Here is a 228,258-nt window from a genome sequence, read left to right on the forward strand (position 1 = left end):
GGCTGGTACCAGGCGGAGAACTTGTCGCCCTGCTTGGCCTGGATCTTGTCCAGGGCCGCGGTCAGGTCGGCGTAGGTGGTCGGCACGGCGGTGACGCCGGCGTCCGCGGCGATGTCCTTGCGCCAGGTGGCCACGCGGGCACCGGCGTAGTAGGGGACACCGTAGGTCTTGCCGTTGTAGGTGGCGGAGGCCTTGAGGCCGTCCAGCCACGCACCGCTGTTCTCGAACTTCGAGGCGTCCAGCGGGGCCAGCGCGCCCTTGATCATGTAGGGCAGCATCTCCGTGTTGCCCATCTCGACCACGTCCGGCACGGCGTCGGTGGCAAGAACGGAGTCGAGCTTGGTGTTCTTGTCCTTCCAGCCGTAGTACTCGTGGTTGATCTTGATGCCCGGGTACTTGGCGGTGATGGCGTCGTCCGCCGACTTCACCAGGTCCGGCCAGTTCTGCTGGGCGTCGACGGTCAGCCACACGGTGAGGGCGGTGGGGGCGGCCTCCTTCGCGTCACCGCCGCTCTTCGCGTCCGAACCACAAGCGGCAAGACCGACGACCATTGCTGCGACGCCGACCGCCGCGATGAGCTGACGCTTCACGCCATCCTCCTGAGGGATGCCCGGGTTGCCCCCACCTGGGCAGCGACGTACCGATACATATCGGTGGAAAGCCTGTCGCGAACCCTTGGAACGGGGTTGGGGAATTCATGTTTGGTCTGCAGTGGTGTAGACCAGATGCCTGGAGCTTGGCCTAGACCAATGGACGTGTCAACGGCTCCAGAACCAATCAGGACCACCCGTTATCAAGCCGACACCGCTCATCGTTCATCGCGTGATGAGGGCCCCGTTCACAGCCCATACGTGCAACGATGTGTGCCGTTGACGAGGAGCGTGGCCTGGGAAGGCTTCGCGAGCACCGGGAGATACGGCGGATGAGCAGCGACGGGGGCACCACTGCCCAGGTGAACCAACCCCAGGGCAAGAGCCTGCCGACGCAGAGCGCGGCCGACCCGACCGCTCGCGTCCCGAAGTACTACGGACTGAAGCGCCATCTGCTCCAGCTCACCGAGACCCAGCCGGCCGGCACCCCGGTGCCGCCGGAGCGCGCGCTGGCCGCGCAGTTCGACACCTCCAGGACCACCGTCCGGCAGGCCCTGCAGGAGCTGGTGGTCGAGGGCCGGCTGGAGCGGATCCAGGGCAAGGGCACCTTCGTGGCCAAGCCGAAGGTCGCCCAGGCGCTCCAACTCACCTCCTACACCGAGGACATGAGGGCGCAGGGCCTGGAGCCCACCTCCCGGCTGATCGAGGTCGGCTACATCACCGCCGACGACCGGCTGGCCCCGCTGCTGGACATCAAGCCCGGCGGCCGGGTACTCCGGATCGAGCGGCTGCGGCTCGCCAACGGTGACCCGATGGCGATCGAGGTCGCGCACCTCTCCGCCAAGCGCTTCCCGGCCCTGCGCCGCAACCTGGTCAAGCACAACTCCCTCTACACCGCGCTGCGCGAGGTGTACGGGGTGACCGTGGCGGAGGCCGAGGAGACCATCGAGACCACCCTGGCCAACCCGCGCGAGGCCGGCCTGCTCGGCTCCGACCTCGGCCTGCCGATGCTCCAGCTCTCCCGGCACTCCTTCGACGCCGACGGCGCACCGGTCGAGTGGGTCCGCTCCATCTACCGGGGCGACCGCTACAAGTTCATCACCCGCCTGCAGCGGCCGGCCTCCTGACCGACCGTCTCCTGACGTGGCGCGTTCCGCTATCCGGGAAGTTCTGCACGGAGTAGTGACACGCGTCACCCGGTGACCTAGATTTCGCTGCCGTAGTGACAAGTCGATCACCACGGGTGCTGCTCGGCGGACGCACGATCCTGTGCGTTGCGGCGCGTTGAGGTGAGCCCTCACCAGCGGAGCCGTTCACATGTCGTCAGAAACCCCGGCCGGAGCGCAGCTCCCGGTGGTCACCCCCGCGCGGGTGCTCGCCGGGCTGAGCCTGTTGCTCCCGGTCGTCGCGATGCTCTGGGTGTCCTCGTACACCAAGGCCACCCCCGAGCTCGGCGGACTGCCCTTCTTCTACTGGTACCAGCTGGCCTGGGTGCCGGCCTCGGCGATCTTCACGGTGGCCGCGTACCTGCTGCTGCGCCGGGACGAGCAGGCCCGCAAGGCCGCGGCGGGCGGTGCGTCCGCATGACCCACTCCGGCGTCAACTGGACCGCGCTGACGGTCTTTCTGATCTTCTTCGTCCTGGTCACCGTGATGGGCTTCCTGGCCTCGCGCTGGCGCAAGGCGGACAACGCGCAGCACCTGGACGAGTGGGGCCTGGGCGGCCGGAGCTTCGGCACCTGGGTCACCTGGTTCCTGCTCGGCGGCGACCTCTACACCGCGTACACCTTCGTCGCCGTCCCGGCGCTGGTCTACGGGGCGGGCGCGGCGGGCTTCTTCGCGGTGCCGTACACGATCATCGCGTACCCGCTGGTCTTCCTCTTCCTGCCCCGCCTGTGGTCGGTCTCCCGGGTGCACGGCTACGTCACCCCGGCCGACTTCGTCCGCGGGCGGTACGGCTCCAAGCCGCTCTCGCTGGTGGTCGCGCTCACCGGCATCCTGGCCACCATGCCGTACATCGCGCTCCAACTGGTCGGCATCCAGGCCGTGCTGGACGTGCTCGGGGTCGGCGGCAGCGCGGACAGCAACTGGTTCGTCAAGGACCTGCCGCTGTTCCTGGCCTTCGCGGTGCTGGCCGCCTACACCTACTCCTCGGGCCTGCGCGCCCCGGCGCTGATCGCCTTCGTCAAGGACACCCTGGTGTACCTGGTGATCATCGTCGCGGTGATCTACATCCCGATGCGGCTCGGCGGCTACGGCGCGATCTTCGACTCGGCCGCGCAGAAGTTCAGCGCGCCCGGCTCCAAGGGCGCGCTGATCACCGGCCCCAAGGCGCAGTGGGGGTACGCCACCCTGGCGTTCGGCTCGGCGCTCGCGCTCTTCATGTACCCGCACTCGGTGACCGGTGTGCTGGCCTCCCGGTCCCGCAACACGGTGCGCCGGAACATGGCCATCATGCCCGCGTACTCGCTGATGCTGGGTCTGCTGGCGCTGCTCGGCTTCATGGCCATCGCGGCCGGCGTCGGCAAGGGCGTGAAGGGCTTCAACCCGCAGCTCTCGGTGCCCCAGCTGTTCGAGAACATGTTCCCGGACTGGTTCACCGGGGTGGCCTTCGCCGCGATCGGGATCGGCGCGCTGGTGCCCGCCGCGATCATGTCGATCGCCGCGGCCAACCTGTTCACCCGGAACATCTACAAGGAGTTCCTGAAGCCGACCGCCACCCCGGCGGACGAGACCAAGGTCGCCAAGCTCGCCTCGCTGCTGGTCAAGGTCGGCGCGCTGGCCTTCGTCCTGCTGATGGACAAGCAGTTCGCGATCAACCTCCAGCTGCTCGGCGGGATCTGGATCCTGCAGACCTTCGTGTCGATCGTCGGCGGCCTGTTCACCCGGTGGTTCCACCGCTGGGCGCTGCTGGCCGGCTGGGCGGTCGGCATGACCTACGGCACCTGGAAGGCGTACGGGGTCTCCTCCCCCGCCACCAAGCACTTCGGCGGCAGCTCGGCCGAGATCCCCGGCATCGGCGAGATCGGCTACATCGGCCTGACCGCCTTCGTGCTCAACGTGCTGGTCACCGTGGTGCTCACGGTCGTCCTGCGGGCCGCCAAGGTGGCCGACAGCGTCGACGAGACCAGCCCGGCCGACTACACCGCCGAGGCCCCGGCCCGGACCGAGGTGGCCGACGCCCCGGAGGCTCCGGAGCCTGTCGCGGCGCACTGATTCACCCGGGCGCACCGGCCCGTACCGCGCGCGCCCTGTGATCGCGCCGTCCTCCCGGTCAACACTGGAAGGACGGCGCGATCATTCGTATGACCGGACCACGGGGAGAAGAACATGGCGGAACCCAGCGGCAACGTCCTGAACGGCCACCGCACCACCGTCGGCACCCGGGCCGCCCAGCCCTCGGTGCTGATCGCCACCAGACACGGCGAGAGCACCGCCAACGTCGAGTTCCGGCTCGCCGACGAGACCGGCGCGCTGACCGTCCCGATCACCAGCCGGGACGCCGACATCCCGCTCTCGCTGCACGGCCAGGCCCAGGCCCAGGCCCTCGGCCGCTGGTGGGCCGCCCTCCCCCCGGCCGACCGGCCGCGCTCGGTCTGGTGCTCGCCCTACCTGCGGACCACCGAGACGGCCCGGATCGCGCTGGCCCAGGCGAGCGGACTCGGGGCGGTGCCGGTCGGTCTGACCATCCGTCACGACGACCGGCTGCGGGACCGCGAGCTGGGCGTGCTGGAAATGCTCACCAAGGCCGCGATCGAGAAGGAGCACCCGGGCGAGGCGGCCCGGCGGCGCAAGATGGGCGAGCTGTACTACCGGCCGCCGGGCGGTGAATCGTTTCTGGACGTCGCCCTGCGGGTGCGGAGCCTGCTCCGCGACCTGCGGGAGGAGGAGGAAGGCCGGCCGGTGCTGGTGGTCGCGCACGACTGCCCGGTGCTGATGCTCCGTTACGTCCTCGACCGGCTGACCGAGCAGCAGTTGCTCACCCTCGACCCGGTCGCCAACTGCTCCACCAGCCTGTGGCGCGACCGGGCCGGCCGGCTGGAACCGGACGGCTGGAACCGGACAGATCACCTGTAAGCGCTCACCCGGCGGAGCCCTCGGCCCGTCCTCGAACACCTCGTCTAAACTGTCGGCCATGATGGGCTATTCGGGTGGGCGACAGCGGCTGGTGGTGGGGCTGGTCACGTTCGTCGTCGCCTTGGGCGCCACGGTTCTGACGGGTGGTGGGGGACCGGCTCCGGCCGCCGCCCCGACCGCCGCGGGCAGCCCGGCCGCGTCCGCCGCCGCCTCCCCGACGGCGACCCAGGCGAAGGGGCTGAACATCGGCATCGCCTACGGCGACACCCTCACCTGGGAGTCCGAGCCGAACCTCAAGCTCGGACTGGACGACGCGGTCAACACCGGCGCCAAGTGGGTCCGGGTGGACCTCTCCTGGTCCAACATCCAGCCGGAGAGCTCGAAGCGCTACGAGTGGCAGCGCTTCGACCGGGTGGTCAAGGCCGCCAGGGACCGCAAGCTCGAGGTGATCGCCACCATCGGCTACACCCCGGCCTGGGCCCGGAAGCCGGGGTGCGGAGACGACGTGTCCTGCGCTCCGGCCAGTCCCGACGCCTTCGCGGCCTTCGCGAAGAAGGCCGTCGAGCGGTACGCCCCGATGGGCGTGCACACCTGGGAGATCTGGAACGAGCCGAACATCCCGTTCTGGTTCCCCAAGCCGGACGCCCCCGCCTACACCAACCTGCTGCGCGCCACCACCAAGGCGATGCGCGCCGCCGACGCCAACGCCTACCTGGTGATGGGCGGGCTGGCGGCGGTCGGCACCTACCCGGCGAAGAACTACATCTCGCACAGCGAGTTCCTCACCGAGGTCTGCAAGCTGGGCGGCAACAAGCTGGTGGACGCGATCGCCTACCACCCCTACACCTATCCCCATCTGCCCAGCGCCAAGACCGACTTCGGCACCGCCTTCGAGGACATCAGCACCACCAAGAGCAACCTGATGGCCGTGCTGGAGACCTACGGCACGCCCAACCTGCCGATCTGGCTGACCGAGACCGGCGCGCCGACCAACGGCCCCGGCAGCGCCGCCGACGGCAAGACCATCCCGCCGGACGCCACCCACGTGACCGAGGCCTTCCAGGCCGACTTCGCCCTGGACACCATCCCGGCTGCGGCCGCCAACAAGCACATCGCGGCGGTGTTCTGGTTCGCCGACAAGGACGACGGCACCGAGAAGGACAAGGGCCAGCGCTCGAAGTTCTACGGCCTGCGCTACCACGATGGCTCGCCGAAGGCGGCGCTGAACGCCTGGAAGGCCGCGATCACCACCTACGAGCTGCACCGGCCGCAGTAGCGAGGTCTGCCGGTCAGAGCGAGCGGAACAGCTCCAGGTATCGCCGCATCAGACCGTCCCAGGCGTAGTGCTCCTCGACGTGCCGGCGGCCCGCCGCGCCCAGCCGGTCGGCGAGCTCGCCGTCGGTGAGCAGCCGGCGGCAGGCGGCGGCCAGCGCGGCGGTGTCCCCGGGCGGCACCAGCAGCCCGGTCTCACCGTCCGTCACCACGTACGGGATGCCACCGACGGCCGAGCCGACCACGGGGGTGCCGCAGGCCATCGCCTCGACCAGGGCCATCCCGAAGGACTCCGCCTCGGTCCGCGAGGGCAGCGCCAGCACGGCGGCGCCGCGTACCGCCTCGACCAGCTGATCGCCCGTCAGCTCGCCCATCGCCTCGACCCGTTCGGCCACTCCGAGCCGCCCGGCCAGGGCCAGCAGCTCCGGCACCGCGTCCCCGCCGCCGACCAGCCGCAGCCGGGCCTCCGGCAGGTCGGCCAGCTCGGCGAGCGCGCCGATCAGGACGTCCACGCCCTTCCAGGCCGAGGAGCGGTCCATCCGGCCGACGTAGACCACGGTGCGCGGCCGCTGCGAGGCCGGTACGCCGGGGGTGAAGCGGGCGGTGTCCACGCCCGGGGTGATCTGCACCGCGTGCGGGTGGCCCGCCGCCAGTGAGACCGGGGAGACCGCGACCAGCGCCCTGGCCCGCCGGAACACCCGCGGCAGCACGGCCCGTTCGTAGCCGCCGATCAGCCGGTCGGCCGCGCCGCTGCCCGGCTCGCCCTTGTGCATCGAACCGGCGTGGTAGGTCAGCACGGCGGGGCGGCGGCCGGAGACCGCGACGGCCAGGTCGGCCAGTCCCGGCACCGGTGCGTGCGCGTTCACCACCTCGGCGCCCGTCCGGCGCAGCCAGCGGCGCAGCTGGAACGGCCAGAGCGGGCTGAGCGGGGTGTTGGAGAGCCGCAGCCAGGCGCCCAGCCGGATCACCCGGACGCCCTGCTCGACGCTCTCGGTGGTCCGCAGCCCGGACAGCCGGGTGGTGATCACCACCGGCTCCAGGTCGGGCGCCTCGGCCAGCGCGGCGGCGATCCGGGCCGCGTAGTTCTCCACGCCGCCGATCTTGGGCGGGTAGTAGGGGGCGACCACCGCCACCGTACGGGGCGTCATCGGCGCACCGGCCCGGGGACGTCGGCGAGCAGCTGGCCGACGAACTCCTCAGCCCGGGCGGCGTAGGCCGGGATGACCTCGCACAGGTGCTCCCGGTACGCGGCGCCCTCGGTCAGCAGACGGTCCATCAGCGGGACCAGGGTGTCCGGCCGGGCCTCGGCCATCCGGACCACCCAGTGCCCCAGTCCGAGGTCGGCCATGATGCCCCGGGTCTTGTGGTCGTACTCGACGGCGGCGCACGGCACACCGGCGATCAGCCCGAATATCACCGAGTGGAAGCGGGTGCCGAGGATGAAGTCCGCGGCGCCGTACAGCGCGAAGATCTCGTGGTGGTCGATGGTCTCGTCGTCGACCACGTGCAGCCCGGGGGTGTCCAGCAGCGCGGCTATCCGGCGGTTGACGATCCGGTCGTCGTCCTCCTGGAAGGTGCAGGTCACCTGCGGGACGAGCACCACCTGGCAGCCCCGGTCGACCAGGTGCCGGACGGCCGCGGCCATCGCCGCCTCGTAGGCGGCCTGGGCCGCCCGGTCCAGGAACTGACGGGCCGTCACCAGGACCAGCTCGGCCTCCGGGGCGATCCCGAGCTCCTGCCGCCAGGGGCGTACGGAGTTGCCCTGGAAGGCGAAGGCGCTGTCCACACCGCGGATCAGGTTGGCACCCGGCACCCCGGCCTCGGTCAGTCGGGCGATGCTGATCTCCTCCCGGGCCACCACCCGGCGGCTGAAGGCCAGCACCCGGCGCATCAGCAGCCGCTGGGTCCTGGTCGGGAACGGTCCGCAGGACTGCGGGGCGAGCACCACCGGCACCCCGAAACGGCGGGCCAGCCAGAGCGGCAGCAGCAGGAAACCGATGCTCAGGTCCGAGGCGAAGTCGGCCTTCCCGTTGAGATAGCCACCACCCAGCGAGAGCACCAGGTCGGCCCCGGCGAGGGCCCGCAGCTCGGCCCGCATCTCCCGGGGCAGCAGGGGGGCGACCGCCTTCAGCAGCGGTCCGCCACCGGGCAGGGCGGCCAGCAGACCCAGCAGCGCGGCAACCGCCTTGCGGCTGATCCGGGTGATCCGGCGGGCCTGCTCGTCGCCCACGTAGCGGCGGATCGAACCGATGTTGGGGACGCCGTCGAAGCTCGGCCACTCCCCCGGTTCCTCGAAGCCGGCGATGCTGATCCTGGCCCCCGGGTACGCCCGCTCCAACTGCTGGAGCGCCACGCTCAGCAGGGCCGCGTCACCGCGGTTGCCCCGCGCGAACGCGTTGACGACGACTATCTTCACGGTCTGACAATCTCTGTGTAGTGGTGTTCCAGGTTGTCGAGGAACTCCTCGACGCCGTACCGGTCGGCCCGGGCCGCCGACCCCTTGCCGAGCAGGGCCAGCCGCTCCAGGTCACCGATCAGGCCGCCGAGCGCCCCGGCCAGCGCGGCGACGTCCCCGGCCTCGACCAGCGCCCCGTTGTCCGGACCGACCAGCTCGGGCAGGCCGCCGACCCGGGAGGCCACCATCGGGCGGCCGATCTGCAGCGCCTCCAGGGCCACGGTGGGGAAGTTCTCCGGCCAGAGCGAGGGCAGCACCACCACCGAGGCGGCGCGCAGCCGCTCGGCGACCTGATCCCCGGTCAGCCAGCCGTGGAAGACCACCCGGCCGTCGGCCACCAGGTCGGCGGCCGCCGCCTCCAGCCGGGCCCGCTCGGGACCGTCGCCGACGACGGCGAGCCGGGCCTCGGGGTGACGGGCGATCAGCTCCCGGAACGCCGCCAGCAGGACGTGCACGCCCTTGACCGGCTCCAGGCGGCCGACGAAGAGCAGTTGCTGTGCGTCCGTCACCGGCTCGGCACCGGCGGTGCGCGGGATGCCGTTCGGCAGCACGTGCACCGGCACCCGGCCGACATCGGGCCGGACCGCCTCGGCGAAGTACCGGCTGGGCGCCAGCACCCGCCGCACCCGTCGCAGCCTGAGCAGGTAGGCGGGCCGCTGGAGCAGCCGCAGATAGAGGTAGCGGCAGCTGTCGGCGGCGGAGAGCCGCCCGCCCGCACTCGCGCTGGCCAGGTTCCACCGCAGCAGCGCCTTGGTCCAGTCCTCGGGGCCGTGCACGGTCAGCAGCCGGGGCACCCCGCTGGTCGCGGCCAGCACCGCCGGGCTGAACTCACCGATGGTGTGCAGGTGGACGCAGTCGGGCCGGAACTCCAGCAGCTGCCGCCGCACCGCGCGGTACGCGGGCCGGTGCCAGAAGTACCCCAGCAGCCGGCGGGCCGGGCCGCCGCTGACCGCGGGCACCAGCTCGTCCGCGAACACCTGCTGACCCTCCGCCAGCAGGTCGGTGGCCACCACCCGGACCTGGTGACCCCGGGCGGTCAGCCCCTCCGCGATCAAGCGGACGCTCTTCTCCGCGCCGCCCGCCTCGAAGCCGAGGTTGACGATCTGCAGCACCCTCATGTCCAACTCTCCGTTGTCCGCTTCCGCCTGGCCTCCCAGGCGGGGCCGGGTCTCTCCCATCCCTGCAGGCCGTCGGGCTGCGGCCAGTCCTGGCCGACCGGCGGCCAGCCCACCGGCTGCTGCTGGTACGGCTCCTGGTCCGACGACCGCTGGTCCGGCAGCGCCGACGGCGCGGCCGGCTGCGGACGGCCGCGCCCGAGGGCCAACGCCGCCAGGGCCGCCACCCCGGCCGCGAGGTTGCCGCCGGCCCAGGCCCAGCCGAACCAGACCAGGCCGCGCGGCGCCCAGTACAGCGCAAGCCCGATGGACACCGTCGCGTAGATCAGGTTGCAGACCACCAGCGCCCGCAGCTGGCCGGTCAGCTTCAGGGCGAAGGTGGCCCAGGTGTTGAGCGCCACCGCGCCCGCCGCCACCGCCAGGGCGAACAGCAGCGGCTGGGCGTGCTCCGCGTACCCGTGGCCGAACAGCTTCAGCACCAGACCGCTGCCCAGCGCCACCGCCGCCGCAGCCGGGATCTGCACCGCCGCCATGATCGTGGCGGAGCGACGGAGCAGCACCCCGAACCGTGACGGTTCGTAGGACGCCTCGGCGAACACCGCCTCGCCGACCGAGAAGGAGATCGCGTACAGCAGGGTGGCTATCTGGTAGGCCACGTAGTAGTAGCCCGCCGACTCGGCCCCGAGGTGGTGCAGCACGATCAGCGGGGTGACCATCTGCGGCAGCAGGTTCAGCAGGCTGGCGGAGTAGCTGGCGACCGAGAACCGCAGCTGCTCCCGGAGCCGGGTGCCCCGGGTCCGGAAGTCGAACCGGAAGCCGAGCTTGCGGTGCAGCAGGAACTGCGCGGCCAGCGCGGCCACCACGTACCCCCCACCGGTCGAGCCGACGATCCCGGCCGTGCCGAAGCCGACCAGCGCGGCGGGCAGCGCCAGCTTGGCCAGGCCCTGCAGCAGGCCGTCCACCAGGACGTTGTACTGCGGCACCCGGGCCCCGACGAAGACCGACTTGGTCAGCAGGTTGACCGCGGCGCAGGAGCAGAGCAGCACGAAGGCGGCGGCCAGCAACGGCTGGTCCCGGATGAACAGCAGCTTCTCCCCGTAGACCGGCAGCCCGAGCAGGTAGCCGGAGGCGAGCAGGCAGGCGACCGCCGCGACCAGGGTCAGCGACATGGTCAGCTGACCGTTCCGGGAGGCCCGGGCCGCGGGGTAGCGGATCAGCGTGCTGTTCAGGCCGAACAGGCTCAGGTACGCGATCAGCGTGGTGGCCGAGATCAGCGAGGTGGCCAGGCCGACCTGCCGCGCGGGGTAGAAGTTGGCGACCACCACCCAGAACACGAAGCCGAGCCCGGCGGTGACGGCGGTGGAGGCCAGCAGGAAGAGCGAGCTGCGGTACATCTGGTCCGGGGGGCGGGCATGCCGGGCCGAGCCGCTGCCCGGCCGGCCCTGCCGCTCCCGGGTGCCGGGAGTGCCGCGATGTCTAGCCACGCCGCTCCTGGTGCCGCTCCTGGCAGTGCTCCTGGTACCGGCGGAGCAGCGAGGCGGCGTGCTCGTCCCAGTCGAAGGCCGCGGTGGCGTACTCGTGCGAGTAGCGGGCCATCCGGTCGCGCAGGTCCTGATCGGCCGTCAGTTCCGCGAGCGCGGTGCGCAGCGCCGCGGGCTCCCGCTCGATCAGCCGGACCAGGGTGCGGTCCAGCCGGTAGGGCGCGTAGCCGGGGTCGTCGGTGGTCAGCACCGGCAGCCCGGAGGCCATCGCCTCCTGCACCGTCAGCGGGAAGCCCTCGGCGGTCGAGGGCAGCGCGAACAGGTCGCAGGCCCGGTACAGCTCGGCCAACTGCTCCGGCGGCAGCGCGCCGAGGTGGTGCACACCGGAGCGGCCGGCCAGCGCCGCCGAGTCGCCGTCGCCCGCGAACACCAGGTCGTACCCGGCCGCCTCGTCGTGCGCGGCGAGCAGCAGGTCGTACCCCTTCTTCGGCACCAGGCGGCCGGCGAACAGCACCAGCGTCCGGTCCGCGGGCAGGCCGAAGCGCTTCCTGGCCAGGACGCGCTCCTCGGCGGAGCCGGCGGGCCGGAACAGCTCGGTGTCCACCCCGTTGGCCAGGTGTCCGGTCCGCTCCGGCCTGGCGCCGTGCCGGAGCACGAAGTCGGCGACCGAGGCGTTCAGGGTGAACACCTGGCGGGCCCGGCGGAGCAGCGCCCGGCCTGCCACCGCGTAGACCGCCCGCTGGACGCCGCGGACCACAGCGGACGGGTGCTGGACCATCGCCACGTGCTGGGTCAGCAGGTGCGGGGTCCGGGTCAGGGCGGCGGCCAGACCGGCGGCCCATGAGGTCAGGTAGAGGCAGTCGTGCAGGTGCACCACATCGGCCCGGCGGGCCAGCCGCAGCGCGGTGCCGAGCACGGTGGGCGCGAGCACCGGGAACGGCACCCCGGCCCGCTCGGCCCCGTTCCAGGCCGCGACCCGGACCACCCGGACACCGTCCTCGTACCGGACCGCGCTCCGCTCGCCGCTGGTGAGCACGGTGACCTCGGCGCCGCCCGCCGCGAGCCGGACGGCCTCGTGTCGGACCACGTTCTCCACCCCGCCGAGGTGCGGCGGGTAGTAGTGACTGACGAGCAGCACCCGGAACGGCCTGGTCGGTGTGCTCATCGGTAGATCTCCGCCCCTTCGCTGCTGTAGATCTGGTTCTTCGTCGAGTCCAGCAGGCCGACCGGGTAGCGGTAGGTGATCAGGTCGCCCTGGTAGGCGAAGGTCACCTGGCCGCTCCGCACCGTGGCCGTACCGAGGATGACATAGGTGTGCGCGCCGACGACCGTCGGGAACAGGTCGCCGACGGCCGGCCCCTCGATCAGGGTCTGCAGCCGCCGATAGGTGTAGCCCTCGGCCTGCACCAGCGGCTGCGGCTTCTGGCTCGCGGTGCTCTGCTCCAGCCAGTAGGCCGCCAGCCGCTCCTCGGTGCTCGGGTAGTAGATGTCGTACGACCGGCCCGCGTTGTTGAGCTGCAGCTGCGCCGGGTAGCCGCCGAGAGTCTGCGGCACCACGCCGGTGAGGTCGAGGAACAGTCCCGCGACGAGCACGCAGACCACCGGCACCGCACGGCGGCCGGCCCAGCGGGCCAGCCAGAGCGTCCCGGCGGCGACGAACGGCGCGAAGATGAACAGCCCCTGCTGGAAGGCGCGGAGCACGCCGTAGTCCACCGAGAGCTGGGGCACCACCGTGAGCAGCGCGATCATGGTGACGGCGCCCACAGTCAGCGTGAGCTGGTCCCGGACCGGCTGGAAGATCCGGCGCCGGGCCCGGAACGCCACCACCACCCCGACCAGCAGCAGCACCTGCAGCAGCTGCGCGGCGGCCTGCCGGAGCAGGCCGTTCAGTCCGGAGACGCTCAGCCCGGTCGCCTCCAGACCACGGCCGACCGCGGTGAGCGGCATGTCCTCGGCCGGGGCCAGCGGGACCTGGTAGGGGTCCACCGTGGTCAACGGCAGCAGCTCCCCGGCGGCCCGCTTGGCCGCGTTCTGCTCGATGCTGGCGGCCCGGTAGTCCTTGATCCGCTGTTCCGGGCTGGTCCGCGCGCCGCCGAACAGGCTGTACCCGGTGTCGGAGGACCCGGCCTTCGCCGTCCCCGGGTTGACCATGCCCTGCACCACGCCGGCCAGCGTGCTGCCCAGCTGCCCGTTGGTGTGCGTCACCGGGCCCGCCCAGACCAGCGCCAGCGCGGCGGCCACCACGACCATCCACCAGCTCACGAAGGACGGCGCGTGGTCCTGCCTGGGGCGGCGGCGGACCTTGCCGTTCTTCCGCCGGGCCAGCAGCCGCCAGCCCAGGTCCACCGCCACCGCGAGGCCGAGGATGGCCACCATCAGGTAGATGGTCGAGTAGTGCGACAGCACCACCCCGGCCAGCAGCCCCAGGAAGAGCAGCCGCCTGGCAAGCAGCGGCCGCCCGGTGTCGGTCAGCACCACCATCGCGCAGCCGATCAGCAGGAAGGCCACCTCCTGCCGGCCCAGGAAGGTCATGTCGGTGAAGAAGGTCGGGAAGACCATGAAGTACACGGCCGACAGCAGCGCCACGAACTGCGGGGCCACGTTGCGCACCGAGCGGTACACCAGCACCGGGGTGAGCGCGAACAGCAGCGGCAGCACCAGCTTGAAGACGTACACGTCGGGGAGCGCGGTGAGCCGGACCAGACTGACGGGCAGCAAGGTGATGCTCAGACAGGCGTTGTACGCGTCGGGGTAGGCGGAGACGTCCCAGTGGGAGCCGCCGAGGGCCAGCCGGAAGTACTCGTACTCCCGCTGGACGTCGTGCCCGACGATGTACCAGCCGCGCAGCGAGTTCAGCAGCAGCAGCGCGGCCGAGCCGGCGAACAGCCCGATCTCCACGACCGGGGCGGAGTACCGGCGCCGATGGACCATCAGCAGCACCAGCAGGGCCGCGATCACCACCAGCGCGACCATGCTGACCTTGCCGCTGAAGCCGTTGTTCAGGCGGATCGGACCGGCCACCGACAGCACCAGCGCCAGCGCCCCGAGTCCGGCCACCTGGGCCAGCCCGCGCGGCAGCCCGGCCCGGCGGGGCCGGTCGGGGCGCGGTTCCTCGGGCAGGAACAGTCCGAGCACCACCAGCGTCATGGCCGTCGCCCCGGACAGCAGCCGCTGGGTCAGCGGACGCTCCTCACCGAGCAGCGGGAGCACCGTGTTCACGGCGAGCGCGACCACCAGGTCGGTGATCACCGCCAGGCCGACCGACAGCATCAGTGCCGCGTCCCGGGTGGACACCGCCTTGGCCACGACACCGCGCCAGAGCAGGATCGGCGCCCCGAACAGCAGCCACAGGCCGGCCAGGGTGAGCAGCACCGCCGGCGCCGCCGACCACACCTCCACCACGGAGGCCAGCGCCACGCCCAGCAGGATCCCGCTGCGGGCCTGGATCTTCCCGATCAGCTTCATCGTCCTCATCCCCGGCCCGACAGGCTCGGGTAGACCTCTGCGTAGACCTGCTCGACCTGGGCGGCGACCGCCTCCCAGGAGTACGCGTGCGCGGCCTCGGAAGCACGCCGGGCCAGCCGCAGCCGCAGCTGCGGGTCGGTGGCCAGGGTCTCGACGGCGGCCGCCAGCGCGGCGGGCTCGGGTTCGGCCAGCAGGCCGACCCCGTCGAGCAGTTCGGTGTTGCCGGGCACGGCGGTGGCCAGTACCGGCAGCCCGGCGGCCATCGCCTCCAGCGCCACCAGCGGCATCCCCTCGCGGTCCGAGGGGAGCACCAGGGCGTCCGCGTCGGTGTACGCCCGGACCAGCTCCTCGCCGAGCAGCCCGCCGGAGAACTCGACCCCGGTCAGCCCCAGCCTGGCCGCCTTCTCCTCCAGGTGGGAGCGCAGTTCGCCGTCGCCGACCACCCGCAGCCGGACCGGCTCACGGACCAGCGCGAGCGCGTCCAGCAGCCGGTCCACGTTCTTCTGCGCGCTGAGCCGGCCCACGAAGAGCAGCTGCAGCGGGCGCCCTGGCCGTGCCTCGCCGGTCTCCCGGACCGGCAGGAAGTACTCGGGGCCGACCCCGTTCGGCACCACGAAGATCCGTTCGGCGGGCACCCGGTAGCTCTCCCGGACGAAGTCCGCCTGAGCCCGGGTCAGCACGATGACACCGGCGGCGGCCCGCAGCACCCGCCCGAACGAGTGCTTCTTGTACAGCGGCAGCAGCTTGCCGAGCGGCCCGGAGGCGTCCACGTCCAGGTGGAAGTGGAGCAGGAAGCGCTGGCGGCGCAGCAGCGCGGTGAGCGCGACCAGTTCGGGCAGCAGGGCGTGCGCGCAGTGCAGGTGCAGCACCGCCCGGCGCGGTGCGCGGAGCAGGGAGAGCGGCAGGCCCGGGGCGATCGCGGTGTGCGCGACCTCCACCGCGCGGTGCCGACGGACCGTCAGCCCGCTCCGACCTGGCTGCTCGTCACCGGACCGGGCCGGGGCCCCGTCGGCGCCGAGCGCGGTGGTGACCACCCGGACCCGGTGCCGCCCGGCCAGTTGCTTCGAGAGGTGCTCGACGACCCGTTCCAGCCCGCCCAGGTGGGGCGGGTAGTACGGGGTGACCTGCAGGATTGTGCGCATCTGGCTTCCAGGACGAGGGCTTTCGGGCGTTACGGCTTGCCGACGGGCTTGGGGTCCTCCGCCTTCCCGAACCGGAAGTGCAGGGTCTGCGGGTGCCCGACCAGGGCCACCCGGACCATCGCCACGTCCTTGGCGGCCGGCAGCCGCGCGACCAGCGGGACCGGGGTGCCGTCCTTGGGGGCGATGGGCAGCACGTTCTCGCTGACCGTCTTCCCGTCGGCCGCCAGCAGCGTCACCTTCAACTCGTACGCGTTGACGCCCGTGCCATGGGCGTTCAGCGCGAGCGGGACCACGGCCGTGGCGCCCTCGAAGCTCGGGTTGGTGGTGAAGTAGAGCTCGGTGAACGACGCGTTCTGCTGGGTGAAGGACTGGAGCAGCACGGTCCGTACCGGCTGCACCGACCAGGCCACCGTGGCCAGCACGACCGCCGCGACACCGATCAGCAGCCCGGTCACGGCCGGGCGCCGAGGAGCCGCCGCCGCCCGGCGGCGCCGACGGCCGCGCCGCGCCGCGGGCTGCTCGGGCTCCGGCTCGGTACGGTCCTCGGCCTCGGCCTCGACGTCGTCCTCGGCGCCGCCCTCGGCCAGGTCGTGCTGGGGGCTCATACCGCCTCGTACTGCTCGGATCGCCGGTCCGGCTTCGGCTGCGCGGGCTCGCCGCCCTGTGCGGGGACGGACAGCGGCGGGGCCGGCACGGCGGCCGCCTGCCGGGTCTCGGCCGCGGTCGGGACGACGGCCGGCTCGGCGGTACCGCGGCGGAAGCGGTGCTCGAAGAGCTGGCGCAGGTTGGCCATGCCGTCCGGCAGCGCGTTCAGCTTCACCTCACCGCCGCGCTTGCGGTACTCGATCGGCACCTCGAGGAAGCGGTAACCGGCCCTGGCCGCCTCGTTCTTGATCTCCTGTGAGAACGCCATGCCCGGCGAGCGGACGTCCAGACCGCTCCAGACATAGCGCTTGAAAATCCACATACCGGACTGCGAGTCCCGGAGACCGTTGCGGAACAGCCGGCGGCTCAGGGCGCTCAGCGCGTGGTTGGCCACCGTGTGCGAGCGCTTCATCGCGTCGCGGTTCTCCCGGCCGAGCCGGTTGGTGGTCATGAACTCCACGTCCCGCTCGGTCAGCGTCTCGAGCAGCTCGGGCAGCGCGTCGAACGGGTAGGTGCAGTCGGCGTCGCCGGTGGCTATCACGTCACCGGTCGCGGCGTCGAAACCCTGCTGGTACGCGTTCCCGTAGCCCCGCTGGGGCTGGAGCACCACCCTGGCGCCGAGCGACTTGGCGACCTCGGCGGTGTCGTCGGTCGAGGCGTTGTCGACGACGATCACCTCGGTCTCCCAGCCGGCCGCGGCCAGTTCGGCGACCGGGATGTTCGCCATGACGGTGGGCAGGTTCGGCGCTTCGTTCAGCGCGGGAATGACGACGGACAGACGTCGCACGCTTGAGTCCCCCTGGAAATTTTGTGGACAGCTCGCAAGCCCCCGGAGCCGCCGACCAGGCAGCCCTCCGAGCCGGCCTACCAACCGCCGCCCGAGGAGGTGCGGTATGGCAGAGCTCCGTCGCTCATCAGGACCTGTTCACCCATCAGAAGGCCGGTCCATGCCGCACTTTGCGGTGCGCGCTCGAACCGGCCCTATTCACTCCAGACCTTAGCGGATGCCTACGCACCACAGGCACCCCCGTGACTATCTTGTGATGATCACAAGGGTGCCGTTCTGGGTATGCTGCGAGGTTACGGATCGTCAGATCCGACCGGGCGTCAGCCGACCAGCCAGGAGGCCACCGGCTTCTCCTTGACGCCGTTCGTCTTGAGCGTCGCGACCTGCTCCGACGTCAGTGCCTGGTTCCAGACCTTGATGCTCCCCAGCACGCCGGCCCAGTGACCGGTCCACAGCTTGTGCTGCCTGGTCCGGCCGAGCTGCAGCGGGCCGGGACCGGCCCAGATGCCCGACACCTGCGCGGTGGAGTTCTTCCCGGCCGGCTGGCCGTTCACGTACAGCGCGATGGACTTGGCACTCGGGTCGTAGACCCCCGTGAGCAGGGCCCACTCCCCCACCGTGTTCAGGTTCTCGGAGGCGACCTGGACCACCGTGGCGTCCGCGCCGCCGTCCGCGGTCTGCACCCGGAACACCCAGGACTTCTTGCCGTCCGCGGCCACGTCCCGGCCGAGGTCGAAGGAGTACGAGGCCCCGTCGCCCTGGCTGACCGCCGTCCGCGGGCCCTCCGGCGCCTCGTTGTAGACCCAGGCGGAGATGGTGAAGCTGCCCGTCACGTCCACGACCTTGGTCGCCGACTGGGCGTTGGAGTTGTTGTTGCTGCGCAGCCGGAGCACGTGACCGTCCGGCACCTTGCTCACCTCGGCGTCCGGGGCGATGGCCAGGTTGGCCTGCCCGGAGGAGTCCGCCAGGCTGTTCGGGTCACCCGGCACGGTGGCTTCGACGTTCGGCGCGGCCGCACCCGAGCCGGACGGCTTGACGCTGGGCTTGCCGGTGGCCGACGGCGAACCGCTCGCCACCGGATCCGCCTTGCCCCCGGTCTTGTGGATGACGGCGAAGCCCGCCCCGACCCCGAGCACCACGGCCGCCACCGCCACCCCGGCGGTGATCATCCGCCGACGGCGGCGCCCGCGCTCCTCCTCCTGCTCCGCCAGCGACTCCCAGCTCGGCATGGCGTTCGCCGGCGGCTGCTGGTACTGGCTCTGCGGGTTCGGGTAGCCGTAGCCGTCCTGGGTCGGGTAACCACCCTGCTGCGGGTAGCCGCCCTGCTGCGGGTACCCGCTCTGCGGGTGCGGGTAGCCGTAGGCGGCCTGCCCCGGGAACTGGCCCGGCAGCGGCGGCGGATAGCCACCGGCGGGTGCCGCCTCGTTCGGATTCTGAGAGGGAACCTGGCCAGGAGTCGCAGCCACGTCCGGGCGTTCCGTACCGTCAGTCATAGTGCGGATGCTAGAACATGAGCCCGGTCCACCAGATCGCCTCCCCACCCAACCGATACCGAAGCGGAACATCGGCCTTACCCGACGACCACCCGACCGACACACCGCACGCACTCAGCCGAAGGTCCTCCGGTACGCCTGCGGGGTGGTGCCGAGCCAGCGGGTGAAGTGGTGCCTGAGGGTGGCGGCGTTGCCGAACCCGCAGGTGGCGGCCACGGATTCGACCGGTTCGTTGGTGCCCTCCAGCAGGCGCTGGGCCTGCAGCAGGCGCTGGTTGGTGAGCCAGCGGTGCGGAGTGGTGCCGGTCTCCTGCTGGAACCGGCGGGCGAAGGTGCGCGGCGACATGTGGGCCTTGGTGGCGAGCTGGTCCACCGTCAGCTCCTGGTGCAGGTGCCGGCGCAGCCAGTCCAGCAGCCCGCCCAGCGAGTCCTCGTCGGCCTCCGGCAGCGGCCGGGCGACGAACTGGGCCTGCCCGCCGTCCCGGTGCGGTGCCACCACCATCCGGCGGGCGATCCCACGGGCCACCTCGGCGCCCTGGAACTTGCGGACCAGGTACAGGCAGGCGTCGATCCCGGCGGCGGTGCCGGCCGAGGTGATCACCGGGTCCTCGTCCACGTAGAGCACGTCCGGTTCGACCCGGGTGAGCGGGAAACGGGCGGCCAGCCGGTCGGTGTGCCGCCAGTGGGTGGTGGAACGGCGGCCGTCCAACAGCCCGGCGGCGCCTAGCAGGAAGGCCCCGCTGCAGATCGAGAGCACCCTGGCGCCGCGCTCGGTCGCCGCCCGCAGCGCCTCGATCAGCGGCGCCGGGTACTCGTCCCGGATCGTGGTGGCGGCGGCGATCACCAGGTCGGCCTCGGCCAGCCGCTCGGCGCCGTGCTCGACGTCGATGCTGTAGCCGGCGTGGGTGCGCAGCTTCCCCGGCCGGTCGGAGGCCACCGCGAAGTCGTAGACCGGCAGGCCGTTGTCGCTCCGGTCGAGGCCGAACACCTCGCAGGCCAGACCGAGTTCGAAGGGGTGGACTTCTTCCATGACCACGGTGACGACGTTCTGCAGCATGCCGTCAGAATGCCCGATGGCAGGATATCGAGGCAAGAGGGCATTTCTGCCACTCGTGGCGCCGCCCGGCCCTCGCCAGACTCGAGACATGAACTCCGACACCCTCTCCAGCGCCCTCACCCTGCTCGGCTTCGTCTCCGCCTTCGGCCTGCTCGGCACCCTGGTCGGCCGGGACGTCGACCACAACTCCCGGCACGGACGGGACAACTGGCACCGCCCCGGCGGCTACCCGCTCCAGCCCTCCCCCGGCGACCGTTTGCTCGGCACCCTGCCCGCCGCCTCCGACCCCGCCCCGGGCAAACTGTCCGAATGGACATCGTCATCCGCCCGGCCGTCGAGTCGGACCTCGCAGCAGTCGGCGCCGTCACTCACGAGGCTTTCGTCGGTGACGGCCACAGCCCGGCCGACGGTCCGTACGCCGCTCAGCTCCTAGACGCCCGGCCGCGCTTCGACCAGGCCGAGCTCCTGGTCGCGGTCGATCCGGCCGACGGACAGCTGCTCGGCTGTGTGACCTTCGCGGTCGGCGGCACCCCGTTCGCCGACATCGCGGCGCCGCACGAGGGCGAGATCCGGATGCTCGCGGTCTCCGGCGCGGCCCGCGGCCGGGGCGTCGGCGAGGGCCTGGTCCGCGCCTCGATGGCCCGCAGCCGCGAACTGGGCCTGACCGGGATGGCCTTCTCCACCCGCCCGTCGATGACCAGCGCCCACCGGCTGTACGAGCGCCTCGGCTTCCTGCGCACCCCCGAGCGGGACTGGGACGTCCGCCCCGGAGTGCGCCTGCTGGTCTACACCCTGACCTTCTGACCGACCTTCTCAAACCGGCCCGCGCCGCTGCGCCAAGGGCCCTTCCGACCACGCACCGCTACCGGGCCCGTACGACACGCGGCACTACATCTGGTGTCGCATCGTCAGACCGCCACTACATGTATGCTCGCTCTCGCTGTCGAAGCAGGGGAACCCGGTGGAAGTCCGGGACTGCCCCGCAGCGGTGAGCGAGCGGCCCAGCAGGCGCCCGTGAGTCCGATGACCTGCCGACGGCGTGCGACACGGCTTCCCCGCAGACGCCATGCAGCACAGAAGTGACGTCCGGGCCTCGCGGGTGGGCCAGGGGGTGGTTCGCGCGCGCCGTGAGGTGTTCCGCGCTGCCTTCCCCTGCGCCCCGACGGTCCGGTGCCCCTCGCCGACCGCCGCCGCCAGGAGAGAAGCGCCTTGACCATCGCTGCCTCAGTTGCCCTGCCCTCCCAGGGTTCTGCCGACTCCGCCCACACCGACCCCGGTGCTGCGCTGCTTCGGCTGCTCACCGACCGCAGCATCGACCTGCCCCAGGTGGATCCTGGCCACGTCGCGGCCGCTGCGCTGCGCGGCCGGAACGCCAACTCGGACTTCGCCGAGCTGCGCGGACTGGCCGTGGAAGCTGCCGCCTCGATGATCGCCGAGGACCCGCAGTACTCGAAGCTCGCCGCCCGCCTGCTCGCCCTGGAGATCCAGGACGAGGCGATCGGCCAGGGCGCGCTCTCCTTCTCCGCCTCGATCGTGGTCGGCCACACCGAGGGCCTGATCGGCGACGTCACCGCGGCGTTCGTGGCCAAGCACGCCGACGCCTTCGACGCCCTGATCGACCAGCAGGGCGACGACCGCTTCGAGTACTTCGGCCTGCGCACCGTGCAGTCCCGGTACCTGCTGCGCCACCCGATCACCCGCAAGGTGATCGAGACCCCGCAGCACTTCCTGCTCCGGGTCGCGGCCGGTCTCGCCGTCGGCGACACCGAGCAGTCGGTGGCCGAGGTGGCCGAGCTCTACACCCTGATGAGCCGGCTGGAGTACCTGACCTCCTCGCCGACCCTCTTCAACTCCGGCACCAAGCACCCGCAGATGTCCTCCTGCTACCTGCTGGACTCGCCGCTGGACAACCTGGACTCGATCTACAGCCGCTACGCGCAGATCGCCCGGCTCTCCAAGCACGCCGGCGGCATCGGCCTCTCCTACAGCCGGATCCGTTCGCGCGGCAGCCTGATCCGCGGCACCAACGGCAAGTCCAACGGCATCGTCCCGTTCCTGCGCACCCTGGACTCCTCGGTCGCCGCGGTGAACCAGGGCGGCCGCCGCAAGGGCGCCGCCTGCGTGTACCTGGAGACCTGGCACGCCGACATCGAGGAGTTCCTGGAGCTCCGCGACAACACCGGCGAGGAGGCGCGGCGTACCCACAACCTCAACCTCGCGCACTGGATCCCGGACGAGTTCATGCGCCGGGTGAACGCCAACGCCGACTGGTCGCTGTTCTCCCCGGCCGACGTGCCCGAGCTGGTCGACCTGTGGGGCGCCGACTTCGACGCCGCGTACCTGAAGGCCGAGGCCGAGGGCAAGGCCGTCCGCACCATCCCGGCGCAGACCCTGTACGCCCGGATGATGCGCACCCTGGCCACCACCGGCAACGGCTGGATGACCTTCAAGGACGCCTCCAACCGGGCCGCCAACCAGACCGCGCTGCCCGGCCGGGTGGTGCACTCCTCGAACCTCTGCACCGAGATCATCGAGGTCACCGACGACTCCGAGACCGCGGTCTGCAACCTCGGCTCGGTCAACCTCGGCGCCCACGTGGCGGTCGGCGCCACCGCCGCCGACCTGCTCAACGCGATGGACTGGGACCGGCTGGACGCCACCGTGCGCACCGCCGTGACCTTCCTGGACCGGGTCATCGACATCAACTTCTACCCGACCACCGAGGCCGGCACCTCCAACTCCCGCTGGCGCCCGGTGGGTCTCGGTGTGATGGGCCTTCAGGACGTCTTCTTCCAGCTCCGGCTGGACTTCGACTCCGCCGAGGCCAAGCAGCTCTCCACCCTGATCGCCGAGCGGATCATGCTGGTCGCCTACGAGCGCTCCAGCGAGCTGGCCGTGCAGCTCGGCCGGCACGAAGCGTACGCGGAGACCCGCGCCGCCCGTGGCCAGCTGCACATCGACCACTTCGAGACCGCCCCGCAGTGGGCCGAGCGCTGGGACGCGCTGCGCGCCACCATCGCCGAGACCGGCCTGCGCAACTCGCTGCTGCTGGCGATCGCGCCGACCGCGACCATCGCCTCGATCGCCGGTGTGTACGAGTGCATCGAGCCGCAGGTGTCCAACCTGTTCAAGCGCGAGACCCTCTCCGGCGAGTTCCTCCAGGTCAACCCGTACCTGGTCCGCGAGCTCAAGGAGCTGGGCGTCTGGGACACGCAGACCCGGGACTCGCTGCGCGAGTCGAACGGCTCGGTGCAGGACCTCAAGTGGCTGCCCGCCGAGGTCCGTTCGCTCTACCGCACCGCCTGGGAGCTGCCGCAGCGCGCCCTGATCGACCTGGCCGCCGCCCGGCAGCCGTACATCGACCAGAGCCAGTCGCTGAACCTCTTCATGGCCGCGCCGACCATCGGCAAGCTGAGCTCGATGTACGCGTACGCCTGGAAGGTCGGTCTGAAGACCACCTACTACCTGCGTTCGCGCCCGGCCACCCGGATCGCCCAGGCCGCCTCCTCCTCCGGGACGAAGGCCGCCGTGCCGGCGCCGTCCGCCCCGGTCGCGGTGGCCGCCCCGACCACCCTCACTCCGGAGGAGGAGGCAGCGCTCGCCTGCTCCCTGGAGAACCCCGAGTCCTGCGAGGCCTGCCAGTGAGCACCACCCCCGAAACGCCCGCTCGCGAAAAGATGCTGCTCGACCCGGGCTTCGAGCTGACGCTGCGTCCGATGCGCTACCCGTCGTTCTACGACAAGTACCGCGACGCGATCAAGAACACCTGGACCGTGGAGGAGGTGGACCTGCACTCCGACGTCGCCGACCTCGCCAAGCTCAGCGAGGGCGAGCGGCACATGATCGGCCGGCTGGTCGCCTTCTTCGCCACCGGTGACTCGATCGTCTCCAACAACGTGGTGCTGAGCCTCTACAAGCACATCAACTCGCCCGAGGCGCGGCTCTACCTGTCCCGGCAGCTGTTCGAGGAGGCCGTGCACGTCCAGTTCTACCTGACGCTGCTCGACACCTACCTGCCCGATCCCGAGGACCGGTCGGCGGCCTTCGACGCGGTGGAGAACATCCCCTCCATCCACCAGAAGGCGCAGTTCTGCTTCAAGTACATGAACGCGGTCGACCACCTCGACTCGCTGCAGAGCAAGGACGACCGCCGGGCCTTCCTGCTCAACCTGATCTGCTTCGCGGCCTGCGTCGAGGGCCTGTTCTTCTACGGCGCCTTCGCGTACGTGTACTGGTTCCGGTCCCGGGGCCTGCTGCACGGTCTGGCCACCGGCACCAACTGGGTGTTCCGGGACGAGTCCATGCACATGGACTTCGCCTTCTCGGTGGTGGACACCGTCCGCGAGGAGGAGCCCGACCTCTTCGACGACGAGATGGCCAAGCAGGTCACCGCGATGCTGGAGGAGGCCGTCGAGGCCGAGCTCCAGTTCGCCGAGGACCTCTGCGGTGAGGGCCTGCCGGGGATGAACACCGCCTCGATGCGGGAGTACCTGCAGGCGGTCGCCGACCAGCGGCTGGCCCGTCTCGGCCTGCCGATCCGGTACGGCTCCAGCAACCCGTTCGGCTTCATGGAGCTGCAGAACGTGCAGGAGCTGACCAACTTCTTCGAGCGCCGGGTCAGCGCCTACCAGACCGCCGTCGAGGGCTCGGTCGCCTTCGACGACGACTTCTAGGCCGCAGCGGCAGTCACCGGAAGGGCGCGGGGTTCTCCCCGCGCCCTTCCGCGCTGTCAGGCCAGGTGCAGCGCGGCGTCCCCTGCCAGGATCCGCCGGTGCAGCTCGGTCACCGCCCGGCCCGGGTCGAGCCCCTGATCCTCGATCAGCCGTTCCCGCAGGTCCCCGTACGCCGCCAGCGCCTCGGCCTGCCGCCCGCCGCGCAGCAGCGCCAGCATCAGCTGGGCCCGCAGCCGCTCCCGGAGCGGGTGTTCCGCCACCAGCTCGCGCAGCGCGGGCACCACCTCCGCGTGCCGGCCGAGCGCCAGCTCCGCGTCGATCAGCCCCTCGACGGCCATCAGCCTGGCCTCCTCCAGCCGGCTCACGTACGCGAACACGCCGGGACCGAGCGGCACATCGGCCAGCGCCGGTCCCCGCCAGAGCTCCAGCGCACCCCGCAGCAGCCGGACCGCCTCCCCGGCGTCGCCGGTACGCAGCGCCGCCCGGCCGGCCTCGGCCAGCGTCTCGAACCGCGTCGCGTCGACCGAACCGGCCTCGGCCAGCAGCTCGTACCCGCTGCCGGTGGTCCGCACCGCCCGCTTGCCGAGCAGGCCGCGCAGCCGCCAGACGTACCCCTGCAGGGTCTTGCGGGCCGACTCGGGCTCGTCGGCCTGCCACAGCTCGGCGATGATCCGGTCCACCTGGACCGGCCGGTTGGCGTTGATCGCCAGCAGCGCGAGCAGCGCCCGGTGCTTGGCGGCCGGCAGGGCGATCTCGGTGCCGCCGCAGTGCAGTTGGAGCGGCCCGAGCAGGCCGAGCCGGGCACCGGCCGGCTCGGCGCCGACCGAGCCGAGCAGGGCGCCCCGAGGCGACGGCGGGGATATGACGGTCATTCAGCGAACCTCCACCGGAAGGTAGCGATGCCGGGCCGGGAGGGTGGGTCTCCCGGGCATGCTCGGCTCAGCACTACCCGCCTGCGGCAGGCTCGAACTCGGTATGTCACCTCCCGACGCCGGCTCAGCCGCCGACCGGCACCACCAGCCCGGCCGCGGCCAGCCCGGCGACCCCGAGCGCGAAGCGGTCGTCGGCCGCCCCGCCGCCCTGCCGGGCGTAGGCCGCCGCGATCTCCGCCGAGGTGCTGCCGTCGCACAGCGCGTAGATCAGCCAGGCGTGCTCGTTGAGCCAGTGGAACCGCGCCGACTCCGGTGCGTGGGCCAGCAGTTGGTGCTGCTCGGGCAGCGGGCAGACCGCCACCGGCTCGGCCTTGCGGTAGCCGCGCGGGTCGAGCTCGGGCACCGCGGCGGCAGCAACAGCAACAGGTTCGGTAGCCGGCCGGATACCGGGCGCGAGCGGCGCCACCGTCTCCAGCAGCCACCGGACGAATCGCCGCCCGGCCGGGGTGAGCGCCTCGCCGTGCACCTCCAGCGCCTGCCGCCCGAGGTAGCCGGCCCGCTCGGCGCTGGTGCCGAACCCGCCCTCGACGGCGGCCCGGCTGCCCGGGGTCGGCACCCCGACGCCCTCGGTGACCGGCGGTGCGCCGAAGCGCTCGCGCAGCTCGGCGGGGGCCGCAGCGGCGGCGGCGAAGAACAGCACCAGGTGGCTGTAGACGTGCAGCGCGGCCAGCACCCGGGTCAGCGTCCAGGGCGTCAACCGCCAGGGAATCTCCACCTGGTGGCCGGGGTCGGCGACCAGCGCGCCGGTCCGCAGCATGTCGAACTGCTTGAGGTGCAGCCCCTCGTGCAGCAGGATCTCGGCGGTCATCCACGGGTCGCCCAGGTGCTCGGGCGCGACGAACAGCGCCGAGGGCAGCGGGTCACCGCCGGAGAACGAGTGCAACTCGCCGTCGTCGGCCGCCCCTTGGGCCAGCCCGACCAGCGAGATGTGCGGGAAGACCCCGGCACCCGCCGACGGCAGCAGGGCGGCCAGCAGCTCGGCACCCCGGGCGAGCCCGGCCAGCTGGGCTTCGTCCGGGGTGACCCGGCGGGCGCCGCGCAGGTCGGTGAAGCTGCCCTGCTTGAGCTCCTCCAGCCGTGCGGCAAGCGGGAGTTCGGCGACCTCGGGACGGAGCTCGGTCCATACCCAGCCGACCCCGCGGCCGGGCCACGGACGGCAGCGCCGGTCCATCAGCCGCTCGGTCGGGCCGAGCCCGTCGGCGGCCTCCGGATCGACCCCGGCCAGCTGCCGGGCGAACTCGCTCGGGGCCTGCCGGTGGTTCTCCAGCGCGACCAGGTCGTTCTCGAAGGCGTTCCGCAGCACCGGGTCGTAGAGGAACGGCCGGAGTTCCGCGTCCGTCACCCCACCCAGCCGCTCGAACCGCCCGGCCGCCTCGGGAAAGTGCCGGGCGAGCACGGTCAGGCCCAGCCGGTAGCGGGCGACGTTCCGGGCCTCGATGGCCTCGGCGGACCCGAACTGCGGGTCGCTGCCGAGGAGTCGGTCGATCTGCTGGTGGGTCGACAACGTTCACCCCAGGGTGGTTCGGCGGGTCGGGAACTACGGCGGGCCGGTCACCGGGGTCTCCCCGGTGACCGGCCCGCGATCCGGCACTACTTCATCGGCGCGATGTCGGACGGCAGCCACTCACGCTCGTACTGCGCGTCGGTGGTGATGCTCGGCGCCGACTCGGCGGTCACCCGGATGTTCGGCAGTTCCACGGTCTGGGACGGCATTTCGTCTCCTTCCACTCAGCTGACGGGACGTCTCCGATTCTGCTCAACCCGGGTGTGGCGGCGGTGTGGTGGCGCTCTCCCAGGTCAGTCCTCCTCCGGCTCCGCCACCGTGACGCTGTACAGATCCAGCTCACGGAACGGGTTGGGCTGGACCGTCCGCAGCCGGGTCGACCAGGCCGACAGCGTGCTCTGGTACCAGATCGGGATGGTCGGCATGTCCTGCAGGATCGCCCGCTCCGCCTGCTGGTAGAGGTCCCAGGCCTGCTCGCTGGTCGGCGCGGTGTCGGCGGCGGAGAGCAGGGCGTCGACGGCCGGGTTGCTGTACTTGCCGACGTTGTCGGAGGCGCCGGTCCGGAACATCGGGCTGAGGAAGTTCTCGATCGACGGGTAGTCGGCGATCCAGCCGGAGCGGAACACCGCGGTGATCTCCTGGGCGTTCAGCTTGCGCCGGAACTCCCCGAGGGTCGGGATCGACACGAAGCGGCAGGGCACGCCCAGCGTCGCGGTGACCGAGGCGCAGACCTCCTCCATCCATGGCTGGTTCGGCGAGTCGATGTTGGAGGTCAGCTCGATGTCGCCCTGGAACCCGGACGCCTCGAACAACTCCCGGGCCCGCACCGGGGAGTAGCTGCACAGCTCGCCGCCCTGGTTCTCGGCCCGGCCCGAGACGGCCGGCGGGACCAGGCCGTCGGACGGCGCCTGGTGGCCCTGGAAGATCTTGTCGATCAGCTTGACCCGGTCGATCGCCATCGAGATCGCCTGCCGCACCCGCCGGTCGCTGTAGCGCGGGTCGTAGAGCGGGAAGGTGATGGTCTGGATCCCGAGGTAGGTCCGGTCGTAGGTGCGGTTCGGCAGGTCCTTCAGGTACCGGCTGCCCTCCAGCGCCCAGAACGGGGTGACGTCCAGGTAGTCGAGCCGGTCGTCCATCACGTCGTGGTAGGCGTCGCCCAGGTCCGCGTAGATCCGGAAGTCGACGCCGCCGATCTGCGGCTTGTCGTCCCCGGCGTAGTCGTCGTAGCGCTCGAGCAGGATGTTCTTCTCCAACTCCCGGGAGACGAACCGGAACGCGCCGTTGCCGATCGGGTGGGCCTCGAACGCGGCCCGGTCCTCGAAGAAGGCCTTCGGCAGCGGGAAGAACGCGCTGCACCCGAGCGTGACCAGGAACTCGGAGAACGGCGCCGACAGGGTCACCACGAAGGTGTGGTCGTCCAGCACCTTCAGGCCGGACAGCTCGGTGACCGTCGAGTCGGCGGCGTTCACCTCGTCGAAGCCCTCGATGTGCGCCAGGAAGCTGGCCGCCTGCATCTTGTTCGGGCCGTGCGCGGTGTAGTTCCAGGCGTCGACGAAGCTGCTCGCGGTGACCGGCGTGCCGTCGTGGAAGGTCCAGCCGCGTTTCAGCTCGATCATGAACACCGTGGAGTCGGTGGTGCTGATGGACTTCGCGACCGCGTACTTCGGGTGGGCGTCGACGGCGTCGTAGGAGATCAGTCCGCGGAACAGGGCCGCGATCACCTTGACCCCGCCGGACTCCGTCGTGTGACCGGGTATCAGCGCGTTCTCCGGCTCCGTGCCGTGGTAACTGATGACCGTGCGCTCGCCGGACAGTACCGCGGTCGGGGCAGCAAGGGTGGACAGCATGATTCCTCCGGGGGCTGAGCTGGCGGATTCGCACACAACTTGATGTGTACCAACCAGAGTTCAACAGCCCGCCGAATTGATCGCCAGCTTCGAGGGCCAAACCGATCAACCCCGGACAGCGGAAAGGGCCGGCCCCGGGCGACTGCCCGGAACCGGCCCCTGGCCATCCGTCAGTCGTTGGCGACGGTGGCGTAGCGCGGGGTGCCCTCGGCCATCTGCTTGAGCGCGTCCTTGCGCTCCCGCTTGGAGAGCCGGTCGATGTACAGGTACCCGTACAGGTGGTCGGTCTCGTGCTGGAGGCAGCGGGCGTAGAAGCCGGTGCCCTCGACCCGGATCGGGTTGCCGTGCTTGTCCTGGCCGGTGACGGCGGCGAAGTCCGGGCGGGCCAGCTCCATGTAGGCGGTGGGCACCGAGAGGCAGCCCTCCGCGGAGTCGTCCAGCTGGCGGCGGCCGGCCGGGAGCTCCTCCAGCACCGGGTTGATCACGTGGCCGACGTGCCGGACCCCGTCGTCGTCCGGGCAGTCGTAGACGAAGACCTTGGCGTCCACGCCGATCTGGTTGGCCGCCAGGCCGACGCCCTCGGCCGCGTACATCGAGACGAACATGTCGTCGATCAGCGTGGCCAGCTCCGCGTCGAACTCGGTGACCGTCTTGACCTCGCGGTGCAGCACGGGGTTGCCGAACACGGTGATCGGACGGGCGGTGCCCTTGGTGAGGTCGGGCAGCTCGCCGACCACCTTCGGCTCCGAGGTCTCCTCGTGCGCGTGATCGTGGTCGTGCGAGTGGTCGTGGTCGTGGTCGTGCTGGTCCGCCATCGTTGCTTCCGCTTTCTGGGTCTGCCGAAGATCTACCGGGTAAAGAGTACGGCGCCCGGGACCCAACAGGCCCTTACTCAGCAGACCTCAGCAGACCTCTTCGAGGTCCCGGTACGCCCGGGTGGCGGGTGAGGCGGCCACCCAGCCGTCCAGCAGGGCGCCGACCAGCTTGGCCGGGGCGGCGATCCCGCACTCGCGTTCGGTGAGCCAGGACAGGCCGGAGCCCGCCTGGCTCAGGTGGCTGAGGTGACCCGGGTGGGCCGCGTCGCCGTCGTCGTGCGGGTCGTGGTGCACGGTGCGGCCGTCGTCGGCCGCCATCCGGCTCTCCGAGCAGGCCCGGCAGAGCAGCCGGACCGAGGAGGTCCAGTCCTCGGCCGCGTACCCCGCGTCGGCGACCAGCCGCTCCAGCGCGTCCCGGTCAGCCGCGGTGGCCGCCTGCAGCAGCACCACGTAGGTCGGCACCGGGGAGGGCGCCCAGAGCTCGATCTCGTCGAAGACCGGGTACGCCACCCCGTCCGCGACCCGCTCGCCGTGCGGGGCGCCGTCGTGCAGCACCACCTCGCCCCAGCGGCGGCCCGAGGAGGGCAGCGGGATCGAGAGCACCTCGATCCGGGCCGGGTCGAGCCGCCGGCCCCAGACCACCTCGGCCTCGCCCTCCGGGGAGAGCCGGACCGGCGTGGTGCCCAGGTCGAGCTGGACGGTGCCGTCCTGGGCGCCGCCGGGCAGCCGCAGGCCGTACGCCTGCCAGGCCCGCCTGGCCAGCGGCCAGTCCTGCAGGGCGGTCGCGGTGATGCCGAGGTTCCACCAGTCGGGGGCGCCGTGCTCGCGGTCCAGCAGCGCCACCGCGCGCAGACCGGCCGCTCTGGCCTGGTCCCAGTCCCGGCGGAACTTGTGCAGCAGAGCGAGGTTGAACCAGGAGTCGGAGAGCCACGGCTCCAGGTCGGCGGCCATCACCAGCAGCGGCCCGGCGTCCTCGTAGCGGCCGTCACCGATCAGGGTGAAGGCGCGGTCGGTGGTCTGCCGCCAGGTCGCCGACGGGCGGTGTCGTGCGCGGTGGAAGATCCTCACGTTCCGTCCCTGCCCTAGTCGTCCGCCGGTGTGCCGTACCCGGTGTGCCGGGGGCCTCTTCCCCGGCTTTTCCACGCTATGACGGCATCCAACCACGCCGCCCGTCGGCCGCGCTCCTCGCACAGCGGTTCAGTCAGGTCGGACGACGACTGTGGCGGATCGGGCCAGCGCGTCGAGCACCCCGGGGTCGTAGAGCCGACCGCGCTCCGCGCGGAGCAGTTCGAACACCTCCTGCCGCCCGGCCTGCTCGGTCAGGCCCCGGCGGCGGGCGGCGGCCGACAGGTCGTCAAAAGCGTTCGCCACCCGGATGATCCGGGCCGCCAGTGGCAGGGTCCGGTCAGCGCAGCCGTCCGGACCGTGGCAGGGATCGGCCAGCCTGGCCACCTGTCCTGCCACCTGTCCCGGCACCCCGGTCCGGCTGATCACCTCGCTGCCGAGCCGGGCGATCCGCTGCTGCTCCGGCTGGGGCAACAGGGCGGTGGCCCCGTCCGGCACCGGCTCCACCAGCGAGAGCTGGCCGATGTCGTGCATCAGCGCGGCGTACTCCAGCAGGGCGAGGTCCCGGCTGCCCAGACCCAGCTCGCGGCCGAGCGCGCAGGCGGTGTCGGCCACCCGGCGGGCATGGCCCGGCGGGGTGTACCCGGCCACCTCGGTGGCCCTGGCCAGCGTCTCGATGGTCTGCCCGGTGGTGGCCCGGACGGCGGCCGCCCGCCGGAACGCGGCCTGGGCCAGCAGCAGCGGGGCGCAGAACAGCGGCAGCGCCCAGAGCCCCACCTCCCCCGCCAGCAGGCTGATCAGCATCCCGGTGGCGACGATCGCCGAGCCGATCCCGAGCAGCGAGCGCAGCTCGTCCTCCAGCGCGGCGGCGAACCGCAGCCCGTTCCTGGCCCGCCGCTGGACCGCCGCCAGGGTCGCGTCGCAGAGCGCGGCCAGCGCCGCCACCCCGGTCAGGAACACCCCGTACGCGGGCCCGGCCAGCGGCAGCTGGTCCAGCGCGCCGCTGTTGTACAGCGGCTGGAACAGCAGCGCCGCGAAACCCACCGTCAGCAGCCGCCGGACCGCCCCGTCCACCCGTCCCGGCTCCGGCCGGCACCGCCGGTGCCGACGGCGGCTGCGCAGCGGCGCGAGACCGGCCAGCGTGCCGATCCCGGCCACCGCCACCACCTGCGAGACACCGTGCGTGGTGGGCAGCCCGTGCAGCGGCCCGAGCAGCGCGTACGCCAGCGCGACGGCGGTGCCGATCGGGGCCTGCTCGCGGTCGCCCGGAAGGGTGACCCGGACCCGCTCGCCGACCGCGATCACCGCCGCGAAGGCCGCCGCCACCAGCGGGGCGGAGATGCCGTGGTGGAGCGCGTCGGCGCAGGTGAGCAGCAGGAGCAGGGCCGCGGTGCCCCGGAGCGCCTTAGGGCTCGTCTGACCAGCCCTGGTCACGGCGCACCGGGCAGCAGATCGCCGGCCGGGCGCCGGGCCGGTTCGGGCACGCCGAGCGGGATGTCCGGAACTTCCCCGGCCCAGCCACCGGGCGGCGGCAGCGCGGGCTCCCAGCCGTGCAGCCGGACCGCCTCGACCAGCGCCCGCACCATCGCCGGGTCGAACTGGCTGCCCGCGCAGCGCTGCAGCTCGGTCACCGCCTCGGCCACCGGCCGGCCGCGCCGGTAGGAGCGGGTGGTGGTCATCGAGTCGAAGGCGTCCGCGACCGAGATGATCCGGGCGAACTCCGGGATCCGCTCCCCCGCCAGCCCGCTCGGGTAGCCGCGGCCGTCCAGCCGCTCGTGGTGGTGCAGGATGCCGTCCCTGGCCTCGCCGAGGAAGTCGATCCCGCGGACCAGCTCGAAGCCGAACACCGGGTGCACCTCGACCGCCCGCCGCTCGGCCTCGGTCAGCGGCCCGTTCCGCCGCAGCAGCTCGGTGGCCACCCCGAGCTTGCCCACGTCGTGCAGGGTGCCCGCGAAGTGCAGGGTGCGCAGCCGGTCCTCGGCCATCCCGAGCTGACGGGCGATCAGCACGGCGGCCCGGCCGACCCGCTCGCTGTGGCCCCGGGTGTACGCGTCCTTGATCTCCACCGCCTGCACCAGCGCCTGGACGGTGGCCTGGTGGGCCGTCCGCTCCCGGTGCCCCTGGGCGGAGACCCAGACCGAGATGGAGAACGGCAGCAGCGCGAGCACCGCCGCGAAGGCGCCGTACGGGCCCTGCCAGAGCACCGCGACCATCAGCCCGCCGGCCCCGTGCAGCAGTGCGGGCAGCAGCACCGCACCGGTCGGCGGGGTGCTCGGCCGGCCGGGGTCGGCCAGCCGCCGCATCCCGCCCACCAGCGCGGAGTTGACCAGGCAGAACAGCAGCACGGCCGCCAGCGCGGGCAGCACCGCGACCGGGAACCGGGAGCCGAGCAGCAGCTCGGGCCCGGGCAGCAGCCGGAACAGCACGGCGGCGGCGAACGCGGACAGCGCCAGCTGGGCGGCGTTCCAGACCCGGCGGGCGGCCCGCGGCGCGGCGACCGGGGCGGTCAGAGCGGCGGGCAGCGCGACCAGCGCGGCGGCGGCCGGCGGGAGCATCAGCACCCCGGCGAACAGCACCGGCAGAAAGACCGGGCCGGCCCGTTCCGGGGCCGACGGCGGCGCGGCCGGCCGACGGCGGCCGAGCAGCGCGGCCCGGAGCAGCCGCAGGCAGGGGGTGGGCCCGCCCTGGGCGAGCGCACCCCAGCAGACGTTGAGCACCGCCAGCAGCCCGACCCGGGGCCAGTCCACCGGACCGGTCAGCCAGTCGGGGCCCGGCAGCACCAGCGGGAGCAGGGCGCCGACGGCGCCGAGCAGCACCACGGCGCCGTACCGCGACGCCGCTCCCGGCAGGGCCGGGCCCGGGTCCTCGTCAGCGATCTCCGCCTCCCCGCCACGGCCGCAGTTCCCTTGGGGCACCCAAGGGCTGAGTGCTCGTCAGGAGAATAGGGCCCGGCCCGGCGGAGTGGACGCCCGATCACGGAATGCCCCGGTCGGCGCAGTGTCAACTCACTCGAACGAGTGATGACCGACCTGCGCGCGAACCAGTACGGCGTACTACTCGGCGGCCTCGGCCACCGTCAGCGACTCGCCGGCCCGCTGCCCGGCCCGGATCGAGTCGATCCGGGCCAGTACCTTGCCGCGCAGGTCGGCCGGGGAGTGCTCGCTGCTGCAGGAGCGCTTCACCAGCGCCTTGATGGCCTGCTCCAGGCCGTACTCCGCCAGGCACGGGGAGCACTCCTCGAAGTGCACCTTCAGCTTGGCGCAGTCGCCCTCGGCCATCTCGTTGTCGAGCAGCTCGTAGAGGTGGTCGAGCACCTCTCCACAGTCGGTGTCGTGCGGATCGCCGCAGCTCATGAGCCCGAGCCCTTCGCTTCCTGCCCTGCCCCGCTGCCGGCCGGGACGAGCCCGCGCTCACGGGCGTAGTCCTCCAGCATGCCGCGCAGCTGACGGCGGCCACGGTGCAGACGGGACATCACCGTGCCGATGGGAGTACCCATGATGTCCGCGATCTCCTTGTAGGCAAAGCCCTCGACATCCGCGAGGTAGACCGCGATGCGGAACTCCTCCGGGATCGCCTGCAGGGCGTCCTTCACGTCGCTGTCCGGCAGGTGGTCGAGCGCCTGGGTCTCGGCCGACCGCAGACCGGTCGACATGTGCGACTCGGCGCGGGCCAGCTGCCAGTCCTCGATCTCCTCGGCGGCGGTGCGCTGGGGCTCCCGCTGCTTCTTCCGGTACGAGTTGATGAAGGTGTTGGTGAGAATCCGGTACAGCCAGGCCTTGAGGTTGGTGCCCTCGCGGAACTGGTGGAACGAGGCGTAGGCCTTGGCGAAGGCCTCCTGGAGCAGGTCCTCGGCATCGGCCGGGTTGCGGGTCATCCGCAGCGCGGCCGAGTACATCTGGTCCAGGTAGCCCAGGGCGTCCCGCTCGAAGCGCTCGCGTCTGGCGTCCTCGGTCTCGTCGACCGACACCCGGAAGGTGTCCTCACCGATCGCCTCGGCCAGCTCGTCACCGGTCAGCATCTCGCTGCCCGGCTCCGCCTCGACCGGCTCGGCCTCGTGCTCCGCTCCGACGACCGGACCCACCTCCTCGGCTTCACGGGGCGGCACCGGAATGGGCCGACCCGACAGCGAGGATATCGGGCTGACGGGCTTCTCGCCCGCGACCAGCCACTCGGACCAGTCGGGCACTGCGGCACTGGCCGCCGCCCGCTCGTCCGGCCGTTCGGGGCACGCGATCGAACCCATCTGCCCTGCCTTCCTACCGGGACACCTTGCTGACGTCAGGTGTAAACCCGGCCGGGTGTCAGGGAATTCCCGGTCCGCGCCCGAAGCTCCGGGACCCGGCGGTTCAGAGCTCCAGGATCCAGTCCCCGACCGCCTCGGTGATCAGCGCCAGCGCCTCGTCCTGCCCGAGCGGGGCCCGCTTGGGCACCGCGAAGCCGTGGCTGCCGTACGGGATCGCCACCAGCCGGTGGCCGGCCGGGAGTTCGGGGAACTCCTCGGGCGTGCCGAAGGTGTCCTGCCCGGCCTGCACCACCAGGGTCGGGCGGCCGCTGCCGAGCAGCTCCTCGACCCGGCTCCGCTCCGGCTTGCCCGGCGGGTGCAGCGGGAAGGCCAGCGCCAGTACGCCGACGGCGCCCGCCTGGGCGGCCGTCCGGCAGGCCACCCGGGCGCCCGCGCTGCGGCCGCCGACCACCAACGGGAGGCGCTGCGCCGCCAGTTCGGCCATCGCGGGCAGCCAGGCCGCGTCCAGGGTCTGCGGGGCCGGGCCGATCTTCTTCCCGGCCACCCGCCAGGGCTGCTCGACCAGCGCCACGGTGATCCCGCGCGCGGGCAGCGCGGCGGCCAGCGCCTGCAGGTCGCGGGCCTCCACCCCGCCGCCCGCCCCGTGGCCGAGCGCCAACAGCACCCGGGCCTTGCCGTCGGCGGGGTACAGGGTGATCCGGGCGTCGCCGACCGGGGTGGTGACAAGCATGGCGCTCCGTCAGAAGAGGGTGCTGTCGTCCGGCTCGATCTCGCTGAGCGGGCGCAGCAGTTCGGGGCTGTTGTTGCGGATGTTGCCGACCGCCGGGCCGATCGCCCGGGCCAGCAGCGCGCCGGGCGGCGGCGGGACCAGCAGGCCGCGCAGCTCGTCCGGGTCGTTCAGCGCCGGGTCGAGCCAGGCGTCGAAGGCCCCGGGGTCGAGGAAGAGCGGCATCCGGTGGTGGATCGGGGCCAGCGCGGGCTCGGCGTCGGTGGTGACCACCGAGCAGGTGACCAGCCACGCCTCCGGGTGGTCGTTGGGGAAGCGGCGGTCCCGCCAGAACTCGTACAGACCGGCCAGCGCCAGGATGGTGCCGTCGGCCCGGTGCACGAAGAACGGCTGCTTGCGCGGCTTGCCCTTCTCGCTGGGTATGGTCTCCCACTCGTAGTAGCCGTCCACCGGCAGCAGGCAGCGCCGGGACGCGAACGCCTGCCGGTAGGCGGGCTTCTCGTGCACGGTGTCCGCCCGGGCGTTGATCATCTTCACCGCCGTCTCCGGCGACTTCGACCAGGCCGGCACCAGACCCCAGCGCATCACCCGCAGCTGCCGGACCGGCGCCCCGCCGCCCTTCGGCACCCGGTCCAGCACCACGAAGGCCGGATCGGTCGGCGCCACGTTCCAGCTCGGCGCGATGGTCTCGGTCGGGTCCCACTGCTCGACCCCGAAGACCTCGACCAGGTCCTGGGGCGCGGTGGTGGAGGCGAAACGTCCACACATGGTGATCAGCTTGCCACGGCCTTCCCGCCCGGTCCGCAGAACCGGGCGGTTCCCTCCCGCCGTCCTGGCATGGGAGGGTGCTGGTCCGAACGCGCCAAGGAGGTACGGAATGGACTTCGCGGGACTGTGGAACACGCTCACCGCCACCCAGCCGGCCCCACCGCACTGGCTGGTGCTCGGCAGCGCGGCGGTCGCCCTGCTCACGATCCTCCCGCACCCGGTCTGGCGGCTCAGCCGCAACGTGGTGACCATCGCCCACGAGGGCGGCCACGGCCTGGCCGCCCTGCTGACCGACCGGGAGCTGGCCGGCATCCGGCTGCACTCCGACACCTCCGGCCTCACCATCTCCTCCGGCCCGCCCACCGGCCCCGGCGTGATCCTCACCGCGGCGGCCGGGTACACCGCTCCCCCGCTCCTCGGCCTCGGCGGCGCCGCCCTGCTGGCCGGTCAGCACGTCACCCAGCTGCTCTGGATCGCCATCGTCCTGCTGGCCGGCCTGCTCGTCATGATCCGGAACGCCTTCGGAGTGCTCTCCGTGGTGCTCACCGGAGCCGCCTTCTTCCTCATCTCCTGGTACGGCAGCAGCCAGCTCCAGGCCGCCTTCGCCTACGTCGGCGTCTGGTTCCTGCTCCTCGCGGGCGTCCGCCCGGTCCTGGAACTCCAGGGCAAGCGCCGCCACGAGGGCGCCCGCAACACCGACGCCGACCAACTGGCCCACCTCACCCACATCGGCCCCCTCTTCTGGGTGGCCCTCTTCCTCCTCACCGCCCTGGCCGCCCTCGCCCTCGGCGGCAGCTGGCTACTCGCTCTCTAGGCAGACGCCAAGCCAGGGGCTCGGGGAACGGCGACGCCAGCCTCGGGAAACGTGATCCGTACGTAAGTGGTCAGGCACTTTCGCAGTGATACCCACCCGCCACGAACCGTCGCCGTTCCCCGAGCCCCTGTCTTCCGAGCCGGGTGCGCATCGGCACCTAGACTGACCCCATGACCGAAGCCCTGTGGCCCGCCCCCGTTGCGACCGGCGCCGTCGATGCCGTCGTCACCATCCCCGGATCGAAGTCGGCGACCAACCGTGCGTTGGTGCTGGCCGCGCTGGCGGACGGACCGGGCTGGATCCGCCGGCCGCTCCGCAGCCGGGACTCCCAGCTGATGGCCGACGGCCTGCGCGCGCTGGGCGTCGGCATCGAGGAGACCGTCAACAACGCCAGCGGCGGCACCGGCGGCGGCGAGGCGTGGCGGGTCATCCCGGCCGGCCAGCTCCGCGGCCCGGCCCAGGTGGACGTCGGCAACGCGGGCACCGTGATGCGCTTCCTCCCCCCGCTGGCGGCCCTCGCCGACGGCCCGGTGCACTTCGACGGCGACCCGCGCAGCTACGAGCGGCCCCAGCACGGCGTGATCGACGCGCTGCGCGCGCTCGGCGCCCGGATCGACGACGGCGGTCGCGGCGGCTTCCCGCTCACGGTGCACGGCACCGGCGCGCTGGACGGCGGCCCGGTCGAGCTGGACGCGTCCTCCTCCTCACAGTTCGTCAGCGCCCTGCTGCTCTCCGGTGCCCGCTACAACAACGGCGTGGAGATCCGGAACACCGGCGGCACCGTCCCCTCCCTGCCGCACATCCGGATGACGGTCGACATGCTCCGCAAGGCCGGGGCCCAGGTGGACGCACCGGAGGACGGCGGTGAGAAGGACGTCTGGCGGGTCACCCCGGGGGCGCTGATCGGCCGTGACCTGGTGGTCGAGCCGGACCTCTCGAACGCCGCGCCGTTCTTCGCCGCCGCGCTGGTCACCGGCGGCCGGGTGACCGTCCGGGACTGGCCCAAGCACACCTACCAGCCGGGCGACCAGCTCCGCGACCTGTACACCCGGATGGGCGGCAGCTGCCAACTGACCGACGAGGGGCTGGAGTTCACCGGCACCGGCAAGATCCACGGGATCGACGCCGACCTGCACGACGTGGGCGAGCTGACCCCGGTGATCGCGGCGGTCGCCGCGCTCGCCGACTCCGAGTCGCACCTGTACGGCATCGCGCACCTGCGGCTGCACGAGACCGACCGGCTGGCCGCGCTGGTCAAGGAGATCAACGACCTGGGCGGCGACGCCGTCGAGACCGAGGACGGTCTGCGGATCAGGCCCCGCCCGCTGCACGGCGGTGTCTTCCACACCTACGAGGACCACCGGCTGGCCACCGCCGCCGCGGTGATCGGCCTGGCCGTCCCGGGCGTCCGGGTGGAGAACGTGGCGACCACCGCGAAGACCCTGCCGGACTTCCCGCAGATGTGGGCCGACCTGCTCGGCCAGGGCTGACGGGGAGTCGGAACAGATGCGCCGTTACGGCAAGGACGCCGACGAGGACGACATCCGCAACCGCCCGGGCCGCAAGGGCTCGAAGCCGCGGACCAGGATCAGGCCCAAGCACGAGGACGCCGCCGAGGCAATGATCCTGACCGTCGACCGCGGCCGGCTGACCTGCCTGGTCGAGGCGGGCACCAAGCAGGAGCGGCAGGTGATCGCGATGAAGTCGCGTGAGCTGGGCCGCAAGGGCGTGGTGGTCGGCGACATCGTCCACGTGATCGGCGACCTCTCCGGCGACGTGGACACGCTGGCCCGGATCGTCCGGGTCGAGGAGCGCAGCTCGGTGCTGCGCCGTACCGCCGACGACGACGACCCGTACGAGCGGATCGTGGTGGCCAACGCCCAGCAGCTGGCGATCGTCACCGCGCTGGCCGACCCGGAGCCCCGGCCCCGGCTGATCGACCGCTGCCTGGTGGCGGCGTACGACGCCGGGATGCGGCCGCTGCTGGTGCTGACCAAGGCGGACCTGGCCTCGGCCGCGCCGCTGCTGGAGGCGTACGCGCCGCTCGGCATCGACTACGTGGTGACCCGGCGGGACGAGCTGGAGACCGCCGGGGCGGAGGCGGTCCGCGACCACCTGCGCGGGCGGTCGACCGTCTTCATCGGGCACTCGGGGGTCGGCAAGACCACCCTGGTGAACGCGCTGGTGCCGCTGCACCAGCGGACCACCGGCGTGGTCAACTCGGTCACCGGCCGGGGGCGGCACACCACCGTCTCGGCGCTGGCGCTGCGGCTGCCGCCGCCGCCCGGGGTGAAGCCGGGCTCCAAGAAGGCGCTCGATCCCGGCTGGGTGATCGACACCCCCGGCTTCCGCTCGTTCGGGCTCTCCCACATCGACCCGTCCCGGGTCATCCTGGCCTTCCCGGACCTGGAGCCGGGCACCGAGGGCTGCCCGCGCGCCTGCAGCCACGACGAGCCGGACTGCGCGCTGGACGCCTGGGTCGCCGACGGCCACGCCGAGCAGGCCCGGCTGTACTCGCTCCGCCGTCTGCTCTCCTCCAAGGAGACCCGCGAAGGTGACTGACCCCCACCTTTCGGCCCGTCAGAGGTGTCGGATCAGCTCCGCCTGGCGATCATAGGAAGGTCGGACCAATCGGTCCGGCCTTTCGAGGGGAGTCGGCTCCGATGGCTTGGGCCCTGGTGATCATCGCCGGACTGCTGGAGACCGGCTTCGCGATCAACCTGAAACTCAGCGACGGCTTCACCAAGCTCTGGCCCACCGTCAGCTTCTGTGTGTTCGCCCTCAGCAGCTTCGGCCTGCTCACCCTCTCGCTCAAGACCCTGCCGGTCGGCCCGGCCTACGCGGTGTGGACCGGGCTCGGCGCCGCCGGGACGGCCGTCTACGGGATGATCTTCATGGACGAGACCACCTCCACCCTCAAGCTGGTCTCGATCTCGCTGGTGATCGCCGGGGTGATCGGCCTCCAGCTGAGCGGCTCGGGGCACTGAGAGCGTCCAGTTTTCGAGCCGAAGTGTCCAGATCCGTGGACGCTCGCCTAATGTTCTGGCATGGCCGACTACCACGACGATCTCCGACTCGCCCACGTCCTCGCCGACTCGGCCGACTCGATCACCATGGAGCGCTTCAAGGCGCTGGACCTCAAGGTCGAGACCAAGCCCGACCTGACCCCGGTGAGCGACGCGGACAAGGCCGCCGAGGAGCTGGTGCGCAGCGTGCTGCAGCGGGCCAGGCCGCGCGACGCGGTGCTCGGCGAGGAGTTCGGCCTCAAGGGCTCGGGCCCGCGCCGCTGGGTGATCGACCCGATCGACGGCACCAAGAACTACGTCCGGGGCGTCCCGGTCTGGGCCACCCTGATCTCGCTGCTCGAGGTCGGCCCGGACGGTGAGCAGCACCCGGTGGTCGGCATCGTCTCTGCCCCGGCCCTGCAGCGCCGCTGGTGGGCGGCCAAGGGCCTGGGCGCGTACGCCGGCCGCAGCCTGGCCAAGGCGAGCCGGATCCACGTCTCCTCGGTCTCCCGGCTCGAGGACGCCTCGCTCTCCTACTCCTCGCTCACCGGCTGGGAGGAGCGGGCCCGCCTGGACGCCTTCCTGGACCTCTCCCGGTCCTGCTGGCGCACCCGCGCGTACGGCGACTTCTGGTCGTACATGATGGTCGCCGAGGGCGCGGTGGACATCGCCGCCGAGCCTGAGCTGAGCCTGTGGGACATGGCCGCGCCGTGCATCGTGGTGCAGGAGGCCGGCGGCCGGTTCACCGGTCTGGACGGGATCGAAGGCCCGAACGGCGCCGACGCGGTGGCCTCGAACGGCCTGCTGCACGACGAGACGCTGCGGAAGCTGACGATCTGACACCTCGTGTGACCGATCGCGTTACCGACAGTGGTCCGCCCGGTTGCCGAGAACTCCCCGGCAGCCGGGCGGCGCCGCTGAGGGCGGCGCAACTCCCTTGCAACGGCGGCCCCTTACGCTCCCAGGGGTCAAGCCGACGGCCCGTCAGGGCCCGGCTCCGCTCCCCCGTGCGCCACCCCGCCGGGACGCCTGCCGAGGGGACACCCCGACGTGCGTACGCTCCGCAGCATCCGGCACCGACTGGCCCTGCTGCTCGCCCTCCCGACCGGTGCGCTGGTGCTGCTCGCCGCGTTCGGCACCGCCGCCGAGGCCGCCCGCTACCGGGCGGCGGACCGCACCGACCAGCAGGTGGCGCTGGCGGTCACCACCCAGGAACTGGTCCGGCAGCTCCAGCGCGAACGCGGCCTGACGGCCGGTCTGCTCGGCGGCGACGAGAGCTTCCGGGCCCGCCTCGGCGAGCAGCGGGCCGCCGCCGACCAGGCCAGGCAGCGACTGGACCAGGCACTCGCCGCCGAACCGCCCGGCACCCCCGGCGTCCGGACCGCCCTCGGCGGGCTAGGCACGCTGGCCGCGCTGCGCGGCCGGGCCGACACCGGCACCGCCTCCCGGGCCGAGGCACTGGACTTCTTCAGCCAGGCGATCGGCGGGCTCTCCACCGCCGCCTTCGCCGACGTCGCCGCCGAGGACCGCGAGCTGCAGGCCGCGCTGACCACCCTGCGGGTGCTCGGCGAGGCGGCCGAGGCGGCGGCGCTGGAACGCGGCACGCTGAACGGGGTGTTCGCGGCCGGGGCGTTCGGCGAAGGCGACTACCCCGCCTTCGCCCGGGTGCTGTCCGTGAAGAACACCGCGCTGGCCCAGGCCCCGCGCACCGCCACCGCCGCCCGGGGCGCCGCGCTGGCCGCGGCACTGCGCAGCCCGGCGGCGGTCGCGGTGGCCGGGATGGAGCAGCGGGCCCTGGCGGCGTACGGCGGTGGACGGCTGCCGGTGCGGGCGGCGGACTGGTGGCAGGCGGCCAGCACGCTGGTCGACGATCTGCACCGGGTGCAGGCCGAGGCGGCTGCGGAGAGCCGGGCCGGGGCGGCGGAGCTGCGGTCGGCCGCGCTCTGGTCGCTGGGGCGCGAACTGGCCCTGGCGCTGGGCGCGTTGGCCGGTGCGGCGGCGCTCGGGGTGCTGGCCGGCCGGTCGGTGACCAGGCCGCTGGCGGCCCTGGTCGAGCAGGCCAACCAGCTGGCCGACCGGGTGCTGCCGGAGGCGGTGGCCCGGATCAGGGACGGGGTCGGCACCCCCGAGTCGGCGGCCGCGCTGCCCGGTACGGCGCGCGACGCGCAGGCCGACGAACTGGCCGAGGTGGCGGCCGCGTTGGACCGGGTGGCGGCCACCACGCTGCGGCTGGCGGTCGAACAGGCGGTGCTGCGGCGCAACTCCACCGAGTCGCTGGCCAATCTGGGCCGCCGCAACCAGGCGCTGGTCACCCGTCAGCTCGGCTTCCTGTCCGGCCTGGAGCAGGTGGAGCACGACCCGGGCGTGCTGGCCAACCTGTTCGAACTGGACCACCTGGCCACCCGGATGCGGCGGAACGCCGAGAGCATCCTGGTGCTGGTCGGCGAGCCCAGCCCGCGCCGCTGGGAGCGGCCGGTGGCGATGGGCGACGTGGTGCGGGCCGCGCTCGGCGAGGTGGAGGACTACCGGCGGGTGGTGCTGCGGCAGCTGGACGAAGCCCGTCTTGACGGCGGCGCGGTGGCCGAAGTGGCGCACCTGCTGGCCGAGTTGATCGAGAACGCGCTGGCCGCCTCGGCGCCTGACACCGATGTGGAGGTGTTCGCCAGGATCAGCGCGGGCGGCTACCTGATCGCGGTGATGGACCAGGGACGGGGCCTGACCGAGGCCGAACTGACCCGCGCCAACGCCCGGTTGACCGGCCAGGAGAGCTTCCTGGTCGGCCGGGACGGACTGCTCGGCCACTACGTGGTCGGCCGGCTGGCCGAACGGCTCGGCGCCCGGGTCCGGCTCGCGCCCGCCCCGGTGCACGGGGTGACCGCCAGCGTGCTGCTGCCCGCCGGGCTGCTGACCGTCGACCGGATGGCGGTGGCACGGTGACCGGCGGCTTCGAACTCGGCGCGGTGGTCCGGCCGTTCGTCCTCACCGCGGGCCGGACCAGGCCGCTCCGCGACGAACTGCGACTGGAGACCCTGGTCTCCGCCCCGCCCGCCGCACTGGCCGCTCCGCTGAGCTTCGAGCGGCACCGGATCGTCGAGCTCTGCCAGTCCCCGCGCTCGGTGGCCGAGTTGGCCGCCCTGCTGCCCGTCCCGCTCGGGGTGGCCCGGGTGCTGGTGGCCGACTTGGCGGCGGAGCGGTACGTCCGGGTGCACGAAGTGGCCGCCGGGGACGCCTCGGTGGCACTGCTGGAGCGGATCAGGGACGGGCTGCTGCGACTCTGACCCCGGGCATGGTTGCGGGCCCCGGTGACGACCGAACGTCTCCGGGGCCCGCGGTCTGAGGTGCCGTTACTTCTGCTTGCGCAGCTCGCGGACGGCGTCCTCCAGGCGCTGACCGTAGTCGGCGTCGGCCTGGCGGAAGTTGTTGATCGCGCGCTCGACGATGTCCTCGCGGTCGGCCGAGACCTTGGCGATGAAGCCGGAGAGGTTGGCGATCAGGCGGGCCTTCTCGTCCTCGGAGAACAGCCGGTAGAGGTTGCCGGCCTGCACGAAGTCGTTGTCCTCGCTGTGCGAGGGCGCCTCGTGGTTGCCCGTCAGACCGTTCACCGGCACCGCGGCCCAGAGCGGGCGGCCGGTCTCGACGGCACCGCCGAAGCTGTTCGGCTCGTAGTTCTTCGAGCGGCCGTGGCGGCCGTCGTAGAGGTGGCCGTCGCGGCTGTTGGTGCGCGCCTCGGTGGCGTGCGGGCGGTTCACCGGCAGGTGGTCGGCGTTGATGCCGACCCGGTAGCGGTGCGCGTCCGCGTAGGCGAACAGGCGGCCCTGGAGCATCTTGTCCGGCGACGGGCCGATGCCCGGCACGAAGTGGCCCGGGGAGAAGATCGACTGCTCGACCTCGGCGAAGACGTTGTCGGGGTTGCGGTTGAGCTCCAGCTTGCCGATCTCGATCGGCGGGTAGTCCGCGTGCGGCCAGACCTTGGTCAGGTCGAACGGGTTGAAGCGGTAGTTCGCGGCGTCGGCGGCGGGCATGATCTGCACCTGCACCGTCCAGGTCGGGAAGTCGCCGTTCTCGATCGAGGTGCGCAGGTCCCGCTGGTGGCTGTCCGGGTCCTCGCCGGCGAGCTTGTTGGCCTCGTCCACCGGCAGGTTCTTGATGCCCTGGTCGGTCTTGAAGTGGTACTTCACCCAGAAGTACTCGCCGGCCTCGTTCTGCCACTGGTACGTGTGGCTGCCGTAGCCGTTCATGTGACGGTAGGACGCCGGGATGCCGCGGTCACCGAACAGCCAGGTCACCTGGTGGGTCGACTCGGGCGAGAGGCCCCAGAAGTCCCAGACGTTGTCCGCCTCCTGCGAGCCGGTGTACGGGTCGCGCTTCTGGGTGTGGATGAAGTCCGGGAACTTGATGGCGTCCTTGATGAAGAACACCGGGGTGTTGTTGCCGACGAGGTCGTAGTTCCCCTCCTCGGTGTAGAACTTCAGCGCCCAGCCGCGCGGGTCGCGCACCGCGTCGGCCGAACCCAGGTTGCCCGCCACGGTGGAGAACCGCAGGAAGGTCTCGGTCTGCTTGCCGACCTCGGAGAGGAACGCGGCCCGGGTGTACGCCGAGACGTCCGCCGTCAGCGTGAAGGTCCCGTACGCGGCGGCGCCACGGGCGTGCACCACGCGCTCCGGGATGCGCTCCCGGTTGAAGTGGGCGAGCTTCTCGAACAGCGTCTGGTCCTGGATCAGGGCCGGACCGCCGATGCCCGCGGTCTCGGTGTTCTGGTTGTCGGCGACCGGGGCGCCGGCCTCCGTCGTCAGCGTGGGCCGCAGCTCGTCCTGGGTGGTCATGTCGGGATGCCTCCGCGTATCCGGTCGTACCGTGCCTAAGTATTGGCATGATCCTAGCTTGGACTTTGTCTAAGTCAACACTGGAACCAAGTCGAGAACGTGGCTTACCCTGTCCCCATGAGTGACCTGCTGGAACGACTTCGCGGACGCGGCTGGCGTCTCACCTCGCAGCGTCGTGTCGTGGCCGAGGTCCTCGACGGCGACCACGTCCACCTCACCGCGGACGAGGTGCACGCCCGCGCGGTGTCGGTGCTGCCCGAGATCAGCCGCGCCACGGTCTACAACACGCTCGGCGAGATGGTCTCCCTCGGCGAGGTCATGGAGGTCGCCACCGACGGCCGCGCCAAGCGGTACGACCCCAACGCCCGCCACGCCCACCAGCACCTCATCTGCTCCGGCTGCGGCTCCATCCGCGACGTCCACCCCCAGGGTGACCTGATCGCGGCCCTCCCGGCAGGCGAACGCTTCGGCTTTGTCATCTCGGGCGCCGAAGTCACCTACCGGGGGCTCTGCCCGGACTGCTCCTAGGCAGACGCTTCGGCAGACAGGGGCCCGGGGAACGGCGGCGCCGACCTCGTACAAGGTGATCCGTGCGTAGCTGGTCAGGCACTTTCGCAGTGACCCGAACGCCAGATCTCCTCGCAGTTCCCCGAGCCCCTGGCGTGTGCCACCAACGCGTGTGCCTAAGCGCTGAGCTCCGAGTGCAGCGCCCCGAGCAGCCGCGAAGCCCGCTCGGTGACCTCGGCCGGCCCGTAGTCGGCGGCGCGGCGGCACCAGTTCTCCGCCTGCACCGGCTCCCCCCGCCGCAGGGCGAGCAGGGCGAGCCGCAGGGCGGCGCGCCCATGGCCGGCGTCGGCGGCGCGGGTGTACCAGACCATCGCCTCCGCCTCCTCGTCCTGACGGGCCAACAGCAGCCCGAGGTTGAACGCGGCGCTGCGGCTGCCCGCCTCCGCCGCCCGGCGGTACCAGCTCTCGGCGATCTCCAGCGCGCCCCGCTCCGCGGCCCGGACGCCCATCCGGACCTGGGCGCGGCGGTGCCCGGCGTCGGCCGCGACCGCGTACCAGTGCTCGGCCTCGTCGTCCGCGTCCCCGCGCCGGTCCAGCAGCGAGGCCAGCCGGAACGCGCCCTCGGCCGAGGAACCCGCCGCCGCCTGCCGGTAGCGCTCCAGCGCGCCGGTCAGCTGCCCACGCTGCTCCAGGGCCACGGCCAGCTGCAGTGCAGCCTCGCCGTGCCCCTCGGCCGCGGCGCGCGCGTACCACTCGTGCGCCTGCTGCTGCTCCCCGCGCCCGGCGTGCAGCACCCCGAGGTTGAAGGCGCCGTCGACGCTCCCCGCCTCGGCGGCCTTGGAGAACCACGGCTCGGCACCCGACTCGTCGCCGCGCTGGAGCAGCACGACGGCCAGCGCGTTGCAGGCCTCCCGGTGCCCGGCGTACGCCGCACGCCGGTACCACTGCTCGGCCTGCGCCTCGCGCCCGGCGCTCGCGCACAGCAGGCCCAGGTTGAAGGCGCCGTTCTGGTCCCCCGCCTCCAGGGCGGCCCGGTACCAGCGCTCGGCGTCGACCGCCTCGCCGCGCCCGGCGTGCAGCGCGCCGAGCGCGTTGGCGGCGTTGCCGTCGCCCGCCTCGGCGGCCTCCTGCCACCACTCGGCGGCGGCCGTCAGGTCGCCCGCGTCCCGGTGCAGGAAGCCCAGTGCGCACGCCGCCCGCGGCTCGCCGTTCTGCGCCGCCTGCCGGTACCAGCGCGCCGCCTCCTCGAGACAGGCCGGGTCCTCGGCGGCGCGCTCCTCCAGCAGCACGCCGAGCCGCAGCCCCGCGCGGGCGTGGCTGCGCGCGGCGGCGGTCCGGTACCAGGTCTCGGCGGTGTCCTTGTCGCCCGCCGCCTCGCGCATCCGGGCCAGCCGGTACGCGGCCTCCCGGTGCCCCGCGTCGGCGGACACCTTGAACCAGCGCTCGGCGCGCACGTCGCGCCGATGCTCCATCAGATCGCCCAGCGCGTACGCCCCGAGCGGGTGGCCGTGCTCGGCGGCGAAGTGCAGCCAGTACTCGGCGGCCTCCTCCTCGCCCTGGTCGCGCAGCTGCAGCCCGAGCGCGTGCGCGGCCGGGGCCGAGCCCGCGACCGCGGCATGCCGCCACCACTGGGCCGCCTCGGCCCGGTGGCCGCGCTGGTGCAGCAGGACGCCCAGGTTGTTGGCGGCGGCCCGCAGTCCGGCGGCCGCGGCGGTGCGCAGGTACGCTTCGGCGTCCGCCAGGTCACCCCGGCGGAGCAGCAGCGCGCCGAGCTGGCTGGCGGCGTTCGGGTCGCCCTGGTCGGCGGCCTGACGGTGCCTCGACTCCAGGGCGGCCTGCTCGCGGGCGGCCAGCGCGGTCTCGAAGCTGTCCCGGTCGGGCGTCGGCTCGACGGCGGACTGCGGGCCGTAGCTGCCGGCGGCGGGCGCGAACTGGCTTGCGGAGACCCGGACCAGGCTGTCGGGGCCGTACCCGGCGTCGGCGCGGCTGACGGTCAGTCCGCTGGTCCGCTGGGCGGGCAGTGCCGCCGCGGTCTCCTCGCTCTGCGCCCATGCCTCGGTGTCGGCCGCCCCCGCGGCCGCCTTGCCCCCACTGCCCGGATCGTTCCTGCCGATCAGCTTCATGCCGACTCCCGCTTCCCCCGAGTGCTGCGGCACCCGCCGGGGACGTGTCGGATTCGGCGCTGACGACGACTCCCCTTGGCCAAGGGAGTCAACTGCCGTACGGCGTCCCCCATGTGGTCCATCGTCGCATCACCCGCAACCCGCGTACACCTGCCCCGGCCAGGTTTTGGCGGGGCGGGCCGAAGCCCGGCGAGATTGCTTCAGCGCTTTGTCGATTTCCCGACACTTGACCCCCACAAACCCCGGGCACGCATCGTACCGGAGTGCACCACGGGTGAGCGCCCTCAATAAGGAAGCACCGAAGGCCCGGAGAAGAATCTCCGGGCCTTCGGTTCAGAGTAGCGGGGACAGGATTTGAACCTGCGACCTCTGGGTTATGAGCCCAGCGAGCTACCGAGCTGCTCCACCCCGCGTCGTTGTGTCCCAACCATAACACGGGGGTGGAGCGGTCCGTTAACCGCCGTACATCAGCCGGTCTTCTGCTGGCCCGCCGCGGCGGCGGCGTCCAGCGCGGCCTTGAGCGCCTTCTGGGCCTCGCCGTACTTGGCCCAGTCGCCGGCCTTCTGCGCGGCCTCGCCGTCGTTGAACGCCTTCTGGGCGTCCGCGATCGCCTTGGCCTGCTCGGCGTTGACCGTCCCCGGCGTGGTCGGGGTGGTGGGCGTGGTCGGCGTGGTGCCCGGGGTGGTGGGTGCCGTCGGGGTGGTCGGCGCGGTGGCGTTGCCGAGCACCTTCTTCAGCGCCTCCTCCAGGGTGTTCTCGAAGGCCACGTTGTCGTTGCCGTACACCGCGAGCACCTTCTGCAGCACCGGGTAGTCGGCGCCGCGCCCGCGCACGTAGACCGGCTCGACGTTGAGCAGGCCGCCGCCGACCGGGAGGGTCAGCAGGTTGCCGTACTCGATGTCCGAGTCGCCGCCGATCTTCAGCGTGTTGAGCTTGTTGGCCACGTCGGTGTTCGAGTTGAACTGCGACTGCACCAGCTTGGGCCCGAGGGTGTTGCTGTCCCCCGGCACCTTGAGGATCCGGATCTTCCCGTACTCGGGCCCCGGGTCCGCGCTGACCGCCATGAAGGCCGCCAGGTTGTCCCGCTTGCTGGGCACGAAGGTGGTGGTCAGCGAGAAGCTCGCCTGAGTCACCGCCGGGTCGGGCATCCGGACCGTCATGTAGTAAGGCGGCTGCACCGCACCGGTGTTGGTGGTCGGGTCGACCGGGACCTGCCAGATGTCGGTGCCGTTGAAGAAGGAGTTGGCGTCCGTCATGTGGTACTGGCCGAGCAGATCGCGCTGCACCTTGAACATGTCCTGCGGGTAGCGCAGGTGCGGCATCAGGGTGCTCGGGATGTCGCCCTTGGCCTTGACCGTGCCGGGGAAGGCCTTCATCCAGGTCTTCAGCACCGGGTCGGCGTCGTCCCACTGATAGAGCGTCACCTCACCGGTGTAGGCGTCCACGGTCGCCTTCACCGAGTTCCGGATGTAGTTGACCTTGTTGACCGTGGTGAGCGTGCGCCCGCGCTGGTCGGTCAGCGAGTCCTTGGTGACGTCGCCCAGGGTGGTCTTGGAGGCGAACGGGTAGCCGTCCGAGGTGGTGTAGCCGTCCAGCACCCAGACCAGCTTGCCGTCCTGCACCACCGGGTACGGGTCGGCGTCGATCGAGAGCCAGGGGGCGACCTTCTCCACCCGCTCCTTGGGCGTGCGGTCGTAGATCACCCTGGCGCCGTCGGTGATGGCACCCGCGTAGAGGATCTGCGGCTCGGCGAAGCGCACCGCGTAGGCGGCCCGGGTGAACGGGTTGTTGAGCGAGACGCCGCTGTCGCCGGTGTACTTGTACTGCTTGTCACCGGCGTCGGTGGAGTAGTCGATCTCCTCGTTGGTGCCGCCGACGATGGAGTAGGTCTTGGTCTCCTCGCCGTAGTAGATCCGCTGCTGGTAGTCGCCCAGCGAACCGGTGGACGGCAGACCCGACTCGGTGAAGACCGGCTGGCCCTTGTCGTTGACCTGGTTGCCCTTGGCCGAGACGACGCCGTAGCCGTGGGTGTACTTGAAGTGGTCGTTGATCCAGTTCCGCTGCTGCACCCCGGCGAGGTTCAGCTCGCGCAGACCGATCACGGTGTCCTGCCCGCCGACCTGGCCGTTGCCGTACCGGTCCACGTCCAGCGTCTTCGGGAACTTGTAGTACGACCGCTGCTGCTCGATCTGCTGGAAGGTCGGCGAGACCACGTTCGGGTCCAGCAGGCGGATGTCGGCGATGGTCTGCGCGTCCGCCTTCAGCGCGTCGCTGTTGGTCGACGCCTTGGGCGCGTACGCCTGCGTCTGACTGTCCGCGATGCCGTACGCCTGCCTGGTCGCGTCGATGTTCTTCTGGATGTACGGCGTCTCCTTGGCCTGCTCGTTCGGCTTGACCTGGAACTGCTGCACGATCGCCGGGTAGAGCCCGCCGATCAGCACCGCCGAGAGCACCATCAGCCCGAAGCCGATCAGGGCCGGGGCCCAGGTCTTGCGGATCGGGGTGAGGAAGAACAGCGCCGCGCAGATGATCGCGACGAAGAACAGGATGGTCTTGGCCGGCAGGAACGCGTTGGCGTCCACGTAACGCAGGCCGGTCCAGCCGTCCACCTGCTTGTAGGAGCCGGTCTTGACCGCCAGCGCGTACCGGTCCAGCCAGTACGCGGCCGCCTTCAGCAGCACGAACACGCCCAGCAGCACGGCCAGATGGCCCTGCGCGCCGGAGCTCGCCTTCCGCCCCGGGCCCTGCAGCCGCAGGCCGCCGTACAGGTAGTGCACGACCACCGAGGCCAGCAGCGAGACGATCACCGCGCTGAACGCGAAGCCGAGCAGGAACTCGTACCAGGGCAGCTCGAAGGCGTAGAACGAGACGTCCAGGTGGAACTGACTGTCCTTCACCCCGAAGGAGGTCTGGTTGGTCCAGAGCATCCAGGTCCGCCACTGCCCGGCCGCCGCCGCCCCGGCCACCAGGCCGACCAGCAGCGAGACCGCGATCAGCAGCCACTTCTTGTACGGGGCGACGCCCATCCGGTAGCGGTCCAGGCTCTGCTGCTCGACCGACATCGCGGCCAGCGGCGGCCGCAACCGGTACGCCAGCCAGAGGTTGAGGCCGACCACCAGCGCCATCACCAGGCCGAAGACGGCGAACAGGCCGACCTTGGTCCAGAGCTGGGCGGAGAACACGGAGGAGTAGTGGACCGATTTGAACCAGAGCCAGTCGGTCCACAGCCCCGCGAACATCACGAACAGCAGGAAGAGCACCGCCAGGACCCCTGCGGTCAGCAGGAGCACTCGGGTGCGCCGGGAGGGCGGGCCGACTCTGGCACGGAAGCCCGGGCCTCCCGGGCGGTCCGGCATCTGGAATACCAAGGTGGCACCTCTGCTGTGTCGTGTGGGTCGGTCTGGTCCGGTCTCCTGTGCAACTTAATCGGTCTTTACCTGAGTTCCCACGGTTCACCACGAGTTAGGCCCCCCGGTGGGCTGAACCGGCCGGGGCACCGCGCATGTGAGGATTGGGACATGTCCGATGCACTTGATGCCCTGGCCGGCGGCAAGCCGCCCGCCGCCACCCCGATCACCCGCGCCGCGCTGGAGATCGACGAGTACGCCAGCACCCTCGGCTGGGACCTGCCGACCCGGCTGTTCGCCCTGGTGGACAGCGCCGCGCTGCGCAAGCAGGACCCGAAGCTGGCCAAGCAGCTGGGCCTGACCGACGAGAAGCCCGGCGACCTCACCGTGATCGAGCAGGACGAGCTGCCCGCCGGGATGGAGCTGGACAAGTTCCTCGGCACCATCGCCTGGCCCGACCAGGTGGTCGGCTGCGCGCTGGTGGTGGAGCGTCAGATGCTGCCGCCGGGCGCCGAGCACAGCCGCCCGAAGAACGCCACCGAGGCGCAGCTCGCCGACTGGGCGGCCAACCACCCGGCCCGCGAGGAGGTCCGGATCACCGCGGCCGTGCTGCGCGACGGCAAGAAGGAGATCGCGCTCCGGCTGCGGTCCAAGGACGTCGCCCGCGAGGTGCTGACCGGCCCGGACCTGGTGCCGGGCCTGACCGAGGCGCTGCTCGCCACCTTCTCCTGAGCGACCGTCAGCTGACGGTGCAGGCCGGCAGCTGGGCGCTCTGCCCGGCCCGGATCAGGTCCAGCGACTTGAGCGCGCCGTCCAGGGTCTCCGCCTTCACCAGGCGGAGGCCCTTCGGCGTGGCCTTGGCCGCCTCGGCGCAGTTGTCCGCCGGGGTGAAGAAGTACTCGGCGCCCTTGTCCCTGGCGGCGATCAGCTTCATCGAGATGCCACCGATCGGGCCGACCTTGCCCTCGTCGGTGATGGTCCCGGTGCCCGCGACGAACTTGCCGGCGGTCAGGTCGGTCGGGGTCAGCTTGTCCACGATGCCGAGCGAGAACATCAGCCCGGCGCTCGGACCGCCGACGTCCTGCAGCCCGATGTCGATCTTGAACGGGTAGGTGTGCTCGACGTCCGGCCTGATCCCGACCACGGCCCGGGTCCCGTCCGCCGACTTGCCGGTCACCACCGGCACCTGCACCTCGTCGGCCGCCGTCGCGGCGGCGCCCACGCGGTCCTTCGGGACGACGGTGAAGACCGCCGTCTCGCCCGGCTGGTGCTTGGTCACCAGCTCGGCCACCTGCTCGGCGGTGGTCACCTTGGTGCCGTCCACCGCGACGATCCGGTCCCCCGCGTGCAGCTTGCCCTCGGACGGGCCGCCGGCCACCACGGACTTGACCACCACCTGGGTGCCGACCGGGATGCCGAGCTGGTTCAGCGCGGCGGTCTTGGCACTGTCCTCGGAGGAGGCGAACTCCTCCGCGTTCTGCTGCTGGGCCTCCTGGTCGGTCTGGCCCTGCGGGTAGACGTTGTCGTGCGGCACCACCAGCACGTCGCCACGCAGCCAGCCGATCACCGCCGACACCAGGCTCGGCTCGTACTTGGCGCCGGTCACCTGAACGGTCGTCATGTTGAGGTGACCGCTGGTCGGGTACGTCTCGTGCCCGGTGATCTGGATCACCGGCTTCCCGTCGTCCTCCTGCGTCCCGAGCGTGTTGTACGTCGGGCCCGGGCTCATCTCCGTGTACGGCACCTTCATCAGGACCGACGCACAGAGCAGTGCTATGAGCAGCAGGGTGGCGGCGAGCATCGTCGCGGAGCGGCGTGGCATGGGTCCGACAGTACGGGACGGAGCCGTCACCGCGCCGCCCGGGCTACCGCTTCCCGGGCTCCGCCGGGGAGCCGGTGCTGCGCTCCATCGCGGCCCTGAACCGCTGGTGCTCGGCCAGCGAGGCCGGGTCGCCGGTGGCCCTCGGGGTCCGGGCGGCCCAGCCGGCCCAGAGCATGGCGAGCAGTGCCGCCACGACAGGAATGATCAACCAGGCGAGCGCAGCCATGTCCGTACTCCCAGCTCGTCGTTCGTATGAGCAGATTAACCACCCGGCAGCCCAACGGCTGCACCGCCGTTCGGGTTACGGCACGACGATTTCGCTCACCACTGAGAAGTATTCGTATGACCGGATGCGACCGAACGGGTCTGACGGCGGGTCAGCAGGACCCCGCGCCGACCCACTCCTCCTCGCCGTCGGCGAAGATCTGGTGCTTCCAGATCGGCACCTCGTGCTTGAGGTCGTCGATCAGCCGCCGGGCCGCCGCGAAGGCCTCGCCCCGGTGCGGGCAGGAGACCGCGACGATCACCGCCTTGTCGGTGATCTCCAGCCGGCCGATCCGGTGCACCGCCGCGAGCGCCCGGACGGGGAACTCGGCGACGATCTTGTCGGCGATCCGCCGCATCTCCTGCTCGGCGGTCGGGTGGGCGCTGTACTCCAGCGCGGTCACCGTCTTGCCGCCGTCGTGGTCGCGCACCGTGCCGACGAAGACCGTGGTGCCGCCGGCCGCGTCGTCGCCGACCGCCTCGTACACCTCGTCCAGCGAGAGCGGGGTCTCGCGGATGGCCAGCAGGCGGATGGGGTCGTGGTTCTCGGACATGGTCACCATGATTCCTCATCCCCCGGGGTCCGCGACAAGAGGTTTCCGCATCACGATTGGGCCATTCCGCCAGGCGGAACGGACCGGCCTCCACTCCGGGCGCGGCAAGGCGCGAAGCAACAGGCGCACTGCCCCGGCCGCACGCCCCCGTACGGGTCAGATCCGGCGGCTCTTCCGGGCCCGCCGGACCAGCGCCGCCGTACCGATCAGCGCCACCGTGGCACCCGCCGCCCCCAGGCTGGTCGCGGCCTCCTTGCCGCCCAGCCGCCGCCCGGCCACCGCGTGCTTGCCCGCGACCTGCGCCAGCAGCTCACCCAGCACCTGCTCGTTGGTGTACGCGGGCCGCCAGCCCGCCTCGTACAACCGGCTCCCGGAGACCACCCACGGGTACATCGTGTAGGCGAGGTCACCCGCCGGGGCCGGGGTCAGGCCCAGCCGGTGCAGCCGGGCCGCCGTGCCCAGCGCCAGCGAGGCGGGCAGCTCCATCCGGCGGATGCCGGACAGCTGCTCCACGTCCTCCTGCTCCAGCCAGCCGTCGCAGCCGACCGTCACCTCACCCTCGACCAGGCCGAGCGTCGCGTACTCCAGCGCCGCCGCCAGGTCGTCCACGTGACAGAACTGCCAGCACGGCCTGGACCCGGCCACCACCAGCAGCCGGGGTGCCTCGAAGTGCCTGGTCAGCACGGTGTCGACACCCGGGCCCACCACCACGGCCGGACGCAGCACGGTGACCTGCAGCCCGGGGTGCGCCCGGGGCGCGCGGCGGGCCAGCCGCTCGATCTCCAGCAGGTCACCGACCAGCGAGGCCTCCTCGGTGGCCCGCAGCTCGGCCGACTCGGCCAGCGGCACCTCGTTGTCCGGCAGCGCGCCGTAGACCATCGCCGAGGTGCACAGCACCACCCGGCTCACCCCGGCCGCCGCGGCGGCCGTCAGCACGGTCTGCGCCCCCCGCACGTTGTACGCGCTGCGCGCCCGGGGGTCGGTCTCCATGCCGAGGTCCATCGCCAGGTGCACCACCACGTCGACCCCGGTCAGCCGTTCGGCCACCGCCGGGTCGCGGACGTCCAGCACCCGCCACTGCACGCCGGGCACCTCACCGCGCCGGTCGTCCAGCGCGAGCACCTTGCGTACTCCCGGGGAGCCGACCAGGCGGGCCGCGACCCGCTCGCCGAGCACTCCCGCGGCGCCGGTGACGGCCACGGTCAGCGGCCTGCCGCCGTAGGCTGGAGACGGCGAACCCGCGGCAGCTGGGGCGTCCTCACCTCCGGTCAGCCCAGAGCGAACGTCCGAAGGCGGGGAACTCACCGGCCATCCTCCACGGTTAGCTTATGTGCGTACGTACGAGTGTCACGTACCGACCATCCTGCCCGAGGCGCGGCCCCGGCGGTGCACCCGGCGCGATCGGGCCGCGCGGCCGACGCCCGCTCCGGGCGCGCAGACCCCCGCCACACCACGCGCGTGACGGCCGACCAGATCGAGGACCCCGTGAGCGACCTCCCCTTCGGATTCGGCGTTCCTCCCGAGGAGCCCGAGGACGGCAAGGCCAAGCGCGACAAGGACGACAAGGGCGAGAGCGCCGAGCCCACGCCGCCGCAGCCGTTCGGTTTCGGCGGGGCCAACCCCTTCGGCGCGCTGTTCGGGATGGGCGGTCCGGGCGCTCCTGGCGGGGCCTCCGGCGACAATCCGTTCGGGGCGATGCTGGGCGGTCTGAATCCCAACGACCTCGGCGCGGCGTTCCAGCAGCTCGGCCAGATGCTGTCCTTCGACGGCGGCCCGGTCAACTGGGACCTGGCCCGGGACATCGCCCGGCAGACCGTGGTCGCCGAGCAGCCCGAGGGGAAGACCAAGGACCGCTCGGTGAGCGCCAGCGAGCGTTCGGCCGTCGCCGAGGCGGTCCGGCTGGCCGACCTCTGGCTGGACTCCGCCACCGAGTTCCCGTCCGGTGCGGGCACCGCCGTGGCGTGGAGCCGGGCCGAGTGGATCGAGGCCACCCTGCCGGTCTGGAAGGACCTGGTCGACCCGGTCGCCGAGCGGGTCGGCAACGCCATGGGCGGCGTGCTGCCCGAGGAGATGCAGGCGATGGCCGGGCCGCTGATGGGCATGATGCGCTCGATGGGCGGCGCGATGTTCGGCACCCAGATCGGCCAGGCACTGGGCGCACTGGCCGCCGAGGTGGTCGGCTCCACCGACGTCGGCCTGCCGCTCGCCCCGGCCGGCAAGGCCGCCCTGCTGCCGCAGAACGTCGCCGAGTTCGGCGAGGGCCTGAGCGTGCCCGCCGAGGAGGTCCGGCTCTACCTGGCCCTGCGCGAGGCCGCCCACCAGCGGCTGTTCGCCCATGTGCCGTGGCTCCGGGCACACCTGTTCGGCGCGGTCGAGGCGTACGCGCGCGGCATCAAGGTGGACACCACGCGGATGGAGGAGCTGGTCGGCCAGCTCGACCCGTCCAACCCCGAAGCGCTCCAGGAGGCCCTGGCCAACGGCCTGCTGCAGCCCGAGGACACCCCCGAGCAGAAGGCCGCGCTGGCCCGCCTGGAGACCGCGCTCGCGCTGGTCGAGGGCTGGGTCGACGCCGTCGTGCACGCCGCCGCCGAACCGCACCTGCCGCAGGCCGGCGCCCTCCGCGAGACCGTCCGCCGCCGCCGCGCGGCCGGCGGCCCGGCCGAGCAGACCTTCGCCACCCTGGTCGGCCTGGAGCTCCGCCCGCGCCGACTGCGGGACGCCTCCCGGCTCTGGGCCTCGCTGGCCGACGCCCGCGGCGTCGAGGGCCGGGACGCGCTCTGGGAGCACCCCGACATGCTGCCCACCGCCGCCGACCTGGACGACCCGGACGGCTTCGTGCACCGCGGCTCCGGTGACGGCGCGGAGGGCGGCATCGACTTCACCGAGCTGGACAAGCTGCTCGGCGAGGCCGCGGCCGGCTCCGACACCCCGAAGGGCAAGGACGAGGACGAGGAGCCCGGCAAGTGACCGAGCTGCACGCCGACGCCGTCCGGACCCTGCGCTCCTGGTCGGTGGCCGACCCGGACCAGGACCGGCTCCGACTCGACTACCTCGACCACCTGGCCGACCGCCCCGACGGGATGTGGCGGTCCAGCCTGCCCGCCCACATCACCGCCAGCGCGGTGGTGGTCGACCCGGCGGCCGGGCGGGTGCTGCTGACGCTCCACCCGAAGGTCGGCATCTGGCTGCAGATGGGCGGACACTGCGAGCCCGGCGACGGGACGCTGGCCGCCGCCGCGCTGCGCGAGGCCACCGAGGAGTCCGGCATCCCGGACCTGGAGCTGCTCACCGTCGACGGCGCACCGGTGCCGGTCAAGCTGGACCGGCACCAGGTCCGCTGCACCGGCAAGGACCGGCCGGAGAACACCCACCTGGACGTCCAGTACGTCGCGCTGGCACCGGCCGGGGCACAGGCGCTGATCAGCGAGGAGTCACTGGACCTGCGCTGGTTCGGCTACGACCAGCTGCCGGAGCTGACGGACGAGTCGGTGCGCGAACTCGTCGCGCTGGCCCGGAAACTGACCGAGGATTAGCCAGCCGGGTGCGGGCCGCCGCAGCGGTCAGTCGCCGCTCCGGGCGTGCGGCAGACTCGCTGCGGCGGCCACGCCCTCCAGGTAGCCGCGGGCCCGCTCGGTCTGCGGGTAGGCCGCCAGCAGCGCCCAGAATCGCGGGCCGTGGCTCGCCTCCAGCAGGTGCGCCAGCTCGTGCAGCAGCACGTAGTCGACCACGTACTCGGGCATGCCCTGCAGCCGGTGGGAGAGCCGGATGCTGCGCTCGCTCGGGGTGCAGGAGCCCCAGCGGGAGTTCTGGTTGGTCACCCAGCGGACCACGTCCGGCCGGGCCCGGCCGCCGAGATACTCGGCCGAGAGCTCGGCGGCGCGGCGGGCCAGCGCGTCGTCACCCAGCACCTTGCGGCTCTCCTGGGCGGCCAGCTTGTCGAGCATCCGGGACACCCAGCGCTGCTCCTCGGCCTGCGACATCCGGGCCGGGATCAGCACCACCGTCCGGTCGCCCTCGCGGTACGCGGACACGGTGCGCTTGCGGCGGGCGCTGCGGCGGACCTCGACTGCGGGGTCCAGTTCGGCTGCCATGCCAGGGAGGTTACCCGGCGCCGCCGACATCCCGGCGGGAGCAAACGTTATCCACAGGCTGTGCAGAACGATGGTCGGACAAGTGCCCGGGGGCTGTGGACAACGCGGAGCACGAGGGTGGCGGAATGGGGCATGCTTCCCTCAGCTCGCCGTTACCCACTGTGATCGGAGGCCCACCGTGCGTCTGATGGTGAAGCCCGCACTGTCCCGCCTCTGGCGCGACAACGACACCCTGCAGTTCGGCACCGTCCGACAGCACGCCCGGGTGGTGGAGCAGGTCAGCCAACCCGTCGCCGCCTTCCTGGAGCTGCTCGACGGCAGCCGGGAGCGGCCCGCCCTGCTGGAGGCGGGCGAGCGGCTCGGGCTCGGCCGGGAGGTCACCGAGCAGCTGCTCGGCTCGCTGGAGCAGGGCGGTCTGCTGGACGACGCCGAGGCCGGCCGGGCCCTGCTCGACGGCTACCCGAAGGCCCGTCAGGAGCTGCTCGGGCCTGACCTGGCGTCACTCTCCCTGGTGCATCCGGATCCCGGCGAGGCCCCGGCCGTGCTCCGCGGCCGGGCCACCGCGCGGGTGGAGATCCACGGCGCCGGGCGGGTCGGCGCCGCCGTCGGCGCGGTGCTGGCCGCCGGGGGCGTCGGCGGCGTCACGCTGACCGACCAGGGCCGGGTCTCCGCGCGGGACTGCTCCCCCGCCGGCTACCCGCCGACCGACATCGGGCGGCTGCGGGCCACCGCCGCCCGGGAGGTGGTGCAGCGGGCCGCCGGCGCCGCCACCGGGGAGCGGCAGCGCCCCCGGCGGCCCGAGGACGCACCGCCGCCCGCCCTGGTGGTGCTGGCCCCCCGGGACGGCGCCGGGGCCTTCACCGGGGTCGCCGCCGAGGCCCACCGGCTGATGCGGGCCGGGGTGCCGCACCTGTACGTCGGGGTGCTGGAGCACCTGGGCATCGTCGGGCCGCTGGTGCTCCCCGGAGCTTCGGCCTGCGGCTCCTGCGCCACCCTCACCCGCCGCGACGAGGACGAGGCCTGGCCCCGGCTGCTCGCCCAGCTCGGCACCGACGGCCCCGGCCGTCCCCGCACCCCCGCCTGCGACAGTGCCCTGGCCACCACCGTCGCCGGCCTGGCCGCCCTGCACGTCGAGCTCTACCTCGACGGCGTCCGGCCACCCAGCGTGGACGGCTGGTGCGAGGTCTCCGCCGCCGACGGAATGACCCGCCGCCTCCGCCTGCCCACCCACCCGGCCTGCGGCTGCACCTGGCCCTCGGGGCCGCCCGAGCAGCGGCAGGGGGTCTAGGACTTACCAAGGTCCGGGCAACCCCGGCCGAGCCGGATCGGGGAGCGGGCACAATGGCCAGTGACACGTCCTGCGGGTGGGACTCGGAGCTGGGAGGCCCTGGGGTGAGCGATCTTCCGCACAAGGCAGTGACCTGGACGGCACGGCCTGCGGTGTGGCGCCGACAGGCCACCGCTACGCGAACCACGACACGAGCTCTGGGCTGCGGCAACGCCGGCCGCACCGCTCGGGGGGCAGCTCATGTCTGAGATTCCGCGCAAGGCAGTCTCCCGCACCGCCCGGCTCGCCGCGCTCCCGCTGAGCTTCGCCGGCCGGGCAACCCTCGGCCTGGGCAAGCGCCTCGGCGGCCGCCCTGCGGACGAGGTCACCGCGGAGCTGCAGCAGCAGACCGCGGACCAGCTCTTCGCCACCCTGGGGAAGCTGAAGGGCGGGGCGATGAAGTTCGGGCAGGTGCTGTCCGTCTTCGAGGCCGCGCTGCCCGAGGAGGTGGCCGGCCCCTACCGGGCCGCCCTGACGAAGCTTCAGGACGCGGCGCCACCGATGCCCGCCGCCAAGGTGCATGCCGTACTCGCCGAGCGGCTCGGCCCGAACTGGCGGAAGAAGTTCCGCAGCTTCGACGACCGCCCAGCGGCCGCCGCCTCGATCGGGCAGGTGCACCGCGCGGTCTGGCAGGACGGCCGGGCGGTCGCCGTCAAGATCCAGTACCCGGGCGCGGGTGACGCGCTGCTCTCCGACCTGGCCCAGCTCAGCCGGGTGGCCTGGCTGCTCGGCCCGCTGATCCCCGGGCTCGACATCAAGCCGCTGATCACCGAGCTGCGCTCGCGGGTCGCCGAGGAGCTGGACTACGAGCTGGAGGCGGCGGCCCAGCGGCGGCACGCCGAGGAGTTCGCCGACGACCCGGACATCACCGTCCCCGACGTGGTCGCCCAGGCCGACCAGATCCTGGTCAGCGAGTGGCTGGACGGCACCCCGCTGTCCGAGGTGATCACCGGCGGCACCCAGCAGGAGCGCGACCGGGCCGGCCAGCTGCTCGCCCGCTTCCTGTTCGCGGGCCCGTCCCGGACGGGCCTGCTGCACGCCGACCCGCACCCCGGCAACTTCCGGCTGATCAAGGACGAGGGCCCGGTCGAGGGCTGGCGGCTCGGCGTGCTGGACTTCGGCACCGTCGACCGGCTGCCCGAGGGCCTGCCCGCCCCGATCGGCGACTCGCTCCGGATGGCGCTGGCCGGGGACGCCGACGGCGTGCTCGACATGCTCCGCGAGGAGGGCTTCGTCAAGCCCTCGATCGAGCTGGACCCGGCGGCCGTGCTCGACTACCTGCTCCCGATCATCGAGCCGACCACGGTGGAGACCTTCCACTTCACCCGGGCCTGGATGCGGGCCCAGGCGGCCCGGATCGCCGACCCGCGCTCGCCCGCGTACAACCTCGGCAAGCAGCTCAACCTGCCGCCGGCCTACCTGCTGATCCACCGGGTCACGCTGAGCACCATCGGCGTGCTCTGCCAGCTCGGCGCCAACGCGCCGTTCCGGGCCGAGATGCTGGAGTGGCTGCCGGGCTTCGCCCACCCGGTGGACGAGCCGGCCGGCAGCTGACAGCTCGTCAGCATCACAGCACGCGACGATGGCCGCCCCACAGCAGTGGGGCGGCCATCGTCGTCACGGGGGTGGTGCTGTTACTCCGTCAGGTCTCACATCAGGGCGACGGCGAGCGCCTTGCGGGCTCGCAGCGAAGCACGTTCGGCCCGCCGCACCAGCTTGGCGGCCCGAGCGACTCGCTCGCCCACCCGTTGGTGCTCAGCCTCCTGGAGGCGTTCTTGCATATGGGCGCGGGCCAGGGTTTCTTGCATGAGTTGCATCTCGCGGGTCCTGTTCTGGATCAAAAGTTCTTTGGTCTGCTCGAGGCGGACGGTCTGCTTGGCGGCGGTGGCGGTCATGTGGTGGTCCTGCTCGTGGTGCGTGCTCGGAAACGGACGGGAGTGGGCTGCATCGGCCTTGGCGGCCGCGATGCGGACCGAGTTGCGCAGTGCACTGTCCAGCGGGGGCTGCTCACCCCGACGGACGGTCACCGCACCGGACGCGGGGTTCACGCCGCGACCTCGGTCTTGCGCGGACGGCCACGCGGCCGCTTCCGGGCCACCACAACGCCCTGGACGAAGAGCTCGCCACCCCAGACGCCCCACGGCTCGCGCCGCTCCAGCGCACCCGTCAGGCACGCGTCCTTGACCGGGCAGGTGCCGCACAGCGACTTCGCGTACTCGACGTCCGCCGGGGTCTCGGCGAAGAAGACCTCCGGGTCGAAGGCACGGCACGGGATGGGCTGGCCGTTGACCTCGGCCTGGTCGATCGCGGTGAGCTGCATAAGAGAAACCTCCGGGGGGTCGGCCTGGTCGGCCTTGGTGATGTCTGTCGGTACGGACGGGAGTGGCGGTGTGATGACCGTGGACACTGTGGCGTCTTCCTCGTCTTCTGCTGTGGATCCGGCCAGCTGACTGGTGGGGCTGGCCGGAGGTCCCGGAGGACCTGGGTGGATCTGACGTACCGGACAAAACAAGAGGGCCGCGAATCCCGGTGTAGACGGGTTCCGCGGCCCTGGAGGCTCGACCTGAGGCTGACTCAGGTTTGATCTCTCCAGGGTTCAGGGCCGCGGAAGGCCCACATCCGGACGGCCTTGGCTGCCATCAGGGCGGCCATGGCCTTCATCTGCTTCTCGTCCTGCTGCTCGGCGGCTCCGGCATCGCCGGCCTGCTGCGCATAGTCGCCATGCTTGGCGGCCGCTACTGCTGCCTTCGATGCCTGGAGCGGTCGGTCGCTGCGAATCTCGCGGCCGCCGCCGAACGTCGTCCCGGTGAGGGACAGACCCGTCTCGACGGAGGTGGCGAAGCTGCCGTTGCCCAGCCCATTAACGAGCAGGCCACTGACAACGCCGGAGACACCGGTGCCGTTGAGACCCAGACCGTTCAGGCTGCCGACCTGCGAGGGAGCGCACGAGGGCATGGCGATGACGGTCTGGCCAGTCAGGTTGGTGATCATCTTGGTTTCCACTGTCTTCGCCTCCTCTCGGCGCTCGCGGTGCCTGGTCTCCCGGGCCCCGATGTACGGATGTTCGGTTGGTGGTGCAGGTGGTGCAGGTCACGCGGGTACTGCTGGGCAGGCGCGCGAAAGTGAGACCCTCACGGCCTTGCGATCTCGTCCCCTTGACCGCTCCGGCAGGCTATTGCGCGGTGTGTACGGCGCGCAAACTATTTTTCCGGCGAGTTTCGAAGAGCGCCCCGGGCGGCTCGCGGGAGCGGCTCAGGCCAGCTCCTCCGACTCCCCCTGAGTCTCGTCGAGGGGTTCGTCCGTGGACTCGTCCACGGGCTCCTCCCCGGCACACATAGCCAACACGGCGGCCCCGTATTTGTCCAGCTTCATCGCGCCGACGCCCGAGATCACGGCCAGCTCGCGCTCGCTGCCCGGGACGTCCTCGGCGATCGCCATCAGGGTCGCGTCGGTGAACACCACGTAGGCCGGGGCCCCCTGCTTCTTGGCCTGCACCGAACGCCACTCGCGCAGCCGCTCGTACAGCGCCTCGTCCATGTTGGACGGGCAGCTCTCGCAGCGACGGAGCTTGCGCTCGACCGCGTCGGTCAGCGTCTTGTCGCAGACCCGGCACTTGACCGGGCCGCGCACCTTGCGGGCGGCGGACCGCTCGGCGCCGAACTCGACCCCACCCCTGCCTCCCTTGGTACGCGGCCCGGAGGCGCTGGAGCCCGGCCGCAGGCCGTCCAGGAAGCGGGTGGGCTTCCGGCTGGCCCGGCCGCCCGGGGAGCGGGACAGCGCCCAGGAGAGCGACAGGTGCAGCCGGGCCCGGGTGACGCCGACGTACAGCAGCCGGCGCTCCTCCTCGATCTGCTCGTCGGTCTTGGCGTAGATGATCGGCAGGGTGCCCTCGGTCAGACCGACCAGGAAGACCGCGTCCCACTCCAGGCCCTTGGCGGCGTGCAGCGAGGCGAGCGTGACGCCCTCGACGGCGGGGGCGTGCTGGGCCGCCGCGCGCGCGTCCAGTTCACCCACGTACGCCGCCAGGTCGGCACTCTGACCGGCCGTCAGGCGGGCCGCCTCGAACTCCTCGGCGAGCCGGACCAGCGCGGCCAGCGACTCCCAGCGCTCGCGCACGGTGCCCGAACCGGCGGGCGGCGCGGGCGTGAAGCCCCGGCTGGCCAGCACCGCGCGGACCTGGCCCGCCAGGTCGGGCGCGTCGGCGGTGAGCGGGTCGGACCCGGCCCGGGCGGCGCCGCGCAGCAGCATCACCGCGTCCCGCACCTCGGGGCGCTCGAAGAACCGCTCCGCGCCCTTGAGCTGGTACGAGATGCCCAGGTCGGCGAGCGCCTGCTCGTAGACCTCGGACTGGCTGTTGATCCGGAACAGCACCGCGATCTCGCTGGCCCGGACGCCCTTGGCGAGCAGCGCCTTGATCTCCCGGGCGGTGGTCTCGGCCTCGGTCGGCTCGTCGACGTACTCGGCGTAGACCGGCTCGGGGCCGGCCTCGCGCTGCGAGATCAGCTCCAGCCGGTGCTGGGCGGCCTGGCCGCGAGCCTTGGCCAGCAGGCCGTTGGCCAGGTGCACCACCTGGGGGGTGGAGCGGTAGTCGCGGACCAGCTTGACCACGGTGGCCTCGGGGTGCCGGGCCCGGAAGTTGAGCAGGTAGTCGGGGGTGGCGCCGGTGAACGAGTAGATCGTCTGGCTGGCGTCGCCGACCACGCAGAGGCTGGCGCCGCCGCCCGTCCACTGGTCCAGCAGGCGCTGCTGGAGCGGGGAGACGTCCTGGTACTCGTCCACCGTGAAGTGCCGGTACTGAGCCCTGACCTGGCCGGCGATCTCCGGCCGGTCCTCCAGGATCGCGGCGGTGAGCAACAGCACGTCCTCGAAGTCGATCACGCCGCGGTCGCGCTTGGTCTGCTCGTAGGTGGCGTAGACCCGGGCGATCTCGGCCGGGTCGCGCGGGGCCTCGCGGCCGGTCTTGAGCACGGCGGCGGGGTAGTCGTCGGGCACGATCTGGGTGACCTTGGCCCACTCGATCTCGCTGGTCAGGTCGCGCAGCTCGGTGCGCTGGACCCGCAGGCCGGTGCGCCCGGCGGCCTCGGCGACCAGCTGGACCTTGCGCTCCAGCAGCCGGGGCACCTCGCCGCCGATCGCGCGCGGCCAGAAGTACTGGAGCTGGCGGAGCGCGGCGGAGTGGAACGTCCGCGCCTGCACGCCCTCGGCGCCGAGCTGGCGCAGCCGGCCGCGCATCTCGCCGGCGGCGCGGGCGGTGAAGGTCACCGCGAGCACCTGCTGCGGCTGGTAGACGCCGCTGCGCACGCCGTAGGCGATCCGGTGGGTGATCGCCCTGGTCTTGCCGGTGCCGGCGCCCGCGAGGACGCAGACCGGGCCGTGCAGGGCCGTGGCGACGGCGCGCTGCTCCGGGTCGAGCCCGGCGAGCACCGCGTCGGCGCCACTGGGCGCCGGATCGCCGTAGGCGGTGCCGTGGGGGGTGTCGTACCGGTCGGGGAGACCCGAGAGCTCTTCCTGCATGCCGTCCATCCTCGCAGGGCGGACGGACGTTCCCGCCCGGGTTGTCCACAGGCTCCGCCCGGTCAACGGATAATCACTTCGCCGACCGGCGCGCGCGGAATGTTCCACTGCTCGCGCGACGTTGTCGGCACAGACCGTACGCCCCCTCCCGAAGGAGTCCACCGCCATGTCCGGCAGCGTCACGATGTACAGCACGACCTGGTGCGGGTACTGCAACCGGCTGAAGAGCCAGCTGGACCGCGAGGGCATTGGCTACGACGTGATCAACATCGAGGAGGACCCGGCCTCGGCCTCCTTCGTCGAGTCGGTCAACAACGGCAACCAGGTGGTGCCGACCGTGATCGTCAAGCCGGTCAACGGCGGCGAGCAGGTCGTGATGACCAACCCGAGCCTCCGTCAGGTGCAGGCCGCGCTGGCCGGCTGACCCGAGCACGCAGGCGCCCTGACCGGGCGTCAGAATCCGTGGCTCCGCTCCTCCTGGGGCGGGGCCACCGGTGCCTCCGGCACCGGCCTGGCGCCCAGCTCGCCCAGCCCGTAGACCAGCCGGCAGCGGTCCGCCGAGTACCTGGTCTCGATCACCCGGACCGGGCCGCGCGCGTCGTAGCCGACCCGGGTCTGCACCAGCAGCGGGGCGCCGGGGCCGCCCTGGAACCAGGCCGCCTCCTCCGGGCCCGGCATCCGGGAGACCAGGTGGTCCACCGCGCCGATCTCGGTCCGGCCGAGCGCGGCGAGCACCGCCTCGTCCCCGCCGGGCACCGGGTCCGGCTCCATCAGCGGGGTACCGGCCGCCAGACCGGCCCGGTAGTGGCTCTCCTCGATCGAGTAGGGCTCGCGGTCCAGCAGCCGGAGCTGACGGCGCACCACCACCGCCTCGCCGGGCCGCAGTCCGAGCCGCTCGGCGATGTCCACCCGGGCCCGGACGATCAGCATCTCGAAGTCGACGGTGAGCCGGCGCCCGGCCGCCCTGGCCTCCCTGGCGTAGACCTCGGTCGGTGCGGCCAGGCAGTCCCGCTGCCCCGGCAGCTGGCCCGGCAGCAGGGCCGGGCCGTACACCCGGTGGTCCAGCACCGGGTGCTCCTTGAGGTAGGTGCCCTTGCCCTGCAGCCGGACCAGCCGGCCTTCGTTGACCAGCACGTCGACCGCGAGCCGGACGGTGTTCCTGGCGACGCCGTACTGCTGCTCCAGCTCGGTCTCGACCGGCAGCGGTGAGTCGCCCCGCCACTCGCCGGCGGCGATCCGGCGGCGCAGGTCGGCGGCGAGTCGTTGGTACTTCGGTGATTGGGTACTGCCCCGTGGGATTGTCACCCGAGTGAATGTAGCGATCCGGCTTGCGCCATTTCAGCGAAACCGGCCAATATTGGCCGAGATCGGGGAACTCGGTATTGACCCCGACCAGGTCGTTCGCAGTCGCCCGGCGGCTCCCCGGTTCTGACGAAAGTCTGACCGAAAGGGTCGCATCCAGCCACGTACACCCGGGGGCGGAGCCATGCCCGTGACCAGTACCGCGCGCCACTTCAAGGCGCGGCCGATCAATCTTCCACACACCGGGGCCGCCGGTGCCGACCATCGCCCGGGGCGGGCCCTGGAGGCGGCCGACCGGGGCGCCTGGTCCGCCACCGCGAGCTTCCCGCCGCAGCCGCACAACGTGGCCAGGGCCCGGCAGCTGACCAGGACGGCGCTGGCCGCCTGGGGTGCCGCCGAACTCACCGACAGCGCCGAGCTGCTGATGTCCGAGCTGGTCACCAACGCGCTGCGGCACGGCCGGGGCGCGGTCTCGATCACGCTGGCACTGACCGACCGCACGCTGCAGATCTCGGTGGCCGACTTCGGCCGCAGCCTGCCGGAGGCCAGGGAGGCGGCCGACGAGGACGCCCACGGCCGCGGGCTGGCCATCGTCGGGGCGCTCTGCTCCGACTGGTCGGTCACCACCCGGCTGACCGGAAAGACCGTCAGCTGCTGGCTGGAAGTCGACCGGAAGAACGACTGAGCAGAGAATTTCGAATTCGGTCGAAAATAGCCGAACAACGGAATCGCGAGAGCAGAAAGGGGCGTACGGCAATCAGCCGCACGCCCCTTTCGCACTCCTACTGACGGACTACCAGCGAGCCGCACTCGGCAGCGGTTCGCCGTACCAGAGTTCGACCAGATGACGGGCGATCGAAATACCGGACGGCGGCAGGATCTCGCCCGCCTCCATGCCGGCCCGCAGCTCGTCCCGGGAGATCCAGCGCGCCTCCGCCAGCTCCTCGCCGTCCACCGTGATCGTGGTGCCGCTCGGGTCGGCCTTACCGAGGAAGCCGAGCATCAGGCTGGACGGGAACGGCCACGGCTGGCTGGCCACGTACTCGACCTCGGCGACCTTGACCCCGGCCTCCTCCAGCACCTCGCGGGCCACCGCCTGCTCGATCGACTCGCCCGGCTCGACGAACCCGGCCAGGGTGGACCAGCGGCCCTCCGGCCAGAGCGCCTGACGGCCCAGCAGGCAGCGGTCCTGCTCGTCGGTGATCAGCATGATCACCGCCGGGTCGGTCCGCGGGTAGTGCTCGGCGGCGCAGGAGGTGCAGCGGCGGACGTGCCCGGCACCGGCCTTCTCGGTCGGCTGGCCGCAGCGCGAGCAGAAGCTGTGCAAGCGGTGCCAGTGCTCCAGTGCGACGGCGTGCACCAGCAGTCCGGCGTCCCGGTCCGAGAGCAGCGCGCCGACCTCGCGCAGACCGGCCGGCCGGGCGTCGCCGTCCAGCCGGCCCGGCAGGCTGGAGCCCGCCATCGCGAAGTACGAGGTGCCGTCCTCGTCGCAGCCGAGGAAGTAGCGGTCGCCGGTCTGCGGCGCCTCGAACGAGGGCAGCAGCACCAGCTCGGTGCCCTGCTCGGTGTCGACCACGAAGACCTCGCCACCGGCGATCGGCAGCACCTTGGTGGTCGGGTGGCTCCAGGCCGCGGCCAGCCACGGCTCGTCGAAGCGGTGCTGCGCGGCCCGGTCCACCCCGGCCCTGGCCAGCGCGAGGTGCTTGGTGTCAGGCACGGTGCTCAACTCGGTCCATCCCCGTTCGGTCGAATGTTTGCAGCCAGGTGGTTCATGCCTGCGGCCAGCTCTCGGCCAGCTCGCTCCACAGGTGGGCGGCGGCCTCCACGCCCTTGGCGAGCAGGTCCAGTTCGACCTTCTCGTTCACCGAGTGCCAGCCGTCCGAGGGCACCGAGATGCCCAGGAAGAGCACCGGTGCGCCGAGCACGTCCTGCAGGTCGGCGGCCGGTCCCGAACCGCCCTCCCGGGTGAACAGGATCTCCTGCTCGAAGGCCCGGCCCATCGCCCGGACGGTGGCCTGCAGCGCCGGGTGGTCCAGCGGGGTCAGGCAGGGGCGGGTGGCGCCGGGGAAGGTCAGCTCGTACCGGATGCCCTCGGGCACCTGCTCGGCCACCCAGCCGCGGACGGCCTCCCTGACCTTCTCGATCTCCTGCCCGGCGACCAGCCGGAAGGACAGCTTGAGGTGCGCCTCGGACGGCACGATGGTCTTGCCGCCCGGGCCGGTGTAGCCGCCCCAGATGCCGTTCACCTCGGCGGTCGGCCGGGCCCAGACCCGCTCCAGCGTCGAGTACCCGGCCTCGCCCCGGGTGCCGTACGACTTGGCGACCCGCAGCCACTGCGCCTCGTCGAAGGGCAGCGCGGCGAACAGCTCGCGCTCACGGTCCGTCAGCTCCACCACGCCGTCGTAGAAGCCCGGGACGGCGACCCGGCGGTCCGCGTCGTGCAGCGCGGCGACCAGCTCGGCGGCCACCTCGGCGGGGTTGGGCACCGCGCCGCCGAAGGAGCCCGAGTGGATGTCGGTGTCCGGGCCGTACAGGTCGAGCTGCGCGTCGGCCAGGCCGCGCATGCCGGTGCAGACGGTCGGGGTGGTCTCGGACCACATCCCGGTGTCGGAGACGAAGACCACGTCGGCGGCCAGCCGCCCGGCCTCCCGGCGGACCAGCGCCTCGAAGTTCGGCGAGCCGGACTCCTCCTCGCCCTCGACCAGCAGCTTGAGGTTGACCGCCGGCGCCGTCCGGCCGGTGGCGGCCAGGTGGGCCCGCAGGCCCAGGGTGTGGACGAAGACCTGCCCCTTGTCGTCGGCCGCGCCCCGGGCGTACAGCCGGCGGCCGACCACGGTCGGCTCGAACGGCTCGGTGTCCCAGCCGTCCTCCTTCGCCGCGGGCTGCACGTCGTGGTGCCCGTAGACCAGCGCGGTGGGCGCGGCCGGGTCCCCGGACGGCCACTCGGCGAACACCGCGGGCAGCCCGTCCGTCTCCCAGACCTCCACCACCGGGAATCCGGTGGCCCGCAACCGCTCCGCCAGCCACTCGGCGGAGCGGTGGACCTCGCCGGCCCGGGCCGGGTCGGCGGAGACGGAGGGGATACGCAGCCAGTCGGCGAGATCGCGCAGGAACTCGTCCTGGTGCAGGTCGATGAAGGAGCGGACGACGCTGTCCGGGGTTTTCGTCATACGGACGACTTTAGTTCGCCGCCAGGTCCCGGTGCGCCGTGCTCCCGAGGAGCGGACTCGTTAGCTGCGTCACCCCATCCGTCCCGCGCGTCACCCGCGTCACCCCGGGAAGTGGGGTGACGCGGGTGACGGTGGATCAGGCCGAGCGGCGCAGCAGCGCCGGCTTCGACCGGGTGAACAGCATCGCCAGCAGCACCGCCACGGCGGGCAGCACCAGCAGGGTCAGCCCGAGCGTCGGCCACGGGACGGCGATCACGGCGTCCTTGTCCGGCTCCCCCGGGTACGAGGGCATGCTCTCGATGATCCGCAGGGCGATCGCGGGCACCACCCCGCTGATGGCGCCGAGCACCGTGCCCATCGCGGCGATCACCCCGCACTGGAAGCCGGACAGCCGGCGCCGGATGCCGCTGGTCGCCCCGACCGCGGCGAGCGTGCCGAGGTCGCGCTGCGAGTCGGCCGCGGCCAGGCCGGTGGCGATGCCCGCCGCGCCCAGGGCCACTATCGCGGCGAAGCCGGTCAGCCCGAGGGTGACCAGGCCGCTCTCGTCCCGGTAGCCGCGCTCGACGGAGAACCGACCGTCCCCGCCGAGCTTGGCGAGCGCGGCCTCGGCCTTCTGCTCGTCCTTGCTGCTCGGCGCCGCCGAGGGCTGCCAGACCGTACCGGCCTCGACCACCGTCAGGCCGAGCCGCTTGGCGGTCTCCGGCGACGCGAAGGCCCCGGCGTTGCGCAGCTCCGGCTCGAACAGCACCGCCTCCACCGAGAGGTCGTGCTGCTTCGGCCGGGACGGGGCCCGGTTGGCGGAGTCGACCGGCCCGTCCGCCGGCTCCTCCGGCATCGGCTCGACCAGGGTGAACGTGACCTTGCCGTTCCGCAGGTAGGCCGGGTCGAAGACGATCACCTTGCCCTGGGCCAGCGCCGCGGCGGCGGCCGGGTCGCGGACCCCCGTCAGGATGTCCAGCGCGGTGGGGTCACCGGCCAGCAGCGGGCTGTTGAAGGCGGACTGGTGCCTGCCCGCCGGATGGACGCAGCGCGGGTCGTTCCGGTACCGCACGCGCTCCGCGTCGGTGGGCTCGTCGATCCGGTCCCGGGAGTACAGCGGACAGCGCAGGTCGGCCGGCAGCTCCAGCTCCAGGTACCCGCCCGGGCCGTACCGCTCCGCCCTGGCGTACTTGGTCTCGAAGATCTCTCCGCGCGGCCCGAGGTTGGGCATGATCCGCTCCAACGCGTCCCGGCGGGCCGGGAACTGGGCGGTGTCGGTCTGGTCGTAACCGCGGTCGAGCAGCACCGCGCCGCTGCGCAGCGAGGGCTCGTACCGCTGACGCGCCTCCAGGTTCGCGCTGGTGGTGTAGATGCCGACCGCGACCGATCCGGCCACCGCCGCCATCACCGCGGCCACCGCCGGAGCGGTCCGCCCCCGGTGCCGGATCGAGTCCCGCAGCGCGAGCCGGGGGCTGAGCGGCAGCCAGCGGCCGAGCTTGCCGAACAGGCCGACCAGCATCGGGGTGCAGGCGACCATGCCCAGCTCGGCGATCACCGAGCCGCCGAGCACGGCCAGTGCCCCGCGGCGGCCGAGCTGCCCGCCGACGGTCGGGGCGAGCAGCGCGATCGCGGCGCCGCCGCCGAGCATCAGCAGGCCGAGCAGCGCCAGCTTGCGGTTCGGCGGTTTGACCGAGCCACGGCCGGTCAGGGCGCTCACCACGTCCTGCCGGGACGCCTGGACGGCCGGGACGACCGCTGCCAGCAGACCGGTGACCAGGCCGAGCGCGGCCACTCCGGCCAGGTCCAGCGGGGCCAGGTCGAAGCTGCCGAAGCGGCTGCCCGCCAGGCCCTCCAGCCAGGGCCGGGCCACCGCGACGGCGAGCACCGCGAGCACCACCCCGGTGACCGCACCGGTCAGGCCGAGCACCACGCCACCGCCGAGCACCACCGAGCGGACGTGCGAACGGTCACCGCCGCCGGCGGCCAGCAGCCCGAGCTGCCGCCGCGAGCGGCGGGCGCCGACGGCGAAGGCCGGTCCGGCTAGCAGCACGATCTCCAGCAACGCCATGCCGGCCACCGTGGCCACCACCGCCAGGGCGGCGGTGTTCGGCGTGAAGCCGCCGCCGGAGCGGTCGTACTCCGCGTAGAACGGCACCTCGGAGCGCGACGGCGGATCCAGCAGCACCGCGCGCGAGGCCACCGCGAAGCCGTACTTGTTGAGCTCCAGCACCTTCGGCCAGTCCAGTACGGCCCCGGCGGGCAGCTTCACCAGCCAGGTGTCGCTGCCGCTGTGCCCCTTGCCGTTGGACTTGCCCTGCTCGGCCGACGGCACGGGCAGCGAGCCCGGCCGGACCAGCAGCTGACTCTCCTTCAGCAGGTCGGGGTACTCCACCGAGGCGGTGATGGTGAAGGGCTTGCCCTCGAGACCGCGCAGCGTCGTGGTGTCACCGATCCGGAGACCCGCGGTCCGCAGGAACTCGTCGGTGGCCGCCAGCTCCTGTGGGGCGGCGGGCGCGCGCCCGCCGGTCAGGTTGATCCTGCCGCGCCAGATCGAGTCGGTCAGGTCGGCCTGGACGGCTCCCACCTTCAGCTGACCGCTCGCGGTGGTGGCCGTGGTGCCCTCGGCGCCGGCGAGGACGACCAGCCTGGCACCGGCGGGCAGCAGCTGGGTGATCAGCTCGCCCTGCGAAGCGGCCGCCTTGCTCCGGATCTGCTCCGCGGTGGGCTGCTGACCCTTCGTCACCGGCCTGCTCACGGAGCCGTCGTCCGGATTCGGCGCCTGGGCCACGATGAGGCCCTGGCCCTGCCCGGACACCGTCGCGTCGGCCTCGCCCATGGTCCTGGCGATCCGCTGCTCCGGCTCCAGCTCGGCGCTGCGGTAGATCACGTCGATCCCGGCCACGCCGAGTACGGGCAGCGCGATCATCGCGATCACCAGGGCGCTCCGGCCCTTGGCCCGCAGTGCGTCCCTGCGGGCTATCCGCAGGGCCACCCGCCAAGAGGTGAGCTTCACTCCCCCACCAGTCCGGTGCTGTTGGTGGCGGCCGAGACCAGCAGGCTGGCGGCGTCCCGGCTGACGCTCTCGTCCACCGCGCGGCCGTCCCGGATGAACACCACCCGGTCCGCCCAGGCGGCGTGCCGGGCCTCGTGGGTGACCAGCATGGCCGCCGCCCCGGCGTCGCAGCGGGCCCGCAGGACGGCGAGCACCGCCTCGCCGGTGGTGGAGTCCAGCGCGCCGGTCGGCTCGTCGGCGAGCACCAGGCGGCGGTCGCCGATCAGGGCCCGGGCGATCGCCACCCGCTGCTGCTGGCCACCCGACATGTCGTCGGGGAAACGGTCGGCCAGCTCGTCGATGCCGAGCTCGGTGAGCGCGGCGAGCGCCTCCCGGCGCGCGGCCCGGGTCGAGACGCCGTCCAGCTCGCGGGGCAGCGCGATGTTCTCGGCGGCGGTCAGCGCGGGGATCAGGTTGTAGTCCTGGAACACGTAGCCGATCGCCCGGCGGCGGACCTGCGCCTGCTGCTTGCGGGAGAGGTCGCCGAGGCTCTGCCCCTCGACCAGCACCCGGCCCGTGGTCGGGCTGTCCAGCCCGCCGGCCAGGGTCAGCAGAGTGGACTTGCCGGAGCCGGACGGGCCCATCACCGCGACCAGCTCGCCGGGGTGCACCTTCAGGTCCACCCCGCGCAGGGCGTGCACCTCGGCCGCGCCGTGGCCGTGGACTCGGGTGACGTTCTCCAGGTGCAGCACCGCGTCGGTACCGGACCGGACTTGCTGAGTGGTCAACTCTCCCCCTGCTGTGACGTTCGATCGGATGACGGTGGGTCAGAAACGGGCGCGCCGACGGGCACGCGGCGCCTCTGCGGCCGGGGCGGGCGGAGCGGGCGCGGGCGGCGGGGCCGGTTCGGGGGCCGGCCGGTACTGCGCGATCCGGGTCTCGCAGTGGTCCAGCCAGCGGATCTCGGCCTCGGTCTGGAAGATCAGCTGCTCCAGCACCAGCAGCCAGGCCAGGTCCGAGCGGCCGTCACCCTCGGCGATCAGCGCCTGGCCCTTGAGCCGGGTGTAGTCCTGCAGCGCCTTCATGCTGTGCCTGCGCTGCCCCTGGACCACCGCCTCGACGTCCACCCCGGGCACGGTGACCGCCATCGCCAGCTTGATCGCCAGCTCGTCCCGGGGCGGATTGGTCCGGGGCACCGGGGTGTCGAACCAGTTGCGCAGTTCCGCGCGTCCCTGATCGGTGGCGGCGTAGTAGACGTGCCCCTCGGCGTCCTCACCGTGCGGGGCGACCAGGCCGTCCCGTTCCAGTCGGCCGAGCGTGGTGTAGACCTGGCCGACGTTGAGCGGCCAGGTGGCTCCGGTACGGGCCTCGAACTCGGTTCTCAGCTGGTAGCCGTAGCGCGGGCCCTGATCGAGCAGGGCGAGCAGACCGTGACGGATGGACATACTCAGTATGTATACCCGGTATGCCCCACGCCCTCAAGCCCAGCCGGTACCGTCACTTGCTGTGAGCCCGCTGCGCATCGCCACCTTCAACCTGCTGCACGGCCAGCCGCTGGCCGCCGACGGCAGCCCGCTGCCCTACCCCGCCGAGCCGGGTGACCCCCTGGCCGACGCGGTCGCCGGGCTGGCCCCGGACGTGCTCGCGCTCCAGGAGGTGGACCGCCACCAGGAACGCTCCGGCTTCGCCGACCAGACCGCGGTGGCCGCCAAGGCGATGGGCGCGGCCGACTGGCGGTTCGCCGCCGCCCTGCACGGCCGCCCGGCGCCGTCCACCGGCTGGATCCTCGACCCCGCCGTACCGGCACTCCAGGTCTACGGGCCCGACGAGGTCGGCTCGGCGGGGATCCCCTCGTACGGCACCGCCCTGCTCACCCGACTGCCCGTCAGCCACTGGCGGGCCCGCCGCTTCGCCCCGGCGCCGTTCGGCCTGCCGCTCCGGGTCGCCGGGCGGCGCGGGCTCACTCCCGTGCCGGACGAACCACGGGCCGCCCTGGCCGCCGTGCTCCAGGGCGAGCACGGCGAGTTCACCGTGGTCGCCACCCACCTGTCCTTCGTGCCCGGGTGGAACATGGCCCAACTCGCGGCGATCCGGCGGTGGATCGCGGACCTGCCGAAGCCGCAGCTGGTGCTCGGTGACTTCAACCTGATCGGGGCGGTGCCGCGGACGGTGCTCGGCAGCGCCACCGCACTCGGCCGGCGGCCGCAGCGACAGCTGCCCCGGCGCCGCAGCCGGGGGCCCCGCCCCCGCCTCCAGGGCTGGCACGACCTCGCCAAGACCCCGACCTACCCGTCCCACCGGCCGACCGTCCAGTTCGACCACGTGCTCGCCACCGGCCTGTCGCGGACGGCCGTCAGCTCCGCCGTCGCTCCTCGCACGGGGATCTCGGACCACCGGCCGCTGCTCGTCGAGGTCGACCTGTAACTGCGAAAGTGCCTGACCGCCTACGTCCGGATCACCTTTTACGAGGTCGGCGTCGCCGTTCCCCGAGCCCCTGGTGGCAGCTGGGCGAGCTGCGTGCTCTGGTGCGGGAGTTGCGGGAGGATCGGCTCGTACTGGAGCAGCAGCATCGCGGCGTCGTCGCCGAGCTTGCGGCCGACGTGGCGGACCACGTCGTCGTGCAGGCGGCGGAGGACCTCGACGGGGCCGCCGATCGCGCAGTAGGGCAGGCGCTCGGCGAGGGGGTAGAAGGCGCCGCGGTGGTCGCGGGCCTCGATCACGCCGTCGGTGTAGAGCAGGACCCGGTCGCCGGGCTCGACCCGGATCCGCTGGACGGGCGGGCGGACGTCGGCGGGGTCGAGGACGCCGAGCGGCGGTACGGTCTCGGGCAGTTCGAGCGGGGTCGGGGCCTGGCCGGGGCGGAGCAGCAGCGGGGCGGGGTGGCCGCAGTTGACGATCTCGGCGGTGCCGTCGGGGCGGACGCCGATCAGGAGCAGGGTGACGAACTCCTCCTCCACGCCGGGGTGGTCGTTCTCGTGCAGGGCCCGGTCGAGACTGACGGCCAGCCAGGCCGCCACCCGGTCGAGCGCGGGCTCCTGGTGGGCGGCCTCGCGGAAGGCGCCGAGGACGGCGGCGGCGGTCTCGACGGCGGCCAGGCCCTTGCCCCGGACGTCGCCGATCACCGCGCGGACGCCGTGCCGGGTGTTCACCACCTCGTACAGGTCGCCGCCGATCGAGGCGTGCTCGGCGGCGGCGGCGTAGTGCACGGCGGCCCGGACGCTGCCGACCCGGTCGGGGACGGAGCGCAGCAGGACCCGGCGGGCGATCTCGGCGACCAGCTGGGCGTCGGCGAGGGCCTGCTCCTGGCGGACCCTCAGGGTGGCGCTGACCCAGCCGATCCCGGCGACCAGGGCGATCGCGAAGACGGTGGCGCTGTGCACGGACTGGCCGAGCACCTCGTGGTAGCCGGCCAGCGCGAAGGCGGCGATCTCGGTGAACAGGCCGATCAGCAGCGGGTACCAGGTGCGGCGGCTGACCACCGCGGCCAGCGCGGGGACGGCGGTGAGGGCGGGCTCGACGGTGACCGCCGAGTGGCTGAAGAAGTCGAGGGCGAGCACCAGCAGCATGCCGATGAACGGGAGTGCCATCGAGGTTTTCGGCCACGTCCCGGTGACCGTGCCTGGAACAGCCCCCGGGGTCGGCCCCGCGAGCCGGTCTCTGATCCATCCGGTCGCGCTCAACGTCGGTCTCTCCAGCAGAAGGTGGCCGGTGCCTGGGACACCTGCGGTGATGACGGAGGGTCAGGTCGTGGAGCCCTGACCGGTGGCCGGAGTTCGGGGGTGACCGGTTACCGACCCCACAATAGGCGCGAATAGTGCACAGCGCACAGGTTTCGCACGATGCTGTGACGAAATGGATGCTCTGCGTGACTCAACTTGTGTCATTCCCGATCAGAAGCCGGGTCAACTCTTTTCGGCCGGGAAGTTCGGCCGGACTTTCGACCCGGCCGCTGCGGACGTACAGGAACGAAGCGGTGACCTGCTCGGGATCGACGCCCATCAGTTCGGCCCAGGCCAGCCGGTAGACCGCCAGTTGGAGCGGGTCGGCGGTCTCCTCCCGATGGGTCTTCCAGTCCACCACCTCCCAGCGGGGGGCTGCTGGTGACCCTGAGCCACCGTCACTCTCCTGGTAGACCGCGTCGATCCGGCCGCGCACCACCCGACCGCCCAGCACCAGCTGGAACGGTGCCTCCACCCGGTACGGGCGGCGGCTCGCGTACGGGCTGCGCAGGAACGCCTCCTTGAGGCGGTCCAGGTCGTGCTCGTCCTCGATGCCGTCGTCGTCCACCCCGGGCAGCGCATCCGGCTCGACCAGCAGCAACGGTTCGATCCGGGCCTGCACCCACGCGTGGAAGCGGGTGCCCCGGCGCGCGGCGGGCTGCGGCGGGCGCGGCATCGGGCGGGCCAGCTCCCGGGCGAAGCCGTCCGGGTCGGCGGAGAGTTTCATCAGCTGGGTGGCGGAGAGCGAGGCGGGCAGCGGGACCTCCCGGACCGCCCGACGGGAGCGTTCCAGCTCGCCCAGCAGGGCCGTCAGGTCCCGGTCCCAGGAGGCGACCTGACGCTCCGCCTCCGGGGCCATCCGCTCCGGTGCGGGCGCGGGCTCGCCGGCCAGCCGGCGGTGCACCACCTCGGCCACCCGGCGGCGGGCGTGCTGGGCGGCCGGATCGAGCGGCAGCGGCCAGGGCGTCTCCACCGAGCGGTCCAGCGCCGGGTTCTCGGCGTCCGGCAGCGGGTGCTCCGCCCAGATCTCGACCTCGCCGTTGCCCGGCTGCGCGGCGTGCTCGTGCAGTGCGGTGAGGAAGGTCGACGGGCCCCGTCGCTTCTTCTGGCTCGGGCCCCACCAGTGGCCGGAGGCGAGCAGCAGCTCCCGGGGGCGGGTGAAGGCGACGTAGCCGAGCCGGAGCTCCTCGGTGGCCGAGTGCTCGGCCATCTCGGCCTTGAAGAGCTTCATCTCCTTGGGCGTCAGATCGCCGAGCACCGGCAGGGTGGCGGCGTCGCCGCGCAGCTCGTGCGGCAGGACCTTCTTGGTACTGGTCCAGCGCTCCCGGCCCTTGGCGCTCGGGAACGCCTCCCGGACCAGCCCGGGAACGGCCACCACGTCCCACTCCAGGCCCTTGGACTTGTGCGCGGTGAGCACCTTCACGGTGTCCTCGCCGCCGGGCAGGCTGCTGTCCAGGCCGCGTTCGTACTCCTGCGCCGCGCGCAGGAAGGCCAGGAAGGCGGACAGCCCCGGGTCGCCGTCCAGGTCGGCGAAACCGGCGGCCACGTCCAGGAAGGAGTGCAGGGTCTCCCGGCGGCGGGCAGCCAACGCCGTTGGGGAGGCCGAGAGTTCGACCTCCAGGCCGGTGACCGCCAGCACCCGGTGCAGCACGTCCATCAGCGGCTCGGCCAGCGAGCGGCGCAACTCCCGGGTCTCCCGGGCGAGATGGGCGAACCGGACCCGGGCCTCCGGCGAGAACGGCAGCTCGTCCGGCTGGTCCTTGTCGAGAAAACTCTCCAACGCGTCGGCCAGCGACACCACTTCGGTCGGATCGGTCTCGGCCACCGCGGCCGCCAGCGGGTCGGCGCCGCCGGCCTGCCCGGTCCGTACCAGCGCGGCGGCCCGGCGGCCGAGCAGCGCCAGGTCACGCGGGCCGATCCGCCAGCGCGGGCCGATCAGCAGGCGGACCAGCGAGGCATTCGCGGTCGGATCCTGCAGCACCTCACAGACCGCCACCAGGTCGGCCACCTCCGGGAGTTGGAGCAGCCCGCCGAGCCCGACCACCTCGACCGGCACCTCCCGGGCGACCAGCGCGGCGTGGATGTCCGGGAAGGCCGAGCCGCTGCGGCAGAGCACCGCGATCCGCCCCGGCGCGGTGCCGGTGGCGGTCAGATGGGCGATCCGGTCGGCCAGCCAGTCGACCTCGTCGGCGTGGGTGGGCAGCAGCGCGCAGCGGACGAAGCCGTCCACCTCGGCGCCCGGCGCGGGCCGGAGCGCCTCCACGCCCGCGTGCATCTCCCGTAGCGGGGTGGCCAGTTGGTTGGCGAAGGCGAGCAGCCGGCCACCACTGCGACGGTTCTCGCTGAGCGAGAAGCGGTGCGCGGGGGTGCCGTCCCGGCGCGGGAAGTGCCGCGGGAAGTCGTCCAGATTGGCCACCGAGGCGCCGCGCCAGCCGTAGATCGCCTGGCAGGGGTCACCGACCGCGGTCACCGGGTGACCGGTGCCCGACCCGAACAGGCCCGCCAGCATGAGGCGTTGGGCCACCGAGGTGTCCTGGTACTCGTCCAGCAGCACCACCTCGAACTGCTCCCGGAGCAGCGCCCCGACCTCCGGCCGCTGCTGGGCCAGCCGGGCCGAGGCGGCGATCTGGTCACCGAAGTCCATCAGGTTGGCGGACTGCTTGCGGCGGCGGTACTCCTCCACCAGGTCCAGCAGTTCCAGCCGGGCCCGGGCCGTCACCGGGATCGCCCGCAGGTCGTCGTTGCTCAGCTTGACGGTGGCCGCGTGGTCCAGCAGCTCCCGGTCGAAGTCCCGCAGCCGGGCGGGCTCCACCAGGTGCTCGGCCAGCTCGGAGTCCAGCGCGATCAGCTCGGCGACCAGACCGGAGAACGCGCCGGTCAGGGCCGGGTACGGCCCGCGCGAGTGCCGCAGCACCCTGGCGGCCAGCTGGAACCGAGTGGCGTCGGCGAGCAGCCGGACGTCCGGCTCGATGCCCAGCCGGAGACCGTGCTCCTTCAACAGGCGCCCGGCGAACGCGTGGTAGGTGGAGATCTCCGGCTCGCCGAGCGAGTCCTCGTCGTCCTCCAGCACACCGGCCCGCAGCAGCGCCGTCCTGACCCGCTCGGCCAGCTCGCCCGCCGCCTTGTTGGTGAACGTCAGCCCGAGCACCTGCTCCGGCCGTACCGCCCCCGACCCGACCAGCCACACCACCCGGGCCGCCATCACCGTGGTCTTCCCCGAACCGGCCCCCGCCACGATCACCGCGGGCTCCAGCGGCGCCCCGATCGCCGCCATCTGCTCCCGGTTGAACGGGACCCCCAGCAGCTCCTTGAGCTGGACCGGGTCACTGAGCAGGGATCGCATCCCGCCAGGGTAACCACCGGACGCTCCGGGCATCAGCCACCAGGGGCTCGGGGAACTGCGAGGAGATCTGGCGCCGGGGTCACTGCGAAAGTGCCTGACCCGCTACGCACGGATCACCTTTTTCGAGGCCGGCGTCGCAGTTCCCCGAGCCCCTGATGGCTGATGCCCGGAGCGCAGCCCTCAGTCCAGCAGCTGGCGCCCGTCCCGCTGAGCGGTGCAGCTGCCGCGGAAGCTGCACCGCGCGCAGGACTCGCTCGTCCGCGGCCCGAACCGTTCGGCCAGCACCTTGCCCGCCGTGTCCGCGAGCAGGTTCTCGATCCACGGTTCCTCCGGCGGCCCCTGGTGCTGGACCTTGGGTGCCTCCGGCTCCGCCTTGGAAGCCTCCGCCCTGAGGTGCACCAGCTCCGCGCCGCCCACCTCCGGCCGCTGCTCGAAGAGCTCGTCCAGCGCACCGGCCCGGGCGGCGAGCTGGTAGACCGCCAGCTGCTTGTGGTCGGGCAGCGACTTGTCGGTCGGCAGCTGCTTGCCGGTCTTGAAGTCGACCACGTACGCCCGGCCGGCCTCGTCCCGTTCGACCCGGTCCATCGAGCCCCGGATCCGGACGCTGACCTCCCCGACCGGCAGGGTGAGGTCGAAGTCGTGCTCGGTGGCCACCGTCTGCCGCCCCCGCTCCAGCACGTGCCAGTGCAGGAAGCGCTCCAGGGCCGCCCTGGCCTGCTCCTTCTCCTGCTGGGACTTCCACGGTGCGTCGAAGGCCAGCGCGTCCCAGACCGTGTCGAGCCGCTCCATCAGCACCGCCAGGTCGGCCGGGGTCCGCCCGGAGCCGACCTCGTCGGCGAGGGCGTGCACCACGTTGCCGAAGCCCTGGGCGGCGGTGGTGGTGCTGCCCGCCTTGACGTCCTTCTCCAGGAACCACTGCAGCGAGCAGCTCTCCAGCTGCTCGAGCCCGCTCCCCGACAGCCGGACCGGCAGCTCCGCGTCCCGGAGCGGTTCGGCCGACTCGGTCCGGTCCACCAGGCCCCACCAGCGGTCGGGGTGGGCGGCGGGCACCAGCGGGGCGCCGTCCTCGTCGGTGGCCGCCGCCAGCACGGCCAGCCGTTCGGCGGCGGCCCGCCGCAGCTCCGCCGGGCGTGCGGGGTCCACGGTCACCGCGCGCAGCTCGGCGACCAGCGCGGAGACCGCCAGCGGCCGTTTCGGACGGTGCGTCACCTCCTCGACCGTCACCTGCGGGGTGCGGCGGAGCACCCGGCCGGTCCTGGGGTCGAGCTCCTCCCGGTACAGCTCGCGCAGGAACCGGGACGGCTCGTCGCCGTCCTCGGCCGGGGCCTTCACCGCCGTGACGATCAGCCGGTCCTTGGCCCGGGTGACGGCCGTGTAGAAGAGGCGTCGCTCCTCCCCCAGCAGCGCGGCCGGGGAGAGCGGTTCGGCCAGGCCGTCCCGGCCGATCCGGTCGGCCTCCAGCAGCGAGCCGCGGCGGCGCAGGTCGGGCCAGAGCCCGTCCTGCACGCCGGCCACCACGACCACCCGCCACTCCAGGCCCTTGGACCGGTGCGCGGTCATCAGCCGGACCGCCTCGGGCCGCACGGTCCGGACGGCCAGCGTGTCGGCGGCGATGTCCTGCGCCTCCAGCTCGGCCAGCAGCTCCTGCGCGCCCCGGTGCCCGGCCACCTGCTCCTCCGAGCGGGCCGCGGTCTCGAACAGCGCGCAGAGCGCGTCCAGGTCGCGGTCGGCGTTGCGGCCGGCCGCGCCGCCGCGCAGCGCGGCCCGCTCCAGCCGCTCGCGCCAGCGGCGGCTGCCGTCCCAGAGCTCCCAGAGTGCGGCCTCGGCTCCGCCGCCGCCCGCGAGCTGTTCGCGGACCTTGCGCAGCAGTACGCCGAGTTCGCGGGCCCGGCGGGCGTAGCCGGGTTCCATCGCGACCAGCCGGTCCGGCTCGGCCAGCGCCTCCCGGATCAGCTCCTCGGCCGGGCGGACCACGGCGGGCTGCTCGGCGCCGCGCAGCGCCTGGCGTTCCTCCTCGCGCAGCGCCCGGCCGAGCCGGCGCAGGTCGGAGCCGTCCAGCCCGCCGAGTGGTCCGGTCAGCAGGGTGTGGGCCTGTTCGGCGGTGCACTGCTCGGCGGGGTGGGCGCAGACCCGAAGGGCCGTCAGCAGCGGCGTGACGGCGGGCTCCTCACGGAGCGGCAGGTCGTCGCCGTCGATCTCCAGCGGCACCCCGGCCGCGCCGAGCGCCCGCCGGACGCCGGGGATGGACCGGCCGCCGGCCCGGACCAGCACCGCCATCTCGCCCCACGGCACGCCGTCCTCCAGGTGCGCCCGGCGCAGCAGGTCGGCGACCGAGTCCAGCTCGGCGCCGGGGGTCGGGTAGGTGTACACCTCGACCCGGCCGCCCTCGCGGGAGGGCAACAGGGCGCGGTGCGCGGCCAGCTTGTCGGCGGGCAGCCGGCCCATCGGCATCCGCCGGGTGAGCTCCCGGGCGGCGGCCAGCAGGACGGCGCCGGAGCGACGGGAGACCCGGAGCACCTTGACCTCGCCGGGGCTGCCGTCGGCCTTCGGGAAGACCGAGGGGAAGTCGAGGATGCCGTTGATGTCGGCGCCCCGGAACGCGTAGATCGACTGGTCGGGGTCGCCGACCGCGACCAGGTCCCGTCCGCCGCCCGCGAGTTGGCGCAGCAGCCGGACCTGGGACGGGTCGGTGTCCTGGTACTCGTCCACGAAGACCACGTCGTAGCGGGCCCGCAGCCGGTCGCCCACCTCGGGGCGTTCGGCCAGCAGCACGGCGCGGTGCACGAGTTCGGCGTAGTCGAGCACGCCGCGCAGGTCGAGCACGTCCAGGTAGTCGGCCAGGAAGTGCGCGGCGGCGGCCCAGTCGGGGCGCTGCACCCCGGCGGCGAACCGGCTCAGCTGGGCCTCGCCGAGGCCCAGCTCGCGGCTGCGGGCGAGCACCGCGCGGACCTCGTCGGCGAAGCCGCGGGTGGTCAGACAGGCCCGCAGGTCCAGCGGCCAGGCGATGCCGCCCGCGCCGAGCCGGACGTCCTCGGCATGACCGGCCAGCAGCTCACGGACCATCACGTCCTGCTCGGGCCCGGAGAGCAGCCGCAGCGGTTCGGCGTACGCGGCGGGCTCCTGCTCGGCCCGGAGCAGGGCGTAGCAGAACGAGTGGAAGGTGGTGGCCTGCGGAGTGGCCGAGCCGTTGCCCAGCCGAGTGGTCATCCGGTCCCGCAGCTCCATCGCGGCCTTGCGGCTGAAGGTGAGCACCAGGATGCGTTCGGGGTCGGTGCCGCGTTCGATCCGCCGGACCACCGACTCCACCAGCGTGGTGGTCTTGCCCGTGCCGGGCCCGGCGAGCACCAGCAGCGGCCCGTCGGTGTGCTCGGCCACGGCCCGCTGGTACTCGTCCAGCACGGGCGGGGCCGGCTGCGCGAGCGGACTGCGGACCAGACGGAACGGGGAGGACACCCGGACGAGCCTACCCGCGCGGCTCCGGCCCCGGGTTCCCGTCCCAGCGGGCCTGCCGGAGGTCCACCCGGGGCTCGCCGCCGACCAGCTTGAGCGGGGTGCCCTCGGTCCGGTACTCGGGCAGCGCCCGGTGCTCGTGGCCGGGCAGCGGACGGCCGTCCGCCCGGACCACCCGCCACCAGGGCACTCCGGAGCCGTACAGCGCCATCACCCGGCCGACCTGCCGGGGGCCGCCCCGGCCGAGGTACTCGGCGACGTCCCCGTACGTCATCACCCGGCCGGGCGGGATGCGTTCGGTGAGGTCGAGCACCGACTCGACGTACGGCGGCAGCTCGTCCTGCGGCTGAAGGTTCGTCACCCCTGGCATCCTGCCAAAACCGGACCGGCTCCGGCACCATCCGGTCGATCCGGGCACTCCCAGGGAGGGATTCGGCGCGCCCGATGTGGCCCCTGTCCCGCATGGGACGACCCGGCGTGCCACCATCTTCGGGGCGGTGAGTGGTGATACGAGGACCAGAGCTGATGACCGGGACGGTAGACGTGGACGTGGACGAGGGCCCGTACGGGTCCGCCACCGCATCTCCCGCACCGCCGCCACTGTCGTTGACCAAGGGGGAAGAAGGAGTGGCCGAGGAGCCACCGAGCGGCGATCATCTCGCCGTCGACGAGCCACTGCTCGCAGCCCGGGCGCACCGCCCGTCCGATCTGCTCCGCTTCCTGGCCGGTCTGTCCGGCATAGTGGCGCTCTTCCTGGTGGCCCGCTTCGCGGTCTCCACCACCTCCGGCCTGGAACACGACATCGCGGTCAACGCGGTCCGCATCCCGAGCTGGCTGACCACGGTCGCGGGCCTGGTGTCGAGCATCGCGGTGCTGGCCGTCCCGCTCTCCTTCGCGGTCGAGCGGCTGATCAAACGGGACGGCCTGCGGGTCGCCGACGGCGTACTGGCCTCGGTGCTGGCGTACGGGACCTCGCTCGGGGTGGACTGGTGGGTCGCCGCCGGCGCCCCGCTCACCGTCCAGGAGGCGCTCACCCAACTGCCGCTGAACGGCGAGCAGGTGCTGACCGACCCGGTGCACGGCTACCTCGCACCGGTGATCGCCTACATGACGGCCGTCGGCATGTCGAGCCGCCCGCGCTGGCGGGTGGCGCTCTGGTCGGTGGTGCTGCTGAGCGGTCTGACCGAGCTGATCAGCGGCTACACCACGGTGCTCTCGCTGCTCCTGACCGTGCTGATCGGCTGGTCGGTGGCGTACGCCACGCTGTACGCGATCGGCTCGCCGAACATCCGCCCGACCGGGCAGCACCTGATGATCGGCCTGCGCAAGGTCGGCTTCGCCCCGGCCGGTGCGCACCGCGCCCCGGACGCCCCGGGCGGCACCCGCCGCTACTACGTCGAGCAGCACTCCGGGCCGCCGCTGGACGTGCACATCATCGACCGCGAGCAGCAGGCCTCCGGCTTCTTCTACCGGGCCTGGCGACGCCTGCGGCTGCGCTCGGTCGCGGTCCGCCGCAGCCCGCAGTCGCTGCGCCAGGCCCTGGAGCAGGAGGCCCTGATCGCGTACGCGGCCACCGCCTCCGGCGCCCGCGCCCCGCAGCTGGTGGCCACCTCCGAGCTCGGCCCGGACGCCGCCATCCTGGTGTACGAGAAGCTGACGGGCCGTCCGCTGGACGACCTGACCGACGCGGAGATCACCGACCAGGTGATGGCCTCGCTCTGGGAGGCCGTCGACGCGCTGCACGAGCGCCGGATCGCGCACCGGCGGCTGACCGGCGAATCGCTGCTGGTGGTCGACGAGAAGACCGGCTACCTGGTCAACCTGTCCGGCGGCGACATCGCGGCCGGCGACCTGACGCTGCGGATCGACGTCGCCCAGCTGCTCACCACCTTCGCGCTGCGGATCGGCCCGGAGCGCTCGGTGGCGGTCGCCAACGGGGTGCTCGGCGCCGACCGGGTGGCCGCCGCGCTGCCGCTGCTCCAGCCGGTCGGGCTGAGCCGGTCCACCCGGATCGACCTGTCCCGGCTGACCAAGGAGCGCAAGTCCGCCGCCCAGGCCCTGGCGCTGGAGCAGGTCGCGGCGGGCGAGCGGACCCAGCAGCAGGCCGAGGAGGACATCGCGGCGGCCAGCGAGGACCTGCTCAGCCGGATCCGCGGCCAGATCCTCCAGGTCGTGCCCGAGGCCCCGCTGGCGCCGGAGAAGATCGAGCGGCTCAAGCCGAAGACCGTGATCACCGTGGTGGCGCTGGCCTTCGCGGCGTACTTCGCGCTGACCACCATCAAGCCCGAGCAGTTCAACCTGGACCGGATGAACTGGGCCTGGGCGGCCGCCGCGCTGTCGGCCTCCGCCGTCACCTACGTGGCCGCCTCGATGAGCCTGACCGGCTTCGTGCCGGAGCGGCTGCCGTTCAAGCGGACGGTGGCGGCCCAGGTGGCCGGCTCGTTCGTGAAGCTGGTGGCACCGGCCGCGATCGGCGGCATCGCGCTGAACACCCGGTACCTGCAGAAGTCCGGCATCCGCTCCGGCCCCGCGGTGGCCAGCGTCGGCGCCTCCCAGCTGGCCGGTCTGGCCGGGCACCTGCTGCTGCTGTTCGTCTTCGGCCTGGTGACGGGCAGTCAGAACGACGGCAGCGAGGGCACCGACAAGGCGGTGATCATCGCGATCCTGACCGCGGCGGTGCTGGCCCTGGTGATCGCGGCGGTGGGCCCGCTGCGGCGCTTCGTGGTGACCAGGGTGCGCTCGCTGTTCTTCGGCGTGGTGCCCCGGATGCTCGACCTGATGCAGACCCCGACCAAGCTGCTCACCGGCTTCGGCGGCATCCTGCTGCTCACCCTGAGCTTCACCACCTGCCTGGACGCCTCGATCCGCGCCTTCGGGTACTCGATGAGCTTCTCCGCCGTCGCGGTGGTCTTCCTGACCGCCAACGCGGCCGGTTCGGCCATCCCCACCCCGGGCGGCATCGGCGCGGTCGAGATCGCCCTGTTCGGTGCCCTGATCGCCTCCAGCGTCCCGCCCAGCGTGGCCACTCCGGCGGTCTTCCTCTACCGGGCGCTGACCTTCTGGCTGCCCGTCATCCCGGGCTGGCTCTGCTACAACGTCCTGCAACGCAGAGGCGCGCTGTAAAGCCGTGAGGGGCGCGGGGCCAGTGGCCCCGCGCCCCTCACGGCGTACTCGCTTAGTAGACCGGCTTGTGCGGCTCGATCTGGTTCACCCAGCCGAGCACGCCGCCACCGAGGTGGACCGCGTCCGAGAAGCCCGCCGACTTGAGGACGGCCAGCACCTCGGCCGAGCGGACGCCCGACTTGCAGTGCAGCACGATCTTCTTGTCCTGCGGCAGCGTCTCCAGCGCGTTCCCCATCAGGAACTCGTTCTTCGGGATCAGCACCGCACCCGGGATGTTGACGATCTCGTACTCGCCGGGCTCGCGGACGTCGACCAGGAAGATGTCCTCCTCGTCGTCCTGCCACGCCTTGAGCTGCTTGGAGGTGATGGTCGAGCCCGCGGCCGCGGCCTGGGCCTCCTCCGACACGACGCCGCAGAAGGCCTCGTAGTCGATCAGCTCGGTGACCGTCGGGTTCTCACCGCAGAGCGCGCAGTCCGGGTCCTTGCGGATCTTGACCTGACGGTAGTTCATCTCCAGCGCGTCGTAGATCATCAGACGGCCCACCAGCGGCTCGCCGACCCCGGCCAGCAGCTTGATCGCCTCGGTGACCTGGATCGAGCCGATCGAGGCGCAGAGCACGCCCAGCACGCCGCCCTCGGCGCAGGACGGCACCATGCCGGCCGGCGGGGCCTCGGGGTAGAGGCAGCGGTAGCACGGGCCGTGCTCGGCCCAGAACACGCTGGCCTGGCCGTCGAAGCGGTAGATCGAGCCCCACACGTACGGCTTGCCGAGCAGCACCGCGGCGTCGTTCACCAGGTACCGGGTGGCGAAGTTGTCGGTGCCGTCGACGATCAGGTCGTAGCCGGAGAAGATCTCCATCACGTTGTCGTTGTCGAGGCGCTCCTCGTGGAGGATCACGTTGACGTAGGGGTTGATCTCCTTGACCGACTCCCGCGCCGACTCGCCCTTGGAGCGACCGATGTCGGACTGGCCGTGGATGATCTGCCGCTGCAGGTTCGACTCGTCGACGACGTCGAACTCGACGATGCCGAGGGTGCCGACACCAGCCGCCGCCAGGTACATCAGGGCGGGCGAGCCGAGGCCGCCGGCGCCGACACAGAGCACCTTGGCGTTCTTCAGCCGCTTCTGCCCGGCCATCCCGACATCCGGGATGATCAGGTGGCGGGAGTACCGGCGGACCTCGTCAACGGTGAGCTCGGCGGCCGGCTCGACCAGGGGTGGCAGCGACACGGGGACTCCGATGGTCGTCAGTTCGGGGCTTGGCATGAGCCACCATCGGTGACTCTGCTACGCCAACAGTGTCACTCGGCCGGGGTATTCCGAGACAGCGGGTCCGAAGGATGAGACGGTCGGCGCCGGATGCTGGGACCACCCCCCGAGGGCCCAACTCCCCTGGTGGGTGGCGGTCAGACCCGACAGGCGGTCTCCAGCCAGATGTCGCCGAGCGACTCCTCCAGCGGCACCTGTGTCCGCCAGCCGAGACGGTCCCGCGCCGTCCGGACGTCGGCCTGCCGCCACTGCGCGGGCTCGCCGGCCGGGCGGTGCGGCGGGTAGTGCGGCAGGTGCTCCTGCCCCGCCCCCGGCTGCACCGGCAGCGCCGCCACCCGGGCGTCCTCGCTGATCGAGCCCTCGAACCCGGCGGCCCGCACCAGCAGCTGCGCCGCGTCCCTGGCCCGGACGGCGTGGCCGCTGCCGATGTTGATCACCCCGGTGGCGGCCGAGACCGCGGCCGACTGGATCGCCCGGGCGACGTCCCTGACATCGACGAAATCCCGGTATCCGGACAGGTCGGGCATCCGGACCTGGTGCTCCTCCTGCTCCAGCGCCCGGCGCAGCCCCTCCGCCAACCGCCCGAACAGCGAGGCCGCGGGCGATCCTGGCCCGACCACGTCGAAGACCCGGAGCACCGCCGCGTCCAGCCCGGAGGCCAGCACCAGCTCCGTCCCCGCCAGCTTGGAGACCCCGTACGGACCGGCCGGCCGGGGCTCCGCACTCTCCGGCACCGGCACCCCGGCGGGCATCGGCCCGTACTCGGCGGCCGAGCCGACGTGCACCAGCCTGGCCGGCTCCCGGCTGCGCCGGATCGCCTCGCAGACGGTGGCCACCGCGAGCGTGTTGGACCGGATCAGGGTCCGCGAGCTGCCGTACGTCGCCCCGGCGCAGTTGATCACCGCCTGCGGGGCCACCGCGTCCAGGAACCGGGCCAGCGCGCCGGGACTGCCCGCCGTCAGGTCGAAGCGGATGTCGGCCGAGTCGCGTCGGCCGAGCACGGTGACCTGGAGGTCCGGTTCGACCAGCAGTCGTTCGGCGACCCGCCGGCCGATGAAGCCGTCGGCGCCCAGCAGCAGCACCCTCATCAGGGGGTGTCCTTCCACGAGATTCGTACGGGGGTTTGGGAACTGCGGTGCGCGCCCGGGCGGCCCAGCACCAGCCAGGCGTACGGCAGCAGCAGCACTGCGGCCGAGCCGCAGGCGAGCAGTTGGGCGGTCTCCGGCCGGTACCGGACCGTGGTCAGCAGCAGTCCGGCCGTGCCGGCCGCCAGCAGCCCGGCCACCGCCGGGGCCGCCCGGCCGGAGCGCAGCAGGACCGTGGCCGGGAGCAGCAGCAGCCCGAGCGCGGCCTGACCGGCCCACTGCGGGCCGGTCGCCCGGTGCACGGCCTCGTACAGCAGGCCGCCGCCCGGGTCGGGTCCGGGGGTGACCGCGGTGAGCAGCACCAGACCGGCCAGGCCGAGCCCGGCCGTCACCAGCAGCTGCAGGCCGGAGGCCACCGGCAGGGCCGGCCACATCCGGGCCCGGAAGTCGGCCATCGTGCGGGCCGCGCCGAGGTGGCCCCGGCCCACCTGCCGCAGCCAGCCGCAGGACCACTCCACCGCGCCGGCGGCCGTCGCGGCCGCTACGCCGAGCACCGCGCCCGCCGGGCCGCCGACCGTCACCGGCAGCACCACCAGCAGGGCCACCCCGGCGCCGTAGCCGGCCCGCTGCAGGACCGTTCCGCCCAGGTCGGCGGCGGCCGGGTCGGGACGGGCGGCCGCCCAGGCCAGCCAGCCGCCGCAGAGCACGGCCAGCGGCCCCCGGGCCACCGGCGGCAGCACCGCGGCACCGCCGGCCAGCGCCGCCGCGGGCAGACCGTGCCGGACGGCGCTGCGCAGCGCCCGCCAGGACCGCTCCCGCCAGCGCACCGGCGGCACCGGCGCCGGGGCGGGCGGTGGCCGGCGCGGGACCCGGGCGTACAGCTCCTCGGCCAGCGAGAACACGTCGGCGTGCCGGCAGCGGGCCGCCTCGGCGGGGCCCAGACCGGCGTCCTCCAGGGCGGCGGCGATCTCCAGCGCGTCCACGGCCTGCTCGCACGACGTGCGGTGACGCTCCATCAGCTCCCGCACCGGATCCACCTCCCGCCCGGTCATCAGACCGCCTCGGCCACGGGCTCGGCGGTGACGGGCCCGGCCACCCAGTACTCGGCGGGCCGCGCGAACGGCCGCGCCGCCGCCTTGGCCACCGCCGGGAAGGCGGGCCAGCGGGAGACCAGCTCCAGGTAGATCTCCCGGAAGGCCGTCACCACCGGCTCCACCGCGAAACGCTCCTGCGCCCGCAGCCGCCCGGCCAGACCGAGCCTGGCCCGCCGCTCCTCGTCGCCGAGCAGCGCCAGACAGGCGGTGGCCAGCGCGGCGGGATCGCGCGGCGGGACCAGCAGGCCGGTCGGCCCGACCACCTCGCGGGCCACCCCGACCTCGGTGGCCACCACCGCGCGGCCGCTCAGCATCGCGTCCGCCAGCAGGCGCGGGCTGCGCTGGGCGAGCGCCGAGAAGACCACCAGGCTGCCCGCCGCCCAGACCTCGGCCGGGCCGCCCTCGGGCCTGCCCTCGAAGCTGACCACCGCGTCCACACCGAGCCGCTCGGCTATCTCCCGGCAGTGCGCCAGGAAGCCGGGCGCCCCCTCCTCGCCGTACAACCGCAGCCGCGCGGCGGGCAGTTCGGCCCTGATCCGGGCGAAGGCGTGCAGCATCAGGGCCGGGTCGCGCCCCGGCTCCAGCGCGCCGGCCCAGACCAGCACCGGCCCCTCGGGCTCCGGCCCGGCCGCCGCCCTGGCCACCGCCGGGGTGCCCTCGTGCACCACCCTGATCCGGGCCGGGTCGGCCCCGCAGCGCTCCTGCCAGTGCCGGTCGTAGCCGCTGCCCGGGGTGAGCACGGCGGCCTGCCGGTAGGTCTCCTCGGTGAGCAGCCGGAAGAAGCCGATCAGCAGCGCGCGGACCGGCCAGCGGTACGGCGCGGTGCGGTAGCTGCGGTACTGCTCGCGCAGGTGCAGCCCGTGCTCGGTGATCACGAACGGGACGCCGTGCAGCTGCTTGGCGACCAGCGCGGGCAGCGCGGCCGGGCCGCCGCCCACCACGTGGCACAGGTCGGCCGAACCGAGCCCGCCGGGGCCGGTGCCGTACCAGGGCGCGGAGAGCGGCCGGAGGCACTGCTCCAGCAGGTCCGCCGCCACCAGGACGTCCCTGACCTGCGGCTGGCCCGCCGCCGTCTCGGCGCCGGGCGAGCGCCAGACCTGCTCCAGCACCCGCTGGGCCGGTCCGGAGGCCAGGAAGGCCGGCAGCGCGCCGTCCTCCCGGCCGAGCGCCGCCAGCCGGTGCAGCGCGGGGCCGAAGGACTCCCGCTCGCCGGGTATCACCAGCGAGCGGATCAGCGAGCGGTACGCCTGCTGGTAGGACCGCCGCCGGTGCAGCGCGGGCCCGCGCCCCTTCGGCCGCCGCCCCCAGAGCGGCAGCTCGGCGACCGGCACCGGGCCCTCGGCGGGCCCACCGCCGCCACCCAGCAGGTAGAGCCGGAACTCGTGCTCGGGCAGGCCCTCGATCAGCCGCCCGCACCAGCTGTCGGCACGCTGTGCGTACGAGCTGGCACCCTCGGTGAGCAGAGCAATGCGCACGACGACCTCCAGAGCAGAGCGGTTCCCTCGACCGGGTGCGGTTACGCCACGGCCTCAGCCGACGTACCAGTACTCAGAACGGGCTCCCGGCGGGCGACACCGCACCGCTCGACCCTGCGCAGCCGCTGACGCCTGCTGCTCCCCCACACCTGTTCGGTCCGACACCACGAAGGTAGAACGAAACGCTGACGACCCATCGGTCACCGACCCGGCAGCCACCTGAACGAGTGAAACCGCGTGACCTCGGCCGGAGTCCGCCGTTCTCCGGCCGTCCGCTGCCCCGTCGGCTCCGGGCCGTCAGCTCTCGGCCAGCAGCTCCCGCACCGAGCGCGCCACCAGCTCCGGGTGCTCCAGCATCGCCACGTGCCCCGACTCCGGCAGCACCAGCAGCCGGGCGTCCGCGAACTCCGCGCAGGCCCGCCGGGCGGACCGGTACGAGACCAGCTTGTCGCGCAGCCCGTACACCAGCAGCACCGGCGCCTTCACCTGCGCCGCCTGCCGCCAGAGCGACTGCTCACCGCGCTCGGTGTACGCCGAGACGATCCCGCGCGCCGACCCGGCCAGCGCCGACAGCGCGTACGGCAGCCCTGCCCGGCGGCGGTACTCGGCCACCGCCCGGTCCCACTGCGCGGTCGGCACGGCCGCCGGGTCGCCGTAGACCAGCGCGAGCAGCTGCCGGGTGGCCTGCTCGACGTCGCCGCCGGGGCTGCGGGTCCGGCCCAGCAGGGCGGGAACGCCGGGCAGCGCGAGCAGGCCGGTCGGCCAGGCGGTGCGCTGCGGCGGCAGCTCGGGCAGCGCGGGCGAGATCAGCGTGAGGCTGCGCACCAGGTCGGGGCGGAGCGCGGCCAGCCGGACCGCGACCGCGCCGCCGAGCGAGTTGCCGAAGAGGTGCACCGGGCCGCGGTCGGTCGCCTCCAGGTACCCGATCACCGCCCTGACGTGCCCGGACACCGAGAGGTTGCCGTCCTGCGGCGGCGCCGACCACCCGAAGCCGGGCAGGTCCACCGTCTCGGCCGCGAGCTCTCCGCCGAGCTCGGCGATCAGCTCGGTCCAGTTGTCCCCCGAGCCGCCGAGCCCGTGCACGAACAGCGCGGGCGGCAGTCCCTCGGCGGCCGCGGCGGGACCGCGCACCGCCAGTACCGCCCCGGGGACCGGCACGGTCCGCTCCGGCCCCGGCCCGTCGGCCACCACCCGCTGCTCAGTGCTCATGAGGCACGATCGTAGTGAGCGCGAGCGCCCCGGCCCAGCCTCCACGTCGTCTCAGGCTCTGGACAGCGCAGGTGAGCCCCGTATTGTGTGCTTCCGACAAGGGGGTCCGGGCGCATTTCTCGCGCTCGCCCGGCGCGGATCGGGTTACCCAAAAGTAGAATCAGTGACCTTGCCAGCAATACCCGGCACACCCGCCCCAGGGGCGCTGCCGCAGACCGTGAAGTGAGGAGCGCCCGTGACGGCCGTCCAGGAGGCGCAGGAGCGCCCGCGTGGTGCCCGCCTGCCGCGCAGCGCCCGCCGTGAACAACTGCTCGGTGCCGCGCAGGAGGTGTTCGTCGCCCAGGGCTACCACGCCGCGGCCATGGACGACATCGCCGACCGCGCCGGGGTCAGCAAGCCGGTGCTCTACCAACACTTCCCCGGCAAGCTCGAGCTCTACCTCGCGCTGCTCGACAAGCACTGCGACGCCCTGGTGGAGTCCACCCGCGAGGCGCTCACCACCACCACCGACAACAAGCTGCGGGTGGCCGCGACCATGGAGGCGTACTTCAACTACGTGTCCAGCGAGTCCGGCGCCTTCCGGCTGGTCTTCGAGTCCGACCTGACCAACGAGCCCGCCGTGCGCGAGCGGGTCGAGCGGGCCGCCGACGCCAGCGCGACGCTGGTCAGCCAGGTCATCGCGGAGGACACCGACCTGCCGGAGGCGGAGTCCAAGCTGCTCGCCGTGGGCGTCTGCGGCCTGGCCCAGATCACCGCCAGGTACTGGCTCTCGCAGGACCTGGAGATCCCCCGCGACGCGGCCGTCAAGCTGGTCGCCAGCCTGGCCTGGCGCGGCCTCAAGGGCTTCCCGATGCACCCGGGCCAGGAGTCCTCGGACGCTTCCGCCGAATAGGCGATCAGCGGACCTTCATCGTTCTGCGCGGTCGTTGCTCTATGGTGAAGCCGTACGGCGCGACGCCCGCGAACAGCGGTTCGAGCGTATGGATGGCTGCAACCCGGAGGGACGGAAGCCGTGGAGGTCAAGATCGGCGTGCAGAACGCGCCCCGAGAGATCGTTCTCGAGAGCACGCAGACTGCCGATGAGGTCGAGAGCGCGGTCGCCAAGGCGCTGGAGGGCACCTCGAAGCTCTTCACGCTGACCGACGAGCACGGCCGCCGCGTCATCATCCCGGCCGAGCGCCTGGCGTACGTGGAGATCGGCGAGCCGAGCGTGCGCAAGGTGGGCTTCGGCACCATCTGACGCGGTCCCAGCATCACCGAACGGCCGTCCCCGGACAGGGGGCGGCCGTTCGGCGTCGGTGCGCGTACCGACCGGGGCAACGGGGTATGGGCGGAAGGGAACCCCCAGGGAGGCAGCCCGTGGTCCTCGAAACGATCGCCTTCGTGCTCATCGGCCTGGCCGTCGGCTCCGGCGCGCTGGTGCTGCTGCCCGCGTACTTCCCGGCCGCCAGATCACTGACCCTGGCGACCGCGGTGGTCGCCGCCCTGATCGGCGGCGGCATCTCCGGCTACGCGCTGGACGACCACCTGCCCGCGCTGGCGCTGCTCTTCTCGGCGATCACCTCGGCCCTGCTGGTCTCGGTGCTGGCCCGCCCCGACCTGCTGACCGGGACGGGGCGGCACCGGCACGCCTGACCGCTTAAGAGGCCAGCCCGAGGGCGGCCATCCGACGGGTGTGCGCCTCGGTGATCCGGTTGAACATCTTGCCGACCTCGACCAGGTCGAAGCCCTGCAGGTCCGCGCCGCCGACCAGCAGGTTGGAGAGCGCGTCCCGCTCGGCCACCACCCGCTGGGACTGGCTGAGCGCCTCGCCCATCAGCCGCCGGCCCCAGAGCGCCAGCCGGCCGCCGACCCGGGGGTCGGCCTCGATCGCCTGCCGGATCCGGTCCACCGCGAACTGGGCGTGCCCGGTGTCGGAGGAGACGCTGAGCACCAGGTCCCGGGTGTCGTCGTCCAGCCGGACGGCCACCTCGCGGTAGAAGTCGGTCGCGATCGCGTCGCCGACGTACGCCTTGACCAGGCCCTCCAGCCAGTCCGAGGGCGCCGTCATCCGGTGGAACGCCTCCAGCGGCTCGACGAACGGGGTCATCACCGCAGTCGGGTCGGCGCCGACCTCGACCAGCCGGTCGTGCAGCTGCTGGTAGTGCTGGTACTCGTTGGAGGCCATCTTGGCCAGCGCCGCCTTGTCGACCAGCCCGGGCGCGAACTTGGCGTCCTCGGCGAGCCGCTCGAAGGCGCTCAGCTCGCCGTACGCCAGGGCACCGAGCAGGTCCAGCACGGCGGCCCGGTAGTCCGGATCGGCCGAGCGGACGTCCCAGCCGCCGATCGAGGCGGGCGGGTCGGAAGCGACGGAAGTGACGGATGCGTCCAGCGGGGTGCCGTCGTCGGCTGCCTGAGTCTCCATTTTCGCCACCCTATCGCCCGTGCACCGGGCCGCCCGGCGCCGAGTAGGGCACGTCACGTGTTCGAGTCGTCGCCTGACTGTATGGTGGTAGGGAAGCTCGATGTATCCCGGCGGCACATGCAAGTGCCGCGTACGGACACCGGGCGTTCACGTACGCGGATGCCCGGTCGGAGACCCGATCGGCTCCGACCATGGCCCGGACCTCGGGCCCTGGCACCGCATCAGTGGCCGAGCGAGGGCCGCCGCGGACCACGCCGCTCCGGCGCAGGTCCCGCGCCTGGCCCCTCACGGGAATCCTCCCTTACGCCGCCGACCGACGCGCCCCTCAGCGGGCCGTTCGGGTCGGCAGGCCGCAGGGGCCGGCGCGGTTGTGCGACCTCGTATCCGACGAGTCGGGCTGCTCTGCGGCCCGTTGCCGCTCACGAGGCTGCCCGCCCGCCCTCTCGCTCTCGGCCCCACCACATGGAAGAGGCAGCACCCTGTCCACCACCGCTGAACCCACCAAGACCACTTTCCGGGAGCTCGGGATCCTCTCGGAGACCGCCGAAGCCCTCGAGGCCGTCGGCATCGTCCACCCCTTCCCGATCCAGGAGATGACCCTCCCGGTGGCCCTGACCGGCCACGACGTGATCGGCCAGGCCAAGACCGGCACCGGCAAGACCCTCGGCTTCGGCCTCCCGCTGATCGAGCGGGTCGTGGTCCGCGCCGACGTGGACGCCGGCCGGGCCACCGAGGACCAGCTCTCCGACGGCCCGCAGGCGCTCATCGTGGTGCCCACCCGCGAGCTCTGCACCCAGGTCACCAACGACCTGCAGACCGCGGGCAAGGTCCGCGACGTGCGCGTGCTCGCGATCTACGGCGGCCGGGCGTACGAGCCGCAGGTCGAGGCGCTCAAGAAGGGCGTCGACATCATCGTCGGCACCCCGGGCCGCCTGCTCGACCTGGCCGGACAGCGCAAGCTGGACCTCTCCAAGGTCAAGGCGCTGGTGCTCGACGAGGCCGACGAGATGCTCGACCTGGGCTTCCTGCCGGACGTCGAGAAGATCATCACGATGCTGCCCGCCAAGCGGCAGACCCTGCTGTTCTCGGCCACCATGCCGGGCCAGGTCATCTCGCTGGCGCGCCGCTACATGAGCCAGCCGACCCACATCCGGGCCGCCGCGCCGGACGACACCGGTCACACCGTGGCCAACACCACCCAGCACATCTTCCGCGCGCACTCGCTCGACAAGGTCGAGATGGTCGCCCGGATCCTGCAGGCCGAGGGCCGCGGCCTGGCGATGATCTTCTGCCGGACCAAGCGCACCGCCGCCGACGTGGCCGACCAGCTGACCCAGCGCGGCTTCGCGGCCGGCGCGGTGCACGGCGACCTCGGCCAGGGCGCCCGCGAGCAGGCCCTCCGGGCCTTCCGGGCCGGCAAGGTCGACGTGCTGGTCTGCACCGACGTCGCGGCCCGCGGCATCGACGTCGAGGGCGTCACGCACGTCATCAACTACCAGTGCACCGAGGACGAGAAGACCTACCTGCACCGGATCGGCCGCACCGGCCGGGCCGGCGCCTTCGGCACCGCCGTCACCCTGGTCGACTGGGACGACATCCCGCGCTGGCAGCTGATCAACAAGGCCCTGGACCTCAAGTTCCCGGACCCGGAGGAGACCTACTCCACCTCGCCGCACCTGTACGAGCTGCTCAAGATCGCGCCCGGCACCACCGGTGTCCTGCCGCGCTCCGAGCGGACCCGGGCCGGTCTGAAGGCCGAGGAGATCGAGGACCTCGGCGAGACCGGCGGGCGCGGTTCGCGCAGCGCCGCGGGTGGTGGCCGAGGCCGCCGCACCGGTCCGGCCGAGGCCGCTGTCGAGGCACCGGCCGCCGAGCGTCCGGCCCGCGCACCGCGTGAGCGGCGTCGCACCCGGGGCGGCGCCACCGCCGACGGTGCGGCCGTCGTCGCCGAGGCCGAGGGGATCACCGCCGAGGCCGCCGAGGCCGCGCCGGTCGAGGCCGCCACCGAGGGTGACGCTCCGCGTCGGCGCCGTCGGCGCCCGCGCTCGGCTGCCGCCGGCACCGAGACGGCTCCGGCCCCGGCCCCGGCGGCTGAGGCCACCGAGGGTGCGGCCCCGCGCAAGCGGACCCGGACGCGCCGCACCAGCGACGAGAGCTGAGCCACTTACGGTCCAGGGGCTCGGGGAACGGCGACGAGATCTGGCGTGCGGGTCACAGGCGAAAGTGCCTGACCATGCACGCGGGAGTGACCTTTTCCGAGGTCGGCGTCGCAGTTCCCCGAGCCCCTGATGGCTGAGCCCGGAGCGCAAGTTCCCCGGGCCTCTGGTGTGTGCCCACTAGGCTCGCGGTGTGAGTACTCCGCCGTTTCTGAAGCTGCCCGTCTGTGCCAGTGCTGTTCGGCTGGCGACCTCGCGAGGGAGTTTTGCGTCGTTCGTCGCCGAGCCGGCCGGGCCGGTGCGGGGGACGGCGTTGTTGGTGCCCGGGTTCACCGGGAGCAAGGAGGACTTCATCGCCCTCCTGGAGCCGCTGGCCGACCGGGGCTACCGCACGGTGGCGGTCGACCAGCGCGGCCAGTACGAGACCGGCGGTGCGGACGATCCCGCCGGGTACGCGATCGAGGAGCTCGCGCTCGACCTGCTGGCGCTGAGTGCGGCGCTGGGCACCGGTACGCCGCTGCACCTGCTGGGGCACTCCTTCGGCGGGCAGGTCAGCCGTCAGGCGGTGCTGACGGCGGATCGGCGCGGCGGTGCGCTGCCGTGGCGTTCCCTCACGTTGCTCTCCACCGGACCGGGCGCGATCGACCCGAACGAGGCGGCCAGGACCAAGCTGCTGATCGACGCGCTGGGCGGGATGAGCCTGGAGGAGATCTGGCAGCTGCTGCAGCAGCTGGACCAGGGCAAGCCGAAGCCGAGCCCGGAGATCGGCGAGTTCCTGCACCGCCGCTGGGTGGCGAACCGTCCGGAGGCGCTGATCACGATGGGCGGGCACCTGGTCTCGGCGCCCGATCTGGTGGCCGAGCTGGCCGCCGTCGAGCTGCCCAAGCAGGTGGTCTCCGGCGAGCAGGACTACGCCTGGCCGGTGCCGGAGCAGATCGCGATGGCCGACCGGCTGGGTGTCCGGCACACCACGGTGCCCGGGGCCCTGCACTCGCCCAACGCGGAGCAGCCCGGAGCGACCGCCGTCGTGCTCGCCGACTTCTGGGACTTGACGGAATAGTCGCTGGTCAGCGCCCTGGCCCGGGTTTCGACCGGCAGAGATTCGTTAGTTCGGGTAATATTTGAATCTGTCCGGGAATCATCGCGCTCCGCGCCCTGTTGATGAAGACGGCGCCCCAGTGCGCCGAAACCGGGACTTTACGGGCGGGCAACCGCCCCGAAGCAGCAGTACGGCACCGTGGTTGACGAGGCTCAATCAGCTTCCGCCCGGTGCCGGTCACGAGCAGTAGGACAGCAGCACCCCGGACGACGAAGACCGAGCTGTCAGTTGAAGCCTCAGTCATGCAGTGAGGCAGGGAAGGGAGAGACCCATGCGTTTCGAGATCCTCCGCCTGGACGATGTCCAGGGCACCGCCACCGACACCCTGATCGCCGACGCGGACACCGTCCGCGAGTTCGTGGAGCGGGCCGCCCGCACCGGCGAGCGCCTGTACATCCGCCCGTTCAAGACGGTGTGACGGGGGCGGGGCCGGCTTCGGCCGGGCCCGAGGTCCCGACACCCGACTGACGCCCCGTCACCAGCGAGACCGGTGACGGGGCGTCAGTGTGTCCGCCGCGCAACCGGCTCCGAGCTGCCGTACGTTTGCCGCCGCCCGTCACGGGACATCCCCCAACGGGGCTGCCACCGGCCCGGGCGGAGCGCACTCCATCCGGGTGATCGTCCTTGACGCGGCGCTCCGGAGGGAGGAGCGTTGTCCGTTATGAGGGGCGAGCCAAGCTGCCCGAGGTGCGCCGGTCGGGTCCGCGCGCCCGGTCTTTTCTCCGACACGTGGCAGTGCGACCAGCACGGCGCCGTGCACCCGATGCAGCCGGTGCTGCCACCGAGCGTGGAGGCACTGGGTGTCGCCGTGGCGCGGTCCCAGGTGCCGGTCTGGCTGCCGTGGCCGCTGCCGGTCGGCTGGCTGTTCACCGGCATCGCGCACGCGGGGGACGACGTCTCCGGCGCCCGCGCCACCGCCGTGGCCTGCTCGGGCCCCGCGCCGCTGGGCGGCTTCGGTGAGCTGGTGCTGGTCGCCGAGGAGCTCGGCGTCGGCCTCGGCGCCCGGTACGCGGGCCTGCCCGGCCCTGACCCGGGCCCCAGCGTCTCGCTCTACAAGCCGGCCGACGCCAAGGTGACGGCCGCCGGGCGGCCGACCCCGATGTTCCACGTCCCGGAGGCGCCGGACGACCGGGCGGTCTACGTCGGCGAGGCCCGCGGGCTCTGGCTCTGGGCGATCGCCTGGCCCGAGCAGTCGGCGCTGATGATGTACGACGAGCTGGTGCTCACCGATCTGCGGGACGCGGGGGCCGAGCTCGGGCTGCTGCCCTGCGGAGCGCTGTCCCCGAGACTGCTCGGCTGACCCTTCGGCGTACATTTGGGGCTCCATCGATCCTGAGGAGCCGTCACCCGTGCGCATCGACCTGCACGCTCACAGCAACGCCTCGGACGGCACCGACACCCCCGCCGAGCTGGTCGCCAACGCCGTGGCGGCCGGCCTCGACGTGGTCGCGCTGACCGACCACGACACGGTGGCGGGCCATGCCGAGGCGGCCGAGGCGGTCCGTGGCACCGGGCTGACCCTGGTGCCGGGGGCGGAGCTGTCCTGCCGGGTCGGCGGGATCAGCCTGCACCTGCTGGCGTACCTCTTCGACCCGGCCGAGCCCGCGTTCGCCGCCGAGCGGGAGCTGGTCCGCACCGACCGGTTCCGCCGGGGGCGGGCGGTGGTGGAGCGCTGCCGGGAGCTGGGGGCGCCGATCAGCTGGGAGCAGGTGGAGCGGATCGCCGGGTCCGGTTCGGTGGGCCGTCCGCACATCGCCAGCGCGCTGGTCGAGGCGGGCGTGGTGGCGACCGTCTCGGACGCGTTCACCCACGACTGGCTGGCCAACGGCGGCCGGGCCGACGTACCGAAGCACGAGACCGACCCGGCGACGGCCGTCCGGCTGGTCCGGGCGGCGGGCGGGGTGCCGGTGTTCGCCCACCCGGGCGCGGTGAAGCGCGGCCGGACGGTCTCCGACCAGGTGATCGCCGACCTGGCGGCGGCCGGTCTGGGCGGCCTGGAGGTGGACCACCTGGACCACGACGAGGAGACCCGGGCCCGGCTGCGCGGGCTGGCCGCCGAGTTGGGACTGCTGGCCACCGGGTCGAGCGACTACCACGGCCACCGGAAGACCGTCCGGCTCGGCGAGTACACCACCGACCCGGCGGTGTACGAGGCGCTGGTGGCGCAGGCGACCGGGGCGAAGCCAATCGTCGGGTGAGCCGGAGGGGCTGAGAGCGCGGCGCGTGCCAGAATCAGACGATTCGTCACATAGGCCGCGTTTCACCCTGAGAGCAGCGCCCGCCGATGACCTTCTTCGACGTCACGACCTTCGGGTCGCTCTTCGTCACCCTCTTCGTGATCATGGATCCGCCGGGCACCATCCCGATCTTCCTGGCGCTCACCTCCGGCCGGGCGGCCAAGGTGCAGCGAAAGATGGCCTGGCAGGCCGCCGCCGTGGCGCTCGGGGTGATCACCTGTTTCGGCCTGTTCGGCCGTCAGATCCTGGACTACCTGCACGTCTCGATCCCGGCGCTGCAGGTCTCCGGCGGCATCCTGCTGCTGCTGATCGCCCTCGACCTGCTGACCGGCAAGATCGAGGAGCCGACCCAGACCAAGGACGTGAACGTCGCCCTGGTGCCGCTCGGCACCCCGCTGCTGGCCGGGCCCGGCGCGATCGTGGCGGTGATCCTGGCCGTCCAGGGCGCGCACGGGGCAGCCCAGGACCTGGCGGTGTGGACCGCGATCCTGGCCATGCACGTGGTGATGTGGCTGACCATGCGGTTCTCGCTGGTGATCATCCGGCTGATCAAGGAGGGCGGCGTGGTGCTGATCACCCGGCTCTCCGGGCTGCTGCTCTCGGCGATCGCGGTCCAGCTGGTGGCCAGCGGCGTCTACGGCTTCATCAAGGACTACCAGCCCTGAGCTGGCCTGACTCGCCGTCAGACCAGGTCAGTCCAGCGGTACGCCCCGGCGCAGCGGGTCGCGCAGGTCGGTGCCGTACCGCAGCCAGCGTTCCTCCAGCACGGCCGCGCCGTGCACCCGCTTGTAGCCGGCCTCGTTCGGCGTCATCGGCAGCAGCGGCAGGAAGCGCACCGGCTCGGCGGGCTCGGCCAGCTCCAGGTCGGGCACCAGCCCGCCGGGTTCGGCGGCCAGCACCGAGGTGAACGGGGCGCCCGCCCAGAGCGGCGCACCGAGGTCGAGCGAGCCACCGGGGGCCAGCACCAGACCCTCGACCTGCGGGGTGGCGGCGAAGGTGGCCAGCGTGCGGAGCACGTCGTCGTGCCCCCCACGGACCGTCAGCACCAGCTCGGCCCGGGGGCCGCGGACCGGATCGGCGACCACCGAGGTCGGGTCGGCCATCGGCGCGGCCGACATCCCGAGCGTGACGTACCTCACCAGTCCGTCGGCGTCCGGGCCGAAGCGCAGCACCTCGATCCGGTCCGCGCCGAGGAAGGTGACGGCGGCCCGGCCGCTCGGTTCACCGAAAGTTGCCAGCAGACGGGCCTCGACCGCGGCCAGCACGGACGCGCGGGAGAGCTCGGCGGGGTCGTGGAAGTCGTGCGCCATGGCCAGACCATAACGCCCCGAAGGCGTCCGGCCGGTGCAGACCCCCAGCGCTGGCGCCCTGTCAACTGTTAGGGTATGTAGCTGGCCACTGGGGAATCTCCGCCCACAGGGCCACGACGTGAAGGAGGTGGTTCGCGGTGGATACCAGCCGACCATGCAGTACCGGCAGCTCTGCCCGGCCGCGTCGCCTTCACCCCGCCCTCGTCTGAGCGGCGGCCCCACTCCTCGACGGAGTTCCTGAGGCAGCGTCACGTCCGGCCGGGAGAGCACATTCCCCGAAGTCGTACGGTCCAAACCGCGCCCCAGCAAGGCACCTGGACTTCCACGGCTCCGGAACACCGGCCACGGCCGGCCATGAACGTGCCGCCCCGCCGTCGCATCCCACGGTCCGTCACCCGCGTGCCGCCCTGCGACGCCTCCTGCCCGAGGAGTCCGTCATGTCGATGATCAACAACCTGCGTGCCGCCGTCCGTCCACGTCCGCGCCGGGCGGGGCTGAACAGCTTCGACCCGGCCGACGAGAGCCAGACCCCGTCCGCCGTGGTGGACTGCGCGGTCTACCAGGACGGCAAGCGCCACGGTGAGCGCTGCAGCCCCAGGGAGGCCGCCCGCCGGGTCCGCGCGGCCCGGGAGACGGATGCAGGATCGTTCAGCTGGATCGGCCTGCACGAGCCCACCGAGGCCGAGTTCGAGGGCATCGCCCAGCGCTTCGGGCTGCACCCGCTGGCGGTCGAGGACGCGGTGCACGCGCACCAGCGCCCCAAGGTCGAGCGCTACGACGACGTGCTGTTCGCGGTCTTCAAGACCATCCGCTACGTGGAGCACGACCAGCTCACCCCGACCAGCGAGGTGGTCGAGACCGGCGAGCTGATGGTCTTCGTCGGCCCCGACTTCGTGATCACCGTCCGGCACGGCGGCCACAGCTCGCTGCACGAGCTGCGCCGCCGACTGGAGAGCGCCGGCGAGAACGGCGACGTCCCCGGCCTGCTGGCCAAGGGCCCGTCCGCCGTCCTGCACGCCATCGCCGACCAGGTGGTGGACAACTACCTGCTGGTCGCCGACCGGCTGCAGACCGACGTGGACGACATCGAGTTCGACGTCTTCGCCAACAAGGGCGGCCGGGGCGCGGACGTCGGCCGGGTGTACCAGCTCAAGCGCGAGGTGCTGGAGTTCAAGCGCGCGGTCTCGCCGCTGCTCCGCCCGATGCAGCAGCTCTCCGAGCCCGGCCAGCGGCTGGTCGACCCGGACATCCGCAAGTACTTCCGCGACGTCGCCGACCACCTGACCCGGGTGGTCGAGCAGGTGCACGGCTTCGACGAACTGCTCAACTCGCTGCTCCAGGCCAACCTGGCGCAGGTCTCGGTCGCGCAGAACGAGGACATGCGCAAGATCACCTCGTGGGCGGCCATCTTCGCCGTCTCCACCATGGTCACCGGCGTGTACGGGATGAACTTCGACTACATGCCGGAGCTGCACTCCCGGTACGGCTACCCGATCGTGATGGCCGGCATCGCCGTCCTCTGTATCGGCATGTACCGGGGCTTCCGCCGCAACGGCTGGCTCTAGACGAGTAGATCCGATGTGACGGTGGCCGAAGTCTCATGATCGCGCGGTTGAAGGGCCGGCCAGACCGATCAGGCCAATCACCTCGCGGTTATGGTTTGGTGGGTCCACCGAGGTCATGAAATGGAGGGGCTCATGACGGTCGAGCAACAGTGGCTGCTGGACGAGACTCCCTGGCCAGAGCAGGCCACCCTGGCTTACGGCGAGTTGGTGGAACTGACGACGCCGCATCCGCCAGTTCCGAGTCTGGGTTGGCTCGGGCCGGAGATCGTGGGCAGCCGTGGTGTGGTCGTCGGGTGTGTCATCAAGCAGGACGAGCGCGACGGCCACGTCGGGCCGATCTACTCGGTGGAGACCGAGGACGGCAGTCCCTGGGGGCTACGGCCGGAGTTCCTGATCCCCAGGGGACGACTCCATCCCGACATGCCGCCCCGCTATCGCAGCGACCTGCCCGACGGAACCCGCGTCCGAATCCGCACTGAGTCGGACTCACCGAGCGAGACGACGGAAGCTGTCGGGGAGGTCGCCGGGGTCTGGTGGACGACGTCCTTGGAGCCACCGAAGGGCTACATCGTGCAGGTTGGCGACCACGAATACTGCGTGACCCCAGAGCAGGCCGAGGTCCTCTGACTCGGCGAGAGCCTGCCTGCGGTCACTGCCGGATGCCGTCAGTGGTCGAACGCGATCAGCGAGCGCGTGGCGGGTGCGCCGGTCCGGTTGTTGTGCCAGATGGCGGTGGCCATCGCCAGGACTCGCTGGGCCACCCGGATCGCGACGCCCTCGAAGGTCCGCCCGCCGTGTTGTTCCAGGTCGAGCTGCCCTTTGAGGGTGTCGTTGACCGACTCGATCAGCTGGCGGACCTTCTTGAGCATCGGCTCGCCGAACCGCTTCTTCTCGCGTTTGAACGAGGGCCGCAGCAACTCGACGCCGAGCTCGGCGAGTTCACGCTCGAATGTCTTCGAGGCGAAGCCCTTGTCCGAGATGAGCACCATGCCCTCGCGGCGGGCGACCAGCTCCGCATCGACTTCGAGCATCGCGGCCAGCACCTCCCGCTCATCCAGCTTCGGGTTCGCCAGCGCCCACAGGATTGGCATGCCGGCCGGCGTGCACACGAGATACAGACGAAGGCCCCAGAAAAAGCGGGAGTGAGAGGCGCAGTAGCCGTAGCCGGCCCAGCCCGCCATGTTCGAACGCTGGACGGTCGGGCGCGACATGCCGCACGGCACCGGCGTGGAGTCGGTGATCCACACCGTGTCCGTCCAGAAGTCGCTATCCCGGGCCAGTTCCCGGATCACGCGCTTTACCAGCGGCAGTGCCGAACGGAGTCGCTTGTTGTAGCCCGCGCGCTGGGGAAGGTACGGGAACATGCCGGACAGGCGCTTGTGCGCGTAGCGCAGCCAGCGGGCCTCGGAGTGGTACCCGAGCAGGGCCTGGGCCACCGCGAGGCAGACGAGTTCAGAGTCGCTGAGCAGGGGCGGGCGGCCCAGCCATCGCGTTCCTCCGATCTCGTCGTCGATCTTCACGTAAAGTGCGGTCAAGAGGGTGTTCAGGTCGGTCGTCACAAACTGATCTTGGACGCCCTCGACCCTTTGGCGGGACCGAACTTCGGATCTACTCGTCTAGTTGTTGTTGCGGCCGCCCCGGGCGACCAGCACCAGACCGAGCAGGATGACCACCAGCGCCGGGTACGCGGCGACCGGCGGCAGCTGGCCGAGCCAGAGCGCCGCGATCAGCGCGGCGCCGGGGGTCTCCAGCAGGATCGCGGTCGAGGTGATGGACGGGCCCAGGGTCCGTACCACCCGGTTGCTGAGCGAGTGGCCGAGCAGCTGGGCGGCCACCATCAGCAGCACGATCTGCCACCAGACCCCGGCCGACCAGCCGCTCATCGAGACCCCCGCGACCAGGCAGACCACCAGCAGCACCACGGCCGTGGTGGCGTAGCAGACCAGCGTGTACGCGGTGGTGCTGACGGTCCGTCGGACCTCGGCACCGAGCAGCATGTACCCGGCGGCGGCCAGCCCGGCGCCGAGCGCCAGCGCGTCACCGAGCAGCGCGTCCGGCGAGAGCGACATGTCGACACCGGTCAGCACCAGCACACCGGCGAACGCCACGCAGGTCCCGATCCAGACCAGCCGGGGCGGCCGGTGCCCGAACAGCCGCATCAGCAGGATGGTCCACAGCGGCGTGGTGGTCACCAGCGCGGTCGCCGACGCCACCGAGGTCATCCGCAGGCTCGGCATCCAGAGCGCGAAGTGCAGCGCCAGCAGCGCCCCCGCCGCCACCGCCAGCAGCAGCGCCCGGCGGCCGATGCCGCGCAGTTCGGCCCGGTGCCGGAGCAGCGCGTACGGGCCGAGCACGCCGACCGACATGACGTTCCGCCAGAACGCGATGGCCAGCGCCGGTGCGGCGGTGGCGCTGATCAGCGGGGCGGACAGCGAGATGCCCGCGATCGAGACCGCCAGCAGCACCAGATCGGCCTTCGGAAGCGTGGCCGGGTGGGTGGTGAGCGCGGGTGCCGCCACTGGGGCGGGTACGGCGGTGTCGGGCCGGGCGGCGGGCACAGCTCTCCTCGGGGTGACGAAATCGGACGGACACCACGGTAAGGGCTGTAAAGGAGCCATGGCACTGTCGTCCTGAGCCGTGAGACACCGGCCGGACACCGGCTCCGGGTGAAGCCTTACGCTGTCGGCCATGGAGCCTACGACGACCGACGCCGCCACCGGACCCGACCGGGCCACGCTGGACCGGGCACTCCTGGAGGAGGCCGCGAAGAAGTCCGGTCTGCTCTGGGTCCGGGCCGAGGGACAGCCGCAGAGCCGGGCCCTCTGGCACGCCTGGCACGACGGCGCGGTGGTGGTGGTCGGCGACGGCATCGAACAGCCCCTGCACGGGCTGACGGCCGGTCAGACCGCCGAGGTCACCGTCCGCAGCAAGGACAAGTGGGGCCGCCTCACCGCCTGGCCCGCCGCCGTCACCGAGCTCGCCCCCGGCAGCGACGCCTGGCTCGGCGCGGTCGAGGAGCTCAAGGGCAAGCGCCTGAACGCCCCCGACACCGACACCATCGGGGAGCGCTGGGCCCGCGACTGCCGCGTCCTCCGGCTGGCGCCGGCCGGCCCGCTCACCGAGCAGCCCGGCAACATGCCCGACGCCTCGCACGCCGCGACGCCGATGCCCACATCGGCCACCACGCGGCAGCCGATTCCGGCGGGGCTGCCGAAGCTGCTCTTCAAGCGGAGCCGCTGAGCTGGGCACACGCTCAGGTTGCACTATCCAGGGGCTCGGGGAACTGCGAGGAGATCTGGCGTTCGGGTCACTGCGAAAGTGCCTGACCGCCTACGCACGGATCACCTTTTCTGAGGTCGGCGCCGCCGTTCCCCGGGCCCCTGGCTGCCGCTGCGCGTGCCGAAGAGTTGACCCTCACACCGTGTCAGGCTCTGGAGTAGCCCCATCATGTTCAGCATCGGAGACTTCGCGAAGCACGGCCGGGTGTCCGTCCGGATGCTCCGCCACTACGACGCCATCGGCCTGCTGCCGCCCGCCCGGGTGGACCCGTTCACCGGGTACCGGGGCTACGAGGCGGCTCAGCTCGCCCGGCTCAACCGGATCATCGCGCTCAAGGACCTCGGCTTCACCCTCCAGCAGGTGACCGCCATCGTCGACGAGCAGGTGAGCGCGGAGGAGCTGCGCGGGATGCTCCGCCTGCGACAGGCGGAGCTTGCGGCGGCGGTGCAGGAGGCGGCCGTCCGGCTGGCCCGGGTCGAGTCGAGGCTCCGGACGATCGAGAGTGAGGGGCGCATGCCTTCCGACGACGTTGTGGTCAAGAGCATCCCGGCGGTCCGGGTGGCCCGGCTGTCCGCCGTGGCGGAGAGCTTCGATCCCGAGCACATCGGCCCGGTGATCGGCCCGCTGTTCGACCGGCTCTGCCGGCTGGTGGACCAGGCCGGCCTGACCGTGGCAGGCCCGAGCCTGGCGTACTACGAGGAGGTCAAGCCCGGCACCGACCAGGTCCGCGCGTTCGCCGCGCTCCCGGTCAACGCCGAGCCCGACCCGGCGTACGGCTTCGAGATCGCCGACCTGCCGGCGCTGCCCTCGGTGGCGACCATCGTGCACCGGGGTCCGATGGACGACGTGCTGACGACCTCGCAGACGCTGGCCCGCTGGATCGACGCGAACGGTCACCGTTCCCTCGGCCTCACCCGTGAGCTGTACCTGGAGCTGACCGAGGACCGGGCCGGCTGGGTGACCGAACTGCAGGAGCCGATCACCACCGCCTGACCGGGGGTCAGGACCCGGACGGCGCTCAGCCGTTGGACCACTGCCGGGTGGAGAGCACCAGCCGGTAGCCGTCCGGGTCCTCGACCGTCACGCCCCACTGGTCCCAGTACGGGTTGTGCGCCTTCACCCGGCGGCCGCCGTGCGCCTCCAGCCGGGCCACCAGCTCCTCCGGCACGGGCTCGCCCAGGTAGACCACGAAGAGGTCCTCGACGGTCGGCCGGGGCCGGATCTCCCCGGCGTCGACCAGCTCCAGGTGCCAGGCGGCGTCCGGCCAGCCGGCCATCAGCAGCGAGTGCTCCTCGGTCGTGCCGTCGGACTCAAAGCGGTACAGCACGCTCAGGCCGAGCCCGTCGATCCAGAACCGCTCCGCCGCCGCCAGGTCCCTGGATGGCCTGGCGATCCTGACATGTGACGAACCGTTCACGATCTTCCCCTCTGTTGCTGAACACCGACCGTACAACCGACCCACCCGGTGCCGGTCGGCGGGCTGCGCGGTTCCCGGCCAGGTAGCCTGGGCCCGGATCGTCGCGTAGAGAGGAAGTCCATGGCAGGGCCAGGCAGCCGGGTCTTCATCTCCCACCTCTCCGGGATCGCGGTCTTCGACCCGAACGGCGACCAGGTCGGCCGGATCCGCGACGTGGTGGTCTCGCTGCGGATCGGCGGACGCCCGCCCCGGGTGCTCGGCCTGGTGGTCGAGGTGGTCGGCCGCCGCCGGATCTTCCTGCCGATGACCCGGGTGACCAGCCTGGAGTCCGGTCAGGTGCTCACCACCGGTGTGATCAACATGCGGCGGTTCGAGCAACGCCCGTCCGAGACCCTGGTGCTGGCCGAGCTACTGGACCGCACCGTCACCTGGACCAAGACCGGCGCCGAGGTCACCGTGCTGGACGTGGCGATGGTGCAGACCCGGGTCCGCGAGTGGGAGATCAGCAAGGTCTTCGTCCAGGCCGGCAAGGTCTCCCGGCTGCGCAAGGCCAAGGGCGAGACGCTGACCCTGGACTGGTCCGCCGTCAGCGGCTTCGCGCTGATCGAGGAGGGCCAGGGCGCGGCCAACCTGCTGGCCACCTTCGACCAGCTCCGCCCGGCCGACCTGGCCAACGTGATGCACCACCTCTCCCCCAAGCGCCGCGCCGAGGTGGCCGCCGCGCTGGACGACGACCGGCTGGCCGACGTCCTGGAGGAGCTGCCGGAGGACGACCAGGTCGAGATCATCGGCAAGCTCAAGGACGAACGCGCCGCCGACGTGCTGGAGGCGATGGACCCGGACGACGCCGCCGACCTGCTCTCCGACCTCCCCGAGGAGGCTGCCGAGCGGCTGCTGCGCCTGATGGAGCCGGAGGACGCCGCCTCGGTCCGCCGCCTGCTCAGCTACGAGGAGAACACCGCCGGCGGTCTGATGACCACCGAGCCGATCGTGCTGGAGCCTGACGCCACCGTGGCCGAGGCGCTGGCCCGGGTCCGGGTCTCGGACAACAAGCCCGCGCTGGCCGCCCAGGTGTACGTCTGCCGCCCGCCGAACGAGACCCCGACCGGCAAGTACCTCGGCACCGTCCACTTCCAGCGGCTGCTCCGCGAGCCGCCGTACACCCTGGTCGGCTCGCTGGTCGACGACGACCTCGACCCGCTGCCGCCGGACACCCCGCTGCAACTGGTCACCAGCTACCTGGCGGCGTACAACATGGTCGCGGCCCCGGTGGTGGACGAGGCCGACCACCTGCTCGGCGCGGTCACCGTCGACGACGTGCTCGACCACCTGCTGCCGGAGGACTGGCGCGAGGCCGCCCTGCACGGCGGCGAGGCACACGAGAGCGAGGCGCGCGGTGGACGCTGACCGGAAGAACCGCCGGGACGAGACCCCGCGCCAACGCCTCCAGGGCGAGCTGCGCGAACTGCGCGAGCTCCGTGAGCTGCGCGCCCGCGAGGGCTCCCAGCGCCGCACCGCCCGCCCCGAGCCGAGCGGCCCGGCCCGCAACCGGCTGGACCAGCCGCGCACCGCCAGGCCCGGGCTGATCACGCTGCCCGTGTACGACCCCGAGGCGTTCGGCAAGCTCTCCGAGCGGATCGCCCGCTTCCTCGGCACCGGCCGGTTCATCGTCTGGATGACGGTGGTGGTGGTCGCCTGGGTGGCCTGGAACACCATCGGGCCGGTCAGCTGGCGGTTCGACGACTACCCCTTCATCTTCCTCACCCTGATGCTCTCGCTGCAGGCCTCCTACGCCGCCCCGCTGATCCTGCTGGCGCAGAACCGCCAGGACGACCGGGACCGGGTCAACATGGAGCAGGACCGGGCCCGCAGCGACCGCAACATCGCCGACACCGAGTACCTGACCCGCGAGGTCGCGGCCCTGCGGCACGGGCTCGGCGAGGTCGCCACCCGCGACTTCGTCCGTTCCGAACTGCAGGCCCTGCTCAAGGAACTGGACGAACGCCGGGACGCCGCAGACCGGTTGTGACCGGCGGCACGTTACCGCCGGGTCGGCGAGGTTTCGGCGCGCCGTACCATCAAGGCATGGCCAACGAGACAGAGGTTGCGGCAGGCGTCACGGAGGAGTCCGTACGCGAGGCGCTGGCGACCGTCAACGACCCGGAGATCAACCGTCCGATCACCGAGATCGGCATGGTGAAATCGGTCGAGATCGGTGACGGCGGCGCCGTCCGGGTCGCGATCTACCTGACCGTCTCGGGCTGTCCGATGCGCGAGACCATCACCGAACGGGTGACCACCGCCGTCTCCGGCGTCGCCGGGGTGACGGAGGTTCAGGTCGAGCTCGACGTGATGAGCGAGGAGCAGCGCAAGGAGCTGTCCCAGCTGCTCCGCGGCGGCGCTCCCGAGCGGGAGATCCCGTTCGCCAAGCCCGGCACGCTGACCCGGGTGTACGCCGTCGCCTCCGGCAAGGGCGGCGTCGGCAAGTCCTCGGTCACCGTCAACCTGGCCGCCGCGATGGCCGCCGACGGCCTCAAGGTCGCCGTGGTGGACGCCGACATCTACGGCCACAGCATCCCCCGGATGCTCGGCGTCGAGGGCCGCCCGACCCAGGTCGAGGACATGATCATGCCGCCGTCGGCGAACGGCGTGAAGGTCATCTCGATCGGTATGTTCACCCCCGGCAACGCGCCGGTGGTCTGGCGTGGGCCGATGCTGCACCGGGCGCTCCAGCAGTTCCTGGCGGACGTCTACTGGGGCGACCTCGACGTCCTGCTGCTCGACCTCCCGCCGGGCACCGGCGACATCGCCATCTCGGTCGCCCAGCTGGTCCCGAACGCCGAGATCCTGATCGTCACCACCCCGCAGATGGCCGCCGCCGAGGTGGCCGAGCGGGCCGGCACCATCGCGCTGCAGACCCACCAGAAGATCGTCGGCGTGATCGAGAACATGTCGGGCATGCCCTGCCCGCACTGCGACGAGCTGATCGACGTCTTCGGCACCGGCGGTGGCCAGACCGTCGCCGACGCCCTCACCCGCTCGGTCGGCGCCACCGTCCCCGTCCTCGGCTCCATCCCGATCGACGTCCGCCTCCGCGAGGGCGGCGACGACGGCCGCCCGGTCGTCCTGGCCGCCCCCGACTCCCCCGCCGCCACCGCCCTCCGCACCATCGCGGGCAAGCTCGGCGGCCGCCAGCGCGGCCTCTCCGGCCTCTCGCTGGGGCTGACCCCGAAGAACAAGTTCTGACGCAGCGTCACCGAAGGCCCCGGGAGCTGCTCCCGGGGCCTTCGGCGTCCCCCGGTCCGGCGGGGGCGGGGTACGGCTCAGCGGCCGTTGTAGACCGTCAGGTCGGGGACGGTGGCGAAGCCCGCCCCGTAGGCGCTGATGCCGCGGCCGTAGGCGCCGAGCAGGACGCCGGGGGCCTCGCCGGCCAGGACCCAGCCGTATTCGGACTCGCGGTAGCGGAAGGGCTGCGGGAGGCCGTTGACGGGGAGGGTGAGGGGGGACCAGCCGGGGCCGTCGAGGTCGTCGGCGAGGTCCCAGGCGAGGGCGCTCTGCTGGTCGAGCCAGTCCTGGCGGAGGGTGCGGTCGAGCTGGCCGGGCCAGGTGGCGGCGAGCAGTCCTGAGCCGGCCAGCCAGGCGGCGGAGGAGGCGGAGGTGGCTTCGAGCATGCCGGTGTTGTCGGCGCTGCGGCGGCTGTCCCGGCAGGCCACCGTGACCACCACGGCGAACTTGCGGACGTCCCGGGCCTCGTAGTGCTTGGCGGGCTCCTCGCCGTGGCCCAGGGTGCCGTAGTCGATCGGCTGCTCGACCCGGCCGGGCGCCGCCCCGGCCTGCATCAGCCAGCGCCGCCCGGTCCAGCCGTCGTCCAGGCCGTACCAGGGGAAGTCGGCGGCCAGGTACGGCGCCAGCGGGTCGGCCACCGCCCGGGCCTGGGCCCCCACGGTGGCGCCCACCGTGGCCGTCCCCACCGCACGACTCGTCGCGTCCATCCCTGGGCCTCCTCGTACAGCACTGATCGATAGCTCTCAGCACAATAGCGGCGGACACGCCGACGCCCCGCTCAGCACGGCGGCCGGGCGGGGCGTCGAGGCGACGGAAAGGCGGAAGGTCAGGTCGCGTCCGGGTCGAACGGCGGACGCTCGTCCTTCTGCAGGGGCTCGGCGGCTATCGGCGAGGCGAGGGGCGAGGCGGACTTGGTCAGGTCGGTGACCGCGCGGCTCGGTGCCGGGTCGTCGTTGAGCACGGACTTGAGGTCCAGCCCGTCCCGGATCTCCTTGAAGCCCAGCGGGTCCTCGTTGTTGCCGAGCAGCTGCTTGCGGACGAAGGTCTTCGGGTTCAGGTCCTCGAAGTCGAAGTCCTTGAAGTCCGGTCCGAGCTCGGAGCGGATGTCCTCCTTGGCACTGTCCGCGAAGCTGCGGACCTTGCGGATGAAGCCCATCACGTCCTGGATCAGCTTCGGCAGTTTGTCCGGACCGAAGATCACGATGGCCAGGATGACCAGCGTCACGACCTCAAGTGGGCCTACGTCTGTGAACACCCGAGCTCCCGGCGCATGATGAATTCTGGACAGCGTCAGTACAGAGTAATGGCCACCGGCGTGTCCCGAGGCCCCAGCTTGATGAAGCTGTGGCAAAGATCCAGGCCGAGGGCGGTACGGCCCGACCGGTGGCTCAGCGGAGGTGGTGCTGCGGCACGACCGCGCTGCGGTCGGGCTCGGCGCTCGGCTGCCGGCTGGGCAGCGCCGCCATCAACCCGCCGGGCGTCCGCACGGGGTACGCCGCCGGGAAGTCCACCGGGATCACCACGGAGCCGCCGCCCGGGCCGCTGACCGGGGTGACCGTGCCGTGCTGCTCCTCGCCGGAGACCGCGGTGACCCCGCCCAGGGTGACCGCCGCGACCGAGAAGGCCCCGGCCGCCGCGAAGACGAACCGCCGGCCGAACGGTGCGGAGCGGGCCACCGGCGGCTCGGCCACCGGTGCCTCGGCCGCTGCTGCCAGTGGACGGAACGAGCGGCGGGCCCTCGGGTCCACCCCCGGCAGCGGGGCACCGGCACCGAGCGCCCCGGCACCGAACGAGGCCCCGGCACCACGGCCGAACGAACCGCCGGTCAGCCGACTGCCGCCGAGCGTGCCGACGCCGGGCACGGCGGGGCCGCCCCCGGAATGCTCGTCGTCCTCGGGCAGCGCGGCGACCGCGAGCAGCCGGGACATCAGCAGCGCGGACGGATCGGGGGCGGCACTGCGGGTCAGCAGCTGCTTGGCGGCCCGGCTCTCGTCGGCCTCGGCGAGGCAGTCGGGGCAGGTGGCCAGGTGGGCCTGGACCCGCTCCCGGGCGTCGTGGTCCAGCTCGCCGTCGACGAAGGCGGAGAGCCGGTCGCCGAGGTGGTGCTGTTCGACGGCCGGCTCGGCGGCGGCCCGCAGCGGGACCGAGCGAAGCTCCGTCACCGGCTCGGCCCGACGGCCGAGTTGGGCCCAGCCGGAGCCTCGCCTGGCCCGACCGGTGGGTTCGGCGGAGGTCACGCCGACCCCCGATCGACCCCGGCGGGCTCGGCACCCACCGCCACCGGCTCGGCCCCGCCCCGGCGCACCCGGCCCGGAGCGGACCCCGGGGCACGGTGCTTGAGCGCGGCGCGCAGGTGCGAACGGCCGCGGTGGATCCGGCTGCGGACCGTCCCGAGCTTGACGCCCAGGGTCGCGGCGATCTCCTCGTACGACAGGCCCTCGATGTCGCAGAGCACCACGGCGGCGCGGAACTCGGGCGCCAGGGTGTCCAGCGCCTGCTGGACGTCGGCGTCGAAGTGGGTGTCGCTGAAGTGCTGGGCCGGGCTCGGCTCACGGCTCGGCAGCCGCTCGGCAGCGTCGTCGCCCAGCGCGTCGAAACGGATCCGCTGGCGGCGGCGCACCATGTCCAGGAACAGGTTGGTGGTGATCCGGTGCAGCCAGCCCTCGAAGGTGCCGGGCGTGTAGGTGGAGAGCGAGCGGAACACCCGGACGAAGACCTCCTGGGTCAAGTCCTCGGCGTCGTGCTGATTGCCCGTCAGGCGGTAGGCCAGCCGGTACACCCGGGCGCTGTGCGCCTCGACGATCTCCGCCCAACTCGGCGGCGTCCAGGTCTGCGCATCGGGGCCCTCGGCGAAGGTCGCGAGCGGGGCGGGGGCGTCGGCCACCACGGTGTCGGCTGCGGTCGACTTGTCCAGGGGGGAGTGCACAGGCTGGTTCATCACGGGCTTCGGCGTACGGGCCGACGTAGAGCCGCTCAGGTGCCACGGCATCAGGACGTCGTCCTCGGCCACACCTCCTCGGTCGGCTCTTCTGCCCAGCAGGGCCACCACCATATCCACCTCACCCGTCAGATCCGGATAAAGCACCGATTCCCGCCCGGGGAGCAGCCACTCCGAGGACCGATCACCACTTCCCTTCCGGGTCAACGGCCGGTCTTCGAACGCGGTTCCCGCCCGGCCAGTAATCTGTGGCTGGAAATATCGACATCAGGCGCTCCGGAAGAGGCAGCCATCACCGAGTTCGGGCCCGCCCACGCGGCTCTCGCCGACACCTACGTCGGCGAGGACGCGGTGCTGACCTACGCCCGGGCCCAGTCCGCACGGACCGGCATCCGGGCGATCGGCCCGAGCGGCGGCGCCGCGCTGCGGCTGCTGGCCGCCGCGGTGGACGCCAAGGCGATCGCCGAAGTGGGCACCGGCACCGGCGTCTCCGGGGTCTACCTGCTGCGCGGGATGCGGCCGGACGGCGTGCTGACCACCGTCGACCTGGAGCCGGTGCGCCAGCAGTACGCCCGGGAGGCGTACCACGCGGCCGGCTTCGCCCCGAACCGGGCCCGCTTCATCCCGGGCCGGGCCCTGGACGTGCTGCCCCGGCTGGCGGACGGTCAGTACGACCTGGTCTTCTGCGACGGCGACCCGGCCGAATCGCAGTCGTACCTTGCAGAATCGTTGCGTCTGCTCCGGCCGGGCGGCGTGGTCTGCTTCGAAGGGGTGTTCCAGGAGGGCCGGTTGGCCGAACCCGAGCACCACGACCCGCAGACCCGGGCCGTCCGCGAGCTGGTCCGGGACGTCCGGGAGAGCGACCGGCTGCTGCCCGCCCTGCTGCCGGTCAGTGACGGGCTGCTCTGCGCCGTGAAGCGCTGACCAGCTCCTGATCAGGACAGCACTGAGCCCGGCTCCGGTGATCCGGAGCCGGGCTCGGTGCTGTGCGCGTGTCTCCAGGGAGAACGCGGGGCACCCGCTGGGTCAGCCGGTGGCTGCCTTCAGGGCGTCACCGAGGGCGCTCGCCTCATCCGGCGTGAGCTCCACCACCAGGCGTCCGCCGCCTTCGAGCGGCACTCGCATGATGATGCCCCGCCCCTCCTTGGTGACCTCGAGCGGGCCGTCACCCGTCCGCGGCTTCATGGCCGCCATGCTCGTTCCCCTTCCTGCAACCGCTCAGCTACGTCCCGGCAGTCCGTCCACCGCCGGTATCGAACGCATTGATCGGAAGCCATTATCCCGCATCAGATGGCTTGATGACCAACGTCACTCTCTCCGCACCATCGGCCACACCCGCCCAGAGCACCGCATTACCCGCCAGAAGCCCCGGCGGCACTGCTCCGGCGACACCGCCAAAAGGTGCCCGACCTCACACTCCCCGGCACCCGTACCGCTCGGGCATGCTGGCTCAGTCCCACCCTCGACACCTCAGGGAGCCCTCGCCCATGTCCGACTCCGTGCTGTTCGAACTCGACGGCGGCCTGGCCGTCATCACCATCAACCGGCCCGAGGCGATGAACGCCCTGGACATCGCCACCAAGGTGGCGCTCCGGGACGCCGTGATCGCGGCGGCCGAGGACAGCGCCGTCCGGGCGCTGCTGCTCACCGGTGCGGGCGAGAAGGCGTTCTGCGTCGGCCAGGACCTCAAGGAGCACCTCGGACTGCTGGGCACCAGCGACGCACCGCTGAAGACCGTCGCCGAGCACTACAACCCGCTGGTCCGGGCGCTGGCCGGGATGAACAAGCCGACCGTCGCGGCGGTCGGCGGGGTCGCCGCCGGCGCCGGGGCCTCGCTCGCCTTCGCCTGCGACTTCCGGATCGTGGCCGACACCGCGGGCTTCAACACCTCGTTCGCCGGGGTCGCGCTGACCGCCGACTCGGGCGCCTCCTGGACACTTCCCCGGCTGGTCGGGCACGCCCGGGCGACCGAGCTGCTGATGTTCCCGCGCACCGTGAAGGCGGCCGAGGCGGCCGAGCTCGGGCTGGCCACCAAGGTCGTCCCGTCGGCCGAACTGGCCGCTACCGCACGGGAGTTCGCCCAGCGACTGGCGCAGGGGCCGACGGTCGCGTTCGGCGCGATCAAGACCGCGCTCGCCTACGGGGCCACCCACACCCTGAGCGAACTCCTCGACAAGGAGGACGAACTCCAGACCCTGGCCGGCGCCAGCGAGGACCACCGCATCGCGGTGAACGCCTTCATCGCCAAGGAAGCCCCGGTGTACCTCGGCCGCTAGACCTCCGGGCATCAGCCACCAGGGGCCCGGGGAACGGCGGCGCCGACCTCAGGAGCGTTCAACGTGCGTGCAGGGTCAGGCACTTTCGCATTTTGACCCGCCAGCCACGAACCGTCGCAGTTCCCCGAGCCCCTGGCGTGTGCCAACTAACGTGCGTGACAGTCGATCAGGTGGTCGTTGACCAGCCCGCACGCCTGCATCAGCGCGTACGCCGTGGTCGGCCCGACGAAGCGGAAGCCCTGCTTCTTGAGTTCCTTGGCCAGCGCCGTGGACTCCGGCGTCACCGCCGGTACGTCCGCGAGCGTGCGCGGCGCCGGCCGGGAGCCGGGCTCGACCGCGAACCGCCAGATCAACGCGTCCAGCCCGCCGTCCAGTTCGCGGGCGACCCGGGCGTTGGCGATGGTGGCCGCGATCTTGGCCCGGTTCCGGATGATGCCGGTGTCCTGGAGCAGCCGCTCGGCGTCCGCCTCGTCGAACTCCGCCACCCTGGCGATCTCGAAGCCGGCGAACGCGGCCCGGAAGCCCTCCCGGCGGCGCAGGATGGTGATCCAGGACAGCCCGGACTGGAACGCCTCCAGGGCGACCCGCTCGAACAGCGCGTCGTCGCCGTGCACCGGCCGGCCCCACTCGGTGTCGTGGTAGACCCGGTAGTCGTCCGTCGAGTCGCCCCAGCCGCAGCGCAGCAGGCCGTCCACACCCGGCACCGCGCCGGTCACTGCCCGGCCTCGCCGTCCTGGTGGTTGGTCACCTTGGCGAACTCCTCCAGGCCGGGCAGCGGCTCCTCGCCCTCGGGCGTGTTCGCCTCCACCGCGCCGACCAGTACGGCGGCGGCCTCCAGCTCGGCGATCCGGGAGTCGCGCAGCGCGAGTTCGGCGCCGAGCCGGTCGAGCACGTCGTCGACCTCGTCCATCCGGTAGCCGCGGATGGCCATCGGCAGCCGGATCTCGTCCACGTCGGTCCGGCTCAACGGCCGGTCCTGCGGCAGTCGCGCCGCGATCCGGTCGTGCACCGCCTCGGGAAGGGTTCCGCCGCCGCCCAGGGCCACCAGTGCGGTTCCACCGACCACCACGGCCATCGCCACCACGACCAACCAGAACACGAGCTGTCCTCCAGTACCTTCCGGTGGACCCGGCGAGAGATGGGATCATGGTCCCGAACAGACCGGGCCCATCATTGCACCCGGGCGAGCTGTGGAGGAGACACCGGTGGCACTCCGTCTGGGCCCACGAGAATTCGGCGACGACGAGCTGGTGATCATGGCCATCGTCAACCGCACTCCCGACTCGTTCTTCGACCGCGGCGCGACCTTCGCCGACGAGGCCGCGTTCGCCGCCGCGGACCGGGCGGTGGCCGAGGGCGCGGCGATCCTGGACATCGGCGGCGTGAAGGCCGGGCCCGGCGAGGAGGTGACGGTCGAGGAGGAGCTGCGCCGGACCGTCCCGTTCGTGGCCGAGCTGAGGAAGCGTCACCCCGAGGCCGTGATCAGCGTCGACACCTGGCGGCACGAGGTCGGCGAGGCGGTCTGCGAGGTCGGCGCCGACCTGCTGAACGACGCCTGGGGCGGGGTCGACCCGAAGCTGGCCGAGGTCGCGGCCCGGTACGACGTCGGCCTGGTCTGCACCCACGCCGGCGGGGCGGAGCCCCGGACCCGGCCGCACCGGGTCGGGTACGACGACGTGATGGCCGACATCCTGCGAGTCACCGTCGGGCTGGCCGAGCGGGCCGCCGGGCTCGGGGTGCGCCGGGACGCGCTGATCATCGACCCCGGTCACGACTTCGGCAAGAACACCCGGCACTCGCTGGAGGCGACCCGCCGCCTGCCGGAGATGACCGCGACCGGCTTCCCGGTGCTGGTCTCGCTCTCCAACAAGGACTTCGTCGGCGAGACCCTGGACCGCCCGGTCGACGAGCGCCTGCTCGGCACCCTGGCCACCACCGCGGTCTCCGCCTGGCTCGGCGCCCGGATCTACCGCGCCCACCAGGTCGCCGAGACCCGCCAGGTCCTCGACATGGTCGCCGCCATCCAGGGCACCCGCCCCCCGGCCGTCGCCCGCCGCGGGCTCGCCTGAGGCACACGCTTCGGAAGACAGGGGCTCGGGGAACTGCGAGGAGATCTGGCGTGCGGGTCAAAATGCAAAGTGCCTGACCATATACGCACGTTGAACGCTCCTGAGGTCGGCGTCGCAGTTCCCCGAGCCCCTGGTGGTGCGACCGGGCGTCAGATCTCGGTTGCGGGTTGCCGGCTCTCCGCGATGATCTTGAGGACATCGTCGATCTCGTCGGTGACGTGGAAGAGCTCCAGGTCGTGCGCACTCGCCTTGCCCTGCGCGACCAGGGTGTCCCGCAGCCAGTCGACCAGCCCGCCCCAGTACGCCGAGCCGAACAGGATCACCGGGAAGCGCGTGACCTTCTTCGTCTGCACCAGGGTGAGCGCCTCGAACAGCTCGTCCAGCGTGCCGAGTCCGCCGGGCAGCACCACGAACCCCTGCGCGTACTTCACGAACATCGTCTTGCGGACGAAGAAGTAGCGGAAGTTCAGCCCGAGGTCGACGAACTCGTTCAGCCCCTGCTCGAAGGGGAGCTCGATGCCGAGCCCGACCGAGAGGCCGCCGGCCTCGGAGGCGCCCCGGTTGGCCGCCTCCATCGCGCCGGGCCCGCCGCCGGTGATGACCGCGTAGCCCGCGTCCACCAGGGCCCGGCCGATGGCCACTCCGGCCGCGTACTCGGGTGAGTCCACCGGGGTCCGGGCGGAGCCGAACACGCTGATGGCGGGCGGGAGTTCGGCCAGGGCGCCGAAGCCTTCGACGAACTCGGAGGTGATCCGCCAGACCCGCCAGGGGTCGGTGTGCAGCCAGTCGGTCGGGCCGGTGGTGTCCAGCAGTCGCTGGTCGGTGGTGCTGGTGCCGACCTGGTCCCGACGGAGCAGGACCGGGCCCTTCCGCTTCTCCGGAACGTTCTTCCGCTCGGGGTCCTGGCCCTGGTCAGGGCTGTCCCCGTAGTGCTTTTCGTCTCCAGTGCCTGTCATGACGAAACCCTACGCCCGTTGTTCCCCGAATTCGGGGAACAACGGAAGGTACGTCGGATGACGGTCAGTTGGCCGTCAGCCAGGCCCGCAGCCGGGCCTCCACCTCGGCGATGGCGGCGAGCGAGCAGTGCTCGTCGCGCTTGTGCGCCAGATTCGGGTCGCCGGGGCCGTAGTTGACCGCCGGGACGCCGAGTGCGCTGAACCGGGCCACGTCGGTCCAGCCGAACTTGGCCCTGGCCTCGCCGCCGACCGCGGCCAGGAAGGCCCGGGCCGCGGGCTGGTCGAGACCGGGCAGCGCACCGGGGGCGGAGTCGGTGACCACCACCTCGAAGCCCGCCAGCACCTCCCGGACGTGCTCGACGGCCTCCGCCTCCGTACGGTCGGGCGCGTAGCGGAAGTTGACGTGCACCACGCACTCGTCCGGGATCACGTTGGCGGCCACCCCGCCGCTGATCAGGTTGGCGTTCAGACCCTCGCGGTACTCCAGGCCGTCGATCTCGACCCGGCGCGGCTGGTACGCCTCGAGCCGCCGCAGCACCTCGCCGGCCTTGTGGATGGCGTTGTCGCCGAGCCAGCTGCGGGCCGAGTGAGCGCGCGTGCCGGTCAGCTTCACGTCGACCCGCAGGGTGCCCTGGCAGCCGCCCTCGACCATCGCGCCGCTGGGCTCCATCAGGACCGCGAAGTCGGCCGCCAGCCAGTCGGGGTGACGGGCCACCAGGTGGCCGAGGCCGTTCCGGGACGCCTCGATCTCCTCGCAGTCGTAGAACACGAAGGTGAGGTCGCGGTTCGGGTCCGGCAGGGTGGCGGCCAGCCGGAGCTGAACGGCGACGCCGGACTTCATGTCGGAGGTGCCGCAGCCGTACAGCAGGTCGCCCTCGACGTGCGAGGGCACGTTGTCGGCGATCGGCACGGTGTCCAGGTGCCCGGCCAGCAGCACCCGCTCGGACCGGCCGAGGTTCGTCCGGGCCACCACGTTGTTGCCGTACCGGTCGACGGTCAGGTGCGGGTACGCCCGCAGTGCCGCCTCCACCGCGTCGGCGAGCGGGCCCTCGCTCCCGCTGACGGAGGGGAAGTCGACCAGCCTGGCGGTCAGCGTGCCGCCGTCGAGGCCGAGGTCGAGGCTCTGGTGCAGGGAGATCTCAGGGCTGGTCATGGCGGCCAGCGTAATATCCGCCGCTGCAACCACCCGCACCGCACAGCCGTCCGAGTGGGTACGGTGTGCGGGCGAGAACGCGAGGCGAGAGGGGTAGTGGTGGCCGAGACTGCGGCAGAGGAAACGACGACGGTCCGTCGGCGTCGGCCGGTGGGCCGGGTGCTGATCGGGCTCACCGCTCTCGCGGTGCTCGCGGGCACCGTGCTCTTCCTCAACCGGGACAAGCTGATCCCGCCGCCCGAGGGCTGCACGGTGGCCACCGGTACGGGCAAGGGCGACCTCGAGCTCGCCCAGGCCGCCAACGCCGCCACCATCACCGCCGTGGCACTCTCCCGCGGCCTGCCCGAGCGGGCCGTCACCATCGCGCTGGCCACCGCGATGCAGGAGTCGAAGATCCACAACCTGAGCGGCGGCGACCGCGACTCGGTCGGCCTGTTCCAGCAGCGCCCGTCGCAGGGCTGGGGCACCGTCGAGCAGATCAAGGACCCGGTGTACGCCACCAACAAGTTCCTGGACGGTCTGGTCAAGGTGCCCGGCTACGCCCGGCTGCCGCTCACCGACGCGGCCCAGGAGGTGCAGCGCAGCGGTTTCCCGCAGGCGTACGCCAAGCACGAGACCAACGCGACCCTGCTCGCCTCGGCCCTGACCGGCCGGGAGCCCGCCGCGCTGAGCTGCGTGGTGCACGACCTCGCGGCCACCACCGCGGCCGCCAACGAGGGCCAGCCGCAGCCGAGCCTGGCCGACCGGGCCCGCCGGGAGTTCGGCAAGCTGGTCACCGCCACGCCGGTCCCGCCGGCCGGCAAGGAGACCCGGACCGGACTGGCGCTGACCCCGCAGGCCGGGGCCGCGCAGCGGCAGACCGGCTGGGCGCTGGCCCAGTGGGCGGTGGCGCAGGCCGGGGACCTGGGAATCGGTCAGGTGTCCTACGACGGCAAGGTCTGGAAGGTCGACAAGCCCGCCGACGGCTGGCAGTCGAAGGGCGCCGAGGGCGCCGGCGCGGACCGGGTGCTGATCACACTGGGTGCCCCGAAGTCCGGTTGACGCACTGGTGCGCTACCACCGGCCGACCGGGTGATTCGGGTCAATCCTGGTGGACGGCTCCGGGTGTCCAGGCTGACTGATCGACCGTCTCCGTACTTTCCTTGTGCGCCAAGGGGCGTGACGTTTCCTCACCCTTCGCCGAATGGGGTGAAATGTCGCGAATGTCGGAAAGAGGATCGTCCGATCTTTGCCGACCCTTGACCATCGGACGGCGAAACCTTCTGGCGGCTCCAGCGGTAATAACGTCGTCCGCCCGACGGACACCCCTGGCCCGAGCACGTGCACAGCCGGGGGGACCTCACCTCTTAGGAGCACCATGTCTCTCCCCCTCACGCGCCGGATCGCCCAGGCCGCGCTGCTCGTTGCCGCCGCCGCGACCCCGATGGCCGCAGCAGGCGCGGCGTCCGCCGCCGACCTGGTGCCGCCGACCGACCTGGGGGCCGGGCTGAGCCAGCTCGACCAGCCGAACGCGACGCTCCAGGGGGCCACCCACGACGCCGGCCACGCCGCCGCCAACACCACCGCGGCCACCGTGCAGACCGGTGTCCCGGCCACCGCCGACGTCGCGGGCAAGGCCGTCGCGGGCGCCCTGCCGGACGCCGACCAGACCCTCGGCAAGGTGGCCGCCCCGGCCGCCAAGACCACCGAGACCGCGGGCGTCCTGGCCGCCGTCGCCGGCAAGGCCGCCCCCGCCCTGGTCGACCGCCTCGCCCCCGCCGTCACCGACAAGGTGCCGCACCTGCCCGGCTCCCCCGCCGCCGGCACCCGCAGCGCCGCCGTCCCCGGCCTCCCGCTCGGCCAGCTCACCTCGGGCTCGCTCACCGGCCTCGCCTCCAGCGCCCTGCCCACCGGCGGCATGCCCGACACCCACCAGGTCACCGGGGCCCTCCCGGCCGGTCTGGGCAGCGCCCTGCCCGACCTCGGCAAGCTCCCGGTCGACACCCAGGACCCGACCGACGGCAGCAACCGCCTCGGCGGCGCCGGCAACCCGCTCGGCGCGGTCACCGGCCTCCTCGGCGGCGGCCTCCCGGGCGGCCTGCCCCTCGGCGGCTGACCCTCCGTCACACCGAAGGGCCCCTACCTGTGCCGGTAGGGGCCCTTCACCCTTTGCAGGGCACAAAGTTGCACTATCCAGGGGCTCGGGGAACTGCGAGGAGATCTGGCGCCGGGGTCACAGGCGAAAGTGCCTGACCACCTACGCGACGATCACCTTGCAGAGGTCGGCGTCGCAGTTCCCCGAGCCCCTGGTGGTGCGCAATTGCCTAGCGCTTGAGGCGTGCCACGGCTGCCGCGACGCGTTCGTCGGTAGCCGTGAAGGCCACCCGGACGAACCGGTCACCGGCGGGGCCGTAGAAGTCGCCGGGCGCCACCAGGATGCCCAGGTCGGCGAGTTCGGCGACGGTCTCCCAGCAGGGCCGGTCCTGGGTCGCCCAGAGGTACAGGCTGGCCTCGGAGTGCTCGATCCGGAAGCCGTACGCCTCCAACGCCGCCCGCAGCGCCGCCCGGCGAGCCGCGTACCGCTCACGCTGCTCGGCCACGTGCGCGTCGTCGGCCAGCGCAGCGACGGTCGCGGCCTGCACCGGGGCGGGCACGATCATCCCGCCGTGCTTGCGGATCTCCAGCAACTCCTGGACCACCACCGGGTCCCCCGCCACGAACGAGGCGCGGTAGCCGGCCAGGTTGGACCGCTTGGAGAGCGAGTGCACGACGAGCAGGCCCTCGTGGTCGCCGCCGCAGACGTCCTGGTTCAGCACCGAGACCGGGTCGGCCTCCCAGCCGAGCTCCAGGTAGCACTCGTCGCTGACCAGCAGCACCCGGTGCTCCCTGGCCCAGGCCACGGCGTGCCGGAGCTGGTCCGCCGTCAGCACCCGACCGGTCGGGTTGGACGGCGAGTTGAGCCAGAGCAGCCGGACCCGGCTGGGGTCGAGCTCGTCCACCGAGTCGTACGCGACCGGCTCGGCCCCGCACAGGCGGGCGCCGACCTCGTAGGTCGGGTAGGCCAGCGTCGGGTAGGCCACCTGGTCGCCGGGGCCGAGCCCCAACTGGCCGGGCAGCCAGGCCACCAGCTCCTTGGAACCGATGGTCGGCAGGATCGCCTCCGGGCCGATCTCGGCCCCGAGCCGACGGCGCAGCCAGCCGGCGATCGCCTCGCGGAGCTCCACCGGGCCCCAGACGGTCGGGTAGCCGGGCGTGTCGGTGGCGGCCGCCAGTGCCTTCTGGATCACCTCGGGAACCGGGTCCACCGGGGTGCCGACGGAGAAGTCGCAGAGTCCGTCCGGGTGGGCCAGCGCCGTCCGCTTGTACGGCTCCAGCTTGTCCCAGGGGAACGTGGGCAGCAGGTCTGAGACGCGGCGCGCCGCCCCCGGGTGACCCGGAAGCGGCGCGTGCGTGGTGTCTTCGGTGCTCACTTGCTCAGTGGCCGCTGTCGGCGTTCTGCGGCGGGAGGGCCGCGATGAACGGGTGGTCCGAGTCGATCAGGCCGAGCTTGGAGGCACCGCCGGGCGAGCCCAGCTCGTCGAAGAACTCGACGTTGGCCTTGTAGTAGTCCTTCCACTCCTCCGGGGTGTCGTCCTCGTAGAAGATCGCCTCGACCGGGCACACCGGCTCACAGGCGCCGCAGTCGACACACTCGTCCGGGTGGATGTAGAGCGAACGCTGGCCCTCGTAGATGCAGTCAACAGGGCATTCTTCGATGCACGCCTTGTCCTTGACGTCGACACAAGGCTGCGCGATGACGTAGGTCACGCTGTCGTTCCTCCTCGGTTGGGCGTGGCAGCCCAAACTAATTGCTTGCGTGCGCGGATACGCGCGGCGTCGTCGATGCCCGCCCCTAGTATCGCGGGTCAGAGACCGCAAATGCACAGGAGGTGCCCTTGATGATGGATGGAACCGTCGCCGGAGGCCGTCCCGAGGTCCGGCTCAACCGCTCTGACGTGGGGCGACGGGTCTCCGTACGGCGTATTTCGGAGCTCGTGAACGACCGTCCGGTGTTCCGCGATGTGATCGGTGTGCTCGCCCGTTGGGACGATCTTGGCCTCACCGTGGTGCCCAGGACCGGCCCCGAGGTCTCCTTCCCGGAGAATCTGCTGGTGGCCGGCAAGCCGGTCCCGCTCTTCCCGGCCCGCCGCGCCCCACTGCCCGTCAGTTCCCCGGCCGAGCTGCAGCGGACGGCCGCCCGGGGCTGGCCGGCCGTCGAGCAGGAACCGCTCGGCGAGTGGACGCTGCGCGCCTCCGCCGGTTTCACCCGGCGGGCCAACTCGGTCCAGACGCTAGGCGATCCGGGCCTCCCGCTGCCCGAGGCGCTGGACGTGGTCCGGGACTGGTACGCCGCGCGCGGCCTACCCGCCGTCCTCGAGGTGACCACCCCGGGCTCGCCGCCCGAGCTGGCCGACGAACTGGCCCGGCTCGGTGCCGCGGAGGCCCCGACCATGATCCGCGTCGCGCCGCTGGCCGGGCTGGTGAAGCTCGGCTCGGGCCACGACCGCGTACGGCTCTCCCGGACCGCCGACGCCGGCTGGCTCTCCCGCTACCGCCGGGTCACCGGCGACCCCGAGGTCGAACGGGCCGCCCACCAGGTGCTGCACGGCGGCCCCTCGGTCTGGTTCGCCACCGTGCCCGGCGCACCGGGACAGCCGCCGACAGCGATCGGACGGTGCGTCATCGACGGCCCCTGGGCCTGCTTCAGCGCGATCGAGGTGGACCCGCCCGCCCGCCGGAGCGGACTGGCCTCCACCGTGATGGCCGTGCTGGCGGCCCGCGCTGCCGAGGAGGGCGCCACCGGCGCCTACCTCCAGGTCGAGGTGGAGAACACCGGCGCGATCGCCCTCTACGACCGACTGGGCTTCACCACCAGTCACACTTACCACTACGCCGGCCTGCCCCGGCGGTAGCGTCACCGGAGAGTGTGGAAGTGACCGAGCAGAGCCGTGCACGTTTCCGCGCCGAGGCCAGGGCCGACAACCCCGACCCGGTGCTGCTCTGTGTGCTCGCCGCCGCCGAGCACACGCTGGCCGAGCCGCCCGCCGACGGCTCCGAACCGCCCACTCTGGACGAGCTGGTGGCGGCCTGCCAGGCCGCGCTCGACCGGCACGCCGCCGCCGTCCGGCTGGCGGTGCGCGAGCGGGCACCGGGCGGGGCGGACGAGGTCGCCGCGCTGCTGGCGGCCGTGCTCGGCGGGCGGGAGCGGTTCCACGGCCGGCCGTCCGACTACCGGCGGCTGGAGTCCTCGCTGCTGCCGGACGTGCTGCGGCGGCGGCGTGGCCTGCCGATCATGCTCGCGCTGGTCTGGCAGACGGTGGCCCGCCGGGCCGGGCTGACCGTCCACGGGGTGGCGCTGCCGGGCCACTTCATCGTCGCGGTCGGCGACCCGGCCGGCGGCGCGGAGTACGTCCTGGCCGACCCGTACCACGGCGGCAGGCTGCTCGACCTGCCCGACGTGACCCGGCTGGCCACCGCCGCCGGGCACCACTTCTCCCCCGAAATGCTCGCCCCCGCACAGCCGTTGGACGTCGTCCTGCGGGTCCTCGGCAACATCCGCAGCTGGGCCGCCGACCGCCCCGAACACGCCCGTGCCCAGCTCTGGGCCACCGAACTCTCCCTGCTGCTCCCCCGCCACCCCGCCCAGCTCCGCCTGGAACGCGCCCAACTCCTGGTCCGCACCGGCGACTTCATCGCGGGCGCAGCCGAGATGGAGGCCTACGCGGAGATCCTGGACGCCTTCGACCCCGACGGAGCGACCCGCACCCGCCACGAAGCCCGCGCGGCGCGGCACCGTCTCAACTAACGGTTCGGAAGACAGGGGCTCGGCGCTCTGCTGATGTGCGGCTCCGCCGCGTGGGCGACGCCAACCTCAGGAGCGTTCAACGTACGGGTGTGGTCAGGTACTTTCGCCTTTCCTAGAGCCACCCCTTCTCGCGGGCGAGCCGCACCGCCTCGGCCCGGTTGCGCGCCGAGGTCTTCTGGATCGCCATCGACAGATAGTTCCGCACGGTCCCCTCGGACAGGTGCAGCCGCGCCGCGATCTCGGCGTTCACCGCCCCGTCCGCCGCCGCCGCGAGGACGTCGCGTTCCCGGGCCGTCAGGGGATTGGCGCCCTCCGCGAGGGCTGCCGCGGCCAGCGTGGGGTCGATCACCCGCTCGCCCCGGAGCACCCGCCGGATCGCCTCCGCGAGCTCCGCCGCGGGGGCGTCCTTGACCAGGAAGGCGTCCGCCCCGGCCTCCATCGCGCGGCGCAGGTAGCCGGGCCGGCCGAAGGTGGTGGCGATCACCACCCGGGTGTCCGGTGCCGCCCGGCGGAGTTCGGCCGCCGCCTCGATGCCGGTCATCCCGGGCATCTCGATGTCCAGCACCGCGACCTGGACCTGATGGTCCAGCACCGCGGCCACCACCTCGTCGCCGCGCGCCACTTGGGCGACCACGTCGATGTCACCCTCGAGCGAGAGCAGCGCGGCCAGCGCCTCCCGCACCATTCCCTGGTCTTCGGCCAGCAGCACCCTGATCATTCGGGCACACTATCGGCCACCGCGCTGACCGGGACCAGTGCCCGCAGGCGGAATCCCTTCCCCCGTACGCCCGGGCCGGTGTCGAGCCGGCCGCCGACCAGGGCGAGCCGCTCCTGCAGGCCCGAAAGGCCGTTCCCGGCCGGTGACTTGCCCGGTCCGCGGCCGTTGTCGCTGACCTCCAGGACGGCGAACCGGCTGCCGTCCTCCTCCCAGGTGCGGTCGAGTCCGATGCCGCACCTGGTGGCGCCCTGGCCGTGCCGGACCACGTTGGTGACCGCCTCCCGGAGTGCCCAGGCGAGTGCGGCGGCCTCCGGGGCCGCCAGGTCGGGCTGCGGGTCGGCGATCGCCGGGTCGGCCTCGACCGTGATCTGGGCCGCCGTCAGGGCGCTGCGGGCGGCGGCGAGTTCGACCGCCAGGGTGGGGCGGCGGAAGCCGCCGATCGCCTCCCGGACGTCGGTCAGCGCCTGCCGGGCGACCTGCTCGATGTCGTCCACCTGGGCCCGGCCGGCCTCGCCCTTGTCCTGGTCGAGCAGTCGGCCGGCCAGCTGGGCCTTGATGGTGATCAGCGAGAGCGAGTGGCCGAGCAGGTCGTGCAGGTCGCGGGCGAGCCGCAGCCGCTCCTCCGAGGCCGCCAGGTGGGCCACCGTGGCCCGGGCCTCGCGGAGTTCGCGCATGGTGCTGATCAGCCGCTGCAGGCCGTTCATGGCCAGCCCGCTGAGGAAGCAGGGCAGCACGATCGCCGCCATGGTGTCGCGTTCGGTGTGGATCAGCAGGCCCACCAGCAGCGCCAGCGCGGTGATCCCGGCCACCCCGATCAGGCCGAGTCTGGGCGGCAGTACGGCTCCGACGCAGACCGAGGTGTACGTGAACAGCACCAGCCAGGGCACCCCGAAGGTGAGCGAGGTGCTCAGCGCGAGCAGCAGCATCACCCCCGCCACCACCAGGCCGCCGTGCCAGTGCGGGGAGGCCATCGAGCGGACCGCCACCATGCCCAGGTAGGCGAACAGGAAGAGGCTCAGCGCGACCCAGCCGACGATCTTGCCCGCCAGGGTGTGCTCGTCGCCGAGCAGGTCCTCCACCGGGTAGAAGAGGTAGACCATCCAGAGCAGCATCCAGGCGAGTTTGACCACCAGTTGGCGGGCGTTCTCGACCCGTGCGCCGGGTACGACGGCGAACGACTCGGTGGCACCGCCCGCCCCCGTCCCGGTGGGACGGAAGCGGGCGGGGAGGAACTTCGACATGCCGGCCATCATGCCTGCTTGGTGTCCTTGCGGTAGAGGAAGGCCGCTCCGGCGACGAAGACCACCAGGAAGCCGGTCAGTCCGGCCACTGCGGCGAGGTTCAGCGACTGGCCCGGCTGCACGAAGGTGGCCAACTGGTTGTACAGGTACACCGGGTTGAACTGGGCCACCGACTTGAGCGAGTCCCCGATCGGGAACCAGGTGCCGCCGAACAGGGCCATCAACATGTAGACGATCATCACGATCGGCTGCACCGCGTCGGGCTGGGCCGCGTAGCCCAGCGCCACGCCGAGCGCCGCGAAGACGAAGCTGCCGAGCCAGAGGGCCAGGCCGAGGCCGAGCCACTGGGCGACCGAGAGCGAGACACCCTCGAAGGCGCCGATCACGAAGACCACCACGATCGCGGGCAGCGTGGTGACCGCGCAGGAGGCGATCTTGGCGATGGTGTACGCCCGGCCGGGCAGCGCGGTCAGCCGCAACTGCCGGACCCAGCCGCTCTTCCGCTCCAGCGAGATCCGCTGCGCGCTGCCGGTGAGCACCGCGCCGACCGCGCCGAAGGTGGCCATCGAGACCATGAAGTACGCCTTCACCGACACCCCGCCGGCCACCGTGTCGGAGCTGCCGTAGGCGTTGATGAAGAAGACGTAGAGCAGGGCCGGGTAGAGCACCGTGAACATCAGGTAGCGCTTGTTCCGGAGGGTCCGCAGGATCTCGAGCTGCACCAGGGTCTTCATCGCGCGGTCTCCTCGTCGGCCTCGCCGGTGATGGTCAGGAAGGCCTGCTCCAGGCCCAGGCTGGTGACTTCCAGGGCCCGCGGGTAGAGCCCGGCCCGGTACAGGCCGGCCACCCCGGCGTCGGCGTCGGTGCTGCGGATCCGGACGCTGCGCACGCCGTCCGGACGGGTCGTCAGGTCCAGGCCCACGGTGCCGGGGAGGGCGCGCAGCACGCTCTCCCCGGCGGCCCCGTCGGCGGGGTGCAGCTCGAAGGAGATCCGGCGGGCGCCGGCCTTGGCCTTGATCTCGGCGGAGGTGCCGTCGGCGATCAGCCGGCCCCGGTGCAGCACCAGCACCCGGTCGGCGATCGAGTCCGCCTCCTCCAGGTAGTGGGTGGCGAACAGCACCGTGCGGCCCGCGTCGGCCTCGGCCCGCATCGCGGCCCAGAACTGCTGGCGGACCGAGACGTCCATACCGGTGGTCGGCTCGTCCAGCACGATCAGGTCGTTGGCCCCGGCGATCGCGAGGGCGAAGCGGACCCGCTGCTCCTGGCCGCCGGAGAGCTTGTCGACCTTGCGCTCGGCCAGCTCGGTGATCCCGGCGTGCTCCATCACCTTCGCCGGGTTGTGGCCCCGGGGGTGGACGTCGCAGGCGAACTTGACCAGCTCGCGGACCTTGACCTCGCCGAGCAGGCCGCCGCTCTGCAGCATCGCGCCGACCAGGCCGGTCTCGATCGCGGCCCGCGGGCTGCCGCCGAACAGCGAGACGGTGCCCTGGTCGGGCTCACGCAGACCGAGCAGCAGGTCCAGGCTGCTGGACTTGCCCGCCCCGTTCGGGCCGAGCAGCGCGACCGTCTCGCCGGGCCGCAGCACCAGGTCGAGACCGTTCACCGCCTTGACCGCGCCGTAGCTCTTGCTCACCTGCCGGAAGGCAGCCACCTCGGTACTCATCTGCATCCCTCTCCCCGTCGTTCTGACTCCTCAAGAATCCCGGGAAGGGGGGTGTCGCCGTCAGTGTGCACCGTCGTGTGCTCCGCATGACGGATGTCACGGGCCCCGTGTGACAGGGGCCCGTGACAGGGCGTCAGCTGCCCAGCTGTTCCTTCAGGAAGGAGACCTGGAGCAGCAGCAGGTTCTCCGCGACCTGCTCCTGCGGCGTCATGTGGGTGACCCCGGAGAGCGGCAGCACGGTGTGCGGGCGCCCGGCGGCGAGCAGCGCGGAGGACAGCCGCAGGGTGTGCGCGGCCACCACGTTGTCGTCGGCCAGACCGTGCACCAGCATCAGCGGGCGCTCCAGCTTGGCGGCGTCGGCGGTCAGCGAGTTGGCGTCGTAGACCTCCGGGCGCTGGTCCGGGTGGCCGAGGTAGCGCTCGGTGTAGTGGGTGTCGTAGAGCCGCCAGTCGGTGACCGGGGCGCCGGAGACGGCCGCGTGGAACACGTCCGGGCGGCGCAGCACCGCGAGCGCGGCCAGGTAGCCGCCGTACGACCAGCCCCGGATGGCGACCTTCTCCAGGTCCAGCGGGTACTGCCCGGCCAGCGCCCGGAGCGCGTCCACCTGGTCCTCCAGGGTGGCCCCGGCGAAGTCGAAGGCGATCGCCTTCTCCCACTCCGGGCTGCGGCCGGGGGTGCCCCGGCCGTCCGCGACGATCACCGCGAAGCCCTGGTCGGCGAACCACTGCGAGGTCAGGTGCGGGTTCTGCGACCGCACCACCCGCTGCCCGTGCGGGCCGCCGTACGGGTCCATCAGGACCGGCAGCAGCCCGTCCCGGTCCCGGTCGTAGCCGGTCGGCAGGAAGACCGCGGTGGGGATCCGGCGCTCGCCCGCGAAGACGAACTCCGGGCGGGCGGTGATCAGCGGCGTCTCGGCGTACGAGGCGACGGTGGCCAGCGGCTCGCCGTCGACCAGCACCTCGACCCGGGCGCCGGACCAGGCCGGGTCCGCGCTGACCAGCACCGTGACGTCGCCGCCCCGGACGGCGGAGACCGCACCGGCGGCGCCGAGCCGGGTCAGGCCGGAGCCGTCCAGGCCGATCTCGAAGGTGCCGATCCAGCCGGGCACGGGGTCGGTCTCCTCGGTGCCGCCGCTCGCGGTGAACAGCACGGTCGAGCCCACCGAGAGCACCGACCTGACGTGCAGCCGACGGTCGGTCAGCTGCCGCTCCCCGGCCACCAGGACGCGGGCGCCGTCCTGGTCGGCGATCCGGACCAGCAGGCCGTCGGCGGTCCTGGCCGGCACACCGGAGAACAGGTCCAGCCAGACCGGGTCGCTCTCCGCCAGCACGGTGGTGGTGGCGCCGGTGGTCTGGTCGACCGTCAGGTACCGCTGGCTGCGCTGGTCGCGGGCCTGCACCAGCAGGGTGAGCTCCTGCTCGGACCAGTGCACCCGGGCCAGGTACGGGAACGCCTCGCGGTCCCAGGTCAGCTCGGTGCGGGAGCCGTCCAGGCCGAGCAGCCAGAGGCCGACCTCGGCGTTGGCGGTGCCGGCCGCCGGGTAGGCCACCTCGGCGGGCACGCTGCCGGGGTTGGCCGGGTCGGCGATCCACCAGCGCTGGACGGGGGCGTCGTCGGCCCGGGCCGCCAGCAGCCGGTCACCGGCCGGGGCCCACCAGTGGCCGCGGTCCCGGTCCATCTCCTCCTGCGCGATGAACTCGGCCTGACCCCACGTCACCCCGGCCCGCTCGGGGGTGGCCAGCGCGCGGTCCCCCGAGCCGTCGGTACGGGTCACCCGCAGCTCGCCCTCGACGGTCGCGTACGCCACGTGGCTCCCGTCCGGCGAGAACCGGGGGTCGACCAGCGGCCCGGCGGCGGGCAGCTCACGGGTCGGCCGCTCCCCCGTCAGGTCGGCGAGGAACAGGCGGCCGGAGAGCGCGAAGGCGGCCAGCGCCCCCGCCCCGTCCAGGGTGTAGCCGACGATGCCGGCCGAACCCTCGCGGCTCCGCTCCCGGCGGGCCCGCTCGGCGGCCGACAGGCTCTCCTCGCCGCCGCCGAGCAGGGCCACCGGGTCGGCGGCGATCCGCTCGGCACCGGTGGTGGGGTCCATGGTCCAGAGCAGGTTGGCGCGATCGTCGCCGCCCTTGGCCCGGAGGAAGACGACCCGGGACCCGTCGGGTGCGACGGCGAAGGACCGGGGTGCGCCGACGGTGAAGCGCTGGGTGCGCGCGTACTGCCGGGGAAAAGTGTCGGTGGTCATGGCACCGAACCCTAGACGGTGATCACTCGTTCGGAGCAGAGTCCGTAACCCGGCTCGCCGGGGGCTCCGTGCCCTGTCCCACCGGCCCGGGGGACGGGTGACGGGCTGCTCCGAACGGGCCGGACGGCTCACGGAGCGTGATGCGGCGCTCACCGATCGGGTATTGCTTGAGCCATCACGTCCCCCCTGCCGCCCCGCCCAGGGCGGTGCACCCGAGAAAGGGTGTGAGCCTGATGGCTCTCTCCATCTCCGCAGCCGTGCTGATGCTGGTCATCGTGGTGGTGCTGATCCGCCGCTCCGGACTGAAGCTGGCGCACGCGATCATCTGCGCACTGCTCGGCTTCTACCTGGCGTCCAGTTCGATCGCCCCCTCGATCCAGCAGGTGACCAGCAACGTGGCCGGCATGATCAACGGCCTGAAGCTCTGAGGTCGACCGGCGGTTGGGGATCGGCCGGTCGGTAGGCTGCCCGGTATGACCGCTGCCTCCGACCGGCCCGCGCGCCGGCTGCTGCTGGTGCACGCCCACCCCGACGACGAGTCGATCGGCAACGGCGCGACCATGGCCAGGTACGCCGCCGAGGGCGCCGCCGTCACGCTGGTGACCTGCACGCTCGGCGAGGGCGGTGAGGTGATCCCGCCGGAGCTGGCGGAGCTGACCGCGGACCGGACCGACACCCTGGGCGAGTACCGGATCGGCGAACTCACCGCCGCGATGGGCGAGCTGGGCGTCACCGACGTCCGCTTCCTGGGCGGCCCGGGGCGCTACCGGGACTCCGGGATGATGGGCCTGCCGGAGAACGACCGCCCCGACTGCTTCTGGCAGGCCCCGCTGGACGAGGCCGCCGCCCACCTGGTGGCGGTGGTCCGCGAGCTGCGGCCGCAGGTGCTGGTCACCTACGACGAGCAGGGCGGCTACGGGCACCCGGACCACGTGAAGGCCCATCAGGTCGCCATGCGGGCCCACGAACTGGCCGCCGACCCGGCCTGGCGGCCCGAGCTCGGCCCGGCCTGGCGGATCGCCAAGGTGTACTGGAACCGGATGCCGCGCTCGGTGATCGAGGCCGGGCTGGCCGCGACCGCCGCCGCGGCGCCGTTCCCGGGGGTCGCCGTCCCGGCCGACGTGCCCGGGGTGGTGCCGGACGAGCTGGTCAGCACCGTGCTGGACGGCGCGGCGTACGCCGGGGTGAAGGCGGCCGCGATGGCGGCGCACGCCACCCAGATCACCGTGTCCGGTGCGTACTTCGCGCTGAGCAACGACCTCGGGCAGCCACTGGTGGCCACCGAGTACTACCAGCTGGTCCGGGGCGAGCCCGGGCCCGAGCTGCCGGAGACCGACCTGTTCGCCGGTCTCGGGCTGGAGGCGCACCGATGATCCGCACCCTGCCCGCCCGGGTACTCGGCAGCCGCGAGGAGCGGCTGGCCGAGCGTCAGCCGTCGCGCGGCGGACGGCTGGTGGCCTACCCGGTGCTGTTCGTGCTGGGCGCCCTGGTCTCGCTCTGCGGCTGCTTCGTGCAGTCGCTCTGGCCGCCGGCCGGCCTGCTGCTGGCCCTGCTGGCCACCCTGGCGGTGTTCTACGGCGGCCTGCGGGTGACCGGCACCAAGCTCGGCGCGGGGGTGCCGCTGGCCGGCTGGTTCCTGATGCTGATGGTCCTGATGGCCCCGCGCCCGGAGGGCGACTTCGTGCTGGCGGCCGGGTTCACCTCGTACGCCTACCTGTTCCTGGGCGCGGTCGGCGGGGTGATCTGCGCCACCCTGCCGACCAGGTCCGGCTTCGGCTACGGCACTCTGACGCACTGACGGATCCGACCCGATCACCCCACCTTTCCCGGAGACTGCCCCACCTTTCCTAGAAAAAGGGGACGTAACGGGTTCTATCCGAACCAGTTCGCCACGTACGTTTGCCCAGTAAGGTGGTGCCGCGACAGGCCCGCTGGCCTGCCGAAGCTATGTGAAGAGCTGGTGTCGGAGGGGTGTTCGGTCCCATCGGCCGGTGGAGCAGCCGCCCGCCGGGAAGACCGCTACCCCACAACCCGCGACCGCCGTCCCACGGCGTCGGCCGCGAACCCGGAGCAGAGCAGCATTGAGCAGCCGCGAATCTGACAGCGCGCATCCGTCGCCCCGACGTACCGGGCCGGATGCCTACCCGTCGGGCACCCCGCCGTACGGCACGGGCATCCCGAACGGCGCCGACCCGTTCGGCCCGACGGCAGGTCAGCCCCCGGCCGCCCAGCCCGCCGAGGCCGACGACGTCCCGAAGACCGAGACCACCCTGACCACCAGGATCCGGATCAACATCCCCGGCTCCCGGCCGATCCCGCCGGTGGTCGTGCGCAGCCCGGTGAAGAGTGCCGAGCCGGCCGAACCGGCCGGGCCCCGGCACCGTTCGGCCGCTCCCTCCTCCCCGGTGCTCGGCGTGGTCGACGCGGGCGCACCGAGCAGCACCCCGGCGAACCTGCCGCCCGAGTGGCAGGAGAGCCCGGCCGCGCCGACCGAGGCCGAGTCCACCGGCGAGTGGTTCCGCCCCCGGCAGAAGGGCGCACCGGCCCCGGTGACCGCCGGTGCGCCGCGGGCCGAGGCCGCCGACCGGCAGCCCGCGCCCCGGCCCGGCGGGCCCGGCCTGCCGCCGGGGCCGACGCCCTCCGGGGCCCCGGCCTCACCGTTCGCGCCCTCCGCGCCGCCGACCGCCACCGGCCGGGCCGAGGACCCGTACGACGACCGTCGCCCGCCGGCCGGGTCGTACTCCAACGACCCGTACGCGGCGGACCCGTACGCCGCGGATCCGTTCGGAGCCGACCCGTTCCGCGAGGAGCCGGTCCGTCAGGCCCCGCCGGTGGCGGACCCGTTCGCGGCCCGGCACCCCGGCGAGCCGGAGGACACCCAGATCGGCGGCTTCGACCCGATCGGGGACGACTTCGAGGCCCCCGCCCCCCGGCCCGGCGCCATACCTGGCGGTGCCGCGATGTTCGGCTCCGCTCCCCCAGCCGCTCCGCAGCCCGCCAAGGACCCGTTCGGCACCGGCCAGCCGCCGGCACCCGGCCGGTTCGCCGACGTGTCGTACGAGCCCGCCGAGCCCTTCCCCGGCACCCGTCCGGCCGGCTCCCGCCCGCCGGCGGCCGACCCGTTCGCCGCCGACCCGTTCGGCACCGCCGGGCCCGAGCCGACCCCCGAGGCCAGGAGCGAGGCCGAGGCCGAGCAGCCCAAGCCCGCCGCCAAGGCTCCGGCGGCCGCCCCCGCGCGCCGCGGCAAGGGCCGCAAGCTGGTCACCTACGCCGTGGTCCTCGTGCTGTTCGCCGGCTCGGCCGCGTACGGCACCGGTCTGATGCTCAATCAGGCCGACATCCCCAAGGGCACCACGGTGCTCGGCACCGACATCGGCGGCGACACCCGGGACCAGGCGGTCAACGTGCTGGACGGCACGGTGGCGAAGACCGGCCAGCAGCCGCTCAAGCTCAAGCTCGGCGAGCAGACCGTGGATCTGGACCCGACCGCCGCCGGGCTCGGCTTCGACACCACCGCGACGGTGGACGGGCTGACCAAGCACAGCTACAACCCGGTCGAGGTGATCGGTTCGCTGGCCGGCGGCAGCAAGGCGGTGGCCCCCGAGGTGCGGGTCGACCGGGCCAAGCTGAAGGCCGCCTTGGAGGGCCTGAGCGCCAAGTCCAGCATGGGCCTGCAGGAGGGCTTCGTCCGGTTCACCCCGGACGGCAAGGCCGAGGTGGTGCCGGGCCGGGCCGGGCAGCGGGTGGACGCCGCCGCGGCGATGGACCAGGTCGAGCAGGCCTACCGGGCCAGGGCCGCCGGGCAGCCGGACGCGGTGCTCACCGTCCCGGTGACGGCGGCTCAGCCGAAGGTCTCCGAGGACGCGTTGAAGGCCGCCGCCGAGTCGCTCGGCAAGCAGGTCACCAGCGGGCCGGTCTCGGTCACCGCCGGCACCAAGCGCTGGGACTTCACCAAGGCGATCGCCGCCAAGGTGCTCACGCTGGCCCCGGACGCCTCCGGCAAGATCGTGCCGACCTGGGACCTGGACAAGCTCACCGCCGAGCTGGACGGTGCCTTCGCCAAGAGCAAGACCAAGAAGGGCAACGCCCTGGTCCCGATCACCACCCAGGACGTCGCGGACGGCATCACCTCGATGCTGGACAAGACCGGCACCCGGGCGTACAAGTTCAACAGCTGAGCCACCCTCAGCCCCCGGCGCGGGTCGGGACCGTCAACGGTCCCGACCCGCGCTTTTCGGCGTCCCGGGGCGGCGAATACTCGCCAGTGGCGTGAAATTGCCAGCAACCGTGCGTGACAACGGCCCCGGTTGAATTGGGTCGATGGCCCCCAAATTCCCTGTTGAGCTCAACAAAGCGGTAGTGTCCGATTATCGGACATGCAATTGCACTGGACATTGCCCGTGATAACCGTCATAACGGACACCGGGTCTACGCGCATCACATCATCGAACGCGCGAACGGTCTGTCCAGATACCGGAGTTACGAAGTTCGGGTTACGGACGCGTGAACACGGTTTGGGGCTCTATGTCCGCTTTTGACGGTATCGCTGAGCGCTTGTCAAGGTGTCTGGAACTACGAAGTGGTTGACATTCCAACACGAACCAAGAAATGCACGGCCAGCAACTGGGGAACTCTTGACGTTCGATAAACGACTTGCAAGAGTCCGTGCGATCACCTTTTTGCAGCCGCTACACCCCGGGCGGGAGCTCCAGCACCATGACTAACCCCACCAAGGCCCCCGAGGCCGACGAACTCGGAACGGCCGACACCCTCGCGCCGACCGACGACGCGTCGGCTCCGGTCTTCCGCGGGCTCTCGCCCGGCAAGCTGATGTGGCGTCGCTTCCTGCGCGACCGCACCGGCGTGGTCAGTGCCGCCATCGTGCTGATGTTCATCCTGATCGCCGTCTGCGCGCCGCTGATCTCGATGATCTACGGCAAGGACCCGACCACCACGTACGGCCAGAACAGCCCCGACCTGCTGACCGACTCCGGTCTGCCGGTGGGGCCCAACGGCGGGATCAGCGCCGACTTCTGGTTCGGCCTGGAGCCCGGCCTCGGCCGGGACGTGTTCATGCAGCTGGTCTACGGCATCCGCACCTCGCTGCTGATCGCCTTCCTGACCTCGCTGCTGACCACCGTCCTCGGTGTGGCGATCGGCATCGCGGCCGGCTACCTCGGCGGCAAGACCGACTACTTCATCGGCCGCATCATCGACGTGCTGATGTCGTTCCCGTCGCAGATCTTCCTGATCGCGACCATGCCGGTGGTGATCAGCCTGCTGGTGGCCAGCGACGAGGCGCAGCCGGTCTGGCTGCCGTTCGTGGCCGTGACCATCGTGCTCTCGCTGCTCGGCTGGATGGGCCTGGCCCGCATCCTCCGCGCGACCACGCTGTCGCTGCGCGAGCGGGAGTTCATCGAGGCGGCCAAGGTGACCGGGGCCTCGCCGTTCCGGATCATCTTCAAGGAGCTGCTGCCCAACCTGTGGACGCCGATCCTGGTGCAGTCCACGCTGGCGCTGCCGGCGTTCGTGACCGCCGAGGCCGGTCTGTCCTACCTGGGCGTCGGCGTCACCGAGCCGACCCCGGACTGGGGCCGGATGATCGCGATCGCGGCCGACTACCTGCGCACCGACGTGACGTTCCTGCTCTTCCCCGGCCTGGCGATGGTGCTGTTCGTCCTCGCCTTCAACCTGCTCGGGGACTCCGTCCGCGACGCCTTCGACCCGAAGACGAAGCGATGACCTTCACCGGTCGTCGGTGAGCCGCGCACACAGACCCACAGACTCCGGGGGGATCGGCATGCCCGCCCCGGGCAACCCACCACCTATCTGGCACTCAACAGGCAGGAAGAACATGAACGTTCGTAAGTCACGGCAGCTCGCCGCGGCCGTCATGGTTGTCGGGGCCCTCACCGTCACCACCGCGTGCTCCAGCGGCAACAGCAACGGTGGCAGCAAGCCGGCGGCTTCGAAGTCCAAGGTCGAGGCCACCGCGATCACCGTCGGCACCGCCGCCGACTCGGTCGGCCCGGCCGTCGCGGAGCCCGGTGCGAAGAAGGGCGGCACGGTCAACATGATCGACCGCGACGACTTCTCGCACCTGGACCCGGCCCAGGTCTACATGAACTACAACAGCGAGGTCTCGCTGCTGCTCACCCGCCAGCTGACGGGCTACAAGCTCCAGGCCGACGGCACCTCCAAGCTGGTCGGTGACCTCGCCACCGACACCGGCACCACCACCGATGGTGGCAAGACCTGGAAGTTCACCCTGAAGGACGGGGTGAAGTGGCAGGACGGCACCCCGATCACCTCGGCGGACGTCAAGTACTCGATCGAGCGCACCTTCGCGCCGTTCATCAAGTCCGGTCCGACCTACATCCAGACCTGGCTGACCAACGACAAGTACCGCGAGGCGTACCCGGGCCCGTACGAGGGCAAGGAGCTGGACGCGGTCCAGACCCCGGACGCCAAGACGGTCGTCTTCAACTTCAAGGACGTCCACCCGGACGCCAACTTCACCGTCGCCATGACCGGCTACGGCGTCGTGCCGAAGGCCCAGGACACCAAGGAGGCCTACGACAAGAAGCCGTTCTCCTCCGGTCCGTACCAGATCGCCGAGCACGTCACCGACAAGTCGCTCGACCTGGTCCGCAACCCCAACTGGGACCCGGCCAGCGACCCGATCCGGAACGCGTACCCGGACAAGTGGCACATGGAGTTCGGCGTCCAGTCGCAGCAGTCGACCGAGCGCTTCATCGCCGACAACGGTGCTGACAAGACGACCTTCAGCTTCCACAACCAGGTCCACCCCACCTTCATCGACAAGGTGAAGGGTGACGCGACGCTCAAGCCGCGCACGCTCGAGGGCCTGACCCCGTACGTGGACTACTACTACATCAACAACAGCCGCATCAAGGACCAGAAGGTCCGCGAGGCGCTGGTCCGCGCGTTCCCGCACCAGCAGACCCGCCAGCTCCAGGGCGGCACCAGCTACGGTGACTACGCCACCAGCTACACCAGCCCGACCGTCCTCGGCTACGAGGCGAACGACCAGTACGACATCCTCAAGAAGCCCGAGGGTGACCCGGAGGCGGCCAAGAAGCTGCTCGCCGACGCCGGCGCGACCGGTCAGACGATCGTCTACGCGTTCAACAACACCCCGCTGCAGCAGAAGGTCACCGAGGCGATCCGTATCGCCCTGGAGAAGGCCGGCTTCAAGTTCGTCCCGAAGCCGCTCGACTCCAAGACCTACTACGACGCCATCGGCCTCATCAACAACGAGTACGACCTGTACTGGGGTGGCTGGGGCGCCGACTGGCCGACCGGTTACACCTCGCTCCAGCCCGTCTGGGCCGGTAGCGCGATCGCTGACGGTGCGTCCAACTACGCGCACGTCAACGACGAGGCCATCAACAAGGCCATGGACGACGCGGTGAAGATCGCCGACCCGGTCGCCCAGGGCAAGGCGTGGGCCGCGATCGACAAGCAGCTCCAGGCGAAGGCCTACTCGATCCCGGACGTCTACCAGCGCTCGCTCAGCCTGTACGGCTCGGGCCTCGGCGGCGTGAAGTTCGACAGCCTGTTCGGCCTGCAGTACCCGCTGAACATCTACGTCAAGTAGTCATCGCCCAGCGGTAGTTCCATGGGGCGCCGGTCTCGCACATCCCCGAGTACCGGCGCCCCGTGGTCCGGCCATCGCCCCACCCGCCCTGCTCCGCCCACCGCACTCGCAGCCGGCGCCCCGACCAGGAGAGCCCGACCCCATGCTCCGTTTCCTCGTCCGCCGTTCCCTCGGCGCACTCGTCATCCTGCTGATCATCAGCATGGTCACCTTCGCGCTGTTCTTCGCCATTCCGGCGGACCCGGCGCGCCTCTCCTGCGGCAAGGTCTGCACGCCCGAGAACCTCGCCCTGATCAAGCACAGCATGGGGCTCGACGAGTCGACGGCCATGCAGTTCTGGCACTGGTTCAGCGGGATCTTCACCGGCCGTGACTTCTCCGCCGGCCACTGCGACGCCCCCTGCTTCGGTTACTCCTTCGTCAAGCAGGAGATGATCACCGACGTCCTGCTGGACCGCTTCCCGACCACGCTGTCGCTGACCGTCGGCTCGGTCATCGTCTTCCTGATCTTCGGTATCGGCACCGGCATGCTGGCCGCCCACAAGCAGGGCAAGGCCGCCGACAAGATCGCCAGCGCCGCCTCGCTGATCGCCTCCTCGATGCAGATCTACGTGGCCGGCCCGCTCGCCCTGGTGATCTTCGTCTACTCCACCGACTGGCTGAAGCAGCCGAGTTACACCCCGATCACCGAGGACCCGATCGGCTGGTTCACCGGCCTGCTGGTCCCGTGGATCGTGCTCTCGCTGATCTGGACCGCCAACTACACCCGCATGACGCGCTCCTCCATGGTCGAGCAGCTGTCCGAGGACTTCGTCCGGACCGCGCGGGCCAAGGGCATGTCGGGCCGTTCGGTCTTCCTCCGGTTCGCCTGGCGCGGCGCGATGGGCACCATCGTCACCGTCTTCGGCATCGACCTCGGCGTCCTGCTCGGCGGTGCGATCATCACCGAGACCACCTTCGGTCTGCACGGCCTCGGCCAGCTCGCGATCGGCGCGTACGTCGACTCCGACCTGTCGATGCTGGTCGGTGTCACCATGGTGGCCGCCACCCTGATCGTGGTCTTCAACATCATCGTGGACGCCGCGTACGCCCTGATCGACCCGCGCATCCGTCTGGCCTGACGGCCGACACCCCTGGCCGTTCCAGCCCGCCCGACCTCACGTACCACACCGAGGAGCCCCGTCCATGACCCCCCTGGCCAAGCCCGAGGAGGCGGCCGCCGACCGCGGCGGCAGCAGCAGCACGCCCTTCCTCTCCGTCCGTGACCTCTCGGTCCGCTTCAGCACCGAGGACGGCGTGGTCCGGGCGGTGGACAACCTGTCCTTCCAGGTCGAGCCGGGCACCACGCTCGGCATCGTGGGTGAGTCCGGCTCCGGGAAGTCGGTGACCAACCTGGCCGTGCTCGGTCTGCACAACCCGGACAGCACCGAGATCACCGGCTCGATCAAGCTGGCCGGCCAGGAGCTGGTGGGCGCCCCGGTCAAGGAGCTGGAGAAGCTCCGCGGCAGCACCATGGCGATGATCTTCCAGGACCCGCTGACCGCGCTGTCGCCGTTCCACACCATCGGCAAGCAGATCGGCGAGACCTTCCGGAAGCACACGGGCGCCAGCAAGAAGGAAGCCCGCGACCGCTCGATCGAGATGCTCACCAAGGTCGGCATCCCGCAGCCGACCACTCGGGTGGACGACTACCCGCACCAGTTCTCCGGCGGTATGCGCCAGCGCGCGATGATCGCCATGTCGCTGGTCTGCAACCCGAAGCTGGTCATCGCGGACGAGCCGACCACCGCGCTGGACGTCACCGTCCAGGCCCAGATCCTCGACCTGCTCAAGGACCTCCAGCAGGAGATGGGCACCGCGATCATCCTGATCACCCACGACCTCGGTGTGGTGGCCAAGACCGCGCAGGACATCATGGTGATGTACGCGGGCCGGGCGGTCGAGCGCGGCACCGTGCGCGAGGTGCTGAAGAACCCTCAGCACCCGTACACCTGGGGCCTGCTGTCCTCGATGCCCAGCCTCACCGGCCCGGTGGACGTGCCGCTCCGGCCGGTCCGGGGCACCCCGCCCAGCCTGATCAACCTGCCCACCGGCTGCCCGTTCAACCCGCGCTGCGACCACCGGGAGCAGGTGGTCGGCGGCAAGTGCACCACCGAGCGTCCGCCGCTCGCCCCGGAGACCGGGCACGCCACCGCCTGCCACCTGTCCGTTGGACAGAAGCAGAGCATCTTCATCGACCAGATCCAGCCCCGACTCGGCTGAGAGGGACGGCGACACCATGAGCAACGAACTGACCCTCGACAAGCCCGACGCGACCCCCGCCACCGGTGACCCGCTGCTCCAGCTCTCCGGAGTGAAGAAGCACTTCCCGGTGATGGACGGTCTGCTGTTCAAGCGTCAGGTCGGCGCGGTCCACGCGGTGGACGGCATCGACCTCGACGTGTACGCCAACGAGTCGGTCGGCCTGGTCGGCGAGTCCGGCTGCGGCAAGTCGACCCTCGGCCGGGTGGTCACCCGCCTGCTGGAGCCGACCGACGGCAAGCTCACCTACGCGGGCCAGGACATCACGCACGCCTCGCGCAAGCAGCTGGCGCCGATCCGGTCCGAGATCCAGATGATCTTCCAGGACCCGTACTCCTCGCTGAACCCGCGGCAGACCGTCGGTGCCATCATCGGCGCGCCGATGGAGATCAACGGGATCAACCCCAAGGGCGGCGTCCAGAACCGGGTGCAGGAGCTGCTGGAGACCGTCGGTCTCAACCCGGAGCACTACAACCGCTTCCCGCACGAGTTCTCCGGCGGTCAGCGCCAGCGCATCGGCGTGGCCCGCGCGCTCTCGCTGAGCCCGAAGCTGATCGTGGCCGACGAGCCGGTCTCCGCGCTCGACGTCTCGATCCAGGCCCAGGTGGTCAACCTGCTGCAGCAGCTGCAGAAGGACCTGGGCATCGCCTTCCTGTTCATCGCGCACGACCTCTCGATCGTCCGGCACTTCTCGCAGCGCGTCGCGGTGATGTACCTGGGCAAGATCGTCGAGATCGCGGACCGCAAGTCGCTGTACGAGAGCCCCCGGCACCCGTACACCCACGCGCTGCTCTCCGCCGTGCCCGAGGCCGACCCGGACGACGTCCGCGAGCGGATCCGGCTGGTCGGTGACGTCCCGTCGCCGATCAACCCGCCCTCCGGCTGCCGGTTCCGTACCCGTTGCTGGAAGGCGCAGGACAAGTGCGCCACCGAGGAGCCGCCGCTGGTGCAGCTCTCCGGGAACCAGGCCGGCCACCTGACGGCCTGCCACTTCCCGGAGGACGGCAGCACCACCGCCGTCCCGGAGCCCCGGACCGCCGAGTAGCTGTCAGACGAATGGGCCGCCCCGATGGGGCGGCCCATTCGTCATTTCTCCAGATCCACTTCTCGCTCGGCGGCGAAGTGACAAGCCGAGTCGTGCGCCGCGAGCTCCCGCAGCCACTCCCGCGCCATCAGCGCCGGCACCTCCTCCGCGCACTTCGGCTGCGCCTTCCAGCACCGGGTGCGGAACCGGCAGCCGCTCGGCGGGTTGGCCGGTGACGGGACGTCACCCACCAGCACGATCCGGTCCCGGTCGGCCCGGGCCGCCGGGTCGGGCACCGGCACGGCCGACAGCAGCGCCTGGGTGTACGGGTGGGTGGCGTGGTCGTAGATCTCCAGATCGGTGCCGATCTCCACGATCTTGCCGAGGTACATCACGCCGACCCGGTCGGAGATGTGCCGGACGATCGAGAGGTCGTGCGCAATGAACATGTACGACAGCTCGAAGTCGCTCTGCAGCTGCTCCAGCAGGTTGATCACCTGAGCCTGCACCGAGACGTCCAGCGCGGAGACCGGCTCGTCACAGATGATGATCTCCGGCTTGAGCGCCAGACCACGGGCGATGCCGATCCGCTGGCGCTGACCGCCGGAGAACTGGTGCGGGTACCGGTTGATGTACTCCGGGTTGAGGCCCACGACGTCCAGCAGGTCCTGCACGGCCTTGCGCCGGTCACCCTTCGGCGCCACCTCCGGGTGGATCTCGTACGGCTCGCCGATGATGTCGCCCACCGTCATCCGGGGGTTCAGCGAGGTGTACGGGTCCTGGAACACCATCTGGATGTTGCGCCGCACCGCCTTGAGGCCGGCCCCGCTCAGCCGGGAGATCTCCTCCCCCTTGTAGCGGACCGACCCACCCGTGGCGGGCTCCAGGTTCATCAGCACCTTGGCCAGGGTGGACTTGCCACAGCCCGACTCGCCGACGATGCCCAGCGTCTCACCCTGCATCAGGTCGAAGGAGACCCCGTCGACCGCCTTGACCGCGCCGACCTGCCGCCGGAACAGGATGCCCTTGGTGAGCGGGAAGTGCTTGACCAGGTCGCGCACCTCCAGGATCGGCTCGCCCTTCGGCACCTCCTGCTGGAAGGCCACTTCCTCGGGCACCGTGGTGCCGATCGCACTCGCGCCGTTAGGCGTCATCGAGGGTCTCCTTCCAGAAGAAGCAGGCACTCTGCCGCCCCGTCAGCTCCGCGCCGTCGGGCCCGGTGACCTGGAACAGCTTCGGCACCTCCTGACGGCAGATCTCCTGGGCCCGGGGGCAGCGCGGGTTGAACGCGCAGCCCGGCGGGATCCGCAGCAGGTTGGGCGGCAGGCCCTTGATCGCGTAGAGCTCCTGGCCCTTCTGGTCCAGGCGCGGGATCGAGTCCAGCAGCCCCCGGGTGTACGGGTGCGCCGGTTTGGCGTACAGCTCGTGCACCGGGGCGGTCTCGACGATCCGCCCCGCGTACATCACGGCGATCTTGTCGGCCACGTCGGCGACCACGCCGAGGTCGTGGGTGATCAGGATCAGACCCATGTGGTACTCGGCCTGCAGCTCCGCCAGCAGGTCCATCACCTGGGCCTGCACCGTCACGTCCAGCGCCGTGGTGGGCTCGTCCGCGATGATCAGGTCGGGCTCCAGGGCCAGCGCCATCGCGATCATGATCCGCTGGCGCATGCCGCCGGAGAACTGGTGCGGGTAGTCCCCCACCCGCTCCTTGGCGGCGGGGATCCGGACCCGGTCCATCAGCTCGATCGCCTTGGCCTTGGCGTCCTTGCGCGAAGTCCCGTGGTGGGCGCGGAACATCTCGCCGAGCTGGAAGCCGACGCTGAGCACCGGGTTGAGCGAGGACAGCGCGTCCTGGAAGATCATCGCGATCTTCTGACCGCGGATCTTCCGTCGGCTCTCCTTGTCCATGGTCAGCATGTCCTGACCGCGGTAGCGGATCTCGCCCTGCGGGATCCGGGCCGGCGGCATGTCCAGGATGCCCATGATGGCCTGCGCGGTGACGGACTTGCCGGAGCCCGACTCGCCCAGCACCGCCAGGGTCTCGCCCGCGCTGACGCTGTAGTTGACCCCGTTGACCGCCTTGACCAGGCCGTCCCGGGTCTTGAACTCCACGTGCAGGTCCCGGACGTCGAGCAACGGACCCTCGTAGGGCGCCTGTCGGGCGGGCTTGCCGGTGTCGACCGCTGTACTCATCAGAGCCCTCTCTCAGCGCAGCTTCGGGTCGAGGGCGTCACGCACGGCGTCGCCCATCATGATGAAGGCCAGCACGGTGACGGACAGCGCGGCGGCCGGGAAGAACAGCGCGAACGGGGCGGTGCGGATCACCTTCTGGGCCGAGGAGATGTCCACGCCCCAGGAGATGGTCGGGTCCTGCAGACCGATGCCCAGGAAGCTCAGCGTCGCCTCGGCGGTGATGTACCCGCCGAGCGCGATGGTGGCCACCACGATCACCGGGGCGATCGCGTTCGGCAGGATGTGCCGGAACATCAGCCGGTTGGTCCCCGCGCCGAGGGCGCGGCCCGCCACCACGTAGTCGGCCTGTTTGACCGTCAGCACCGCACCGCGCATCACGCGGGCGATCTGGGTCCAGCCCAGGAAGGCCAGCGCGACCACCACGCTCCAGACCGTGCGGGTGGTGAAGGCGTTCAGCAGCACCAGCGCGCCGAGCAGCAGCGGGATGCCGAAGAAGATGTCCACGATCCGGGAGATGATCGCGTCCACCCAGCCGCCGAAGTACCCGGCCAGCATGCCCGCCAGACCACCCGTCACGGTGACCGCCAAGGTCACGCAGACGCCGACGATGATCGAGGCGCGGGCGCCGTACAGCACCCGGGCGTAGATCGAGCGGCCCTGGCCGTCGTAGCCGAACCAGCCGGCGCCGAAGATGTCGGCCCAGTCCGGCTTGCGCAGGTAGTTGTGGACCAGGTCGGCCTGGCGCGGGTCGGCGTTGGTGAACAGGCCGGGGAAGGCCGCGATGATCACCAGCAGCACGATCAGCACCGCGGAGATCAGGAAGATCGGCCGCCGCCGGAGATCGCGCCAGGCGTCGCCCCAGAGGCTGCGGGCCTCCTCGCGCTTCGCCGGGTCCGGTTCCATCAAGGTGTCCTGCTCGACCAGCAGGCCCTGACTGCCCGCGTAGTCCAGGTGACTGCTGACGGCCGGCGGGAGCGGCTTCGGATCGTTCTCGTCGTGCACGTCAGGCATAGCGGATCCTCGGGTCCAGGACGGCGTAGAGCAGGTCCACCACCAGGCTGGCGACCAGGTAGACCAGCACCAGGACGGTGACCACGCCGACCACGGTCGGGCCCTCCTTCTGGTTGATCGCCCGGTAGAGGATGTTGCCGACGCCCGCGATGTTGAAGATGCCCTCGGTCACGATCGCGCCGCCCATCAGCGCGCCCAGGTCGGTCCCGAGGAAGGTGACCACCGGGATCAGCGAGTTGCGCAGCAGGTGCCGGCCGATGATGGTGCGCCGGGGCAGGCCCTTGGCCGTGGCGGTGCGGATGTAGTCGGCCCGCAGGTTCTCGCCGATCGAGGTCCGGGTCAGCCGGGCCACGTACGCGAGCGAGAGCGAGGCCAGCACCAGTCCCGGCAGGATCAGTTGGGTGATGTCCTTGGAGTCCTGCACGGTCGCGGTCACCCAGCCGAGGTCGATCGCGAAGATGGTCTGGGCGATGTAGCCGAGCACGAAGACCGGGATCGAGATCACCACCAGGGTGAGCACCAGGACCAGGGTGTCGGCGAACGAGCCGCGCTTGAGACCGGAGAGCAGACCCAGCGTCAGACCGATCACGATCTCGAAGAAGAAGGCGACCAGGGCCAGCCGGATGGTCACCGGGAAGGCGTCGGCCATGATCTCGGAGACCGGGCGGCCGGTGAAGCTGGTGCCGAAGTCCAGGGTCAGGACGTTGCCCATGTAGTGCAGGTACTGCTTCCAGAGCGGCTGGTCCAGGTAGAACTTGTGCCGCAGGTTGGCCACCGTGGCCGGGTCGGCCGCCTTGTCGCCGAACATGGCGGCGATCGGGTCTCCCGGCAGGGTGTAGACCATCAGGAAGATCAGCAGGGTGGCGCCGAAGAACACCGGGATCATCTGCAGCACTCGCCGTAGGACGTAGCTGCCCATCGTTTGCCTCCTTCCGCAAAGGGGCTAGTGCCTGGGCCCCGCCTTCCTGACTCGGAGGGCGGGGCCGGCGGGGTGGCTGTCAGCCCTTGACCTCGACATCGGTCCAGGCCGGGTTGCCGAAGGAGTCGAACTTCACGTTCTGCACCTTGGTGGAGTAGCCGGAGTTGGTCCGGTAGTACCAGAGCGGGATCGCCGGGAAGTCCTGGGCGAGCACCGCCTCCGCCGACTGGTAGCCGGTGACCGAGGCCTGGACCGAGTCGGCCTGGTCGGCGGTGTTGGCCAGCTGGTCGAACTGCGGGCTGCTGTAGCCGAAGTCGTTCGAGGCCGCGCCGGTCCGGTAGACGTCGGCGAGGAAGTTGGCGTTCAGCGGGTAGTCCTGCTGCCAGCCGGTCCGGAACGCGCCGTTGATGGTGTGTCCGGTGATCGCCGCACGGGCGGTCTTGAAGTCGGTCTTCGGGTCGCCCACGCAGTCGACGCCGGTGGCCTGGCGGATGGAGTTGCAGACCGCGTCCACCCACTCCTTGTGGCCGCCGTCGGCGTTGTACGTGATGGTCAGCTTGTTGTTCGGGACGCCGCCGCCGTCGGTGATCAGCTGCTTGGCCTTGGTGGCGTCGAACTTGCAGGAGTCGCCGCAGGCGTCGGCCTTGTAGCCCTCGACGCCCTCGGCCACCCACGCGCTGGCCGGCTTGCGGGAGCCCTGCAGCACCGTCTTGGTGATGGTGTCGCGGTCGATCGCCATCGACAGGCCCTGCCGGACCTTGGCCTTGTTCGCCCCGGCCCAGTCGGCCTGGTAGAGCGTGAAGCCGATGTTCTGGATCGAGCCCTGCGGGGCGTCGATCGCCCGGTCGCCGAGGTCGTTCTTGTAGTTGGCCAGCGCCGAGGGCGGCACCTGGTCCATCACGTCCAGGTTGTTGGACTGCAGGTCCGCGTAGGCGGCCTCGGCGGTGGTGTACATCTTGAACACCACGCCGCCGTTCTTCGGCTTGTCCACGCCCTGGTAGTTGGCGAAGGCCTTGGTGACGATCTGTGAGTTGTGCTCCCAGCTGACGAACTGGTACGGCCCGTTGCCGACCGGCTTCTGGCCGTACCCGGTCGGGTCGGCGAAGAAGCCGTCCGGCAGCGGGGAGAAGGCGACGTAGCCGAGCTTGTACGGGAAGTACGACACACGGTTGGTGAGCTTGATGGTGAAGTGGGTGTCGTCCACCACGGTCAGGCCCGACATGGTGGTCTTGGTCGCGGCCCCGCTCTTCGGGTGCACGTCGCTGTAACCCTGGATGTCGGCGAACCAGGAGCTGTTGATCTGGTTGTTCGCGGTGGTCGCCCCCCAGTTCCAGGCGTCCACGAAGTTCTTCGCCTTGACCGGGGTGCCGTCGTGGAAGGTCCAGCCCGACTTCAGCGTCACGTTGAAGGTCTGCGAGTCGGTGGTGTCGATCTTGTCGGCCATCTGCATCCGCAGCTTGCCGTTGCTCGGGTCGTAGTCGGCCAGGCCCTTGAACAGGTTCTGCGAGATCCGACCACCACCGACCTCGTTCGCGTTCGCCGGCTGGAGCGGGTTCTGCGGCTCGCTGCTCTGGTAACTGAAGGACTTGCCGGCGTCGGACGAACCGCCGCCGCTCCCACTGCTTCCACATCCGGTGGCCACCAGGGCCACGGACGTCGCACCGATAACGGCCCAGCGGGTTCTGGTGGCTGCGGGCATGGAGGGCTCCTCCTCATAAGGTCTGTGACGCATCACACCCCATTCGAAGCGCACCGGCCCGACGGCGCGACCGTGGTACCGCCGGATGGGTGGAGGCCACAACGCCGACGGCCCCACCGCCGAAGCTGTGGGGCCGTCAGACTGAGTGAGCGTCAGACCGTGCTGAGCACTCGCTCCGCGGCGAAGTGGCAGGCCGACTCGTGCGCCGCCGGGCCGTCCAGCGACGGCACGGCGAGCAGCGGCAGCTCGGTGGAGCAGCGCTCCTCCGCCTTCCAGCACCGGGTGCGGAAGCGGCAGCCGCTCGGCGGGTTGGCCGGCGAGGGGATGTCGCCCACCAGGACGATCCGGTCCCGGTTCGCCCGCGCGGTCGGGTCGGGCACCGGCACGGCCGACAGCAGCGCCTGGGTGTACGGGTGGGTGGCGTGCTCGTAGATCTCTTCGTCGGTGCCGATCTCGACCATCTTGCCGAGGTACATCACGCCGACCCGGTCGGAGATGTGCCGGACGATCGAGAGGTCGTGCGCGATGAACATGTACGACAGCTCGAAGTCGGTCTGCAGCTGCTCCAGCAGGTTGATCACCTGGGCCTGCACCGAGACGTCCAGCGCGGAGACCGGCTCGTCACAGATGATGATCTCGGGCTTGAGCGCGAGGCCACGGGCGATGCCGATCCGCTGGCGCTGACCGCCGGAGAACTGGTGCGGGTACCGGTTGATGTACTCCGGGTTCAGCCCCACCACGTCCAGCAGATCCTGAACGGCCTTCCGCCGGTCGCCCTTCGGCGCCACCTCCGGATGGATCTCGTACGGCTCGCCGATGATGTCGCCCACCGTCATCCGGGGGTTCAGCGAGGTGTACGGGTCCTGGAACACCATCTGGATGTTGCGGCGGACGGCCTTCAGCGCGGCGCCCGAGAGCTTGGAGATGTCCTCGCCCTTGTAGAGCACCTGGCCAGCGGTGGCCCGCTCCAGGTTCATCAGCACCTTGGCCAGGGTGGACTTGCCACAGCCCGACTCGCCGACGATGCCCAGCGTCTCACCGCGCATCAGCTCGAAGGAGATGCCGTCGACCGCCTTGACCGCGCCGACCTGCTTCTTGAAGAGGACGCCCTGGCTCAGCGGGTAGTGCTTGACCAGGTCCTTGACCTCCAGGATGGGCTCAGCCATGGAGGGTCTCCTTCCAGAGGTGGCAGGCGCTCTTGCGGCCGGCGAGCTCGGCGCCGTCCCGGTCGAGCACCTGGTGCAGCGCGGGGATCTCGGTGCGGCACAGGTCGGTGGCCCGGTCGCAGCGCGGGTTGAAGGCGCAACCGGCGGGCACCTTCAGCAGGTTGGGCGGCAGGCCCTGGATCGCGTAGAGCTCCTGGCCCTTCTGGTCCAGCCGCGGGATCGAGCGGAGCAGGCCCTCGGTGTACGGATGCGCCGGGTTGGCGTACAGCTCGTGCACCGGGGCGGTCTCGACGATCCGGCCGGCGTACATGACGGCGATCTTGTCCGCGACGTCGGCGACCACGCCGAGGTCGTGGGTGATCAGGATCAGACCCATGTGGTACTCGGCCTGAAGCTCCGCCAGCAGGTCCATCACCTGGGCCTGCACCGTCACGTCCAGGGCGGTGGTGGGCTCGTCCGCGATGATCAGGTCGGGCTCCAGGGCCAGCGCCATCGCGATCATGATCCGCTGGCGCATGCCGCCGGAGAACTGGTGCGGGTAGTCACCGACCCGCTGCTTGGCGGCGGGGATCCGGACCCGGTCCATCAGCTCGATGGCCTTGGCCTTGGCCTCCTTGCGGGAGGCGCCCTCGTGCACCCGGAACATCTCGCCGAGCTGGTAACCCACGCTGAGCACCGGGTTGAGCGAGGACAGCGCGTCCTGGAAGATCATCGCGATCTTCCGGCCGCGCAGCTGCCGGCGCTCCTCGTTGCTCATCTTGAGCATGTCCTGGCCGCGGAACAGGATCTCCCCGGAGGTGATCCGGCCGGGCGGCATGTCCAGGATGCCCATGATGGTCTGCGCGGTGACGGACTTACCGGAACCGGACTCACCCAGCACCGCGAGGGTCTCGCCCGCGCTGACGCTGTAGTTGACGCCGTTGACGGCCTTGGCGATGCCGTCCTTGGTCTTGAACTCGACGTGCAGGTCCCGCACTTCGAGCAGCGGGGTGCCGGGGACGAGGCGGTCGGTCGCCTGGGCCTTCTCGATCACAGTGGTCATGGTGCCTACCGCCTCTCAGCGCAGCTTCGGGTCGAGGGCGTCACGCACGGCGTCGCCCATCATGATGAAGGCCAGCACCGTGAGGCTGAGCATCCCGGCCGGGAAGAACAGCGCGAACGGGGCGGTACGGATCACCTTCTGGGCCGAGTTGATGTCGATGCCCCAGGAGATGGTCGGGTCCTGCAGACCGATACCCAGGAAGCTCAGCGTCGCCTCGGTAGCGATGTAGCCGCCCAGCGCGATGGTGGCCACCACGATCACCGGGGCGATCGCGTTCGGCAGGATGTGCTTGAGCATGATCCGACCGGTACCGGCGCCGAGCGCCTTCGCGGCGGTGACGTAGTCGGCCTGCTTGACCGTGATCACCGAACCGCGCATCACGCGGGCCATCTGGGTCCAGCCGAGCGCGGTGAGCGCGAAGACCACGGACCAGACGGTGCGCTCGGTGAAAGCGTTCAGCACCACCAGGCAGCCGAGCAGCAGCGGGATGCCGAAGAAGATGTCGGTCACCCGGGACAGCAGGGTGTCCAGCCAGCCGCCGAAGTAGCCGGCCAGCATGCCGATGAAGCCACCGGTCAGGGTCACCGCGGCGGTGACGCAGATGCCGACGATGATCGAGGCGCGGGCGCCGTGCACCACGCGGGCGTAGATCGAGCGGCCCTGGCCGTCGTAGCCGAACCAGTCCGCCTGGAAGAGGTGGCTGTAGTTCGGGTGGCTCAGGTAGTGGTTGCGCAGGTCGCCGGCGCGCGGGTCCACCGAGGTGAACAGGCCGGGAGCCACGGTCATCACGATCAGCACCAGGATCAGCGCGGCCGAGATCAGGAAGATCGGGCGGCGGCGCAGGTCGTCCCAGGCGTCCGAGCCGAGGCTGCGGGCCTTCTCCGGCTTCGGCGCGGGGGCCGAACTGCCGCTCTGGGCCGGGATCTTGGCGGCGGTCTTCTTCTCGATCAGGTCAGGCATACCGAATCCTCGGGTCCAGGACCGCGTAGAGCAGGTCGACGATCAGGCTGGCGACGAGGTAGACGATGACCAGGACGACCACGAAGCCGACGACCGTCGCGCCTTCCTTCTGGTTGATCGCGCGGAACAGCGCGTTCCCGACACCCTTCACGTTGAAGATGCCCTCGGTCACGATCGCGCCGCCCATCAGGGCGCCGAGGTCGGTGCCGAGGAAGGTGACGACCGGGATCATCGAGTTGCGCAGCAGGTGGGTGCCGATGATCTTCCGACGCGGCAGGCCCTTGGCCGTCGCGGTGCGGATGTAGTCGGCGCGGATGTTCTCCACGATCGAGGTGCGGCTCAGCCGGGCCACGTACGCCAGCGAGAGCGAGCCCAGCACCACGGCGGGAAGCAGCAGTTGACCCAGGTTCATCGAGTCCTGGACGGTCGGCGTGACCCACTTGAGCTGGTCCGCGAAGAGCGTCTGGAACAGGTAGCCGAGCACCGGCACCGGGATCGAGATCAGGATCAGGGTGAAGACCAGGGTGCTCTTGTCGGCGAACCTGCCGCGCTTGAGCCCGGCCAGCAGGCCGATGCCGACGCCGAAGACGATCTCGATGGCGAAGGCCATCAGGGCCAGCCGGATGGTGACCGGCAGCGCCTCGGAGATCACGTCGATCACCTGACGGCCCGCCATGGTCTCACCGAAGTTGCCGGTGAACAGGTTGCCCATGTAGTCGAAGTACTGCTGGTACCACGGCAGGTCGAGCCCCAGCTTGTGCTTGAAGGCGGCGAGCTGAGCCGGGTCCGGCGCCTTGTCGCCCCACATCGCGGCGACCGGGTCTCCGGGGAGTACGCGGACCATGAAGAAGATCAGCGCGGTGGTCCCGAGGAAGACCGGGATCATTTGGAGCAGTCGCCTCGCGACAAAGCGCCCCATCGTGCCTCCAATTGATGCTCTCCGACGGGCTGTTGTCCCGTTTCGGAGGTTCTCGCCGTGACAACGGCCGGTGCCGGACCGCCTGGTGAGGCGGGGTGGGCACCGGCCGTGTCGCTTCAAGCCGCGCGGTGCAGGCCTGGTTACTTCTGCTTGACCTCGACCTGGGTGAAGACCGGGTCCCCGAAGGAGTCGTACTTCACGCTCTGGACGTTCTTCGAGTAGCCCGCGGTGGTCTTGTAGTACCAGAGCGGGATGGCCGGCATGTCCTTGGCCAGCTCGGCCTCGGCCTTCTGGTACAGCTCCGCGGTCTTCTCGACCGAGGTCGCCTTGTCCGCCTCGCCGGCGTACTTGTCGAACGCGGCGCTGGAGTAGCCGGCGTCGTTGGCCGCCGCACCGGTGCCGTAGACGTCCCGCAGGAAGTTGGCGTTCAGCGGGTAGTCCTGCACCCAGCCGGTCCGCATCATGCTCTGGACCTGCTTCTTCTTGATGACGTCACGCGCCGTCTTGAAGTCGGGCTTCGCGTCGCCGACGCACTCCACGCCGGTGGCCTGGCGGATGGAGTTGCAGACCGCGTCCACCCACTCCTTGTGGCCGCCGTCGGCGTTGTACGTGATGGTGATCTTGTTGCCCGGGACGCCGCCGCCCTCGGTCACCAGCTGCTTGGCCTTCGCCGGGTCGTACTTGCAGTACTCGCCGCAGGTGCCGGCCTTGTAGCCGTTGACGCCGGGGGCGACCCAGCTGTCGGCGGCCTGGCGCGAGCCGTTCAGCACGGTCTTGGTGATGGTGTCACGGTCGATCGCCATGGAGAGGCCCTGACGGACCTTCGCCTTGTCGACGCCCTTCCAGCCGTCCTGGTACATCGCGAACGAGATGTTCTGGATGGCACCCTGGGCCTGGTCGACCGCGCGGTCGCCGAGGTCGTTCTTGTACGAGGCCAGGTTGCTCGGGTCGACCTGGTCGAGCACGTCCAGGTTGTCGGAGACCAGGTCCTTGTACGCGGCGTCGGCCTGCGCGTAGTTCTTGAAGACGATGCCGCCGTTCTTCGGCTTGTCGACTCCGGCGTACTTGTCGAACGAGGCGACGGTGACGGCCTGGTTGTGCTCCCACGAGACGAACTTGTAGGGGCCGTTGCCGACCGGCTTCTGGCCGTAGGCCGCCGGGTCGGTGAAGAACGCCTTCGGCAGCGGCGAGAAGGCCGTGTAGCCGAGCTTGTACTGGAAGTACGAGACCGGGCCGGTCAGCGCGATGGTGAAGTGGGTGTCGTCGACGACCTTCAGGCCGGACATCTTGTCCGTGGTCGGGTCACCCTTCTCCGGGTGGATCGCGTCGTAGCCGGCGATGTCGGAGAACCAGTCGGAGTTGATCTGGTTGTTCTTGGTGTTGGCGGCCCAGTTCCACGCGTCCACGAAGGAAGCGGCGGTCACCGGGGTGCCGTCGTGGAAGGTCCAGCCGGACTTCAGGGTGACGGTGTAGTTCTGCGCGTCGGTCGTCTCGATCTTGTCGGCGACCTGGTTGCGCAGCTGGCCGTTGCTGGGGTCGTAGTCGACCAGACCCTTGAACAGGGTCTTGATGATGCGACCGCCACCGACCTCCATGGCGTTGGCGGGCTGCAGCGGGTTCTGCGGCTCGGTGCTCTGGTAGCTGAACGTCCCGGCCGCGTTGGCCGCTCCGCCCTCGCTGGACGACGAACCACTACCGCAAGCAGTGGCCGCAAGGGCGACCGCGACAGCTGCGACGACCCACTTGGCCTGGCTGGCACCGCGCATGGGTGTGCCTCCTGAATTCCTGTGTTGCAAACGTGGAGCGCACCGCGGGGGGCTGACCGGCGTCGTCGCCGTTGGTCAGACGGTGCTTTCCTCGCTCAGGTTCGGCGCGCACCCCTGCGCAAACCTTTTGACCCGAGCTCGACTGCACCCACTATCCGTCACGCTCGGATACGAACTAGGCCATTACTGATCTCAATTTGGTCACATGAACGGACACTGAGTTTCGAAAATCGGACATACCAGACATACCCAGACAGGTACTAAACGGACAGTTGTCATGAATGACAGCTCGTCACGTCCGATTAACGAACACTGGCCGGTCGGATGTGCTACGCGCGTTGACTGCGCAGCGTCACGAAAGAGCCCGGCCGGGCACCCCCAAGAGGGGTGCCCGGCCGGGCCGGTGGTACGACGTCAGTTCTTTTTGGCGCGCGAGGCCGTACGGCCACGCTCCTTGGCGTCCAGGACGACCTTGCGGATGCGCACGGTCTCCGGGGTCACCTCGATGCACTCGTCCTCGCGGCAGAACTCGAGGCTCTGCTCCAGCGAGAGCTTGCGCGGCGGCACCAGGTTCTCGGTGGTGTCGGAGGAAGCGGCACGCATGTTGGTGAGCTTCTTCTCCTTGGTGATGTTGATGTCCATGTCGTCCTGGCGCGAGTTCTCGCCGACGATCATGCCCTCGTACACCTCGGTGGTGGGCTCGACGAAGAGCGTGCCACGCTCCTGGATGCCCATCATCGCGAACGGCGTCACGACGCCCGCGCGGTCGGCCACCAGCGAACCGTTGTTGCGCATCCGGAGCTCGCCGAACCACGGCTCGTGGCCCTCGAAGATGGAGTGCGCGATACCCGTGCCACGGGTGTCGGTCAGGAACTGGGTACGGAAGCCGATCAGGCCACGCGACGGGACGATGAACTCCATGCGCACCCAGCCGGAGCCGTGGTTCGTCATGGTCTCCATCCGGCCCTTGCGGGTCGCCATCAGCTGGGTGATGGCACCGAGGTACTCCTCGGGGCTGTCGATGGTCATCCGCTCGACCGGCTCGTGGGTCTTGCCGTTGATGACCTTGGTGACCACCTGCGGCTTGCCGACGGTGAGCTCGAACAGCTCCCGGCGCATGGTCTCGACCAGGATGGCGAGCGCCAGCTCACCACGGCCCTGGACCTCCCAGGCGTCCGGACGCTCGGTCGGGAGCACGCGGAGCGAGACGTTACCGATCAGCTCACGGTCCAGGCGGTCCTTCACCATGCGGGCGGTGACCTTGTGGCCCTTGCCGCCCTTGCCGACCAGCGGCGAGGTGTTGGTGCCGATGACCATCGAGATGGCCGGCTCGTCGACCGTGATCAGCGGCAGCGCGATCGGGTTCTCCGGGTCGGCCAGGGTCTCGCCGATCATGATGTCCGGGATACCCGCGACGGCGCAGATGTCGCCGGGGCCGGCCACCTCGGCCGGCTTGCGGGTGAGCGCCTCGGTCATCAGCAGCTCGGTGATCTTGACGTTCTGGATCGTGCCGTCGCGCTTGATCCACGCGACCTGCTGACCCTTGCGCAGCTCGCCCTGCTCGACGCGGCAGAGCGCGATACGGCCGAGGAAGTTGTCGGCGTCCAGGTTGGTGACGTGGGCCTGGAGCGGCGCGGCGTCGTCGTAGACCGGGGCCGGGACGTGCTCCAGGATGGTGGAGAAGAACGGCTCCAGCGAGTCGCTGTCGGCCGGGACCGTGCCGTTCTCGGGCTTGGTCATCGAGGCCACGCCGTCACGCGCACAGGCGTAGACGATCGGGAACTCGATCTGGTCCTCGGTCGCGTCCAGGTCCAGGAACAGGTCGTAGGTCTCGTTGATGACCTCGTCGATCCGGGAGTCCGGGCGGTCCGTCTTGTTGATGCAGAGGATGACCGGAAGCTTGGCGGTCAGCGCCTTGCGGAGCACGAAGCGGGTCTGCGGCAGCGGACCCTCGGAGGCGTCCACCAGCAGCACGACGGCGTCGACCATGGACAGGCCGCGCTCGACCTCGCCACCGAAGTCGGCGTGGCCGGGGGTGTCGATGATGTTGATGGTGATCGGCGCGCCACCCTCCTTGGGGTGGTACTTCACCGCCGTGTTCTTCGCGAGAATGGTGATGCCCTTCTCGCGCTCCAGGTCGTTGGAGTCCATCATCCGGTCGTCGAGGTGCTGGTGGGCGGCGAAGGCACCGGCCTGCTTCAGCATGGCGTCGACCAGGGTCGTCTTGCCGTGGTCGACGTGGGCGACGATGGCAACGTTACGAATGTCACTGCGCGTGGGCATGCTGAGCGAAACTCCCGGATCGTGGGTTACGGCGCCCGGCTGCGTTCAGCGTTGATCAGCGTCTTCGCCGCGGCCGACCTGCGATCACTGTTGATCGCTGCCGCCCGTTCCGCCTGCTACTACCGGTCCACCCGCCGGGCACGACATGCCACGGCTTCCTCCTATGGTACGTGGAACCACCCAGGGCCACCGAAACGGGCAGGCCGGACGGGTACCGCCGCAGGTCCGGAGCGTCAGCCGCGGCGGAGTCCGAGGTCCTGGAAGCGCGGCGAGGCGAAGCCGAAGGCGCCCGCGTTCGCCACCTCGTCACGGACCGCGACCAGGTCCGGACGCTGGTAGAGCGGGACGGAGTGGGCCAGCTGCCAGATCCGGGCGTCGGCCTTCTGCAGCACGGCCTGCCGGGCCCCCGGATCGAGTTCGGCCGCCGCCTCGGCGAGCAGGTGGTCGATCTCCTCGCTGCCGGTCCTGGCGTAGTTGCGGCCGACCACCGGCAGCCCGTCCGGGCCTGGCTGGGGCTTGCTGTACCGGGCGGTCGCGCCGGTCGCGTCCGCCGTGGCCGGCCAGGAGAACAGGGCCAGGTCGTACTCACCGGTGGCCAGGTGGTCGCGCAGGAAGCTCTCCGCCGGGACGGCCTGCGGGCGCACCGCGATGCCCGCCCCGGCCAGGTCCGCGGTGAGCGCGTCCGCCACCCGGCGGGCGGAGGCGGAGCCGTCCGGGATCAGCAGGCCGAGCGTCAGCTCCTTGCCGTCCTTGCTGCGGGCCGCGCCGCCGGTGTGCCAGCCGGCCCGGTCGAGCAGCTCGGCGGCGGAGGCGGTGCCGAGGGCGGTGCCGTTGTCCTGGTAGCCCTCCTGACCCGCCATCAGCAGGTGGTGCCCGAGCGGTACGGCGGCCAGTCCGAACGGGGTGACGGCGGCCTCGGCGACCCGCTGCCGGTCGACCGCGCGGGCCACCGCCCGGCGGACGTCGGGGTCGGCCAGCGGGCCCCGGGTGCCGTTCAGGGTGAGCTGGGCGAAGGACGGGGCGGCGGCCCGGTGCAGCTTCAGGCCCGGCAGCGCCTCGGCCCGGCGCAGCGCCTGGGCGGACGCCTCGGCGAGGGCGGCCGCGTCCGGCGGGGCGGCGCTGGTCTTGGCGTTGGCCGGGGCCGCGTGGTCGACGGTGTCGGTGAGCGCGGCGATGTCCAGCTTTCCCTGGTCCAGGGCGTCCAGCCGCCCGGCGGCCGGGGTGGCCAGGAAGTCGATGGCCTCCGCCTTGGCCGGGTCGCCCCACCACTGCGGGTTGCGGACCACGGTCGCCCGGCCGCCCGCCCGGTCGTACGTCTTCACGGTGAACGGGCCGGCTGACGGGGCGTTGGTCAGCGGCTGGTTGAACGCGGCCGGGGTCGCGGTGGCGGCGGCCGGGTAGAGCGGGCTGAACAGCGTCCGCCAGCCGGCGTACGGCTGCTTGAAGGCGACCTTGACCTCGCGGGCGTCCGCGCCCTGGGTGACGGCGGCGATCGCGGCGTAGCCCGCCGGGTGCTCGCTGCGGTAGGCCGGGTCGGCGCCGTCGCCCAGGGCGTGCCACTGGGCGGTGAAGTCGGCGGCGGTGATCGGGGTGCCGTCGGTCCAGACCGCCTTCGGGTTGAGGCGGTAGGTGACGGTCTGCGGGCTCTGCCCGGCCGGGGTGGACTCGGCGGCGGTCAGGTAGTCCGGGTCGGTGGTGGGGCGGGCGTGGTCGTCCAGCCGGAACAGGTGCGGCAGCAGGGCCCCGGTGAGCAGCTCGGTGTCGGCGGTGGCCTCCGGCTGGAACACGTTGAGCGTCGCCGGGACCGCCTCCACCGCCCACCGCAACGTCCCGCCGTCCCGGACCTGGTCACGGTCGACGGCGGTGAGGTCGGACGCCGCCGGCTGGGCCGAGCGGTCCTCGGAACAGCCGGCCAGCGACATGGTCAGAACGGCAACGGCGAGGAGCTGACGGGCACGCATCTCCCGAGTGAAACGGTCACCACGGGCCTGGCCGGCCTGACACGGCGTCAGCGTGCTCAGAAACACCCGGTTGCACTACCCAGGGGCTCGTGCGGGTCACTGCGAAAGTTCCTGACCATCTACGCAGGTTGAACGCTCCCGAGGTCGGCGCCGCCGTTCCCCGGGCCCCTGGTGGCTGATGCCCGGAGGGCCACTAGAGGGCCAGTTCGAACCAGACGATCTTGCCGTTGGGGGTACGGCGGCTGCCCCAGCGTTCGGCGAGGAGGCTGACGAGTTGGAGGCCGCGGCCGCCTTCGTCGGTCTCCTGGGCGCGGCGTTGGCGGGGCTGGGCGTAGCCGTCGTCCCAGACTTCGCAGACCACCGTGCGGTCCCGGAGCAGCCGTAGGCGGATGTCGCCGCGGCCGTGCCGGAGGGCGTTCGTGACCAGTTCGCTGACCAGGAGTTCGGTGGTGTCGACCAGTTCGTCCAGGCCGCGGCCCCGCAGCCAGGAGCAGGCGCGTTCGCGGGCCTTGCCGACCGAGGTGGGTTCGGAGGGGAGCCGCCAGTCGCCGACGGCGTCCTCGGGGAGGGGCTGGACCTTGGCCATCAGGAGGGCGATGTCGTCCTCGCCGTGATGCGGGATCAGCTCGTGCAGGACCTCGTCGCAGAGGCTCTCCAGCTCGCGGGAGCCGCCGGTGAGGGCGGTCCGGAAGGCGCGCAGGCCCTCGTCCAGCTGGTGCTTGCGGGACTCCACCAGGCCGTCGGTGTAGAGGCCGAGCACGGCGCCGTCCGGCAGCGTGACGGTGACCTCCTCGAAGGGCTCGCCGCCGACGCCGAGCGGGAGGCCGGGCGGGACCTCGAGCATCCGGGCGGGCTCGCCGGGGCTGAGCAGGACGGGTGGCAGGTGGCCCGCGTTGGCGAAGATGCAGCGCTGCTTGACGGCGTCGTAGACGGCGTAGACGCAGGTGGCGAGGTAGACCTCGGCCTCCTCGCCGGGGGCGGTGGTGTCGCCGCCGAGGCCGCGGGCGATCTCGTCGAGGGCGGTGAGCACCTCGGCCGGGTCGAGTTCGAGCAGGGCCAGGGTGCGGACGGCGGTGCGGAGTTGGCCCATCGCGACGGCGGCGCGCAGGCCGCGGCCCATCACGTCGCCGATCACCAGGGCGGTCCGGCTGCCGGGCAGCGGGATGACGTCGAACCAGTCGCCGCCGACCTCGGTGTTGTTGTTGCTGGGCAGGTAGCGGCGGGCGATCTCCAGGCCGGTGGCGGCCGGGTTGCCCGGGGGGAGCAGGCTGCGCTGGAGGATCAGCGCGCGCTCGTGCTCGCGGCGGTAGAGCCGGGCGTTGTCGACGCAGACGGCGGCGCGGGCGACCAGCTCCTCGGCGATCGCCACGTCCCGGGCGTCGAAGGGTTCGCTGCCGATCGCGCGGGAGAGCTGGACCAGGCCGAGCACCTGGTCGCGGGCGACCAGCGGGACCACCAGGGTGGAGCGCAGCAGCGGGTCGGGGCCCGGCTGCGGGACCACGCTGCGGCCGGTGCGCAGCGCGCGGGCGTGCGGGGAGCGGCGGGGGTAACAGAGCGAGCCGCCGGCCTCGGCGACCGGGACGGCGCCCTCGGCCCCGAGCACGCTGGAGGCGCCGCCGACCACGCTGGAGACGGCCACCCGGCGCAGCTCGCCGCAGCCGTCGGCGGTGCCGGTCTGGCCGGAGACCGGGCCGGACTCGCCGGACAGCAGGGCGGTGTAGAGGTCGACGCTGGCCAGGTCGCAGAACTGCGGGACGATCACGTCGAGCAGTTCCTTGGCGGTGGTCTCCAGGTCGAGGGTGGAGCCGATGTGGGTGCTGGCCTCGTTCAGCAGCGCCAGGCTGCGCCGGACCCCGGCCGCCTCGCGCTCGGCGACATGACGGCTCGTCACGTCCAGCACCTGGCCGGCCACGCCCATCGGGCGGCCGTTGGCGCTGTTCAGCCGGTACAGCGAGATCGCCCAGCGGCGGCCGCCGTCCCGGGCCGGCACCGTGGAGGTGCGCGGGACCGCGCCGGTGAAGCGCAGGTCGAGCACCGGGCCGCCGCCCGCCAGCACCTTGCGCAGCGCGACCATCAGCCGGTCCGCCTCGCCGGGCAGGAACAGGTCGTACGGGTTGAGCCCGGGCAGTTCGTGGGTAGGCAGGCCGACGGCGGAGGCGAAAGCCTGGTTCACCCGCTGCAGGCGCAGCTCGGGGTCGAACAGGAAGAAGCCGGTCGGGGTCTGCCCGAAGACCGCCTCGGAGGCGGCCAGGTCGGTCTCGATCCGGCGCAGCCGGCCGAGGTCGACGGCCAGGCAGGTGGCGCCCGGGGTGCCGCTGTCTGGCATCACGTACAGCTCGGCCAGGCCCTCGGCGCCAGTGGCGTCCCGGTACGGGGCGGTGCCGACCCACTCCTCGCCCGCGAGGATGCTCTCGAGCCGGGCCCGGCCGCGCTGCCAGAGCTCGCGCGGCACGAAGGTGGTCACCGGGTCGGTGCCGACCGCCTCCTCGGCGGCGACGCCGAAGAACTCGGCCGCGCGGGCGCTCCACTGGGTGATCCGGCCGTCCGGGCCGATCGCGAAGGTGGCGACCCGGATGTAGTCGTAGATCGTGCCGGACTTGTCGTAGTCACCCCAGTCGGCGACCGCGGCCGCCCGGAGCTTCGGACCGCTCGGCTGCCCGGGCACGGCGACATGGCCGCTGTCGCTCGACGCTTTCCACGCCGGGATGCTGTTCAACGGTCCGATCCCCTCCAACCCGCGCCCATCCGGATGTCGAGAACACCGAGTATTCATCATCGGAGGGCAGGCGCACACGCCCCCAACATCACAACATCGACTCAGGACTCCACTTCCCTGCTCCTCCTTACCCGGGGGAGCCTGTTCGAACCACCGGCGGGCCGCAAGATCGCTGGTCGGGCGGCCGGGCCCCCGGGTCTCCACAAGTCTTCACAAGTTACCGACGGGTCTGACAAGATCGTGCGCCGCGCCTTGTTCCGGCCAGGACAACCACCGTCGTCCGGCCCGGTGGGCGCCTCGATCTCGTCCAGGGGGACTCTGTCATGCGCTCATCCCGCGTCGCCGGTCTGGCTGCGCTCGTCCTGTCCGTCACCGGCGGCCTGCCACTGGCCCTGCCGGCCTCGGCCGCGGCAGGCACGCTGTACGTCGACAACAACGTCAACTGCTCCGACACCGGCGGCGGTTCGCAGGCCCTGCCGTACTGCACGGTCGGCGCCGCCGCGAAGGCGGCCCAGCCCGGGCAGACCGTCCGGATCGGCAAGGGCCGGTACGAGGAGCCGCTGGTGCCGGCCCGTTCCGGTACGCCGGGGTCGCCGATCACCTTCACGGGAGCGGGCGGCTCGGCCACCGAACTCGACAACGGCGGCCCGGCGGTCAGCCTGGTCGGGCTGCACGATGTGGTGGTCAGCGGGCTCAAACTGACCGGCCATCAGGAGGTCGTGGCCATCCGGGACTCCAGCCGGATCGGGCTGGACGGGCTGACCGTGAACGGCGTCGGGACGGCCGGCCGGGCCGGGGTGTGGATCGGGCCCGGCAGCGCCGAGGTGACGCTGAGCCGCACCCGGATCACCAGCGACAGCGGTGCCGGCGTACAGGTCGAGGGCGGCGCGACCGGTGTCGTGCTGACCACCAACCTGGTCTCCGCCGTGAACGCCCGGGGCATCGCGGTCACCGACTCCCCCGGCGCCGTGGTGAACGGCAACTCGGTGTACGGCAGTTGCGGCCCCGGCGTGGAGCTGGCCGGGGCGTCCGGCGGCGCGGTGGTGAAGAACAACGCGCTGACCCTGGCCACTCCGGGCGACGACCCGTGCAAGGACGTCGCACCGGTCGACCTGGCCGTCTCGGCGGCCTCGGTGCCCGGCACCGTGGCCGACTACAACTACCTCGCCACCGGCACCAGCAGGCCCTACCGCTGGGCCGGCACGGAGTACCGCGACGTGGCCGCCTTCCGGGCCGCCACCGGCCAGGGCGGGCACGACCTGAGCGGGCCGCGCGGCCTGCCGACCAACCCGGTCGAGTACTCGCCGCTGATCGACTCGGCGGACCCCACCGCCCCCGGCACGCTGGCCACCGACCTGAACGGCCGGGCCAGGACCGACGACCCGCTGGTCGCCAACTCCGGCACCGGAAATGGCTTCCACGACCGGGGCGCGGTCGAGCGCCAGGACCCGTTCACCTTCGACGTGGACGTCCAGCGCAGCTTCACCGGCGACTCGAACACCGACATCACCATCAGCGACTGGAGCAGCTCGCCCTGGACTCCGGGCGCCGCCGTCGACTCCTCGGTGGACTTCGGCGACGGCAGCGCCCGGGTCTCCCCGATACCCGCCCAACTGACCCACACCTACCCGCGCTTCGGCAGCTACACCGTCACCGCCACCGCCACCAACGCGCTCGGCGTCGCCCGTACGGTCGTCAAGCAGGTCACCGTCGCCGAGCCGGTGCTCAAGCCCTCACTGACCGTCAGCCGGCAGGACGACCTGCCGCTGGACACCGACCCGCTCCGGGTGAAGGCCATCGCCGGGGCGGAGACCAGCCGGCCGGTGACCGGGTACAGCTACGACTTCGGCGACGGCACCCCGGCCGGGGCCGACGCCTCGCACCGCTACGCCAAGCCCGGCAGCTACACCGTCACGGTCACCGCCACGGACACCAAGGGCCGGACCGCCAAGGCCAGTTCGCCGATCACGGTGGGCGGCAGCTACCAGCAGCTGTACCGGCCGTCACGGCTGCTGGACAGCCGGACGGGCGGGCAGCCGGTCCGCTCCGGGCAGATCCTCAGCATCGACGTCACCAGCAACGTCGCCGCCCCCGAGGACGGCCAGGTGACCGCCGTGCTGCTGAACCTGACCGCCACCGACGCGAGCGGCAACGGCTTCGTCACCGCCTACCCCGGCGGCAGCGCGCGCCCCACCGTCTCCAGCCTCAACTACGCCACCGGGCAGACCGTGGCCAACTCGGTGGTGGTCCCGGTCGGCCCGGACGGCACCGTGCAGATCTACAACGGCGGCCCGGCGGTCGCCCTGCTGGCCGACATCACCGGCTACTGGACGGTCCGGCCCAACGGCCCCGCCAACAACCTGACCTCGGCCCAGCAGACCCGGGTGCTGGACTCCCGGACCGGCGTCGGCGTCCCCAAGAACCGCATCGGCGGCGCCCTGGCGCCGGTCACCTTCCAGGTCCGGGACACGGCCGGGCTGCCGCCCGAGGCCAACGCGGTGGTGCTCAACGTGACCGCCACCGAGTCGGCGGGCCCCGGCTACCTGACCGCCAACACGGCGAGCGACCCGGCCACCTCCAGCCTCAACTACGCGGCCGGGCAGACCGTCGCCAACCAGGTGACCCTCCCGATCGCCCCCGACGGCACGGTCACGCTGTACAACGTGGGCTCCAGCCTGCACCTGGTCGCCGACGTCCAGGGCTTCTACTCCACCGCCCACGGCGCACCGTACGTCGCCACCGCGCCGACCCGGCTGCTGGACACCCGCGAGGGCGGCCGCACCATCAGCCCGGCGGGCAGCGTCCGGGTCAAGGTCGCCGGCGTGGCCGGGGCCCCGGCCGGGGTGCGCAGCGTGCTGGTCAACCTGACCGTCACCGGGCCGACCACGGGGGGCTACCTGACCGCGTACGCGGGCGGCACCCCGCGGCCGAACACCTCGGCGGTGAACTTCACCCCGGGGGCGACCGTCCCCAACCTGGTCCTGGTCCCGGTCTCCGCCGACGGGTACATCGAGGTCTACAGCAGCGCCGCCCGCGCCGACGTGGTGGTCGACCTGCAGGGGTACACCGCCTGACGCACCGTCCGGAGGGCGATCACCTATTCCAGGTGGTCGTCCTCCGGGTCCAGCTCGAACCAGACCACCTTGCCCATGCCCTCGGCCCTGGCGCCCCAGCGCAGCGCCAGCCGGCGGACCAGCTCCAGGCCCCGGCCGCCCTCGTCCGCCTCGGCGGCGTGCCGCTCCCGGGGCGGGTCGGGCAGCGGGTCGGAGATCTCCACCAGCAGGGTCTCGCCGAGGGTGAGCCGGACGCCGATCGGGGCGCTGGCGTACCGGACCGAGTTCGTCACCAGCTCGCTGACCAGCAGCTCGGCGGTGTCGGTGAGGTGCTCGACCTCCCACTCGGCGAGCGTGCCGCGGACCAGCCGCCGGGCCCGGGAGACCGCGGTGGGCTCGGCGGGCAGCGTCCAGCCGGCCGTCGGGATGCCCGCCCGGCCCCGGCCGAGCCGGGCCAGCAGCAGCGCCACGTCGTCGGGTTCGCGGCCCTGCTCCATGGTGTCCAGGACGGCCTCGCAGGCCTGCTGGATCGAGGCGTACGGCTGCTCCAGCACGGACAGCAGCCGCCCGAGGCCGACGTCCAGGTCCTTGTCCCGGCTCTCCACCAGACCGTCGGTGCAGAGCACCAGCAGGCTGCCCTCGGGAATCTCCAGCTCGATCGACTCGAACGGCACACCACCGACGCCGAGCGGGGCCCCGGACGGCAGGTCGAGGATCTGGCCGACCCCGCCGGGCAGCGCGCTGCCGACCCGGGACGGCTCGTCCACCGCCTCCTTGGGCACGATCAGGATCGGCGGGATGTGGCCCGCCTTGGTCGCGGTCAGCCGCTGGGTGGACGGGTCGAAGACGGCGTACACGCAGGTGGCGAGCAGCGCCTCGTCCGGGCCCTGGGCCAGGTCGTCGGTCAGCTCGTGGACGTGCCGGAGCAGCACCTCGGGCGGCAGGTCGAGGCCGGCCAGGGTGCGCACCGCGGTGCGCAGCCGTCCCATCGTGGCGGCCGCCCGCAGGCCGTGGCCCATCACGTCGCCGACCACCAACGCGGTCCGGCCGTCCGGCAGCGGGATGACGTCGAACCAGTCGCCGCCGACCTCGGTGCCGCTGCTGCCCGGCACGTACCGGTAGGCGACCTCGACCCCGGCGGGCTGCGGGACCTGCTGCGGCAGCAGGGTGCGCTGCAGGGTGAGCGCGGCGGTCCGCTCCCGGGCGTACAGCCGGGCGTTGTCCAGCGAGCTGCCCGCGCGGTCGGCCAGCTCGACGCTGAACGCCAGGTCGTCCCGGTCGAAGCCCTCCCGGTACCCGGCCCGGCTGATCACCAGCAGGCCGATCACGATCCCCCTGGCCCGCAGCGGGACCACCAGCCTGGAGTGCACGCCGAGGTCGTGCGCGGCCTGCACCTTGGGGTCGCCCGGGTAGGTCAGATCACTCAACTCCTCGGGCCCGGAGAGCAGTTCGGGGACACCGGTGCGGAGCGCCCGGCCGAAGGCGGAGTCGTCGGCGAAGGTGATCCTGGCTCCCCGGCGGAGCATCACCTCGACCTCCGGGGCGTCCTGCACCGAGGCGGTGCCGAGCTGGAGCAGCGAGGTCCTGCGGTCGTGGCCGTGCCGGGGCAGGTCGTCGCCGTGCGCGACCGCCTGCAGCAGGATCACCGCCGCGTAGTCGGCCAGCCTGGGCACCACCGCGCTGGCCAGCTCCTGCGCGATCCGGGTGGCGTCCAGCAGGTCGCCGACCCGGGAGCCGAACTCGTTGAGCAGCGAGAGCCTGCGCCGGGCGTGCTCGACCTTGGCCACCGCCCGGTACCGCTCGGTCACGTCCATCACCGTCCCGGAGATCCCGAGCACCCGGCCGGCCCGGTCGGTCATCCGGCTGTACGAGATCGACCGGAAGCCGCCGGAGCGGGCGGTCACCGGGGAGGCCAGCGTGACGTCGATGACCGGCTCACCGGTGGCCAGCACCTGCCGCTGGATCGCGGTGATCTCGTCGGCGGCCCGCTCGGGCAGCGTCTCGCCGGTGGTCCGGCCGACGTGCTCCTCGGCCGGGACGCCGTTCATCTCGGCCAGCGTGTGGTTGACGGCGGTGTAGCGCAGCTCGGTGTCCAGGATCGCGATGCCCAGCGGGGACTGCTCGAACAGCGCGTCCCGCACCGCGAGGTCGCGCTCGACCGCCCGCAGCGCACCGGCCTCCGCCAGCGCCACCTGCAGGAACGGGGTGCCGTCGCCGTCCACCAGCAGCGAGATCCTGGCCTCCACCCCGACCTCGCCGTCGTCCCGGTGCCGCAACGAGGTGAAGCCCTGCCAGTGGCCGTTCCGCAGCGTCGCCTGGATCGCCACCCTGACCCGGCCCACCAGGTCCTGATCCGGGATCAGCTCGTCGATCCGGCGGCCCACCAGCAGCTCGCTCGGCCAGCCGAGCAGCTCCTCGGCGGCCGGACTCCAGAGCACCACCCGGCCGGAGGTGTCCAGGATCGAGATGGCCACCTTCACCACGTCGAACAGGCTGCCCTCGGCGCGCTCGCCGAACGCCTCCACCGGGGCCCGGTCCAGGCCCGGGTACGGTGCGGTCGGGCCGCCCCTGGCGCTCCCCGTACGGGGTTCGGCGGGCGGACGCGGGGCCTGGGTGGCGCCGGGCCGGGCGGCGGGTTTCGGGGTGATCCGGCGCAGGCGGGCCCGGGCCGAGGCGCTGCCGACCGTCCTGGGCCGTGGGGTCGCGCCCGCACCGGCGACCGCCGGTCGCGGCCCCCGCCGGGAGGCTCCGTCCGCGGGCGGCTGCTCTCCGCCGTCGTTACCCGTGCTCGACACCGACCGCCTCACCTATGGTGACGAATACTGCCGAAAAGTGACATACCCAACAGAACGCCAGGCTACCCCGGCGAACGGGTCGGCTTTTCCGATTGATCTACCTGGCCCAACCGGCGTTCTTGGCAGATGCTCAGCCGTCTGCGGTCCAGGGGCTCGGCGGCTGTGCTGTCTGCAGGGCGCCCGGTTGCACTATCCAGGGGCTCGGGGAACTGCGAGGAGATCTGGCGTTCGGGTCACTGCGAAAGTGCCTGACCACCCCTGCACGGATCACCTTTTTCGAGGTCGGCGTCGCAGTTCCCCGAGCCCCTGGACCGTAGACGGCTGGGGCTAGTGCAAAAGGTCCGCGACGTGCGGTAGCACCTCGCGGTCGTGGGTCAGCCAGTCGACCGTGGTGAGGTCGGTGGGGCCGAGCCAGCGGAGTTGGTCGTGGTCCTGGAGGGGCTGGGGGTCACCGGTGACCAGTTCGGCGGCCCAGATCCGGAGTTCGAGGCCGGGGCGGACCAGCCAGCTGCCGGGCAGGCGGTGCAGCGCGCGGGCCCGTACCCCGAGCTCCTCGTGGAGCTCGCGCTCCAGGGCCTCCGGTTCGGTCTCCCCCGGCTCGGCCTTGCCGCCCGGGAACTCCCAGCCGCCCGCCACCTCGGGCGGGGCGCTGCGCCGGGCGGCCAGCACCCGGCCCCGGTGGATGAGTGCGCCGCCCACCACGATCCGGTTGGGCACGGCCTCCACCCAGTACAGCTGCTTGTGCCCCCGGGCCTCGAACTCGGCGGCCAGCGCCTCGGCCTCCGGCCGGGCCAGCTCGGCGGCGACCAGGAAGCGGTTGCCGTTGTCGTCCTGTCGCATCACCCGGTACGTGCCCATGGCCACAGCCTAGAGCCGCGGGTGGCAGCGGCCCGGCCCGGTGGGGGGCGGGCCGGGCCAGGTGCTGTCCGTAAGCTATGGCCGCTCTGCTACCACCGGGTACGTCCACGGTTAACGGGAGGTAAGCGGTGCGCCAGCTCGAACTAACGCACCCGGGCCAGCACTTCGCCGCTCGGCACGGCGAACCAGCCGTCCGGGTCGGCGGCCCAGCGCCGCCAGCCCGCGGCGATCCTGGCCAGCTCCTCGGGGGTGGCGTAGCCGTACGCCACGGCCGTGTCCGCGATGCCGGAGCCGACCACCCGGTCCGCCCAGCTGTCGCCCCACCAGTCGCGCTGCTCGGCCGTGGCGTACGTCCAGTTGGAGGAGGAGCACTCGACCGTGTCGAACCCGGCCGCCCTGGCCCAGGCCGCCAGCCGGCGCCCGGCGTTCGGCTCGCCGCCGTTGGAGCGGGCGACCCGCTGGTACAGCGCCATCCAGTCGGCCAGCTCCGGCAGTTCGGGGTACCAGGCCATCGCGGCGTAGTCGGCGTCCCGGAACGCGACCACCCCGCCGGGCGCGGTCACCCGGCGCAGTTCGCGCAGCAGGGTCACCGGGTCGGCCACGTGCTGCAGCACCTGATGGGCGTGCACGACGTCGAACTCCCCGTCGGCGTACGGCAGTCGGTGCGCGTCGACGCTCGCGAAGGTCACGTTGCCGATGCCCCGTCCCGCCACGTGCTCCGCCGCCCTGGCCAGCACCTCGGCCGAGCGGTCCACCGCGACCACCCGCCCGGTCGGGCCGACCAGCTCGGCCAGGTCGGCGGTGATCGTGCCGGGGCCGCAGCCGACGTCCAACAGGGCTTGACCGGCGCGCAGTTCGGGCAGCAGGTAGGCCGCCGAGTTGGCCGCCGTACGGGACCGGTGCGAGCGCAGTACCGAGTCCTGATGGCCGTGGGTGTAGACAGCCTGACGGTCGTTCACGGTGGATTCCCCTCGTCCTGACGGCCCGTTCGCCGCCGTTTCGAGCGTACGCTGATGTCTCGAAGCCTGAGAATATCCATCTCGAATACCAAGACAGGCACGCGACGAGCCGCCAGGTACGGCGCTACAATCGGGCCATGGGAAAGACTTACGAACGGATCGACGGCCGCCTGCGGAAGTTCATCGAGAGTCAGCCGATCTTCTTCACCGCCACCGCCCCGCTGGCCGGGGACGGGCACGTCAACGTCTCCCCCAAGGGCCGGGCCGGCACCCTGGTGGTGCTGGACGAACTCACCCTGGCCTACCTGGACTTCGGCGGCAGCACGGCTGAGACCCTGGCCCACGTACGGGAGAACGGCCGGATCACGCTGATGTGGTGCGCCTTCACCGGCCCGCCCACCGTGGTCCGGGTGCACGGCCGCGGCGAGCCGGTGTTCCGGGACGACCCGCGGTTCGCCGAGCTGCTCGGCCACTTCGACCCGAGCGCCGACGGCAGTGCGCTGCGCTGCATCGTGCTGGTGCACGCCACCCGGGTCAGCGACTCCTGCGGCTTCGCGGTCCCGCTGATGGAGTATCAGGAGGACCGCTCGATGCACGCGGAGTTCTTCGACCGGAAGACCGACGAGGAGTTCGCCACCTACTGCGAGGGCAAGCCGTACATCCCGGTCAGCGTGGACGGTCTGCCCGCCCTGCCGCTGCCGCTGCCGCCCCGGCCCTGACCGGTCCGGACGACGTGACCCCGGCCGGTTCGGGCCGGGGTCGGACGGATGGTCAGCCGATCTCCAGCAGCAGCCCGCCGTCGGCGGCCGGGACCACCCGGACCTGCTCCAGGGTGTCCACCTGCACGGTCGGGCCGAAGGCGCCCGCGCGCGGGCCGACGCCCACCACCCGCATACCGGCCGCCCGGCCCGCCATGATGCCCGCCTCGGAGTCCTCGAAGACCACGCAGTCCGCCGGGTCCACGCCCAGGCCGGCCGCGCCCTTCAGGAAGCCCTCCGGGTCCGGCTTGCTGGCGCCCACCGACTCGGCGGTCACCCGCAGCTCGGGCAGCCGCAGCCCGGCCGCCGTCATCCGGGCCCGGGCCAGCGTCTCGTCCGCCGAGGTGACCAGCGCGTGCGGCAGCCGCTCCAGCGCCGCCAGGAAGACGGCCGCGCCCGGCACCTCGACCACACCGTCCAGGTCGGCGACCTCCTCGGCCAGCATCCGCCGGTTGTCCGCCAGGTTCTGCTCCATCGGGCGCTCCGGCAGCAGGATCGCCATGCTCAGGTGCCCCTGCCGGCCGTGCACCACCCGCATCGCCTCGTCGCCGTCGATGCCGTGCTCGGCCGCCCACCGCCGCCAGCAACGCTCCACCGCCGCCTCGGAGTTCACCAGGGTGCCGTCCATGTCGAGCAGCAGGGCGCGGGCGGGCAGGGTGACAGACATGGGCAGACTCCTCCGAGCGGGTTTGTCATACCAGGCTACAAAACTCAGACCCTGCGCCGGCTGGGGGGTGGGTGAAGGAGCGGCGTTGGGGTGCGTGCCTCGGCGGCGCCGAGGAGGAAGTCCATGCGGAGCATCGGCGACCGACGAGAAGCCGGCGAGGTGCGTGCCCCGGCGCCGCGACGCCGCCCCCCAGCCGGCGCAGGGTCTCAGCCGAGCAGGTGCGCATTGACCTCGCGGGCGGCCTCGGCCAGCTCCGGCAGTTCGACCACCTCGACGCCCGCGGCGGCGAGCAGCGCCGTCCCCTGACAGCCGGTCACGAACAGGTCGGGCTCCCGCCAGGCCAGCACCACCCGGGGCACCCCCGCCGCGATGATCAGCTGCGCGCAGGTGCGCGGCCGGGAGGCCCGTTCCCCGCACGGCTCCAGCGAGCTGTACACGGTCGCGGTCCGCAGCCTCGGGTCGTCGGCGGGCAGCTTGGCGAGCGCGGACTCCTCCGCGTGCACCTTCTCGTCGGTCTCCCGGCTGTACCCCTCGCTGAGCAGCTCGCCGTCCGCCCCGACGATCACCGCCCCGACCGAGAAGGCGGTCTCCGAGAACGGGCAGAGTCGGGACAGTTCGACCGCCCGGGCCAGCCAGTCGGCGTCGGTCTTCACGAGGCGGTCTCCTTGAGGGCGTAGCGGAGCAGCACGACATCACCCACCGTACGGGTCTCCAGCAGTCGCATCCGCCGGGCCGGGCCGCCCGGGAAGGCGGCCGGGCCGACGAACCGGGGCGCGTCCGGCTGCCCGACCAGCAGCGGCGCGACCGCCAGCTGGAGTTCGTCCGCCAGCCCCTCGGCCAGGAACTGGGTGTGCACGCTGCTGCCGCCCTCCACCATCAGCCGCCGCACCCCGCGCGCGCCCAGGTCGTCCAGCACCGCGCCCAGCTCCAGCCGCTCGCCGATCGCCACCACCTCGGCCAGCCCCGCCAGTTCGGCGGCCAGCCGGCCGCTCGCGGCGGAGCCGGTGTACACGATCCGCTCGCCGCCGGTGTGCCAGAAGTTCAGCTCCCTCGGCAGGTCGCCGCTGCCGCTCAGGGTCACCTTGACGGGGTACTCGGACCGCCCGGCCCGGACCCGTTCGGCCCGCCGGGCGGGCGAGTTGACGAGCAGTCGGGGGTTGTCCCGGCGCAGCGTGTTGCCGCCGACCAGGATCGCGTCGCTGCCCGCCCGCAGCTCGTCCACCCGGTCGAAGTCGGCCGGCCCGGAGAGCAGCAAGCGTTCGGGCGAGGCGTCGTCCAGGTACCCGTCGATCGACATCGCGGCGCTCAGCAGGACGTACGGGCGAGGGGCCACGGGACCGGTCCGTTCTCTAGTGATTCCCCGCCACGGTACGACACGGCTAGGGCCTCTCTTTCGGGTCACGTCGGATAGCGGGCGGCGTTGGGGTGCGTGCATCGGCGGTGCCGAGGAGGGAGCCTGATGCAGCGCATCGGCGACCGACGAGAAGCCGGCGAAGGGCCCCTCCTGCCCGATGCCGGGCAAGGAGGGCGCGTGCCCCAACGCCGCCCGCCCGGCGTGACCCGAAAGAGAGGCCCTAGGGGATGATCCGGCGGCGGCGGAGGTCCTCGAAGATCTCCAGGAACCTCGCCCCGGTGTCGACGAACTCGTGGAAGCCGAACCGCCGCGCCTTCGAACCGTCCGCGAACATGTCGTAGTCCCAGGAGAAGACGAAGTCGCCGAACCCCCAGGAGGAGACCTCCTGGTAGCTGTGCGGCGCCAGACCGTGCTCGGCCACCATGGCGTCCCAGAGCGGCTCCTTGTCGGCCATCACCGTGCCGAGCGCGAGCGGCAGGCCGGGGGCGACGTCCAGCTCGAAGAACCCGGCGATCTTCGGCCAGAGTTCGCTCCAGCGGAACAGGTCGCCGTTGTTGATGTTGAACGCCTGGTTGGCGCACCGCTCCTCGGTCGCCGCCCAGACCGTGGCCCGGGCCAGCAGCCCGGCGTCGGTGACCTCCAACAGCGCGTCGTAGGCGCCGGGCTTGCCCGGGAACCGCAGCGGCAGGCCCAGCTGCTTGGACATCGCGGCGTAGACCGCGATCACCATCGCCAGGTTCATCGGGTTGCCGAGCGCGAAGCCGGTCACCACCGAGGGCCGGATCGCCGACCAGGTCCAGTCCTTGCCGAGCTGCCGGGCCGTCAGGAAGGCCTGCTGGTCGTGCATGAACTCGGGCGGCATGAAGTACGGATCGCTCTCCCGGGCCGGGGTCTTGAACGGGCCCAGGTGCGCGCCGTACACCTTGTACCCCTGCATCAGGCTGACGTGCCGCAGCCCGGTCGCCACCGGCTCGACCGCGTCTAGGACGTTGGTCAGCATCGCCAGGTTCGGCGGCACCAGCTCGGCCCAGCTCGGCCGGTCCTGGTACGCGGCGTAGAAGACGTGGGTGACCTCCGTGAGCCCGGCCAGCCGCTCCTTGGTCTCGACCGGGTCGAGCAGGTCCACGCTGAGGTAGCGCACCCGGCCGGCCGGTTCGCCGCCCCGGCGGGACAGCCCGACCACGTCCCAGTCGCCGGTGGCCACCAGGTGGTCGACCAGATTGCGGCCGATCACGCCGTTCGCTCCGACGACCAGGGCGGTCCTCGTGGTCTTCTCCATGACCTCTCCCGGTACTTGACGGTGGCTCCGCCTCCTGCGGGCCCGCCTCGATCCTCCGTTGAGCTGAGGTGATGAGTCCAGGTTCTGTTTCTACTTCCTGTCATAACATCAGCTCATGGTGACGCTGCGGCAGTTGGAGTACCTGGTGACGATCGTGGACCAGGGCTCGTTCACCCGCGCCGCCGAACTCCTGCACGTCACCCAGCCCGCCCTCTCGCACCAGATCCGGGTCCTGGAACGGCAGTTGGGCGGCCCACTGCTGGAACGGCTGCCCCGCCTGATCCGCCTCACCCCGGCCGGCCGCGCGATGCTCCCGCACGCCCGGGCCGCACTCGCCGAGACCCGGCGCGCCGAGCAGGCCGCCCGCCGGACCGCGGGCACCGCGAACGGCGAGGTGGAGCTCGCCACCCTCTACGGCTACAGCCTCGGCCTGCTGCCGGCCGTCCTGCGGGCCTGGCGGCGGCTCCGCCCCGACGTCGGTGTCCGGCTGTTCGAGCACCGGCACGCGGACGAGCTGCGCGACGCGATGGCCGCCGGCCAGGCCGACCTGGCCCTCGGACCGCCGCCACCCGACTGGGCCGGGCCCGTCCACCCCGTCGGCGAGGAGGAGTTCGTGGTGGTGGTCGCGGCCGACGACCCGGTCGCCGCCGACCCCGCCCCCTTCCGGCTGTCCACACTCGCCGACCGCGCCTGGGTCCACTACGCCCCCGGCAACGGCCTCGCCGACCTCCTCGACCAGGCCTGCGCCGCCGCCGGCTTCCAGCCCCGCCCCGCCGTCCGCACCGAACAGACCGCCGCCGCCCCGCTCCTGGCCGCCGCCGGCCTCGGCCCCACCCTCGCCGCCGCCCACGTCATCCCACCCGCCTTCGACGGCCACCTGCTCCACCCCACCCCACCGATCCGCCGCCCCCTCGCGGTCTGGACCCGCACCGATCCCGACCCGCTGACCGCCGCCTTCCGTACCGTCCTGACCCGCGAGGTCACGGCCCGCCTCGCTGTCTGACCCGCCCTCGGGCGGGACCGACTACGCGCCCGCGGCGTCGCCCACAACCAGGGCCCGGATCGCGTGGTGGGTGAGGAGCATCGCCCAGACCTCCTGTTCGACCATGGCCGGGGACTTCGAGCGGAGCACCGGCCGGGCTCGGCCCTGGCGGGCGTCGAGTTCGTCGATCAGGGTGTCGAGGCGCCAGCGCTCGCTGTAGAGCCGGGCCAGATCGGCCGCGGCGGCCCCGGCCGGCTCCAGGATCGAGCAGACCAGGCGCCCGGTCCGGATGCCCGCACGTCGGCCGGAGCGGTCGAAGGCGGGCAGCACGCAGTCGACCACGCGCACCGGGACGAGCCGGTCGGCGGCCGTCGGGCCGGCCAGCCGGGACAGGTAGGAGCCGTCGTCGAGGGCCCGCAACAGGGGCAGGTCCAGGGAGGGCTTCGCCTGCCAGAGCAGATCCGCACCGCGCCCACGGGCCCTGGTCCACAGGTCGTAGGACAGGGCGCCGCGCGAGGCCACCACGAGCTGGCCGGGCCGCAGGGCGGGGAGCACCTCGCGCACCAGGTCGGCATCACCGGAGCCGAGCGCCGCCGCGCAGACCGCGTGGGTGGCGCTCTCGGCGAGCGCCAGAACCTGCACCTGCGGCAGCGCCCGGCCGGCCGCCGCACCGCCGCCGTACGCCTCGCGGTTGTCGGGCGAGTCCGGCACGTCCAGCAGGGCCACGTCGAGCGACATCAGCCGCCACCGGCAGGGGAGCGCGTCGGCCGCACCGAGGGCCGACGGCCCGGCGACCTGCTCGAACAGCCGTCGCAGCGGCCCGGGGCCCAACCGCTGGCGGGCCTTGGTGATCGCCGCCGTGGACGGCACCGACAGCGGCCGCGCCCAGCGGTGCTTGCGGGCCAGTCCGGCCAGCAGCAGCCGCATGACCTCCCCGTACCCGCTGGACGGATAGAGCCACATCGCCAGCGTGAAGTACACGACCGTCCGCGCCGACAGCGCCCGGATCCGCCGCTCGGTCCGTCCGTCCGCCTCGACGGCGCCGTCCACCAGGACTTCCGGCAGCGCCGAGGTCAGGGCGCAGACCCCGAGGAGCTCCGCTAATCGCTCCCCCGGTGCGGGCGACAACTGCCCGGTGCGCGCCATGGTTTCGAGCCCCCAGCCTGGAACGGCCGCCGAGCCGGCGGGTCCGCCTCCCGCGCCGTGGATCACTCGCCGCCGCGCGCCCATGCAACCACGGTCATGTGTTCGATGGAAGCTTTTGAAGCACGAACCATGGAGGAACCGTAAGGAATTCGCGGACGACCCGGCCCGCGAAACCAGGTGCGTGAACGATCCGAACGACCCCGGGCGACAGCGGCCGTACCAGCACGATCACCCTTCATCGCGACGGCCCGCACAGCCCGAACAGCCGTTAAGTTAACGGTTTCTGACCCCTTGTCAGGTCGATCGACGCTATCTACCTTCGTGGATCAGGACCTTGGCCCGGCGGACCCACCGGTCCGTCCCGGCCGCGATCCGCGCCGTCATCGAATGCGCGACCACACCCCCGGAGGCGTCACATGCCCACTGCCGTGCTGGAACTCCTGAAGACCGACGAACTGCGCGACGCGGGACCGCTCGAACTCGACGACGAGGTCATCGTGTTCGAGGACGACGACCGCAGCGACCTCGAGCACACGGCCTGTCTCGCCGACCCGTGGGTCACCGCCACCACCCGCTTCGCCTGCGAGAAGAACTCCTAACGGTGACCGGGCCCATCGCCGGCCGCAGCGGATGGTCCGACGACGTCTGGTCGTACCTGAACGATCCGCGGATGCCGGCGATGGAGCACGGTTGGAAGCTGCACGTCTCGGCCCGGCCCGGTGACCTGGAGACCGTGACCGGTCTCGTCCTGCCGGTGCTGCGGCGGCACGTCTGCCACGCGAAGTTCGCCAAGGATCCGGAGACCCTGCGCGCGATCAACTCCGGGGTGTCCAGCGCCGGTTCGGTCGGCAAGGCGATCACGGTCTACCCCCTGGCGGGCACCGTCGTCGCGATCGCCGAGGAGCTCGTCGCCGTACTGCGCGGCCGGGAGGGCCCGCAGATCGTCAGCGACCGGCGGGTCGATCCGCAGGCCCCCGTCTACTACCGGTACGGGCCTTTCACCGGCGACTACCGGACCGGCCGGAGCGGACGGCTCGAATCGGTCATGACCGGACCGGACGGCCGGATCTTCGACGGCCTGGCCACCGGTTCCTACCGCTGTCCGCCGTGGGCCGAGGATCCTTTCGCCGGCGAACCCGCGCGCATCGGGAAACCGTCCTCGCCCGGATTCGGCGGCGGCCGCTATCGGGTCACCGCCGGCATCGTGCGCAAACCACAGGGCAACGTCTACCGCGCGGTCGACCTCCACTCCGGGCAACCGGTGGTGGTCAAACAGGCGAGGGCCTTCGTGGCCGAGGACGAGTCCGGCGCGGACACCCGGGACCGGCTGCGCAACGAGCTCGCCGTCCTCACCGCGCTCGACTCCGTCTCGGGCGTGCCCAAGGTGGTGGACTACTTCCGGCACCGGTCGGACGAGTACCTGGTGATGAGCAGTTGCGGCGACCGGGACCTGCGCCGGGAGGTCCAGGAGAACGGCCCCTACCGGGAGGCCCCCGCGCTGTCCGGCCTCGCGCTCCGACTCCTGCGCGTCCTGGACGACATCCACGGCCGGGCCGTGGTCGTCCACGACCTCAAGCCCAACAACGTCGTACTCGGCCGGGACGGCGCCTGCCGACTGATCGACTTCGGCATCAGCGCCCTGCACGGCATCGGCCCGGCCGGATCAACTCCCGGCTACAGCAAGCCGGTTGCCCGCGAGACCGGACCGGCCGAGGCCACCGACGACTACTACGCCCTGGGCGCGACCCTGTACTTCGCCGCCACCGGCATGGACCCGGTGATCGTCGACGCCGACGCCGGGACCAACCGCGACCGCACCCTGCTCGGCCTGGCCCGGGCCCTGCCCGGCCCGGAGCACCGGGAGATCGTGGCCGTGCTCACCGACCTGATGAGCTTCGACCCGGCCGTACGGTCCGCGGGCGCCGCCCGGCTGCGCACCGGGGCACCCGGCCGGCCCGCCACGGCCCGGCAGCCCCGGCTCACCGACGGCCTGCTCCAGGAGATCGTCGAGCACACGACCGCGTTCTGCGTCGCCGAGGCACGCAGGATCGCGGACCCGGAGCTCGCCGCGCGCGCGGCCGTCCCGACCCCGGTCGACGTCTACGGCGGAAGCTCCGGGCTGGGCCTGGAACTCCTGCAGCACGCGCACCGGGCCGAGGTACGCGAAACCGTCGACGCGCTCGCGCGGTGGACCGCCGAACAGTCCAGGGCCCTGTCGCCGGGCTTCTACTCGGGGCGCACCGGAGTCGAACTCTTCCTCACGACGGCCGGGTTGGGCCGCCGCTCCGACCTGCTTTCCCTGCCCACCGAAGGACCGGCCGGCGGACCGCCGGAAGCCGACCAGATCGAGGGCATCGCCGGCATCGGCCTCGGCCGCCTGCTGCTGGCCCGACAGGCCCCCTCCACCGCCGACCACCTCGCCGTCGCCGCGCGGTGCCACCGGCTGCTCACCTCCGGCGCCGCCCGGCTGACACCCACCGGCGCCGACACGATCGGCAGCGCCGCCCTGCGCGAAGGCTTCGCCCACGGCGAGGCCGGTGTCACCTACTTCCTGCTCGAATACGCCCACGCGAGCGCTGACTTGGCCGCCCTCGCGCACGCCCGGACGGCCTGCGCCCGCCTCGCCGCCGTCACGCCGGACATCATCGCGGCGGCGACCAGGCCGGGAGCGACCCGCCGCTACGGCTCCTGGTGCCGCGGCCTGGCCGGCCTCGGAGCCGTCCTGGTCCGGGCCGCCGACCGCCTCGACCAGCCGGAGTACCTCACCGTCGCCCAGCAGACCGCCCGCACCTGCACGGCCCTGGCCCCGCGGATGCCGCTGGTCACCCAGTGCTGCGGCCTGTCGGGAGTCGGCGACCTCCTGGTGGACGTCGCGCTGGCCACCGACTCCGAGGAGTTCTGGGTCGCCGCCCGCACAGTCGCCGAGATCGTCCTGACCCGCAGCGGCGGCACCTGGTCGCGCCCCACCTTCCCCAACGCCGACCTGGCCGGCTCATCCGCCACCTGGGCCGGGGGCTCAGCCGGCGTCCTGGGCTTCCTCCGCCGCCTGCAAGCCCACGGTGGCCCCCGTCTCGGCCTCATCGGCTGACCGTCGCAGACACCTCCACCTCATATCCACCATCCGTCCAGCGCGGGCATGACGAAGCGACGGCCCGCCTCTTCACCTGAATGCCCCTGCCACGTTGCCCCCCTTCCACTCCGGCCATCGCATGGGGTGGGGGACATGAGCCCGCACGGGGCCACGGGAAGGCAGGAGAGGGCGCCATGTACGTGCGCAGCATCTATGTAACGGGTGATCCGGCCAAGGTCGACGGGGTCGCAGAAGCGCTCCGGACCGAAGGCCGCGAACTGCTGTCGGCGCAGCCGGGCTTTCGCGGGATGGGGCTGTTCGTCGACCGCGAGCTCGGCAAACTCCTGGTGGGATCGTGGTGGGACGACGAGGCCTCCCGGGAGGCCAGCTACGAGAACCTGGGCAAGCGGCGGGTCGAGCTGATGGCGCCCTTCGCGCAGACCGCGACGGTCGACAACTGGGAAGCGGCGGTCGCCCGGCGTGCGGAGACCCTCGGGCCCGGCGCGGGGTTCCGGCTGGTCCGCATGGACGTCGAGCCGTCCGACATCGACCCGCTGGTGGACACGTTCCGCGACACCCTGCTGCCCAAGATCCAGAAGATCCCCGGGCTGGCCGGCATCTCCCTGCTCGTCGACCGCGACCGGGGCAGAGCCGCTGTCGGCACGCTGTACACCGACCGCGACGCACTCGTGGCATCCCGCGGCGCCGTCGCGGCGGTCCGCGGGGAAGCCGCGGCGAAGGCCCGCGTCACCACCCGCAGCCTCGAGGAATTCGAGGTGGTCCTCGCCACGGCGGTCCCCCACGCCTGACCCCGCGCACCTTCGCGCTTGTCGGCAGACTCGCCATGGACGTACAGTTTCTTGTACGTCCACAGGAGGAGCCGGGCCATGAAGACGATGACCTATTCGGAGTCCCGCGCACGGTACGCCGAGGTGCTCAACGCGGTCACGGACGACCGCGAGGAGATAGTGATCACTCGCGCCGGACGCGAACCGGTGGTCATCGTCTCGCTGGAGGACTACCAGTCGCTCAAGGAGACCGCCTACCTGCTGCGCAGCCCTGCGAACGCCCGACGCCTGCTGGCCTCGATCGACGAGCTGGAGAACGGCGGAGGTACCGTGCGGGAGCTGGCGGCCCCGGAGTGAAGATCACCTTCGCCTCCCAGGCGTGGGAGGACTACCTGTGGTGGCAGGTCCAGGACCGCAAGATCCTCAAGCGGATCAACACCCTCATCGCCGACATCGCGCGCAACGGCAACGAGGGCATCGGCAAGCCCGAACCGCTCAAGCAGGGCTACTGGTCACGCCGGATCAACGACGAGCACCGCCTGGTCCACAAGGTCACCGAGGACTCCGTCCTGATCGCCCAGTGCCGGTACCACTACGAGAGCTGACCCCGCCTGAAACGAAAAGCGGTGCCCGGCCCGCTCACCAGCGGACCGGGCACCGTTTCCGACGGTCGATCAGACGTTGAAGCGGAACTCCACCACGTCGCCGTCCTGCATGACGTACTCCTTGCCCTCGATCCGGGCCTTGCCCTTGGCGCGGGCGTCGGGGATGGAGCCGCACTCGACCAGGTCGTCGAAGGAGACGATCTCGGCCTTGATGAAGCCCTTCTGGAAGTCGGTGTGGATCACACCGGCCGCCTCGGGGGCGGTCGCGCCCTTCTTGATGGTCCAGGCGCGGACCTCCTTCGGGCCGGCCGTGAGGTAGGTCTGCAGGCCGAGGGTCTCGAAGCCGACCCGGCCGAGGGTGGACATGCCGGTCTCCTCCTGGCCCATGGACTGGAGGAGTTCGAGGGCCTCGTCCTCGTCCATGCCGATCAGCTCGGACTCGATCTTGGCGTTGAGGAAGATCGCCTCGGCGGGGGCGACCAGGGCCCGCTGCTCGGTCTTGAACTCCTCGTTGGTGAGCTCCTCCTCGTCCACGTTGAAGACGTAGAGGAAGGGCTTGGTGGTGAGCAGGTGCAGCTCACGGACCGAGGAGGAGTCGAAGCCGACCTCGAAGAGGGTCTTGCCGGACTCCAGGATCTTCTGGGCGGCCTCGGCGGCGGCCAAGGTGGCCGCCGACTCCTTCTTCAGCCGGGACTCCTTCTGGAGCCGCGGCAGGACCTTCTCGATCGACTGGAGGTCGGCGAGGATCAGCTCAGTGTTGATGGTCTCGATGTCGTCCTTGGGCGAGACCTTGCCGTCCACGTGCACCACGTCGGGGTCGACGAAGGCGCGGATGACCTGGCAGATCGCGTCCGATTCACGGATGTTCGCGAGGAACTTGTTGCCCAGGCCCTCGCCGACCGAGGCGCCGCGGACGATGCCCGCGATGTCGACGAAGTCGACCGTCGCCGGGAGGATCCGCTGGGAGCCGAAGATCCCGGCCAGCACGGCCAGCCGGGTGTCCGGCACGCCGACGACGCCCACGTTGGGCTCGATGGTGGCGAACGGGTAGTTGGCCGCCAGCACGTCGTTCTTGGTCAGGGCGTTGAACAGGGTCGACTTGCCGACGTTCGGCAGGCCGACGATTCCGATCGTGAGCGACATGTGGCGCAGTCCCGTGGGCTTGGAGGGCGTGGAGCGGCGCGGGTGCCCCGAGCCGATCGCCAAGTCTACGGCCCCGGTCACACCGCGCTGTCGGGCTCCAGGAACTCCAGCCGGTTGCCGAACGGGTCGGCGGAGTGGAAGCGGCGGAAACCGGGGAAGTTGTCGTCCCAGGTCACCGGGTGACCGTGGGCGGCGAGCCGGTCGGCGAGGGCGTCCAGCGACTCGACCAGCAGGCCCGGATGGGCCTTCGGCGAGACCTGGAAGTCGGGCACCACGCCGAGGTGCACCTCCACCCCGCCGCCGCGGAACCAGCACCCGCCCCGAGCCGCCAGCACCGGCGGCTTGGCCAGCTCGGCCATGCCGAGCACCCCGGCCCAGAACTCCCGGCAGCGCTCCTCCGAGCCCGCCGGTATGTCGAGCTGGACGTGGTGCAGTCGGGCGAACGCGAACTCCGACACGGTGCCTCCTCGTTGATCGTTCCGGCCCGGACGTTACTCCGGCCGGGGACACGGAATGAGGCGAACGCGCCATTACACAGTGTGGCGATGATCGGACCGTACGTTGGACGGGTGGAGCAGAGCATCCGTACCCAGCCGCCAGGGCCCAGACGCCGACCGCCAGCCGGCGCCGGTGGGGCCGCCGTACCGGGGCCTGCCTCGCCCCCCGACGCCCGGACGGCGGTGCCGAAGCTCCGGCTGCCGCTGTGGCTGCCCCAGCAGCTGCGGTCCAGGACCAAGGCCCGCAGCGGGCCACCGGCCCGGCTGACGGCGGTCGGTACCGGCGTGCTGGCGCTGGCCGCGACGCTGGCGGCGGCGGCCGTGGACCGGCTGCTGTTCGACGGGCTCGGGGTGCTGTTCGGGCTCGGCTACCTGGTGGTCTGCTTCCAACTGGCCGTCCGGGTACGGCTGGCGGACCTGCCGGCCGCGCCGATCAGCGGGCCGATCGCGTTCGCGCTGGCGCTGGTCTTCTTCGCGCCTGGCTCGGCGTCCGGGGTGACCGGTCAGGTGGTGGCGCTGGCCAGCGGCCTTGCGCTGCGGGCGGGCTGGCTGTTCACCGGCACCGGTCTGGCCGCGGTGATCGTGGCCGCCCGGTTCCTGGCGCAGCGGCGGATCCGGCGCAGCCGGGCGTCCTGACCGGGGCCTGACGGAGGATCAGTCACTCGCCGCGGCCATCGCGGCGCCGACGATGCCCGCGTCGTTGCGCAGCAGCGCCGGGACCACCTCGGCCGGACGCTGCTTGAGCAGCGGCAGGAACTTGTCGTGCTTCCGGCTCACTCCACCGCCGACGATGATCAGCTGCGGCGAGAACAGCCGCTCCACCAGGTCCAGGTACTCGTCCACCCGGTCCGCCCACTCGGCCCAGCTCAGCTCGTGCCGTTCGCGGGCGGCCGAGGAGGCCCGGCGTTCGGCGTCCTTGCCGCGGAGTTCGAGGTGGCCGAGCTCGGTGTTGGGCACCAACATGCCGTCCGTGAACAGGGCGCTGCCGATGCCGGTGCCGAAGGTGAGCAGCAGCACCACGCCGTCCCGGCCCCGTCCTGCGCCGTACCGGACCTCGGCCAGGCCCGCCGCGTCGGCGTCGTTGACCACGGTGACGGGCAGGTCCAGGGTCTCCCGGAACAGACCGGCGGCGTCCAGGCCGATCCAGTCCTTGGCCACGTTGGCGGCGGTGTGGATGCTGCCGCCGACCACCACGCCGGGGAAGGTCAGCCCGACCGGGCCCTGGTGGTCGAAGTTGGCGACCACCTCGCGGACCGCCTCGACCACCGCCGAGGGCGAGGCCGGACGGGGCGTCAGGACCTTGTACCGCTCCTCGGCGAGGGTGCCCCGTTCGAGATCGACCGGGGCACCCTTGATGCCCGAACCACCGATGTCCACACCGAACACAGCCGTCACCACGCGCCTCCGTCCCGGAAATCCACAGACCTGTGGACAAACGTACGGGCCGTGGGACGGAACCGCGCTACAGCTTGCCGGCCGCCTCGGCGCGCAGGTCGCGGCGGAGCTCCTTGGGCAGCGAGAAGATCAGGTGCTCCTCGGCGGTCTTGACCGTCTGCACGTCGGCGTAGCCGCGCTCGGCCAGGTAGGCGAGCACGCCCTCGACCAGGATCTCCGGGACGGAGGCGCCGCTGGTCAGGCCGACCGTGGTGACGCCCTCCAGCCAGGTCTCGTCGATCTCGTCGGCGAAGTCCACCAGGTGGGCGGCCTTGGCGCCGTACTCCAGGCCGACCTCGACCAGGCGGACCGAGTTGGAGGAGTTCTTGGAGCCGACCACGATCAGCAGGTCGGTCTCGGGGGCGATCTGCTTGACCACCACCTGGCGGTTCTGGGTGGCGTAGCAGATGTCGTCGCTGGGCGGGCTGACCAGCAGCGGGAAGCGCTTCTTCAGCTCGCCGACGGTGGCCATCGTCTCGTCCACCGAGAGCGTGGTCTGGGACAGCCAGACCACCTTGGACTCGTCCCTGACCTGCACGTTGGCGACGTCCTCGGCCCCGTCCACCAGGTGGATCCGGTCGGGCGCCTCGCCCATCGTGCCGACGACCTCCTCGTGGCCCTCGTGGCCGACCAGCAGGATGTCGTAGTCCTCGTCCGCGAACCGGACGGCTTCCTTGTGCACCTTGGTGACCAGGGGGCAGGTGGCGTCGATGGTGGCGAGCTTGCCGATCTTGGCCTCGTCGTGCACGGACGGGGCGACACCGTGCGCGGAGAAGACCACGATCGAGCCCTCCGGCACCTCCTCCGTCTCGTCGACGAAGATCGCGCCCTGCTTCTCCAGGGTCTGCACCACGAACTTGTTGTGGACGATCTCCTTGCGGACGTAGATCGGGGCCCCGTACTGCTCGAGGGCCTTCTCCACGGCGATGACGGCGCGGTCGACACCCGCGCAGTAGCCCCGGGGGGCGGCGAGCAGGACACGGCGCTGCGCAGAGTTGGACATGGCTCCCATGGTACGGGCGGCCCCGGGCCGCGCCGACGGGTACCGGCTACCGGATGAAACCGGGCAGAAGTGCTCAAATTTGAACATGGCTGAGCAGAGTGGAACCCCGGGCGCCCTGCGCAGGAGCCTGGGCGTACGCGATCTGATGGTCTACGGGCTGCTGTTCATCGCCCCGATGGCACCCGTCGGCGTGTTCGGCGTCCTGGACGCCAAGAGCCACGGCGCGGTCGCCGCGGTCTACCTGGCCGCCACCGTCGCGATGGGATTCACCGCCTACAGCTACGCCCAGATGGTGCGGGCGGTGCCACAGACCGGGTCGGTCTTCGCGTACGCCCGGGCCGGGCTGGGCGAGAGCTGGGGATTCGTGGCCGGCTGGATGGCGATGCTCGACTACCTGCTGATCCCGGCGGTGGCGTACCTGTTCTCCGGGATCGCGCTGCACTCGCTGGTGCCGGACGTCTCCCGCTGGGTCTGGACGGTGCTGGCGGTCCTGGTCACCACCGCGCTCAACCTGACCGGGGTCCGGACGGCGGCGGCGGTCGGCTTCGCGGTGCTGGCGCTGGAGATCGTGGTGCTGACGGTCTTCGTGGTCTCGGCCGTGGTGATGCTGGTCCGGGACGGCGCCGAACGGGGCTGGCTCTCACCGCTGACCGGGGTCGGCGGCTTCTCGCTGACCGCCGTGGTCTCGGCGGTCTCGGTGGCGGTGCTCTCCTACCTGGGCTTCGACGCGATCGCCTCGTTCGTCGAGGAGGCGGTCGGTGCCTCGGCGGCGGTGGCCAGGGCGGTGCTCTGGTGCCTGGCGCTGGCCGGGGTGCTGTTCGTGACCCAGACCTACCTGGCCGCGCTGCTCACGCCGGTGACGCCGCAACAGCTGGCGGCCGACCCGGCCGCGCAGGGCTCGGCCTTCTACGACACCGTCGACGCCTCGATCGGGCACTGGCTGCAGACCCTGGTGGCGGTCAGCAAGGCGATCGGCGCCGCCTTCGCGGCGCTGGCCGGGCAGGCCGCGGCCGGGCGGCTGCTGTTCGCGATGGCCCGGGAGGGGCGGCTGCCCCGGGCGCTGTCCGCGGTGGACGCCCGGACAGCGGTGCCCCGGCGGGCGCTGCTGGCCGCCGCCGTGGTCACCCTGGTGGCGGCGGTCTGGGCGGCCCGCCGGGACGACGGCCTCGACCAGCTGACCTCGGTGGTGAACGTCGGCGCGCTGTCCGCGTTCGGGCTGCTGCACGCCTCGGTGATCGGCTGGTACACCGTCAAGGGCGACTCCCGGGACTGGTTCAGACACCTGCTGATCCCGCTGCTGGGCATGGCGGTGATCGCCTGGGTGCTGATCGAGGCGTCCACCACCGCCCAGTGGGTCGGCGCCACCTGGCTGGCCGTCGGCCTGCTGGTACTGGTGGTGCAGAGCCCGGCCGTCCGGCGCGGGCGCTGACCCTCGGTCTTATTTGCGGCCCGCACTCCAGTTCAGGCCCCAGCCGTACGCCTCGTCGATCTGCTGGTGGTTCGACCGGCCCTCGACCGCCTGGAAGTACCGGCCCTCGCGGTTCACCACCAGGCCGCCGCCGTCGTTCTCCAGCAGCGCGACCACGCAGCTGGTGGCCGGGAAGTCGCAGCCGTCCAGCGGCAATTCGACCGGCGCGCCGGTGGCGGGGTAGAGGGTGGCGAGGCCGTTCAGGCCGGTCAGCGGCCGATTGTCGAAGGCGAACGCGAAGACCACCAGACGCTGGATCAGGTCGGCGTGGTCCAGGTTGATCCAGAGGTCCTCGCCGGTGGCCACCGCACCGGTCCGGTCGTCGTTGGCCAGCTGGATGAACGGCGCCTCGTGCAGCGCGCCGAACCGCTGCCCGATCGCCTGCACGATCCCGGCGCTGCCGTCCCGCAGCTGCCAGAGGCAGGCCAGGTCGAGGTCCCGGCCCGCCATCGGGGACTGGCCGGCCGCCCCCAAGCGCTTGGCCAGCCAGCCGGCCGCGCCGGACTGCGTCTTCTGCGGGGCGCCGGCGGCGGGCGCCCAGTTGAGGTTGACCCGGAGCAGGCCGCCGACCGCGCCGTGCTTGCGCAGCGACAGGCGCGGGGCCTCCTTGGTCAGCGTGATCTTGGTGAAACTGGGCGGGGCGGCGGCAGGCGCCGGTGCGGGCGCGGCGGCCATCGGCGGGGCAGTCATCGGAGGGGCGGCGGGCGGAGCAGGCGGCATGGCGGGAACGGGAGTCGGAGCAGCGGCCGGCGAGGGCTCCGAGTCGACCTGGATGCCGTAGTCGGTGGCCAGCCCGGCCAGCCCGGAGTCGTACCCCTGGCCCACCGCGCGGAACTTCCAGCCGTCGCCGCGCCGGTACAGCTCCCCGAGCACGAAGGCCGTCTCGGTGGTCGCACCGTGGTCCTCGAACCGGACCAGCTCCGCCCCGGAGGCCGCGTCCAGCACCCGCAGGTACAGCCCGGGCAGCGCGCCGAACCGGCCGCCGTCGCTGGAGGCGGCCAGCACGACCGTCTCCACCGTCGGGTCGAGCCCGGCCAGCCGGACGGTCAGGGTGTCCAGCACCGAGCCGGGGGCCGAGCGCTTCCCGGTGTGCCGGACGGCGCCGGAGACGTCCTGCGGCTGGTTGTAGAAGACGAAGTCCGCGTCGGACCTGACCCGGCCACCCGCGAGCAGCAGCGCGGACGCGTCGGCGTCCGGTACGCCGGGGCCGGTCGACCAGCCCAGCTCGACCAGCACCTCGGCCGCCGCCACCGGCACGTTCGCACCCTTGGAAATCACCATCAGCCCGCCGCTCCCCGAAGTTGACGTCTGCTCACTGGGCCCACCCTAGAGCTCTCGGCGTCGGTGCGCGGGCCGCACGTCGGTGCGCGGGGTTAGCCTCGTCGGTATGGCCAACACCAGCTCACCCGAGGCGCCGATCCCGGTCGGCAAGGTTTCCGCGCTCATCGGCAGTTGGGTGGACCGGCTCGGGGCGATCTGGGTGGAGGGGCAGATCACCCAGCTCAGCCGGCGCCCCGGAGCCGGGGTGGTGTTCCTGACGCTGCGTGACCCGGACCGGGACGTCTCACTGACCGTCACCTGCTTCCGGCAGGTCTTCGAGCAGGTCGCCGAGGACGTCCAGGAGGGCTCCCGGGTGCTGGTCTTCGCCAAACCCGAGTGGTACGTCGCCCGGGGCACCCTCTCGCTGCGGGCCACCGAGATCCGGCTGGTCGGCCTGGGCGAGCTGCTCGCCCGGCTGGAGCACCTGAAGCGGAAGCTGGCCGCCGAGGGCCTGTTCGCCACCGAGCGCAAACAGCGGCTGCCGTTCCTGCCGCACTGCGTCGGCCTGGTCACCGGCCGGGGCTCGGCCGCCGAGCGGGACGTACTGGAGAACGCCAGGCGCCGCTGGCCCGCCGTCCGCTTCGAGGTCCGGAACGTCCCGGTGCAGGGCGCCGCCGCGGTGGCCCAGGTGACCGCCGCGGTACGGGAGTTGGACGAGCACCCCGAGGTGGACGTGATCATCGTGGCCCGCGGCGGCGGCAGCGTGGAGGACCTGCTGCCGTTCTCGGACGAGGGCCTGGTCCGGGCGGTGGCCGCCGCCCGTACGCCGGTGGTCAGCGCGATCGGGCACGAGCCGGACCAGCCGCTGCTGGACTTCGTCGCCGACCTGCGGGCCTCCACCCCGACCGACGCCGCCAAGCGGGTGGTGCCGGACGTGAACGAGGAGCTGACCCGGGTGCACCAGCTCCGGGACCGGGCCCGACGGCACATCACCCACCGGGTGGAGCGCGAGCAGGCCGGCCTGGCCGGTCTGCTCAGCCGCCCGGTGCTGGCCGCCCCGCACCGGCTGGTGGACGGCCCGGCCGAGCAGGTCGCGGCCCTGCTGGAGCGCTCCCGGCGGGTCCTCGGGCACCGGCTGGACGCCGCCGAGTCCGACCTCGGCCACACCCTGGCCCGGGTGGTCGCGCTCTCCCCGCTGGCCACCCTGCAGCGCGGCTACGCGGTGCTCCAGCACGCCGACGGCCGGGTGGTCAGCGACCCGGCCGACCTGACGCCCGGTGAGCTGCTGCACGCCAGGGTCGCCGAGGGCGCCTTCGAGGTGACGGCCACTCAGGGCTGAAGCAGCCGCTGCCGGGAGAGCGGGACGGAGTGCTCGTGGAAGCCGAGGCTGCGGTACAGCGCCTCGCCGCCCTCGGTGGCGTGCAGGTCGATCCGGGTCACCCGGCGGGCGTCGAACCAGGCCAGCAGCGCCTCGGTGCAGGCCCGGGCGTAGCCCCGGCGCCGGTGGCCGGGGTCGGTGCAGATGTTGAAGACGAAGCCGAACAGGCCGTCGGGGTGCCCCGGCGCGGGCAGCCGTCGCTCCAGGGTGCCGACCGCGCAGGCGGCCAGCCGGCCCGGCCGCTCCGGGTCGTCGACCACGAAGGCCGGCATGGTGCGCCGGTCGTCGGGCCCGGCCAGCCGCTCGCGCAGCACCTGTTCGGCGGCCGGCTGCCAGCCGCCCGGATCCGGCTTCCCCGACATCGCTTCGAACATCAGGCCGCGCAGCCGGACCAGCTCGGCGGCGTCCTCGGGGGTGGCGGGTCTCACCTGGGGCGTCATGGCGCGAGGGTAGCCAGCGGGAGCGCCGGGACACACCCGAATTGTCCGCCGCAGCGCCTACCCTGACGGAATGACAGAGCAGCAGGGGAATAACGCGGACGACAGCCTCGGTTACGAGCAGGCGAGGGACGCCCTGCTCGACGTGGTCCGGCAGCTGGAGGCGGGGGGCGTCCCGCTCGAGGAGTCACTGGCCCTCTGGGAGCGCGGCGAGCAGCTGGCCAAGGTCTGCCAGCGCTGGCTGGACGGGGCCAGGGCCCGGCTGGACGCGGCACTGGCCGCCGAGGGCGGGGAGACCGGCGGCGAGTAGCGCGCGTCTCGGCATGTGAGGTGGTTCACAGGTCAGTTGCGGAATGGTTTAAGTTTCACCTAACGTTGGACCGTACCGAACGGCGCGCAAACCGCTGCTCCGTGACGCATACGTTTATCCCGTAGAGGTGGATCCGTAATGACCCTGGCTCTCGACGCCGCCGCCCAGGACCTGCTCTTCCGTGAGGCCCGCACCGCCAACACCTTCACCGACGAGCCGGTCAGCGACGAGCAGGTCCAGGCCATCTACGACCTGGTCAAGTTCGCCCCGACCGCCTTCAACCAGCAGCCGCTGCGCGTCGTCCTGGTCCGCACCCCCGAGGGTCGCGAGCGCCTGGTCCAGCACATGGCCGACGGCAACAAGGCGAAGACCTCCAGCGCCCCGCTGGTCGCCATCCTCGCCGCCGACAACGAGTTCCACGAGGAGCTGCCGGCCCAGCTCCCGTCCTTCCCGCAGGCCGCCGAGCTGTTCTTCACCGAGCGCCCGGTCCGCGAGGCGTCCGCCCACTTCAACGGCGCCCTGCAGGCCGGGTACTTCTTCCTCGGCATCCGCGCCGCCGGCCTGGCCGCCGGCCCGATGACCGGCTACAACGCCGAGGGCATCAACAAGGAGTTCTTCGGCGACGGCGACCACTCGGTGCTGGCCGTGGTCAACATCGGCAAGCCGGGCGAGGACGCCTGGTACCCGCGCTCCCCGCGCCTGGCCTACGACGAGGTCGTCACCACCGTCTGACGGTGACCCCGCAGGTACGACGAAGCCCCCGGCCGCACGGCCGGGGGCTTCGTCGTGTTCCGGGTACTACCGGAGCGACCGGGCGAACTCGGTGAGCTCGTCCCAGCCGGCGGTGCCGGTGACCACGGTGGTGGCGCCGCCGCTCTGGACCACCAGGGCCCGGTACGACTTGCCCTGGTAGCGCTGCCACTCCTGGCCGCCGACCGTCGTCGTGGTGCCCTCGGGCTTCGCGCCCTCGACCGCGTCGGTGATCGCCTTCTCGCGGGGCTCCAGGCTCTGCTCGACCGCCGCGTACTGGCCGCCGGGCGTCAGGAAGCCCAGGTGCCAGGCCTTGGGGCGCTTCTTGTCCTGGTTGTACTCGACCGAGGTGGCCTTCCACTGCTCGGACAGGCCCTCCGGAGCCAGCACCGGGTACGGCGCGGCGCGCTTGGCCGAGGCCGCCGAGGAGCGGTAGTCGACCGCCTTCAGCCCCGAGCCCTCGGAGTGCGGGATGAAGAGGTACCCGACGAAGACCACGCCACCGATCGCCAGCATCGACAGGATCATGTCCCGTACCGTCTGCCGGCCTCTCATGCTGCTTTTCCCTGCCACCCCCTCATCGTGAACCATCCCCTCCCCCGCCCCCACCACCGGGGTCCTCCCGGACGGGTGAATCCGGCCGGGAAGACGCGCTGGGAGGCCAGCCGGGGGTGCGCCACAGACAGCCATCCGGTCGGCAGATACGATCGCAGGACCCTCATCACGGCGTTCGACCTGGCATTTGTCGGGCGCTCTGGCCGTCGCGTACAGAGAGGTATCGACGATGACCGCCCAGCACAGCAACTTCCCCAGCTCCCTGATCGTGGCCCCGGAGGCCCCCGATCGGAACCTCGCCCTCGAGCTCGTCCGGGTCACCGAGGCCGCCGCCATGGCGGCCGGCCGATGGGTCGGCCGGGGCGACAAGAACGGCGCCGACGGCGCGGCCGTCAAGGCCATGCGCACCCTCGTCTCCACCGTGTCGATGAACGGCGTGGTCGTCATCGGTGAGGGCGAGAAGGACGAAGCCCCGATGCTCTACAACGGCGAACGCGTCGGCGACGGCACCGGCGCCGAGTGCGACGTCGCGGTCGACCCCGTGGACGGCACCACCCTCACCGCCAAGGGCATGGCCAACGCCGTCGCCGTCCTCGCCGTCGCCGACCGCGGCACCATGTTCGACCCCAGCGCCGTCTTCTACATGGACAAGCTGGTCTGCGGCCCCGAAGCCGCCGACTACGTCGACATCACCGCCCCCGCCGCCGTCAACATCCGCCGCGTCGCCAAGGCCAAGGGCAGCTCCGTCGAGGACGTCACCGTCATGGTGCTCGACCGCCCCCGCCACGAGGGCCTGGTCAAGGAGATCCGCGAGGCCGGCGCCCGGATCAAGTTCATCACCGACGGCGACGTCGCCGGCGCCATCATGACCGCCCGCGCCGGCACCGGCGTCGACCTGCTCATGGGCATCGGCGGCACCCCCGAAGGCATCATCGCCGCCTGCGCCATGAAGTGCATGGGCGGCGTGATCCAGGGCCGCCTGTGGCCCAAGGACGACGCCGAACGCCAGAAGGCACTGGACGCCGGCCACGACCTCGACCGCGTCCTCACCACCGACGACCTCGTCAGCGGCGAGAACGTCTTCTTCGTCGCCACCGGCATCACCGACGGCGAACTCCTCCGCGGCGTCCACTACCGCCAGGCCACCGCCACCACCAGCTCCCTGGTGATGCGCTCCAAGAGCGGAACGATCCGTCAGATCGACTCCACCCACAAGCTCTCCAAGCTCCGGGCCTACAGCGCGATCGACTTCGACCGCGCCAACTAGAAGGCACACGCTTCGGAAGACAGGGGCTCGGGGAACTGCGACGCCGACCTCGGAAGAGGTCACCCGTGCGTAGCTGGTCAGGCACTTTCGCTTGTGACCCGCACGCCAGATCTCGTCGCCGTTCCCCGAGCCCCTGACCGTAGCTACTCGATCACGTGCAAAAAGTTCAGCCCGCTATCCGGCGGGCGGCCGGTATCCGGAGCTCGGCCTCCCGGCGCCGCCGCCGGGCCAGCACCACCCGGCGCTCGGCCGCCGTGAGGCCGCCCCAGACGCCGTACGGCTCGGGCTGGGCGAGGGCGTGTTCCCGGCACTCCAGCAGGACCGGGCAGCGGGCGCAAACCTGTTTGGCGTGCTCCTCCCGGGACAGCCGGGCCGCCGTGGGCTCCTTGGAGGGGGCGAAGAACAGCCCCGCCTCGTCCCGTCGGCAGGCCGCCCCGGTGTGCCAGGGACTGTCCTCCTGGTGCTCGAGCCGCTGCGCCGCCACCGCCGCCGGAGCGGTGGTACTGCGGGCCGCCGGTTGGGTGGCGACACGGGCGCTGGACTCGATGGGATGCAGCACGGCTTACTCCTGACGGGCTCAAGAGAACTCAGGGGGATGGCTCCCTGCCCGGCTGCCCCGTTACCGACCCCACTCGCGGCATCCGTAGGTTTCAACCGCCCCCGGGGTCACAGCCGTACAAGAAACGATATGCGTCAGGAACTACCCCGCCCCCGGCTGATTCATGCACACCGCATGCGGCCGACTACGGGCTGCACTCGACCCAGGATCGAGTGCCCGCCCGGAAGTTGACGCCCCGTAAGATCTCGGACCGGTCAGCCGTCGAGCTGCTTGCGCACCCACTCACGGAGCTTCTTGCCACGTCGCGGCTTCGCCTCGCAGCCGCCGAAGACCGCCGCGCCCTTCACCCGGACCACCGGCGCGTAGGGGTCGGCCGCAGTCTGCTCCCGGACGTCGAAGCCGCCGAAGACGCCGACGCCGCTGCCGTGCAGCGAGACGTTCTCCGGCACCTTGATGTCGACGCCGCCGAAGACCGCCCAGACCTCGATCTCCACCTCGGGCGACTCGAACACGGCGTCGCTGAGGTCGATCTCCACCCCGCCGAACACCGCCACCGCGCGCAGGTGCGAGCCCACCCGCCAACGGCCCTTGCGGCTGGTGCCCCCGAAGATCGCCAGCATGGTCGGCGACTCGCTCCGGGCCGGCGGCTGGGACTGCCGCTGCGGGGCCCGGTGGGCGGTGCCCTCCGGCAGCTCGGCGGAGAGCGGCCGGTGCGCGGGCAGGTCCCTGGTCAGCGGCGCCAACTCGCCCAGCGTGCGGGCGCTGTAGGCCGCCTCGATCCGCTCGGAGTGCTCCTCGACGGTGAGCCGGCCCTCGGCGTACGCGTCCCGCAGCAGCTCGGCGATCCGCTCCCGGTCGGCGTCCGAGGCGCGCAGCTCGGCCTCCGCCACCGGGGCCGCGTCGAACGGCTTCTTGGTCAGGTCCGGCTTGGCCTCGGACTTGGTCATGGGCACGGGCGACCGGCCCGGCTGGTCCTGCTGCGACGGCGAGTTGTCCACGGGGTCAGCCTAGCCACCGGACCCCCTCCCGAACGAGAGTTCGGCGGCAGTCGGCGTGACCCCGGTCACGCAGGTTCACCTGCGCGCACCGCTCGCTCGGCCGGGACCTAGTCTTGAAGGTGCTTCGTCGACGCAGCCGGATCAGTTAAGGACCTCCACGCATGGCTCCCACGCCAGAGTTCGCCTACTCCGACCTCCTCCCCCTCGGTGCGGACCCCACCCCGTACCGCAAGCTGACCTCCGAGGGCGTCAGTGTCATCGAGGCGGGCGGGCGCCGTTTCCTCCAGGTCGAGCCCGAGGCCCTGCGGCTGCTCACCGCCGAGGCGATGCACGACATCTCGCACTACCTGCGCCCGGCGCACCTGGCCCAGCTCCGCCGGATCCTGGACGACCCGGAGGCCAGCCCGAACGACCGCTTCGTCGCGCTGGACCTGCTGAAGAACGTCAACATCTCGGCCGGCGGCATCCTGCCGATGTGCCAGGACACCGGCACCGCGATCGTGATGGGCAAGCGCGGCCAGAACGTGCTGACCGAGGGCCGGGACGAGGCCGCCATCGCGCGCGGCGTGTACGACGCGTACACCAAGCTCAACCTGCGCTACTCGCAGATGGCCCCGGTCACCATGTGGGACGAGAAGAACACCGGCAACAACCTGCCGGCCCAGATCGAGCTGTACGCGACGGACGGTGACGCGTACAAGTTCCTGTTCATGGCCAAGGGCGGCGGCAGCGCCAACAAGTCGTACCTCTACCAGGAGACCAAGGCCATCCTGAACGAGGACTCGATGCTCAACTTCCTTGAGCAGAAGATCCGTTCACTCGGCACGGCGGCCTGCCCGCCGTACCACCTGGCGATCGTGGTCGGCGGCACCAGCGCCGAGTTCGCGCTGAAGACCGCCAAGTACGCCTCGGCGCACTACCTGGACGAGCTGCCCACCAGCGGCGACGCGGCCACCGGCCACGGCTTCCGGGATCTGGAGCTGGAGGCCAAGGTCACCGAGCTGACCCAGAAGATCGGCATCGGCGCCCAGTTCGGCGGCAAGTACTTCTGCCACGACGTCCGGGTGATCCGGCTGCCCCGGCACGGCGCCTCGCTGCCGGTCGCGATGGCCGTCTCCTGCTCGGCTGACCGCCAGGCGCTGGGCAAGATCACGGCGGACGGCATCTTCCTGGAGCAGCTCGAGACCGACCCGGCGAAGTACCTGCCGGACACCACGGACGAGCACCTCGACGACGAGGTGGTCCGGATCGACCTGAACCAGCCGATGTCCGAGATCCGCGCCGAGCTCGCCAAGTACCCGGTGAAGACCCGGCTTTCGCTCACCGGCACGCTGGTGGTCGCCCGTGACATCGCGCACGCGAAGATCAAGGAGCGGCTGGACGCGGGCGAGGGCATGCCCCAGTACCTGAAGGACCACCCGGTCTACTACGCCGGCCCCGCCAAGACCCCCGAGGGCTTCGCCTCCGGCTCGTTCGGCCCCACCACGGCCGGACGGATGGACAGTTACGTCGACCAGTTCCAGGCGGCGGGCGGCTCGATGGTGATGCTCGCCAAGGGCAACCGCTCGAAGCAGGTCACCAAGGCGTGCGCCGAGCACGGCGGCTTCTACCTCGGCTCGATCGGCGGCCCGGCGGCGCGGCTGGCGCAGGACTGCATCCGTAAGGTCGAGGTCCTCGAGTACGCCGAGCTGGGCATGGAGGCGGTCTGGCGGATCGAGGTCGAGGACTTCCCGGCCTTCATCGTGGTCGACGACAAGGGCAACGACTTCTTCGCCGAGGTCACCGAAGGCCCGCTGATCACCAGCCTGCGGGTGCGGTCGGCGGAGTAACGACAAGTGCCCCGCGCCACCTTCGCGGTGGGGCGGGGCACTGCATTCCGCTTTTGCTCAGGGGCGGTTGATGACCGTACCGAGCGGCTCGTAACCGCCGTCCTTCTTGGGCTCCTCGACCAGCGGCGCGATCTCGGTCTCCGGCTCGTCGGTGGCCAGGACGTCCAGGACCTCCAGGAGCTGCGCCTCCGGGTCCACGGCGGTGAGGGTCTGCTCGACGGGTGCGACCTCGGCCGCCGGCTGGGTCGGTGCCGGGGTCGCGGTGGTGGTCTCGGTGTCGGCCATGACGCCGCCTTTCGGGTAATGAGATTTTGTGTCAGCCCGGACGGACGGGTCAGGGCGCGCGCCCAGTATCGTAGGCCTCACTAAATGTCTTATAAACATCCCGAGGCTCGTCCACTTCTCCAACGTTTGCCAGTCTCCTCATAAGCTGACGCCTCACCTTGGCCATCATCGGGGGATCTCCATGGAGCTTCAGGGGCAGCCGCACGCGCTGCGCTTCCAGGTGCTCGGACCCGTGCAGGCCTGGCGCGGGGAGCAGCACCTCTCACTCGGTTCGCCGCAACAACAGGCCGTCCTGGTCGCACTGTTGCTCAGTCACGGCCGCCCGGTCACCACTCAGGACCTGGTGGACGGCCTGTGGGGCGACCGTCCGCCGCCACAGGCGGTGGCCGCGCTGCGCACGTATGTCTCCCGGCTACGCGCGCTGATCGAGCCGAACCGTGAGATGCGCGCGCCGGCCGAACTGCTGGTGTCGGTGAGCGACGGATACGCGCTGCGGATCCCGCCGGAGTCGCTCGACCTCTCGGTATTCGAGCACGAGTTCGCCAACGCGGCAGCGGCCAGGGGCGACGGGGACTACCGGAAGACCCACCGCCTGCTCGCCTCCGCGCTGTCACTGTGGAGCGGTCGGCCACTGGCCGGCATCCCCGGACCGCATGCGGAAGCCCAGCGCAACCGACTGGCCGAGCGTCAGATCGCGGCCTGGGCGGACCGCTGCGCGGCGGCCCTGGAGATCGGGCTGCACGCGGAAACGGTCTCCGAACTGAGCTCGCTGGCCGCCGAACACCCGCTGCGCGAACAGCTCCGTGAGCTGCTGATGCTGGCGCTCTACCGCTGTGGCCGACAGGCCGAGGCGCTCGGCGTCTACACCGACACCCGGAAGCTCTTGATCGAGGAACTGGGCGTCGAGCCCGGCGCCGGGCTCGCCTCGATGCACTCCCGCATCCTGGCCGCCGACCCGACGCTGATGCCCGCACCGGCCGCACTCGGCCGCAGTTCCGAGCAGGACGAGGCGGCGGCCTTCGTCCCGCCTGCCCAACTTCCGGCCGATGTCTCCGACTTCAGCGGACGCTCGGAACTGGTCCGGGATCTCAGGGACGTGCTGCGCAGCGGCTCCGGCCAGGCCGTGGTGGTCACCTCGCTCGCCGGGATCGGTGGCGTCGGCAAGACCACGCTGGCCGTCCACCTCGCCCACAGCATCCGCTCCGAGTTCCCGGACGGCCAGCTGTACGTGGACCTGCGCGGACCGAGCGCCTCGCCCGCCGACCCGGCCGTGGTGCTGGGCGACTTCCTGTACGCGCTGGGTTCGGCCGAGACTCCGGACACCCTGGAGCAGCGCGCCGCGCTGTACCGCTCGCTGCTGGCCGACCGCCGGATGCTGATCCTGCTCGACAACGCCAAGGACGCCCGGCAGCTGCTGCCGCTGATCCCCGGCGTCTCCGGCAGCGCGGTCCTGGTGACGAGCCGCTCCCGGCTGGCCGAACTGCCCGGTGCACACCTGGTCGACGTCGAGGAGCTGACGCCCCAGGAGGCGCTGGCGCTGTTCTCGGCCATCGTCGGCGAGCAGCGGGTCGCCGCCGAACCCGAGGCCGCGCTCGCTGTGGTGACGGCCTGTGGCTTCCTGCCGCTGGCCGTCCGCATCGCCGCCGCCCGCCTGGCCAGCCGTCCGCGCTGGAGCGTCTCGGACCTGGCCCGGCGGTTAGCGGACCAGCGGCGTCGGCTGCACGAGCTGCAACTCGGCAACCTCGCCGTCGAGACCACCATCGGCCTCGGCTACGCGCAGCTCCGGCCCGAGGAGGCCCGAGCCTTCCGGCTGCTCTCCCTGGTGGACTCCCCCGACCTCCCGCTGGAGGCGGTGGCCGCGCTGCTCGGCACCGACGAGGACGAGGCGGAGTCGCTGGCCGAAGCTCTGGTCGAGGCCAACATGCTCGAGTGCTTCACTCCGGGCCGGTACCGCTACCACGATCTGCTGCGCCTGTTCGCTCAGCGGCAGAACGAGAAGCTCAAGGACACCGGCGAGCAGCAGCAGGCACTGCTCCGGCTGCTGGACACGCTGCTCGCAACCATGCGAAATGCCGCGCGGGCCCTCGAACCCGACGACGTACTCCCGGAGACCCTGCACCGTCCGGTCTCCTCCGGTCTGCCGATCACCGACAGCTCGGCGGCCCAGGACTGGCTCAGGACGGAACTGGCCCTGCTGCTCAGCACGATAGAGGCGGCGGTGGAGAAGCCGCTGGAGCTGCTGCGACCGGCCGTCGATCTGCTCACGGTGCTGAACAGCCTGGTCGAGGACCCGACGCACGGTCAGCGGATCCGAATCGCCCTGCACACCGCCGACGCCAACGCCCGGCCGCACGGCGACAACGCAGCGCTGTCCAGGATCAGCCTCGCTCTCGGCTTCCTCCAGCACGTGGCCGGGGAGTACAACGACGCCGAGCTGTCGTTCCGTCAGAGTCTGGAACTGCAGGGCCCCGACGACCGGACCCATCTGCGGATCGCCGCGGCCAACCTGCTCGCGGTGGTGCTCAGTCTGGCCGACCGGCCGGCCGAGGCGCTGCCGTTCTTCGAGCAGGCCCGGGAGATCAGTCGCAGCCTGGGCGCCACCATCAGCGAAGCCCGGTTGCTCGGCAACATCGCCAGGGCCCACCTTGATCTGCGTCAGCAGGACGATGCCGCCAGATCGGCCCAGGCCGCGGTCGCCGCCGCACGGGCGTCCGGGAACATCCCCTGCCTCGCCGACACGCTCTACCAACTCGGTGTGGTGCTCCGCTCGACCGGCTCCCCCGGCGAAGCCGCCCCGCATCTGCGCGAGGCGCACCAGCTCTACCAGTCGGAGCAACGCCGGATCTGGGAGGGCTACTCCCTCGCCCGCCTCGCGCCCTGCCTGCTCGCCGACGGCCAGTACGCCGAAGCGGCCGAGGCCGCGGACGAGTCGCTCGCCATCGCCCAGGAGCTGGATGCCGCGTACTGCCAGGGCCTGGCCAACGCGGCGCTCGGCGAGGCGCTCCTGAAGCTGGGTCAGCCGGCGCGTGGGCTGGCCTGTCTTCAGGAGGCGCTCGCCGTGTTCACGCGGCTCGGTGTGCCCGAAGTCCTCCCCGTGCAGGACCTCATCGGGCAGCAACAGCACACCGAGCCCGCCGCACCCCCCGCGCCGTGACCACCTGTCCCCCGACAGGTCCCCCTCTGCGTGTCAGTACTCCCGCAGCCCCCCGGCTGCGGGAGCACCTCGACGCTTCCCCGGCGCTGGTCCCTACTCTGGCACCCGTCGATTGACATCCGATAAACGCGGGGGCGGCTCGGATCGGTGCAGGTCGGAACGGGCCACCCCGTCGCGCCACGCGGCGCGCAGTGGGGTTTCGCACCACCCCCGACCGCCCCGGAATGCTCCGGCCATCCCGGCCAAATTCATCCCAACAACCACGAGTTGGCCGGAAAAGGACCCTATGGTCGGTTGATCGCGCCTATTCTCGGAGGCCAGCGACGTATTGACGGCGGGCCGGCAAGTGGAGCGGAGCGACAGGCAGGGCGGCGACGCAGCACAGAGTGACGCGGGAGCGTGACGGACCGTCACGCGCGGTGGACGGCGCCGCCAGGAGGCAGCCCGGGCACCGGCGGGTGGCGGCCAGGGTGGAAAGGTGCCTCTCAATCGTGACGACCGGACAGATATCCGATCCCGCCCAGGGCCGCGGGCCCTCCCACGCCGATCACCAGACCCGCCGTCGGACCGAGCGCGCGCTCCAGGCGGTGGCCTTCGACACCATCGGCGCCCGCTACGTCGAGGCGTTTCCGGACAAGGCCGGTCAGCTGGCCTGCGGTGAGTGGCTGCTCGACGCACTGGAGCCGGGTGCCCAGGTACTGGACGTCGGCTGCGGCACCGGGGATCCGACGGTCCGTCAGCTGACCGGCGGCGGCCTGCGGGTGACCGGGGTCGACCTCTCGGACGGGATGCTGCGACTGGCCAGGCAGAGCGTGCCCGCCGCCGAGTACCACCGGATCGACATGTACGACCTGGCCACCGAGCGGGCCCACCGTGCCTGGGACGCAGCCGAGTTGGGGCCGCGGGCGGCCGGTCGGTACGCCGCGGCCACCGCGTTCTTCTCCTTGATCATGCTGCCGCAGGCGGAGATCCCCGAGGTGCTCGGGCGGATCCGGACGCTGCTCCGGCCCGGCGGCCTGCTCGCGCTCGGCATGGTCGAGGCGGATCTCGACCATGCCCCGCTGCCGTTCCTCGGCCACGAGATAAGAATCAGCGGGTACCTGCGGGAGGAGCTGGAGCAGACGCTGCACCGGGCCGGGTTCTCGGTCGAGGCGCACTCCGGCCACCCGTACGCCCCCGCGAGCACCACCCTGCCGCCGGAGGAGCAGCTCTTCCTCCGCTGTCGACGGGTCGGCTGAATCGACTGTTGGTCCCCAGCTCTCCTCTCGCAGAACGGCAGCCCGTGCGCGACCTTCCCGAGCCCCTGACCGGGCAGCCTCCCGCCGTCCCGCCCCAGCGTCGGCCACCGCCGCTGCCGGGCGGGCGGGCGCGCACGGCCGAGCGGCTGGCGTACCTGGACAGCGCTACCCGGCGGATCAACACCTCGCTCGACCTGGCCGCGACGCTGCGCAACCTCGGCAAGGTGCTGGTCCCGGCGCTCGCCGACGCGGCCGTGGTGCACCTGCGCGAGCCGCTGCCCGACCTGGAGCGCGACCCGGGCAGTCCGACCTCGCTGACCATCCATCACCGGCACGGCACCCGGCTCGGCCGCCGGGCCGGGACGCGTCGGCTACGGGCCGGCGGGCCGGCGGCCCGGGCGCTCGACCAGCAGTTCCCGACCGGTCCCGTGGTGCTCGGCACCCCGTCCGCCGCCCGGCTCCGGCCGCTGCTGGAGGAGCTCTACGGCGCCCGGACGCTGGGCCGGCTCGCCAGCGGCACGGCGCTGCTGGCCCTGCCGCTGCGCGGCCGCAAGACGGTGCTCGGCCTGCTGCTGCTGATCCGGCGGCCCGGCAAGAGCACCCCGGCCGCGCCCCGGCCGACGCCGTTCGGCGGCGCCCCGCAGACCTCGGACGCCTTCGAGCTGACCACCGCGTACGACGCCGCGCTGGCCTTCGACGCCACCGACACCGCCACCGCCGCCCACCTGGCCACCCAGGGCGGGCTCGCGGTGGACACCGCACTGCGCTACACCCGCGAGTGGGAGATCGCCGACGAGCTGCAGCGCAGCATGCTGCCCACCCACCTGCCGCAGCGGCACGGAGTCCGGCTGGCGCACCGTTACCTGCCCTGCGAGCGCGGCACCCAGGTCGGCGGGGACTGGTACGACTCCGTCCCGCTGCCCGGCAACCGGGTCGCCCTGATCGTCGGCGACGTGATGGGCCACTCGCTCACCTCGGCCGCCATCATGGGCCAGCTGCGCACCAGCGCGCAGACCCTGGCCGCCCTCGACCTGCCCCCGCACGAGGTGCTCTACCACCTCGACGAACAGGCCCAACGTCTGGGCCGGGAACAGCACTTGGCGACCTGCGTGTACGCGGTCTACGACCCGATCGCGAACCGGGTGGTGCTCGCCAACGCGGGCCACGTACCGCCGGTGCTGGTCGGCCCGGACGGGCGGGCCGAGCTGCTGGACCTGCCGTCCGGGGCACCGATCGGGGTCGGCGGGGTGGACTTCACCTCGGTCGAGCTGCCCGCGCCGCCCGGTTCGGCCCTGATGCTGTTCACCGACGGCCTGGTGGAGTCCCGGCGACGGTCGCTCACCACCGGCCTGGAGCTGCTCCGGGCCCGGCTGAGCGGCGCGCACGGGCACTCCCCCGAGCACCTCTGCCAGGAGGCGCTGCGCATCCTGCCGCCCGGCGACCGGGCCGACGACGTCGCCCTGCTGGCCGCCGCCTTCGACGGCATCCCGGCCGAGGACGTGGCGTACTGGTACCTCCAGCCCCGGCACGAAACCCCGGGCCGAGCACGGCGGTTGGTCGGCCACGCGCTGCGCCGGTGGGGGCTGGAGACGCTCGCGGAGAACACCGAGCTGATGGTGAGTGAGCTGGTGACGAACGCGATCCAGCACGCGACCAGGCCGGTGACGCTTCGGCTGGTGCGGACTTCGGTGCTGCGGTGCGAGGTGGGGGACGACAGTGCGTTGTTGCCCCGGGCGCGGCGGGCGGGGCCGGAGGACGAGCGGGGGCGGGGGTTGCAGATAGTGGCGCGGTGTGCGGAGCGCTGGGGGGCTACCCGGCTCGGGGCGGGCAAGGTGGTGTGGTTCGAGCAGCGGTTGCCGACGGGGCTCAGCTGAGTTCGATCAGAGCGGCCAGGGCCTCGGCTCCCAGGACCACTTCCGCCAGCGGGCGGTTGTCGGCCAGGCGGTACACCGCGCGGACCACGTCGGCCTGCCAGAGCAGGTCGAGGGCGTCGGCGATCTCGGCGGCGGTGGCGTGGTCGCCGGCGGCCGTCCTGGTGTGCCAGTCCCGGAGCAGCGCCTTGACCACGGTGAACGCCAGCCGGCGCCCCCGCACCAGCTCCGCCCGGGAGTTGAGGGCGAAGACGTCGATGGTGGCGTGGCCCTTGGCGGTCAGGCCCTGGTAGGCGCCGGACTCGAGGTAGAGCAGCAGGTGGTCGGCCGGGTCCTCGGTGGCCGGGTCTATCAGCAGCGGATCGCCGCTGGCCGGGTCGCAGGGGAAGCGGTCGCGCTTCTGGTTGGAGTTGCAGTAGGCGCAGGCCAGCAGGTGGTTGTGCCAGTCGAAGGTGCGCAGCGGCGCCCGGGCGATCGGCTCGAAGTGGTCGATGTCCGTGCCCAGGTTGTCGCCGCAGTACATGCAGCGCAGCAGTCCGGGGGTCATCCGGTGCAGCAGGGTGCGCAGCTTGGCCTTGGGGTCGCGGGCCGTCCGCCAGGCCGCCCGGCCGGTCGCGGTGGTCGGCCCGGCCTTCCGGATCGCCTCGGTGCGGCGGGCCAGGTCGGCCTCCAACTGCTCGGTCAGCGGGGGGCGTTGCAGCGGGATCATCGGCCACCGCCCAGCCTGTCCCTGGCCTCGTCCACCCTGGCGGCCAGCGAGGCGTTCAGCCGGGCGCCCAGCTCCCGGTACTCGGCCACCTCGGCGCTGGAGGCGTGGCCCGCGTACAGCTTGCGCTCCAGCGCGATCAGCAGCCGACGCTCGGCCTCCGCCTGCGGGGAGTAGACGCTCGGCAGCCCGAACAGCTCGGTCAGCGCGGTGTCGTCCCCGCTGCCGTAGACGATCCGCTGGTACAGGTCCTCGTCCAGCACGTACGGGGCCGACTCCTCGCCGGGGCCTGCCAGTCGGACCAGCCCGCCGGGGTCGGCGGACTGGCAGACGTACGGGCTGTGGGTGCTGACGATGAACTGGAGGCCGGTGAAGTGCCCGACCAGCCACTCGCCCAGCCGCTGCTGCCACTCCGGGTGCAGGTGCGCCTCGACCTCGTCGATCAGCACCACGCCGGGCACCGGCACGCTCGGCGGCGTACCGTCGATCACCAACTCCTGCTCCGGGTGGGCCTGGTGGATCCGGGCCAGCAGGTCGAGCACCAGGCACACCACGGCGGCGACTCCACCGGAGAGCCGGAACTCGCTGTCGCCGCACTGGATCTGGAGGCCGTCGGAGTCGATCCGGCCGATCCGCTGGCCGGCCGGCAGCAGCCCGTCGTCGAGCAGCGCCCGCACCCCGGCGACCAGTTCGACCGCGCCGGGCTGGCGCTCCAGGGCGTGCAGTTGCTGGCCGACCAACCAGCCGATGCCGTCGGTGAGTTCACGCCGGGCGCGGTAGCCGGCCCAGAAGCCGAGCACGCCGTTGCGCCGGGCGCTGACGCCGTCCTCGGTCCGGGTGACCCGCCAGTGCGCGCCGTCCAGCCGGACGCCGCCCTCGTCCTGACCCGGCGCCAGCCAGCCCGCCGGGTCGGTCTCCTCGCCCAGGGCCGCCGCGAGGGCCGCCAGCAGGGTGGTCTTGCCCGCGCCGTTCGGCCCGGCCAGCACCGTCCAGCCGGCGTGCGAGCCGTCCGGCCGGGTCAGGTCCAGATCGACGTTCCTGACACCCCGGAAGCCGCGCAGGTTCTCCACTTCGAGCCTGGAGATGTACATCCGCCCACCCCTCCCCGATCACTGCGGTCAGCCTAGGGCCTGCCTGACAATTCCCGTCGGATCAGGCCGGGTCGTTCGGTGCGTGCGCTCGGCGTGCGGCCGGGACGCCCTCGTAGCGGAGCTACTTGGGCGTTTCGGCCGTGCGGCGAGCGTGCGTGCCGGGCGGGCCGGCCCCGACGGGAATTGTCAGGCAGGCCCTGAGGATTGATTACCCGTCAGGGGACGGTCCTGACCGGCAACTCACGGAGAACCTCCGGCGGCGGGTCGGCAAACCGCGCATCACGGGACGATCCGCACCGGCAGCTCGACCAGCACCTCGCGCAGCGCGGCGGCGAACCGTTCGTACTCCGGTGTGCGGGCCGAGCCCGGGCGGGTGGCCAGGCCGATCCGGCGGCCGGGCGCCGGATCGGCGAACCGCACGGCAGCCAGCCGGTCGGTGCGGCCCGCCTCGACGTCCAGGGCGGTGGCGGGCAGCAGGGTCACCCCGAGCCCGCCGGCCACCAACTGGACCAGGGTGGAGAGCCCGGCGGCCCGGGTCGACCCGCCCGAACCGTCTGCGCCGACCTCGCGGCACAGGTCGAGGGCCTGGTCACGCAGGCAGTGGCCCTCCTCCAGCAGCAGCACGTCCAGGTCGAGCAGCACGTCCCGGGGTACGTCGATCCGCCCGGCCAGCTCGTGCTCGGGCGGGGTGACCAGCACGAAGTCCTCGTCGAACAGCGGGATGTCCCGGGTCGGCGAGGAGCCACCCGAGGGCAGTGCGAGCAGCAGCACGTCGAGCCGCCCGGCCGCCAGACCGTCCAGCAGCGCGGGGGTGCGCTCCTCGTGCACGTGCAGTTCGAGGTCGGGGTAACTGCCCCGGACCAGCCGGAGCACGGTCGGCAGCAGGTACGGTGCCACGGTCGGGATCACCCCGAGGTGCAGCGGCCCGGTGAACGGGCGGCGGGCCGCCTCGACCTCCTCGGTGAGGGCGTGCAGAGCTGACAGTACGCGGCGCGCGTGATCGGCGACCCGCTCCCCCAGGGGAGTGATGATGACCTTCCGCGTCGTACGCTCGACCAGCTGCGCGCCGAGCACCTCCTCCAGCGCGGCGACCGCTCCGGACAGCGCGGGCTGGCTGGTGCCGCAGGCTGCGGCGGCCTCGCGGAAGTGCCGGTGCTCGGCGACCGCCAGGAACGCCTTCAGCTGGGCGAGGGTGGGGGTACGGGGCTTGGGGTTCACGGTACTGATAGCTCTCTCCGATCAATCGGATCGAGTCTAACGATTTCCGCTATCAGTTGCCGTGTGCGACTGTGGATGTTGTCCGCAATCCGGACACTTTCCCTCAGTTTCCAAGCCTGGAGAAGCGAACGTGCTTACGATCGGTGACAAGTTCCCGGAGTTCGAACTCAACGCCTGTGTCGACCTCGACGCCGCGAACGCCTTCGCCGAGATCAACCACAAGTCCTACGAGGGCAAGTGGAAGATCGTCTTCTTCTGGCCGATGGACTTCACGTTCGTCTGCCCGACCGAGATCGCCGCGTTCGGCAAGCTGAACGAGGAGTTCGCCGACCGTGACGCCCAGATCCTCGGCGTCTCCGGCGACTCCGAGTTCGTGCACCACGCCTGGCGCAAGGACCACAAGGACCTCCGCGACCTGCCCTTCCCGATGCTCGCCGACGTCAAGCACGACCTGATGCGGGCCTGCGGCGTCGAGGGTGCGGACGGCACCGCCCAGCGCGCGGTGTTCATCGTGGACCCGAACAACGAGATCCAGTTCGTCATGGTGACCGCCGGTTCCGTCGGCCGGAACCCCAAGGAGGTCCTGCGGGTCCTCGACGCGCTGCAGACCGACGAGCTCTGCCCGTGCAACTGGACCAAGGGCGAGGACACCCTCGACGCCCAGACCCTGCTGGCGGGCTGACCGATGGCACTGGACGAGCTCAAGGCCGCCCTGCCGGACTACGCCAAGGACCTCAAGCTCAACCTGAGCGCGGTCATAGGCAACTCGGAGCTGCCCGCCCAGCAGCTCTGGGGCACCGTGCTCTCCTGCGCCATGGCGACCCGCTCGCCGGCGGTGCTGCGTGAGCTGGAGCCCGTCGCCAAGGCCGAGCTGAGCCCGGCGGCGTACAACGCCGCCAAGGGCGCGGCCGCCGTCATGGGCATGAACAACGTCTACTACCGGACCACCCACCTGCTCTCCGACAAGGAGTACAGCGGGATGCGGGCCGGGCTGCGGATGAACATCATCGGCACGCCGGGCGTGGAGAAGGCCGACTTCGAGCTGTGGTGCTTCGCGGTCTCCGCGATCAACGGCTGCGGTCAGTGCCTGGACTCGCACGAGGGCGTGCTCCGCAAGGCGGGCGTCGACCGCGAGGTCATCCAGGCGTCGGTCAAGATCGCGGCGGTGCTGCAGGCCGTGGCGGCCACCCTCGACTCCGAGGCTGTGCTCGCCGCACTCTGACGGTGAGTTGCACTGTCCAGGGGCTCGGGGAACAGCGACGAGATCTGGCGTGCGGGTCACAGGCGAAAGTGCCTGGCCCCCTACGCACGGATCACCTCTTACGAGGTCGGCGTCGCAGTTCCCCGAGCCCCTGGGCCGTAGGCCCATACGTTCACTGGGAACGTGCTGCTTCGAGGGCCTCGAAGACCTGCTGGCCCGCGGCGGCGCGGCGGCGGAGGTGGACCACCACGGTGTTGGTGACGGCGATCAGGGGGACGGAGACGATCGCGCCGCCGATGCCGCCGACGATGGTGCCCGCCGCGACGCCGAGGACCACGGCCAGCGGGTGGACCCGGACCGCGCGGCCGAGGATGAGCGGCTGCAGCAGGTGCCCCTCGATCTGCTGGACCGCGACCAGTACGACCATCACCATCAGCGCGGTGAACGGCCCCTGGGTCACCAGCGCGATCAGCACCGCGATGGTCCCGGTGACGAGTGCGCCGACCAGCGGCACGAAGGCCCCGAGGAAGACGATCACGGCCAGCGGCAACGCCAGCTGGACGCCGAGCAGCTGGATGCCGATCCCGATGCAGAGCGCGTCGATGAAGGCCACGCAGACGGTGCCGCGCACGTACGCGGTCAGGGTGGCCCACGCCTTCGGGCCGGCGCCCGCCATCGCGTAGCGGGACTGCCGGGGCAGCATGCCGAGGGCCCAGCCCCAGATCCGGGCGCCGTCGTAGAGCAGGAAGAACGTGGTGAAGGCGGTCAGCACGACGCCGGTCAGCACCTCGACCGCGATCGTCACACCGGTGAACCCGGCGGAGGTGATCTGCTCGGAGTTGGTGCCGATCGCGGCGGAGATCTGCTTGGCGAAGTCGGTGATCTGTTGCTGCGTCAGGTGCAGCGGTCCGGTGACCAGCCAGTCCCGGATCCGTTCGACGCCCTCCTGGACCTGATCGGTGACCGAGTGCAGGTTGGTGGTCACCTGCCAGACCACGAACCAGCCGACCAGGCCGATCCCGGCCACCCCGCTCAGGAACGTTCCTGCCGCCGCCAGCGAGCGCGGCACGCCGTGCCGGCGCAGCCAGGAGACGGTCGGCTCGAGCAGCGCGGAGATCAGCAGGGCGGCCAGCACCGCGAAGGCGACCAGCCGGAGCATGTCGACCACCCGGAACAGCAGGTAGAGCGCGCCGGCCAGCAGCAGCAGCCGCCAGGTCGACTCGGCCGCCACCCGCAGGCCCCAGGGCACCGCCTCGGCCGGGGTGGCCGGTCGCGGTGCGTGGAACTCACGGACCGGCTCGGGCTTGACCTCGACCACCACCGGCGCGGGCTCCCGCGGTACCGGAAGCTGCTCGGGCCGCTCGGCCGTGGCAGCCGTGGCGGCCGCCCGCTGCTGCAGCGCGCTGCCCAGCCGGACCGCCGCTCGCGATATCCACCAGCCCTGTGCCACCCAGACCACCGTTCCCCGTTCGCGCCGTGGGTCCCGCCACGACCGTCCGGGACGACGGTACCGGGCGAAGGCGGGGCGCCACCCGGGAGTTCCGCGGTACCGATCCGACAAACCGTCACAGATCGGCATGTTTCGATCCCCCTAAATGCGGGGAGGGGCCCGATTACACGGACCAACCGCCCGCGGACCGGCGGCCCGGAGCAACCAGGACCCACTCCGGGCGTCGCGTACCGCACCCAGGACCGCACCGCCCGCGGCGCGCTGGTCAGCCGGCCCGGGCGGCGCGGCCCGACCCGTGGGCCGCAGAGGACGACGGAAGACGACGAGAGCCCCGATCCGGTGGGATCGGGGCTCTCGCGCGGTCTGACGGTGTGTCTAGTACCAGTGGTGCGACTGCCAGAACGACCACGCGCCACAGGGCGAGCCGTAGCGGCTGTTCATGTAGTTCAGGCCCCACTTGATCTGGGTCGCGGGGTTGGTCCGCCAGTCGGCGCCGGCCGAGGCCATCTTGGAGCCGGGCAGCGCCTGGACCAGGCCGTAGGCACCGGAGCTGGCGTTGCTGGCGGTGTAGTCCCAGCCGCTCTCGCGCTTCACGATCTGGCTGAAGCACTGGAACTGGGCCTCGTCGCCGACGATCTGGAGCGCCATCTCCTGGACCGAGCCCGGGCTGACGGCGGCCATCACGGAGCGCGCCTTGGCGCGGTTCGCGGCCTCCTCGTCGGCCTTGCGCTTCGCCTCGGCGGCCTTCGCGGCCTTCTCGGCGTCGGCCTTGGCCTGCGCGTCGGCGGCGGCCTTCTGGCGCGCGGCCTCCTCGGCAGCCTTCTTGGCCGCGGCATCGGCGGATGCCTGCTGGGCGTTCGCCTGCGCGGTGAAGTGGTCGCTGACGGCCTGCGCCTGGGCACCGATCGGAGCGTCCTGGAGCAGGGAGGCTCCGGCGACGTCGACCGTGTGGGTCTGCGTGCCCTCGCTGCCCGAGGCCACACCCACGACGGCACCGACAGCGGTGACGGCGGTGGCTGAGGCGACAGCAACTCCCCGGACCGAGATCCGAGTCACATGGTTTCCTTCCGGCGTCGCCCCGTACGCGTGACCACTGGGGGCGCAACATGCCCCTGGTCGCTGGTCTCCATGGTGCAGATGGTCACGGGAGACACGGGCCCGGCACCGGACCGGCAAGTGCCGGATCGGCGTTTCGTTCGGGCGGCGTACGGCTCATCCTTGTTCAGTTGTCCACCCGATAACCGGAGTTGTCGGGTGATATGTGCCGTACGCGGGGCCTGACAGAACCCTCACCATGCCGCACGGGGACGGGTCAACGCAATTCCCGGTTGCGTGGCGCATCTCACAGAGTTCACGACCAGCACGTTTGCCCGAGCCGCTGGCGAAGGTCCGTCAGATGTGGTCACAGCAGCGGGACCTGATACTTCGTACCAGGTCCCGCTGTCCGGTTCTGCCCCGTTATGACCGGGGTCGGCCTAGGGGTTCACGTCCTCCAGGAGCTCCGTGACCAGGGCCGCGATCGGCGACCGCTCCGAGCGGGTCAGCGTGATGTGGGCGAACAACGGGTGCCCCTTCAGCTTCTCCACCACCGCGACCACCCCGTCGTACCGGCCCACCCGGAGGTTGTCGCGCTGGGCGACGTCGTGGGTGAGCACCACCCGCGACCCCTGGCCGATCCGGGACAGCACGGTGAGCAGCACGTTCCGTTCCAGCGACTGCGCCTCGTCCACGATCACGAAGGCGTCGTGCAGCGACCGGCCCCGGATGTGGGTGAGCGGGAGGACCTCCAGCATCCCGCGGGAGATCACCTCCTCGATCACGTCCGGGGTGGTGACGGCCGAGAGGGTGTCGAAGACCGCCTGCGCCCAGGGGCTCATCTTCTCCGACTCGGAACCGGGCAGATAGCCCAACTCCTGCCCGCCGACCGCGTAGAGCGGCCGGAAGACCATCACCTTCCGGTGCTGCTGGCGCTCCAGCACCGCCTCCAGACCGGCGCACAGCGCCAGCGCGGACTTGCCGGTACCCGCCCGGCCGCCCATCGAGACGATCCCGACCTCCTGGTCGAGCAGCAGATCGAGGGCGACCCGCTGCTCGGCGCTCCGGCCGCGCAGCCCGAACACCTCGCGGTCGCCCCGGACCAGCCGGACCCGGCCGTCCTGGGTGACCCGGCCGAGGGCCCGGCCGCGCTCCGAGGTGAGCACCAGCCCGGTGTGCACCGGGAGCTCCTCCGCCCCCTGCACGTCCACCGCGACGTCGTGGCCGGCGCCGAACAGCGCGTCCACCTGGTCGCCGGAGACGTGCAGTTCGGACATTCCGGTCCACCCGGAGGTGATCGCCAGCTCGGCCCGGTACTCCTCGGCGAGCAGGCCGACCGCGCTGGCCTTGATCCGCATCGGCAGGTCCTTGGAGACGACGGTGACGTCGTACCCCTCGGCCTGCAGATTGCGCGCGACGGCCAGGATCCTGGTGTCCGCCTCGCCGCCGCCGAGCCGGTAACCGGCCGGGAGCACCGAGGTGTCCGAGTGGTTGAGCTCCACCCGGATGCTGCCACCGAGCTCGCCGACCGGGATCGGCTCGTCGAGCCGGCCGTGCCGGACCCGGAAGTCGTCCAGCAGCCTCAGCGCCTGGCGGGCGAAGTAGCCCAGCTCCGGATGGTGCCGCTTGGCCTCCAACTCCGTGACCACGACCACGGGGAGGACGACCTCGTGCTCCTCGAAACGGGTCATGGCGAGTGGGTCCGCCAGGAGCACGCTGGTGTCGAGAACGTACGTGCGCCGGTCTGGTGTCCGGCGGCTCTTTGTACTGACCACTAGGCCTCCAGAGCGGATGACCCTGCGTCACCCGCGGCATGCCGGTCCCCGCGACCCCGGTTGGCCGGAGTACCGGTCTGACAGGGGTATTCCCAGGCGAACCGCGCCGCGAACCCAACGACGGATCATCGTTGGTTAACTTTCGGTGCGTCAGCTCGAACCCGGGACCACAGGCTCACCGCAAGCGGGACGACCGCCCCAGACCTCAGAGCCCGAGGCGACGGTTCCTCAGCTGGTAGTCCCGCAGCGCCCGGAGGAAGTCGACCTTCCGGAAGGCCGGCCAGTACGCCTCGCAGAAGTAGAACTCGCTGTGCGCGCTCTGCCAGAGCAGGAAGCCGGACAGCCGCTGTTCGCCCGAGGTGCGGATGACCAGGTCGGGGTCGGGCTGGCCCTTGGTGTAGAGGTGTTCGGCGATGTGCTCGACGTCGAGGATCTCGGCGAGCTCCTCGATCGAGGTGCCGCGGCCCGCGTGCTCCTGGAGCAGCGAGCGGACGGCGTCGGCGATCTCGTGCCGACCGCCGTACCCGACCGCGACGTTGACGGTGATGCCGTCGATGTCGGCGGTGGCCTCGGCGGCCTCCTTGAGCACGTCGGAGGTCCGGGACGGCAGCAGGTCGAGCGCGCCGACCGGGTGGACCTTCCAGCGGCCGTCGGCGGCCAGCCGCCGGACGGTGTCCTCGATGATCCCGAGCAGCGGCACCAGTTCGTCGGCCGGGCGGGAGAGGTTGTCGGTGGAGAGCATCCAGAGCGTGACCACCTGGACGTGCGTCTCGTCGCACCAGCCCAGGAACTCGCTGATCTTGTCCGCGCCGCGCTGGTGTCCGTCGGCCGTGGTGCCGCCGGTCGCGCGGGCCCAGCGGCGGTTGCCGTCCAGGATCACGCCGATGTGGTGCGGGGTGTTCGCGAGGTGGACCTCGACCCGGCGACCGTAGACCCGGTAGGCGTTGTCCAGCAGGGTACGGAGACCCGGCGTGCGCTCCACGACGTCGCGCAGACCCATGTGTTCGGCCCCTCCGTGCTCGTCCTACTCGGGTACGGCAAATACCCTCGCGCAGCCTACTCCCGGAGTGGTCCGCACGGTAAAGCCGCAGGTACCGAAGGTGTCACGGCCTGAAATCGGCGATGTGACGCCGGACACGGAACGGTCTCCGGTTCCTTAAATGTCCCGTAAGCCGACGCCGACTTCTTGACGCTTGCCAATGGTCTAGTCCAGCTTTTGACCGAGGGCAGCAACCACCCCACAGGTCGCCGCCCTCCCCAGCCCTGTTGCCGGAACTCCCCTCCCCCACACGGAGCCGCCGCGCCCCCCACCGCGGCGGCTCCTCCCTCCCCCACAGGAGCGTCTCCATGGCCCGATCGCTGCAGCAGCCGTCCCACCGGCGCCGGCGCAGCCCCCTCCCCGCCGCCCTCGCGGCCGGGACCACCGCGCTTGCACTGGCCGCCACCGGCCTCGCGCTGTTCGCCGGCGGCGCCAACGCCGCCGTGGGCAACCTGGTGAGCAACGGCGGCTTCGAGGGAGGGAACCTCAACGGCTGGACCTGTACCGGCGGCGCGAGCGTCGTCGGCACCCCGGCCCACTCCGGCTCGTACGCGCTGAACGCGGCACCGAGCGCCTCGGACACCGCCGAGTGCCGACAGACCGTCAGCGTGCTCCCCAACACCAGCTACTCGCTGGCCGGTTGGGTGCAGGGCCCGTACACCTACCTCGGCGTGCGCGGCACCGGCGGCACCGACCCGTCCACCTGGTCCAGCCAGGCCAGCTGGAACCAGCTCTCCTCCACCTTCACCACCGGCGCGGGCGTCAACAGCGTCACGCTGTACGTGCACGGCTGGTACGGCCAGGGCGCCTACAACGCGGACGACATCACGCTGACCGGCCCGGGCGGCACCGCCTCCCCGTCCGCCTCGGCCTCCGCCTCCGCTTCCCCGAGCGCCAGCGCCAGCGCCTCCGCCTCGCCCTCGGCCAGCGCTTCCCCGAGCGCGAGCACGTCCGCCTCCCCGAGCGCGTCCGCCTCGCCGTCGGCCAGCGCCAGCCCGACCGTCACGCCCACCGGCCCGGTCACCGACCTGCCCAAGCACGTGGTCACCGGTTACTGGCACAACTTCGACAACGGTGCGACCGTCCAGAAGCTGAGCGAGGTGCAGAGCGCGTACGACATCATCGAGGTGTCGTTCGCGGACGCCGTGCCGACCAAGACCGGCGCGATCACCTTCCAGCTCGACCCGGGTCTGTCCAGCAAGCTCGGCGGCTACACCGACGCCCAGTTCCGGGCCGACGTGAAGGCCAAGCAGGCGGCCGGCAAGAAGGTCGTCCTCTCCATCGGCGGCCAGAACGGCGCCATCTCGGTCGGCGACGCCACCGCCGCGGCCGCCTTCACCGACTCCGCCTACGCGGTGCTGAAGGACTACGGCTTCGACGGCATCGACGTCGACCTGGAGAACGGCCTCAACCCGGAGCACCTGGGCAACGCGCTGCTCAACCTGCAGGCGAAGGTCGGCTCGAAGTTCGTCCTGACCATGGCGCCCGAGACCATCGGGGTCTACAGCACCGACGGCGCGTACTTCAAGCTGGCGCTCAAGACCAAGTCCATCCTGACCGTGATGAACACCCAGTTCTACAACTCCGGTGGCATGAACGGCTGTGACGGCAAGGTCTACAACCAGGGCACCATCGACTTCATCACCGCCCAGGTCTGCACCCAGATCCAGGGCGGCCTGCGCCCGGACCAGGTCGGCATCGGCGTCCCGGCCTCCAGCAAGGCGGCGGGCGGCGGTTACGTGGCCCCGAGCGTGGTCAACAACGCGCTGAGCTGCCTGGCCACCGGCACCAACTGCGGCAGCTTCGTCCCGCCGGCCAAGTGGCCGACCATCCGCGGCGCGATGACCTGGTCGACCAACTGGGACGCCAACAACGGCAACGCCTTCTCCAACACCGTGGGCCCGTTCGTCCACGCCATGCCGTAACACCTCCCCGGTGCGCCGCCCTATGAGGGTGGGGCCGCGTACCACCGAGGCCCGCCGTACCCACCAGGTGCGGCGGGCCTCGTCGTTGACGCCGCGTCAGCCGGTGGCCAGCACCGCCAGCAGCGTGCCGAGCAGCAGGAAAGGCCCGAAGGCCAGCGCGTCCTGCCGCCCGGCCCGGCGGGTGAGCAGCAGGGCGACGGCCCACAGGCCGGCCAGCAGGAAGGCGTACGCCAGCCCGGCCAGCACGGTGCCCCAGCCGGTGACCGCGAGCAGCGCGCCCAGGCTCGGGGCCAGCTTGGCGTCGCCGAGGCCGATCGGGGCGAGCAGCGCGAGCAGTGCGAACCCGAGGCCGAGGGCGAGCGCGGCGAGCAGGCAGCGCAGCAGCGACTGACGCTCCGTCATCAGCAGCAGGGCCGCGGCGCCCGCCGCCAGGGCGGCGGTGAGCGGATCGGGCAGCCGGTGCACCGAGGCGTCGACCAGGCCGAGCACCAGCCCGAGCAGGGCCACCCAGACCAGCACCGGCCACCCGGCCGAGCCGTACCCGGCGCCGACCGCCGCCCCGGTCGCCGCCGAGACCAGCGCGGCCACCGGCAGCGACAGCGGGCGCGCCGCGGGCTCCCCTTCATAGGGGACCGCGTACCGGCCGACCGCCCGGCGCACCCCCGGGGCCAGCGCGAGCCCCACCGCCGCCCCACCCAGAATCGCGATCACGGCTCCAGCCTGGCAGACGGACCTGATGTTGTGTGCAAGAGCACGTGATGATCGAGGGGCATCGGTCGTAAAGTTACGAGGCATGCAGGTCATCCAGTCCAGCAAGCTTGCCAATGTCTGTTACGACATCCGCGGCCCGGTGCTCGATGAGGCGATGCGACTGGAGGACCAGGGGCATCGCATCCTCAAGCTGAACACCGGCAACCCCGCTGTCTTCGGCTTCGACGCGCCGCCCGAGATCCTCCAGGACATCCTGAAGAACCTCTCGGCCGCGCACGGTTACGGCGACTCCAAGGGTCTGCTGTCCGCGCGCCGGGCGGTGGTGATGCACTACGAGGAGCGCGGCCTGCACGGCCTCACGGTCGAGGACGTGTTCCTCGGCAACGGGGTCTCCGAACTGATCCAGCTCGCGATGACCGCGCTGCTGGACGACGGTGACGAGGTGCTCGTCCCGGCGCCGGACTACCCGCTGTGGACGGCCTCGGTCAGCCTGTCCGGCGGTACCGCGGTGCACTACCGCTGCGACGAGCAGTCGGAGTGGTACCCGGACCTCGCGGACATCGAGGCCAAGGTCACCGACCGGACCAGGGCGATCGTGGTGATCAACCCGAACAACCCGACCGGGGCGGTCTACCCGCTGGAGATCCTGGAGGGCATCGTCGAGATCGCCCGCCGCCACAAGCTGGTGATCTACGCGGACGAGATCTACGACAAGATCCTCTACGACGACGCGGTGCACGTCCCGCTCGCCACCCTGGCGCCCGACCTGTTCTGCGTCACCTTCAACGGCATGTCCAAGTCCTACCGGGTGGCGGGCTTCCGTTCCGGCTGGATGGTGCTCTCCGGCGACCGGACCAGGGCCCGCAGCTACATCGAGGGCCTGACCGTGCTGGCCAGCATGCGGCTCTGCGCCAACATGCCCGCCCAGCACGCGGTGGCGGCGGCACTCGGCGGCCGGCAGTCGATCAAGGAACTGATCCTGCCGGGCGGGCGGCTGCTGGAGTCCCGGGACGCGGCGTACAAGCTGCTGAACGAGATCCCCGGCGTCAGCTGCGTGAAGCCGAAGGGCGCGCTGTACGCCTTCCCGAGGCTGGACCCGCAGGTCTACAAGATCAAGGACGACGCGCAGATGGTGCTGGACCTGCTGCGGTCCCAGCGCATCCTGATCGTCCAGGGCACCGGCTTCAACTGGCCCGAGCCGGACCACTTCCGGCTGGTCACGCTGCCCCGGGCGGAGGAGATCACCGACGCGGTCACCCGGATCGGCGACTTCCTGTCCGGCTACGCCCAGCCCTGAGCCCCGCCCAAAAAAGCAGCTGGAGACAGTTACGGCCGGAGTCCCGATCCGGACGATCCCCTCTTGGTCGGGGGAGGATCGTCCGGCCGAGGCTCCGGCCGCAGCCGTCTCTGCCGCGTCAGCCGAGGCGCTGCACCAGCGCCTCGTACTCGTCCCAGAGGGCCTTGGGGGTGTGCTCGCCGAACAGCTCCAGGTGGGCCGGCACGAGTGCGGCCTCCTGGCGCCAGATGTCGGCGTCCACCGAGAAGAGCAGATCGAGGTCCTGCTGCGGGATGTCCAGGCCCTTGAGGTCGAAGCCCTCGACGGTCGGCAGCACGCCGATCGGGGTCTCGACGCCGGCGCCGATGCCCTCCAGGCGCTCGACGATCCACTTCAGCACCCGGCTGTTCTCGCCGTAGCCCGGCCAGACGAAGTCGCCGGCCGAGTTCTTGCGGAACCAGTTGACGTAGTAGATCTTCGGCAGCTTGGCCGCGTCGGCCTGGGCGCCGAGCTTCAGCCAGTGGCCGAAGTAGTCACCCATGTTGTAGCCGCAGAACGGCAGCATCGCGAACGGGTCGCGGCGCAGCTCGCCCACGGTGCCCTCGGCGGCGGCGGTCTTCTCGGAGGCGATGTTGGCGCCCAGGAAGACGCCGTGCTGCCAGTCGAAGGACTCGGTCACCAACGGGACGGCGGTGGCCCGGCGGCCGCCGAACAGGATGGCCGAGATCGGCACACCCGCCTGGTCCTCCCACTCCGGCGCGATGGTCGGGCACTGCGCGGCCGGGACGGCGAACCGCGCGTTCGGGTGGGCGGCGGGGGTGCCGGACTCGGGGGTCCAGTCGTTGCCGCGCCAGTCGGTCAGGTGCGCCGGGGGCTCCTCGGTGAGGCCCTCCCACCAGACGTCACCGTCGTCGGTCAGCGCGACGTTGGTGAAGACCGTGTTGCCCCAGAGGGTGTCGATCGCGTTGGCGTTGGTGTCCACGCCGGTGCCGGGGGCGACGCCGAAGAAGCCGGCCTCCGGGTTGATCGCGTAGAGCTGGCCGTCGGCGCCGAACCGCATCCAGGCGATGTCGTCGCCGATGGTCTCGACCTTCCAGCCCGGGATGGTCGGCTGGAGCATCGCCAGGTTGGTCTTGCCGCAGGCGGACGGGAAGGCCGCGGCGATGTACTTGGGCTCGGCACCGCTCGGCGGGGTGAGCTTGAGGACGAGCATGTGCTCGGCCAGCCAGCCCTCGTCCCGGGCCATCGTGGAGGCGATCCGGAGCGCGTAGCACTTCTTGCCGAGCAGGGCGTTGCCGCCGTAGCCCGAGCCGAAGGACCAGATCTCCCGGGTCTCCGGGTAGTGCGAGATGTACTTGGTGGTGTTGCAGGGCCACGGCACGTCGGCCTCGCCCTCCGCCAGCGGGGCGCCGACGGTGTGCACGGCCTTGACGAACTCGCCGTCCTCACCGAGCTGGTCGAGCACGGCCTGACCCATCCGGGTCATCACGCGCATCGAGACCGCGACGTAGGCGGAGTCGGTGATCTCCACGCCGTACGCCGCCAGCGGGGAGCCGACCGGGCCCATCGAGAACGGCACGACATACATCGTGCGGCCCTTCATCGCGCCCTTGAACAGGCCGTCCGTGCCGGTGAAGATCTCCCGCATCTCGGCGGGGGCCTTCCAGTTGTTGGTCGGGCCCGCGTCCTTCTCCTGCTCGGAGCAGATGTAGGTGCGGTCCTCGACCCGGGCCACGTCCGAGGGGTCGGAGGTGGCGAGGTAGGAGTTGACCCGCTTCTCCGGGTTCAGCTTCTTGAAGGTGCCCTGGGCGACCAGCAGATCGGCGAGGCGCTGGTACTCCTCCTCCGAGCCGTCACACCACTCGACGCGGTCCGGCTGGGTCAGCTCCGCGATCTCGCTCACCCAGGCCAGCAGACGCTTGTGGCGGGTGGGCGCGGATGCGCTGAGAGCAGAGTTCTCGTACGACACGATCGCTCCGTTTCACGCCATCTCGGCTAGGAGACGGCGTCGCGGGGGTTTGAGGGTGGTTACACCGTAGCTCCGGCCTCAAGGCTCCAACACGGCAAGATGGCAATTTCGCGCGAACTTTTACGCCTTCTTGGCGAAGTACTGACCAGTAACAAGGCTCTGCCGTCCCACCCGGACCCCTCGACACCCTCGATCCAATACTCCATTACGTCCAAAAGTGGTGACCGTCACTACCTACGTTGCAGTAACCTACGGAGCCGTAGGTAGCATGTTGGCCATGACGGACGCATCGGTGGAGATCAAGCCCAAGTGGCGTGGCTGGCTGCACGCGGGGATGTTCCCGGCGTCACTGGCCGCCGGAATCGTGTTGATCTGCCTTGCGGACTCCACCGAGGCCCGGGTCGCCTGCGCGATCTACGCGGTCAGCGCCTGGATGCTGTTCGGGGTCAGCGCGGTGTACCACCGCTTCACCTGGGGGCCGCGCGGCGACGCGATCCTGCGCCGGCTCGACCACGCGAACATCTTCCTGATCATCGCGGGCTCGTACACCCCGTTCACCATCCTGCTGCTGGAGGGCGGCCAGCGGCAGCTGCTGCTCTGGCTGGTCTGGGGCGGAGCGCTGGCCGGGATCGCGTTCCGGGTGTTCTGGGTCGGGGCGCCGCGCTGGCTCTACACGCCCTGCTACCTCGCGCTCGGCTGGGCGGCGGTGTTCTTCCTGCCCGAGTTCCTGCAGGCCGGCGGCGCGGCGGTGGTCACCCTGCTGATCGTCGGCGGTGTGCTCTACAGCCTGGGCGGGGTGGTCTACGGACTGAAGAAGCCGAACCCGTCACCGCACTGGTTCGGCTTCCACGAGGTCTTCCACGCCTTCACCCTGGGCGCGTTCATCGCCCAGTACATCGGCATCTCACTGGTGGCGTACAGCGTCGCCAACTGAGCCGCCGTCGAGCCGCTCCCTGGCCCGCCGGCACCGCTCGCAATGCGCCTCCGGCTCCTGCTGGCCCGCCCGGTCGTGGGCCCGCACCCGGAACCGGCGGGCCACGTCCAGCATCACCAGGGCGACCTCGGCCGCCGCGACGATCCAGACCAGCCGCGGGCCGCCGAACACGTACGCCAGCACCACCGCCAGCGCGGCGGCCAGGGCCACCAGCGCGCTCTCGACCCGCACTCCCCGCGCCGCCATCTGCTCCCCCTTCAGCCACCCGCCGGGTACTCAACACCACACACGGTGACATAGCGGTCGGGCGGCCAGGCGAACGAGGGGTCAACGGTTCGTCAAATCAACGGGTTGACCCACACGCGAGGCACACGAAAGGGCGGCGCGGGGAAGTCCCCGCGCCGCCCCTCTTTTTTCTGAGTCAGCCGTTCTGCCCGCGCCGGCGGACCGCCAGGCCGACCCCGGTCAGGGCGGTGGCCAGCAGGGCCGCGCCCGCCACCCCCGCCGTCAGCGGCGGCAGGCCGTCCGGCTCCGCAGCCGGGGCGGCCGCCTCATAACCACCGCCCTTGCCCGCCCGGTCGTACGCCGAACCGGGCAGCTTGTCGCCGTACCGCTGGTGCACCAGCTGCTGGTACCCGGCCAGGCTGACCCCGGACGGGCCGACCGAGCGCACCGCGTCCTCGTCCAGCGGCAGCACCCGCCCGTCCCGCAGGACGTACCAGGCGTTCAGCTGCGGCTCCCGGAAGACCGTGCCGCCGCCGGTGCTCGCGGCCTGCGCCGCGTAGTCGGTCTCGTCGCCACCCGTGGCGATGTTGACCACCCGCCAGCCGCCGTCCTGCCGGACGGTCCAGACCGAGGCGGTCTGCCCGTCGGCCGCGACCGCCTTGCTGGCCACGAACTCCGCCTTGGCCACGGCCGCTCCGGCCGTGCCCGCCACGAACGCCGGGTCCAGGGTGTAGACCGGCACGGTGGCCCCGCTCAGCCGGGGTGCGGCCTGGGCGGCGGCCCGGGCCTCGTCGGCCGGGGCGAGGTCGAGCGAGCCGCTCTGCGGTATGCCCTTCCGGGCGAAGAACCGGCCCAGCTGCTCCAGGACGGCCGGGGATCCGGCCGTGCTGCGGGCCGCCGACAGCTCGGCGGCGGCGACCGGGGCCGGAGCGCCGCCCTCCGCCGCCTGGGCGGGGAGCGCGAGGGCCAGGCCGAGGGTGGCGGCCAGCGCGGTGACGGCCGCGAGGCGGTGGGTGTGCCTACGCATGTCGGTCATCTCCTCACGCACCGATCCGGTAGAGGGAGTGGGTCCAGGAGAACGAGCTGTTGCTCACGTAGTACGAGTAGTCCGCCCAGTTGTAGCGGTTGTTCGAGGGCCACGGGTCGCCCCAGTAGACCCAGTTGTTGGCGGTGTCGTAGCCGTAGATCACGTGCATGTGACCACCGCCCGAGGACCACTGGATCCGGGTCTCGACCGGCCGGTTGGCGTTGATCTCGGTCTGCACGGTGCTGTTGCGCAGGTAACCGGTGACGTACGAACCGGGGTTGATGCCGATCCAGCTCAGCGCGGTCTGCACATTGCCCAGCGTGGCCTGGTTGTTGGGGCAGGTCGAGTTCACCGACCGGTTGAAGGCCACGTTGCAGAACTGGTTCTGGCTGTAGTTGTAGCCGTAGTAGGTGGCGATGGTGTTGCCGCTCGCCGCCCAGCACCAATTGGTCTGCTGCTGCGACTGCATGGTGATGTTGAGCTTGCGCGCCGCGAGGGCCGAGACGGCGCCCGGGGTGACCGAGGCCGGCTGGGCGTGGGGGATGACGGCAGCGGGCGCCGGGGTGGCGGTGACCACCGTGAGGGCCGGGGCGAGGATGCCGAGAGCGAGGGCGGCGACCGCCTGACGCAGGCGTGTCCGGGAAGTTGGCATGGGCTTCTCCTCCTTGCGAGTCCGCAGGAGAGGGGATGTGGGGGACCGCGTCCGGACGCGGTGGACAGAGCATCGAGCCATGCCGTGTCCCGGTCAACGGACCTGCTCGGCCGCCCCGGCCGGGTGTGAACGGGCCCGCCCCGGGTGTGAACGGAACTCCCGTTCGGGGGCCGGGTATCCGTCCTTACTGGTGACAACTCGCCGCGTACATGTGAATATTCACGGTCAACCAGGCAGACGGGAGCCGGCCATGCAGCACACCGTCCAGCCCGAGCTGGCGGCGGTACTCCGTACCGGGCCCTTCCACCTCGCGCTGCGTGCCGCCATCAGCGCGCGCGGGCTCGCCCTGAACCGACTGCGGCAGCACCTCGCCCAACGTGGTGTCCAGGTCGGCGTCACCAGCCTGAGCTACTGGCAGCAGGGCCGACGGCGCCCCGAACGCGCCGAATCCCTGCGCGCGGTACGGATGTTGGAAGAGGTACTGGAACTCCCCGAGCACTCCCTCACCCGGCTGCTCGGCCCCCGGCAGGCCCCTGCGGGCCCCGCCTCACCGGCCACCCGGCCGTACCGCGACCTGATCGCCCCGGCCTCGGCCGTGGACGGCCTGCTCGCCACCATCGCCGGACCGCCGGACACCGGTCTGCACACCGTCACCCACATCGAACGGATCCGGATCGGCGCCGACCGCCAGATGGTCCGCCGCGACTCCCAACACGCCCTGCGGGCTCACCGGGACGGCATCGACCGATACCTGGCGCTCTATCAGGGCGACCCCGGCTGCGACATCTCCCGGGTCGCCGTCCGGGCCGAGGAGAACTGCCGCCCCGGCCGGATCCGCCGCGACCCGGGCGCCGAACTCCTGGTCGCCGAACTCCTGTTGGACCGCCGCCTGCGCACCGGCGACACCCACCTGCTCGGCTACGGCTTCGACGACGCCCCGGCCGCCGGGCCCAGCTGCGAATACGTCCGCGGCTTCAACTCTGGCGCCGGCCAGTACGTCCTCCAGATCACCTTCCACCCCGACGCCCTCCCGGTCCGCTGCCACCGCTTCACCTCCCGCAGCCCGGGCGGAGAACCGTACGAGACCGAGGAGTTGACCCTCGACGGACACCACTGCGTCCACCTGGTGGCGAGCGCGCTGACGCCGTGTCTGCTGGGGATCCGCTGGGACTGGGAGTGACCCACCAGGGGCTCGGGGAACTGCGACGCCGACCTCGAAGAAGGTGATCCGTACGTAGGCGGTCAGGCACTTTCGCCGTTCCCCGAGCCCCTGGACAGTGCAACTTAACGAGCAAAGCTCAAGCTGACGCAGTCCTCGACCGCCTCGTACCCGAGCTTCTGGTAGATCGAGTTGCTGGTCGGGTTGGCCAGGTCGGTGAAGAGCAGCACCTCCGCCGCCCCGGCCGCGAGTGCGTGGGCCGACCCCGCCGCGACCACCCCGCTCGCGTACCCCCGGCCCCGGTGCTCGGGCGGCGTGTAGACCGGCCCGATCCGCGACATCCCGGCGATCACCGGGCTGACGCCGGCGAACGACACCGGCGTGCCCTGGTGTTCCCAGATGTGCAGGCGCCCGTCGGCGGTCCGCCGTTCGACCGTGGGCCGGTGGTTCTCCCCGGGGATGGCCAGCTCCGCTTCGGCGACGAACGCGCCGAACCACTCCACCAGCAGCTCGACGTCGTTTGCCGTGGCGAGCCGGACCGTCCCGGCGGGCAGTGGCGAGGGATCGACCAACTTCCCCAGCCGGTACAGCCGTTCGTTGGACTTGACGGTGCCGTCCTGCTGCCACGCCGCCGCGAAGGCCTGCGCCGGGGCCACCCCGCCGTCCACCGCGGTCAGCTCCGTCCCGGCCAGCGCGAGCGCCAGTTCGGTGGCCGCCCGCTCCGGCATCAGGCCGAGCCGGAGCGGGTACGGCGGCGTCCGCACGAACGCGCCGACGACCGGGGCGTCCGGCCCGGGCCGCCACCAGCCGTACTGCGGATCGTCCGGGCCGAAGACGTGCGGGCCGCCTTCGGTGAGGTTGTGCACCAGGGTGAGCAGCACGGTGTTCTCGGCCGGGTGGGCAGCCAGGAAGTCACCGGCCTGCGTGCGGAAGTCGTCCAGGGAGGAACTGAGGGTCCAGGTCATGGGGCATTGTGTCCGAGCACCGGACGCTCACGCACCAAGATTTCCGACCCGCACCCCGAGCTTCCCGGCCAGCTCGGCCGGGTCCGCCGTCGGGGCGTCGCAGCTGAAGTGGTGGCAGACGTACGCGGCCGACTCGCCGTCCAGCAGCGGCCGGTCCACCAGCAGCGGCACCTCCGTCGAACCCGGCTCGCCGACCGCCACCACGGCGCCCGGTGCGGTGCCGAGCAGGGCGGTCCGGTGCAGCAGCGCGGTCTCGGCGACCCCGGGCCGGCCGATCACGGCGACCTCGCGCGGCCCGTCGGCCAGCGCCTCGGCGGCCGCCAGGCCCCAGCCGATGAACCGGGGCGCCCGGCTGCCCAGCGCGCCGACGATCCCCAAACCCCGCTCGGCGGCGGTCCGGTGGCGCTCGGAGCCGGTGTAGGCGGCGTACGTGAGCAGGGCCTGCGCGGCGGCGGTCCAGCCCGAGGGGGTGGCGTTGTCGGTCGGGTCCTGCGGGCGGCGGATCAGCTCCTCTGCGTCGTCCGCCGTGTCGTACAGGGCGCCTGACGCGGTGTCGACAAAGTGACTCAGCACGGTGTCGAGCAGCCCGCCGGCCAGCGCCAGCCACTCGGCGTCGCCGGTCACCGCGTACAGCGCGAGGAAGCCCTCGGCGGTGTCCGCGTAGTCCTCCAGCACACCCGCATTGGCCCCGGCCCGGCCGTCCCTGGAGGTGCGCAGCAGGCGGCCCTCCTCGGTCAGGTGGACGGCGAGCAGCAGGTCGGCGGCCCGGACGGCGGCCTCCACCAGGTCGGGCCGCTCCAGCAGCGCGCCGGTCTCGGCCAGCGCGGCGATCGCCAGCCCGTTCCAGGCGGCCACCACCTTGTCGTCCCGGGCGGGGGCGGGCCGCTGCCGACGGGCCGTCAGCAGCCGCTCCCTGATCCGGCCGTACGCCTTGTCGTCCGCCGGGTCGGCGAGCAGCTGGAGCACCGAGGAACCGTGCTCGAAGGTGCCGGTCACCTCGAACAGCTCGACGGCCAGCGCGCCGTCCTCGGCGCCCAGCACCTCGGTCAGCTGCTCCGGGGTCCAGGCGTAGTACGCGCCCTCGGCGGACTTGCCGGTGGCCGGGTCCAGGCTGTCCGCGTCCAGCGCGGAGGCGAACCCGCCCTCGGGGGTGCGGAGTTCGGCCAGCAGGAAGTCGGCGGTCTCCAGCGCGATCCGGCGCGGCAGCTCCTCGCCGGTGGCCCGCCACAGGTGCAGGTAGACCCGGAGCAGCAGGGCGTTGTCGTAGAGCATCTTCTCGAAGTGCGGCACCACCCACTCGGCGTCCACCGCGTACCGGGCGAAGCCGCCGCCCAGCTGGTCGTAGATCCCGCCCCTGGCCATCGCCTCACAGGTGTGCCGGGCCATCTCCAGCGCCTCGACCGAGCCGGTGCTCGCGTGGTGCCTGAGCAGGAACTCCACCGCCATCGACGGCGGGAACTTCGGCGCCCCGCCGAAGCCGCCGCGCTTGGCGTCGTAGCTCCGGCCGAGCTCGGCCGCCGCCTTGGCCAACTCCTCGGCCCCGGGCACCTGGTGGACCCCGCTGCCGACCCCGTACACCGCGGCCCGCTCGGCCAGGTCGGCCCTGATCCGCTCGGCCACCTCGCCGACCTCGTCCCGCCGGTCCCGCCAGGCGGCACTGACCCCCTCCAGCACCTGCCGGAAGCCGGGCATCCCGTGCCGCGGCGCGGGCGGGAAGTACGTCCCGAAGTAGAACGGGTCCTTCTCGGGCGTCAGGAAGACCGTCATCGGCCACCCACCCTGCCCGGTGGCCGCCTGCACCGCCTCCATGTACACCGCGTCCACGTCGGGCCGCTCCTCGCGGTCCACCTTCACCGCGACGAAGTGCTCGTTGGCGTACTGGGCGATCGCCTCGTCCTCGAAGGACTCGTGCGCCATCACATGACACCAGTGGCACGCCGCATACCCGACGCTCAGCAGCACCGGCACCCCGCGCCGGGCGGCCTCCTCGAAGGCCGCCGGCCCCCAGGGCCACCAGTCCACCGGGTTGTCGGCGTGCTGCTGCAAGTACGGCGAGGTCGCGTCCGCGAGACGGTTCGGCATGACCCCATCCTTGCGCATCAGCGTGCCGGAACGGTGTCAGTCCTTGGGCTGCTCGGGCTCCTCGACGAAGTTCACCCGGCCGAACTGCTTGTTCATCGACTTGACCAGGAACCAGGTGGCCACGCCGAGGACGGCGAAGACCACGAAGCCCAGCAGGCCGGGCGTCACCTTGGCCTTGTCGAAGGTCTCGGCGGCGAGGGTGGTGAGGTGCATCGGGGTGCTCATGTCTCCCATGGTGACCCGGCCCTACACGGGCCGGGTCACCGGGGTGGGTGCGTGTCGGGGTGTCAGGCGGTGGTGACGGAGGCGCGCAGGCCGGCGAACAGGTCGTCCTCGGGGAGGTCGGTGTCCACCAGCGAGCGGACCAGCTCGTAGTCCTCGGTCGGCCAGACCTTCTTCTGGACGTCCAGCGGGATCCGGAACCACGGGCCGTCCGGGTCGATCTGGGTGGCGTGCGCGATCAGCGCGCGGTCCCGGATCTCGAACCACTCGTCGCAGACCACCCGGGTGGTGATCTCGCGCTCCTTGCGGCCGCTCTTCTCCCACCCCTCGATCCACTCGCCGTACGGCGACTCGAGGTCGTTCTCCACCAGGTAGGCGTGCATGGCCCGGATCCGGCCCATCGGGAAGCCGTGGTTGTAGTAGACCTTGGACGGCTGCCAGGGCGCGCCGGCCTCGGGGTAGGCGTCCGGGTCACCGGCGGCGTCGAAGGCGGCCATGGTGATCTTGTGGGTCATGATGTGGTCGGGGTGCGGGTAGCCGCCGTTCTCGTCGTACGTGGTGATCACGTGCGGCCGGAACTCGCGGATCAGCTTCACCAGCGGGGCGGCCGCATCGGCCACCTCCTGGAGCGCGAAGCAGCCCTCGGGCAGCGGCGGCAGCGGGTCGCCCTCCGGCAGGCCGGAGTCGACGAAGCCGAGCCAGGCCTGCTTGACGCCGAGGATCTCGCGGGCGGCGTCCATCTCCTTCCGGCGCACCTCGTGGATGTTCTCCTCGACCCAAGGGTCGCCCTGGAGCTTGGGGTTGAGAATCGAGCCACGCTCACCGCCGGTGCAGGTGGCGACCAGCACGTCCACCCCCTGTGAGACGTACATGGCCATGGTGGCGGCGCCCTTGCTGGACTCGTCGTCCGGGTGCGCGTGTACCGCCATCAGTCGCAACTGCTCAGTCAACGCCTGGTTCCTTCCGGGAATCATCCGGTTCGTCGGGCCGGTCCCCCGCCGCGTCCGGCGCGGATGCTGCCCTCCTATAGTGACTGACCGGAGGGCCCGTCCATTCCCCCGGTGGACCGTCGGCCCCTCGTCGAAAGGACTGAGCCGCCCATGGACTCCGGACGTACGACCATCGCTCCCGCCCGCTACGGCAAGCGCAGCGACCGCGAGGCCGACCGCCGGCTGCGGATCACCGGCCTGGTCTGCGGTGCGCTCGGCCTGGCGCTGGTCGGCTGGCTGGGCGTCAGCTACATCTCCAAGGGCTCGGCCATGAACGGTCTGATGCCGGGTTTCCAGGTGGTCTCCGCCGAGGCGATGCAGGTGCAGCTCTCGGTGCTCAAGGAGGACGGCACGGCGGGGGTCTGCACCGTCCGCGCGCAGTCCGAGGACGGCGGCGTGGTGGGGCTGCACGACTTCCCGATCCCGGCCGCCGGATCGCGCTACGACGAGGTCGTCACGCTGCGCACCACGGCCCGGGCCACCGCCGCCGAGCTGCTCGGTTGTGCGCCCGCCAAGTAATCCGTTCGGGCGCATATTCGACGGCCGTACCGGGCATCGCTACCGGGAAGCAGCGGGAAGCGCCGGCCGGGACGCGTAAAGGACCCTCCCGCTCCAGTCGGGAAATTGTTAGGCTCGTGGTTTCGCCCCTCTCCAGCCAGGACGGCACGAGAGCGGGCGATGCTTTGTAGTACGCCCCGTTCCCGGCTGACACCAACCCTCAGCGCAGCCCAGCACCTACGAGGAGCACCTGTGACCCAGACCAGCGAGAACGTGACCTGGCTCACTCAGTCCGGCTACGACCAGCTCAAGGCCGAGCTGGACTACATGACCGGACCCTGGCGGGCCGAGATCGTCAAGAAGATCGAGGCGGCCCGCGAGGAGGGTGACCTCAAGGAGAACGCCGGCTACCACGCGGCCCGCGACGACCAGGGCAAGGGCGAGCTGCGGATCCGTCAGCTCACCCAGCTGCTGGAGCGGGCCAAGGTCGGCGAGGCCCCCGCGGACTCCGGCGTGGTGGCCCCCGGCATGGTCGTGACGATCGCCTTCGACGGCGACGAGGACGACACCATGGTCTTCCTGCTCGGCTCCCGCGAGATGGCGGGCGCGTCCGACGTGGACGTCTACTCCCCGCAGTCCCCGCTCGGTGCGGCCATCGACGGGAAGAAGATCGGCGACGAGGCGCACTACGAGCTGCCGAACGGCAAGCGGGCGATGGTCAAGGTGATCGCGGCCAAGCCGCACGCCTGATCCCCGGACACACGCGAGCGGCGGCTTCCCCTCCGAAGGGGAAGCCGCCGCTCGCGTGTGATCAACCGACCGCGGAGCGGTACTTGCGGACCGACAGCCAGGAGAAGAAGGCCGTGATGACCAGCGACCACAGCACCGAGAGCAGCACCGCGTTCTCCATCGGCCAGCCGCCGGTGACCGGGCCGACCTGGTTGCCGAACAGGTCACGGCAGGCCTGCACCGTCGCGCTGAACGGGTTCCAGTAGGCGATCGGCTGCAGCCAGCCCGGCATCGAGCTGACCGGCACGAAGGCGTTCGAGATGAAGGTCAGCGGGAACAGCCAGATCAGACCGGCCGAGGTGGCCGCCTCCGGGCTGCGCACCGACAGACCGATCAGCGCGCCGATCCAGGAGAAGGAGTAGCCGAGCAGGAGCAGCAGCCCGAACGCGCCGAGCGCCTTCAGGAAGCCCTCGTGGATCCGCCAGCCGACCAGCACCGCGACGACCATCAGCACCAGCAGGGTGAAGGCGGTCTGCACCAGGTCGGCCAGCGTGCGGCCGACCAGCACGGCGGAGCGGGTCATCGGGAGCGAGCGGAACCGGTCCACCAGCCCCTTGGTCATGTCCTCCGCGATACCGGCCGAGGCGCCGGCCACCGCGAAGGTGACGGTCTGGGCGAAGATGCCCGCCATCAGGAACTGGGTGTACGTGCTGGCGCTCGCGCTGGTGCCGGGGATCTGGATCGCCCCGCCCATCACGTACGAGAACAGCAGCACGAACATCACCGGCTGCATCAGCCCGAAGACCACGATCTCCGGGATCCGGGTCATCCGGCGCAGGTTCCGCTTGGCGATCACCCAGGAGTCGTGCAGCATCGCGCCGACACCGTGCCGCTGCTGCGGGACGGCGCCGCCGATCGCGTGTTCGGTGGCCGTGGTCATCAGGCGTCCTTCCCGTGGCCCTTGCGGCCCTTGGCGGGCTGCGGCTCGTCCTCGTCCTCGGCCGCCGCGGCCGTGGCGTGGCCGGTCAGCGAGAGGAACACGTCGTCCAGGGTCGGGCGGCGCAGACCGATGTCGTCGATCTCGATCGAGCGCGAGTCCAGCTCGCGGATCACGTCGGCGAGCACCTTGGCGCCACCGCTCACCGGGATGGTGATCTTGCGGGTGTTCTTCTCCAGCGACGGGTCGCCCTTGGCGTACGGGGTCAGCGCGGCCAGCGCCTCGGTCACGTCGTCGCGCCGGTGCACCACCACCTCGACCCGCTCGCCGCCGATCTGGGCCTTGAGCTCGTCGGCGGTGCCGCGGGCGATCACCTTGCCGTGGTCGACCACCGCGATGTCGTGGGCGAGGCGGTCCGCCTCCTCCAGGTACTGGGTGGTCAGCAGCAGGGTGGTGCCCTGCTCGACCAGGGTCTCGATGACCTCCCAGAGCGCGAGCCGGTTGCGCGGGTCCAGACCCGTGGTCGGCTCGTCCAGGAACATCACCGGGGGCCGGACCACCAGCGCGGCCGCCAGGTCGAGCCGGCGACGCATACCGCCGGAGTAGGTCTTGGCGGTGCGGTCGGCGGCCTCGGTGAGGTTGAACCACTCCAGCAGCTCGCGGGCGCGGGCCTTCGCGTCCCGCACGCTCATCTGGTAGAGCTCGCCGACCATCTGCAGGTTCTCACGGCCCGTCAGGTACTCGTCGACGGCGGCGTACTGACCGGAGAGACCGATCAGGCTGCGCACCTTGTTCGGGTGCTTGAGCACGTCCACCCCAGCGACCACGGCGTGGCCGGAGTCCGGGCGGAGCAGGGTGGTGAGCACGCGGACCGTGGTGGTCTTGCCGGCGCCGTTCGGGCCGAGCAGTCCGAGAACCGTGCCCTCCGGAACGTCGAGGCTGACGCCGTCGAGGGCACGTACGTCACCGAAGGTCTTGACCAGGTTCTCGGCTTGGATGGCTGGCGCCATGAGCCTGCCTCATCTCCTCTGACGATATGACTGATATGTCCACTCTGACCCGAGGGGAATACCCGAGCGAACCGGATTCCATGCCGGGGAGCGACATCGGAGAAACACGATGCATCGCGAGAATGACAGCTCGCGATATATCGCGTCAAGGATCGGGCGCATGGCGCAGCAAGGACAGCGCGGAGCCGATCCGCGCTGACACCCTCTCAGTTGGGACTGACAACCGCCCCTGGTTTTCCGGCTGCTGGGACCTTTCGACTACTGGGTGACCACGTAGCCCGCGTCGCGGAGATCGCCCAGCACCGCGGCGCAGTGCTCGGGGCCCTTGGTCTCCAGGTGCAGGTCCACCTCGACCTCGGTCAGACCGAGCCGGGGGTCGATCCGGACGTGCGCGATGTCCAGCACGTTGGCGTCCACCCTGGTGAGCACCGCCAGCAGATCGGCCAGCGCCCCCGGCTTGTCGGCCAGCCGGACCCGGATCGACAGGTACCGGCCCGCCGCCACCAGCCCGTGCCGCAGCACCCGTTGCATCAGCTGCGGGTCGATGTTGCCGCCCGAGAGCACCGCCACCACCGGCCCCTTGAAGCTCTCCGGGTGCTCCAGCAGCGCGGCCACCGGGCTCGCCCCGGCCGGCTCCACCACCAGCTTGAGCCGCTCCAGACTGAGCAGCAGGGCCCGGGACAGCCCCTCCTCGGACACCGTCCTGACCCCGTCGGCC

Annotated in this window: 203 protein-coding genes, 1 tRNA gene, 2 pseudogenes and 1 riboswitch (2 of these 207 cut by a window edge); of the genes and pseudogenes, 84 read left to right on the top strand and 122 right to left on the bottom strand. The window is 71.9% G+C overall.

What is annotated here, in order from left to right; genetic code table 11:
* Positions 1–590, bottom strand: partial view of an extracellular solute-binding protein gene (locus F4556_RS12750; protein WP_184914406.1) — the start only. The gene continues 697 nt to the left of window position 1, outside the view; 590 of the gene's 1,287 nt are visible here — the first part of the coding sequence; it begins with the start codon at positions 588–590; its stop codon lies beyond the left edge, outside the window.
* A gap of 332 nt (positions 591–922) precedes the next feature.
* Between F4556_RS12750 and F4556_RS12755 the strand changes: the two genes are divergently transcribed.
* The 5 genes from F4556_RS12755 (at position 923) to F4556_RS12775 (ending at position 5,942) form a co-directional block, all read left to right on the top strand.
* Entirely contained in the window at positions 923–1,717 is a 795-nt protein-coding gene (locus F4556_RS12755) for a GntR family transcriptional regulator (protein ID WP_246511008.1), read from the top strand.
* Between the two features lie 190 nt (positions 1,718–1,907).
* Positions 1,908–2,177, top strand: coding sequence for a DUF3311 domain-containing protein (locus tag F4556_RS12760; RefSeq protein ID WP_057227003.1), 270 nt, complete (start codon positions 1,908–1,910; stop codon positions 2,175–2,177).
* Positions 2,174–3,805 carry a monocarboxylate uptake permease MctP gene (gene mctP / locus F4556_RS12765; RefSeq protein WP_184914407.1) on the top strand — a complete coding sequence of 544 codons (1,632 nt, stop codon included), beginning with the start codon at positions 2,174–2,176 and terminating at the stop codon, positions 3,803–3,805. The genes F4556_RS12760 and mctP overlap by 4 nt, the downstream gene beginning before the upstream one ends.
* 114 nt (positions 3,806–3,919) lie before the next feature.
* Positions 3,920–4,666 (top strand): histidine phosphatase family protein, encoded by a 747-nt coding sequence (locus tag F4556_RS12770; RefSeq protein WP_184914409.1) that lies wholly within the window; start codon positions 3,920–3,922, stop codon positions 4,664–4,666.
* Positions 4,667–4,724: 58 nt separating this feature from the next.
* The gene (locus F4556_RS12775; protein ID WP_184914411.1) at positions 4,725–5,942 is read left to right on the top strand and encodes a cellulase family glycosylhydrolase; all 1,218 of its coding nucleotides are present in this window, start codon (positions 4,725–4,727) and stop codon (positions 5,940–5,942) included.
* 13 nt (positions 5,943–5,955) lie between these two features.
* On the opposite strand, the gene F4556_RS12780 is transcribed toward F4556_RS12775, so the two are convergent.
* From F4556_RS12780 to F4556_RS12830, 11 genes are all read right to left on the bottom strand, one after another.
* Positions 5,956–7,086, bottom strand: a complete 1,131-nt coding sequence (locus tag F4556_RS12780) for a glycosyltransferase family 4 protein (protein WP_184914413.1) — start codon at positions 7,084–7,086, stop codon at positions 5,956–5,958.
* Positions 7,083–8,354 (bottom strand): polysaccharide pyruvyl transferase family protein, encoded by a 1,272-nt coding sequence (locus F4556_RS12785; RefSeq protein WP_184914416.1) that lies wholly within the window; start codon positions 8,352–8,354, stop codon positions 7,083–7,085. The genes F4556_RS12780 and F4556_RS12785 overlap by 4 nt, the downstream gene beginning before the upstream one ends.
* Positions 8,351–9,511, bottom strand: a complete 1,161-nt coding sequence (locus F4556_RS12790; protein WP_184914418.1) for a glycosyltransferase family 4 protein — start codon at positions 9,509–9,511, stop codon at positions 8,351–8,353. The genes F4556_RS12785 and F4556_RS12790 overlap by 4 nt, the downstream gene beginning before the upstream one ends.
* Positions 9,508–10,992, bottom strand: coding sequence for a lipopolysaccharide biosynthesis protein (locus F4556_RS12795; RefSeq protein ID WP_184914421.1), 1,485 nt, complete (start codon positions 10,990–10,992; stop codon positions 9,508–9,510). Before F4556_RS12795 ends, F4556_RS12790 begins: the two co-directional genes overlap by 4 nt.
* Positions 10,985–12,154 carry a glycosyltransferase family 4 protein gene (locus F4556_RS12800; RefSeq protein WP_184914426.1) on the bottom strand — a complete coding sequence of 390 codons (1,170 nt, stop codon included), beginning with the start codon at positions 12,152–12,154 and terminating at the stop codon, positions 10,985–10,987. The genes F4556_RS12795 and F4556_RS12800 overlap by 8 nt, the downstream gene beginning before the upstream one ends.
* The gene (locus F4556_RS12805; protein ID WP_184914429.1) at positions 12,151–14,454 is read right to left on the bottom strand and encodes a DUF2206 domain-containing protein; all 2,304 of its coding nucleotides are present in this window, start codon (positions 14,452–14,454) and stop codon (positions 12,151–12,153) included. The genes F4556_RS12800 and F4556_RS12805 overlap by 4 nt, the downstream gene beginning before the upstream one ends.
* Positions 14,455–14,459: 5 nt before the next feature.
* A complete protein-coding gene (locus tag F4556_RS12810) occupies positions 14,460–15,596 on the bottom strand; it encodes a glycosyltransferase family 4 protein (protein ID WP_184914432.1) in 1,137 nt (378 codons plus the stop codon).
* A gap of 29 nt (positions 15,597–15,625) precedes the next feature.
* The gene (locus F4556_RS12815; protein WP_184914435.1) at positions 15,626–16,201 is read right to left on the bottom strand and encodes a hypothetical protein; all 576 of its coding nucleotides are present in this window, start codon (positions 16,199–16,201) and stop codon (positions 15,626–15,628) included.
* A complete protein-coding gene (locus F4556_RS12820) occupies positions 16,198–17,028 on the bottom strand; it encodes a glycosyltransferase family 2 protein (RefSeq protein WP_184914437.1) in 831 nt (276 codons plus the stop codon). Before F4556_RS12820 ends, F4556_RS12815 begins: the two co-directional genes overlap by 4 nt.
* Before the next feature lie 320 nt (positions 17,029–17,348).
* The gene (locus F4556_RS12825) at positions 17,349–18,521 is read right to left on the bottom strand and encodes a LamG domain-containing protein (protein WP_184914440.1); all 1,173 of its coding nucleotides are present in this window, start codon (positions 18,519–18,521) and stop codon (positions 17,349–17,351) included.
* Positions 18,522–18,635: 114 nt separating this feature from the next.
* On the bottom strand, positions 18,636–19,577 hold the full coding sequence (locus F4556_RS12830; protein WP_184914442.1) for a helix-turn-helix domain-containing protein: 942 nt from the start codon (positions 19,575–19,577) through the stop codon (positions 18,636–18,638).
* 88 nt (positions 19,578–19,665) lie between these two features.
* On the opposite strand from F4556_RS12830, the gene F4556_RS39430 reads away from it, so the two are divergent.
* The 4 genes from F4556_RS39430 to F4556_RS12845 all read left to right on the top strand — a co-directional run bounded on the left by F4556_RS39430 (position 19,666) and on the right by F4556_RS12845 (position 24,250).
* A complete protein-coding gene (locus F4556_RS39430) occupies positions 19,666–20,010 on the top strand; it encodes a hypothetical protein (protein WP_313068285.1) in 345 nt (114 codons plus the stop codon).
* Complete coding sequence (locus F4556_RS12835; RefSeq protein ID WP_313069196.1) at positions 19,893–20,381, top strand: GNAT family N-acetyltransferase; 489 nt, start codon at positions 19,893–19,895, stop codon at positions 20,379–20,381. Before F4556_RS39430 ends, F4556_RS12835 begins: the two co-directional genes overlap by 118 nt.
* 117 nt (positions 20,382–20,498) lie before the next feature.
* Positions 20,499–20,627, top strand: a riboswitch (cobalamin riboswitch).
* Positions 20,628–20,786: 159 nt separating this feature from the next.
* Positions 20,787–23,222: a ribonucleoside-diphosphate reductase subunit alpha gene (locus F4556_RS12840; protein ID WP_184914448.1), complete on the top strand. Its 2,436-nt coding sequence runs from the start codon at positions 20,787–20,789 to the stop codon at positions 23,220–23,222.
* Positions 23,223–23,254: 32 nt separating this feature from the next.
* The gene (locus tag F4556_RS12845; protein ID WP_184924553.1) at positions 23,255–24,250 is read left to right on the top strand and encodes a ribonucleotide-diphosphate reductase subunit beta; all 996 of its coding nucleotides are present in this window, start codon (positions 23,255–23,257) and stop codon (positions 24,248–24,250) included.
* Between the two features lie 56 nt (positions 24,251–24,306).
* On the opposite strand, the gene F4556_RS12850 is transcribed toward F4556_RS12845, so the two are convergent.
* The 12 genes from F4556_RS12850 to F4556_RS12900 form a co-directional block, all read right to left on the bottom strand.
* On the bottom strand, positions 24,307–25,122 hold the full coding sequence (locus tag F4556_RS12850) for an AfsR/SARP family transcriptional regulator (RefSeq protein WP_184914451.1): 816 nt from the start codon (positions 25,120–25,122) through the stop codon (positions 24,307–24,309).
* Positions 25,123–25,246: 124 nt separating this feature from the next.
* Complete coding sequence (locus F4556_RS12855; RefSeq protein WP_184914454.1) at positions 25,247–26,686, bottom strand: aKG-HExxH-type peptide beta-hydroxylase; 1,440 nt, start codon at positions 26,684–26,686, stop codon at positions 25,247–25,249.
* Between the two features lie 86 nt (positions 26,687–26,772).
* Positions 26,773–26,895 (bottom strand): hypothetical protein, encoded by a 123-nt coding sequence (locus F4556_RS39060; RefSeq protein WP_281403648.1) that lies wholly within the window; start codon positions 26,893–26,895, stop codon positions 26,773–26,775.
* An 84-nt stretch (positions 26,896–26,979) separates the two neighbouring features.
* Positions 26,980–28,533 (bottom strand): peptide ABC transporter substrate-binding protein, encoded by a 1,554-nt coding sequence (locus F4556_RS12860; protein ID WP_184914457.1) that lies wholly within the window; start codon positions 28,531–28,533, stop codon positions 26,980–26,982.
* Between the two features lie 170 nt (positions 28,534–28,703).
* Entirely contained in the window at positions 28,704–29,348 is a 645-nt protein-coding gene (def, locus tag F4556_RS12865; RefSeq protein WP_184914461.1) for a peptide deformylase, read from the bottom strand.
* Between the two features lie 87 nt (positions 29,349–29,435).
* Entirely contained in the window at positions 29,436–30,416 is a 981-nt protein-coding gene (locus F4556_RS12870) for a tetratricopeptide repeat protein (RefSeq protein ID WP_184914464.1), read from the bottom strand.
* 129 nt (positions 30,417–30,545) lie between these two features.
* The gene (locus tag F4556_RS12875) at positions 30,546–31,847 is read right to left on the bottom strand and encodes an HD domain-containing phosphohydrolase (RefSeq protein WP_313068286.1); all 1,302 of its coding nucleotides are present in this window, start codon (positions 31,845–31,847) and stop codon (positions 30,546–30,548) included.
* Complete coding sequence (locus tag F4556_RS12880) at positions 31,844–33,328, bottom strand: HD-GYP domain-containing protein (RefSeq protein ID WP_313068287.1); 1,485 nt, start codon at positions 33,326–33,328, stop codon at positions 31,844–31,846. Before F4556_RS12880 ends, F4556_RS12875 begins: the two co-directional genes overlap by 4 nt.
* 138 nt (positions 33,329–33,466) lie before the next feature.
* Positions 33,467–33,766: a mycothiol system anti-sigma-R factor gene (rsrA, locus tag F4556_RS12885; protein WP_057227022.1), complete on the bottom strand. Its 300-nt coding sequence runs from the start codon at positions 33,764–33,766 to the stop codon at positions 33,467–33,469.
* Positions 33,763–34,494, bottom strand: coding sequence for a sigma-70 family RNA polymerase sigma factor (locus tag F4556_RS12890; protein WP_376775789.1), 732 nt, complete (start codon positions 34,492–34,494; stop codon positions 33,763–33,765). The genes rsrA and F4556_RS12890 overlap by 4 nt, the downstream gene beginning before the upstream one ends.
* 265 nt (positions 34,495–34,759) lie before the next feature.
* Positions 34,760–35,386 (bottom strand): alpha/beta hydrolase family protein, encoded by a 627-nt coding sequence (locus F4556_RS12895; RefSeq protein ID WP_184914467.1) that lies wholly within the window; start codon positions 35,384–35,386, stop codon positions 34,760–34,762.
* 9 nt (positions 35,387–35,395) lie between these two features.
* A complete protein-coding gene (locus F4556_RS12900; protein WP_184914468.1) occupies positions 35,396–36,151 on the bottom strand; it encodes an SOS response-associated peptidase in 756 nt (251 codons plus the stop codon).
* 109 nt (positions 36,152–36,260) lie between these two features.
* On the opposite strand from F4556_RS12900, the gene F4556_RS12905 reads away from it, so the two are divergent.
* The 7 genes from F4556_RS12905 (at position 36,261) to F4556_RS12935 (ending at position 43,248) form a co-directional block, all read left to right on the top strand.
* Positions 36,261–36,965, top strand: a complete 705-nt coding sequence (locus tag F4556_RS12905; protein WP_184914470.1) for a M50 family metallopeptidase — start codon at positions 36,261–36,263, stop codon at positions 36,963–36,965.
* 170 nt (positions 36,966–37,135) lie between these two features.
* A complete protein-coding gene (gene aroA, locus F4556_RS12910; protein WP_184914472.1) occupies positions 37,136–38,455 on the top strand; it encodes a 3-phosphoshikimate 1-carboxyvinyltransferase in 1,320 nt (439 codons plus the stop codon).
* Between the two features lie 16 nt (positions 38,456–38,471).
* A complete protein-coding gene (rsgA, locus tag F4556_RS12915; RefSeq protein WP_184914475.1) occupies positions 38,472–39,527 on the top strand; it encodes a ribosome small subunit-dependent GTPase A in 1,056 nt (351 codons plus the stop codon).
* A 101-nt stretch (positions 39,528–39,628) separates the two neighbouring features.
* Positions 39,629–39,952, top strand: coding sequence for a DMT family transporter (locus F4556_RS12920; protein WP_184914478.1), 324 nt, complete (start codon positions 39,629–39,631; stop codon positions 39,950–39,952).
* A gap of 60 nt (positions 39,953–40,012) precedes the next feature.
* Entirely contained in the window at positions 40,013–40,810 is a 798-nt protein-coding gene (hisN, locus tag F4556_RS12925) for a histidinol-phosphatase (protein WP_184914481.1), read from the top strand.
* 210 nt (positions 40,811–41,020) lie between these two features.
* On the top strand, positions 41,021–42,907 hold the full coding sequence (locus tag F4556_RS12930) for a sensor histidine kinase (RefSeq protein WP_184914484.1): 1,887 nt from the start codon (positions 41,021–41,023) through the stop codon (positions 42,905–42,907).
* Positions 42,904–43,248, top strand: a complete 345-nt coding sequence (locus F4556_RS12935) for a DUF742 domain-containing protein (protein ID WP_184914486.1) — start codon at positions 42,904–42,906, stop codon at positions 43,246–43,248. Before F4556_RS12930 ends, F4556_RS12935 begins: the two co-directional genes overlap by 4 nt.
* A 66-nt stretch (positions 43,249–43,314) precedes the next feature.
* Here the strand turns inward: F4556_RS12935 and F4556_RS12940 are convergent, their stop codons facing one another.
* A complete protein-coding gene (locus F4556_RS12940; RefSeq protein WP_184914488.1) occupies positions 43,315–44,793 on the bottom strand; it encodes a catalase in 1,479 nt (492 codons plus the stop codon).
* A 117-nt stretch (positions 44,794–44,910) separates the two neighbouring features.
* Here F4556_RS12940 and F4556_RS12945 point away from each other — a divergent pair, with 117 nt between their 5' ends.
* Entirely contained in the window at positions 44,911–45,321 is a 411-nt protein-coding gene (locus F4556_RS12945; RefSeq protein ID WP_184914491.1) for a Fur family transcriptional regulator, read from the top strand.
* Positions 45,322–45,476: 155 nt separating this feature from the next.
* Here F4556_RS12945 and F4556_RS12950 read toward each other — a convergent pair whose 3' ends face one another.
* From F4556_RS12950 to F4556_RS12960, 3 genes are all read right to left on the bottom strand, one after another.
* A complete protein-coding gene (locus F4556_RS12950; RefSeq protein WP_184914494.1) occupies positions 45,477–47,423 on the bottom strand; it encodes an SEL1-like repeat protein in 1,947 nt (648 codons plus the stop codon).
* Positions 47,424–47,762: 339 nt separating this feature from the next.
* Positions 47,763–47,836, bottom strand: a tRNA-Met gene (locus tag F4556_RS12955).
* Positions 47,837–47,890: 54 nt separating this feature from the next.
* Positions 47,891–50,779, bottom strand: a complete 2,889-nt coding sequence (locus F4556_RS12960; protein WP_184924557.1) for a UPF0182 family membrane protein — start codon at positions 50,777–50,779, stop codon at positions 47,891–47,893.
* Between the two features lie 162 nt (positions 50,780–50,941).
* Between F4556_RS12960 and F4556_RS12965 the strand changes: the two genes are divergently transcribed.
* Entirely contained in the window at positions 50,942–51,502 is a 561-nt protein-coding gene (locus tag F4556_RS12965; RefSeq protein ID WP_184914497.1) for a PPA1309 family protein, read from the top strand.
* A 7-nt stretch (positions 51,503–51,509) separates the two neighbouring features.
* On the opposite strand, the gene F4556_RS12970 is transcribed toward F4556_RS12965, so the two are convergent.
* The 4 genes from F4556_RS12970 to F4556_RS12985 form a co-directional block, all read right to left on the bottom strand.
* Positions 51,510–52,592, bottom strand: coding sequence for a YlbL family protein (locus F4556_RS12970; RefSeq protein WP_184914499.1), 1,083 nt, complete (start codon positions 52,590–52,592; stop codon positions 51,510–51,512).
* Between the two features lie 43 nt (positions 52,593–52,635).
* A complete protein-coding gene (locus tag F4556_RS12975; RefSeq protein ID WP_184914500.1) occupies positions 52,636–52,818 on the bottom strand; it encodes a hypothetical protein in 183 nt (60 codons plus the stop codon).
* A 151-nt stretch (positions 52,819–52,969) separates the two neighbouring features.
* The gene (locus F4556_RS12980; RefSeq protein ID WP_376775686.1) at positions 52,970–53,410 is read right to left on the bottom strand and encodes a molybdenum cofactor biosynthesis protein MoaE; all 441 of its coding nucleotides are present in this window, start codon (positions 53,408–53,410) and stop codon (positions 52,970–52,972) included.
* Positions 53,411–53,566: 156 nt separating this feature from the next.
* Positions 53,567–54,715 (bottom strand): NAD-dependent epimerase/dehydratase family protein, encoded by a 1,149-nt coding sequence (locus F4556_RS12985; RefSeq protein WP_376775687.1) that lies wholly within the window; start codon positions 54,713–54,715, stop codon positions 53,567–53,569.
* Between the two features lie 180 nt (positions 54,716–54,895).
* On the opposite strand from F4556_RS12985, the gene F4556_RS12990 reads away from it, so the two are divergent.
* A complete protein-coding gene (locus F4556_RS12990; RefSeq protein ID WP_184924560.1) occupies positions 54,896–56,377 on the top strand; it encodes a zinc-dependent metalloprotease in 1,482 nt (493 codons plus the stop codon).
* Complete coding sequence (locus F4556_RS12995) at positions 56,374–56,943, top strand: NUDIX hydrolase (protein WP_184914506.1); 570 nt, start codon at positions 56,374–56,376, stop codon at positions 56,941–56,943. The genes F4556_RS12990 and F4556_RS12995 overlap by 4 nt, the downstream gene beginning before the upstream one ends.
* A gap of 27 nt (positions 56,944–56,970) precedes the next feature.
* Here the strand turns inward: F4556_RS12995 and F4556_RS13000 are convergent, their stop codons facing one another.
* The gene (locus F4556_RS13000; RefSeq protein WP_184914509.1) at positions 56,971–57,531 is read right to left on the bottom strand and encodes a M48 metallopeptidase family protein; all 561 of its coding nucleotides are present in this window, start codon (positions 57,529–57,531) and stop codon (positions 56,971–56,973) included.
* A gap of 157 nt (positions 57,532–57,688) precedes the next feature.
* Between F4556_RS13000 and F4556_RS13005 the strand changes: the two genes are divergently transcribed.
* The gene (locus tag F4556_RS13005; RefSeq protein WP_184914512.1) at positions 57,689–58,789 is read left to right on the top strand and encodes a ThiF family adenylyltransferase; all 1,101 of its coding nucleotides are present in this window, start codon (positions 57,689–57,691) and stop codon (positions 58,787–58,789) included.
* A 240-nt stretch (positions 58,790–59,029) separates the two neighbouring features.
* Positions 59,030–60,382: an ABC1 kinase family protein gene (locus F4556_RS13010; protein WP_184914515.1), complete on the top strand. Its 1,353-nt coding sequence runs from the start codon at positions 59,030–59,032 to the stop codon at positions 60,380–60,382.
* A gap of 95 nt (positions 60,383–60,477) precedes the next feature.
* Here the strand turns inward: F4556_RS13010 and F4556_RS39890 are convergent, their stop codons facing one another.
* From F4556_RS39890 to F4556_RS13030, 4 genes are all read right to left on the bottom strand, one after another.
* Positions 60,478–60,876 (bottom strand): putative WhiB-interacting protein, encoded by a 399-nt coding sequence (locus F4556_RS39890; RefSeq protein ID WP_184914518.1) that lies wholly within the window; start codon positions 60,874–60,876, stop codon positions 60,478–60,480.
* Positions 60,873–61,235 carry a WhiB family transcriptional regulator gene (locus F4556_RS13020; RefSeq protein WP_376775688.1) on the bottom strand — a complete coding sequence of 121 codons (363 nt, stop codon included), beginning with the start codon at positions 61,233–61,235 and terminating at the stop codon, positions 60,873–60,875. The genes F4556_RS39890 and F4556_RS13020 overlap by 4 nt, the downstream gene beginning before the upstream one ends.
* A 167-nt stretch (positions 61,236–61,402) precedes the next feature.
* Positions 61,403–61,831 carry a hypothetical protein gene (locus F4556_RS13025; protein ID WP_184914524.1) on the bottom strand — a complete coding sequence of 143 codons (429 nt, stop codon included), beginning with the start codon at positions 61,829–61,831 and terminating at the stop codon, positions 61,403–61,405.
* Between the two features lie 249 nt (positions 61,832–62,080).
* On the bottom strand, positions 62,081–64,342 hold the full coding sequence (locus F4556_RS13030) for an ATP-dependent DNA helicase UvrD2 (protein WP_376775689.1): 2,262 nt from the start codon (positions 64,340–64,342) through the stop codon (positions 62,081–62,083).
* A 166-nt stretch (positions 64,343–64,508) separates the two neighbouring features.
* Here F4556_RS13030 and F4556_RS13035 point away from each other — a divergent pair, with 166 nt between their 5' ends.
* Entirely contained in the window at positions 64,509–64,766 is a 258-nt protein-coding gene (locus F4556_RS13035) for a mycoredoxin (RefSeq protein WP_184914530.1), read from the top strand.
* Positions 64,767–64,795: 29 nt separating this feature from the next.
* Here F4556_RS13035 and F4556_RS39435 read toward each other — a convergent pair whose 3' ends face one another.
* Complete coding sequence (locus F4556_RS39435) at positions 64,796–65,647, bottom strand: GntR family transcriptional regulator (protein ID WP_184914533.1); 852 nt, start codon at positions 65,645–65,647, stop codon at positions 64,796–64,798.
* 187 nt (positions 65,648–65,834) lie between these two features.
* Between F4556_RS39435 and F4556_RS13045 the strand changes: the two genes are divergently transcribed.
* Positions 65,835–66,329 carry an ATP-binding protein gene (locus F4556_RS13045; protein ID WP_313068288.1) on the top strand — a complete coding sequence of 165 codons (495 nt, stop codon included), beginning with the start codon at positions 65,835–65,837 and terminating at the stop codon, positions 66,327–66,329.
* A gap of 108 nt (positions 66,330–66,437) precedes the next feature.
* Here F4556_RS13045 and nudC read toward each other — a convergent pair whose 3' ends face one another.
* The 5 genes from nudC to F4556_RS13070 form a co-directional block, all read right to left on the bottom strand.
* Entirely contained in the window at positions 66,438–67,370 is a 933-nt protein-coding gene (gene nudC, locus F4556_RS13050; protein WP_184914539.1) for an NAD(+) diphosphatase, read from the bottom strand.
* A 43-nt stretch (positions 67,371–67,413) separates the two neighbouring features.
* On the bottom strand, positions 67,414–68,814 hold the full coding sequence (locus F4556_RS13055) for a dipeptidase (RefSeq protein ID WP_184914541.1): 1,401 nt from the start codon (positions 68,812–68,814) through the stop codon (positions 67,414–67,416).
* Positions 68,815–68,950: 136 nt separating this feature from the next.
* A complete protein-coding gene (locus F4556_RS13060) occupies positions 68,951–71,806 on the bottom strand; it encodes an FtsX-like permease family protein (protein ID WP_184914544.1) in 2,856 nt (951 codons plus the stop codon).
* A complete protein-coding gene (locus F4556_RS13065) occupies positions 71,803–72,573 on the bottom strand; it encodes an ABC transporter ATP-binding protein (protein WP_184914547.1) in 771 nt (256 codons plus the stop codon). The genes F4556_RS13060 and F4556_RS13065 overlap by 4 nt, the downstream gene beginning before the upstream one ends.
* A gap of 39 nt (positions 72,574–72,612) precedes the next feature.
* Positions 72,613–73,230, bottom strand: coding sequence for a PadR family transcriptional regulator (locus tag F4556_RS13070; protein WP_184914549.1), 618 nt, complete (start codon positions 73,228–73,230; stop codon positions 72,613–72,615).
* A 61-nt stretch (positions 73,231–73,291) separates the two neighbouring features.
* On the opposite strand from F4556_RS13070, the gene F4556_RS13075 reads away from it, so the two are divergent.
* On the top strand, positions 73,292–74,209 hold the full coding sequence (locus tag F4556_RS13075; protein WP_313068289.1) for an endonuclease/exonuclease/phosphatase family protein: 918 nt from the start codon (positions 73,292–73,294) through the stop codon (positions 74,207–74,209).
* A gap of 38 nt (positions 74,210–74,247) precedes the next feature.
* Here the strand turns inward: F4556_RS13075 and F4556_RS13080 are convergent, their stop codons facing one another.
* From F4556_RS13080 to F4556_RS13095, 4 genes are all read right to left on the bottom strand, one after another.
* Complete coding sequence (locus F4556_RS13080; protein WP_184914551.1) at positions 74,248–75,372, bottom strand: PP2C family protein-serine/threonine phosphatase; 1,125 nt, start codon at positions 75,370–75,372, stop codon at positions 74,248–74,250.
* A gap of 283 nt (positions 75,373–75,655) precedes the next feature.
* Positions 75,656–78,847, bottom strand: a complete 3,192-nt coding sequence (locus F4556_RS13085) for an ATP-dependent DNA helicase (RefSeq protein ID WP_184914553.1) — start codon at positions 78,845–78,847, stop codon at positions 75,656–75,658.
* 180 nt (positions 78,848–79,027) lie between these two features.
* A complete protein-coding gene (locus F4556_RS13090) occupies positions 79,028–82,300 on the bottom strand; it encodes an ATP-dependent helicase (RefSeq protein ID WP_184914555.1) in 3,273 nt (1,090 codons plus the stop codon).
* A 10-nt stretch (positions 82,301–82,310) separates the two neighbouring features.
* Entirely contained in the window at positions 82,311–82,667 is a 357-nt protein-coding gene (locus tag F4556_RS13095; RefSeq protein ID WP_184914557.1) for an MGMT family protein, read from the bottom strand.
* A 155-nt stretch (positions 82,668–82,822) separates the two neighbouring features.
* On the opposite strand from F4556_RS13095, the gene F4556_RS13100 reads away from it, so the two are divergent.
* The gene (locus F4556_RS13100; protein WP_184914559.1) at positions 82,823–85,420 is read left to right on the top strand and encodes a lysylphosphatidylglycerol synthase domain-containing protein; all 2,598 of its coding nucleotides are present in this window, start codon (positions 82,823–82,825) and stop codon (positions 85,418–85,420) included.
* A gap of 52 nt (positions 85,421–85,472) precedes the next feature.
* Here F4556_RS13100 and moeZ read toward each other — a convergent pair whose 3' ends face one another.
* The 5 genes from moeZ to F4556_RS13125 all read right to left on the bottom strand — a co-directional run bounded on the left by moeZ (position 85,473) and on the right by F4556_RS13125 (position 91,553).
* A complete protein-coding gene (gene moeZ, locus F4556_RS13105; RefSeq protein ID WP_184914562.1) occupies positions 85,473–86,651 on the bottom strand; it encodes an adenylyltransferase/sulfurtransferase MoeZ in 1,179 nt (392 codons plus the stop codon).
* Positions 86,652–86,827: 176 nt separating this feature from the next.
* Complete coding sequence (locus F4556_RS13110) at positions 86,828–87,778, bottom strand: NAD-dependent epimerase/dehydratase family protein (RefSeq protein ID WP_184914565.1); 951 nt, start codon at positions 87,776–87,778, stop codon at positions 86,828–86,830.
* Positions 87,778–88,827 (bottom strand): hypothetical protein, encoded by a 1,050-nt coding sequence (locus tag F4556_RS13115; protein ID WP_184914567.1) that lies wholly within the window; start codon positions 88,825–88,827, stop codon positions 87,778–87,780. Before F4556_RS13115 ends, F4556_RS13110 begins: the two co-directional genes overlap by 1 nt.
* Complete coding sequence (locus F4556_RS13120; protein WP_184914570.1) at positions 88,827–90,344, bottom strand: DUF3492 domain-containing protein; 1,518 nt, start codon at positions 90,342–90,344, stop codon at positions 88,827–88,829. Before F4556_RS13120 ends, F4556_RS13115 begins: the two co-directional genes overlap by 1 nt.
* A gap of 297 nt (positions 90,345–90,641) precedes the next feature.
* Positions 90,642–91,553 carry an alpha/beta fold hydrolase gene (locus F4556_RS13125; protein ID WP_184914573.1) on the bottom strand — a complete coding sequence of 304 codons (912 nt, stop codon included), beginning with the start codon at positions 91,551–91,553 and terminating at the stop codon, positions 90,642–90,644.
* Between the two features lie 235 nt (positions 91,554–91,788).
* Between F4556_RS13125 and F4556_RS13130 the strand changes: the two genes are divergently transcribed.
* The 3 genes from F4556_RS13130 to F4556_RS13140 all read left to right on the top strand — a co-directional run bounded on the left by F4556_RS13130 (position 91,789) and on the right by F4556_RS13140 (position 93,188).
* Positions 91,789–92,445, top strand: a complete 657-nt coding sequence (locus F4556_RS13130) for a TetR/AcrR family transcriptional regulator (RefSeq protein WP_184914576.1) — start codon at positions 91,789–91,791, stop codon at positions 92,443–92,445.
* Between the two features lie 120 nt (positions 92,446–92,565).
* Positions 92,566–92,793: a DUF3107 domain-containing protein gene (locus tag F4556_RS13135; RefSeq protein WP_184914579.1), complete on the top strand. Its 228-nt coding sequence runs from the start codon at positions 92,566–92,568 to the stop codon at positions 92,791–92,793.
* 119 nt (positions 92,794–92,912) lie between these two features.
* Positions 92,913–93,188 carry a hypothetical protein gene (locus F4556_RS13140; protein WP_184914582.1) on the top strand — a complete coding sequence of 92 codons (276 nt, stop codon included), beginning with the start codon at positions 92,913–92,915 and terminating at the stop codon, positions 93,186–93,188.
* A gap of 4 nt (positions 93,189–93,192) precedes the next feature.
* Here the strand turns inward: F4556_RS13140 and F4556_RS13145 are convergent, their stop codons facing one another.
* The gene (locus F4556_RS13145; protein ID WP_184914585.1) at positions 93,193–93,957 is read right to left on the bottom strand and encodes a ferritin-like fold-containing protein; all 765 of its coding nucleotides are present in this window, start codon (positions 93,955–93,957) and stop codon (positions 93,193–93,195) included.
* Positions 93,958–94,436: 479 nt separating this feature from the next.
* Between F4556_RS13145 and F4556_RS13150 the strand changes: the two are divergent.
* The 6 genes and pseudogenes from F4556_RS13150 to F4556_RS13175 form a co-directional block, all read left to right on the top strand.
* Positions 94,437–96,101, top strand: a pseudogene (locus F4556_RS13150) (DEAD/DEAH box helicase); the annotation flags it as partial.
* A gap of 205 nt (positions 96,102–96,306) precedes the next feature.
* Positions 96,307–97,173 carry an alpha/beta fold hydrolase gene (locus F4556_RS13155; protein WP_184914591.1) on the top strand — a complete coding sequence of 289 codons (867 nt, stop codon included), beginning with the start codon at positions 96,307–96,309 and terminating at the stop codon, positions 97,171–97,173.
* 310 nt (positions 97,174–97,483) lie between these two features.
* Positions 97,484–97,630: a DUF8834 family protein gene (locus tag F4556_RS13160; RefSeq protein WP_184914594.1), complete on the top strand. Its 147-nt coding sequence runs from the start codon at positions 97,484–97,486 to the stop codon at positions 97,628–97,630.
* 243 nt (positions 97,631–97,873) lie between these two features.
* The gene (locus F4556_RS13165; protein WP_184914596.1) at positions 97,874–98,512 is read left to right on the top strand and encodes a DUF6758 family protein; all 639 of its coding nucleotides are present in this window, start codon (positions 97,874–97,876) and stop codon (positions 98,510–98,512) included.
* A 49-nt stretch (positions 98,513–98,561) separates the two neighbouring features.
* Positions 98,562–99,410, top strand: a complete 849-nt coding sequence (locus tag F4556_RS13170; RefSeq protein WP_184914598.1) for a PHP domain-containing protein — start codon at positions 98,562–98,564, stop codon at positions 99,408–99,410.
* 86 nt (positions 99,411–99,496) lie between these two features.
* Positions 99,497–100,114, top strand: a complete 618-nt coding sequence (locus F4556_RS13175; RefSeq protein ID WP_184914601.1) for a MarC family protein — start codon at positions 99,497–99,499, stop codon at positions 100,112–100,114.
* A 27-nt stretch (positions 100,115–100,141) separates the two neighbouring features.
* Here F4556_RS13175 and F4556_RS13180 read toward each other — a convergent pair whose 3' ends face one another.
* Positions 100,142–100,759 (bottom strand): suppressor of fused domain protein, encoded by a 618-nt coding sequence (locus F4556_RS13180; protein ID WP_184914603.1) that lies wholly within the window; start codon positions 100,757–100,759, stop codon positions 100,142–100,144.
* Positions 100,760–101,196: 437 nt separating this feature from the next.
* Here F4556_RS13180 and F4556_RS13185 point away from each other — a divergent pair, with 437 nt between their 5' ends.
* Both F4556_RS13185 and F4556_RS38135 read left to right on the top strand, forming a co-directional pair.
* Positions 101,197–102,324, top strand: coding sequence for a magnesium and cobalt transport protein CorA (locus F4556_RS13185; protein ID WP_184914606.1), 1,128 nt, complete (start codon positions 101,197–101,199; stop codon positions 102,322–102,324).
* A 132-nt stretch (positions 102,325–102,456) separates the two neighbouring features.
* On the top strand, positions 102,457–102,951 hold the full coding sequence (locus tag F4556_RS38135) for a hypothetical protein (protein ID WP_184925799.1): 495 nt from the start codon (positions 102,457–102,459) through the stop codon (positions 102,949–102,951).
* Between the two features lie 38 nt (positions 102,952–102,989).
* On the opposite strand, the gene F4556_RS13195 is transcribed toward F4556_RS38135, so the two are convergent.
* Both F4556_RS13195 and F4556_RS13200 read right to left on the bottom strand, forming a co-directional pair.
* The gene (locus F4556_RS13195; RefSeq protein ID WP_184914609.1) at positions 102,990–103,883 is read right to left on the bottom strand and encodes an IS982 family transposase; all 894 of its coding nucleotides are present in this window, start codon (positions 103,881–103,883) and stop codon (positions 102,990–102,992) included.
* 57 nt (positions 103,884–103,940) lie between these two features.
* On the bottom strand, positions 103,941–104,882 hold the full coding sequence (locus F4556_RS13200; protein ID WP_376775690.1) for a DMT family transporter: 942 nt from the start codon (positions 104,880–104,882) through the stop codon (positions 103,941–103,943).
* Between the two features lie 130 nt (positions 104,883–105,012).
* On the opposite strand from F4556_RS13200, the gene F4556_RS13205 reads away from it, so the two are divergent.
* Entirely contained in the window at positions 105,013–105,564 is a 552-nt protein-coding gene (locus tag F4556_RS13205; protein WP_184914611.1) for a pyridoxamine 5'-phosphate oxidase family protein, read from the top strand.
* Positions 105,565–105,771: 207 nt separating this feature from the next.
* A complete protein-coding gene (locus F4556_RS13210; protein WP_184914615.1) occupies positions 105,772–106,596 on the top strand; it encodes a MerR family transcriptional regulator in 825 nt (274 codons plus the stop codon).
* Positions 106,597–106,621: 25 nt separating this feature from the next.
* On the opposite strand, the gene F4556_RS13215 is transcribed toward F4556_RS13210, so the two are convergent.
* Complete coding sequence (locus tag F4556_RS13215; protein WP_184914617.1) at positions 106,622–107,020, bottom strand: VOC family protein; 399 nt, start codon at positions 107,018–107,020, stop codon at positions 106,622–106,624.
* 120 nt (positions 107,021–107,140) lie between these two features.
* On the opposite strand from F4556_RS13215, the gene F4556_RS13220 reads away from it, so the two are divergent.
* From F4556_RS13220 to F4556_RS13230, 3 genes are read left to right on the top strand one after another with little or no spacing between them, the layout of a single operon-like run.
* Entirely contained in the window at positions 107,141–108,427 is a 1,287-nt protein-coding gene (locus tag F4556_RS13220; RefSeq protein WP_184914621.1) for a magnesium transporter MgtE N-terminal domain-containing protein, read from the top strand.
* On the top strand, positions 108,417–109,049 hold the full coding sequence (locus F4556_RS13225; protein ID WP_184914623.1) for a DUF1003 domain-containing protein: 633 nt from the start codon (positions 108,417–108,419) through the stop codon (positions 109,047–109,049). Before F4556_RS13220 ends, F4556_RS13225 begins: the two co-directional genes overlap by 11 nt.
* Positions 109,050–109,105: 56 nt before the next feature.
* On the top strand, positions 109,106–110,266 hold the full coding sequence (locus F4556_RS13230) for an Mrp/NBP35 family ATP-binding protein (protein ID WP_184914627.1): 1,161 nt from the start codon (positions 109,106–109,108) through the stop codon (positions 110,264–110,266).
* A 77-nt stretch (positions 110,267–110,343) separates the two neighbouring features.
* On the opposite strand, the gene F4556_RS13235 is transcribed toward F4556_RS13230, so the two are convergent.
* The 4 genes from F4556_RS13235 to sigE all read right to left on the bottom strand — a co-directional run bounded on the left by F4556_RS13235 (position 110,344) and on the right by sigE (position 113,243).
* Positions 110,344–111,012 carry a hypothetical protein gene (locus F4556_RS13235; protein ID WP_184914630.1) on the bottom strand — a complete coding sequence of 223 codons (669 nt, stop codon included), beginning with the start codon at positions 111,010–111,012 and terminating at the stop codon, positions 110,344–110,346.
* A 119-nt stretch (positions 111,013–111,131) separates the two neighbouring features.
* Entirely contained in the window at positions 111,132–111,560 is a 429-nt protein-coding gene (locus tag F4556_RS13240; protein ID WP_184914633.1) for a sec-independent translocase, read from the bottom strand.
* Positions 111,561–111,693: 133 nt separating this feature from the next.
* Positions 111,694–112,542: an anti-sigma factor family protein gene (locus F4556_RS13245; protein WP_184914635.1), complete on the bottom strand. Its 849-nt coding sequence runs from the start codon at positions 112,540–112,542 to the stop codon at positions 111,694–111,696.
* A complete protein-coding gene (sigE, locus tag F4556_RS13250) occupies positions 112,539–113,243 on the bottom strand; it encodes an RNA polymerase sigma factor SigE (protein ID WP_184924566.1) in 705 nt (234 codons plus the stop codon). The genes F4556_RS13245 and sigE overlap by 4 nt, the downstream gene beginning before the upstream one ends.
* A gap of 258 nt (positions 113,244–113,501) precedes the next feature.
* Between sigE and F4556_RS13255 the strand changes: the two genes are divergently transcribed.
* Positions 113,502–114,167, top strand: a complete 666-nt coding sequence (locus F4556_RS13255) for an O-methyltransferase (RefSeq protein ID WP_184924568.1) — start codon at positions 113,502–113,504, stop codon at positions 114,165–114,167.
* Positions 114,168–114,269: 102 nt separating this feature from the next.
* Here F4556_RS13255 and F4556_RS13260 read toward each other — a convergent pair whose 3' ends face one another.
* Positions 114,270–114,437, bottom strand: a complete 168-nt coding sequence (locus F4556_RS13260) for a DUF3117 domain-containing protein (RefSeq protein ID WP_082597987.1) — start codon at positions 114,435–114,437, stop codon at positions 114,270–114,272.
* 293 nt (positions 114,438–114,730) lie between these two features.
* Here F4556_RS13260 and F4556_RS13265 point away from each other — a divergent pair, with 293 nt between their 5' ends.
* The gene (locus tag F4556_RS13265) at positions 114,731–115,519 is read left to right on the top strand and encodes an enoyl-CoA hydratase-related protein (protein ID WP_184914638.1); all 789 of its coding nucleotides are present in this window, start codon (positions 114,731–114,733) and stop codon (positions 115,517–115,519) included.
* Between the two features lie 146 nt (positions 115,520–115,665).
* Here F4556_RS13265 and F4556_RS13270 read toward each other — a convergent pair whose 3' ends face one another.
* Both F4556_RS13270 and F4556_RS13275 read right to left on the bottom strand, forming a co-directional pair.
* Entirely contained in the window at positions 115,666–116,235 is a 570-nt protein-coding gene (locus F4556_RS13270) for a DNA-3-methyladenine glycosylase I (protein WP_184914642.1), read from the bottom strand.
* Positions 116,232–116,618 (bottom strand): DivIVA domain-containing protein, encoded by a 387-nt coding sequence (locus tag F4556_RS13275; protein ID WP_184914644.1) that lies wholly within the window; start codon positions 116,616–116,618, stop codon positions 116,232–116,234. Before F4556_RS13275 ends, F4556_RS13270 begins: the two co-directional genes overlap by 4 nt.
* A 157-nt stretch (positions 116,619–116,775) precedes the next feature.
* Here F4556_RS13275 and folP point away from each other — a divergent pair, with 157 nt between their 5' ends.
* Positions 116,776–117,588, top strand: a complete 813-nt coding sequence (gene folP / locus F4556_RS13280) for a dihydropteroate synthase (RefSeq protein ID WP_184924571.1) — start codon at positions 116,776–116,778, stop codon at positions 117,586–117,588.
* 149 nt (positions 117,589–117,737) lie between these two features.
* Here folP and F4556_RS13285 read toward each other — a convergent pair whose 3' ends face one another.
* A complete protein-coding gene (locus F4556_RS13285) occupies positions 117,738–118,544 on the bottom strand; it encodes an LOG family protein (protein WP_184914646.1) in 807 nt (268 codons plus the stop codon).
* A gap of 64 nt (positions 118,545–118,608) precedes the next feature.
* Entirely contained in the window at positions 118,609–119,697 is a 1,089-nt protein-coding gene (gene dapE, locus F4556_RS13290; RefSeq protein WP_184914648.1) for a succinyl-diaminopimelate desuccinylase, read from the bottom strand.
* Between the two features lie 99 nt (positions 119,698–119,796).
* Here dapE and F4556_RS13295 point away from each other — a divergent pair, with 99 nt between their 5' ends.
* Together F4556_RS13295 and F4556_RS39075 are read left to right on the top strand one after the other, a co-directional pair.
* Positions 119,797–120,738: a VldE C-terminal domain-containing protein gene (locus F4556_RS13295; protein ID WP_221503599.1), complete on the top strand. Its 942-nt coding sequence runs from the start codon at positions 119,797–119,799 to the stop codon at positions 120,736–120,738.
* 316 nt (positions 120,739–121,054) lie between these two features.
* A complete protein-coding gene (locus F4556_RS39075; RefSeq protein WP_184914652.1) occupies positions 121,055–121,792 on the top strand; it encodes a hypothetical protein in 738 nt (245 codons plus the stop codon).
* A gap of 208 nt (positions 121,793–122,000) precedes the next feature.
* On the opposite strand, the gene dapC is transcribed toward F4556_RS39075, so the two are convergent.
* Complete coding sequence (dapC, locus tag F4556_RS13305; protein WP_184914654.1) at positions 122,001–123,146, bottom strand: succinyldiaminopimelate transaminase; 1,146 nt, start codon at positions 123,144–123,146, stop codon at positions 122,001–122,003.
* Between the two features lie 4 nt (positions 123,147–123,150).
* Positions 123,151–123,483 carry a ferredoxin gene (gene fdxA / locus F4556_RS13310; RefSeq protein WP_184914656.1) on the bottom strand — a complete coding sequence of 111 codons (333 nt, stop codon included), beginning with the start codon at positions 123,481–123,483 and terminating at the stop codon, positions 123,151–123,153.
* A 134-nt stretch (positions 123,484–123,617) separates the two neighbouring features.
* Here fdxA and F4556_RS13315 point away from each other — a divergent pair, with 134 nt between their 5' ends.
* Together F4556_RS13315 and F4556_RS13320 are read left to right on the top strand one after the other, a co-directional pair.
* Positions 123,618–124,628: a GNAT family N-acetyltransferase gene (locus tag F4556_RS13315; protein WP_184924573.1), complete on the top strand. Its 1,011-nt coding sequence runs from the start codon at positions 123,618–123,620 to the stop codon at positions 124,626–124,628.
* A 20-nt stretch (positions 124,629–124,648) separates the two neighbouring features.
* On the top strand, positions 124,649–125,521 hold the full coding sequence (locus F4556_RS13320) for a transglutaminase family protein (protein WP_184914659.1): 873 nt from the start codon (positions 124,649–124,651) through the stop codon (positions 125,519–125,521).
* 112 nt (positions 125,522–125,633) lie between these two features.
* Here F4556_RS13320 and F4556_RS13325 read toward each other — a convergent pair whose 3' ends face one another.
* The 5 genes from F4556_RS13325 to F4556_RS13345 form a co-directional block, all read right to left on the bottom strand.
* Positions 125,634–126,239, bottom strand: coding sequence for a response regulator transcription factor (locus F4556_RS13325; protein ID WP_184914661.1), 606 nt, complete (start codon positions 126,237–126,239; stop codon positions 125,634–125,636).
* A complete protein-coding gene (locus tag F4556_RS13330) occupies positions 126,236–127,480 on the bottom strand; it encodes a sensor histidine kinase (RefSeq protein WP_184914663.1) in 1,245 nt (414 codons plus the stop codon). The genes F4556_RS13325 and F4556_RS13330 overlap by 4 nt, the downstream gene beginning before the upstream one ends.
* Positions 127,481–127,488: 8 nt before the next feature.
* Entirely contained in the window at positions 127,489–128,214 is a 726-nt protein-coding gene (locus F4556_RS13335) for an ABC transporter permease (RefSeq protein WP_184914664.1), read from the bottom strand.
* Entirely contained in the window at positions 128,211–129,149 is a 939-nt protein-coding gene (locus tag F4556_RS13340) for an ABC transporter ATP-binding protein (RefSeq protein WP_184914666.1), read from the bottom strand. The genes F4556_RS13335 and F4556_RS13340 overlap by 4 nt, the downstream gene beginning before the upstream one ends.
* Before the next feature lie 127 nt (positions 129,150–129,276).
* A complete protein-coding gene (locus F4556_RS13345; RefSeq protein ID WP_184914668.1) occupies positions 129,277–131,382 on the bottom strand; it encodes a S9 family peptidase in 2,106 nt (701 codons plus the stop codon).
* A 233-nt stretch (positions 131,383–131,615) separates the two neighbouring features.
* Here F4556_RS13345 and F4556_RS13350 point away from each other — a divergent pair, with 233 nt between their 5' ends.
* The 9 genes from F4556_RS13350 (at position 131,616) to F4556_RS13390 (ending at position 142,348) form a co-directional block, all read left to right on the top strand.
* Positions 131,616–131,810 (top strand): DUF2304 family protein, encoded by a 195-nt coding sequence (locus F4556_RS13350; protein WP_184914670.1) that lies wholly within the window; start codon positions 131,616–131,618, stop codon positions 131,808–131,810.
* 45 nt (positions 131,811–131,855) lie between these two features.
* Entirely contained in the window at positions 131,856–132,755 is a 900-nt protein-coding gene (gene mshB, locus F4556_RS13355) for an N-acetyl-1-D-myo-inositol-2-amino-2-deoxy-alpha-D-glucopyranoside deacetylase (RefSeq protein ID WP_184914672.1), read from the top strand.
* A complete protein-coding gene (locus tag F4556_RS13360) occupies positions 132,752–133,180 on the top strand; it encodes a DUF6113 family protein (RefSeq protein WP_221503602.1) in 429 nt (142 codons plus the stop codon). The genes mshB and F4556_RS13360 overlap by 4 nt, the downstream gene beginning before the upstream one ends.
* A gap of 283 nt (positions 133,181–133,463) precedes the next feature.
* Positions 133,464–135,560, top strand: a complete 2,097-nt coding sequence (locus tag F4556_RS13365) for a VanW family protein (protein ID WP_184914675.1) — start codon at positions 133,464–133,466, stop codon at positions 135,558–135,560.
* A 538-nt stretch (positions 135,561–136,098) separates the two neighbouring features.
* Positions 136,099–137,124 (top strand): ABC transporter permease, encoded by a 1,026-nt coding sequence (locus F4556_RS13370; protein ID WP_184914677.1) that lies wholly within the window; start codon positions 136,099–136,101, stop codon positions 137,122–137,124.
* A 112-nt stretch (positions 137,125–137,236) separates the two neighbouring features.
* A complete protein-coding gene (locus F4556_RS13375) occupies positions 137,237–139,003 on the top strand; it encodes an ABC transporter substrate-binding protein (protein ID WP_184914680.1) in 1,767 nt (588 codons plus the stop codon).
* 142 nt (positions 139,004–139,145) lie between these two features.
* On the top strand, positions 139,146–140,123 hold the full coding sequence (locus F4556_RS13380) for an ABC transporter permease (protein ID WP_184914683.1): 978 nt from the start codon (positions 139,146–139,148) through the stop codon (positions 140,121–140,123).
* 64 nt (positions 140,124–140,187) lie between these two features.
* Positions 140,188–141,264, top strand: coding sequence for an ABC transporter ATP-binding protein (locus F4556_RS13385; RefSeq protein WP_184914686.1), 1,077 nt, complete (start codon positions 140,188–140,190; stop codon positions 141,262–141,264).
* 16 nt (positions 141,265–141,280) lie between these two features.
* Entirely contained in the window at positions 141,281–142,348 is a 1,068-nt protein-coding gene (locus tag F4556_RS13390; RefSeq protein WP_184914688.1) for an ABC transporter ATP-binding protein, read from the top strand.
* A 41-nt stretch (positions 142,349–142,389) separates the two neighbouring features.
* Here the strand turns inward: F4556_RS13390 and F4556_RS13395 are convergent, their stop codons facing one another.
* The 13 genes from F4556_RS13395 to F4556_RS13455 form a co-directional block, all read right to left on the bottom strand.
* Entirely contained in the window at positions 142,390–143,481 is a 1,092-nt protein-coding gene (locus F4556_RS13395) for an ABC transporter ATP-binding protein (protein ID WP_184914691.1), read from the bottom strand.
* Complete coding sequence (locus F4556_RS13400; RefSeq protein WP_184914694.1) at positions 143,471–144,523, bottom strand: ABC transporter ATP-binding protein; 1,053 nt, start codon at positions 144,521–144,523, stop codon at positions 143,471–143,473. Before F4556_RS13400 ends, F4556_RS13395 begins: the two co-directional genes overlap by 11 nt.
* A 12-nt stretch (positions 144,524–144,535) precedes the next feature.
* Complete coding sequence (locus F4556_RS13405; protein ID WP_184914697.1) at positions 144,536–145,534, bottom strand: ABC transporter permease; 999 nt, start codon at positions 145,532–145,534, stop codon at positions 144,536–144,538.
* The gene (locus F4556_RS13410; RefSeq protein ID WP_184914701.1) at positions 145,527–146,453 is read right to left on the bottom strand and encodes an ABC transporter permease; all 927 of its coding nucleotides are present in this window, start codon (positions 146,451–146,453) and stop codon (positions 145,527–145,529) included. The genes F4556_RS13405 and F4556_RS13410 overlap by 8 nt, the downstream gene beginning before the upstream one ends.
* A gap of 79 nt (positions 146,454–146,532) precedes the next feature.
* A complete protein-coding gene (locus tag F4556_RS13415; RefSeq protein ID WP_184914704.1) occupies positions 146,533–148,152 on the bottom strand; it encodes a peptide ABC transporter substrate-binding protein in 1,620 nt (539 codons plus the stop codon).
* Positions 148,153–148,304: 152 nt separating this feature from the next.
* A complete protein-coding gene (locus F4556_RS13420) occupies positions 148,305–149,318 on the bottom strand; it encodes an ABC transporter ATP-binding protein (protein ID WP_184914707.1) in 1,014 nt (337 codons plus the stop codon).
* Positions 149,311–150,360, bottom strand: a complete 1,050-nt coding sequence (locus tag F4556_RS13425; protein WP_184914710.1) for an ABC transporter ATP-binding protein — start codon at positions 150,358–150,360, stop codon at positions 149,311–149,313. The genes F4556_RS13420 and F4556_RS13425 overlap by 8 nt, the downstream gene beginning before the upstream one ends.
* Positions 150,361–150,375: 15 nt before the next feature.
* Positions 150,376–151,320, bottom strand: coding sequence for an ABC transporter permease (locus F4556_RS13430; protein ID WP_184914715.1), 945 nt, complete (start codon positions 151,318–151,320; stop codon positions 150,376–150,378).
* Positions 151,313–152,239 (bottom strand): ABC transporter permease, encoded by a 927-nt coding sequence (locus F4556_RS13435; RefSeq protein WP_184914717.1) that lies wholly within the window; start codon positions 152,237–152,239, stop codon positions 151,313–151,315. Before F4556_RS13435 ends, F4556_RS13430 begins: the two co-directional genes overlap by 8 nt.
* 140 nt (positions 152,240–152,379) lie before the next feature.
* Positions 152,380–154,005 carry a peptide ABC transporter substrate-binding protein gene (locus F4556_RS13440; RefSeq protein WP_184914721.1) on the bottom strand — a complete coding sequence of 542 codons (1,626 nt, stop codon included), beginning with the start codon at positions 154,003–154,005 and terminating at the stop codon, positions 152,380–152,382.
* Between the two features lie 414 nt (positions 154,006–154,419).
* Positions 154,420–156,288: a translational GTPase TypA gene (typA, locus tag F4556_RS13445; RefSeq protein WP_184914724.1), complete on the bottom strand. Its 1,869-nt coding sequence runs from the start codon at positions 156,286–156,288 to the stop codon at positions 154,420–154,422.
* A gap of 233 nt (positions 156,289–156,521) precedes the next feature.
* Positions 156,522–158,249 carry an ABC transporter family substrate-binding protein gene (locus tag F4556_RS13450; RefSeq protein ID WP_184914726.1) on the bottom strand — a complete coding sequence of 576 codons (1,728 nt, stop codon included), beginning with the start codon at positions 158,247–158,249 and terminating at the stop codon, positions 156,522–156,524.
* Positions 158,250–158,442: 193 nt separating this feature from the next.
* A complete protein-coding gene (locus F4556_RS13455; protein ID WP_184914729.1) occupies positions 158,443–161,022 on the bottom strand; it encodes a SpoIIE family protein phosphatase in 2,580 nt (859 codons plus the stop codon).
* 266 nt (positions 161,023–161,288) lie between these two features.
* On the opposite strand from F4556_RS13455, the gene F4556_RS13460 reads away from it, so the two are divergent.
* Positions 161,289–164,039: a PKD domain-containing protein gene (locus tag F4556_RS13460; protein ID WP_184914732.1), complete on the top strand. Its 2,751-nt coding sequence runs from the start codon at positions 161,289–161,291 to the stop codon at positions 164,037–164,039.
* 23 nt (positions 164,040–164,062) lie between these two features.
* On the opposite strand, the gene F4556_RS13465 is transcribed toward F4556_RS13460, so the two are convergent.
* The 3 genes from F4556_RS13465 to F4556_RS13475 form a co-directional block, all read right to left on the bottom strand.
* On the bottom strand, positions 164,063–166,813 hold the full coding sequence (locus F4556_RS13465) for a SpoIIE family protein phosphatase (protein WP_313068293.1): 2,751 nt from the start codon (positions 166,811–166,813) through the stop codon (positions 164,063–164,065).
* Positions 166,814–167,140: 327 nt separating this feature from the next.
* Positions 167,141–167,671, bottom strand: a complete 531-nt coding sequence (locus F4556_RS13470; protein ID WP_376775691.1) for a (deoxy)nucleoside triphosphate pyrophosphohydrolase — start codon at positions 167,669–167,671, stop codon at positions 167,141–167,143.
* A 143-nt stretch (positions 167,672–167,814) separates the two neighbouring features.
* Positions 167,815–168,630 (bottom strand): class I SAM-dependent methyltransferase, encoded by an 816-nt coding sequence (locus tag F4556_RS13475; protein WP_184914734.1) that lies wholly within the window; start codon positions 168,628–168,630, stop codon positions 167,815–167,817.
* Positions 168,631–168,767: 137 nt separating this feature from the next.
* Here F4556_RS13475 and F4556_RS13480 point away from each other — a divergent pair, with 137 nt between their 5' ends.
* Positions 168,768–169,349 carry a pyridoxamine 5'-phosphate oxidase family protein gene (locus F4556_RS13480; protein WP_184914737.1) on the top strand — a complete coding sequence of 194 codons (582 nt, stop codon included), beginning with the start codon at positions 168,768–168,770 and terminating at the stop codon, positions 169,347–169,349.
* A gap of 52 nt (positions 169,350–169,401) precedes the next feature.
* Here F4556_RS13480 and F4556_RS13485 read toward each other — a convergent pair whose 3' ends face one another.
* The 3 genes and pseudogenes from F4556_RS13485 to F4556_RS13500 form a co-directional block, all read right to left on the bottom strand.
* Positions 169,402–170,055: an HAD-IA family hydrolase gene (locus F4556_RS13485; protein WP_184914740.1), complete on the bottom strand. Its 654-nt coding sequence runs from the start codon at positions 170,053–170,055 to the stop codon at positions 169,402–169,404.
* A gap of 206 nt (positions 170,056–170,261) precedes the next feature.
* Positions 170,262–171,352 (bottom strand): annotated as a pseudogene (locus tag F4556_RS37565) (dihydrofolate reductase family protein).
* Positions 171,353–171,629: 277 nt separating this feature from the next.
* A complete protein-coding gene (locus tag F4556_RS13500; protein WP_184914746.1) occupies positions 171,630–172,688 on the bottom strand; it encodes an SDR family oxidoreductase in 1,059 nt (352 codons plus the stop codon).
* A gap of 115 nt (positions 172,689–172,803) precedes the next feature.
* Here F4556_RS13500 and F4556_RS13505 point away from each other — a divergent pair, with 115 nt between their 5' ends.
* Positions 172,804–173,691, top strand: a complete 888-nt coding sequence (locus F4556_RS13505; protein ID WP_184914748.1) for a LysR family transcriptional regulator — start codon at positions 172,804–172,806, stop codon at positions 173,689–173,691.
* A 21-nt stretch (positions 173,692–173,712) separates the two neighbouring features.
* On the opposite strand, the gene F4556_RS13510 is transcribed toward F4556_RS13505, so the two are convergent.
* Positions 173,713–174,816, bottom strand: a complete 1,104-nt coding sequence (locus tag F4556_RS13510) for an IS4 family transposase (protein ID WP_184914752.1) — start codon at positions 174,814–174,816, stop codon at positions 173,713–173,715.
* A 416-nt stretch (positions 174,817–175,232) separates the two neighbouring features.
* On the opposite strand from F4556_RS13510, the gene F4556_RS13515 reads away from it, so the two are divergent.
* The 5 genes from F4556_RS13515 to F4556_RS13535 all read left to right on the top strand — a co-directional run bounded on the left by F4556_RS13515 (position 175,233) and on the right by F4556_RS13535 (position 179,279).
* Entirely contained in the window at positions 175,233–175,415 is a 183-nt protein-coding gene (locus F4556_RS13515; RefSeq protein ID WP_184914755.1) for an SflA family class IV lanthipeptide, read from the top strand.
* A 2-nt stretch (positions 175,416–175,417) separates the two neighbouring features.
* Positions 175,418–177,904 (top strand): class IV lanthionine synthetase LanL, encoded by a 2,487-nt coding sequence (gene lanL / locus F4556_RS13520; RefSeq protein ID WP_184914757.1) that lies wholly within the window; start codon positions 175,418–175,420, stop codon positions 177,902–177,904.
* Positions 177,905–178,080: 176 nt separating this feature from the next.
* Positions 178,081–178,695, top strand: coding sequence for an antibiotic biosynthesis monooxygenase (locus F4556_RS13525; RefSeq protein ID WP_184914760.1), 615 nt, complete (start codon positions 178,081–178,083; stop codon positions 178,693–178,695).
* Between the two features lie 78 nt (positions 178,696–178,773).
* Entirely contained in the window at positions 178,774–179,031 is a 258-nt protein-coding gene (locus tag F4556_RS13530; protein ID WP_184914764.1) for a type II toxin-antitoxin system Phd/YefM family antitoxin, read from the top strand.
* The gene (locus F4556_RS13535) at positions 179,028–179,279 is read left to right on the top strand and encodes a Txe/YoeB family addiction module toxin (protein ID WP_184914766.1); all 252 of its coding nucleotides are present in this window, start codon (positions 179,028–179,030) and stop codon (positions 179,277–179,279) included. Before F4556_RS13530 ends, F4556_RS13535 begins: the two co-directional genes overlap by 4 nt.
* 69 nt (positions 179,280–179,348) lie before the next feature.
* Here F4556_RS13535 and ychF read toward each other — a convergent pair whose 3' ends face one another.
* Together ychF and F4556_RS13545 are read right to left on the bottom strand one after the other, a co-directional pair.
* Positions 179,349–180,422, bottom strand: a complete 1,074-nt coding sequence (gene ychF / locus F4556_RS13540; protein WP_184914769.1) for a redox-regulated ATPase YchF — start codon at positions 180,420–180,422, stop codon at positions 179,349–179,351.
* Positions 180,423–180,499: 77 nt separating this feature from the next.
* Entirely contained in the window at positions 180,500–180,880 is a 381-nt protein-coding gene (locus tag F4556_RS13545; protein ID WP_184914773.1) for a VOC family protein, read from the bottom strand.
* An 87-nt stretch (positions 180,881–180,967) separates the two neighbouring features.
* On the opposite strand from F4556_RS13545, the gene F4556_RS13550 reads away from it, so the two are divergent.
* Entirely contained in the window at positions 180,968–181,555 is a 588-nt protein-coding gene (locus F4556_RS13550) for a DUF6542 domain-containing protein (RefSeq protein WP_184914775.1), read from the top strand.
* Positions 181,556–181,573: 18 nt separating this feature from the next.
* On the opposite strand, the gene ppgK is transcribed toward F4556_RS13550, so the two are convergent.
* Positions 181,574–182,314, bottom strand: a complete 741-nt coding sequence (gene ppgK / locus F4556_RS13555) for a polyphosphate--glucose phosphotransferase (RefSeq protein ID WP_184914778.1) — start codon at positions 182,312–182,314, stop codon at positions 181,574–181,576.
* 67 nt (positions 182,315–182,381) lie between these two features.
* Entirely contained in the window at positions 182,382–183,356 is a 975-nt protein-coding gene (locus F4556_RS13560; protein ID WP_376775693.1) for a 4-hydroxy-3-methylbut-2-enyl diphosphate reductase, read from the bottom strand.
* Between the two features lie 85 nt (positions 183,357–183,441).
* Here F4556_RS13560 and F4556_RS13565 point away from each other — a divergent pair, with 85 nt between their 5' ends.
* A complete protein-coding gene (locus tag F4556_RS13565) occupies positions 183,442–184,785 on the top strand; it encodes an APC family permease (RefSeq protein ID WP_184914784.1) in 1,344 nt (447 codons plus the stop codon).
* A 9-nt stretch (positions 184,786–184,794) separates the two neighbouring features.
* Here the strand turns inward: F4556_RS13565 and F4556_RS13570 are convergent, their stop codons facing one another.
* On the bottom strand, positions 184,795–186,105 hold the full coding sequence (locus F4556_RS13570; RefSeq protein WP_184914787.1) for a TerD family protein: 1,311 nt from the start codon (positions 186,103–186,105) through the stop codon (positions 184,795–184,797).
* Positions 186,106–186,211: 106 nt separating this feature from the next.
* Between F4556_RS13570 and xseA the strand changes: the two genes are divergently transcribed.
* Positions 186,212–187,423 (top strand): exodeoxyribonuclease VII large subunit, encoded by a 1,212-nt coding sequence (gene xseA, locus F4556_RS13575; protein ID WP_184914790.1) that lies wholly within the window; start codon positions 186,212–186,214, stop codon positions 187,421–187,423.
* Here the strand turns inward: xseA and F4556_RS13580 are convergent.
* Positions 187,414–187,902, bottom strand: coding sequence for a GNAT family N-acetyltransferase (locus F4556_RS13580; RefSeq protein ID WP_184914793.1), 489 nt, complete (start codon positions 187,900–187,902; stop codon positions 187,414–187,416). The genes xseA and F4556_RS13580 overlap by 10 nt on opposite strands.
* A gap of 70 nt (positions 187,903–187,972) precedes the next feature.
* Between F4556_RS13580 and F4556_RS13585 the strand changes: the two genes are divergently transcribed.
* Both F4556_RS13585 and F4556_RS13590 read left to right on the top strand, forming a co-directional pair.
* Positions 187,973–188,209, top strand: coding sequence for an exodeoxyribonuclease VII small subunit (locus F4556_RS13585; protein ID WP_057227247.1), 237 nt, complete (start codon positions 187,973–187,975; stop codon positions 188,207–188,209).
* Positions 188,210–188,347: 138 nt separating this feature from the next.
* Positions 188,348–188,941: a malonic semialdehyde reductase gene (locus tag F4556_RS13590; protein WP_184914796.1), complete on the top strand. Its 594-nt coding sequence runs from the start codon at positions 188,348–188,350 to the stop codon at positions 188,939–188,941.
* A gap of 66 nt (positions 188,942–189,007) precedes the next feature.
* Here F4556_RS13590 and F4556_RS13595 read toward each other — a convergent pair whose 3' ends face one another.
* Positions 189,008–189,514 (bottom strand): DUF4245 domain-containing protein, encoded by a 507-nt coding sequence (locus tag F4556_RS13595; RefSeq protein ID WP_184914799.1) that lies wholly within the window; start codon positions 189,512–189,514, stop codon positions 189,008–189,010.
* Between the two features lie 229 nt (positions 189,515–189,743).
* Here F4556_RS13595 and glpX point away from each other — a divergent pair, with 229 nt between their 5' ends.
* A complete protein-coding gene (glpX, locus tag F4556_RS13600) occupies positions 189,744–190,781 on the top strand; it encodes a class II fructose-bisphosphatase (protein ID WP_184914801.1) in 1,038 nt (345 codons plus the stop codon).
* Between the two features lie 166 nt (positions 190,782–190,947).
* Here glpX and F4556_RS13605 read toward each other — a convergent pair whose 3' ends face one another.
* Both F4556_RS13605 and F4556_RS13610 read right to left on the bottom strand, forming a co-directional pair.
* Entirely contained in the window at positions 190,948–191,340 is a 393-nt protein-coding gene (locus F4556_RS13605) for a WhiB family transcriptional regulator (protein ID WP_184914804.1), read from the bottom strand.
* A 254-nt stretch (positions 191,341–191,594) separates the two neighbouring features.
* Positions 191,595–192,287, bottom strand: a complete 693-nt coding sequence (locus F4556_RS13610) for a DUF1707 SHOCT-like domain-containing protein (protein ID WP_184924582.1) — start codon at positions 192,285–192,287, stop codon at positions 191,595–191,597.
* Between the two features lie 212 nt (positions 192,288–192,499).
* Here F4556_RS13610 and F4556_RS13615 point away from each other — a divergent pair, with 212 nt between their 5' ends.
* A complete protein-coding gene (locus F4556_RS13615; protein ID WP_184914808.1) occupies positions 192,500–194,167 on the top strand; it encodes a fumarate hydratase in 1,668 nt (555 codons plus the stop codon).
* A 57-nt stretch (positions 194,168–194,224) separates the two neighbouring features.
* On the opposite strand, the gene F4556_RS13620 is transcribed toward F4556_RS13615, so the two are convergent.
* A complete protein-coding gene (locus F4556_RS13620; RefSeq protein ID WP_184914811.1) occupies positions 194,225–194,452 on the bottom strand; it encodes a hypothetical protein in 228 nt (75 codons plus the stop codon).
* 181 nt (positions 194,453–194,633) lie between these two features.
* Between F4556_RS13620 and F4556_RS13625 the strand changes: the two genes are divergently transcribed.
* The 3 genes from F4556_RS13625 to F4556_RS13635 all read left to right on the top strand — a co-directional run bounded on the left by F4556_RS13625 (position 194,634) and on the right by F4556_RS13635 (position 200,718).
* On the top strand, positions 194,634–197,606 hold the full coding sequence (locus F4556_RS13625) for an AfsR/SARP family transcriptional regulator (protein ID WP_184914814.1): 2,973 nt from the start codon (positions 194,634–194,636) through the stop codon (positions 197,604–197,606).
* A gap of 587 nt (positions 197,607–198,193) precedes the next feature.
* Positions 198,194–198,844, top strand: a complete 651-nt coding sequence (locus F4556_RS13630) for a class I SAM-dependent DNA methyltransferase (RefSeq protein ID WP_313069208.1) — start codon at positions 198,194–198,196, stop codon at positions 198,842–198,844.
* Positions 198,845–198,888: 44 nt separating this feature from the next.
* Positions 198,889–200,718: an ATP-binding SpoIIE family protein phosphatase gene (locus F4556_RS13635; protein WP_184914816.1), complete on the top strand. Its 1,830-nt coding sequence runs from the start codon at positions 198,889–198,891 to the stop codon at positions 200,716–200,718.
* Here F4556_RS13635 and F4556_RS13640 read toward each other — a convergent pair.
* From F4556_RS13640 to F4556_RS13650, 3 genes are all read right to left on the bottom strand, one after another.
* Entirely contained in the window at positions 200,711–201,424 is a 714-nt protein-coding gene (locus F4556_RS13640; RefSeq protein ID WP_184914819.1) for an HNH endonuclease, read from the bottom strand. The two genes, F4556_RS13635 and F4556_RS13640, sit on opposite strands and share 8 nt — an antisense overlap.
* A complete protein-coding gene (locus F4556_RS13645) occupies positions 201,421–202,512 on the bottom strand; it encodes an AAA family ATPase (RefSeq protein WP_184914822.1) in 1,092 nt (363 codons plus the stop codon). The genes F4556_RS13640 and F4556_RS13645 overlap by 4 nt, the downstream gene beginning before the upstream one ends.
* Before the next feature lie 279 nt (positions 202,513–202,791).
* The gene (locus tag F4556_RS13650; protein ID WP_313068294.1) at positions 202,792–203,730 is read right to left on the bottom strand and encodes a LysR substrate-binding domain-containing protein; all 939 of its coding nucleotides are present in this window, start codon (positions 203,728–203,730) and stop codon (positions 202,792–202,794) included.
* Between the two features lie 130 nt (positions 203,731–203,860).
* Between F4556_RS13650 and F4556_RS13655 the strand changes: the two genes are divergently transcribed.
* Together F4556_RS13655 and F4556_RS13660 are read left to right on the top strand one after the other, a co-directional pair.
* On the top strand, positions 203,861–204,412 hold the full coding sequence (locus tag F4556_RS13655; RefSeq protein ID WP_057227269.1) for a peroxiredoxin: 552 nt from the start codon (positions 203,861–203,863) through the stop codon (positions 204,410–204,412).
* Between the two features lie 3 nt (positions 204,413–204,415).
* Positions 204,416–204,952, top strand: a complete 537-nt coding sequence (locus tag F4556_RS13660; RefSeq protein WP_184914824.1) for an alkyl hydroperoxide reductase — start codon at positions 204,416–204,418, stop codon at positions 204,950–204,952.
* A 151-nt stretch (positions 204,953–205,103) separates the two neighbouring features.
* Here F4556_RS13660 and F4556_RS13665 read toward each other — a convergent pair whose 3' ends face one another.
* From F4556_RS13665 to F4556_RS13680, 4 genes are all read right to left on the bottom strand, one after another.
* Complete coding sequence (locus F4556_RS13665) at positions 205,104–206,381, bottom strand: AI-2E family transporter (RefSeq protein WP_313068295.1); 1,278 nt, start codon at positions 206,379–206,381, stop codon at positions 205,104–205,106.
* A gap of 375 nt (positions 206,382–206,756) precedes the next feature.
* On the bottom strand, positions 206,757–207,437 hold the full coding sequence (locus F4556_RS13670; RefSeq protein WP_184914829.1) for an aggregation-promoting factor C-terminal-like domain-containing protein: 681 nt from the start codon (positions 207,435–207,437) through the stop codon (positions 206,757–206,759).
* A 419-nt stretch (positions 207,438–207,856) separates the two neighbouring features.
* A complete protein-coding gene (gene phoH2 / locus F4556_RS13675) occupies positions 207,857–209,191 on the bottom strand; it encodes an RNA 5'-3' helicase PhoH2 (RefSeq protein ID WP_184914831.1) in 1,335 nt (444 codons plus the stop codon).
* A gap of 205 nt (positions 209,192–209,396) precedes the next feature.
* Entirely contained in the window at positions 209,397–210,191 is a 795-nt protein-coding gene (locus F4556_RS13680; protein ID WP_184914833.1) for an isoprenyl transferase, read from the bottom strand.
* 347 nt (positions 210,192–210,538) lie between these two features.
* On the opposite strand from F4556_RS13680, the gene F4556_RS39080 reads away from it, so the two are divergent.
* Positions 210,539–212,155, top strand: a complete 1,617-nt coding sequence (locus F4556_RS39080) for a chitinase (RefSeq protein WP_184914836.1) — start codon at positions 210,539–210,541, stop codon at positions 212,153–212,155.
* Between the two features lie 96 nt (positions 212,156–212,251).
* On the opposite strand, the gene F4556_RS13690 is transcribed toward F4556_RS39080, so the two are convergent.
* A complete protein-coding gene (locus F4556_RS13690) occupies positions 212,252–212,866 on the bottom strand; it encodes a prepilin peptidase (protein ID WP_246511015.1) in 615 nt (204 codons plus the stop codon).
* Between the two features lie 82 nt (positions 212,867–212,948).
* Between F4556_RS13690 and F4556_RS13695 the strand changes: the two genes are divergently transcribed.
* Positions 212,949–214,163 carry a pyridoxal phosphate-dependent aminotransferase gene (locus tag F4556_RS13695; RefSeq protein WP_184914840.1) on the top strand — a complete coding sequence of 405 codons (1,215 nt, stop codon included), beginning with the start codon at positions 212,949–212,951 and terminating at the stop codon, positions 214,161–214,163.
* Positions 214,164–214,281: 118 nt separating this feature from the next.
* On the opposite strand, the gene F4556_RS13700 is transcribed toward F4556_RS13695, so the two are convergent.
* Positions 214,282–216,111, bottom strand: a complete 1,830-nt coding sequence (locus tag F4556_RS13700) for a phosphoenolpyruvate carboxykinase (GTP) (RefSeq protein WP_184914843.1) — start codon at positions 216,109–216,111, stop codon at positions 214,282–214,284.
* Between the two features lie 268 nt (positions 216,112–216,379).
* On the opposite strand from F4556_RS13700, the gene trhA reads away from it, so the two are divergent.
* Positions 216,380–217,045 (top strand): PAQR family membrane homeostasis protein TrhA, encoded by a 666-nt coding sequence (gene trhA / locus F4556_RS13705; protein WP_184914846.1) that lies wholly within the window; start codon positions 216,380–216,382, stop codon positions 217,043–217,045.
* Here the strand turns inward: trhA and F4556_RS13710 are convergent.
* The 3 genes from F4556_RS13710 to F4556_RS13720 form a co-directional block, all read right to left on the bottom strand.
* Positions 217,016–217,291 carry a hypothetical protein gene (locus F4556_RS13710; RefSeq protein ID WP_184914849.1) on the bottom strand — a complete coding sequence of 92 codons (276 nt, stop codon included), beginning with the start codon at positions 217,289–217,291 and terminating at the stop codon, positions 217,016–217,018. The two genes, trhA and F4556_RS13710, sit on opposite strands and share 30 nt — an antisense overlap.
* Positions 217,292–217,466: 175 nt before the next feature.
* Positions 217,467–218,297, bottom strand: a complete 831-nt coding sequence (locus F4556_RS13715; protein WP_184925810.1) for a hypothetical protein — start codon at positions 218,295–218,297, stop codon at positions 217,467–217,469.
* 13 nt (positions 218,298–218,310) lie between these two features.
* Positions 218,311–218,949 (bottom strand): papain-like cysteine protease family protein, encoded by a 639-nt coding sequence (locus F4556_RS13720; RefSeq protein ID WP_184914853.1) that lies wholly within the window; start codon positions 218,947–218,949, stop codon positions 218,311–218,313.
* A 250-nt stretch (positions 218,950–219,199) separates the two neighbouring features.
* Here F4556_RS13720 and F4556_RS13725 point away from each other — a divergent pair, with 250 nt between their 5' ends.
* Complete coding sequence (locus F4556_RS13725) at positions 219,200–220,129, top strand: hypothetical protein (RefSeq protein ID WP_184914855.1); 930 nt, start codon at positions 219,200–219,202, stop codon at positions 220,127–220,129.
* Positions 220,130–220,233: 104 nt separating this feature from the next.
* On the opposite strand, the gene F4556_RS13730 is transcribed toward F4556_RS13725, so the two are convergent.
* From F4556_RS13730 to mca, 4 genes are read right to left on the bottom strand one after another with little or no spacing between them, the layout of a single operon-like run.
* A complete protein-coding gene (locus F4556_RS13730; protein ID WP_184914858.1) occupies positions 220,234–221,073 on the bottom strand; it encodes a GNAT family N-acetyltransferase in 840 nt (279 codons plus the stop codon).
* Between the two features lie 27 nt (positions 221,074–221,100).
* Positions 221,101–223,155: a thioredoxin domain-containing protein gene (locus F4556_RS13735; RefSeq protein ID WP_184914861.1), complete on the bottom strand. Its 2,055-nt coding sequence runs from the start codon at positions 223,153–223,155 to the stop codon at positions 221,101–221,103.
* A 36-nt stretch (positions 223,156–223,191) separates the two neighbouring features.
* On the bottom strand, positions 223,192–223,389 hold the full coding sequence (locus F4556_RS13740) for a hypothetical protein (RefSeq protein WP_184914864.1): 198 nt from the start codon (positions 223,387–223,389) through the stop codon (positions 223,192–223,194).
* 53 nt (positions 223,390–223,442) lie between these two features.
* A complete protein-coding gene (mca, locus tag F4556_RS13745) occupies positions 223,443–224,327 on the bottom strand; it encodes a mycothiol conjugate amidase Mca (RefSeq protein ID WP_184914867.1) in 885 nt (294 codons plus the stop codon).
* A gap of 150 nt (positions 224,328–224,477) precedes the next feature.
* Between mca and F4556_RS13750 the strand changes: the two genes are divergently transcribed.
* Entirely contained in the window at positions 224,478–224,885 is a 408-nt protein-coding gene (locus F4556_RS13750; protein WP_184914870.1) for a DUF4307 domain-containing protein, read from the top strand.
* Positions 224,886–225,116: 231 nt separating this feature from the next.
* On the top strand, positions 225,117–225,614 hold the full coding sequence (greA, locus tag F4556_RS13755; protein ID WP_184914873.1) for a transcription elongation factor GreA: 498 nt from the start codon (positions 225,117–225,119) through the stop codon (positions 225,612–225,614).
* A gap of 61 nt (positions 225,615–225,675) precedes the next feature.
* Here greA and F4556_RS13760 read toward each other — a convergent pair whose 3' ends face one another.
* From F4556_RS13760 to ilvA, 3 genes are all read right to left on the bottom strand, one after another.
* Positions 225,676–226,533 (bottom strand): ABC transporter permease, encoded by an 858-nt coding sequence (locus tag F4556_RS13760; RefSeq protein ID WP_184914876.1) that lies wholly within the window; start codon positions 226,531–226,533, stop codon positions 225,676–225,678.
* The gene (locus F4556_RS13765) at positions 226,533–227,540 is read right to left on the bottom strand and encodes an ATP-binding cassette domain-containing protein (protein WP_184914879.1); all 1,008 of its coding nucleotides are present in this window, start codon (positions 227,538–227,540) and stop codon (positions 226,533–226,535) included. Before F4556_RS13765 ends, F4556_RS13760 begins: the two co-directional genes overlap by 1 nt.
* A gap of 258 nt (positions 227,541–227,798) precedes the next feature.
* Positions 227,799–228,258: the 3' portion of a threonine ammonia-lyase gene (gene ilvA / locus F4556_RS13770; protein ID WP_184914882.1), read on the bottom strand. 752 nt of this gene lie beyond the right edge of the window; only the last 460 of its 1,212 coding nucleotides appear in the window; its start codon lies off the right edge, out of view — the gene reads right to left on this strand; the stop codon is at positions 227,799–227,801.

It is taken from the genome of Kitasatospora gansuensis, assembly GCF_014203705.1.
Taxonomy (GTDB): domain Bacteria; phylum Actinomycetota; class Actinomycetes; order Streptomycetales; family Streptomycetaceae; genus Kitasatospora; species Kitasatospora gansuensis.

What these genes read in the sequence shown, in the direction of transcription:
- F4556_RS13055 (WP_184914541.1), bottom strand. Translation starts at nt 68,814, where the DNA reads ATGACGAAAACCCCGGACAGCGTCGTCCGCTCCTTCATCGACCTGCAC.
- F4556_RS13425 (WP_184914710.1), bottom strand. Translation starts at nt 150,360, where the DNA reads ATGACCACTGTGATCGAGAAGGCCCAGGCGACCGACCGCCTCGTCCCC.
- F4556_RS13500 (WP_184914746.1), bottom strand. Translation starts at nt 172,688, where the DNA reads ATGGAGAAGACCACGAGGACCGCCCTGGTCGTCGGAGCGAACGGCGTG.
- F4556_RS13560 (WP_376775693.1), bottom strand. Translation starts at nt 183,356, where the DNA reads ATGTCCAACTCTGCGCAGCGCCGTGTCCTGCTCGCCGCCCCCCGGGGC.
- F4556_RS13400 (WP_184914694.1), bottom strand. Translation starts at nt 144,523, where the DNA reads ATGAGTACAGCGGTCGACACCGGCAAGCCCGCCCGACAGGCGCCCTAC.
- F4556_RS13615 (WP_184914808.1), top strand. Translation starts at nt 192,500, where the DNA reads ATGGCTCCCACGCCAGAGTTCGCCTACTCCGACCTCCTCCCCCTCGGT.
- F4556_RS12895 (WP_184914467.1), bottom strand. Translation starts at nt 35,386, where the DNA reads ATGCTTGTCACCACCCCGGTCGGCGACGCCCGGATCACCCTGTACCCC.
- F4556_RS13525 (WP_184914760.1), top strand. Translation starts at nt 178,081, where the DNA reads ATGTACGTGCGCAGCATCTATGTAACGGGTGATCCGGCCAAGGTCGAC.
- F4556_RS13420 (WP_184914707.1), bottom strand. Translation starts at nt 149,318, where the DNA reads ATGGCTGAGCCCATCCTGGAGGTCAAGGACCTGGTCAAGCACTACCCG.
- F4556_RS13440 (WP_184914721.1), bottom strand. Translation starts at nt 154,005, where the DNA reads ATGCGCGGTGCCAGCCAGGCCAAGTGGGTCGTCGCAGCTGTCGCGGTC.
- F4556_RS13265 (WP_184914638.1), top strand. Translation starts at nt 114,731, where the DNA reads ATGTCCGACTCCGTGCTGTTCGAACTCGACGGCGGCCTGGCCGTCATC.
- F4556_RS13210 (WP_184914615.1), top strand. Translation starts at nt 105,772, where the DNA reads ATGTTCAGCATCGGAGACTTCGCGAAGCACGGCCGGGTGTCCGTCCGG.
- F4556_RS13530 (WP_184914764.1), top strand. Translation starts at nt 178,774, where the DNA reads ATGAAGACGATGACCTATTCGGAGTCCCGCGCACGGTACGCCGAGGTG.
- F4556_RS13640 (WP_184914819.1), bottom strand. Translation starts at nt 201,424, where the DNA reads ATGATCCCGCTGCAACGCCCCCCGCTGACCGAGCAGTTGGAGGCCGAC.
- F4556_RS13285 (WP_184914646.1), bottom strand. Translation starts at nt 118,544, where the DNA reads ATGACAGGCACTGGAGACGAAAAGCACTACGGGGACAGCCCTGACCAG.
- F4556_RS13315 (WP_184924573.1), top strand. Translation starts at nt 123,618, where the DNA reads ATGGATGGAACCGTCGCCGGAGGCCGTCCCGAGGTCCGGCTCAACCGC.
- F4556_RS12860 (WP_184914457.1), bottom strand. Translation starts at nt 28,533, where the DNA reads ATGCTGTCCACCCTTGCTGCCCCGACCGCGGTACTGTCCGGCGAGCGC.
- F4556_RS38135 (WP_184925799.1), top strand. Translation starts at nt 102,457, where the DNA reads ATGACGGTCGAGCAACAGTGGCTGCTGGACGAGACTCCCTGGCCAGAG.
- F4556_RS13620 (WP_184914811.1), bottom strand. Translation starts at nt 194,452, where the DNA reads ATGGCCGACACCGAGACCACCACCGCGACCCCGGCACCGACCCAGCCG.
- F4556_RS13455 (WP_184914729.1), bottom strand. Translation starts at nt 161,022, where the DNA reads ATGAATACTCGGTGTTCTCGACATCCGGATGGGCGCGGGTTGGAGGGG.
- F4556_RS12770 (WP_184914409.1), top strand. Translation starts at nt 3,920, where the DNA reads ATGGCGGAACCCAGCGGCAACGTCCTGAACGGCCACCGCACCACCGTC.
- F4556_RS12790 (WP_184914418.1), bottom strand. Translation starts at nt 9,511, where the DNA reads ATGAGGGTGCTGCAGATCGTCAACCTCGGCTTCGAGGCGGGCGGCGCG.
- dapE (WP_184914648.1), bottom strand. Translation starts at nt 119,697, where the DNA reads ATGACCAGCCCTGAGATCTCCCTGCACCAGAGCCTCGACCTCGGCCTC.
- aroA (WP_184914472.1), top strand. Translation starts at nt 37,136, where the DNA reads ATGACCGAAGCCCTGTGGCCCGCCCCCGTTGCGACCGGCGCCGTCGAT.
- F4556_RS13430 (WP_184914715.1), bottom strand. Translation starts at nt 151,320, where the DNA reads ATGCCTGACCTGATCGAGAAGAAGACCGCCGCCAAGATCCCGGCCCAG.
- F4556_RS13175 (WP_184914601.1), top strand. Translation starts at nt 99,497, where the DNA reads ATGACCTTCTTCGACGTCACGACCTTCGGGTCGCTCTTCGTCACCCTC.
- F4556_RS13590 (WP_184914796.1), top strand. Translation starts at nt 188,348, where the DNA reads ATGACCCTGGCTCTCGACGCCGCCGCCCAGGACCTGCTCTTCCGTGAG.
- F4556_RS12920 (WP_184914478.1), top strand. Translation starts at nt 39,629, where the DNA reads ATGGCTTGGGCCCTGGTGATCATCGCCGGACTGCTGGAGACCGGCTTC.
- F4556_RS12805 (WP_184914429.1), bottom strand. Translation starts at nt 14,454, where the DNA reads ATGAAGCTGATCGGGAAGATCCAGGCCCGCAGCGGGATCCTGCTGGGC.
- F4556_RS13680 (WP_184914833.1), bottom strand. Translation starts at nt 210,191, where the DNA reads ATGGGTCTGCGCGACGTCGTGGAGCGCACGCCGGGTCTCCGTACCCTG.
- glpX (WP_184914801.1), top strand. Translation starts at nt 189,744, where the DNA reads ATGACCGCCCAGCACAGCAACTTCCCCAGCTCCCTGATCGTGGCCCCG.
- folP (WP_184924571.1), top strand. Translation starts at nt 116,776, where the DNA reads ATGGCCATCGTCAACCGCACTCCCGACTCGTTCTTCGACCGCGGCGCG.
- F4556_RS13750 (WP_184914870.1), top strand. Translation starts at nt 224,478, where the DNA reads ATGGACTCCGGACGTACGACCATCGCTCCCGCCCGCTACGGCAAGCGC.
- F4556_RS13345 (WP_184914668.1), bottom strand. Translation starts at nt 131,382, where the DNA reads ATGACCACCGACACTTTTCCCCGGCAGTACGCGCGCACCCAGCGCTTC.
- F4556_RS13235 (WP_184914630.1), bottom strand. Translation starts at nt 111,012, where the DNA reads ATGGACGCGACGAGTCGTGCGGTGGGGACGGCCACGGTGGGCGCCACC.
- F4556_RS12850 (WP_184914451.1), bottom strand. Translation starts at nt 25,122, where the DNA reads ATGACCGTCATATCCCCGCCGTCGCCTCGGGGCGCCCTGCTCGGCTCG.
- F4556_RS13660 (WP_184914824.1), top strand. Translation starts at nt 204,416, where the DNA reads ATGGCACTGGACGAGCTCAAGGCCGCCCTGCCGGACTACGCCAAGGAC.
- F4556_RS39060 (WP_281403648.1), bottom strand. Translation starts at nt 26,895, where the DNA reads ATGCCGTCCCAGACCGTGGAACTGCCGAACATCCGGGTGACCGCCGAG.
- F4556_RS13350 (WP_184914670.1), top strand. Translation starts at nt 131,616, where the DNA reads ATGGCTCTCTCCATCTCCGCAGCCGTGCTGATGCTGGTCATCGTGGTG.
- F4556_RS39080 (WP_184914836.1), top strand. Translation starts at nt 210,539, where the DNA reads ATGGCCCGATCGCTGCAGCAGCCGTCCCACCGGCGCCGGCGCAGCCCC.
- F4556_RS13230 (WP_184914627.1), top strand. Translation starts at nt 109,106, where the DNA reads ATGGCCAACGAGACAGAGGTTGCGGCAGGCGTCACGGAGGAGTCCGTA.
- F4556_RS13110 (WP_184914565.1), bottom strand. Translation starts at nt 87,778, where the DNA reads ATGAGGGTGCTGCTGCTGGGCGCCGACGGCTTCATCGGCCGGCGGGTC.
- F4556_RS13510 (WP_184914752.1), bottom strand. Translation starts at nt 174,816, where the DNA reads ATGGCGCGCACCGGGCAGTTGTCGCCCGCACCGGGGGAGCGATTAGCG.
- F4556_RS13325 (WP_184914661.1), bottom strand. Translation starts at nt 126,239, where the DNA reads ATGATCAGGGTGCTGCTGGCCGAAGACCAGGGAATGGTGCGGGAGGCG.
- F4556_RS13010 (WP_184914515.1), top strand. Translation starts at nt 59,030, where the DNA reads ATGTCTGAGATTCCGCGCAAGGCAGTCTCCCGCACCGCCCGGCTCGCC.
- F4556_RS13395 (WP_184914691.1), bottom strand. Translation starts at nt 143,481, where the DNA reads ATGACGCCTAACGGCGCGAGTGCGATCGGCACCACGGTGCCCGAGGAA.
- F4556_RS13595 (WP_184914799.1), bottom strand. Translation starts at nt 189,514, where the DNA reads ATGAGAGGCCGGCAGACGGTACGGGACATGATCCTGTCGATGCTGGCG.
- F4556_RS13145 (WP_184914585.1), bottom strand. Translation starts at nt 93,957, where the DNA reads ATGGAGACTCAGGCAGCCGACGACGGCACCCCGCTGGACGCATCCGTC.
- F4556_RS13035 (WP_184914530.1), top strand. Translation starts at nt 64,509, where the DNA reads ATGTCCGGCAGCGTCACGATGTACAGCACGACCTGGTGCGGGTACTGC.
- F4556_RS13340 (WP_184914666.1), bottom strand. Translation starts at nt 129,149, where the DNA reads ATGCAGATGAGTACCGAGGTGGCTGCCTTCCGGCAGGTGAGCAAGAGC.
- F4556_RS13390 (WP_184914688.1), top strand. Translation starts at nt 141,281, where the DNA reads ATGAGCAACGAACTGACCCTCGACAAGCCCGACGCGACCCCCGCCACC.
- F4556_RS13725 (WP_184914855.1), top strand. Translation starts at nt 219,200, where the DNA reads ATGCAGCACACCGTCCAGCCCGAGCTGGCGGCGGTACTCCGTACCGGG.
- F4556_RS13730 (WP_184914858.1), bottom strand. Translation starts at nt 221,073, where the DNA reads ATGACCTGGACCCTCAGTTCCTCCCTGGACGACTTCCGCACGCAGGCC.
- F4556_RS12755 (WP_246511008.1), top strand. Translation starts at nt 923, where the DNA reads ATGAGCAGCGACGGGGGCACCACTGCCCAGGTGAACCAACCCCAGGGC.
- F4556_RS13410 (WP_184914701.1), bottom strand. Translation starts at nt 146,453, where the DNA reads ATGGGCAGCTACGTCCTACGGCGAGTGCTGCAGATGATCCCGGTGTTC.
- F4556_RS12965 (WP_184914497.1), top strand. Translation starts at nt 50,942, where the DNA reads ATGTCCGATGCACTTGATGCCCTGGCCGGCGGCAAGCCGCCCGCCGCC.
- F4556_RS12960 (WP_184924557.1), bottom strand. Translation starts at nt 50,779, where the DNA reads ATGCCGGACCGCCCGGGAGGCCCGGGCTTCCGTGCCAGAGTCGGCCCG.
- F4556_RS13085 (WP_184914553.1), bottom strand. Translation starts at nt 78,847, where the DNA reads ATGCGATCCCTGCTCAGTGACCCGGTCCAGCTCAAGGAGCTGCTGGGG.
- F4556_RS13375 (WP_184914680.1), top strand. Translation starts at nt 137,237, where the DNA reads ATGAACGTTCGTAAGTCACGGCAGCTCGCCGCGGCCGTCATGGTTGTC.
- F4556_RS13260 (WP_082597987.1), bottom strand. Translation starts at nt 114,437, where the DNA reads ATGGCGGCCATGAAGCCGCGGACGGGTGACGGCCCGCTCGAGGTCACC.
- F4556_RS12980 (WP_376775686.1), bottom strand. Translation starts at nt 53,410, where the DNA reads ATGTCCGAGAACCACGACCCCATCCGCCTGCTGGCCATCCGCGAGACC.
- F4556_RS13460 (WP_184914732.1), top strand. Translation starts at nt 161,289, where the DNA reads ATGCGCTCATCCCGCGTCGCCGGTCTGGCTGCGCTCGTCCTGTCCGTC.
- F4556_RS13165 (WP_184914596.1), top strand. Translation starts at nt 97,874, where the DNA reads ATGAGGGGCGAGCCAAGCTGCCCGAGGTGCGCCGGTCGGGTCCGCGCG.
- F4556_RS13625 (WP_184914814.1), top strand. Translation starts at nt 194,634, where the DNA reads ATGGAGCTTCAGGGGCAGCCGCACGCGCTGCGCTTCCAGGTGCTCGGA.
- F4556_RS13470 (WP_376775691.1), bottom strand. Translation starts at nt 167,671, where the DNA reads ATGGGCACGTACCGGGTGATGCGACAGGACGACAACGGCAACCGCTTC.
- F4556_RS12815 (WP_184914435.1), bottom strand. Translation starts at nt 16,201, where the DNA reads ATGAGCCCCCAGCACGACCTGGCCGAGGGCGGCGCCGAGGACGACGTC.
- trhA (WP_184914846.1), top strand. Translation starts at nt 216,380, where the DNA reads ATGTTGGCCATGACGGACGCATCGGTGGAGATCAAGCCCAAGTGGCGT.
- F4556_RS12775 (WP_184914411.1), top strand. Translation starts at nt 4,725, where the DNA reads ATGATGGGCTATTCGGGTGGGCGACAGCGGCTGGTGGTGGGGCTGGTC.
- F4556_RS12760 (WP_057227003.1), top strand. Translation starts at nt 1,908, where the DNA reads ATGTCGTCAGAAACCCCGGCCGGAGCGCAGCTCCCGGTGGTCACCCCC.
- F4556_RS39075 (WP_184914652.1), top strand. Translation starts at nt 121,055, where the DNA reads ATGTCTCTCCCCCTCACGCGCCGGATCGCCCAGGCCGCGCTGCTCGTT.
- F4556_RS13100 (WP_184914559.1), top strand. Translation starts at nt 82,823, where the DNA reads ATGACCGGGACGGTAGACGTGGACGTGGACGAGGGCCCGTACGGGTCC.
- F4556_RS13580 (WP_184914793.1), bottom strand. Translation starts at nt 187,902, where the DNA reads ATGACGCCCCAGGTGAGACCCGCCACCCCCGAGGACGCCGCCGAGCTG.
- F4556_RS39430 (WP_313068285.1), top strand. Translation starts at nt 19,666, where the DNA reads ATGAACTCCGACACCCTCTCCAGCGCCCTCACCCTGCTCGGCTTCGTC.
- F4556_RS13645 (WP_184914822.1), bottom strand. Translation starts at nt 202,512, where the DNA reads ATGTACATCTCCAGGCTCGAAGTGGAGAACCTGCGCGGCTTCCGGGGT.
- F4556_RS13505 (WP_184914748.1), top strand. Translation starts at nt 172,804, where the DNA reads ATGGTGACGCTGCGGCAGTTGGAGTACCTGGTGACGATCGTGGACCAG.
- F4556_RS13550 (WP_184914775.1), top strand. Translation starts at nt 180,968, where the DNA reads ATGATCGGACCGTACGTTGGACGGGTGGAGCAGAGCATCCGTACCCAG.
- F4556_RS13080 (WP_184914551.1), bottom strand. Translation starts at nt 75,372, where the DNA reads ATGGCACTCCCGTTCATCGGCATGCTGCTGGTGCTCGCCCTCGACTTC.
- F4556_RS13570 (WP_184914787.1), bottom strand. Translation starts at nt 186,105, where the DNA reads ATGGTGATTTCCAAGGGTGCGAACGTGCCGGTGGCGGCGGCCGAGGTG.
- F4556_RS13370 (WP_184914677.1), top strand. Translation starts at nt 136,099, where the DNA reads ATGACTAACCCCACCAAGGCCCCCGAGGCCGACGAACTCGGAACGGCC.
- mctP (WP_184914407.1), top strand. Translation starts at nt 2,174, where the DNA reads ATGACCCACTCCGGCGTCAACTGGACCGCGCTGACGGTCTTTCTGATC.
- F4556_RS13610 (WP_184924582.1), bottom strand. Translation starts at nt 192,287, where the DNA reads ATGACCAAGTCCGAGGCCAAGCCGGACCTGACCAAGAAGCCGTTCGAC.
- F4556_RS13360 (WP_221503602.1), top strand. Translation starts at nt 132,752, where the DNA reads ATGATCCGCACCCTGCCCGCCCGGGTACTCGGCAGCCGCGAGGAGCGG.
- F4556_RS12830 (WP_184914442.1), bottom strand. Translation starts at nt 19,577, where the DNA reads ATGCTGCAGAACGTCGTCACCGTGGTCATGGAAGAAGTCCACCCCTTC.
- F4556_RS13735 (WP_184914861.1), bottom strand. Translation starts at nt 223,155, where the DNA reads ATGCCGAACCGTCTCGCGGACGCGACCTCGCCGTACTTGCAGCAGCAC.
- F4556_RS12900 (WP_184914468.1), bottom strand. Translation starts at nt 36,151, where the DNA reads ATGTGTGGACGTTTCGCCTCCACCACCGCGCCCCAGGACCTGGTCGAG.
- F4556_RS13095 (WP_184914557.1), bottom strand. Translation starts at nt 82,667, where the DNA reads ATGCCAGGGGTGACGAACCTTCAGCCGCAGGACGAGCTGCCGCCGTAC.
- F4556_RS12940 (WP_184914488.1), bottom strand. Translation starts at nt 44,793, where the DNA reads ATGACCACCCAGGACGAGCTGCGGCCCACGCTGACGACGGAGGCCGGC.
- F4556_RS13715 (WP_184925810.1), bottom strand. Translation starts at nt 218,297, where the DNA reads ATGCGTAGGCACACCCACCGCCTCGCGGCCGTCACCGCGCTGGCCGCC.
- F4556_RS13335 (WP_184914664.1), bottom strand. Translation starts at nt 128,214, where the DNA reads ATGAAGACCCTGGTGCAGCTCGAGATCCTGCGGACCCTCCGGAACAAG.
- F4556_RS13740 (WP_184914864.1), bottom strand. Translation starts at nt 223,389, where the DNA reads ATGGGAGACATGAGCACCCCGATGCACCTCACCACCCTCGCCGCCGAG.
- F4556_RS13205 (WP_184914611.1), top strand. Translation starts at nt 105,013, where the DNA reads ATGGAGCCTACGACGACCGACGCCGCCACCGGACCCGACCGGGCCACG.
- F4556_RS13485 (WP_184914740.1), bottom strand. Translation starts at nt 170,055, where the DNA reads ATGTCTGTCACCCTGCCCGCCCGCGCCCTGCTGCTCGACATGGACGGC.
- F4556_RS13405 (WP_184914697.1), bottom strand. Translation starts at nt 145,534, where the DNA reads ATGCCTGACGTGCACGACGAGAACGATCCGAAGCCGCTCCCGCCGGCC.
- F4556_RS13005 (WP_184914512.1), top strand. Translation starts at nt 57,689, where the DNA reads ATGGTGAAGCCCGCACTGTCCCGCCTCTGGCGCGACAACGACACCCTG.
- F4556_RS13180 (WP_184914603.1), bottom strand. Translation starts at nt 100,759, where the DNA reads ATGGCGCACGACTTCCACGACCCCGCCGAGCTCTCCCGCGCGTCCGTG.
- F4556_RS13330 (WP_184914663.1), bottom strand. Translation starts at nt 127,480, where the DNA reads ATGTCGAAGTTCCTCCCCGCCCGCTTCCGTCCCACCGGGACGGGGGCG.
- F4556_RS12810 (WP_184914432.1), bottom strand. Translation starts at nt 15,596, where the DNA reads ATGCGCACAATCCTGCAGGTCACCCCGTACTACCCGCCCCACCTGGGC.
- F4556_RS13565 (WP_184914784.1), top strand. Translation starts at nt 183,442, where the DNA reads ATGGCTGAGCAGAGTGGAACCCCGGGCGCCCTGCGCAGGAGCCTGGGC.
- F4556_RS13380 (WP_184914683.1), top strand. Translation starts at nt 139,146, where the DNA reads ATGCTCCGTTTCCTCGTCCGCCGTTCCCTCGGCGCACTCGTCATCCTG.
- F4556_RS13125 (WP_184914573.1), bottom strand. Translation starts at nt 91,553, where the DNA reads ATGAGCACTGAGCAGCGGGTGGTGGCCGACGGGCCGGGGCCGGAGCGG.
- F4556_RS13585 (WP_057227247.1), top strand. Translation starts at nt 187,973, where the DNA reads ATGACAGAGCAGCAGGGGAATAACGCGGACGACAGCCTCGGTTACGAG.
- def (WP_184914461.1), bottom strand. Translation starts at nt 29,348, where the DNA reads ATGGCGGACCAGCACGACCACGACCACGACCACTCGCACGACCACGAT.
- F4556_RS13760 (WP_184914876.1), bottom strand. Translation starts at nt 226,533, where the DNA reads ATGACCACGGCCACCGAACACGCGATCGGCGGCGCCGTCCCGCAGCAG.
- F4556_RS13765 (WP_184914879.1), bottom strand. Translation starts at nt 227,540, where the DNA reads ATGGCGCCAGCCATCCAAGCCGAGAACCTGGTCAAGACCTTCGGTGAC.
- F4556_RS13185 (WP_184914606.1), top strand. Translation starts at nt 101,197, where the DNA reads ATGTCGATGATCAACAACCTGCGTGCCGCCGTCCGTCCACGTCCGCGC.
- F4556_RS13710 (WP_184914849.1), bottom strand. Translation starts at nt 217,291, where the DNA reads ATGGCGGCGCGGGGAGTGCGGGTCGAGAGCGCGCTGGTGGCCCTGGCC.
- F4556_RS12950 (WP_184914494.1), bottom strand. Translation starts at nt 47,423, where the DNA reads ATGAAGCTGATCGGCAGGAACGATCCGGGCAGTGGGGGCAAGGCGGCC.
- F4556_RS13000 (WP_184914509.1), bottom strand. Translation starts at nt 57,531, where the DNA reads ATGTCGGCGGCGCCGGGTAACCTCCCTGGCATGGCAGCCGAACTGGAC.
- F4556_RS13220 (WP_184914621.1), top strand. Translation starts at nt 107,141, where the DNA reads ATGGCAGGGCCAGGCAGCCGGGTCTTCATCTCCCACCTCTCCGGGATC.
- ychF (WP_184914769.1), bottom strand. Translation starts at nt 180,422, where the DNA reads ATGTCGCTCACGATCGGAATCGTCGGCCTGCCGAACGTCGGCAAGTCG.
- F4556_RS13450 (WP_184914726.1), bottom strand. Translation starts at nt 158,249, where the DNA reads ATGCGTGCCCGTCAGCTCCTCGCCGTTGCCGTTCTGACCATGTCGCTG.
- F4556_RS13480 (WP_184914737.1), top strand. Translation starts at nt 168,768, where the DNA reads ATGGGAAAGACTTACGAACGGATCGACGGCCGCCTGCGGAAGTTCATC.
- F4556_RS13160 (WP_184914594.1), top strand. Translation starts at nt 97,484, where the DNA reads ATGCGTTTCGAGATCCTCCGCCTGGACGATGTCCAGGGCACCGCCACC.
- xseA (WP_184914790.1), top strand. Translation starts at nt 186,212, where the DNA reads ATGGCCAACACCAGCTCACCCGAGGCGCCGATCCCGGTCGGCAAGGTT.
- F4556_RS13415 (WP_184914704.1), bottom strand. Translation starts at nt 148,152, where the DNA reads ATGCCCGCAGCCACCAGAACCCGCTGGGCCGTTATCGGTGCGACGTCC.
- rsgA (WP_184914475.1), top strand. Translation starts at nt 38,472, where the DNA reads ATGCGCCGTTACGGCAAGGACGCCGACGAGGACGACATCCGCAACCGC.
- hisN (WP_184914481.1), top strand. Translation starts at nt 40,013, where the DNA reads ATGGCCGACTACCACGACGATCTCCGACTCGCCCACGTCCTCGCCGAC.
- typA (WP_184914724.1), bottom strand. Translation starts at nt 156,288, where the DNA reads ATGCCCACGCGCAGTGACATTCGTAACGTTGCCATCGTCGCCCACGTC.
- F4556_RS13115 (WP_184914567.1), bottom strand. Translation starts at nt 88,827, where the DNA reads ATGACCGGGCGGGAGGTGGATCCGGTGCGGGAGCTGATGGAGCGTCAC.
- F4556_RS12845 (WP_184924553.1), top strand. Translation starts at nt 23,255, where the DNA reads ATGCTGCTCGACCCGGGCTTCGAGCTGACGCTGCGTCCGATGCGCTAC.
- F4556_RS13435 (WP_184914717.1), bottom strand. Translation starts at nt 152,239, where the DNA reads ATGGGGCGCTTTGTCGCGAGGCGACTGCTCCAAATGATCCCGGTCTTC.
- F4556_RS12780 (WP_184914413.1), bottom strand. Translation starts at nt 7,086, where the DNA reads ATGACGCCCCGTACGGTGGCGGTGGTCGCCCCCTACTACCCGCCCAAG.
- F4556_RS13030 (WP_376775689.1), bottom strand. Translation starts at nt 64,342, where the DNA reads ATGCAGGAAGAGCTCTCGGGTCTCCCCGACCGGTACGACACCCCCCAC.
- F4556_RS12945 (WP_184914491.1), top strand. Translation starts at nt 44,911, where the DNA reads ATGAGTGACCTGCTGGAACGACTTCGCGGACGCGGCTGGCGTCTCACC.
- mshB (WP_184914672.1), top strand. Translation starts at nt 131,856, where the DNA reads ATGACCGCTGCCTCCGACCGGCCCGCGCGCCGGCTGCTGCTGGTGCAC.
- sigE (WP_184924566.1), bottom strand. Translation starts at nt 113,243, where the DNA reads ATGAACCAGCCTGTGCACTCCCCCCTGGACAAGTCGACCGCAGCCGAC.
- F4556_RS13695 (WP_184914840.1), top strand. Translation starts at nt 212,949, where the DNA reads ATGCAGGTCATCCAGTCCAGCAAGCTTGCCAATGTCTGTTACGACATC.
- rsrA (WP_057227022.1), bottom strand. Translation starts at nt 33,766, where the DNA reads ATGAGCTGCGGCGATCCGCACGACACCGACTGTGGAGAGGTGCTCGAC.
- F4556_RS12905 (WP_184914470.1), top strand. Translation starts at nt 36,261, where the DNA reads ATGGACTTCGCGGGACTGTGGAACACGCTCACCGCCACCCAGCCGGCC.
- F4556_RS12970 (WP_184914499.1), bottom strand. Translation starts at nt 52,592, where the DNA reads ATGCCACGCCGCTCCGCGACGATGCTCGCCGCCACCCTGCTGCTCATA.
- F4556_RS12975 (WP_184914500.1), bottom strand. Translation starts at nt 52,818, where the DNA reads ATGGCTGCGCTCGCCTGGTTGATCATTCCTGTCGTGGCGGCACTGCTC.
- F4556_RS13070 (WP_184914549.1), bottom strand. Translation starts at nt 73,230, where the DNA reads ATGTCCATCCGTCACGGTCTGCTCGCCCTGCTCGATCAGGGCCCGCGC.
- F4556_RS12825 (WP_184914440.1), bottom strand. Translation starts at nt 18,521, where the DNA reads ATGACTGACGGTACGGAACGCCCGGACGTGGCTGCGACTCCTGGCCAG.
- F4556_RS13515 (WP_184914755.1), top strand. Translation starts at nt 175,233, where the DNA reads ATGCCCACTGCCGTGCTGGAACTCCTGAAGACCGACGAACTGCGCGAC.
- F4556_RS12800 (WP_184914426.1), bottom strand. Translation starts at nt 12,154, where the DNA reads ATGAGCACACCGACCAGGCCGTTCCGGGTGCTGCTCGTCAGTCACTAC.
- F4556_RS13720 (WP_184914853.1), bottom strand. Translation starts at nt 218,949, where the DNA reads ATGCCAACTTCCCGGACACGCCTGCGTCAGGCGGTCGCCGCCCTCGCT.
- F4556_RS13385 (WP_184914686.1), top strand. Translation starts at nt 140,188, where the DNA reads ATGACCCCCCTGGCCAAGCCCGAGGAGGCGGCCGCCGACCGCGGCGGC.